We start from the raw sequence: 230,686 nt of genomic DNA, 5'->3' as shown, positions 1-230,686 counted from the left end.
GCCGGCTGCTGCGGCCGCTGTTCCAGGTCTACGGCTGGGTGTACTTCGCCGTGTCAGGTCGGGTGAGCCGCGACCAGGAGCTGGCCGCCGACGTCGCGGCGGCGCGGGTCGCGGGCACGGCGGCGGCGACCGCCGCCCTTCGCGAGATCGAGGCGCTCGACGCCGTGTGGCGAGTTTTCACCCGCGAGTACCTGGTGATGGGCTGGAACGCCGGTTACCTGCCCGACCGGCCCGCCGAGGGATGCCGGCTGCTGCTGACCGACGAAACCCGCGCCCAGGAACCGGCACGACCGCGGCAGAACCCGCCCGAGGCGTCGCCGTTCGACAACCATCCACCCACGGCCGAGCGCATCAGGGTGCTCGAAGCGGCCGGCGTCATCCCGATGCCCGAGGTCGAGGACCGGCCGGCGAGCGAGCTCCTCCGCGACGCCGAAGAGGTCCTCGACGCCGCGTGGTTCGCCGAGCTGTCGGACGAAGGCCGCACAAGCAGCGCACCGACTGGGACACGCTCGCCGACGTCTCTTCACGGCACGAGTTCGGTGAACTGGCGGCGCAAGTCCTGCGAGGCCGCTCGGTGGGCGACCTGCTCGACGCGCTGGACGCCGGGCGGCCGGCAGACGTGGTCGATCCCGACCTGCCGATCCCGGCTGAGGCGGACCAGCGGACTCGCCGGGAGCTCGTGTCCGAATCCGCTCGCATCCGGCTGTCGTTCGTGGCCCTGTCGCAGGCCGCCGGCGCGGGCGGCGCGCGGTGGACCATCTCGTGGTCGGAGGTGACCGCGCTCCGGCTGACCCCGCGGTACAGCGGAACGCTCTTCCCCGCGATCGACGCCGCCGTGGCCGGTGACACTGCCGCCCTGCGCGCGCTCCTGAGCGAACCCGGCCGCGTTCCGTCTGCTTGATTACCGCGGCGAACGGCGTCCGCTCCACAATGGATCAACCGGGAACCGTCCGAATAGCACGATTTGCCGGATTAACTCGGAGAACTTCGTTTCGTGAGCGAAACGAAATCGAGGTTCCGGCCGATATCGGGCACGATGATCGAGCCCGGCGCTCGGTGCGCCACTCGGGGAGGATTCCACTTTTCCATGAAGAACTCATCGCGAGCATTGCTCGCTGTCATCCTGCTGGCCGGGTTCCCGGTGCTCGTGCTGGCGATCATCGCCGCGCTCGTGGCGCTGGAGATCTACGCGTTCCAAGACCGGCCCGCGATCGGGCTGCGGCTCGCGATCATCGTCGTACCGGTGGTTTACGTGCTGCTGCAGGCCCTTTTCACCATCGAACGCTCCGGCGACGACGAAGTCTCCGGCCTGCCGGTGACCCCCGAGGCGCAGCCTGAACTGTGGGCACTCGTCCACGAGCTCGCCGACGCCGTCGGCACCCGGCCGCCGGACGAGATCTACCTGGTGCCGCAGGTCAACGCGAGCGTCGAGGAGCAGACGCGGTGGCTCGGCCTGCGGGTGAAACGTCGCCGGTTGTTCATCGGTGCGCAACTGTTCGCCGGGCTGCGGACCGACCAGTTCCGCTCGGTGCTGGGCCACGAACTCGCGCACTACAGCAACCGCGACACCCGCTTCGCCGGCACGACTTACCGTGGCAGGCAGGCGATCGGCCGAGTCGTGAACGGACTGAACGGCAGCACGTGGTTCGGCCATATGCTGCGGAAGTTGTTCCACGCCTATGCCAAGCTCTACTTCGCCGTGTCTATGCGGGTGAGCCGCGACCGCGAGCTCGCCGCCGACGCCGCGGCCGCCCGGGTCGCGGGCACTGCGGCGGCGAGCAGTGCGTTGCGCGAGGTCGAGGCGCTGGACGTCGTCTGGCGGTTTTTCCTGAACACCTATGCGACGATGGGCTGGAAAGCAGGCTATCTACCGGCCCGGCTGGCCGAGGGGTACCTCCACCTGCTGGCCGACGGCGGTCGCGCCGAGGAGATCGACAAGGTGCGGCGCAATCCCCCGAAGCACAAGACCTCCCCGTACGACAGCCACCCGCCCACTCTCGAGCGCATCGCACTGCTCGAAGCGGCGCCTGTCGTGCCGGTAGCGGAAGGCGGCGAGCGACCGGCGACCGAGATCCTGCGCGAGGCGGCCAAGACTCTCGACGCCACCCTGCTCACGGGCCTGTCGACCGAAGCCCGCCGGAAGAAGCCCACGGACTGGCCGACCCTCGTCGACGCCGCCACCCGCCACCAGTTCAGCGAGAACGCCACGAAGATCCTGCGCGGACGTTCGCCGCACGACCTGCTCGACGCACTCGACGCCGGCCGGCTCGACGACGTGGCCGACCCCGGCCTGAAGGTGCCCACCGGCGCCGGCGCTCGGGCCCGCCGCGAGCTTCTCGGCCAGTCCGTCCGCGAGCGACTGTCCACTGTGGTCGTCTCGGAACTCGCCACCGCCGGGCTCGCACACTGGACGCTCTCGTGGTCCGGGCCGGCCGAGCTGGCGCTCGACGAGGCGTACGACAAAGCACTCGACCCGGCGCTCGACGCCGCCGTCACCGGGGACACCGCCGGGCTGCGGGCGCTGCTGCCCGCGGCGGAACCCGACCCGATCCGTTCCTGAGAGGAAACCCATGGGACTCGTAAGCCTGCTGTTCAATCCGAGACGCCGGAAGACCGCGCTGGCGCTGGCCAAAGCCGCGCGGGAACGCGGCATGAGCGTGGCCGAGTTCACCGCTTCGCTCAGCCGTGAGGACCTGGCCCGGTACGTCGCGCCGGACAAGAAGGCGCCGCGACGCGCCGGGCACGGCGACGAGCCGGGCGTACGCCGCGCGGGCGCTCGTGGAGCTCGGGCGCGGCGAAGAGGCCGTGGAACAGTTCCGGTACCTCGGCGTGCACGCGGACGCCAATATGTGGGCGTACAGCAACAAGGGACCGATCGTCGAGTTCCGGAAGATCCGGTACCTGGCCTGCCACCTCGCCGAGAAGGCGAAGTCCACAGTGGAGTGACGGAAACGTTGTCCCCGCCACGAGCGATATCCGACAGGACCGAGCTCGGCTGGGGAGGAGGTCCGGATGGCACTGCGTGCCATGGGGCTCCTGGTCGCGTTCTGGCTGGCGGTGGTCCTCGTCGTCGGCGGGTTCGTCGCGGCGGAGGCCGTGCTGTGCGTGGCGATGTCCCCCGCGTCGCTGGCCTTGCTCGTCGTGGCGCCAGGACTCGCGACACTCGTGACGGCGCTGTGCTCGCGCGCCGGCCCCACGCCGACGATCCGGCTCACGCCCGCGTCGACGCGGCTGTGGGAACTGGTGCACTCCGCGGCGGACGACGTCGGCGTCGAGGCTCCGACGTCCGTCCAGCTCGACGCCGGCGTCGCGGTGCGGCTCGCGTCGCGCCGTCGGCTCGTCATCGGAGTCCCGTTGCTCGCGGCGGTGAACCCGGGGCAGCTGAGCGTGTTGGTGCGCCGCGCGCTCAGCGAGGACGTCCGCTTCCGGCCGGCGATCGCGTGGGGAGTGCGGTTCCTCTCCCGCACGCGCGACACCCTGGCCCGCACGCCGCGCTGGACCGCGCCGGCCCGGCCCGCGGTGCGGGCCTTCACCGCGTACTACCTGCGCGTCGCCGAACAAGCGCTGACCACGTCGGACTCGGCGGAGGTGCGGTGGGAACGCGAGGTGATCGAAGAGCTCTGGGAGCTCTTCCTGGTCCGCTACGCCGCGCTCGGCCTGCGAGCGGGATTCCTGCCGGCGCGGCCGATGGCGGGCTTCCGGCGGCTGCTCGACGCCGAGCTCCCCCTCGGCGACGAGGCTCGGGCCAGCGCACTGCTCGCCGAGGGCGAGACGCTCGACCACGCCTTCGCGCAGCTGCTCTCCGAGGAGCAGCGCGCCATGCCGCGGGCCGACTGGGACACGCTCGCCGATTTGTCCCAGCGCCACGAGGTCACGCGCTCGGCCCTGGAGGTCCTCGGCGGCCTCACCCTCGGAGCGGCGCTCGACCGGCTGGCCGCGGGCGAGCTCGCGTTCCTCGCGAAGCCCGGCGCCACGGACGTCGTGGCTTCCGTCCGCTACCGCCTGGCCCTGGTCGTCACGGCGGCCCTGGCGGACGTGGGAGTCGTGCGCTGGCGCATGGCGTGGCCCGGGCCGCCGGAGCTGGTCGTGGACGATCCGGGGGCGGAGGCGATCACGACCGCGCTCGACGAAGCGGCAGCGCTGACGCCGGAGGTGTTGCCGCTGCGAATGCTGCTCGTGGTTTCCGGCGTGCCACCGGACTTCCGGCCGGTTCGGCAGCTGAGCTCGCCCCGATGAGACAGGGCCGCCTTCCCGGAGGAAGACGGCCCTGGTCACACGAGAAAATCAGCGGTTGCTCGCCACCAGCTCCGCGATCTGCACCGCGTTCAACGCCGCACCCTTGCGCAGGTTGTCCGTCGCCACGAACAGCGCCAGGCCGCGACCGTCCGGCACACCGGGATCGGAGCGGATGCGGCCGACGAAGCTCGGGTCCTTGCCCGCGGCCTGCAGCGGCGTGGGGACGTCCGAGAGCTGCACGCCGGGCGCGACCGACAACAGTTCCGTGGCTCGCTCCACCGAGATGGGCTGCGCGAACTCGACGTTGATCGACAGCGCGTGGCCGGAGAACACCGGGACCCGGACGCACGTGCCGGACACGAGCAGCTCCGGCAGGCCCAGGATCTTGCGGCTTTCGTTGCGCAGCTTCTGTTCCTCGTCCGTCTCGAACGAGCCGTCGTCGACGACGGAGCCGGCCATGGGCAGGACGTTGAACGCGATGGGCGCCACGTACTTGGCCGGGGCCGGGAAGTCCACAGCCGAACCGTCGTGGGTCAGGGCCGCCGCGCGGGAGGCGACGGCGTTGACCTGGGCGGCCAGCTCGTCGACGCCGGCGAGGCCGCTGCCGGACACGGCCTGGTAGGTGCTCGTGATCAAGCGCAGCAGGCCGGCCTCGTCGTGCAGCGGCTTGAGCACCGGCATGGCCGCCATGGTGGTGCAGTTGGGGTTCGCGATGATCCCCTTGCGCGCCTCCTTGATGGCTTCCGGGTTGACCTCGCTGACGACCAGCGGCACGTCCGGATCGCGGCGGAAGGCCGACGAGTTGTCGATCACCGTCACGCCCGCGGCGGAGAAGCGCGGCGACTGCTCACGCGAAGTCGAACCGCCCGCGGAGAACAAGGCGATGTCCAAACCGGACGGATCCGCGATGGCGGTGTCCTCGACCGTGATCTCCTCGCCCTGCCACGGAAGCTTCGTTCCCGCTGACCGGGACGACGCGAAGTAGCGCATCTCGTCCACCGGGAAACCGCGCTCCGCCAGCAGCTTCCGCATCACACCGCCGACCTGGCCGGTCGCTCCGACCACCCCGACGCGCAGACCGTTGCTCATCAGCGACCACTCCCCGCATACACAACGGCTTCTTCGTCGCCGCCGAGCTCGAACGCCTCGTGGATCGCGCGCACGGCGTCGTCGAGCTGCGCGTCGCGGATCAGCACCGAGATGCGGATCTCCGAGGTGTTGATGATTTCGATGTTGACGCCCGACTGTGCGAGCGCCTCGCAGAACGTCGCCGTGACACCGGGGTGCGAGCGCATCCCCGCGCCGACGAGCGAGACCTTGCCGACGTGGTCGTCGTACAGCACAGTCTCGAAGCCGATCTCGCCCTTGACCTTCTCGAGCTCCTGCACGGCCTTGGCGCCGTTGGCCTTCGACAGCGTGAACGTGATGTCGGTGCGACCCGAGATCGTGCTGGACACGTTCTGCAGCACCATGTCGATGTCGATCTCCGCGTCGGCGATCACGCGGAAGATCCGGGCGGCCGCCCCGGCGTGGTCCGGCACGCCGGTGACCGTGATCTTGGCCTCCGAACGGTCGTGTGCCACACCGGTGATCAGCGCTTGTTCCACGGGGATCTCCTCGATTGACCCGGTCACGGTGGTGCCCGGCTTGTCGCTGTAGGAAGAGCGGACTCGGATCGGCACGCCGTAGCGGCGCGCGTACTCGACCGAACGCAGGTGCAGGATCTTCGAACCGCTCGCGGCGAGCTCCAGCATCTCCTCGTACGGGATCGTGTCGAGTTTCCGCGCGTCCGGCACGATCCGCGGGTCGGCGGAGTACACACCGTCCACATCGGAATAGATCTCGCACACGTCGGCGCCCAGCGCGGCGGCGAGCGCGACGGCGGTGGTGTCCGAACCGCCGCGGCCGAGCGTCGTGATGTCCTTGGTGTCCTGGGAAACGCCCTGGAACCCGGCCACCAGCGCGATGTAACCCTGGTCCAGGGCCTCCGTGACGCGACTCGGCGTCACGTCGATGATGCGCGCGTTGCCGTGCACCGACGTCGTGACGACACCCGCCTGCGAACCGGTGAACGACCACGCCTCGGCGCCGTGCGCGGAAATCGCCATCGCGACCAGCGCGTTCGAGATGCGCTCACCGGCCGTGAGCAGCATGTCCATCTCCCGCTCCGGCGGCGCGGGGTTCACCTGCTGCGCCAGATCGAGCAGCTCGTCGGTGGTGTCACCCATCGCCGAGCACACCACCACGACGTCGTTGCCCGCCTTCTTGGTGGCGACGATGCGTTCGGCGACGCGCTTGATCCGGTCGGCACTTTCCAGCGACGATCCACCGTACTTCTGGACCACGAGGGCCACAGCCCGAACCTCCTTGACGGGCCGGGTCTGCTCCTGGTGGGCACCGAGGAGCCCCCGCGTCCCTTCACTTGGGCGAAAGCCTACCGGGGCCGAGGGCGCGCGCCACTCAATCGAGTGGCGGCGCACATCGATCGAGGGTGTGTCGAAAGTAAATCTTCCTTAACACCACCGAAATGTTCGAAGCCCTTCCTCCGGAGTGATGGAGAGCACTCCCGCCGTACTACGGTGCGGGACGTGCGCAAACCCGCTGAGACGAGCGTCCCCGTGAGCCAGGCCGTCGCCGAGCGCTGGAGCCCCCGCGCCTTCGACGCGACCGCCGAGGTGTCCCTGCAGGAACTGACCACCTTGCTGGAGGCCGCACGCTGGGCGCCGTCCTTCGGCAACACCCAGCCCGCGCGCTATCTCGTGGGCCGGCGCGGCGACCCCACGTTCACCCGAATCCTGGCCGCGCTGAACACCGGCAACCAGGCGTGGGCGTTCCGCGCGGGCGCGCTGCTCGTCGGCGTGATGGTGACCACCAACGAGAAGGGCGAGCTCCCCTACGCCGAGTACGGCCTCGGCCTGGCGAGCGAGAACCTGGTGCTGCAGGCCGTGGAACTCGGCCTGATCGCGCACCAGATGGCGGGCTTCTCCCCCGACGCGGTCCGCTCGTCGTTCGGGTTGCCGGACGAGGCCGTGCCGCGGGTGGCCATCGCGGTGGGCCACGCCGCCGACGCCGCCGTGCTGGAGGACGAGCGGCGCATCGAGCGGGAGCTGAAGCCGCGGCAGCGCATTCCACTGAGTGAGTTCGCGTTCAGTGGTGAATGGGGCACGCCCGCGTTGGGTGATTGACGCGCGGAACGACTGATCGCATTCACTTCGCACCGCTAAGTAATGTCGCTCGATCAGGGAACCGCTGATCGGGGCACCGCATCGAAGCCCGCACACACTGGGTGGACATGAGGAGAGAACGACATGCGTAGTCGTGTGCTGGCGGCCCTGGGGGTCTCCGCGGCGGTACTGGCCCTGGCCGGCTGCGGGAGCGAGATGAACGGCACGCCTTCGGCCGCGTCCGGTGCCCCGGCGCAGCAGCAGAGTCAGAGCACCAGCGCGACCCAGGCGAGCACGGAAGCGCCGCCGAGCGCGCAGCAGAACACGACGTCGGCCGGTGGTTTCACGCCGCAGGGCACCAAGCTGAAGCTGGGCGAGAAGGCGATCGTGCCGTTCAAGTCGGAGGACAAGACGGGCTCGATCGGCGTCACGGTGAAGTCGATCGACAAGGGCACCGAGGCGGACCTCGCGCCGCTGGACCTGGGCGACAAGGCGAAGGGCATGACGCCGTACTACGTGCGTGTCACCGTCTCGAACGAGAGCGGCACGGACTTCTCCTACACCTCGCTCGGGCTGATGAACGCCCTGCTCCCCGACGGTTCCGAAGCGCAGGGTGTGTCCGTGATCGGCACGTTCGACAAGTGCGACAGCGGCGACGCGGGCAAGGACTTCACCACGAAGGGCGCCACGTACGAAAGCTGCGTGCTCGCGGTGGCGCAGGCCGGCACGACGGTGACCGGCGCGTCGTACGACGAGGGCGACTACAGCGACCAGGCTCCGGGCACGGACTACGGCAGCAAGCCGATCACCTGGCAGAGCTGACCCGGAGCTGACCCGGTACGAACGGGCCGTTCGCGCCACGGCGGGAACGGCCCGTGACCGCGGTCAGGAAGAGATTCCGCCGATGCGGCGGAGGATCTTCGCGACGATCCCGGACACCACGAGCCAGAAGATCGCCGCGATGCCGTAGTTGACCAGCACCCTGAGTTTCGCGTCACTCGGGGTGAAGAGGTCCTTGAAGCCGATCGAGAGGAAGTCGGCCCAGCTTCGAACAAACGAGACGATTCCGTTGTCCGGATTGGCCTCGCCGACAGTGAAGATCACGTGCAGCACGAGGATCGCGGCGAAGATCAGCCCGACCCACCGCACGAGCGTGGCGACGAAGGAAAACGCCTGCTCACGGGTGCGTCGCCAGTCGATCTCGGCGCGCTTCGGCCGCGACTCGGTCTCCGTCTCAGGTGTCTGTTCGGCGTGCTCGCCCATGCTCGGCAGTCTGACACGTCACACCCCCGCCCGCTACCCGCTGGTAACACCCGGCGGGCACCGGACGTAACAGTTCGATCGCGGAGGTGACTTCACAACGGCCGCGTTCCGTGGTTAAGGTGACTTCGTGGCGCGTGCTCTCCTGCTTCGCTGCCGCGACGGGGCCTGACCAGACCGGCTCCTCGTCGCGGGGCTTTGTGGTGCCGGTCGTATGCACCCACCTCGTCAGGAGACGTCTTCACCCATGGCCACGAACGACCCCCGCACGAGCACTTCCCGCGTTCGCACGCCGTCGCGCCCGGCGCCCGCGGACCAGCCCCGCTGGAACCCGCAACGCGGCACGTCGATGCCCGTCCACCGCTACAAGCCCTGGTACGAGCTGATCGAGAACATCGAGCTGCCCGACCGCACCTGGCCCGAGAAGCGCATCGAGCGCGCGCCGCTGTGGTGCGCGGTGGACCTGCGTGACGGCAACCAGGCCCTGATCGACCCGATGTCGCCGGCGCGCAAGCGCAAGTTCTTCGACCTGCTCGTACGCATGGGTTACAAGGAGATCGAGGTCGGGTTCCCCGCCGCGTCGCAGACGGACTTCGACTTCGTCCGCGAGATCATCGACGAGGGCGCGATCCCGGACGACGTGAGCATCCAGGTGCTGACCCAGTGCCGCCCGGAGCTGATCGAGCGCACGTTCAAGTCGCTCGAGGGCGCGCCGCGCGCGATCGTGCACATCTACAACTCGACCTCGATCCTGCAGCGCCGCGTCGTGTTCCGCGAGGAGCGCGAGGGCATCAAGAAGATCGCGACGCAGGCCGCGGAGATGGTCGTCGAGCTGGCCGCAAAGCAGCCGGACACCGACTTCCGCTTCCAGTACTCACCGGAGTCCTACACCGGCACGGAGCTGTCGTACGCGCTCGAGGTCTGCAACGCCGTGACCGAGATCTGGCAGCCGACGCCGGAGAAGCCGGTGATCCTGAACCTGCCGGCGACCGTCGAGATGGCGACGCCGAACGTCTACGCCGACTCGATCGAGTGGATGAGCCGCAACCTGGAGCGCCGCGACTCGGTGATCCTGTCGCTGCACCCGCACAACGACCGCGGCACCGGCATCGCCGCCGCCGAGCTGGGCTACCAGGCGGGCGCCGATCGCATCGAGGGCTGCCTGTTCGGCAACGGCGAGCGCACCGGCAACGTCGACCTCGTCGCGCTGGGCATGAACCTGTTCAGCCAGGGTGTGGACCCGCAGATCGACTTCTCGGACATCGACGAGATCAAGCGCACCGTCGAGTACTGCAACCAGCTGCCCGTGGCCGAGCGCACACCGTGGGGCGGTGACCTGGTGTTCACCGCGTTCTCCGGCAGCCATCAGGACGCGATCAACAAGGGCCTCGACGCGCTGAAGGACGCGGCCGACAAGGCCGGCGTGCCAGTGGACGAGTACCCGTGGGAGGTCCCGTACCTGCCGATCGACCCGAAGGACGTCGGCCGCACGTACGAGGCCGTGATCCGCGTGAACTCGCAGTCGGGCAAGGGCGGCGTCGCCTACATCATGAAGGCCGAGCACCAGCTCGACCTGCCGCGGCGCCTGCAGATCGAGTTCTCCAAGGTGGTCCAGGCCTACACCGACACCGAGGGCGGCGAGGTCGACCCGGCCACGATGTGGAACGCGTTCTCGAAGGAGTACCTCGAGCCGCGCACCCCGCTGGAGCTGGTGCGCCAGCGCGTGACCGACAACGGCGGCGGCGAGTACGACATCGAAGCCACGGTGACCGTCGAGGGCGACGAGCACGACATCACCGGCCGCGGCAACGGTCCCATCGCGGCGTTCTTCGACGCCCTGTCCACCGTCGGCTTCGACCTGCGGCTCCTGGACTACAGCGAACACACCCTGACCCCGGGCGACGACTCGCGCGCCGCGTCGTACATCGAGTGCGCGATCTCCGACCGCGTGTTCTGGGGCGTGGGCATCGACCCGTCGATCGTGACGTCGTCGCTGCGCGCGGTGGTGAGCGCGGTCAACCGCGCGAACCGCTGATGTTGGTGCGGTGAAAGCGGAGAGGCTGGTCGCGCTGCTGTTCACGCTGCAGCGCCGCCGCAGTGCGACCGCCTCTGAGCTCGCCGCGGAACTGGGCGTTTCGGAACGCACGATGCACCGCGATCTGGCGGCCTTGCGGGACGCCGGAGTTCCACTGTGGACGCAGCAGGGCCGGCACGGCGGCTTCCGTCTCGTCGACGGTTGGCGGGCGGGGCCCGACGGGCTGACCGCGCGGGAAGCCGTGGCACTGTTCGCGTTGGGCGCACCGGAAGCGTTGGCAGGGCTGGGGTTGGACACCGCGGGCAGTGCCGCGCGGGCGAAGGTTTCGGCGGGGATGCCGGCCGAGCTGCGGGAGCACGCGGCGCTGGTGGCCGGGCGGTTTCACCTGGATGCGCCGGGGTGGTTCGGTGGCGCCGACCAGCCGGCGGCGTTGAGCACGGTTTCGCGCGCGGTCTGGACGCAGCGCCGGCTCGCGGTTTCCTATCAGCGCAAGGACAAAGTCGCCGACCGGGTGCTGGAGCCGTTGGGGCTCGTGTTGAAGGCGGGGGTCTGGTACCTGGTGGCGCGGGTCGAGAACGTCTACCGCACCTATCGCGTCTCCCGGATCCTCGACGCCGACGAGCTCGCCGAAGAGTTCGACCGCCCCGCCGATTTCGACCTCCCGACATGGTGGCGCACTTCATCCGCAACCTTCGAACAGGTCTCCCGCCCAGTGCGGGTACGAGCCCGCCTGAACCGCCTCGCCATCCGCGAACTCCGCCGCGTCTTCGGCGGCGAACACCTCGCGGACACCGTCCTCTCCCTGGCCGAACCAGACTCCGACGGCTGGGCGCCGGCGGAACTCGCGCTCGAGGGCGGCGAGATCGCCCTCGGTCAACTGGTGGCCCTCAGCCGCGGCATCGAAGTCCTCGACCCACCGGAACTGAGGGCCGCCCTGGCCGACATCGGCACCGAACTCGCCGCCCGCAACGCTCAGCGATAACCGCTCACATCCGCCGGCTTGCCCCACTGCCCCGGAGACAGGCCCCGCCCTCCCAAGGCAGGGTTCCGGCAAGTCCTTGTGCTGGTCGGGCGGGTATTCCGAGCAGGGGCTCGGGTGGCGTGGCGGGGGTGCTGTGGCGATGGCGGTGTGTCCGGCTTGTCGGTGTGCGTTGATGGCGAGGTGCGCAGGCGGGCGATGAGGCGGGCTGCGGTGCTGGTTCGGCCAGGTCGGCGTTACCGGTATCGTGTTCGGAAAGCCGGCTGCTGATCACGTCGCCGAGGACGGCGCAGCTATCCACAACTCGACTTGCCTGTGGACAACCACCAATGCTCAGCGATAGGCGCTCACATCCGCCGGCTTGCCGGTGTCCGCCACCTCCACCAGGTAGCGCCACGCGTCCGGGCGGCTGCCGTCCACGTCGTCGATCGAGTAGGTCTGGGCGAGTTGGCCGCTGCTCACCGTCTGGCCGGACCAGCGAGCGCGGTCCGGGTCCGCGGCCAGCGCGACGATCGCCCGGCCGCCGAAGGCCGGGGATTCCGAGATGGCGAAATGCGGCACCTCGGCCACCGCATCGCGCCACGTGGCTTCCGTGACGCCGTAGATCTCGAGCATCGCTTCGGAACGCAGGTAGCCCGGGGTGAACGCGACGGCCGTGCAGCCGAACGGCGCCAGCTCCGCCGCCTCGCCGATCGCCAGTGGGTGGGCCGAGGACTTCGCCAGGTAAAACGGCAGCGAGGTCCCCGCCCGATACCGCGCGTTGTACGACGCGGTGCCGTCCGTCAGCTCCACCACCAGGCCGCCCTGGCGGTCGATCATCAGCGGCAGCAGGTGGTGGCTGGTGATGAGGTGCGCGTCGATCGCCAGGCGGATCATGCGCAGGCCCGCGTCCAGCGAGTGTTCCCAGACGGGTTTGCCCCATTCCAGGTGGCGGTCGCCGCCCCAGAGGCCGTTGACGAGGATGTCCAGGTGGTCCAGCCGAGAGGCCAGGGCCGCGACTTCGGAGGGCACCAGGTGGTCGACGCGGATGGCCTCGCCGCGGCCACCCGCCTCCTCGATCAAGGAAACCGTCTCCTCGATCGTCTCCGGACGGTCCACTTCGGACCGCTCGGACCCCGAAGTACGCCCGGTCACGTAAACGAAGGCCCCCGCCCGCCCCAGCTCCACGGCGATCGCGCGGCTGGCACCGCGCGTGCCACCCGCGACCAGGGCGATTTTTCCCAAAAGGTTCATGCGGACCACGGTCGCGGTCAACCATGACACCCGCTGTCATGGTTGACCCAAGCTGTGTACCGCCTGTGCCTTTCTGTGAGTACTCGGTGAACAGGACTCATCCGCCCGCGCACGGCGGTTAATGGGAGTGTGGACGCAACGACGGCAGGGCTCGTGGTGCTGTTCGTCGTCTCGCTGGTGCCCCTGCTGCCCACCGAGGTGACGATCCTCGGCATGGGCATCGCGGCCGCGCAAGGCGGGACGTCGCTGGCCGTGGTGATCACCGTCGCCACCGCCGGGTGCCTGGTGGGCGACCAGGCCCTCTACGCGCTGGGCCGCTTCGGCGGCGCGCGCGTACTGGAGCGCCTCAGCCGGCGCCGCAAGATGGCCGCCGGACTGGCCTGGCTCGACGGCCGCCTGCAACGCCACCCGCGCCCGATCCTGGTCCTCGCCCGCTGGCTGCCCTCGGGCGGCACGGTCGGCGCGCTGCTGGCCGGTTCGCTGCGCTGGCCGATGGGCGAGTTCTTCAGCGCGTCGGCGATCGGCATCACGCTGTGGACGTCGTATGTCGCCTTCCTCGGTTATGCCGGCGGCGAGCTCATCGACGAACCGGTGGTCAGCATGCTGCTCTCCTTCGGCGTCGCGACGCTGCTCGGCGTCGCGATCACGTTCGGCGTCCGCCGCGGCGCCCGGAGCTAGCTCGTCAACGCCGCCACTTCCTCGCGCAGCTGGGCGATCACCGTCGCCACCGCCGGCCGCGACAACGCACCCCGCCGGCACACCACCTCGACCAGTCGCGCAGCGCGGATCCCCGCCAGGGGACGCCCGACCAGACCGCTGCCCCGCCGCGTGTCCATCGTGTAGCGCGGCAACAGCGCGATGCCGTGCCCCGCCGCGACGAGCCGCTCGGTGATGCGGAAATCGTTGATGCGCTGCACGATCTGCGGCCGAACCCCCGTCCGCACGGTCAGCGACCGCAGCACGTCGTCCACCGGAAATCCGTGGTCCACGGAGATCCAGCGTTCGTCGGCGAGGTCCGCGAGATCCACCCGGCGCCGCCGCGCCAACACGTGCCCGGCCGGCAACGCGACGTCCAACGGCTCCCGCAGCAGCGGCACCACCTCGAGCCGGTCGGAGGTGAACTCGCCGGCGTGCTCGTCCCGGTGCGTCACGACCACGTCGTAGTCCGCGACCAGCCCCGGCACGTCCGAAGGCGTCATGTCGACATCGCGGACGTCCACCTCCAGACCGTCGAACGCCGCGACGCGCGTGAGCAGCCCCGGCAGCAACATCAGGCCCGCCGACTGGAAAATCGCGATCCGCACCCGCCCGCGCGGCGCACTTCGGTACGTGTCGAGCTCGGATTCCGCCCGGTCCAGCGCGGCGAGCACCTCGTCGGCGCGCCCGACGAGCGCCCGGCCGGCGTCGGTGAGCCGCAGGCCGCGGCCGTCCGGCTCGGTCAGCGGCAGGCCGACCTCCGTCTGAAGCGCGCGCAGCTGCTGCGACACCGCCGAAGGGGTGCAGTGCAGCGCCCTCGCCGCGGCGGTCACGCTGCCGCGGTCCGCGAACTCCCGCAATGTCCGAAGTCTTCCGAGGTCCACCATGTCCACCTTATTTGAAGGACAGCTACATGGTCAGTGCAGTTTTTCTCGCTGGTCCTTCACGATCCGCGCCTGCACAGTGGAGGACATGCCCGCACGTGACCGTCTCCTCGCTGTGCTCGTCGCCGCGCTGTGGGGCTGCAACTTCCTCGCCATCCACGCCGCACTGGGCCAGTTCCCGCCGATGTTCGCCGGCGCGCTGCGGTTCGCGCTGATCGCGATCCCGACGATCCTGTTCGTGCCGTGGCCCAAGGTGAAGCTGCGCTACCTGCTCGGCTACGGCCTCGGGTTCGGCACCGGCCAGTTCGCGTTCCTGTTCGTCGCCATGAACCTCGGCATGCCGACGGGCCTGGCCTCGCTGGTGCTGCAGGCGTCCGCGCCGTTCACCGTGCTGCTCGGCGCCGTGCTCCTGCGCGAACGCGTGTCCGGCCGCCAGCTCACCGGCATCCTGCTGGCCGTCGCGGGCATGACGGCGATCGCGTGGCAGCAGTCCTCGCACGCCGCGCTGCTGCCGGTGATCCTGACGCTGCTGGCCGCCCTGAGCTGGGCGTTCGGCAACCTCGCGGTGCGTCGCGCGACACCCGACAACCCGGTGCACCTCATGCTGTGGATGTCCGTGGTGCCGCCGCTGCCGATGCTGGCGCTGTCGTTCGTCTTCGAAGGCCCGACGGCCGGCTGGCACTCGCTCACGACGCTCGGCACCACCACTGGCCTGATCGGCGTCGCGGGCATGGCGTACGTGATCGTGTTCGGCACTGTCGTGGGCTCCGGCATCTGGACGACACTCATGAAGCACCACCCCGCCGGCGTCGTCGCGCCGTTCTCGCTGCTCGTGCCGGTGGTCGGGCTCACGGCGTCGTACTTCGTACTCGACGAGGTGCCCACGGTGCTCGAGATCGTCGCCGCGGCCGTGGTGATCGGCGGGGTGCTGCTGGGGAGTCTTCGCCGAAAGCCCGTGGAGCTGCCCGACGAAGACCTGCTACCCGCCGGGGCCTGAGGCAGGCGGGGCGAGGCGGGCGTCGAGCTGGCTCCAGGCGGCGAGCGCCACCAGCCCGGCCAGCCCGAACACCGCGGGCAGCCCGACTCCGGCCGCCGCCGCGCCGGCCAAGGGTGACGCCGCGGTCTGCCCGACGCCGAGGCCCACGAACGACCAGGTGACCCCGCGAGCCGGACGTGTGGGGAACAGGCGGGCGGCCCACAGAATGCACAGCCCGGTCAGGGCCATGTAGGTGCTGCCGAACAGCGCGCTGGAAACCAGCGCGCCAAGCAGTCCCGGTCGCGGTAGAGCCAGCAGTGCGAGGCCGGCCGCCGCCAGCGTCCACGTGACGAGGTTGGCAGTCCGCAGCCCGACGCGCTCGGCGGCGCGCCCGGCCAGCCCGCCGAGCAACCCGGCCGCGCCGATCGTGAACCAGCACCAGGTCGCCGCGGTCGGGCTCAGACCTGTCGCGGTGAGCCGGGAGCTGGAGAACGTCCAGTACGGCGCGCTCGTCGCTCCGATGAGGACGGAGTTGACCACGAGCGGCGTCAGGCCATGGACCGGCGTGGACTTCGCCGGGATCGTGGCGGACGCGGGCGGGCGTGGCAACGTCCGCCAGGCGAGCACCGTCATCGCCGCGGCGAGCACGGCGAAGCCCGCCCAGATCGAGGACCAGCCGAACGCCAGCAGCGGCGTGAACGCCGACGCGGCCAGCCCCAGCCCCGTCCCGGTATTGGCCCAGGTCTGCGCCCGGACCCGGTGGCGTGCCCCGACGGTTTCCCCGATCAGCTGCGCGACGCCGGGCGAGACCAGGCCCGCGCTGCCGCCCGCCACGACGATCCCGCCGCCGAACACGGCCACGTTCGGCGCGGCGGCCATGAGCCCGAGCCCCACCGCCGCCAACGCGCCGGCCAGCAGCACGGTGGCGCGCGCGGATCGCGTGGCCGTGCGCAGGGACAGCAGCAGCCCGGCGCCGTAGCCCGCGGTGGACAGTCCGCCGAGCACGCCGACGCCGACGGTCGTGAGCCCGAACGTCTCGCCGAACCGGGGCACGAACAGTCCGTAGGCGTAGCGCGCGAACCCGTAGCAGAGCGCGATCACGCCGGCGCCGACCGCGGCGGTGGACCACCACCGCACGGTTGTCCGCTCGCTGACACTGACCATGGCCGTAACCAAACAGACAGGTCTGTATGTTGTCAACCGATGCTAGTATTTGGACTGGTAAAAGCGAGACCGCACAGTCTGGAGGTGTCGTGGCCAGGACCCGGCCCGGCGACGCGGGAGCCAAGGTGCTCAAGGCGGCGTCGGCGTTGTTCTACCGCGACGGCATCCACGCCGTGGGCGTCGACACCGTGGCGGCCGAGGCGGGCGTGACGAAGGCCGCGCTCTACGGCAACTTCGGTTCGAAGAGCCAGCTCGTCGTCGCCTACCTGCGCGAGCGGGACCGGCAGTGGCAGGAGGAGATCGACCGGATCACGGCCGGGCACACCGATCCGGCCGACCGGGTCCTGGCGGTGTTCGACGCCTACGAAGCTTGGCTCTCCCGCGACGGCTACCGCGGCTGCGGCTTCCTCAACGCCACCTCGGAGTTCCCCGATCCGGCCGACCCGGTGCGCGAAGTCGTCCGCCACCACAAGACCGCGCTGCACGGCTACCTGCTGACGCAGCTCCGCCGCATCAGTCCGGAGCCCGCCGAAACCCTGGCCGACGAGCTGATGCTGTTACTGGAGGGCGCCGCGGTCACATCGGTCGTCACCCAGGCCTCGCGGCCGTTCCACACGGCGAAGCGGCTCGCGGCGACGCTGATCTCCCCGCCGGCGAACTAGGCGACCGCGTCGTCCTTCTGCTCTGCCTGCACCTCGTGGTTGCGCGACATGCGCTTCTTGAGCACCAGCGTCACGACCACACCGATCACCAGCGCCGCGCCGAGGCCGGCCCACTGGAAGCCCTTGAGCCACTTGTCCGCGACCACGCCAAGGTAGTAGATCAACGCGGTGGTGCCGCCGGCCCAGACGATGCCGCCGAGCGCGTTGGCGATGAGGAAGCGCGGGTAGTGCATGTTCAGCGAACCCGCGAGCGGGCCGGCAAGGATGCGCAGCACGGCGACGAAGCGGCCGAAGAACACGGCCCACATGCCGCGTTTGTGGAACATCCGTTCCGCGTTCGCGATGTGTTGTGGACCGAAGTGTTTGGGGAACTTCCGGCCGGCCCAGTCGAAGAGGCGTTTACCGCCCTTGCGGCCGATCAGGTAGCCGATGCTGTCGCCGATGATGGCACCCGCGCTGGCCAGGACACCGATCCACAGCGGGTTGAGACCACTGTGCGAGGAAGCGAGCAGCGCCGCGCTCACGAGCACGATCTCGCCGGGCAGCGGGATCCCGAGGCTCTCGACCATCACGACGAGCCCCACGAGGAGGTAGACCGACAGCGGAGGGATCGCCTCCAGCACGTGGTCGATGTTCACTGCGCCTACCCCCTGCGGCTTGCCGATTTTGTGCCTGCTCTCCGCAGACTACCGGGGCCCTGATGCGCGGGCGTCACCCTTCAGTCGGGGGCCGGGTCCGACTTGAGTCAGGGTTTTCCGGTCATATCGGGCAAAGCACGCGCTTCAAGGTGCCTGCGCTCGGGCAGGCTCAGCGTCCGCCGCGCCGCCGCGGCGTAGAACTCCCGGGCGGCTTCGAGATCACCCGCGAGTTCGAGCAGGTGCGCGCGGACGACGTCGACGCGGTAGTGGTCCGGCGGTTCGGCGGCGTCGAGCTCGGCCAGCGCGACGGCCGGACCCTCGACCATCGCGAGCGCCACGAGCCGGTTGAGCGTCACCATCGGTCCCGGTGCGACCCGGCGCAGCAGGTCGTAGAGCAGCAGGATCTGGTGCCAGTCGGTGTCCTCGGCCGAAGCCGCCTCGTCGTGGACGGCGGCGATCGCGGCCTGCAGCTGGTACGGACCGACCGGCGCGGTCGCGAGGGCGTGGGTGATCAGCGCCGTGCCCTCGGCGATGGCGTCGGCGTCCCACCGCGAACGGTCCTGCTCCGCGAGGGGGACCATCGTGCCGCCGGGCCCCAGGCGAGCGGCCCGGCGCGCGCCGGTGAGCAGCATCAACGCGAGCAAGCCGGTCACCTCACCATCGTCAGGGAGCTCAGCGTGCAGCTGCCGCGCGAGCCGGATGGCCTCGGCCGTGAGCTCCACGCGGTCGACGGCCGAGCCCGCGCTGGCCGTGTGCCCCTCCGTGAAGACCAGGTACAGCACCTGCAGCACGGCGGCGACGCGAGCGGGCCGCTCGTCCGCCGGCGGCAGGCTGAACGACGTGCCCTTCACCTTCTGCTTCGCGCGGCTGATGCGCTGGCCGATCGTCGGCTCCGGCACGAGGAACGCCCGCGCGATCTCGGCCGTCGTCAGGCCGCCGACCGCGCGCAACGTCAGCGCGACCTGCGAAGGCCGCGTCAGCGCCGGGTGGCAGCAGAGCAGCAGCAACGTAAGCGTGTCGTCCACGGCCGGCGCCGGATCCGGGTCGGGTGGCGCCAGCGCGGCCACCGTCTCCTCACGCCGCTGCCGGGCGGACTCGCTGCGCCACAGCTCGATCCGCCGCCGCGAAGCAGTGGTGATGAGCCACGCCTTGGGGTTGTCCGGCACGCCGTCGCGCGGCCACTGCACCGCGGCGGCGAGGAGGGCCTCCTGCACGGCGTCCTCGCACGTGTCGAACCCGCCGTAGCGGCGCACGAGCGCGGTGAGGACCTGCGGCGCCAGCTCGCGCAGGAGGCCCTCGATCACAGGTCCGCCAGGTCGAAGTCCACGTCCCCGGTCAAGCCCATCACGGGCCGGACCTCGATCGTCGCGTACGGCGCTTCGGGGATCCGCGCCGCGATCTCAAGCGCGCGCTCTTCGGAGTCGCATTCCAACAGGTAGAAGCCGGCGAGCTGCTCCTTGATCTCCGCGAACGGGCCGTCGGTGGTGCTCACCTCGTCGTCGCGCACGATGACCTGCTTCGTGAGCTCGGGCGCGGCCAGCCGTTCGGACACGATGCGCTCGCCGGAGCCGTCGAGGTCGTCGTTGAACTCGACGTACGCGCGCAGGCCCGCGGCCTTCTGCTCGTCACTCATCCCCGCCCACACCGCGCGCGAAGCCGGGTTGCCGTAGATCAGGACCAAGTACTTCATCGGGTGCCTCCTCGAAATTGTCTTCACCCGGATGTCGAAGCCACGCCGACGGCTTCGACGTCCCCCGTGAAACCCGGAGAACTAAAGGAGAGCACAGAATGTCCGAGAACGAGATCCGCGACCTGCTGGCCGAGCGCACCGCCGCCATGTACGCCAAGGACCCCGCGCGCCTGGTGGCGGGCTACGCCGAGGGTGCCGTGAAGTTCGATCTGGCGCCGCCGCTGCGTACCACCGGGGCGTCCGCGGAGTTCCTCACGAAGTGGTTCGGCACGTTCGACAGCCCGGTGACCTACGAGTACACCGACGTCGAAGTGACCGAGTCCGGCGACCTCGCCTTCACCACGGCGCTGGCGAAGATGTCGGCCGTGCCGGCGGGGATGGGCGAACCGTTCACGCTGTGGTTCCGCTCGACGCTGGCCTTCCGTCGCGTCGACGGCGCGTGGCGGATCGTGCACGAGCACAGCTCGACGCCGTTCCACATGGACGGTTCGTTCCGGGCGGCCATCGATCTGCAGCCGTAAAACGCGGTAAAGGGCACCTCGATGAGATCGAGGTGCCCTTCACGCCCGTCGATTACAGGATTTCGCTGACCGAGCCGATGTCCGGCGCCGCGTCCGGATTGAGCACCCCGGTGAGCTCCACCAGCTCGGGCTCCACGTCGTGCGGCTGGATGCGGCCGTCGCGGATGTCCTCGGCGTAGTGGCACGCCACGCGGTGCCCGGCGCCGATCTCGCGCAGCTGCGGCCGGTCGGTGCCGCACAGGCTCGCCTGCCGCCACGGGCAGCGCGTGTGGAACCGGCAGCCGGTCGGCGGGTTCGCCGGCGAAGGCAGGTCGCCCGCGAGCAGGATCTGCTCCCGGGTGTCCTCCACGAGCGGGTCCGGCACGGGAATCGCCGAAAGCAGCGCCCGCGTGTACGGGTGCAGCGGGTTCTCGTACAGCTCCGCCGAGGTGGTCTCCTCCACCAGCGCGCCCAGGTACATCACGCCGATGCGGTCGGAGATGTGCCGGACGACGGCGAGGTCGTGGGCGATCACCACATACGTCAGGCCCAGCTCGTTCTGCAGGTCCTCCAGCAGGTTCACGACCTGCGCCTGCACCGACACGTCGAGCGCGGAAACCGGCTCGTCGGCCACGATCAGGTCCGGCTCCACGGCCAGCGCCCGCGCGATGCCGATGCGCTGGCGCTGCCCGCCCGAGAACTCGTGCGGGTACTTGCGCAGCGCCGTCTCCGGCAGGCCGACCGCGCCCAGCAGCTCACGCAGCCGCTGGTCCGTCGCCGCCTTGTCCTTGGCCAGCCCGTGCGCGCGCATACCTTCGAGCAGGATGGACTCCACCGGCTGCCGGGGGTCCAAACTCGACATCGGGTCCTGGAAGATCATCTGCATGCGCCGGCGCGCCTTGCGCAGCTGCTCGCCCTTGAGCTGAGCGACGTCCGTGCCGTCGAACACGACCTTGCCGGCCGTCGGCTCGTTGAGCCGCAGGATCGCGCGGCCCAAAGTGGACTTGCCGCAGCCGGACTCGCCGACCAGCCCGTAGGTCTCGCCGCGGCGGATCGACAGGTCGACCCCGTCCACCGCGTACACGTGCCCGACGGTGCGGTCGACCACGATGCCGCGCTTGATCGGGAAGTGCACCTTGAGGTCGGTGACCTCCAGCAGGACGTCGTCCTGCGGCTCGTTGAGCACCTCGGTCATCGGGTCCCTCCTGCGGTGGCCACGGCGGGCTTCACCGGGTTGTGGCAGCGCAGCAGGCCGTTGTGATCGGGGACGAGCTGCGGCGAACGCTCCTGGCAGACCTCCAGCGCGTTGGGGCAGCGCGGCGCGAAGGCGCACCCGCCGTCCCACGGGATGTTGTCGGACACGGAGCCGGGGATCGGCACGAGCTTCTCGCCCCGGCCGACATCGAGGCGCGGAATCGAGGCCAGCAGCCCGTGGGTGTACGGGTGCCTCGGCTCGGCGAACAGCGCGTGGCGCTCGGCGCGCTCCACGATCTTGCCGCCGTAGAGCACGTTGACCTCGTCGCAGAGGCCGGCGACGACACCGAGGTCGTGCGTGATCATGATCAGCGCGGTGCCGGTGTCCTGCACGAGTTCCCGCAGCAGCGCGAGGATCTGTGCCTGAATGGTCACGTCGAGCGCGGTGGTCGGCTCGTCGGCGATGAGCAGCCGCGGCCGGCACGCGAGCGCGATGGCGATGAGCGCGCGCTGGCGCATCCCGCCCGAAAGCTGGTGCGGGTACTCGGAAAGCCGCCGTGTGGGGTCTGGAATGCCGACCTTGTCGAGCAGGTCCGCGGCCTCGACTTTCGCCTTGCTGCGCGACATCCCGCGGTGGCGTTCGAGCACCTCGGTGATCTGCAGGCCGATCGGGATCACGGGGTTGAGCGAGGACAGCGGGTCCTGGAACACCATGCCCAGGTCGCGCCCGCGCCGGTCGCGCATGTCACGGTCGGAGATCTTCAGCAGGTCGGTGCCCTCGAACGACACCGAACCGCTGACCTTGTTGCCGCGCTTGGCCAGCAGCCGCATGATCGCCAGCGACGTCACGGACTTGCCGCAGCCGGACTCGCCCACGAGCCCCACCGTCTGGCCGGGTTCGACGTCGAAGCTGACGCCGTCGACCGCGGTGAACGGCTTCTCACCGCGGCGCTGGAACACGACCGAGAGGTCGCGGACTTCGAGGAGTGCCATGGGTTACCGCCGGTTCTTCGGGTCGAGGGCTTCACGCAGGGACTCGCCGAGCAGCGTGAACCCGAGCGCCACCACGATGATCGCGATGGCCGGGTAGTACGCGAGCTCCGGGCGGATGTCGAGGAACTGGCGCGAGGCGTTGCCCAGCATCAGCCCCCACTCCGCCCGCGTCGGGTCCGGGTCGCCCAGGCCGAGGAACGACAGCGCCGCGGCCTCCAGGATCGCGGTGGCCAGCGTGAGCGTGGCCTGCACGATCACGGGGCCCAGCGAGTTGGGCAGCATGTGGCGGAACACGATCGTGCCGCGTTTGACGCCCAACGACGTCGCGGCCAGCACGTGGTCGGCTTCCCGTTGCGCCAGCATCGAACCGCGCAGCAGTCGCGCGAAGATCGGCACGCCGATGATCGACACGGCGAGGATCACCGTCCACTGGCTCGGCTTCGCGAACAGCGCCGCGATCGAGATCGCCAGCAGCAGCGAGGGGAACGACAGCAGCACGTCGACCAGTCGCATGAGGACGGTGTCGACCCAGCCGCCGAACGCACCGGCGAGACCGCCGATGATGACCCCGACCAGCACGCCGATCACGGTCGCGAGCACACCGACCAGCAGCGTCTGCTGCGCCCCGACGATGAGTCGCGACAGGAAGTCGCGGCCGAAGTCGTCGACGCCGAGCGGGAAACCCGGGCTCGGGCCGGGGATGATGCCCTTGCCGAGCTCCACCTGGCTCTGCAGGTAGCGGATCTGCGGGTCCTTCGGGGCGATCAGCGGCGCGAAGATGGCCAGCAGCAGGAACAGCAGCGTGATCACGCCACCGGTGATCGCCACCGGGCTGCGCAGCATCCGCCGGAACGCCTCGGCTCCGAGGCTGCGCCCACTGGCCGACGCCTTGGCCAGCTTGTCGATCGGCTCTTTTTTCTTGGCCAGCAAAGTGTTCATCGCACACGCACCCTCGGGTCGATGATCCCGTACGAGATGTCGACCAGCATGTTCACCAGCACGTAAACCACAGCCCCGAACAGCAGCAGCGCCTGCAGCCGGGGGTAGTCACGCCGTTCGATGCCTTCGGCCAGCAGGAAGCCGAGGCCACGGAAGTTGAAGACCCGCTCGGTCAGCACGGCGCCGCCGAGCAGCGCGCCGGTCTGCAGGCCGATGGTCGTGACCACCGGCAGCAGCGCGTTGCGCAGCACGTGCCGCCGCCGGATCACCGACTGCGTGAGCCCCTTGGAGTTGGCCGTGCGGAGGAAGTCTTCGTTGAACACGTCGAGCACCGAAGCGCGGGTGATGCGGGTGATCACCGCCAGCGGGATGGTCGCCAGCGCGAACGCCGGCAGGATCAGGTGCTTGATCGCGTCCCAGACGGCGTCCCACTCACCCGTCATGATGCCGTCGAGGATGGCGAAGTTCGTGATGCTGGTGGCGTCGATGCCCGGCGCCTGGCGGCCTTGCGAAGGCAACCCGAGCGGGGTGGCCAGCACGTCCTGCATCGTGTAGCCGAGGAAGAACACCGGCACCGCGACACCGACCAGCGTCAGCACGATGATGATGTTGTCCGGCACACCGCCGCGGTAGCGCGCGGCCAGGTAGCCGAAGGGCACGCCGAGCACGATCGCGATGATCATCGCGGAGAGCCCGAGCTCGATGGTGGCGGGGAGGAACGTGCCGATCTCGCCCATCACCGGCTGGGCCGAGACGAGGGAGTTGCCGAAGTCGCCGGTCACGGCGCGGCCGAGGAACTTGAAGTACTGCAGGATGATCGGCTGGTCCAGACCGAGCACGTGGTTGAGGCTGGCGATCTTCTCCGGCGTCGCTTTGTCACCCAGGAGCGCGGCAGCGGGGCCGCCGGGCAGGGAGCGCAACCAGGCGAAGACCAGGATGGACAGGATGAGAAGCGTCGGAATCGCTTGTAGCACCCGACGCACTAGGAAACGGAGCACTTGTAGTCCTTTGTGTACAGCCCGGGAACGTGGGCAAAGGGGGCAGGCGCGGTAGCGCCTGCCCCCCAGCCCGGCTGCTCAGCGGAGCACGTCAGCCGATCGTGACGTTGTTGAAGCGTTCGTCGGTGAGCGGGCTGGCCACCACACCCTTGATCTTCGGACCGACCACGATCGCCGGCGTCGGGTAGGCGATCGGGATCGCGGGCAGGTAGTCCATGATCTGCTTGTTCACGCCCTGGTAGGCCTTGGCGTGCGCGTCGCCGGCCGGCGAGCCGTCGGCCGCGGCGAGAGCGCTGAACAGCTCGGGGTTGTTGAACCCGAACTCCTTCTTCTCGCGGCCGAAGAACGTGCCGACGAAGTTGCCGGCGTCGTTGTAGTCACCGGTCCAGCCGAGCAGGTGCAGGTCCTGCTTGCCGAACTTCTGCACGTCGTCCTTGTAGCCGCCGTTCCACGGCTCGGCCACCGGCTGGATCGTGATACCGATGTTCTTCAGGTCCTCGGAGATCGAGGTGAACGTGTCGGCCGGGTTCGGCATGTAGGGCCGGGTGACCTCGGTCGGGTAGTAGAACTTCAGCGTGAGGTTGCTGGCGCCGGCCTCGGCGAGCAGCTGCTTGGCCTTCGCCGGGTCGTACGGGTACTTGGTCACGTCGTCGGTGTAACCCGAGATGGCCTTCGGCACGAACTCGGTGGCGACCTCGGAACCCTCGGCCAGCTTCGACTTCACGAACTGCTCGCGGTTGATGCCGTAGGCCAGGGCCTGGCGCACGCGCACGTCCTTGAGCTTCGGGTTGCCCGACTGGTTGATGCCCAGGTACAGCACGTTGAACGACGGGCGGATGAGGACCTGCTCACCCTCGTTGCGCAGCAGCCCGTAGTCCTGCGGGGCCGGGAAGTCGTAACCCTGGATGTCGCCGGCCTTCAGGGCCTGCTTGCGCGCGTTCTCGTCGGGGATGACCTTGAAGACGAGCTTGTCGAGCTTCGCCGGTGCGTAGCTGGAGTCGTTGCGCACCAGCGTGATCTCACCCTTGCCCTGGTCCCAGCTGTCGAACTTGAACGGGCCGGTGCCGGTCACGAACTTGTACGCGTAGTCGCTGTAGGTGAAGGAGTCACCGGACTGTGTGACTTTGTCCGCGTCGTGCTGCTTCATTGCGGTCGGGCTCTGCATCGCGAACGACGGCAGCGTGAACGCGGCGGGGAACGCACCCTTGGCCTTGTTCAGGTTCACGACCGCGGTCGACGGGTCCTTCGCCTCGCAGCTCTTGAACACGGGGTCGCCGCCGGCATCGCCCTCGTTCTTGGCAAAGCCCTCGAAGACGTCGCCGTAGTAGATCATCTGGCTCTGGGCGGCAGCGCCCTTCATGTTGTACCAGCGGTTGAAGTTGTAGCAGACCGCGTCGGCGTTGAACTCCGTGCCATCGCTGAACTTCACGCCCTGCTTGAGGGTGAAGGTCCAGGTCTTGCCGTCGTTGCTCGACTCCCACTTCGTGGCGAGCGAGGGCTCCAGCTCCGCGGTGCCCTGCTTGTTCTGGATCAGCGTGTCGAGCATCTGGCGCGTGATCCGGAAGGTCTCGCCGTCGTCGTTGAACACCGGGTCGAACATCTTCGGGTTGCCGGTGTCGCCGAAGACCATTGTGCCTCCGGTGCCACCGCCTCCGGCCTCGTCGCGCTTCGACTCGGCGCACGCGGTGAGCGAGACCGCGAGCACCCCGGCAAGCCCGATCAGGGCCGCTCGACGTGTTCGGGTCAGGCGCAATTGCTGCATCTGGCACCCCTTGGGAGATGTTCGGTGTCAAGTACCGTCCGGTCGGTCAGGAAACTCTCGGACGGTCGGTGTGCTCGCCGACACTAGCGGGAACTCGGCTTGCACTTAAGCACGTGAGGTTACGATCGCGCTACGTAAGGGCCAAAGTCACCGCAATGTGTCGAGAATTGTGTACGCAACGTGACGAATTTTGTCGCATTGGTACGGAGAGTGGCACTATGGCCACTCTAATGGCCTAGTACCGAAGGCGGTTTTCGGGTCGTTTCGGACGCGCGGTGACGATCAAGGCAGTCTGGTTTGTGCCGATTCGGGTGTGCCGTCGACGGCGAACCAGCCTTGTTCGAACAACTGCCAGCGACGCAGGTGGGCGCGCGACGCCTCACCGTCACGGGCCACGGCGCGTTCCAGCCGTTCCGCCGCCGTGCCGCCCTCGATCCAGCACAGGTGCGACAACCTCGGACGCATCGATCGGCGGCCGCTCGACACGCCCTCCAGCACCAGAACCCCAGGCACCCCAACGGTCACGAGTTCACCCGGTCGTGGTTGCCCGGAGGTCCAGTCCACCCGCCGGTACTCGCCGGCGCGCCCAGTCGAGAGCGGTCCCAGCACGCCACGCTCGAGCTGTGGCCACCACGCCACCGGGTTGTCCCACGTCGCGAACGCGTCGGTGCTCACGAGCGCGGCCCGCGACCCCAGCTCCGCAACCACGGCCTCGGCGAGCGTCGACTTACCGGCCCCGGACGGCCCGTCGATCGCGAGCACACGAACGCCGCCCAGCCGAGGCGGGGCGGCGAGCAGTGCGGAGATCAGCGAACGCGTGCGGCGCTCACTTCGGGCAGGCCCTTCACGTCGTCGGGCGTGGCCGTCTTGACCTCCAGCGCCGCGATGCGGGCTTCGAGCTCCCGCTTGGTGTCCTCGAGCTCGCAGCGCAGCAGCGCCGTCTCCTCGACAGAGGTCCGGACCTCTTCCTCCAGGTGCCCGACCTCGGTGGACAGGTGCAGCGCAACGAGAGCCAGGACGACGCCGGCCAAGAAGAAGACCAGGTTGGACGGTGTCTCGACACCTGTCGCTCGGGCGAGGAACTGCGCTGCCGAAGGCACCACGGCGAGGACGACCACGCCGATCGCCAGCACGAGCCAGATGCCTGCGTACTTCTCGCGCAGCTTCCGACGCCGCATCATCTCGATGACGACGAACAGCACCAGACAAGCGATGACGATGCTCAGTACGCGCCAGCCGGCCATGTGGTCCCCTTACGCAGCGTCGGACGAGTCGACGGACGGACGACGACGGACAAGTGCGAGCAACAGCGCCAGGCCCGCGCGGGTCAGGTAGACGGCGGACTTCACCGGCGAATGACTCGGGGCGCCACCGGTGCGCTCGCGCATGATCACCGGGATCTCGGCGATCACGAGCTTCGCCCTGATCGCCATCACGAGGGACTCGACCGTGTCGCCCAGGTACTCGGCCGGGTAGTACGCGGCGAACATCCGGATCGCGCGCGGCCCCATGGCCTTGAACCCGGACGTGACGTCGCTGAGCTTGCGGCCGGCGAGGCGGCTGAACACGAGCGACAGCACCACCATCGCGTACTTCCGCGGCCCGCTGGCCTTGTAGGCGCCCTTTCCGGCGAATCGGGAGCCGATCGCGATGTCAGCGCCCGCGTCGAGCGCTTCCAGGAGGGCACCCACCTCGTCAGGGTCGTGCTGCCCGTCGGCATCGACCTGCACGACGACGTCGTACCCGCGGGCGGCGGCGTAGCGGAAACCCGTCCGCATCGCACCGCCGACTCCCAGGTTGACCGACAATCGGGCCACCTCGGCGCCCGCGGCGCGCGCCAGCTCCGCGGTCCGGTCCTTCGAGCCGTCATCCACCACGAGCACGTCCATGCCGGGGAGAGACTGCTTGACATGGGAGATCACGGCCCCGACGCTGGCCTGCTCATTCAGCGCCGGCATCACGATGAGTACTCGCCGGGTGCTCACGGACATGCTCGACACGGAGATCACCTTAGCTTCTCACTGCCCGTGAGCGTCGTCGGACCCGGAGCCGGGCGTGGTGGCGCCGGAGGCGACCACACCTGCTTGTCCTTCGATTTGGTAGATGGTGGCGCCATCGTTGCGGAACACCTCGCGGAAGTCCGGGCCCGGCGCGATGTCGGCCACACCCACGGACTGCTCCGCGGTGGGGGTGGCCATCCCCTTGCCGACGATGACGTAGCGCACGTGCAGATCCGTGAGGTCCTTGCGCACCTGCGGGAACTGCTCGATGTCGTCGAGCCACACGCTGAGGTAGCCCGCTTCGGTGTCGGCCGCCGCGCCGTAGAAGTTCCACTCCACCGGCATCACGCCGGAAAGCGCGTACATCCACGCCGAGCCGTCGGCCTTGTTGTTCATCACGCGTTCACCGGGCACGGTGTGCGCGGCGAGCCAGGCATACGCGGCTTCTTCGGCCTTCGAGACGGTAGGCCCGTCGCCGTAGTTGATCTCGAGGCGGGCGGTGTTGCGTCCGATGTAGCCACCGCGGCTCAGCCCGCCGACCACCAGACCCAGCAGGACCACGCCGATGAGCGACAGCGCCGCGGGCGCGAGCGGCACGCGGGTACCGACCTTGCGCGCGAACCAGGCCGACGCGGTGTGGGCGAACTCGCCGAACGCGACCGCGCCGGCCAGCGGCACGAGCGCGGCGATGCGCCAGTGGTCGTTGTAGAACGGGCCGGTGATCGTGTCGATCAGCGGTGTCTCGAGGGAGACCGTGGCCGCGAACAGGCCGCCGAACACGATGTACGCGCCGACCACCCACATCATCCGGCGGTGCCGGATCAGCAGGAACACGCCGATGATGGCCGGGATGCCGATCCACCACTGCGGGAAAGCGGCCATCGGGGAGAACGTGATGGTCTCGCCGAGCGCGCCGCTGACCGTCGCTTCCGATGCCCACGTCGCGCTGGTCACACCGCCCGCGTTGTACAGCGACGGCAACACGAGTGGGAGACCCAGCACAGCGGCGAGGACGACGGTCGCGATCAGGGACGGTGCCGAGCGCCGCCAGTCGATCTTCTCCCAGCGGACGAGCACCGCGACGAGGATCAGGATGAAGTAGACCGCGATCACGAAGATCAAGCTGGTGTGCAGGCCGGCGAGCCCGGCCACCCCAACCCCGATCGCGATGGGCGCGGTGACCCCTCGCGGGCGCAGCAGGTGCTTCGTGACCGCGAGCACCGCAGGCAGCATCGCGACCCCGGCGACGTAGGGCCACAGCGGCCCGCGCCAGAGCGAGTCGTAGGGGAACGACGTGAACCAGGTCGTGACGGCGGCCGCGGCGGCAACGCCGAGCGGCGGCATCTTCCACGCGCGGCACATCGCCGCGACACCGAGCGGCACCGTCAGGATCACGGCCAGCACAGCGAGGTTCAGCGTCGGCATCATCGTGAGCCCGGCTTTGCCGAACACGAGAGCGAGCAGCGCGTGATAGGTGTCGGGGTAGAAGTAGTCCGTCTGGTTCGGCAGGTTCGCGATCGTGCCCACTGTGGACGGCCGTGCGTCACCGTGCTCCGCGATCCAGCGGACGAGATTGCCGTGGAACGGGGCGTCCCAACCCTGCTGGACGCTGCTGATGCCGTTCGTACCGCGGAGGAACGTGACCGTGCCGACCGCCATCCCGGCCAGCACGCCGAGGCCCATGACGAGGTGGTCGCGCACAGGCAACCGCGGCTCGGACTCCTCGTCGGTGCGTTCCGGGTGCCGCCGGGTGTTCAGCTGCCGCACCGCGAACGAAAGTCCGAAACCGACCGCGGCGAGCACGAGCGTCCAGATCGCGACGTTGAGCAGCGACCAGCGGATGCCGAGGTCACCGAGCACCGGGACACCGATCGCGACCACACCGAATGTCATCAACGGCGCGGCCGCGGCGAGCGTCCATCCCCTGAGCCGGATGGCGGCACCAAAGACGAGCCCGGGCAGCCAGAACGCAAGCAAAACCACAAGAACGTTCATCGAATTCGCTGTCCAACCTGATCTGCGCTTGATACCGACGCACTCACGGCGGTTTTTCCGCAGTCACAGTACTGCGGCACTAGGACGACGTTTCACCGGTGTCTGAGGTTGCCTCGACGGGCGATTTGCCCAGCACGAAGATCAGCACCACCACGAGCCCGACGGTCGGCGCCGCGGCAAGCGCGACGACCGCACGCAGCACCGTGTCACCGGGGATCACCAGCAGCAACACGGCCGCAGTGGCGGCGACCACAGCCCAGGTGACGAGCACGCGCCGCGCCTGCGTCCGCGCGACCAGCACCGCGGTGAGCAGCTGCATCGGTACCAGCAGCACCGACGACCACACGAGTCCCGCGACCGCCCAGCTGTCGACCTGATAACCCGCGCCGTTCACGAACCGGACCGCCCACGGCCCGATCAGCGCGCCGACGACCGCGCCGAGCGCGGCCAGCGCCAGCGACACGAGCGTGCCCAGCGACAGCACCCGGCGCAGGCGGTGGCGACCTTCGGTGCTGGTGGACAACCGCACGACGAACGGCACGGCGAGCGACTGCACGGGCCCGATCAGGGTGAGCGGCAGCCGGGCGATGACCAGCGCAGCGAACAACGCGCCGATCCGACCGCGGTCGCCGCCGGGGGCGAGTAGGCCCACCAGGGCCGGGTACCCGGTGATGACGCTGGCCGTCAACGCCGCGCCGAGCAGGAGCATCAGCATCCGGCGCACGGTGACGGACCAGCCGCCGCCGACGGCGTACACGTCGACCAGATCGCGCGTCTGCCGCACGAACAGCAGCCAGGCGAACGAACCGGCCGCGACCGCGAGCGCCAGCGTGACGAGGTTGTACGCCGTGGCCACGACCAGGGCACCGAGCACGATCGCCCGGAACGCCGGCTCGGCCACGACCAGCCAGGAGAAGTGCTTGACCTGGTGCTGCCCGATCAGCAGCCCCCGGATCCCGAACTGGCACGCGAAGGCGACGCCACCGCACAGCACGGTCAGCGCCAGCTCCCACGTCCCGTGGAACAGCCGTTCGTTGACCGGCGGGATGAGCAGGCAAAGGCCGAACACGGCCGCCGCGCCGACACCGGTCGCCACGGCACGAAGCGCACCTCGACCGGCGCGGCCGCCGGTGAGCGCCGCCACCGCGGACTGCCGGGACAACTCCTGCTCCAGCGGCGACAACGCGCTGCCGAGGCCCATCAGCAGGCCCCAGAACGTCACGAAGGTGGCGTACTGGTCCGGGGGAAGCAATCGGGCGCAGGCGACGGTGAGGACGTAACCGAGGCCGATCGAGGCGATCAGCGAGCCACCCAGCTTGCCCGCCGTGCCGCGCGCGGTACGGGGTCCCCGGTCAGCGACCGGCTCCTCTGATTCCCGCGCCTGGCTCAACGGTGCGCTCATCGTCGCTTCATCATCGCCCGCAGGGCGAGGTACAGACCACGTACGACGCCGGCGCCGAACCCGGTCGCGAACACCGGCAGCAGCGTGGTGACCGCACGGGCTTCGGCGTTGGCGGCACCGCACTGCTTCACCGCGACACCGGCCGCGGCCGCCGCGCCCACGCCGGTGACGGCTGCTGTCCTGGGCCGCTTCGCGGCCAGGCCCAGCCCTGCGACACCGACCGCCAATGCCCCGAACAACGCGTTGCGTGCCACACCGGGCGAACCGAGGTAGGAATCGACATACGTCGTGCCTCGGAAGAACGATTGGGCGTAGAACTTTTTGAACGAGTCACGACCGTGATAGGTCGCCGACAGCTCCGGTGCGAGGTAAATCCGCTCGTGTTCCGCAATCCAGCGGAGCATGCGCGTGTCGTCACTGGCGAGCCGGATGTCGTCGAACAAAGAAGCGAACGCGACCACGGAACCTTCGAGCAGTTCGCGGCGCGCGCAGAAAAATGTGGTGCCCTTCGGGTACACGTCGAAATCTTCGATCCCGAACGACATCAGCCTCGGGTTCGCGCAGTAACGACGCCACGGCACCTTGACCAGCCCGGCCATGAAGCCCGCATACGGATTGTGCTCCGAAGCCACGTTGATGTGGCCGTTCCAGACCGCGCGCTCGGGGTGTTCGACCAGTTGGTCACGCAGGAAGGTGAGGCTGTGGGAGTCGATGATCACACGGCTGTCCAGCAGCATGATCCAGTCGCCGGCGGCCTTGGACATCCCGGCGCGGCGGGCCTCGAACCGGCCGCCGTTCGCCTGGCTGAGCACCGTGATGCCGTGCTGTTCATGCAGTTCGGTGAGCTTTTCGGCGGTGGCGTCGGTGCTTCCGTCGTCGACCACGAGGATCTCGATCGGCCACTGCGCGGCCTGTGCCGACGCGACGAGCGCACCGACTGAGCGGCTGATCCAGTCCTGCTCGTTGTAGACCGGAATCACGACGCTGAGCGAGGGGAGGAGCGGGTTCGCACTCACGGGGCGAGGGTACCCTGTGCGGTCGGGCCGGACGTGCCCAGTATCCTTCGGGCACCGCAAACCGACCAGAAATGGGCCTTACGGTGATTTCCTTCATTCTCGGCACCACCGCGGAACTGATCAAGATCGCGCCGGTCTACCACGGGATCGCCGAGCGCGGCATGCGGCCGAAGATCTGGTTCACCGCGCAGCATGTGGACGAGGTGGCCGACGTGCTGTCGGACCTCAAACTGCCGGAGCCCGACATCTGGCTCGTGCCGCAGGACAAGGCCCACAACCTGGAGTCGCCGGCGCAGGTGCCGGGCTGGGCGGCGCAGGTGCTGCGCACCGCGTGGAGCCGCCGGGCCGAGCTGCGCGCCGCGCTGAACGAGGACGGCCGGCCGCCGCTCGTGCTGGTGCACGGTGACACGTTCACCACGCCGTACGGCTCGCTGATCGGCAAGCGCATCCTGAAGTCGCGCGTGGGGCACGTCGAGGCGGGCGCGCGGTCGGGCAGCATCCTGTCGCCGCTGCCGGAAGAGCTGAACCGCAAGATCGCGGCGAAGATCGTGGACATGCACTTCGCGCCGAGCGCGCGTGAGGTGAACAACCTGCGCCACGCGCGCGGCGTGGTCGTGGACACCGAGGCCAACACGGCGATCGACGCGATGCGCCTGGCGATCGGCCAGCCGCTGGACGTGCCCAACCTGCCGGAGAAGTTCGGCCTGGCCACGCTGCACCGCTTCGAGCTCGTGTCGCGCGCGGACAAGTACCGCGAGGTGCTGGAGATCCTGCGCGAGCAGAGCCGCAAGATGCCGATCCTGTACATGGCCGGCGCGCCCGAGCGCGAGAAGATCCGGTCGCTGGGCCTGGACAACCTGTTCGACGACAAGTTCATCGCCCAGCCCAAGATGCGTTACCTGAAGTTCCTGCCGCTGGTGGCGCGCGCCGAGTACGTGGTCACCGACTCCGGCGGCCTGTCCGCCGAGTGCTACTACCTCGGCCTGCCCTGCGCGGTGCACCGCGAGCGCACGGAAACCCCGCAGCACCTGGGGGAAACCGTTGTGCTCACCGAGATGCGCGGCGACAAGCTGCAGAACTTCCTGGACACGTACCAGAACCGCCGCGGTGAGTCCTGGATGGACAAGTACCACCCGTCCGACATCATCGTGGACACGCTGGCGCAGCTCGGTTACTGCTGAGCCCGCGCCAATGGAGCACCGGGTGCGGCAAATGCGGCTTCGGCGAGGTCTCAGGTGCCGGCGTCGGCCGCATTGCATCGCGATCAAGCGTTGGTGTTGACGTCAGGCCTTGCCTCGGCATGACTGTCCCGCTGACGTGCCCGGATCGCGAATCCGGGCTGGTGTCGCGTGACTCTGGTGCTTTACTCCCGTTGTTGTCGACGAGTTTCTTGATATTGGTTTGCATGAGTTGGACTTTGGCCAGGATCTCGTCAGCAACGCGACGTGGACGTCTTGGTTTCGGCGGGGTTTCACCGCCTTGGCCTGGAAGCCCAGGAACGCCGCGCCATCGCGAACCGGGGTCCACTCGCCCCTAATGTGGCCGGCTCCCACGTTCAAACGCGGCGAACAGGCTTAGTCGTGCCGTTGCGGGCGTAGTCAGGGGTACGCCGCTCGGGGCAGCCGTAGCCACGCACAGCGCGGTTTGAGTGTGAAGTTTCGCGATCCGCACTGGCGCCGGCCGTTGACGTCACAGCCAACGGCCGCCTGGGCAGGTACCCGGCGTGACGCCGTGCCAAGCCATCAGCTCAAGTCTGTGCCGCCGACATGGCGCGGATGCACGGAGCTCCGCTGCACACAAGGGCGCCGGGGCGATCACGGCGCCTTGATTTAGCGGGTGCTCGCCGCTATACGGCGGCGAACCCCGCGCTGAATCAGGTCTCGACGCTTATCAGCGTTCGAGCATGGGGGTTTGAGGTGCGGACAGAACTCGGTAATAGTGCTCCGTCTCCGAAATTTCTGTTGCGATCCCAAATTCCGCTGCAGAGAGTACAGACAACACGGCTTGCCGCATTACTTCATTGGCCTTGGTCACATATTTCAGGAGAGGTGAGGTCAGCGACTGTTTCATCACTATGTTCTTGTACTCTATTGTGCCGGCCAACGCAGGCTCCCAGTCCAATATCACTCCGTACGGACGTTTGTGGCTCACGATGATTTGCACGCCCGCGGGAGAACCCAGTGCATTCGGACTGTCATCGGTCACGACCGCTGCGGGTATCCCGAATCTTTCCAGTTCGGCTTGTGCTAGGTTGGCAAGTTCGACCCATCCGGCGACGACATCGTCTGGAGCCCGAAACAACGGCTGCTCCTCGAATGGCGGTGCCGCCCAGTAGAATTCTCGGGCATCAACCACGTTCATTGAACAACGCTTCCTCTGTTTCGATCATGTAGCTAGCCAATTAACGTTCCACCTTGCAAGCGAATATCAATAAGAGATGCCAGTAATCGCCATTCTTCCTTGCTGTCTCCCGCGTATGTTATGGCGTAGTATACCGGCCGGTCGGGCGCGAGGATGCCGCCGAGGAGCGCGGAACAGTCGTTTTTGTCTGGACCGCATGGTGATCGTTCAGTGAAGAGTCGTTCTATTGTGGCTGGGTCGATATCGGCGTCTTGGAGCTTTTTGACGATCATCTCCTCAGAGTGTCCACCGGTTTTGCTGCTCAGGCCGAGAACGTATCCGTCTCCGAGTCCGGGTTCTATGCCGTTAAGTGTGGCATCGACGTACCCGGGAACCTTTGCGACGGCGATGTTATCCGTCGGAAATTTGGTTTTTCCGAACGCGATTCGAGCTTTGTAGGCGGCATCGACGACGTCGTTGCCCCATTTCGTGTACTGGATCTGGATCGGGCAGAGGTTGCTCGCGGCCGCGGCGGTAGTGCGGGCGGCGAGGCCGGTGATGCAGGATCCGGCTTGTTTGGCGAGGTTGAGGGCGAGGTTGGCGAGGCCTCGGCTGACGGCGGTGTCGGTGAGGAAAGAGGCTTCGGTGAGAGCGTTGAGCCGGGTAGTGAGGAAGGTGTCGGTGGCGAGGCCGGTGAGGAGTTCGGTACCGAAGGTGATTTCGAGACCGGCGCCGGCGGCGTCGGCGACGGCTCCGGCGCCGAGGGACGCGAGTCCACCGATGATGGGTGCGGCGCAGGTTTCGGCGCAGAAGATCCCGACCCCGGCGACGATGACACCGGCGACGATGGTGCCGCCGATGATCCACCATTTTTGGGTGTTGGCGTCGTCCTGGGCTTGCTGATATTCGTGAATCGCCTGGTTGACGACGTAGGCCAGGCTGGGGTCGTAGGCGGCCTTGAGGCAGTTCTGAAAGGCATCCTGGCTGAGGCCATTGAGCTGCTGGCAAACCGCGACGTTCCGCTGGGACTCGCCGGTCGGGTCGTCGACCAGGCGTGACGCAGTGACCAGGCAGGCGTCCCGGTCCGGACCTGCGGGAACGGTCCCGCAACGCTGATTGAGCTGGTCTTGTGCGTGTTGTTTCGCGGCGGCTTGTTCAGCCTCTGCTTTCTGTACCGCCTGGTCGCGGGCTGCGTTGGCGGAGTCGACAGCAATTTGGGCGTCTTTGCCGGCCGCGATGGCATCGTTGTAAGCCTGCTGCCAAGCGGCAACGGCAGACTGTGCCGAACGAGCCGCACTGTTTGCCGAATTTCGGGCGCTGATCGCGGAGAGCGTCGCGTGCACCGCGGCCTGCGACGCCCGTCGCGCGGCCACGGCCGCTGTATCGGCGGAGGTTGCTGCCTGCTGCGCTGATGTCAGCGCATGCTGTGCCGATTGTGCGGCTTCGGTGGCGAAGTTCGCCGCTTCGGTGGCGTGGTTGTTGGCCTCGGTCGCGTAACCAGCGGCTTCGTCTGCGGCGTTGCGCGCGGTCGCAGCGACGGATTGTGCGGTGGCCGCGTCTTGCGCTGCTTTTGCGGCGACGGAGTGGGTTTCGGAGACGAGGCTGGCGACCGCGGAGTCGTGGACGGCGGCTTCGTGGTCGTGGCGTTCGGCGATGTATTGCCCGTTATCCCGGTACTGGCGGATGATTTCCGGCGAACCGGCAAGGGCGGCTTGGGCGAGGAGCTTGGTCTCGGGGCCGGCGTCAGGGTTGGCGATGAGCTGGTCGAGGGCGATCCGGTCGTCATGGTTGCGGGCGATGTTCAGCCCGGTGTCGAGGAACTGTTGGAAAGCGTCGACGGTTCCCGTGTCGAGTGCGGTTTGGGCAGCGTCGGCGACAGTTGCGTTGCCGTCGTCGCGGGCGGCAGCGAGTGCCTGGTTGACGGTGATTCGCAGGTCGGTGGCCTGCCGGAAGTAGGTGGGGTGGGTCAGGAACTGAGTAACGGCGTCGTCACCGGCCGCGAGTGCGGCTTGGGCACCGGCTTTGAAGTTGGCCGTGCCGTTGTCGATGAGTTCCTGCAGCGTTTCCCGGTTGTCCCTGGCTGTCGCGTCAGTGAGCGCGGTGTGGACGAATTCGGTGACGCCGGTGTCGTCTCCGGTGAGTGCGCCTTCTGCGGCGGCGCGGGTCCACGGGCCCGCGGTGTCGAGAAGTCGCAGGGCGATCTTGCGTCCGTCGGCGACGACCAGCGCGGGATCCGCGCCGGGGGCGGTGGCTTCAGCGATCCAGCCCTGGGTTTCGGCGTCACGCTGGGTCTGCTGCGGGAGATCGCGGTCGCGAGTCAGGCCGAGCTGGTCGGAGACGGTGAGTGATTGCTGCGCCGCGTCGGTCGCCTGCTCGGATTGCACCTCGAGCCGGTCGGCGTCCACCTGGCGAGCTGCGTCGTAGAGCTTCTGCGCCTGGTCTGCCGAGTCCACTGCGATCTGTGCGGCGGCGGTCGCCGAGTTCGCATGGTCGGTGGCCAGTTGCGCGGCGTTTTCGGCTTCGCCCGCGTGCGCGGCCGCGTCGGCGGCGGCTGCGGCTGCGATGGCGGCGTCGGCTGCCGCGCGCACAGCCAGGTCACGCGCCTGAGCGGCGGCAGCCGAGGCCTCGTTGGCGTAGGTTTGCGCCGCGTTTGCCGCGCGGGCAGCGATGTCGGCCTGTCGTCGCGCGGCCGCGGCTGCCGCGACGGCGCGACTAGCGTCCGCTCCGGCTGCCTGCGCCCACTGAGCCGCTTGCTGTGCGGCCGAGGCGGCGCCGTTGGCGTCGTCCTTGGCCGAGACTGCGTATCCGACCGCTTCTTTGGCTTTCCCTAGCGCGGCCTGTGCTTGGTCGATAGCGTCGACAGCCTTCTGCGCGGCTGTGGACGCGGCCGCGGCGTCTTGCGCGGCCTTCGAGGCGTCTCCGGCCTTGGTGCGGTCGGTTCGTGCCGCGGCTGCGTAACGCCACGCGGTACTCGACGCCTGTCCGGCCTTGGCCGCCGCGGCCGAGGCACGCGCGGCGGCGCTGGCCGCGATGCGAGCGGCAGCCGTCGCGGCATTCGCGGCGCCGATGGCCGCAGTCGCGGCACTGGCCGCGCGGTTGGCAGCGCTGGCCGCACGATCAGCCGCCGCGGCCGCGCCCTGGGCGTTCTGTTGTGATTGCTGGGCTGCCGCGGCCGCTAGTTCCGCGTCCTGGCGGGCGAGGTCAGCTTCATGGAGGGCCTTGTTCGCGGAATCCGTCGCGGCTTGGGTTTCTTTTGTCGCGCGGTCGCCGGCGACCTTCGCCGCGTCCGCGAGCTGGGAGATGCTGTCGGTCTCCGCGTCTCGTGCTTCGGCGACTTCCCATTCGCGCTCGATGAACAGCCGCAACGCATCCGGGGTGTGTGCATCCAGCGCGGTTTGTGCAGCGGCCTTCACTTCGGGACCACCGGCGGCGAGGATCTGGTCGACCTGGACACGAAGGTCGACCGCCTCGGCCTGAACGGCGGTGGTGTTGAGGAAGGTCTCCAGCGCGTCCTGGGTCCCGGCGTCGAGCGCGGTCTGGGCCGCTGCCTGCACCTGCGGGCCGCCTCCGGCGAGGATCTGATCCACCCTCACGCGCAGGTCGTTCGTCTGCGCTTGTGGCCACCCCGTGTCCAGGAAGGTCCGCAGCGCCGTGGGGTCGCTGTTGGCGGCATCGAGTGAATGCTGAGCCGCCGCCTGCACCGCGGGCCCGCCCGAGGCCAGGATCTGGTCGACCGCGATCCGGTCATCCAGATTGTGGAGCCGGTCGACATTGCTGTTGAGGAACGCATCGATGTCGGCGTCCGAGCCCAGCAACGCCCGCTCTGCCGCGGGTTTGACCTGGCTACCCCCGCTTCGCCACAGCTCCAGCACCTTCGCCCGAGGCGGCAACGCCGTCGCGGGCGACGGATTCGTCGCCGCCGCAACAGCGGCCGCCCTGACTTGTTGGGCGTCAGCTGGCGTCAGACCGAGCAGCGAAACGACAAGCGCGGTGATCAGCGTGAAGATCACGCCGCGCCGCAGTGGACGTCTGAGCTGGCGCAGTAACCGCGTGTGGCGGGATCTCCCACGCGATGTCCGGCCGAAACGGTGCGCTCTCAACTCGGATTCCTTCCTGCGGACGTGCGAGGGCAACCCGGTGACACCTCGACACCTCGAGGCGTCCTTGGAATGATCAAGCGACTGAGGTCTGGAACTGTCGACGCTGTCGGGGATTTCGCGGCAGAGACATCGCGAAACCCCCATATGACCGCCAGTGCCAGAAGTACGGCACCTTCGTGGAGCCGTTGATGCCGAGGCAGTTAGTGGCGCTGTAATGGAAGCTGCTGCGATGGCCGGCGATGATGATGCGTTCATCGCTGCTGGGACAGTCCAGCGTGCCGGGGTTCTCCTACATCACGGCCCATGGACGGTACGGGCTGAGGTGCCGCCGCTACACCGCAAGCGCACATGACACCGGTCGGCTTCACCGCTCGACACCTTCGAACCCTGGTCAGGCGTGGGACTCCAGGCGCAGCAGAGTGGTCGGGGCGTTGTTCGGGTCGTCGCCGATTCCCACAGGGGTGGAGCCTATGGGTCTAACCTCGACGGTGCTGTGCTCGCCGGAGTCGGTGGTCAAGTCCGCCTTGACCTTGTGGCCTTGCTCTGAGGACGAGCCATCCCCGCGGATCTCGTACACCGCCGGCACCAGCAAGTTCAGATATCCGGCGGATGCGGTGACCTTAAAGCAAAGCATGCCTTCACCGTTGGCGCCGATGAACTCGGTGGTGTAGACCTGCAACAAGCCCTTTCCGAGGCCCTGGTCGGTCGCGCAGTCAGCGAAAAGGATGTGACCATCACCCGAGGTCAGGACGACCCCGTACTCGTTCTTGATCTGCGCTGCACCCGGATAGGAAAAGTCCTCCACCAGGGTCGCCTGGTCGTCCGCGACAGCGGAGGTCGGCCCCGCGACCGCCACCGGACTCGACAATGAGCCCGAAATCATCACCAGCACGCCTGCGGCAGCGCCAACTAACAGCGGAAACCATCTTCGCGAAATGCGCACGAGACCTCTCTCCATGACCAAAGTTGCGTGGTTGACAGTTTCACGAACAGCCCAAATGCACAGAGATGCGGTAGTGAAAATATGATAATAGCGGATCCTGATACCCCATAATTACAAATTAACACTAGCAAGATCACCTCGGTATGATCAACGTAAAGAACCAGTACAGTGATCTGTTTCACAGTATGGTAAATAACTGACATACTCGGCTTCCACTATCGTTTGAGCTGATTGGGTGGAACCCTACTGCCGCATGGAGTAAATCAACTGCAAATGGTCCACAGAGCTACCACCGCTACGGGCCGCGCCTTTAAGCTGCGTCTAGGTCATCCGGAAGATTCGGACACTCGACACCCCAGCTTCAGGCCTTCACCCGATCCAGACCGATTTGGTTCAGACCGGTGCAGGCAGGCCAGGTCAAGCCCCCAGGAGCAAACCAGACAAGTAATCTGGATCACCCACAACCGGCGGTAGCTCGCCGCTGGCTGTCGTGGTTAGTCTCGATCGCGCCGGGATGCGAAGCGCGATTTTCGCAGAATCTAACGGTGGGTAATTCCGATATGCACATGGCCAAACTTACATCGTTGTTTGTCACTGCGCTGTCGAAACACTGTTGTGTCTCGCGAATCGAAACCGTGGTACTGGAACTGACCACCGCGGTCGGGGCCGGGCCTGCGGCATAGCTGCCACGTCGTACTGCAACCTGTCCTAGAAAGAAGATTGATGCGGAAACACGCAAAGTCGCTCGGTGCGGTCACCGCGACCGTCCTCGCAGGAGCGTTGGTGACCGTACCCTCGGCACAGGCCGTTTCTTCCCCGGGCACGGGAACCGACGGTTTCGCGACCAAGATCACCACGGACGGGCGCTCGTGCAGCGGCGCGCTCGTCGCCCCCAGCTGGGTGGTCACGGCGGCCACATGCTTCGCCGAGACTCCCGACGGCGGCGTGCCCGTGAAGGACACCACGGCGATAGTCGGGCGGCCCGACCTTACGACCAGTAGCGGCCACGCGGTGAAGGTCACGACAGTCACCACGCAGGCCGACCGCGGCTTCGCCTTGGCGAAGCTGGAAACCCCGATCAGTGACATCACCCCCCTGGCGCTTGGGAGTACCGCTCCGACGGCCGGAGACTCGCTCCGCGTGGCGGGCTTCGGGCGTACCGGCACGGAATGGATCCCCAACCAGCTGCACACCGCGACGTTCAGTGTCGCCTCGGTCGGGGTCACCGAGGACGTGCTGACCGGCGACAACGGGGTTGACACCTGCCGAGGCGACGCCGGCGCGCCCGTAGTCGCGGACCGCGGCGGCGTGGCCACGCTGGTCGGTGTGGTCACCAAATCGTGGCAGCACGGCTGCTTCGGCGAGACCGAGACACGCCAGGGGACCACGGCCACGCGGATCGACGACCTCACCAGCTGGGTGCGCGACCAGGTCCTCGCCCCCACGGCCAAGGGCATCGGGCACTCGATCACCGTGAGCTGGAACTCGCTGCCCGCCGCCGACAACGCGACATACCGCGTCTACGGTTCGACGAGCCCCGACGTGCCGACCGATGCCGCGCACCTGCTGGCGACCACGCAGTCCACATCGTACAGCCAAGGCTCCCTGCCCGGTCATCAGACCCGCTACTACCGGGTCGCTGCCGCGACCGCGGACGGGTTCGCCAACGCCCCGACTGATGTCGTCTCCGCCACGACCCCGGCCGCGGCCCACGACTTCACCGGTGATGGCAAGGACGACGTCGCCGCAGCGTACGACTTCGGGAGCAAGCGCACCGGCGTCTACGTCTGGCCGACCACCGCCACCGGAACCGGCGCTCCGGCGCTCAGGTGGGACAGCGGCGCCGGCCAGTTCAACGCCGCCCAGGCCCGATGGGTCACCGGTGACTTCAACGGTGACGGCCGCAGCGACTTCGCCGCGGTCTACGATTACCTGAACAACACCGCCAACCTGTTCTTCTGGTACGGCAACGCCTCCGGCGGCTTCGACCCGCAGGGGGTCAAATGGGGCGGCAGCTTCAACGCCACCAAGGCCAAGTTCGTGTCCGGTGACTTCGACGGTGACGGGCTCACCGACATCGGCGCCGCCTACGACAACGGCAACTCCGACACCTCGTTCCTCGTCTGGCACACCACCGCCACGGGCGTCGACGCGCCGGTCACCAAGTGGTCGAGCGGTGCGGGCAACTGGGTCACCTCGCGGTCGTACTGGCTGACCGGTGACTTCAATGGTGACGGCCGGGCCGACGTGGCGTCGTTCTACGACTACCTGAACAACACGACGAACCTTTTCATCTGGTACTCGAAGCCGGACGGCACCTTCACCGACCAGTCCGTGAAGTGGGGCGGCACGTTCTCCGACCCCAAGGCACAGTTCGTGTCCGGCGACTTCGACGGCGACGGGCTCACCGACATCGGCGCCGCCTACGACAACGGCAACTCCGACACCTCGTTCCTCACCTGGCGGGCCACCACAGCCGGTGTCGACGCCCCGGTGACACGCTGGGACAGCGGCGCAGGCGGATGGACGCTCACCAAGTCGCACTGGAGCACCGGCGACCTCGACGGTGACGGCCGCACCGACGTCATTGCGATGTACAACTACGGCAGCTCCAACACCGTGTTGTACACCTTGCACAGCGAGGCAGGCGGAACTCTCGGCGCCCTTACCCACCACTGGGACAGTGGCGTCGGCAACTTCGACGCCACCCCGGCCGTCCTTTTCTGACCGGCCCTCGCGAACGGTCTGTCCGGCACCCCCTCCGCCGGGCAGACCGTTCGTCGTCGAAGCCTGGCCACCCGGGTGGATGGTCTTCGGGCGCTCGCTGCGCCGGGACCTGAACGCGAAACGGCCCCTTCTCCTGAGTCTCAGGTGAAGGGGCCGTTTCGCTTTTGTCGCTCCGGCGTCTTTACAGCGCCCGCCGGCCGGACAGCGCACGGCCGAGGGTCAGCTCGTCGGCGAACTCCAGGTCACCGCCCATCGGCAGGCCCGAGGCCAGCCGCGTGACGGACAGGCCCGGGAAGTCGCGCAGCATGCGCACCAGGTACGTGGCCGTGGCCTCGCCCTCGGTGTTGGGGTCCGTGGCGATGATGATCTCGCTGATGTCCGCCGCACCGATGCGCTTGAGCAGCTCACGCATGCGCAGCTGCTCCGGCCCGATGCCGGACAACGGGTCGAGCGCCCCGCCCAGTACGTGGTAGCGGCCCTTGAACTCGCGCGTGCGCTCCACGGCCAGGACGTCTTTCGGCTCCTCGACCACGCAGATCACCGTGAGGTCGCGGCGCTCGTCCCGGCAGATGCGGCAGGTCTGCTGCTCGGAGACGTTGCCGCAGATCTCGCAGAACTGCACGCCTTCCTTGACCTTGCCGAGCACGTCCTGCAGCCGCCCGATGTCGGCGGGATCCGTTGCCAGGAGGTGGAAAGCGATGCGCTGGGCGCTCTTCGGCCCGACCCCGGGAAGCCGCCCGAGCTCGTCGATCAGGTCCTGGACCACACCCTCGTACAAGGGTCAGCCGCCGAACCCGAGGCTGCCGAGGTCCGGCATCCCGCCGCCGCCGCCAAGGCCACCCGCCAGGGGGCCGAGCTTCTGCTCGGTGAGCTTCTGTGCGTTGGCCGACGCGTCGCGCACCGCGGCGACCACGAGGTCGGCCAGGGTCTCGACGTCGTCCGGGTCGACCACCTTGGGGTCGATCACGAGGTTCTTGAGCTGGCTGTCGCCGGACACCGTCGCGGTGACCAGGCCGCCACCCGCGGTGCCCGTGACCTCGGTGTTCGCGAGCTCCTCCTGCGCCTGCACGAGCTGCTGCTGCATCTGCTGCGCCTGCTGCATGATCTGCGACAGATCGAAGCCGCCGCCGCCGGGTTGCACCATGATCGCTCTCGATCCTTCCGCCACTGGGTGTTCCTCCCCAGCGTAGCCGCGTCGCCGCGCTGCCTGCCCAGGCGCCACGCGCACGCCTGTGGCACGGTGGTCGCCGTGCGCGTGAACCCTCTCCCGCTGCTGGCCGGCCTGGTGCTGCTCACAGCGTGTTCCGGTGGTGGCGGGACGCCGGCCGCGACGCCTGCGGTCACCCCGGTGACCACGTCTTCACCGGCTGTCGTGTCGTCGTCCTCGGTGGCTTCCCCACCGCCAGTGCCGTCGACGTCCTCGTTTTCGGCCAAGCCCGCGGTGACGGGCAAGGTCGTCGTGCTGGACCCCGGCCACAACGGCGGCAACGCGTCGCACCCGAAGGACATCAACCGCAGCGTCCCGGCCGGGCGCGGCGAGATGAAGCCGTGCAACACGACCGGCACGGCCACCAACGCGGGGTACTCCGAGCACGCGTTCAACTTCGCGGTGGCTCAGGAAGTCGGGAACGCGTTGGCGGCCAAGGGGATCAAGGTCGTCTACACGCGCACGAACGACACCGGCGTGGGCCCGTGCGTCGATCGCCGCGCGGAAATCGGCAACGACGCCGGCGCCGACGCGGTCGTCTCCATCCACGCCGACGGCTCCACCTCCGCGGGCGCGCACGGGTTTCACGTCGCGTACTCGTCGCCACCGCTGAACGCGGCCCAGGGCGCTCCGTCGACGCGTCTCGCCCACGCCCTGCGCGACGGGCTTCGCGCCGACGGCTTCACCACGTCCACCTACATCGGCAGCGCGGGCCTGTCCGCCCGCTCCGACCTCGGCGGGCTGAACCTCTCGACCCGCCCGACGGTCCTCGTCGAGTGCGGCAACATGCGCAACTCCGCGGAGGCCACGCTGATGTCGTCGGCTGCCGGGCGCACGAAGTACGCGGCCGCCATCGCCGAGGCGATCGAGTCCTACCTCGCCTGACGCGCTGGGGTAGAGCGTGTCTCCGAACCGTTGAGTGAGGCGCGCGGGGTGACTACAACGGCGGGCATCCGTAAGCCGATCACCGCACCGTGATGGAGGGGATCGGCTGCGCCAACCACAACCGCAAGGGCGCTGCAGGCGGGCCCCCGATCGGGCCGGATACCGAGAAGTACAAGACGCGCAACGTCGTCGAAAGGTCCTTCAACCTGCTCGAGCAGCGGCGCGCCTTGGCCACCTGCGGCGACAAGCACGCCACCGTCTACCGCGGCGCCGTCGTCCTGGCCGCCGTCATCGTTTGGCTTCGCAGCCGAGCCGCAGCCGTCAGCAGGGCTCGACCTCTCGGTTTTCGAATTCTGGTTCGCCCGGCGGCGTGTTCCCGGTGCAGTAGTCGATCCCGTCGAGAAGCGGATGCCCGACAGAGCCGCGAGCAACCCAGCCCGCGAAAGCCGCAGGACAGTCTCGTGGTCACAGCCGAGGTGGTAGGGCTATCGGCGATTGCCGCGCCGCACGTTCAGAGACACGCCCTAGTCGAGCGGGCGCGCGCCCAGGTGGTCGGAGATGAGCTTGCGGGCGATCTCGTCCGGGTCTTCCTCCGGGGAGGGTGGCGGTGGAGGCGGGACGGGGCTCGAGTCCTCCGAGTAGATGTCGTCGTCCTCGTCCGACGGCTCCGGCGGCAGCGGGATGTCGGGCTCGGTCGTGGCGACCTTGGGCCGAGAAGGAGGTTCCGGCGTCCGCACGGGCTCCGGGGCGCGCTGCGGCTCCGCGGCGACGGGCTGTTGCGCCGGTGCGGCAGCGGCGGCGGGGGCGGCCGACGGGCGCGTGAACGAACGCTCCGGCGTGGGCGGGGCCTGCTGGCGCTGGGGCGCGGCGGCGCGGGACGGCGCGGCGGCCGCGGTGGCGCCGTGGACGCAGCGGACCTGCCAGTCGCCACCGAGCACGTCGGACAGGGCGCCGGCGATCTTGCGCGCGTTGTCCTGGTCGGACAGGCGCCGGGCGAGGGGCTCGGACTTGTGCGTGAGCGTGACGCTCGTGCCCTCGACGTCGACGACGGTCGCCTGCGTGAGCATCGCTTCGAGGCTGCGGCCGCCGGCCAGCTTGCGCAGCGCGGCCAGCAGCTGCGGCCAGACGTTGCGGATCGCGGCGGCGTCGAAGCCGCCTTCGGACGCGGCCGGTGCGGCGGGGGCTGACGGTTCGGGAGCCGGTTCCGCCGCAGCCGCGGGGGCGCCGCCTGGCGTCCGCGGGGTGCCCCAGCCGTCGTCGGACGGAGCCGGAGCCGGAGCCGGAGCCGCGGGTGCGGCGGCGGCCGGGGCGGGCTCTTCCGCCGGACGCGCCGGAGCCGGAGCCGGGGCGGCAGGCCGGGACGGAGCCGGAGCAGCCGCGGGGGCCTGAGCCCGAACAGGCGGCTCGGCAGCCGGAGCGGTGGCAGGCGCCGCGGAAGTCGGACGCTGCGAAGGGCGCTGGAACTGGTGCTCCGCCGCGGGAGCCGAACGCAGCTGCGGCTCGACACCCGCCTCACCGCCACCACCGGCGACGACGGCACGGCGTTCGAGCCGCTCGATCCGTGCCAGCAAAGCATTTTCCGACTCCGTGACCGAAGGCAGCAGCATCCGCGCGCACAGCAGTTCGAGCACGAGCCGCGGGGACGTCGCGCCGCGCATCTCGAGAAGTCCATTGTGGACGATGTCGGCGTAGCGCGACAGCGTGCCGAGACCGATGCGTTCGGACTGCGCGCTCATCCGCCCGAGCTCCTCGGCGGGCGCGGACACCAGACCGCGCTCACCGGCCTCGGGCACCGAGCGCATCAGCACGAGGTCACGCAGGCGGTCGAGCAGGTCGGTGGCGAAACGGCGCGGGTCGTGGCCGGCGTCGGCGAGCTTCTCGACCGTGCTGAACACCGTGGCCGCGTCTTCGGCCGACAGCGCGTCGACCATGTCGTCGATCAGCGCGACGTCGGTGACACCGAGCAGCGACACCGCGCGCGGGTACGTGACGCCCTCGGGGCCCGCGCCGGCCAGCAGCTGGTCGAGGACCGACTGCGTGTCCCGCGCCGAGCCGCCGCCCGCGCGGATCACCAGCGGGTACACGGCGGGCTCGACCTGCGCGCCCTCGGCCGCGACGTTGCGCTCCAGCAGCGCCCGCATCGAGCTCGGCGGGATCAGGCGGAACGGGTAGTGGTGCGTCCGCGAGCGGATGGTGGTGAGGACCTTCTCCGGCTCGGTCGTCGCGAAGATGAAGATCAGGTGCTCGGGCGGCTCTTCCACGATCTTCAGCAGGGCGTTGAAGCCCTGCGTGGTGACCATGTGCGCCTCGTCGATGATGAACACGCGGTAGCGCGATTCGGCGGGCGCGTAGAACGCCTTGTCGCGCAGCTCGCGGGCGTCGTCGACACCACCGTGGCTGGCGGCGTCGAGCTCCGTGACGTCGACGCTGCCCGGCCCCTCGGGAGCGAGCGCGCGGCAGGAATTGCACTTGCCGCACGGATCCGGCGTCGGGCCTTCGACGCAGTTGAGCGACCGCGCCATGATCCGCGCGCTCGACGTCTTGCCGCAGCCGCGCGGGCCGGAGAAGAGGTACGCGTGGTTGATGCGGCCCGCCGCCAGAGCGGTCCGCAGCGGTTCGGTCACATGCTCCTGGCCGACGACCTCGGCGAAGGTCGCCGGACGGTACTTGCGGTACAGCGCGAGAGCCACTCCGCGAGAGTACCGGCACCGACCGACAACCTTCGCCGGGCCAGGTCAGCGCACCGAGGCGGCCGCCTTCGCCGCGTCCGCGACCAGCGCGTTCACGGCAGCGACGTGCGCGGCGGTCACCGCGTCACGCTGCTGCGCGCGGGGCACCTCGTTCGCGAGGAAAGCGCCGAGCGCCGAGTCGGGGCCGTCGAGCGCGCCCTGCGCGACCGCGTTGACCTCCTCGGCCCCGGGCGCGGACATCGCCCGGCCGACGAAGATGCGATTGTCGATCTCCTTCGATTGGTACTGCCCCTTCTCGAGGAACGCGGTGATGTCCGCCGGGGTGCCGTCGAGCGCCTTCTGCGCCCACTCCTTCGTGGCGGGACCGCCGGCGGCCATGATCTGGTTCACGGCCAGGCGTTCGTCGACGTCCTTGCCCGGGTAGTTCTTGGTGCGCAGGAACTCCTTGACCTGCGCCCAGGTCCCGGCCAGCGCGTCGGCCGCGGCCTGCTTCAGCGCCGACTTCCCGTCACCGTTGGCGATCGCCGTGACGGCCGCGCGGTCGTCGGCCTCCTGCGCGGTGTCGAGGCCGCTGCGGACGAACGCGGTCAGGTTCTCGTCCGTGCCGCTCAGCGCCGCGCGGGCGGCGGTGCGGACGGCGGTGCCGGCGTTGCGCAGCAGGTACAGCGCGGCCGAGCGGCCGTCGGTCAGCGCGAGCGCCGGGTCGGTGCCCGGCGCGACGGCCTCGGCGAGCTGCCGGTCCTTCTCCGCCGCGAGCTCCGCCGCCGCGTCGGCCTTCGCCTTGGCGTCGGCCTGGGCCTTCGCGTCGGCGGCGGACGCCGCCTGCCCGGCCTGCTGGCCCGCCGCGAGCTGCGTGTTCAGCCGGTCGGTGTTCGCCTTGCGCGCGTCGGCCGCGAGCTTCGCCGCCGCGTCGGCCGCTGCCTGCGCCTGGGCCTTGAAGTGGAAATCCGCGGCCTTGCGCGCGAGGTCGCGCTGGTGCGTCACGGCCGCGATCTCCGCGTCGCCGGCCGCCGCGACCTTGTTCCAGAGGTTCAAGAAGTACCGGACGTCTTCGATCGTGCCGCTCAGCGCCGTCTGCCCGGCCGCGTGGACCTCGGGCCCGCCGGCGGACATGACCTGCGTGGCGCGCACGCGGTCGTCGTCGGCCTGCGCCTGGGCGAGGCCGGTCTGCAGGAACTCGTGCCGGTCGGCCGGGGTGCCGTCGAGCGCGATCTGCGCCGCCCGCTTCACGCCGGGGCCACCCGCGGACATGGCCTGGTTGACCAGCAGGTCCTCGTCGATCTCACGCGAAACCTGCAGGCCGGTGGCCAGGAACGCGCGGATGTCGTCCGGGGTGCCGTCGAGTGCCTTCTGCGCGTCCCGCTTCACGATCGGCCCGCCCGCGGCCATCGCCTGATCGACGAGCAGCCGCTCGTCGTTGTCCTGCGCGTTCTGCCGGCCGGTGGCCAGGAACGCGTGAAGCTCGTCGGCGGTGCCGAGCAGGGCCTTGCGGGCCTCGCTCGTCATCGTCGGGCCGCCGGTCTCGTACAGCGCCACGGCCTGCGCGCGGTCACTCAGCACGTCGGCGCTCGCCGGCGTGGCGACCCCCAGCCCGAGCGCCAGCACAGCCCCGGCGACGAGCAGTCTTGTCCCGTTCAACGGTTCCCCCACATCGGTAAAGGATCTTCCGAACCCCTATCGGCGTGGACGCGAAGGCGTTTCAGGTGTGCCCCAAACCGCCACAAGTACGCTCGGACAGACTCGTCCGAAGAGAGGAACCCCGTGAGCCGTTCTGCCCGCAACCGCGGCAAGGGCGGGCCGCGGCCGGGGAAGTACCCGGTGCGGTTCGGCACGGCCGAGCTGCTCGCCGACGCCGATCGGCCGAACGCGTGGCTCATCTCGGTCGACGGCGTCGCGCAGTCCTACGTCGACCTGGACGACCCGACGAACCTGGAGTTCGACTACGTCCGGCGGCTCGGCGAGGTCGTCGACTGCCTGCCCGAGGGGCCGCTCGACGCGCTGCACGTGGGCGGCGCCGGCTGCACCCTCGCCCGCTACATCGCGGCGACGCGGACGGGGTCACGGCAGCTGGTGTTCGACACGGACGGACCGTTGATCGAGCTGGTGCGCGAACAGCTCGACCTGCGCAGCGTGCCGCGGTTGAAGGTGCGGATCGAGGGCGGGCGCGAGGGCGTGGCGTCCCGACACGACGCGTCGGCGGACCTCGTGGTGGTGGACGCGTTCGAGCGGGCGTCGTTCGCGGGCGGCCTCGCGACGGTGGAATTCGTGACCGACGTGGCGCGCGTGCTGCGCGGCGGCGGCGCGATGCTGGCGAACATCACCGACGGGCCCGGGCTCGCGTTCGTGCGGCGATTCCTGGCGACGGTCGGCGAGGTGTTCTCCCACGTCGTGCTGCTGGCCGAGCCCGGGGTGCTGCGCGGGCGGCGCTTCGGCAACGTCGTGGTGGCGGCTTCGCGCGCCGAACTGGCGGTGGACGTCCTGACGCGCAAGGCGGCTTCTTCGGCATACCCCGCGCGCTGCGTTTCCGGCGGCGAGCTGCGGAAGCTGCGGGGGAAGGCGCTGCCGGTGCGGGACGCCGAGCCGGTCGCCTCGCCGGTGCCGCCGGAGGACGTGCTCGGGCTGTTCTGAAGAGCCCTGAAAACTTGGCCCCGAAAATAAAGGGGACCCCGCGCACCCGTCAGAGCCTGCTTATCCTTGCTGCCTTCCGGCCCTGGGGAGGTTCACAGGGTGGACGCCGCGCGGGGTCCGTTGTCCAGTGTAGCGGAGGCGAACCGGCGCCTAGCTGCCGACCGCTTGTTTGAGCTCCTCGATGAGCGCCGGCGTCAGGACCTCGGTGGCGCGGTTGGCGAACATCGCCATCTCGTACGCGATCGTGCCCAGGCTGGCCTGTTTGTTGGCCAGCACGCCGAGCGAGCAGCCGACGCTGATGGTGCAGACCAGCAGGTAACCGCGCTCGAGCTCGACGATCACCTTGTCCGGCGAGCCCAGCGGGTGGCTGTCGGCGACGCCCTGGGCGAGGCCGAGCATGGCGGACGAGATGGCGGCCAGGCGATCGGCGTTGTCGCGTTCGAGTTCCTGGGACATGGCGATGAGCAGGCCGTCGGACGACACCGCGAGGGCGGCGATCGCGCCGGCGGTGTGGAGTGCGAAGCGGTTGACCAGCCAGTTGAAGTTCTGGGCTTCGGCGCTGACGTCCGGGATCGTCATGTCTCTCCTCCTGCGTTGACGGTGGCTCGCGACGCGTCTGCCTTGGCCACGCCGTCGGAGTACGAATCGAAGACTGCCCGTTCCGCGGCCGGGTCACGCAGACCGCGGCGGACGGCGCGCAGCGGGGTCCGGATGGTCTGCTGCGCCTTGAGGCCGGGGGCCAGCTGAGCGCCGGGGACGCGGCGGGTCAGCTCCTGGTCCAGCGGAGCGAACCGCTGCGTGGTGAGGCCGTGCACAGCGGACTTCGTGCGTTCGAGCTTCGCCGCCAGCTCCTTCGCGCGGGCGACGGCAGTTTCCACCGTCTGCTGCGCCGGCACGGGCGGGTCGGCGGACAACGAGGTGGCGAGGTCGTCGCCGTCGAGGGTGAAGTCGGGTGCGGGCGGCTCGTCGGGTTCGGCGTCGGGCCACTCGGGCTCGGGTTCCGGGTCGCGGAACCAGGTGAAGCCGAGCGACGCCGTCTCCAGGACCGCGATCGCGGGCGCCGGCAGAGCTTCGGGCGCGCGGCCCGCGTCGAACAGTCCGGCGGCTTCGGCCGCCGGCTCCGATTCCACCGGCTTGTCCTCGACCGGCGCGTCCATGCGGTCGAACTGGTCGGCAGGCACCGTGACACGCGCGGTGACCCCGCCCGTGTCCGGCGTCGAGGTGAGTTCGACTCCCAGGGCGTGGCGCCGCGCCAGGCGGCCGGCGACGAACAGGCCGAGCACGCTCGTCGGCGCGAGCTCGAGGCGTTCGCGCTCCAGCAGACGCCGGTTCTCCTGCGCCAGCCTTTCCGCGGCCATGCCGATGCCGTGGTCGACGATCGCCACGACGAGGTCGCCGGACTCCACGAACTCCGTCTCGACCTCGACGCTCGTGGTCGGCGCGGAGAACGAAGCCGCGTTCTCCAGCAGCTCCGCGAAAAGCCGGACGAGGTCGGCGCCGAGCGAGGACGTGAGCCGCACGTCGGGCAGCTCTCCCAGCCGCACACGCGGGAAGTCCTCGATCTCCGCCAGCGCCGCGCGCACGGCCGTGGACAGCTGGATCGGGCCGGCGATCGGGTTCTCGTCGTGCGTGCCGGAGATGACGAGCAGGTTGTCGGCCGTGCGGCGCAGGCGCGCGGACAAGTGGTCGAGCCGGAACAGCCCCGCGAGAGCGCGCGAATCCTGCTCGTGGCGTTCGAGATCGTCGACGAGCGCGAGCTGGCGGCCGACGAGGTTCTGTGTGCGCTTCGCGACGTTCGCGAACATCAGGCTCGTGTTGCGCCGCGTCAGCGTCTGGCGCTCGACCAGCGCGGCGGCGGTGGTCTGGACCCGGTTGAACGCGGTGGCGAGCTCGCCGAGCTCGTCGTCGGAAGCGACGTCGATGGTCGCCAGGCGGGGTGCCTGGTCGTCGTCGGCCTCGGTGTCGCCGACGCGCACGAGCTCGGCATCGGCCAGGTCGGCGACGGAGGTGGCGGCCGAGGTGAGGCGGCGCAGCGGGTCGGCGATCGAGCGGCTCACGGCCAGCGCGAGGAACGCGACGAGTCCGAAGAGGACGGCCGCGCCGCCGCCGACCAGCCAGGCCAGCCGCGTCGCCGCCGCCGTGCGGTCGCCGGCCGCGGCGTTGATCTCGGCCGTCACGCGGTCCTGCGCGGTGCGGCGTTCGGCGGCCTGTTGCTGGCCGGCCGACACGACGTCGTGCACGTAGGGCTCGGGCTGGTCGTCCGGGCCGGGCAGCTGCGTGGCGAGCTGGTCGAGGCGGTGGGCGGCCTCGCCGGAGTCGACGTCGGCCAGGAGCGCGGCCTGGTCGTGGCCGGCGAGCTGGGTGAAGCGGTCGGCGTGCACCTGGGCGCGCTGGGTCGCTTCGTCCAGGAGGGACTGTCCGGCCGACTGCGACTGTGCCGCCACGACCAGGGCGGTGACGCGCAGCGACTCTTCTTCGTCGGCACGCAGGAGTGCTTCGAGCGCGGAGAGCTGACGGGCGCCCTCGGCGTCGGCGGCCGTGCGTGGCACGAGCTGCAGCGCGTCGATCAGGGCGCTCACCACGGTGTCGTACGTGCGGGCGATGCGTTCGGCGGAAATGCTGCGGTGCAAGGTGTTCTGCCGCTCGTCACCGAGGGAGGCGACGCGCGTGAGCGCCGTCTTCAGCTCGGCCGGCGCGGTGGCGCCGAGCGCGGTGCGGACCTGGCCGACGGTCGCGTCGACGATCTGCTGCTGGTGCACGAGGTCGGTGTCGGCCGTCGAGGGCGACGCCACGAAGGCGGCCGCGAGCACGCCCTCGCGCTGCACCTGCCAGACGAGCCCGCTGAGCTCCTGGGTGTTCCACGCGGCCCGCACGGTGTCGTCGGCCGAGGCGACGCTGCCGGTCTGCTTGACCACGAACGGCACGGAGACCAGCAGCACGGCGGCCAGCGGCGGCAGGAGCAACAGGTTGAGCTTGCCGCGGATGCCGAGTCTCGACAGCACCCGCGCACCGGCCCACCGGGGCCGGGTCCTGCCGTGGCGCATCAGCGTCACCTTCCCGTTCCTCCGCTCACGGGTGCCGCGGGCGGACTTCTGTACACAAAGGAGCAAGACCGAACGGATGACACCGCGAAGGAGGACCCTGCATGGAACCCGACACGCACAGTGAGACCCGTACCGTAACGGACAAGGGTGGCCGGCCCCTGGCTCTTCCGCGCGAGAGCTTAGCGACTGGCACAAGATCCCGACAACGCTTCAAGACCGCGTGTCCCAGGACGAAGATGGACGGTATGAGCACACCACCGCGTACGCCGACGCCCGCCGACGTGGCCGCAGCCGCGAATCGCATCCGGCCACACGTTCGGAGGACGCCTCAGCTACGGACCGAAATCGACGGTCGGCCCGTGGTGTTCAAGCTGGAGCACCTGCAGCGCAGTGGTTCGTTCAAGCTGCGCGGCGCCGTCAACGCGCTGCTCGCCGGACCGGCCCCGCGCCGCGTCGTCACGGCCTCGGGCGGCAACCACGGCCTCGGCGTCGCGACGGCCGCGCAGGCGCTGGGCCTGCCCGTGGTCGTGTACGTGCCGGAGTCCGTGCCGGCCGCGAAGGCCGCGGGGATCGAGGCCGCGGGCGCGAAACTGATCCGCCACGGCGCGACGTACGCGGAGGCGGCGGCCGCAGCGCTGGCGGTCGGCGACGAACCCGGCACACGCTACCTTTCGGCCTACGACGACCCCGACGTGGTCGCCGGCCAGGGCACGGTCACGGCCGAGATCGTCGCCGACGACCCGGACGTCGACGCCGTGGTGGTCGCGGTCGGTGGTGGCGGGCTCGCCGCGGGCACGGCGCTGGCCGCGAACCGCCGGCAGGTGTTCGCCGTCGAGCCGGAGCACTGCCAGGCGCTGCACGCCGCGCTCGAGGCCGGTCAGCCGGTGGACGTCACGCTCGACTCCGTGGCCGCCTCGGCGCTCGGTGCGACCCGAGTGGGCGAAGTGCCCTTTCGGATCCTGAACGCTCCGAACGTCACGTCCGTGCTGGTCAGCGATGCCGAGCTGCTCGCCGCTCGCGACCGGCTGTGGGCCGAGTTCCGCCTGGCCGTGGAGCCGGCCGCGGCGGTCCCGCTCGCGGCGTGGCTTGCCGGTCGCGTGCCCGCCGCGCGGCCCTGCTTCGTCCTCTGTGGAGCGAACACGAGCGTTACTTTCGCGTGAGGTCGTAGACGGTCGTGCCGCCGACGGTCGTGGCGGGGAAGTTCTGCTCGACCCACGTGGTGATCTGCCCGGCCGTGCCGCGGTTGCCGCCGAAGCCACCGAAACCGCCGCGTCCGCTGCCGCCCACGAAGTAGTGCACCTCGCCGGCGCCGACGTACTGCTGGAACTGCGCGAGCGTCGGCGCCGGGTCGCTGCCGCTGAAGCCGCCGATGGCCATCACGGGCCTGCCGCTGCTGAGCGCGAGCCCGGCCGACTGCATGGCGCCGGTCTGGGCGGCGGCCCACTTCGTGGTGGTCGCCTGGAGGAGCCGATCGAGTTCCACTGTGGACGTCGTGGCCCCGCCGAACCCACCTCGGAACCCACCGCCGCGCTGGCTCGCCGGCCCCGACGACGGCTGGCCGCCGGTGTGCGCGGTGGCAGCCGTCGCGAAGGTGAACGATGCCGTGCCGAGCAGCGCCGCCACGAGCCCGAGCACGGCGACGACCGGGGCGGCGCGACGGAACGAGTCGGCGCCGAAGAGCACGGCCGCCGTGCCGAGCGCGCCCAGCACGAGCACGGTGTAGCGCAGCCACGGCTGCCAGTCGGGCGTACGGGCGAGCAGGATGAACGCCCACACGGCGGTGGTCGCGAGCATCAGCGCGAGCACCGCACGCGGGGCGAAGTGCGCACGGCCGCGCCACAGCTCGCGGGCCGCGATGCCGATCGTCGCGGCGATGCCGGGCGCGAGCGCCACCGTGTAGTACGGGTGGATGATCCCGCTCATGTAGCTGAAGACCACGACGGAGACGACCGTCCAGCCGCCCCACAGCAGCAGCGCGGCGCGCGTGCGGTCGGTGCGCGGGGCGCGGCGGGTGAACCACAGGCCGGCGACGAGCCCGATCAACGCGGCGGGCAGCAGCCACGACGCCTCGCCGCCGAACTGCTCGGTGAACAACCGCGTCAGGCCCGTGCCTCCGCCGAAGCCGCGGAAGCCGCCACCGCCGCCGGCGCGGTTCGGCAGGTCGAAGCCGGCGGGCAGCTCGGGGCGCGCGCCGCCACCACCCCCGCCTCGACCCTGGCCGAAGATCCGGCCCAGGCCGTTGTAGCCGAAGGCCAGCTCCAGCACGCTGTTGTTCGTCGAACCGCTGATGTAGGGCCGGTCGGCGGCCGGCCACAGCGCGACGGCCAGCACCCACCACCCCGCCGACACGAGCACCGCACCGGCCGCGGCGAGCAGCTGCCACACGCGCCGGCCGAGCGACGTCGGCGCCGCCACCGCGTACGCGAGCACGAACGCCGGCAGCACCAGGAACGCCTGCAGCATCTTGTCGAGGAACCCGAACCCGATCGCGACGCCCGCGAGCACCAGCCACTTCGTGCTCGCCCGCTCCAGCGCGCGCACCACGCAGTAGCCACCGGCGACCAGGAGCAGCACGAGGAACGCGTCGGGGTTGTCGAAGCGGAACATCAGAGCGGCGACCGGCGTCAACGCGAGCACGGAACCCGCGAGCAACCCGGCGCCCGGGCCGGACAGGCGCCGCACCGCGAGGTAGAGCAGGCCGACGGACGCGACGCCCGCCAGCGCGTCGGGCACCAGCATGCTCCAGCTGGAGAAGCCGAAGATCCGGCCCGAAAGCCCCATGACCCACAGCGAGAACGGCGGTTTGTCAACGGTGACCACATTGCCCGGATCGAGCGAGCCGAAGAACCACGCCTTCCAGCTCTCGGTGCCGGCCTGCACGGCCATGGCGTAGAAGTCGTTGCCCCAGCCCGAAATCGCGACATCGGTGACATACAGCGCAGCGGTCGCGACCAGGAGCACCGCGACCGCCGGCCGCACCCATCTGGGTCGCTGAACGGGCGGTGCCGCGTCCGTCGGGTCCACTGTGGTCGGTCCGGGCGCGGTGAGGGCACTCGTCATACGGCCATGCTCACGACGGGGTTTGTGGCTCGCATGTGCGCTTGCTGTGCACGTCCTGTGAAAAATTCACGACCGAGTGATAGCCGGGTCACGAAACTCTGGGAACATTGCGACAAACTCTGTTCGTCCGGGCTCACTGAACACCGAAACGCGACCGCTGTGCGCGGCCACGACGGCGGCGACGATGGCCAGGCCGAGCCCCGTGCTGCCGGCCGCGCGGGAGCGCGAGTTGTCGCCGCGGGCGAAGCGTTCGAACACCTCCGGCAGGATTTCCGGCGGGATGCCGGGGCCGTCGTCGAGCACCGAGAGCCGCACCCAGCCGTCCTTTGCGGACAGTCCGGTGGTCACGGTGGTGCCGGGCGGGGTGTGGGTGCGGGCGTTGCCCAGGAGGTTGAGCACGACCTGGTGCAGCTGGCCGGCGTCGCCGAGGACGCTGATCGGCTCGCCGGGCGCCTCGAGCCGCCACTTGTGGTCAGGGCCGGCCACGTGGGAGTCGGCGACGGCGTCGGCCACCAGGCGCGAGAGGTCCACCGGCTCGGGCACGACGGGTCGGCCGGAGTCGAGCCGGGCGAGCAGCAGCAGGTCCTCCACCAGCGTCGTCATGCGCGCCGACTCGGACTCGACGCGGTTCATGGCGAACGCGACGTCGGGCGGCACCGGCTCCTTGCTGCGGCGCGTGAGCTCCGCGTAGCCGCGGATGGCGGCCAGCGGCGTGCGCAGCTCGTGGCTCGCGTCGGCGACGAACTGGCGCACGCGGCTTTCGCTGGCCTGGCGGGCTTTCAGCGCGTTGGCGATGTGGCCGAGCATGCGGTTGAGCGCGAAGCCGACCTTGCCGACCTCGGTGCGCGGGTCGGTGTCCACTTCGGGCACCCGCTCCGACAGCGCCACTTCACCGCGGTCGAGTTGCAGCTCCGAGACGCGCGACGCGGTGGCGGCGAGCCGGTCGAGCGGCGCCATGGTGCGCCGGATCGTGACGGCGCCCGCGACGCCGGCCACGATGATGCCGCCGAGCGCGACGCCGCCGAAGATGAACCCCAAGCGCCACAACGTGTCCGTGACGTCCGAGAGCGGCAGGCCGACCACCGAGAAGTCACCCGACGGGGAGAACGACGCGATCACCCGGTACTCGCCGAGGTCGCCGCCGAGGTCGATCGTGCGGCGGTGACCGTCGGGCGGCAGGCCGAGCAGCATCTTCTGCTGCGCGGTGGAGACCGACTGCAGCGGCGGCTTGACCTTCGACGGCGTGGCGGAGCCGAAGTTGAGCACGGCCGCGCGCACAGCGCCGTTGTGGACCTGGACGGCGAGCGTGCCGTCGCCTTGGCCCAGCACGCGCAGCGGGTCGGGTGGCGGTTTGTCGCCGTAGATCCACGGTGGACGGTCGCCGCTGCGGAAGCCGCGGTCGGTCGCCGCGGCGAGGCGTTTGTCCAGCTGGCCGACCAGGAAGTCCTGCAGCGCGAACTCCGTGACCACGCCGACCACCAGGCAGACGAGCGCCAGCAGCGCCGCCAGCTGCACGATCAGCCGGCGCCGCAGCGACCACGGCCGGCGCGCACGGCCCGGGGGCGCGTCAGCCGGCGGGCTTGAGGACATACCCCGCGCCGCGCATCGTGTGGATCATGGGCTCGCGGTCGGCGTCGATCTTCTTGCGCAGGTAGGAGATGTAGAGCTCGACGATGTTGGCCTGGCCGCCGAAGTCGTAACTCCACACGCGGTCGAGGATCTGCGCCTTGCTCAGCACGCGCTTGGGGTTGCGCATGAGGTAGCGCAGCAGCTCGAACTCCGTGGCGGTGAGCGGCACGAGGTCACCGCCGCGGTGGACCTCGCGGCTGTCCTCGTCGAGCGTCAGGTCGCCGACCACGAGCTGTGAGCCGCTGGCGCCCGTGACCCCGTTGGCGCGTCGGAGGAGGGCACGCAGCCGGAGCGCGACCTCTTCGAGGCTGAAGGGTTTGGTGACGTAGTCGTCGCCGCCCGCGGTGAGGCCGGCGATGCGGTCTTCGACGGCGTCCTTGGCGGTGAGGAACAGCACCGGCAGGAACGGCGCCTCGGCGCGCATGCGGCGCAGCACCTCGAGGCCGTCGAAGTCGGGCAGCATCACGTCGAGCACCACCGCGTCGGGCCGGAAGTCGCGCGCCACGCGGACGGCCTCCGTGCCATCGCCCGCGCTGCGCACCTCCCAGCCCTCCATGCGCAGCGCCATGGCGACGAGCTCGGCCAGCGTCGACTCGTCGTCCACCACCAGCACGCGCACCGGGCTGCCGTCGGCGCGGCGCAGCTCGTCCTTGCCCCGGCCGGGCGACGTCGCGTTCATACTGCTCATGGTGCCATCCTCGGGCCCGGTGTTCAGGCCGAGCTGTGCGGTGACTGTGCGTTTCCTGTGCGCGTGTTCAGCCGTTCGTGGCCCCCTTGCACAGCCTCAACCCACTCCGGACACAGCTCCCGCACAGCGGCGGCCGCGACTCTCGGTCGGACAGTCAAGACCCGGAGGAAAACACCATGACGACGGATCCAGCACAGGGCGCCACCTGGGGCGCACCTGGCGGCGAGCCACCGGCGGCCCCGAAGAAGTCGTGGTCGGGCCGCAAAACGGCGATCGCCGCGGGCGTCGCGGTGGTCATCGCCGTGGGCGGCGGCCTCGCGATCTGGGCGGGCACGAGCTCCAATGACGCTTCGGCACAGCAGGGCCCTGGCGGCTTCGGCGGCCCCGGTGGTCAGGGCGGCCCGGGCGGTTTCGCCGGCCGCGGCGGCCCGGGCGGCTTCGGGGGCTTCGGGGGCGCTGCCGCCCTGCGCGACGCCCTCCACGGCGACTTCGTCGTCACCGACCCCGCCGGCGGCTACACCACCGAACGCCTCCAGACCGGCGCCATCACCGAGATCAGCGCGACGTCCGTCACCCTGACCAGCAAGGACGGCTACAAACAGACCTACGTCCTCGACTCGTCCACCCAGAAATCCGCCACGACCCCCAAAACCGGCGACAACGTCACCGTCATCGCCAAGGTCAACGGCACCACCGCCACCGCCACCTCCCTGCAATCCGCCGCCGCCGCCACCCAACGCAGCGGCCAACCGGGCGGCACCGGACAGGGCCGCCGCCGCTACGGCAACTGCCCCGGCTCCCCAGACGCCGGCGCCGGCGTCACCTCCCCGACCGCCATCGGGAGGTGACGCCGGCGCCGGCGTTTTCGGTACGACCGGTCCACTCGCACAGCAAACTCGGCGCGACTGGTCCCGGCCGAGGTGCCCGACCGGTCCACTCGCAACACGGACTCCCGCACGAACGGTCCACTCGCCCCACAGAACTGACCCGACGGGTCCACTCGCGCGGCTGACTTGGCCCCGATGGTCCCCTCCCCGCCGACCGGACGCGACCGGTCCACTCGCGCTCTCCAGCACGACCGGTCACTCGCACCAAGGGCCTGATCCCGCTGGTCCCTTCACCCCGCCGACCATGCACGACCGGTCCACCCGCGCCTCCGCCCTGCCTGACCTGTCCGGTCCACTCACCACGAACCCGGCGCGACCGGTCCCTTCGCGCGGCAGGTCCGGCACGACGGGTCCCGTGGCGCGGTAATCCCGGCATGATCAGTCCTCTCCGCACCATCGAGCCGGCGCGACCGGTTCACTGGCGCGGCGGCCCGGCGTGGAAAGCCCACTGGCGCCGCGGAACCGGCCTGACCGGTCCACTCGCGCCCTAAGACGGCACGATTGGTCCACTCGCGTAGCAAACTCGGCGCGACTGGCCCCACCGGCCGAGGCGCCCGACCGGTCCACTCGCGCGGCCAGCCCGGCCCGACCGCTCGACTCGGGCAGCCAACCCGCTCCACCGGCCCACTGGGGCAGCCAACCCCGCTCCACCGGTCCACTCACGCAGCCAGCCCGGCCCCACCGGCCCACTCACGCAGCCAACCCGGCCCCACCGGTCCACTCGCAGCAGCCAACCCAGGCACGACTGGTCCCACCACTCAACCAACCCGACCCCACCAGTCCCCTCGCGAAGCCAACCCCGAGACACCAACCCCGCACAACCAACCCCACACCTCCAAACACGCACCCCCTCCCCAAACCACACCAAAACCCCGCCACCGATGCGTAAGTTGGCCGAGTGCGCGACATCAACGGGTCACTGGCGCGGCAATCACTGCTGGTAGCCCTCGTCTGCCTGGTCTGCGACGTCTCCCTCTTCACCCTCCGCGGCCCCCTTCCCGAAGCCGGCTGGCGGGGCTGGGTGGTCCTCGCCGGCGCGGTCATCGTGGACGGAGCGCTGGCCGGAGCGGCCAGGTACTCCGGTTGGGTAGCAGCCGGTCACGCCGCACTTTTCGTCGCCGCCCCGCTGCTCCTCTGCACCTGCACCGGATTCGTAGTCGGCAACAACGCGGGCATCCTCGTCGCCGGGTATCGGGCCGGGGCGTGGTTGCGGGTGGGGCCGGCGGTGGTGGCGCTGGCGGCGACGCTGGCGGGCGTCGGCGCGGGAGAGCTGCTCGGCGGTGGCCGGGGTTCGAACCCGGCGCTCATCGCGATCAGCATGGCCGTCTCGGCGGTGCTGCCGTGGCTCGTCGGGCGGTACACGACGGCCCGCGGCGCGTACATCGCCGACCTGGAGCGCGAAGCCGAAGAGCGCCGGAGGCACGAAGCCGAAGCCATTCACCGGGCCGTTCTCGAAGAGCGCGAGACCATCGCCCGCGATCTGCACGACGTGATCTCCCACCACGTCAGCGCGATCGGCGTGCACGCCGGCGCGGCGAGGCTCGGGCTGCCCGAGGGAAACAGCCCGGTCCGGACCTCGCTCGGAGCCGTCGAGTCCGCGAGCCGCTCCGCGATGGCCGACCTGCGCCGCCTGCTGGATCTGCTGCACGCGCGCGGCGACGAAGCCGCGCAGCCCGGGCTGGACAACCTCGACGAGCTGCTCGACACCGTCCGCGCAACGGGTCTGCCCGTGCGCCTCACAGTGCACGGCGACGTCCGCGAAGTCCCCGGCTCACTCGACGTCGCCCTCTACCGCATCGCGCAGGAAGCGCTCACGAACGCGTTGCGCCACGGCACCGGGCCCGTCGAGCTGGAGCTGGACCACCGGCGCACGGAGATCGTCCTGACCGTCACCAACGAAACCGGCCGGCCCGCAACACCACGCGACGGCGCCCACCGCGGCCTCGCCGGCATCCGCCAGCGCGTGACGCTCTTCGGCGGCGAGGTCACCTACGGACAAAAAGACAACACTTGGCAGGTCAAGGCCGGCTTCCCACTGGAGGTGGCATGAGCACACAATCGCGCCGGCCCGCAAGACACAGGAGGTCGCATGATCCGCGTGCTGCTCGCCGACGACCACGCCATGTTCCGCTCCGGCATGCGCGCCCTCCTCGACACGCAGCCCGACTTCGAGTGCGTCGGCGAAGCGGCCGACGGGCGTGAAGCTGTGGCGGAAACCCAGCGCCTCAAGCCGGACGTCGCGGTCCTCGACGTCCGCATGCCCCGCCTCGACGGCCTCGCCGCCACCGAAGCCATCCTCGCCACCCCCGGCAACGACACCCGCGTGCTGGTCCTGACCACGTACGACGCCGACGAGTACGTCTACCGCGCCCTGCGCGCCGGCGCCAGCGGCTTCCTGCTCAAGAGCCTGGCCCCCGAGGAGCTCGTGGCCGCCATGCGCGTCGCGGCGAGGGGTGACGCGTTGATCGACCCGTCCGTCACGCGCCGGCTCGTGGCCGGTTTCGCCGCCAGCCTCGAGCCCCGCGCCGCCGAGCCGCCGGAGCTGGCGCGGCTCACGTCCCGTGAACGCGAGGTGCTCCTTCTCATCGCCGACGCGCGCAGCAACGCGGAGATCGCACGCCAGCTTCACGTCGGCGAGGAGACTGTGAAGACGCACGTCTCGCGCGTGCTCGCGAAGCTCGGTCTGCGCGACCGCGTGCACGCCGTCGTCTACGCCTACCGCAACGACCTGGTCGCGAAAGAGGCCACCTAGGAGGAACCTGTGAAACGCTGGATCACGCTGGCCATCGGCGCGGTGCTGGTGCTGGTGGGGGCCGTCTGGGTCCTGCAGGGCGCCGGCGTCATCACCGGCAGTTTCATGACCGGTCAGAAGCTGTGGTTCCTGATCGGGCTGGTCGCGATCCTCGTCGGGGTCGTGGTCGTGGCCGCCACAGCTCGGCGGACCACGAAGAAGTAGTTCAGGCGGGCATCAGCTCGAAGATGGGGTAGCCCGGCGCGATCTCGCGCAGCTTCTCCTCCGGCGCCTTGGCGTCCACCCCGTCGAAGAACACGCCGACCTCGAACTTCCAGCGCTTGAGGTACGCGCGCAGCAGCACGGGCTTCTCGTCATCGGTCAGCTCGCGGTAGGTGAAACCCTCCACACGCTTGCCGACGCGCAGCTGCCCCTTGCCGGCCACGCGCAGGTTGCGCACCCACTGCGTCTCGCCGCGCGGCGCGACCAGGTAGCGGCCGCCCTCGAACGGCAGCAGGTTCACCGGCACCTCGCGGATCTCGCCGGTCTTGCGGCCGCGGACCATCAGCACACGGCTGCCCACCACGCTCACACCCCGCTTGGTCAGCCACTGCACGAAGTTGTTGAACGAGTTGGTGGCCTTGGCGGGCTTGATGTAGCGCTTCTCGGTGTTCATCTCAGGACCTCCAGTTCTTCGAGAGCACTGCTCTCTGTTGAGATCAGTGAACACCACGCCGCGCTCAGCGTCAAGAGCAGTGCTCTCCATCTTGTGCAACGCTCTCGAAGTGGCACACTGGTCCCCATGACCGCCACCAGGACCGCCCGCGAACGCGCCCGCGCCGAGCTGACTCGGGAGATCAAGGACGAAGCCCGCCGCCAGCTGGCCGAGGTCGGCGCGCACGGGTTGTCGCTGCGCGCGGTCGCGCGTGAGCTGGGCATGGTGTCCTCGGCGCTGTATCGCTACTTCCCCAGCCGCGACCGGCTGCTCACCGAGCTGATCATCGACGCCTACGACGCCGTCGGCGAGGCCGCGGAGAAAGCCGACCCGGGCACCGGCGGCCCGCGCGAGCGCTGGCGCGCCGTCTGGCAGGCCACCCGCGCGTGGGCCAAGGCGCACCCGCACGAGTACGCGCTGATCTACGGTTCGCCGATTCCCGGCTACCAGGCGCCGCAGGACACGATCGTGCCCGCCGCGCGCGTGGCGCAGGCGATGGCGAAGGTGCTGCTCGAGGCCGACCCGCACGAGCCGGCCGTCACGGCGCCGATGTCCGCCGAGCTGCGCGGGCAGGCCGAGGGTCTGGCCCGGGACCTGGGCGCGAACGCGCCACCCGAGGTCGTGACGCGGCTGATCGGCGCGTGGACACAGCTGTTCGGCGCGATCAGCTTCGAGCTGTTCGGGCAGTACGTGGGCAGCGTCGACCCGTCCGACGCCTACTTCGAGCACCTCACCGGACAGATGGCCGACTTCGTGGGGCTGTGAGGCCCGGGGAAGCTGTGAACTAGCCCTCCCAGAACGGTTCATCGACGGCGGAGAGACGGTACGTTCGCCCGTAACGACTTCGCGGGGAAGGTGGTTCGACGTGGCGGGATGGGCCGAGCGGGTCAGCAGGGTCCGGGTGGTCGGGACCGGCGTGATGGGGCGCGGCATCGCCCAGCTCGCCGCGACCGGCGGGGTCACGGTCGAGCTGGCCGACCTCGACCTCGACGCGGTGCGCTCGGCGCTGGACTACGTCCACGGCATGCTCGACAAGCTGGTCACCAAGGGCCGCCTCTCCGAGGCCGAGGGGCGCGCCGCCAAGCAGCGCCTGGTGATGGTGGACGCGCCGTCCGCGCCGGCCGGGAACGTGGACCTCGTGATCGAGGCCGTGCGCGAGGACCTCGAGGCCAAGCGTGTGCTGTTCGGCAAGCTCGAGCAGGTCTGCCGGCCTGACACGGTGTTCGCCACCAACACGAGCTCCCTGTCGGTCACGGAGATCGCGGCGGGCCTGAGCGACCCGACGCGCGTGATCGGCTTGCACTTCTTCAACCCCGTGCCGCTGATGCGGCTGGTCGAGGTCGTCCCCGGCGTCCGCACGGTCGAGTGGCTGCCCGAAGAGGCACTGAAACTGGTGCGCCGCTGGGGCCACGAACCCGTGCTCGCGAAGGACGCGCCGGGCTTTCTGGTCAACCACGCCGGACGCGGCCTGAACACCGAGGCCCTGCAGATCCTGTCCGAGTCGGTCGCCGAGCCGGCGGACGTCGACCGCATCGCGCGCGACGTGCTGGGGCTCAAGCTCGGGCCGTTCGAGCTGCTCGACCTGACCGGCCTCGACGTCTCCCACGCCGTGCTCGAAAGCATCTGGAGCGGCTTCCACTCCGAGCCGCGGCTGCGCCCGTCGTGGCTGACGCGCCCGCGCGTGGCGGCGGGGCTGTTCGGGCGCAAGAACGGCGAGGGGTTCTACCGCTACGTCGACGGCAAGCAGGAGGTCACGCCCGAACCGGCTGCGCCGCCGGCCCCGGACAAGCCCGTGTTCACCGCCGAGGAACGCCTCGGCCGCCTGCTCACCGCCGCCGGCGTGCAGGTCGTCGCCGACGCGTACCCCGACGCCGTGCTGCTGGTGGCCTTGCGCGGCGAGTCCACTTTGGACGCCGCCGCCCGAGCCGGCCTGCCCGCATCGCGCGTCTGCGGCGTGGACGCCTTGAGCGGCTACCAAGGCCGCCTCACCCTGTCCGTCCACCCGGGACTCGACCCCGCCGCGGGCCGCGCCGCCTGGGGCGCTTTGGCCGCCACGGGCCAACCGGTGACCATCGTCCAGGACGGCCCCGCACCCGTCGCGCAACGCTTGCTGGCTTCGATCGTCAACACGGCGTGCTACATCGCTGCCCAGAACCTCGCCGACCCGGCCGACATCGACACCGCCGTCCGCCTCGGCCTCGGTTACCCGCGCGGCCCCCTGGAATGGGGCGACCTCGTCGGTCCGGACAAGGTGCTACGCGTCCTCGCGGGCCTGTACCAGTCCACAGGGGACCCGCGCTACCGACCGAGCAGCTGGCTGACCGAACGCGTCGCGCTCGGCCTGCCGCTCACCTCGAAGGGCACGCGGCCCGCCGACCTGCTCTGAGCCGCGGGAACCGGGGGTGCCGCCCCGACCGCGGCACCCCCGGTTCCGGTGCGGGTCAGTCGAAGCTGCAGCCCGGGTTCGGCGCGTCATCCGAGAGCGGCGCGGCGTGGGGCAGGACGTAGAGGACTTCGAGCACCATCGGCGTGGTGCCTTCGTTGCGTCCTTCGTGGACGTGGTCGGCGCCGGCGGGTTCCATGATGCTGTCGCCCTTGTTGTAAACCCCGTCGACGGAACAGTCGGACTTGTAGTGGGTCAGCGTCCCGGAGAGGACCTTGCCGTACAGGTTGCCTTCGTGGCTGTGCCAGCCGGTAGTGCCGGGGCTGGTGGGGCTACCGGGGGCGATCGTGATCTTGCGGAGCACGTAGTCGGTGTTGCCGACCGTCCACTGTGCGACGACGGTCGCGCTGACACCCCGGGCCGGGGTGGCGGACGCGACGGCGGGCGCGAACAACGCGGTGAGGGCGGCAACGCCGGCGACGGCGGCCAGGGCGAACTTGCGCATGGAAGACCTCTCTGGTGATCTTCCGCGAAGGTACCTCACGAACCCTTGTCTGAAAGTTCCTTACTTCCCGGCTTTGCGGGCAATTCCCACCCTTCGGAACGCCACAATGGACAGATCACCCACGCCGCCGCTCCCGGCGTGGGTGACCTCCACCACTCACCAGTGCCGGTCCACCGGGCCGCCAGCCGGCGTCCACACGATGTACCCGCCCTCGAAATCGCTGCGGTAGCCGGTGCCGTAGCGGTACTCGTCCGACGTCGGCAGTCCCAGGTACGACTTCTCCCACCCGAGCGCGGCCCAGCGCTTGCGGATCTCGCCCTTCACGTTGTGCGCGCCCGTCGCCGGGCTCCAGTAGATCGACGCGTTGCCGGTGAAGTGGTTGTAGCGCGCGGCCCCGTTGGGCGTCGCGGTTTCGTCCGTGGTCGGGTAGCCGAAGCCGCGTTCCCAGCCGTACGCGGCCCACTTCTGCTTGATCGCGCCACCGATCTCGTGCGCCCCCGTCGACGGCGTCCAGTAGATCGAGGCGCCACCGGTGAAGTGGTTGTACCGGCCGACGCCGTCCGGGGTCACCGATTCGTCCGTGGTCGGATAACCGAGGACGCGTTCCCAGCCGTACGCGGCCCACTTCTGCTTGATCGCCCCGTTGATCCAGTGCGCGCCCGTGGCCACGGTGTAGTAGATCGAGCCGCCGCCGCTGAAGTGGTTGTAGCGGCCCACTCCGTCGGGCGTGCCGGCCTCGTCGTTGATCGGGTAGCCCATGCTCTTTTCCCAGCCCAGCGCCGCCCACTTCGCGCGGATCAGGCCTTGGATCGAGTGCGCGCCCGTCGACGGCGTCCAGTAGATCGACGCCGCCTGCGTGCCCGGCGTGCCCTGCAGGTGGTTGAAATGGCCGACACCGTCGGGAGTCGGCGTCTCGTCGGTCACCGGCGGCCCGTAAGCCTGGTGGCCGCCGATCGCGAGGTACTCGGCGAGGATCTGACCACCGATCTCGCGCACGCCGGTGGCCGCAGTCCAGTACAGGCGGGCGTTGGCGTACGGGCGGTAGTGCACCGGGCCGTCGACCACCTCAGGACCGGTCGCCGCGCCGACGAGCGTGCGCAGCGCGGGTTCCGCGGCGTAACGCTGGTCGATCGCGGTGGCGTAGTTCGCGGTCAGCGTCGTGTCGCCCGCGCCGACGGTGATCGACCACGAAGCGGTGGCCGGCCCGTCCTGCCAGCCGGTGAACTTCGACGCTCCGTCGCTGCCCAGCGGCGCCGCCGTCACGTCGAAGGTCGCGCCCTCGGTGACCATCGCGCTGCTCACCCCACCCTCGCTGGGGATGCTGAGCGCGGCCGGCTGCGTGCTCACGAGGGTGAGCCGGTGCTGGCGCGGCATGGCGACGTAGGTCTTGCTCGCCTTCACACCGGCGCTGTCGGTGACCGTCGCGGTGAACTCCATGCGCGAGTCGGTGTGGTCGGTGAACGGCACGGAGAGCGACGGCCCGGTGGCACCGTCGTCGGGGTGCACGTGGCACACGCCGAGGTCGGGACAGTGCCGGATCAGCGACGTCCACGTGACGGGCAGGGTGCCGTCCTCTTCGTCGGTGGCCGTGGCGGTCAGCGAAAGCGGCTCCCCGACGGCGAACGTCTTGTCCGGAGTGGACAGTTCCAGGTCCGGCGAATGGTTGCCCGGCGCGACCGCGACCGTCGTGGGCCCCTTGGCACCCAAGGGGTCCTGGGCGGTGAGCGTGGCCGTGAACGACGCTCCCGCGCCGTACTGGTGGCTCGCCGCGACACCCGTCGCCGTGGTGCCGTCGCCGAAGTTCCAGGTGTAGGTGAGCGCGTCGCCATCGAAGTCGTAGGAACCACTGGCGTCGAAGGAAACCGTGCGAGTGTCGGGATCGGTCGACGACGTCGCCACCGCGACCGGCGCCGCGTTGTTCGTCGAGTAGCTCAGGCGGCGCAGGCGGCTGCCGTTGAGGTCGGCGAACACGATGTCGCCGTTGGGTGCCGCGGAGATTCGCGTGACGCCGCCGATGTTCGCGAACGGCGGCGGGTTCGCCGGCGCCTGCGTGAGGGCGCCCTGCGCGTTGTACTTGAGCGTCCACAGCTTCTGGCCCGCGTAGTCACCGAAGAAGTACGCGCCCTGGTACGCGGCCGGGTAGGTCGTTCCATTGTAGACAACACCGCCGGTGACGCTGTTGCCGTTCGCCGGCCCCGTGCCGTGCTGGTGTTCCCACAGCGGCGGCGTGTTCACGACGTGGGCGCAGCGGGCGTCGGTGCTGTAGCCGGGCGTCGGGTGGTTGCCCTCCCAGCACGGCCACGCGAGGTTCGCGCCGGGCTGCACCACGTCGATCTCTTCCCACAGGAACCAGCCGACGTCGCCCACCACAGGCAGTCCGCTCTTCGGATCGAGCGTGAAGCGGAACGGGTTGCGGAAGCCACTCGCGAACACCTTGCTGCGCGTGGAATCCGGGGCCGAAGCCGTGTAGTACGGGTTGCTCGGCACACCCTTGCCGTCCGGAGTGAGGTGCAGGATCTTGCCGGACGGCGAGTCGAGGTCCAGCGCCGCGAAAGCGACCTCGTTGGTCTTGCCCGCGTCGCCGTTGTCGCCCACGGAGTACCAGAGCGTGCCGTCGGGCGCGGGGATCACGGTGTCGAGGCCGTGGATGTAGTACTGGCTGCCGGGCAGCTCGAAGATCACCTTCTCGCCGGTGAGCCCGGTGGGGTGGCCCGAACCGTCGAGGGTCACGGTGAAGCGCGCGGCGCGCAGCAGGTACTGGCCGCCGCCCGTGCTCACGGCCCGGTTGAGGTAGATCTGGTGCGAGGCCGCGTAGTCCGGGGCGAGCGCGACGCTCGTGAGCCCCATGTCGCCCTGTGTCTCGACCGGGAAGTTCGCGATCCGCACGGGGGCGCCCGAGCCGTCTGCCGGGACCCAGTTGACGGCACCGCTCTTGCCCAGCGCCAGCACGCTGTCGTCGGGCAGCCACGCGAAGTCGGTGAAGTCGTAGGGCGAGAGCCCGGTGGGCGTGTCCCGCAGCACGAAGCCGGCGGGCAACGTCGGCGCGACGTCGTCGGCCACCGCTACGGACGCCGTGATCGGGACCAGCGCCACGGCCAGCGCGGTGGCCGTCAGCAGCGAGCGGAGCTTGTTCCAGGCCATTCGGTGCCCCTTCGTGAGTGATCGGTTATCGCTCACGAAGAGGACGTCGTTACCACATCCGGGTGAATCGCGTTAAGCACCCGCACCGGACCACGAATGTCACCCGGACTGCGAACGCTGTGAAGATTCGAACACCTGAGCCCGCCCCAAATGGTAAACAAAAGAAGTGGGGGCGCCGGTTCGACCGGCGCCCCCACTTCGCGTTTCACCCACCCGTCAGGGCACGACCTGCACGACGTCGCCGACGTGGAGGGTGTTGAAGAACTTGAGCGACGACGTCGCCGAGAGGTGCACGCAGCCGTGGGAGTACGTCTTCAGGCTGCCGGTGTGGAAGGCGTCGCCGGGGTAGAAGAAGACCGAGTTCGGCATGGGCGCGTTGTCGAACTCGCGGCTGTAGTGCATCTTCTCCTTCGACAGCACGCGGAACGAGCCCGTCGGCGTCGCGTAGCCCTTGCGGCCCGGCAGCATCGAGACGGGGCCGTAGATCACCTTGCCATCCCGCAGCAGCCACGCCTTGTGCGCCGAGATGTCCACGCACGCGGCCGTGCCCGACGCGGCGGCGGCCTTGGCGCACGGCACGTTGGCCGTGGTCGTCGCCGGCTTCGGCTTGGTCGTGGCGGGCTTCGGTTTGGTGCTGGTCGGCTTGGTGCTCGTCGGCTTGGGCTTCGACGTGCTCGTGGCCGGCGAGCTGGTGGTGGCCGGGGCGCTGCTCGTGGTCGCGGGCGCGCTGCTCGACGCGGCCACCGAGGTCGTCGGCGCGCCGCCGCCGGCACCGGCCTCCACCGCGCCGCCGCCGGTCACGTTGGCGGGCGACGCACCGCCGCCGGAACACGCGGCGAGCACGAACGCGCCGGCCACGGCCGCGATCCCCACCAGAAGCCTCTTCACGATCCGGTACCCCCAGGGTCGAACTCGTCAGTCGAGCTTGTCACGGGGATAGACGACCGTCCCCCGGTGGTGGTTGCGGCCCCAAGGTCACGATTTCGGCGCGGCTCCACCCCCGGGTGGACGCGAGGATCCACCCGGGACCCGCCCGTGAGCCGACGAAACGGCAGGTCGGAAGGACGAATCTGGGTGTCACCACCGACCAAGGAGCCCCCGATGAACCCGCTGACCATCCTCGCCTACCTCGCCATCGCGGCCCTCGTCCTCTACCGCGTGGTCTACAAGCAGCTGCGCGGCACGCTGCTGAGCCGGAAGTCGCTGGTCACGATCCCGCTCGTGCTCACCGCCATCGGGGTGTTCACCACGGCCCAGGCGCTGCCGAAGGCGAGCACCGGCGAACTCGTGCTGCTCGGCGCGGACATCGCGGTGCTGGTCGTGCTTGGCCTCGCCCGCAGCGCCAGCACGACGCTCACGGCGCGCGGCACCACGACGTTCCAGAAGGGCTCGGCGCGGACCCTCGTGCTGTGGCTCGCGACCATCGGCGCCCGCGTCGGCTTCGGCTTCCTCGGCGGCTACCTGGGCTTCGGCAGCGGTCTCACCTCGGCGTCGATCCTGCTGACGCTGGGCCTGAGCATCGGCGTCCAGAACGCGCTGACCTACTACCGCATCCAGCAGCGCGGCCTGCCGCTGGCCGAGCAGAGCCGGTCGACGGTGCGGGCCTGACGCGTTCGCCGCGAAATCCTCCCGACCGCACGCGGGCCGGGAGGTTTTCGTCATCCTCGGACTTGCGCCACCACGCGCGCGTACATCCGCGCGGGACTCGGCACCGTGTGCAGGAAACCCGGCAACGGCGGCAGATCACGGACGAACGGGCCCAGGCGCGTGTACAACGCGTCGGCGCCGGACGGGCGGTCCGCCGGGTCCTTCGCGAGGGTCGCCGCGAGCAGGGCGTTGAGCGCGGCGGGGATCCCCGGCACGGTGGCGGGCGCGTCCTTCACCTGCTTCTCGAACACGGCGTACGCGGTGGGCCCGGTGAAGAGTTGTCGACCGGTGAGCATCTCGTGCAACGCGCAGCCCAGCGCGTACAGGTCGCTCCGCGGCTCCGCGAGGCCGCGCTGGATCTGCTCCGGCGCCATGTACGACGGCGTACCCAGCAGCTGACCGGCGCGCGTGAAGCGGGCGACGTCGGCTTCGCGCAGCACAGCGAGGCCGAAGTCCATCACCTTCACGCTGCCATCGGGGCACAGCATGAGGTTGGCGGGCTTGAGGTCGCGGTGGCAGACGGACCGGGCGTGGGCCGCCGCCAGCACGGCAGCCGTCTGCGCCGCGATCGCCGCGGCCCACGGCACCGGAAGCGGGCCGTGCTCGGCGAGGAGGTCGGCGACCGTGACGCCATCGACGAACTGCATGACCTGGAACAACCGGTCGTCGTGGGTGCCGAAGTCGTACAGCGTGGGGACGCCGGCGTGGTCGAGCGTCGCGAGGATGCGGGCTTCGCGGGCGAAGCGTTCTTCGAGCTCTTCGTCGCGGCCGGGCAGGCGCAGCAGCTTGATGGCGACGCGCCGGTCGAGCCGCCGGTCGTGCCCGCGGTGCACCGCGCCCATCCCGCCGCGGCCCAGCGGCAGCTCGTCGACCTCGTAGCGATCGGCGATGAGCATGGGTTCCCTTCAGGCGCCGGGCCGCAGCCGTCCTTCGGCGAGCGCCGCAAAGCCTAGCCGGACCAGGTCACGGCCGATTTCCGCCGTCTCCCGCAGCGCCCGGTCGAACTCGGCGAGGGCGCGGAAAGCGGCTCCGTACGAGCGTTGCTCGGCGAGCGGGTAGCGCGGCACTTTGAGGCGCCTCGCGTCGATGCGGGTCGATGCACTGTGCACGGGGAAATCGGCCGCTCGCAGGCAGCCGGCGAGGAACTCGGCGTCGAGGCGGGCGGGATCCACGCGGTAGAGCGAAAGCGCGGGGCCGAGCCGCACGGGCGGTCCACTGTGGACTTTGACGGCGCCGGTGACGGACGCGATCACGTCGCCTTCGTGCGCGATCACGGCCGCGTCGTCGGGGGCGGCGTAGCCGGTGGGGGCGCGGCCGGCCAGGACGTCGTCGGGGGTCAGGACGGGTTCGTCGCCGTCGCCGGTCCGCGCGGGTGCGTGGTGGATCTCCAGCGCGCCGGCCTTCACCAGCTCGCCGACGGTGGTGTGCGGCGGTTCCTCGCCCGTCGGCTGCAGTGGCGGGAGGTCGAGGCCGACGCGGCCGAAAAGCCGTTGTGCGGCAAGGAAAGCCTCGCCGAGGTCTTCGCGGGCGGTGCGGCGCTGGGCGGGAGCGAGGTCGACGTCGTCGTCGAGAAGGTCGATGATGCGTTCGCCGGTGCCGTTGTCGAGGTGGTCGCGCCACAGGGCTTCGGCATCGTCGACGGTCGTCTCGGCGATCAGCGCGGTGGCGGGCGCGCGGCTGCCGGGCTCGGGTCTCGTCAGGAGCCAGAGGTCGGCGCCGGGGGCGAGCGTGAGCACGGCGCGCAGGGCGCCGGCGCGCAGGAGGTTGGCGCGGATGCGTTTGCCGCTGCGCCGGCCGGCGGCGGCGCCGGGCATGAGGATGGCGACGGTGCCGCCGGGTTTCACGCGGGCGAGACAGTGCTGCACCCACGCGAGCTCCGACTCCCCGCGCGGCGGCAGCCCGTATTCCCAGCGCGGGTCGCCGACGAGCTCTTCGTGGCCCCACGCGCGTTCGTTGAACGGCGGGTCGCACAGGACGACGTCGGCCTGCTGGCCAGTGAAAGCGTCCTCACGGAGGGAGTCGCCGGTGTGGACTTCGGTGTCGGCGCCGTGGAGACGCAAGCGCAGGGCGGCGATGCGGGCGGTGGTGGGATCGCTGTCCTGGCCCTGGACAAGGGTGGCCCCGGCGGCCTCGGCGGCGAGGAGCAGGGACCCGAAGCCGCACGCCGGGTCGAGCACAGTGGCCCCCTTCGCACCGGCGAGGCGGACCATCAAGCTCGCGTACGCGGGAGGCGTCGGCGAGACGCGGCGGGCGTGGGCTTCGAAGTAGCGTTCGCAGAGCTGCTCGAACGTCCAGGTCGCGCCGTTCGTCGTGGCCACCTCGGCGAGGAGGGCGAGCAGCTCCGGGTCGTCCGTGGGACGTTCGGTGGCGTGGGCGAGATACTCACCGGCGTCGGCGACGCGGGTGTCCAGCTCGAGGTCGTCGCCGAGGGCGCGCAGCCGTTGCCACGCCAGGTCGATCGGCGCGAGCACCACGGGCCGGCCGCGGCTGGTCAACCAGGCCTGCACCTCGGGCAGCGAGAACAGCGGGCTGGACGCGGTGCCGCCGACCGGGCGCGGGAAGTCGTCGTGGCGCCGCCGCCAGTTGCTCACCGCGGCGCGACGCACCCCCGCGAGCCGGGCGATGTCGGCGGCGCTGACCGTCGCGGTGTCGTCCATGGCCAGCACGATAGCTGATGACTGGAGTTTCCATCGTTTTACTTGTTAACTCAGTCAACCAATGGTTTCATGGTGATATGGTCACCAACCAGACCCGGTTCACCCTGCGCTACGCCGCGGGCTCCGACACCGGGCGACGACGCTCGATCAACGAGGACTCCGTCTACGCCAGCGGACGCCTGCTCGCCGTGGCCGACGGTATCGGTGGTCAGCCCCACGGGGAAGTGGCCAGTGCCACCGCGGTCGGCGTGCTCGCGAGCCTGGACTCCGAGCTGCGCTCACTCGACCTCACCTCGCTCGACCTCCAGAGCACCCTCGCCGACGGCGTCCGGCGCGTCGGCGAGCGCCTCGCCGAGGTCGCCGAGCAGGATCCCGCCACCCACGGCATGGGCACCACGCTCACCACCCTGCTCTTCGACGGCGTGCGCTTCGCCGCCGCCCATATCGGCGACTCCCGCGGCTACCTCCTGCGCGACGGCGAACTGCACCGCATCACGCGCGATCACACCCTCGTCCAGGCCCTCGTCGAAGACGGCCGCATCTCCCAGGCCGACGCCATAGACCACCCACGCCGCTCGCTGCTCATGAAGGCGCTGCAGAGCACCGGCTCGGGCGACCCGGACGTCTGGGAGTTCACCCCCCTCGCCGACGACCGCCTCCTGCTCTGCTCCGACGGCCTCACCGCCGGCGCCGGCGAACCCGCCATCGCCGAGACCCTTGCCGCCGGCACCCCCGGCGAAGCCGTCCCCGCCCTCATCACCCTCGCCAACGACGGCGGCGGCCCCGACAACATCACCATCGTCGTCGCCGACGTCGTCCCCGCCTGATCGCCACCCCCGGCCCACCTGCGGGACCGCACCACCCCATCCGGTACCCTTCTCCACGGAGGATTGGCCGAGCGGCCTAAGGCGCACGCTTGGAAAGCGTGTTGGGTTCACGCCCTCGCAGGTTCGAATCCTGTATCCTCCGCCGCAGTAGCAGGCGAAACGCCGGGCAGCTTTCACGAGCCGTCCGGCGTTTTGTCGTTCGCGGGCTCCGGCCGACGCGCCACTCTTGTTGCCCAGCCTCGATTCCTCACCGCGCGTGATCGGCGCGCGATAAGACCAAGCGGCGCGCCACTTCCGGAAACGCGAATTTCCTTTCATATACCCGTTTTCTCCCGTACGCGTCCGCGTGGAGGCCGTTGCCGAAGCGTTGCTGATCGACACCCGCGCAGGCCGGGGGCTACCCGAGGACCTCCGAAACCCAACCCGGCCGCACCCGCTAGTCTCCTCCGCAGACTCGATCGTAGAAGTTCGGAGAGGTTCATCGGTGTCACGAATACCGGCCTGACCTGGGCGCGGCCACTCGCGCGCGAGCCTCGAAAACCGCAGGTCACCATGGCTGGAACACGGTTCGGGGGTTCCGCTACCAACCGCTGCCCGCGAGGCCCCGGACGTCACCCACGTCCGGGGCCTTGTCGATTCTCCCCCAGTTCCTCACTTACCGAAGACACCTGATCACGCTAAGTTTGTACGTGGTCGTTCCAGCCCCGACGCACCGAGGAGTCCGCCCCCATGCCCGGAGTGGAAGAGATCCGCGCTGGCATCGCGCTCGCGAACGAGAAGGCGTCCGCGAGCATCGCCGCCCTGCAGCAGGCAGCGCAATCTCTCGAAGAAGCCCAGTTGTCGCTTTCCCAGGCGACGCAGGGCAGCAGTCAGCACGAGGTCAACCAGGCCCACGGTCTGCTGGCCGAAGCGCTGAACGGAATCACCGGGATGCAAAGCACCATCCAGGCCAGTATTTCGTCGGCCGACTCCTACTCGGCCCGGTTGTAGCTCCATGTCGGGACTCGCCGAGATCCACCAGTTGCTCACCGCTGCGATGGCGGGCCTCACCGACGGGCGCGCCCACGCCGAGCGGGCCAAGTCCCTGCTCGGGGACGCCCGCAGAGCGCTCGTCGACGCACAAGCGAAGGCCGATCCTTGGCTGCCGACGCAACTGGACCAGGCCGACGAGGGACTCGACCATCTCCTCACCCGCCTAGCCGCCGCCGACGACCTGGTGAGCGGATACCAGTCACGCCTGTAGGGACGAACGGCACAGTATGAGCGACACCGATGGCCAGTAAATCCGCCGAGCAGCGCAACCGCGTTCAGACGGCGCTGGACCGGGTCCGGCACCAGATCGGGCTCGTGCTCGGTGCCGCCGCCGGCGCCCGCGAAGCCGCGGAGGCCGACGTGGCGCGGCTCGCTCTCGAACAGGAAATCGTGCGCGTCGGCATGAACCACGCCGACGCCGAGCAGCAGACGGAATGGGCGCGGCACCCGGCCGCGCACGAGGTTTTCGCTTCGCTCGGCGGCGTGCGCAACGCGTTCTATACCGACTGGAGCTCGGGCCCGGGCGCCCTGCGGGACCTGGTGACGGCCAACGCACCGGGTCCCGCGGGGCGGCCGCCGAGCGAATGGCTCGGCCGGGTGGGGACCAACCCCGGCATCACCGCGCCGGGGTTGTGGCGCGTCGGCTCGGCGACGGCGGCCGGCCGCGACATCTCGCGGACGTTCGACGTCGCCGTGCCCCTGCTCGACGAGTCGCACCTGCAGATCACCTCGGCGCCCAAAACGCGTCCGGTGATCGACGGGATCGTGCAGAACCTGCTGATGCGGGTGCTATCGACGTTCGAGCCCGGCGCCGTGAAGATCCACCTGTGGGACATCGGGCAGCTCACCGCGATCCTGCCCGACCTCTATCCGATCAGCCGTACCAGTGCGCTGTCGCTCTACGACCCGACGCGGCTGGAAGACCTCCTCGACGAGCTGGCCGGCCACATCCGCCGTATCCACGCCACCGGCATGCAGGCCGGGCACACGTCGTTGCGAGAGCTGCGCCGTGCCAGCAACCAGCGCGTGGAGCCGTACCGGATCGCGGTGCTCTACGGCAACGGCGAGACGCTGGAACCGGAGCTCGCACGCGACCTCAAGCGTGTGGCCAGCGGCGCGCTCGCCGCCGGGATCTGCCTCATCCTCATCGACGTGCCCACGGCCGTGAGCGCGTCGATCGAATCGCTGAGCCTGCTCGACGAGCGGCGCGCGATCAGCAGCATGACCGGCACCGACCTCGTCGTGGACCTCGATCCGCCATTGCCTTCCGGACAGGTGATCCGGGCGGCCGGGCGGATCGCGGAAGCGTTGATCGCCAAGCAAGGCGGGCCGCGCTCGTTCGCCGACCTGCTGCCCACGGAGTTCGGCCAGGAGAGCTCGGCGCGGGAGCTGCGCGCGCCCGTCGGGTTCTACGAGGGCGAGGCCGTCGAGGTCGTGATCGGCGACGCGAGCCCGCACGCCCTGATCGGCGGGCCGAGCGGTTCCGGTAAGACAAACTTCCTGTACTCGCTGCTCGGCAGCCTCGCCGCGCGCTACACGCCGGACGAGCTGGCGCTGTACCTGCTGGACTTCAAGGAAGGCGTGTCGTTCGCGGGCCTCGCGCCCGGTCGCAAGGACGCGAGCTGGCTGCCGCACGCGAAGCTCGTGGGTGTCAACGTGAACACCGACCGCGAGTTCGGCCTGGCACTGCTGCGCTTCCTCGCCGACGAGCTGCGCCGGCGTTCGGCCGCGGCCAAGGAACACGAGGTCACGAACCTGGCCGACCTGCGCGAGCAGGACCCGAGCGGGCACTGGCCGCGGATCGTCGCCGTGATCGACGAGTTCCAGTACCTGTTCGCCGGGCGCGACCAGGTCACGGCCATGGCCACGCAGCTACTGGAGGACATCGCGCGGCGTGGGCGTTCGCAGGGCATCCACCTCGTGCTCGCGAGCCAGGACGTCGCGGGCATCGAGGCGTTCTGGGGCAAGCCGGCGGTATTCGAGCAGTGCACGCTACGCATCGCGATGCCGAAGGCGCGGCGCGTGCTGGCGGAGACGAACAACGCGGCGGTGTCCGCGCCGAAGTGGCACGCCGTGATCAACCACGATTCCGGCGTGGCGCACGGAAACCTGCTCGCGCACATCCCGGACGCGAGCAGCCGCAACGTGTTCGTCGACCTGCAGCACAAGCTGTGGGAGCTCTACTCCGGACGCTTCCCGCGCCCCCGCCTGTTCGACGGCGCGCATTCGCCGGTGCTGGAACAGTTCCCGGCGTACACGGAGCTCAAGCCGACCTCGCGCCCGCGCGCGCTGCTGGGACAGTCGATCGACGTGACGGAGGCCGCGCAGGGCGTGGAGCTGCCTCGCGCGCCCGGCCGCAACGTCGCGGTACTGGGCGGCGCGTCGGCGGAGGCACTGTCCATCATGGACTCCGCGGCGCGGTCACTGGCGCGGCAGTACGAGATCGGCGAGGTCGAGTTCGTGCTGTACTGCCCGATCGAGGCGTGCGCGCCGGCCGTCCTGGAGCTGACGGAACGGCTGCGCGCCGAGGGTCACGTGACAGATTTGATCGACGACCTGGCGGCTTTGCTGACCTCCATTGTGGACGGGGAACTCGGCGGCCCGTCACGGATCTTGCTGCTGTACGGGGTGGACGCCGCGTTGCCCACGCTGGAAACCAAGGCCCCCGGCCAGCTCAAGAGCGGCCTCGATCACCTGCGCACGGTGCTCAAGACGGGCCCGGGCCACGGCGTGCACACCATCGGCTGGTGGCGCAGCATCGCGCGCCTCAAGGACACGCTCGGCTTCGGCGGCACCGACGACATCGGCACCTGGGCGGCGCTCGACGTGCAGGGCAACGAGCTGTCCCCGTTCGCCGCCGGCCAAGTCGTGCACTGGTCGCCGCGCCAGGGCCGCGCGTTGTTCTTCGACCGCACCACGCACGGCGCCCCCGAAGTCATCATCCCCTTCCAGCGGCCCGAGCAGACGGGAGACCCGGCATGACGGACGACGCCAGCGCGGCCATGCGCTACAAGGAAATCGTCGGCCTGGCCCGCGGCTCCGCCGACAACCTGCGCGCCTGGGAGCTCGCCCGCGCCGACGAAATCGACCACCAGCTCGCCGACGCGCACGCCGCCGTCTCCGCCGCGAAGGAACGCGAGGAGAAGGCGGCCGAACGCGCTTCCCGCTGGTGGAAGATGGCCCTGCACAACGTCGCCCGGCTCACCTTCCTCGAGCCGGCCGATGATCCGCAGCCGGTGTCGACGGCGCGGCCGCAGTACCTGGACCGGTATCTCGAGGAAGTGAAGCCGTCGTACCAGGAGCTGGTGCAGGCGGTACTGGCGCTGGGGTGGCGAGCGAAACGCTGAGTTGTCAGATGACGTCGGTGTAGAGCACGACGGTGCCGCCCGCGGTACTGGCCGTGACGCCGCAATCCAGCTTGTGGGCCGCGAGGTCCGGGGTGATGGCCAGCTGGGAGTTCGTCGCGCCCTCGACCGGGATGTAGAACTCGAAGCCGTTGGAGGGGTCGACCTTGTTGGAGTACCAGGCGTAGTCCACCTCGGCCGGTGTGCCGTTGGTCCACTTCGGAGCTTCGCAGGTGAGCGTGTTGCCCGCGGCTTTGGTGCCGGCGATCGTGGGGTCCGCCTGAGTCATCGGCGCGAGCGGCGGCCTCGGCTGCCTCAGGAAGGAACGCAACGCGGCCGCGTCGGCGAACCCGTTGGCGGTCGGGTCACCGCACTGCTTACCGGCGACCTCACCGGCGAAGCTGACGACGCCGACGAGCCGGCCGTCCTGAACCAGCGGACCGCCGCTGTCGCCGGAACAGACCGTCGCCGCGGCCTGCGTACACAGCACCGACGGCCCGTCGATCACGTCCTGGCTCCCGAAAGCCTGCCCGCACGCCTGATCGTAGATCACCTTGAGCTGCGCGTGCGCGAGCCGGTCACCGAGCGCGGGCAGCGGGTCCTTCGGGTCCGGTGTTCTGGTGAGCCCGTGCCCGTAAACGTCCACAGTGGAGCCTGGCTTCGGCGCCCTGTTGGCCACCGGCAACGTCGGAATGTCGAACACCGGACGCGCCAGCTTGATCAGCGCGACATCATCGGCGGCACTGGCCTTCGAGTAGTCCTCCGGCGCCCGCGGCGACGGGATCAGCCGAAACCCCGGGTCGACCGACCACCCCTCGATCGGCACGATCCGCCCGGGATCCGTCGACAGCGTCCCACCCCCGAGGTGCACCTCGAAGTGCGTGGGGTCCACGTGGTCGAGGCAGTGCGCCGCCGTCACCACCCGATCCGGCGCGATCAACGCGCCGCCGCAACTTTCCCGCTGCACCAGGGGCCCGTCCCCCTTGAACACGATCGTCGCCATCCACGGCGCCGCGCCGGGCCGCGCGGTGTCACCCCCGGACACCGCCATCGCGGGCGCCGCCGCCACCGTGCCGGCCACCAGAACAGCCGCGCCCACGGTCATCGTCCTGCGCATTCGGACCTCCTCATCGGTTGGTCCGAACGTACGAATCGCGCGGCTGCCGGGACAACATGCGGCGGGCTGATCACCACGTACGCCTTTCGGCTACGGGTTACTCGCCGAACGGCTACGCGTTCCAGACCACCGCGTCGGTGACGATGCCGTTGCTGCTGGCGACCTTCACGTTCAACCGGAACGGCCGGCCCTTCTCGGTGATGCCACAGACGATGCTGCCCGCGTGGAGTGAGTCGACCTCCGCGCCGCCGGTGGTGAGCGCAAGGGTTTCGCAGTCATTGCGCCCGGGTTCACCGCGGTCGGCCCAGATGTCGATCTTGACGTGACCGCTGTTGTACAGATCCGGGCCGGACCCCATGATGTCGTTGGTGGAGGAATAGGCAGGCGGGGTCAGGTCGAGGTTGACCTGACCCCAGGTGACCGGACCGGCGTAGTACACGGCCGGATCAGCGGGTGCGTTCGAGGAAGCGGGTGGGGCCGAACTCGCGGCCGTCGATCCCGGAGCCGCCGGCGCCTGCGACGCGGGTTGAGTCGGTGCAGGCAGCGCGTTTCCGCTCTTGTCCGAAGAACCGCTGTTCACACCGACGATGATTCCGGCAGTGGCGAGTGCGGTGATCAGAGCAGCGATGGCTGTGATCCACTTGTGGCCAAGCGACCAGAAGCCCTCGCGCTCGGGCTGTTCCTTGCTCAACAAATCCCCCTTTGCCGGAGGGATTCTAGCGAGAAAAGCGGATACGGGAAGGCCTCCGATCGGGGAAGCCTTCCCGCACCCGGCGAAACTACTTACGCGGAGCTGTCCGCCCCAGCAACTGGTCCAGGTAGTCCAGCAGGTCGTAAGCAACGTCCCCCAGCTTGTTCCCCGTCGACGGCCGGAACCGCACGATCTGCGGGTCGTGGTCGCTGGCCTGGTCGGCGAACTCGGCGTTGATGTGGACCACGTCGTAGTCCACGCCGCGAAGCGCCGGCGCAGCCAGGATGTGGTCCAGCACCTGCGACTGGCCCTCGAACACGTAGCTGTACCGCTCGGCGGCGGGCAGCGTCGCGATGAGGTCCTTCAGGCCGCCGGACGTCAGCTGGGCCAACGCGGGCGAGAACTGGTAGTCGTTGAGGTCACCGGCCACCACCACGTTGGCGTTGCGGTCGGCCGAAAGCAGCTGCGAGACGAAGCCCTTCAGCACAGTCGCCTGCTTCTGGCGCTGCACCTCGGAGCTGCGCACCGGCGGCTGGAACCGGCCGTGCGTCGGCTGGTCGCCGCCCTTGGAGTTGAAGTGGTTGGCGATCACGAACACCGTGCGGCCCTGGAAGACGAACTCGCCGGCCAGCGGCTTGCGGCTGTCGGTCCACGCGTCGTTCGTCGGGTCGACGCGGCCCGGGGACTGCGTCAGGTGCACCTTGCCGTGGTCCTTCACGACACCCACCGAGGACAGCGCGCTGCCGCCCGGGCGGTCCACGAAGGACACTCGCGCCGGGTTGAACAGGAAGCCCACGCGAATGTTGCCGCCCGGCTCGCCGCCGTCCTCGTCGTTGGTCGGGTCGATCTCGCGCCACTGGTAGTGCGGGCCGCCCGCCGCGATGATCGCGTCGGTGAACTTCTTGAGCGTCACGTCGGCGGCGACCACACCGTCGTTGGTGGCGCCGTCGTTGTCCTGGATCTCCTCCAGGGTCACCACGTCCGGCGCGGCCAGGTTGTCGACGACGCCGTGCGCGAGCTGCGCGAACTTCGTGTCCGGGTCGGACGGTGCGAGGTTCTCGACGTTGTACGTCGCCACCGCGAGCTGGCCCGGACGCTGGCGCGCCGTGACCTCCTTCTGCAGGTGGTTGTCCTTCGCCGGACCCATCTGCGACGCGAAGAGCGTGTAGCCGCCGAAGCTGCTGTACTCCACCGGGCCCGACGTCGTCCCGGTGAGCACGTCACCGGTGTTGACCTTCGGGAACGGCTGCTGGTCGAACGGGATGATCGACTGGACCTTCAGCACACCGGTGTTGATCTTGTCGTAGCCGAGGTAGACCGTGCCGCCGCGCGGCGTCGGGTTTTGCTGCGGCTTCGTGGTTACGTAGAGCTCGTCGAAGTCGTTGCTCGGGCCGACCACGCGGGCGTCGGAGATGCTGATGATCTCGCTCTCGTGCGACTCCCAGAAGTCCAGCGCGTACTTCGCCGGCTCCAGCGGCAGCGCCTCGATGTTGCCGCCGGCGTTGGGCGCGAGCACGTCCGGGATCTGGTCGGGCGTGATCTTCGTGGGCGTGGGCAACGGGTTCTCGTGCGTGCCGACCGTCCACTGTGCACTGGACAGCTCGGTGAGCGACTGGTAGTTCGACGTCGCCGGGGCGTCCGGGTAGAACTCCTTCACCGTGCCGGCCGCGGTCACCGCGTCGCCGACGGCGACGGCGGGCGTGGTCGAACCGGTGAACACGAACAGGCCCTCACTGGTACGCGGGTCGCTGTCGGGGTTCGGGTCGGTCAGCCAGAAGCCGCGCGACGAACCGAAGGTGCGCACGGCCGTCACGATGCCCGTGACGTCGCTGACCTTCTTGTCCTTCAACGGCGAGATCCGCGTGGTGCCCTGGATGTCGTGGATCTTCGCGGGCGTGCCCGGGTCGACGGGGCCGGTGTCGCCACCGCCGGCCGTCTCGCCCTTGGAGTTGGTGGGAGTCGGGTCGCCGACGGTGAAGTCGGCGCTGTTGTCGTCCGTGTCGGCCAGGGACGCGGCGCGCGCGGCCGAGGTCGTGTTCGACAGGGCGGCCGTCGGCGTGCCCTCGCGGACCACGGCGTCACCGAAGCCGACGAGGTCCTTGACCTGCGGGTCGGCGGCGCAGTCGGCGGCGGTTTTGCAGGTCAGCGCGGTGGAACCGGTGACCAGCGCGATCGTGCCGGCGGTCCCGGACATCGAGATGGTGCCGGTCGCGTCCGGGGTGGGCAGCGCGACGGTGCCGCCGGAGCCCTTCGACTCACCGACGAGGTAGCGGCCGCCCGCGGCGACCGAGCCGGCGAGCTTCGTGACCTGCCACGTGCTCGACGCGCTGGCCGTGGCCGGCAGGTACTGCACGCTGTAGCCGTCGAGCGCGAGCGGCGCGCCGCCGCGGTTCGCGAGCTCCACGAAGTCGTTGGTGAGCGTGGCGCCGGCGTTGCCACCGCCGCCGTAGACCTCGGCGATGACCGCGTCCGCGCTGGGTGTGGCGAGTGCGGCGGGAGCTCCGCTCACCACCAGGCCCGCGACGGCAGCGGCGGTCAGCACGCTCTTTCTTCGACCGGATATGGTCACCCTGAGTCCCCTTTGCATGAACGGTCGACGCATCGTCCCCCGAACAAGCGAAGGGTAGGAAGACTAAGAGGCAACGATTCGTAACGAGTTCGCGGAATTACCTCCGAGGGACGGGTTGACACAGTGATCTCTCTCGTACTCGGCGGAGACGTCAACGTGCAGGGCCGAAGCGAGCCGAAAACGGCATTCCGGGCGCTGACACCGTTGTTGAGCGGGGCCGACCTGCGTTTTGTCAACCTCGAGGGTCCACTGTCGGGATCGATCAGTGACCACGGCGGTCTGGACATCCCGCACAAGCCGAATTGGCGCCATTCCGCGCCGGAAATGGTCGAGGCGCTCACCGCCGCCGGGATCGACGTGGTGTCGGTCGCCAACAACGTGACGTACCCGCCGCCGGCCATGCTCGCCAGCCTGTCGGTGCTGGAGAATGCCGGGATCGCGTACTGCGGCGGTGGTGCGAACCTCACCGCCGCGCACACGCCCGCCGTGATCGAACGGGCCGATCGCCGCGTCGCCTTCCTCGCGTTCACGTCGTTGTGCTGGCCGGTCGGCCAAGAGGCGAAGGCCGATTCGGCGGGCGTCGCGGTCGCCGGCGCGTACACCTCGTACCAGCCGGATCCGCGGGTGCTCGACGTGCCGGGCCGGCCGCCGATCGTCCACACCACCCCGGTGCCGGCGGACCTGGAACGCGTGGTCGCCGACGTCCACCGCGCCCGCGCGGCGGCCGACCACGTGGTCGTGTCGATGCACTGGGGGCTGCCGGGCGAAGAGCTCACCGAGTACCAGATCGCCTATGCCCACGCGATCATCGACGCGGGCGCCGACCTCGTGGTGGGCCACGGGCCGCACAGCATCCAGGCTGTGGAGGTCTACCGGGGGCGTCCGATCCTCTACAGCCTCGGCAACCTCGTGTTCGACTGGCCCGCGATGCGCGGCCGCCACGTCGACGGGCTGCTCGCCGGGTGCCTGCTCGGCGACCGGCCGCGGCTCGAACTCATACCGGTGCGCCGCGGCGAGGACAACGAGTGCGTGCCGCTGGCCGGCGAAGCGGCGGCACAGGTGCTGCGGCACGTGGCCGAACTGTCGGCGCGCCGGTCCACAAAGGTGGCCGTGGGCTCCGGGATCGGCACCGTCGAAGGGTTTCTCGCGCCGAAGCGCTGAGGGCGTTTCCCCAGGTCGTCACCCGGACGGCCCATCTGCCTTAAATGCAGGTCAAGCTTTGGCGCCGTCGGTTTGCGGCGGAGGTACCTTTACTCGCGAGCCCACGAGAAAGTGGCCCAGACCACTTCCCGGGAGCTCACGAGTCGCAAACCGTGGGGGGAGGCGACACGATCACATGGGGGTTGATCGTGTTCGGCTCGCGCGGTTTGGCGCCCGCTGGGGTACGCCGCGGACGCGGGATTTCCGCTTTTCCCGCGACCGCGGCGTCCGCGAAAAGTTTGCCCCGGGGGTTCGTGGGCGGTGCGGCTCGGCGGCTTGGCGGCCGCACCGCTCACGGACGGGCCTTGCCGATGAGGGTCTTCGCTCCGGCCACCGCCGCGCGGCCGGCGCCCTTCGCGCCGGCGGCGAGGACAGTGGTCCAGTCGAAGTAGTCGCGCCACAGCACGATCCGGCCGTTCTCGACCTCGAAGGTGCCGCACACCCAGAACTCCGCCGCGAACGAGCCGCGGCGCAGCACATCGGTGCGTTCGGTGAGCACGACGTTGCCGTCGGCGGCGATGTGGTGCGTGCGCGCTTCGAACCCGGTGCCGAACCGGGTCAGCATGCGCAGCTGCTTCTCCACGGCCGCGAGCCCGCGGGCGGGCGGGAGCGGCACGTTCTGGTAGGTGATGTCGACTGCGACGTGGTTCAGCGCCCGCTCGACGTCCATGTCCTCGAGAGCCTGCAGGAACGCGGTGACCACGGCCTTGGGTTCGCTCATACGACCAGGTTAGGCCCGAACGGCCGGTCGCCCACGATGGCGACGCGTTCGGCCACCCGGTTGAGGGGGTGGTAGTCGTTCACTGCGTAGTGCTGGGTGGCGCGGTTGTCCCATAACGCCACGTCGACGCCTTCGCGCACGTCGGCCGGCAGGTTGTCGTAGGCGGCGGCCATGTCGACCCACATCGTGTCGCCGCCGACCGGCGGGACCTCCACCAGCCGGAGGACGGAGCCGAGCGCGGGTGCGGGGCGCCAGGTGACGTCGGTGTGCCAGATGTTCTCGTAGCCCGGCATGCCGGCGGTGCGGGTGAAGCGGACGACTTCGTTGTTGTCGCCTTGCGGGATGAAGGGGCAGGTTTCCAACGCTCCTCAGTGGGGAGCGAACACGCGCTGTTGTTCCGCCGTCATTTTCTGTTCGCGGAAGAACAGCATCTTCCACTCCAGCAACGCGCGGTTCAGCTGTACGCGAAGCCGTGGGGTCATTGACGCTCCGAGGTCGACACCCTCACCCGGCCGAGGGGGCGGACGGTGAACAGTTCGTAGGGCGTTCTTCGGCGCCTTCGGGCAGCCGACGCAGCACACGCGGGCCTTCGCGGATGCCGTCGGCGGGGGTGGCCGACAAGCTCGGCAGGTCGATCGACATCAAGCCCTCCGGGTGGGCGAATCGGCTTGGTTGAGCGGAGTTCGGCCGATCGGAGTGACTTGCCACGTGGACCGGGGCGCGGCTGTGCCTGCCCCGGCGGGGCGGCTGGGTCGGCTGCGCGGGCGGGTGGCCGGCATGGGCGCGATAGTCGTCAGCGCTGCCGAGCGGGGTCAAGGCTCTTCACGATGTGAAACTGTCCTACGCCCGGCCGAGTGACCACACAGGACGTGATGAGGTTAGATCTCCCCCTACAGGGTGACGAGGTGGGGGCCTGGCCACCTTGAACTGGTTTGTTGCGGGAAGGGGAGGTCGCCATGGCGAGCTCGACGAGTGAGCGGCTGCGCGCCGCGGCCGACGCGCTGGACAAGGCCGCGGCCGACGCCGACCAGGCGGCCGGCCGCTTCGCCGAGGCGCGCCTGGAGTCCACACCGTTCGGCATCTCCGCGCCGGCGCGCGAGCTGGCCTCGCGCTGGGAGGCCGCGCTGGCCGCCCGCGACGTCGACGCCCGCGTGCTGGGCGACGCGACGTCCGACCTCGCGGGCCGCCTGCGCATGGCGGCGGGCGGGCACGCGGAGAAGATCCGCCCCGCGGTGGCGACGGCGCTGTTCACCTGATGCCCTTCTTGCACCCGGCCCTGGAGAAGGCCGCCGCGACCCTCGAGCCGCTGCGGAAGGCCGGCGCGCGCCTCGGTGCCCCGGACCCCGTGGCCGCGCTGCAGCAGATCGACTGCTCACCCCCCGCCATCCGCGAGTCGGCCCGCACCCTGTCGGCCGGCCGCGACGTCCTGGTCACCGCCCGCCTCGCCTTCGAAAGCGGCGCCCACCGCGCGGAACGCCGCTGGGGCGGCGAGCCTGCCGCCCTGTTCCGCACCCGCGCCGACGAGCTCGACGTGCACTACCGGCAGGCCGCCGAAGCCGCCGCCCGCACTGCCGCCGTCGGGCTGGACTTGGCCGATCTACTCGACCGGCTCGCGGCGGAGACGGCCGCTCAGGTCACGTGCGTCGCGGGGTCAGCCGCGGCGTCCGCGGTGGCGGTACTGGCGGGCGACCGCTCGACAGAAGCGGTGCAACCGGTGATCGAGGCGTGCGCCGCGGTCGTACGGGCCGTGGAAACCGGGGTGTCGACGATCATGGAGACGATCTCGTTCCTGGAGCCGTTCGGCACGCCGGTTCTGCCGTTCGACTGAGTCCCCCTGGCTTCCGCCGACGCCCGGCAAATCCGTACCCTCAACCAAACGCCCTCGACCGGCCGCGCCGACGACAGCTCGACCTTCGCGCAACACCGGCTTTGTCTTTCAAGGACGCCACCCGCCACCAGTGACCAATCCGCGGCAGTTGACCACCACGGGGGTCCGGGGGCAACGCCCTCCGGGCGGGGTCTGGGGGTTGCACCCCCAGAAAACACGGAGAGCGAGCTATCTCGACGCCTTCCGTCGACATAGCTCGCCCACTCGCGAGCGGTGGCGGTGGGATTTGAACCCACGGACGGGATTAACCGTCACACGATTTCGAGTCGTGCTCCTTCGGCCGCTCGGACACGCCACCGCCGAGAACAATACCGGAGGCCGAAGGCACGACGTCGGCGGGGTGGCGGCGGGTGGCGAAGTACGTCTCGAGCAGCTCCGCGCACTCCTCGGCCAGCACACCGCCGTGGACTTCGGGGCGGTGGTTGAGCCGGCGGTCGCGCACGACGTCCCACAGGGAAGCCACGGCGCCGGTCTTGGGCTCCCACGCGCCGAACACCAGGCGGGCCACGCGGGCGAGCACGAGGGCGCCCGCGCACATCGTGCAGGGTTCCAACGTCACGGCGAGCGTGCAGCCCTCCAGGCGCCAGCCGTCGCCGTGGACGCGGGCGGCCGCGCGCAGGGCGAGGATCTCCGCGTGGGCGGTGGGGTCGCCGAGCTCGACGCGGGCGTTGCGGGCCGCGGCGAGTGGCCTTCCGTCAGGGCCGAACACCACGGCGCCGATGGGCACATCGGCGCCTGGACCGCGCGCGGCTTCGAGCGCCGCCTGCACGGCTTCGGTGTCGGCCGGGCGTCTCAGAGCTCGTCCAGAAGTTTCGAGAACTCGGCCGCGAAGCCGCAGCGCTGGGCGATCATCTGGAGCTGCTCGTCGGGGTAGAGATCCACCTCTCCGACGATAACTTCAAGCTCGCCGCCCGGCAGTCCGAGATCGGCGAGGATGTCGAGGTCACCTTCGGGCCAGACGGCGTCGTCGTCCTCGTCGGGAGGATCGACGCGCAGGACGTCGAGCACGTCCGCGGCGATGTCGTAGTCGAGCGCCGCCGCGGCGTCCGACAACAGCAGCGACGGCCCCCGCGGGCTCGGCCGCACGATCACGAAGAACTCGTCGTCCACCGCCAGGAGCCCGAACGCCGCGCCGGTCGAGCGAAGTTTCCCCAGCTCGGTGATCGCCGCGTCGAGCTCCGTGAGCGCCGCGGGATCGAGCGCACTGCACCGCCACCGACCGTCTTCTCGGACCACTGCCATCGCGAAGCCCGTGACCGGCTCTTGCACCGCCATGCGCACACCGTATTCCGCCGTCGATGCGAGCGCACGCACGGTGCACCCGAAGCGTCCGTGGTGCCACTATCGAGCCATGACCGGACCCACCGACCTGCCGACTCTCCCGGACACCCGCCTCGACGGGCTGCTCGACGCCGCGCGGGAGCTGCAGGACCGCACTGTCGCGTTGCGCCGCGCCCTGCACCGCCGGCCGGAGCAGGGGCTCCAGCTGCCCCGGACGCAGGAAGCGATCCGTTCGGCCCTCGCCGACCTGCCGCTTTCCGTGACCGAAGGCCGCTCCACGACATCGCTCACCGCCGTGCTGCGCGGCGCGCGCCCGGGCCCGGCCGTGCTGTTGCGCGGGGACATGGACGCGCTGCCGCTGCACGAGGACACCGGCCTCGAGTTCTCGTCCGAGGTCGACGACTCCATGCACGCCTGCGGGCACGACACCCACGTCGCCATGCTCGCCTCCGCCGCCCGCCTGCTGGCCTCGCGCGTCGACTCGTTGGCCGGCTCCGTGGTCTTCATGTTCCAGCCCGGCGAGGAAGGCCACCACGGCGCGCGCTTCATGATCCACGAGGGCGTGCTCGACGCCGCCGGCCCGCGCGTCTCGCAGGCCTTCGGCCTCCACATGATGGCCAACACGCCCACCGGCCTACTCCAGGTCCGCGGCGGCGCGATGATGGCGTCCGCCGACACCTTCCGCGTCGACGTCACCGGCCGCGGCGGCCACGGGTCCGCCCCGCAGGAAGCCATCGACCCCGTCCCCGCGGCGGCCGCGATGGTCGGCGCCCTGCAGACGATGGTCACCCGCCGCATCGGCGTCTTCGACCCCGCCGTGATCTCCGTGACCCGAATCGAGGCCGGCACGACCACGAACATCATCCCCGAGACCGCTGTGCTCGAAGGGACCATCCGCACCCTGTCGGAAGCCACGCGCGCCGTGGTCCGGACCGAGCTGCCCCGCGTCTGCGAGTCCATCGGGGCGGCCCACGGCTGCCGCGTCCTGGCCGACATCGAGCCGGGCTACCCGCCGACCGTGAACGACGCCGGGGTGGCCGCCGAGGTTCTGGCCCTGGGCGCGACGGTGCTGGGCGAGGAGAACGTCGAGGAGATTCCCCACCCGATCATGGGGGCGGAGGACTTTTCTTATGTGCTGCAACGGATTCCGGGGGCGTTCGCGTTCCTCGGGGCGTGCCCGCCGGGGCTCTCGCCCTCGGACGCACCCGCGAACCACTCGAACCGGGTGGTCTTCGACGAGGCCGCGATGCCGGCTGGGGTGGCGATGTATGCGGCGTTCGCATTGAACGCTTTGCGGGGCTGAGGGCTGAGGGCTGAGGCCTCACGAGGGGAACTTCGCTGGGCGAACGGTCCCGTCGTGCCGGTTCATGTGCGCGAACGGTCCCCTCGCGACGTCAAGACTGGCACGAAGCGACCACTCGCTCCGCTGCTGTGGCACGAAAGGTCCCCTCGCCCGCGCTCGGCGCGCCGCGACCGGACCGCTCGCACTCAATCGACTGCACGAGCGGTCCAGTCGCGTCTCAGCCAGCGCACGAGTGGTCCGCTCGCGCCAGGATGCTGGGCACGAAAGGCCCGGTCGCACCCTGGCACTGCGTGCGAAAGGTCCAGTCGCACCCTCACGCTGTGCGCGAAAGGTCCTGTCGCGGGCGCAAACCGGCGCGCGAAAGGTCCAGTCACGCTGCCGGGCACTGCGACAGGTCCCGTCGCGTCGCAACCCGCGCGCGACAGGACCAGTCACGCCGCCGGGCACTGCGACAGGTCCAGTCGCGTCGCAACCCGCGCGCGACAGGACCAGTCACGCCGCCGGGCACTGCGACAGGTCCAGTCATGCGCGAGCGCCCGCACGAGTGGACCCTTCGCCCAGCGAACGGCCCCCTCTCGCACAGCCAGATCAAGCCGTCCTGCTCGGCTGCCCGTTCTCCAGGTGCCCGGCGAACCGCCGGTGCCACTCCGGGTGCCCGACGAGCGACAGCCGCACGTCATACCAGCCGGAATTGTCGGCCAGCGCATCAAGAGAAAGCGTGCAGGAACCGTGCGCACCCACCACAAAGTCGGGGTGCCCCTTCACCGTCAATGTCGCCGGCCGAGACGCGGAATTCGTCACCTTAACCTGGAAAACCGGGTGCGCGGCCGAACCCGAAATGGCAGCCGCGACCTCCACCCCCGAAGTCGACGAATCCCCGGACGCCTCCACCACAAATCCATTAACCGCGACATCATAAGAACCAGAAAACGCAATCTTCCCCGTAGCGGAACCGCCACCGGAAACGTCGAACCGCTGCGAAGCCCAACCGGCGTGATAAGAGTAAGAAGCCAACTGCAAACCAGCCGCCCCGTGATTCGACGCCTGCAAAGCCAGCGACCCCGCACCCACCGAAACAAAAGCCACCGGCTGATAAGGCAACGCCCGCGCCGGAGCCGTTCCGTGCTCCTGTTCCGGCATGGCCTGCTGCCCCGTCAGCGGGGGCGCCGGCTGGGGCAGCTTCGTCTGCGTCCGGTCCGCTTCGGCGCGCAACGCCGTCGCGTCCGGCAGCGCGGGGATCGAAACATCCCGACGCGAAAACTCGAAGCAACTGGTCAGGTCACCACAGATCTCGTGGCGCCACGCCGAGATGTTGGGCTCGCGCACGCCCGTCCACGTCTCCAGGAACCGCAGCACGGACACGTGGTCGAAGACCTGCGAGTTCACGAACCCGCCGCGGCTCCACGGCGAGATCACCGTCATCGGCACGCGCGGCCCGAGGCCGATTGGCGCCAGTGCGCCCGTCCCGACGCCGCCGGGGCCCGAGGGCTGGTTCACCGGCAGCAGCTCGCCCGGCGTCCCGGCCGGAGCGCACGGCGGCACGACGTGGTCGAAGAACCCGTCGTTCTCGTCGTAGTTGATCAGGACCACAGTGGACTCCCACAGCTTCGGGTTGTCCCATAACGCCTTCAGCACGCGCTGCGTGTAAGCCGCGCCGTCGACCGGCCGCGCGGCCGGGTGTTCGCAGTACGCGTACGGCGCCACCACCCACGAAACCGCCGGCAACGTGCCCGTCTTGCAGTCCGCCCACGAACTGCTGCAGCACGTGGTCGACGTTCTTGTCCTGCCCCGAATCCGCCTACCACTGCGTGCGCAGGCCGGCCCGCTCGGCGAGCCTGCAGCAAGCAGAAGTCGTTGTCACACAAGGTGAACGCGCTCGCGAGCGCCCGGCGGAACGGCAGGTCCTCGCGGTTGAAGTAGCTCATGGTCACCTCGGTCTTCGCCGGGACCCATGCGTCGTAGGCGCCGTTGGCCCACGCCTGGTGCGTGGTCGCCCAGTCGTGCGCGAGGTCGCCGAGGTCTGGCCGTCGACGAGCGCGGTGTCGACGTGGAACGGCAGCAGGTGCCTCCGTCGGTGCGCTTCGCGTCGGGCTGGCGGAACACGTCACGCACCGTCGCGGTGTCGCCGAAGCCTCGAACACCGGCCGCCGTGCCGTAGTAGTGGTCGAACGACCGGTTCTCCTGCATGAGCACCACGACGTGCTCGACGTCGTCGAGGCTGCCGCGCCGCCGGGGACCCGCGGCCGCCTCGGCGAACGCGCCGCCGAGACCCGCCGCCGAGACCCGCCGCCGCACCTGCCATGCCGGCCGCCGCCGCGCCGCCGAGCACCGAGCGACGGCTCAGCCGCCCTTCCGCCTGCCCATTCCGTACCTCCTCGTCCGGAATGTGCGTGACGGAGATCCACCTCACGCGCGGCAAGCAGCCTTCCCCAGGTCGCGGTGGACGACAAGCAGCCGAATGTGAACCGCGGCTGAACACGGTGGCGATTACACAACAGTGTTGATTTAATATCTGACATGACGACCGAATCCGAGCTCATGCAGGAGCTCCTCGAGCAGGAGAGCCGGCTGGTGTTTCCCCGCTTCGACAACGAGACCGCCCTCGCGCTCGGCCAGCACCTGCTCGCCGCGGCGCGCGAACGCGCCCTGCCCGTCACGATCTCCGTGCGCAGAAACGGACAGCGGTTGTTCCACGCCGCACTCCCGGGAACATCGGCCGACAACGACGCCTGGATCGACCGCAAGAGCCGGGTCGTCGACCGCTACGGGCACAGCTCGTTCCTCGTCGGCACGCAGTTCCGTGCGAAGGGCAGCAGCTTCGAGGCCGACTCGCGCCTCGACCCCGACCTGTACGCGGCCCACGGCGGCGTGTTCCCGGTGCTGGTCAAGGACGTCGGGCCGGTCGGCACGGTCGGCGTCTCGGGCCTGCCGCAGGCCGATGACCACGCGTTCGTGGTCGAGCAACTGGCCGCGTTCCTCGTCGGCTGAAAAACCCCGCACAAAAACTGGTAGCCCGCGCACAAGAAGTTGTCGATTCGGCGCATCCCTCGTTCGACGGTTCACCAAGACCCGACGAACGAGGGAGACGACCGATGGGCAAGCTGATCGTCACGGCGTTCCTGACTCTGGACGGCGTGGTGCGCGGACCGGGTCACGTCGACGCGCAGATGGGCGCGGCACTGGCCCGCTGGCAGCGCCGGGCGTCGGCGTTCCTGCAGGTCAAGAACATCGCCGACTACTGCCCGAGCACCGGTGACCTGCCGAGGCACGTCGTCACCGGCGACCTCGCCGCCGAGATCCGCCGGTTGAAGGCCCGCTACGACGGCGAGCTGCAGCTCCATGCCAGCGGCAGCCTCGTGGCCGAGCTCGACGACCTCGTCGACGAGTACCGCCTGCTCGTCTTCCCCGTCGTCCTCGGTGAAGGCCACCCGCTCTTCCCCGCCGGCGCGCACCCGCTCGCATTGCGCCCGCTGTCGACGAGCGCGACGAGCACCGGCGTCGTGATCCAGGAGTACGCGGCCGCGGGCGCGCCGACGTTCGGGTCGATGGCATGACCACGCTCACCGCCACCACGTTCGTCTCCCTCGACGGCGTGGTGCAGGGCCCGGGCACGCCCACCGAGGACCCGCGCGGCGGTTTCGACCTCGGCGGCTGGCTCACGCCGTACTACGACGCGGTGATGGCCGAGTACACCGCCGACTGGTTCTCGCGCGCCGACGCGTTCCTTCTCGGGCGCCGCACGTACGAGATCTTCGCGGGCTACTGGCCCTCCGTCGGCGGCTCCGACCCGGTGGCGGGACCGCTGAATACGCTGCCGAAGTACGTTGCCTCGCGCACGCTCACGCGCTCATCGTGGCAGGGCACGGCCTTCCTGCGCGACGACGTCGTGCGGGCCGTGACCGAGCTCAAGGCCGAGCCCGGGCGGGAGTTGCAGGTGCACGGCAGCAGCGATCTGCTCCAGACGCTGATGGCCGCCGGCCTGGTCGACGAGCACCGCGTGTGGGTGTTCCCCGTGGTGTTGGGAAAAGGACAACGGCTGTTCCCGCCGGGAACACCGCGCCGCGCACTCGAGCTCGTCGAACATCGCACGACCGGCAAGGGTGTCTCCGTGCAGGTCTACCGGACCGCCCGACCCGAAGATCAGGACGCCTGACCCACCACCCCGTGGTACCCTCTGCGCCGTCACATCATATATCAGATCGGACACACCAGTGGCGTTCGAAGTGCAGAAACGGCGGTTGGCGGGCGTCGTCGCGATCCCCGTGACGCCGTTCAACGGGAGCGGCGGGGTCGAGGCGGAGACGTACGGCCGGCTCGTCGAGCGGCTGGTGACCAACGGCGTCGAGGTGGTCACGCCCAACGGCAACACCGGCGAGTTCTACGCGCTCGACGAGCACGAGACGCGGCTGTGCCTCGAGGTCACCGTGAAGGCGGCGCGGGAGGCGAGTGTGCTGGCGGGCGTCGGACACGGCGTGCGCACGGCCGTGAAGGCGGCCCGGCACGCGCGCGACACCGGTGCCGACCTGGTGATGATCCACCAGCCGGTGCACCCGTACGTCTCACGCGAGGGCTGGGTCGAGTACCACCGCGCGATCGCGTCGGCCGTGCCGGAGATCGGCGTGGTGCTGTATGTGCGCAACCCCGAGATCGACGGCGAAGAACTTGCGCGCCTGGCCGACGCGGCGCCGAATGTGATCGGTGTTAAGTACGCGGTGTCAGATCCTGTGCGTTTTGCAACAGTTTCGCGTGACGCCGGTCTCGAACGGTTCGTCTGGATCGCGGGACTGGCCGAGCTTTCGGCGCCGGGCTATTTCGCGGTCGGCGCGCAGGGGTTCACATCAGGGCTGGTGAACGTCGCGCCGCGCGTCTCGCTCGACCTGTTCGCGCGGCTGCGCGAGGGCGATTTCGCCGGTGCCATGCGGTTGTGGGAACTGATCCGGCCGTTCGAACAGATGCGCGCGGCCGAACGCAACGCCAACAACGTCAGCGTGGTCAAGGACGCGTTGTCGCAACTCGGCCTCTGCCGGCCCGACGTGCGGCCGCCGAGCCGCCGACTGACCGCCGCCGAGCGCGAGCAGGTTTTCGGTCTGCTCTCGTCGTGGGGACTTTCTTGAGGTTTCCCGACACCCGCGGGCAATTGCCTTTGCAAGCCGAGGATGAGAGGGTGTGGTCAGGCTGCGGTGCCACCGCGGCCTAGGCCCCAGCGCCCTTCTCCCGGACCGGGACCGGACCCGTCGTGGCCGGAATCCGTCTCTGGACAAGCGATTCGCCTGAACCAGAGCGGTGTCGCGATGACAACTTCGCCCACTTTCGACGCCACGGAACCCGCCACCGGAAGCGATTTCTCCGAACTTTCACGGCTTGTCAAGGCAGCCGGCCTGCTCAAGCGCCGCCGTACCGCCTACGGAATCCGCATCGGCCTCAACCTCGCCGCCTTCGCGGGCGGCTGGGTGGCGTTCGTGTTCCTCGGCGACTCCTGGTGGCAGCTGTTCCTCGCCGCCTTCTTCGCGATGATGTTCGCGCAGCTGGCCTTCATCGGCCACGACGCCGGCCACAAGCAGATCTTCTCCAGCCGCAAGGCCAACGACGCCACCGGACTCGTCCACGGTGGACTCACCGGGCTCAGCTACGGCTGGTGGATCGCCACGCACGCCCGCCACCACGCCAACCCGAACCACGAGGACGAGGACCCGGACGTCGACATCGCCGCGCTCGCGTTCTCGCGCGCACAGAGCCACGAGAAGCGCGGCTTCCTGCGCTGGGTGGCGAAGTACCAGGCGTTCTTGTTCTTCCCGCTGCTGCTGCTCGAAGGCCTCAACCTGCACGTGTCGAGCATTCGCGCGGTGTGGGCCGGTGACATGCGCCGGCACAAGCTCGAGTCGGCGTTGCTGATCGGGCACCTGGTGGCGTACCTGGCCGCGGTGTTCATCGTGTTGTCACCGCTGACGGGTCTGGTGTTCATCGTCGTACACCAGTTCCTGTGGGGGTTGTACATGGGATGTTCGTTCGCTCCCAACCACAAGGGCATGGAAATGCTCGTGACGGGCCACAAGCTCGACTTCCTGCGCAAGCAGGTGCTGACGTCGCGCAACATCCGCGGCGGCGTTGTCGTCGACTTCGCCCTCGGCGGCCTCAACTACCAGATCGAGCACCACCTCTTCCCGAGCATGGCTCGCGGGAACCTCAAGCACGCGCAGGTGATCGTGCGCGAGTTCTGCGCCCGCCACGGGATTTCCTACGCCCAGTGCGGCTGGGCGCGCTCCTACGGCTACGTGCTCGAACACCTTCACTCCGTCGGCGCTCCCCTGCGCGAGCGCGCGCCGGAGCCGGCCACGTCATGACCTCCGCCGAACACGAGACCCCGGCGGAGGTCCGGCCCGAGACGTCCTGCCCCAGCTGCCCGCACCCGCTCAAGGAGCACGACGTGATCGCCCGCAGGTACTGCGCGGCGACCGCGGCGGGCCACTCCGAGCGCGGCTGCGTGTGTGGCGCCGCGAAAAAAGCCGAGCACCGAGGACGCTGACCAGCGTCAGTCGAGTGGCAGCGTTTGCGGGAAGTCGAACAGCTCGAACACCGCCGGTGCGAATGTTGTCACTTCAGCGACATTCCCCCACGCGATTCGCAACACGTTGAGCCCGAACGCCCGGAACGCACCGTCGAGCCGGACGTAGGTCGCGAGCGCCGGCAGGCCGTTGGCCCGCGTTGCCAGCACATGGAACGCCACGGCGTCCGGGCCGCGCAACGCGGGCGCCCAGCCTTCGAGCACCGTCTCTCGGCCCGCGTACCAAGTCGGCTCCGCGCCGACGTGCCCGCCGGCGCCCGGGGCGTGACTGCAGCGGACGTCTTCGCGCAACAACGAAGCGAACGCCTCTTCGTCGTGATCCACCAACGCCGCCATATACCGCACCACAGCGAGTTCCTCGTCGCTGCCGTCGGAAGACCACTCTGTCCGCCGCTGCGGCAGGTGTTCCTTCAGTGACGCCCGCCCCTGCAGCACGGCGGTGTTGATCGACGCCGGCGTCGTCTCGAGCGCCGCCGCCGTCTCGCGGGCCGACCAGCCGAGCACGTCACGCAGCACCACCGCCGCCCGACGGCGTGGGGACAGGTGCTGGATCGCCGCGAGGAAAGCCAGCTCCACCGTCTCGCGCGCGACCACCTCGCCGAGCACGTCGTCGGGCACCGGCTGCAGCCACGGCACCGCGACGTCCGGCCGCGGCGCCAGATCGGAACCGCCGGCCGTCGGCAAGTCCAGCACCGGCAGCTCACGCGGGTGCGCGGCGAGGTGATCCAGGCGCGCGTTCGTCGCGATGCGGTAGAGCCACGCGCGCAGGCCGGCGTGGCCGTCGTAGGTGCCGCGGCCGCGCCACGCGCGCAGCAGCGTCTCCTGCACCAGGTCCTCGGCCTCGTCGAAGGAACCCAGCAGCCGGTAGCAGTGCACCCGAAGCTCGTGGCGGTGCGTCTCGGTTTCGGTCGCGAAGTCCGTCATCTCTTCAACCATGTCCCATGAGACGGGACGCGGCGGGAGAAATCGACTCTTCGCAGGTCAAACGGAATGTGGCCGAAGTTACTCGCGCGTTAAGAAGGTGTCAGCGCGGCCGGGCGGAGCGTCAGGGTGGTGTTCACGGCTGGGGCGAATCGAACACCACCGCAGTGTGCTGACGGTGTCCGAATTCGCACATCGTCCGGAGGTCACCGTGACACTCAGCGAGCTCCTCCCCAGCCTCGGTTGTGAGGCCGCCGACCATCTCGAGCCGGGGCTCTGGCCGCGCAGCACCTGCCTCGGCGAAGGCGGTGAGCTGATCTTCGCGGGTGCTCCGGTGAGCCACCTGGCCAACCGGTTCGGGACCCCGGCGTACCTCATCGACGAGGCCCAGGTCCGCGAGACCGCGCGCGCCTACCGCCGTGCCTGCCCGAGGCCGAAGTGGCCTTCGCGAGCAAGGCGCTGTGTACGCGCGCCGTGCTGCGCTGGATGGCTGAGGAGGGCCTTTCGCTGGACACGTGTTCGGCGGGCGAGCTCGCCGTCGCGCGGTCCGTCGGCTTCCCCTCCGAGCGGATCCTGTTGCACGGCAACGCGAAAACCCCCGAAGACCTCAAGGCCGCGCTGGAGTACGGCGTGCGCCGCATCGTGCTCGACTCGCTCGACGAGATCGAGCAGCTCGGCGCGCTGGCCCACGGCGCGCAGCAGGTCATGATCCGCGTGACGCCCGGCGTCTCCGGCGACACCCACGCGGCGATCACCACCGGCACCGAAGGGCAGAAGTTCGGCTTCTCGCTGCGCCCGGATGTCCGCGACAACGTGGACCGCGCCGTCGCCGCCGCGCTCGCGCAGCCCGGGCTCAGGTTGGTCGGGCTGCACTGCCACATCGGCTCGCAGGTCGCGCGCGTCGACCGGTACGAGGAGGCCGCGCGGCGCATGGTGGAGGTGCTGGTGCGCGTGCGCGACCAGTACGGCGTCACCCTGCGCGAGCTGGACCTCGGCGGCGGCCACGCCGTGCCGTACCTCGATCGCGAGGCGTCGTTCGATCTCGACGGCTACGCGCGCCGGCTCCGGGTCGCGCTGGCCTATGAATGCTCGTCGCACGACTTTCCCTTGCCCCGATTGACAATCGAGCCCGGACGCGCGATCGTCGGCCCCGCCGGGATCACGGTGTACCGGGTGTGCGCGGTGAAGCGCGGCAGCCGGACGTTCGTCGCCGTCGACGGCGGCATGAGCGACAACGCGCGCCCCGCCCTGTACGGCGCCCGCTACACCGCGCGCCTCGTCGGGCGGCACACGAAGGCCGCGCGCACGCCGATGACCGTGGTCGGCCGCCACTGCGAGTCGGGTGACGTGCTGGCCGACGACGTCTGCCTGCCCGACGACGTGCACGCCGGCGACCTGCTGGCCGTGCCGTGCACCGGCGCGTACCACCACTCGCTGGCTTCGAACTACAACCTCGTGGGCCGCCCGCCGCTCATCGGCGTGCGCGACGGCTTCGCGAAGCTGCTCGTGCCGCGCGAAACCGAGGAGGACCTGCTGCGGCGCTGCTGAAGCGAGCCGGTTGCTGACCTCAGCCCCAGGTCAGCAACCGGTAGTGCAGCCCCGTCGACGACTCCTGCCACTCGCCGGCGGAGTCCGGCGGCCGCCCGACCTGGGGCGCGTATGTGTCGCCCTCGAAGTGCTCCTGGATCTCCGTGACCACGATCCGGTCCGCGAACGGCAGCGCCGCCCGGTACACCGCCTCGCCGCCCATCACCCACACGTCCCCGGACACCGCGGCGAACGCCTGCGCCAGGTCGGGGAACGTCTCGACGCCTTCCTGCGGCGTGCGCGAAAGTACGAGGTTGCGCCGGCGGGGCAACGGCCGGAACCTCGGCGGCAGCGACTCCCACGTGCGCCGGCCCATCAGCACGGTCGCGCCCGAGGTCAAAGTGCGGAAGTGCTTCAGGTCCTCCGGCAGGTGCCACGGCAACGCGCCGTCACGGCCGATGACGCCGTTGGACGACTGCGCCCATTCGACCCCGATCACACCGCCACCGGTGCCTTGATGCCGGGGTGGGGGTCGTAACCGTCGACCGAGATGTGCTCGTAGGTGTAGTCGAACAGGCTGTCGGCCGGCTTCAGGCTCAGCGTCGGGAACGGCCGCGCGTCGCGCGCGAGCTGCGTGCGGACCTGGTCGACGTGGTTGTCGTAGATGTGGCAGTCTCCGCCGGTCCACACGAAGTCGCCGACGCGCAGGCCCACCTGCTCGGCGATCATGTGGGTGAGCAGGGCGTAGCTGGCGATGTTGAACGGCACACCGAGAAACAGGTCCGCGCTGCGCTGGTAGAGCTGGCAGGACAGCTCGCCGTCGGCGACGTAGAACTGGAAGAACGCGTGGCACGGCGGCAGCGCCATGCGCGGGATGTCGGCGACGTTCCACGCGGACACGATCATGCGCCGCGAGTCGGGGTTCTCGCGCAGCGTCTTGAGCACTTCGCTGATCTGGTCGACGTGCCCGTCGTCCGGGGTCGGCCACGAGCGCCACTGGACGCCGTAGACCGGACCGAGGTCGCCTTCGGGGGAGGCCCACTCGTCCCAGATCGTGACGCCGTTGTCCTGCAGCCAGCGGACGTTCGAGTCGCCGCGCAGGAACCACAGCAGCTCGTAGGCGATCGAGCGGAAGTGGACTTTCTTGGTGGTGACCAGCGGGAAGCCGTCGGCCAGCCGGTAGCGCAGCTGGTGCCCGAAGATCGACCGCGTGCCGGTGCCGGTGCGGTCCTGCTTACGGGCGCCCGTGTCGAGCACGTGGCGGAGCAGGTCTTCGTACTGTGTGTCCGGCATGCCCACCAGCCTAAATCAGACCCCGATGGCTTCGCCGTCACGCGCCATTGACCCGCGGGGCAGGCGCCGGCCGGCGAAGAACTCGCGGCACGCGCGGTGCACGGCGAACATCAGCGGGAACCCGATCAGGATCGACACGACCCCGATCACCGCGACGCCGCCGATGCCGAACACGGTGGTCTCCCCCGCGTCCGGCTTCGCGTATTCGATGAGCGCGAGCACCAGCACGGCCAGGAAGAACACCCCGCCGACGAGCGGCAACACGCCGCGCAGGACGAAGTGGCGCAGGCTGGTCAGAAGGGTCTTGCGGAACACCCAGACGCACGCAAGTGCCGTCATCGTGTACTCGATCGCGATGGTCAGCCCGACGGCGTCGACCGAGTCCGAGAGCACGTTGTCGCTCCACACCGCGAGCAGCACGTAGAGCACGAGCGAGACGAGGCCGAACGTCCAGGTGGAGACCGACGGCGTCCGGTACTTCGGGTGTACGCGGCCGAAGACCTTGGGCAGCGCACCGTGGCTCGCCATCGACAGCGTGGTGCGCGCGGCGGGCATGATCGTCGCCTGGCTGGTGGCGGCGCCGCTGGTGAGCACGGAGACGATGAGCAGCAGGCCCATCACCTTGCCGAGCCCTGAACCGCCGAACACCGCGCCGCCGAGGCCGGCCAGCACGTCTTCGGAGTTGGCCTCGTTGCCCAGGCCGATGCCGCTCTCTCCGACACCGGCGAACGCGAGCGCGGCGACCGTGACGAGCAGGTAGTTGAGCACGAGCAGCACCGTCGAGAGCACGGCGGCGCGGCCGGGCGCGCGGCGCGGGTCGGCCGACTCCTCGTTGACCGACAGCGAGCTTTCCCAGCCCCAGTAGATGAACACGGCCAGCAGCACCGCCGACACGGCCGCGCCGACACCGACCCCGTTGGGCCACAGCCAGCTCCACTGCGGGTGGCTTGCCTGCGGACCGGCGCTGCCCTCGTAGACGCGGACGAGGGCGACGGCGGAGAAGATGATGAGCACGGCGAGCTCGATGCCCAGCAGGATCCACTGGGCGCGCGCGGACACTTCGATGCCGCGGTAGCACAGGTAGCAGAGCCCGAGCAGCCACGCGCAGCCGATGGCGGTGGCCACGGCGCGGTTGTCCGCGAGGCTGTCCGCGCCCAGCAGGAGCAGCGTGTAGCGGCCGGTGAGCGCCGACTGGCTGCTCATGACCAGCAGCTGCGCGACGGTGACCACCCAGCCCGTCATCCAGCCCGCGCGGCTGCCGAACGCGCGCGTCGCCCAGGTGAAGTTGGTGCCGCAGTCGGGTTCGGCGGTGTTGAGCTCGCGGAACGCGACGGCCACGAAGAGCACGGGGATGAACGACAGAAGGATGAACGCGGCGGCCTTGAAGCCGGCGCCCGCGAGCACGATGAACCCGAGCGTCGCGGCGATCGAGTACGCCGGGGCCGTCGACGACATCCCGATCACCGTCGCCGACACCATGCCCAGAGCCCCTGTCCGGAGCCCTTTGGCCGGCACGGCCGGGGCGGGGTGCGCGCCGAGCGCGACGGCTTCGGGCATGACCGGTCCTCCTTACGCGGGGGTGGGATTTTGGTCGGACCCTCCAGGCCTTCGTTAGGCCTTCCGGGTCTTTTTCGTTCTTTCGGGGCCCTTCTGGGCCATTCACAGCCGCCAGACGGTACCGGGTAGGGGCTCGGGCCCGGCACTCCGTGTGCGCCGTCGCACATCCGCACACCGAAAACCTCACCTCCACGGCGCCTTGGCCACTGATTTCGGCGTCGTCGTCAGCCTGGTCGGCGAATCGCGTGAATCCCGAAACAAACTCCTGTTCGGGCGCGAGGGCAGATACGCTGCGCGCCTAAGGAATCACATGCCGAAACACAGGGAGGGACGGCATGGGTGACGGAAACCGTACGAAGGTCGAGGAGCTGCGCGCGCCGAAGGCGTTGGACGGCACAGACAGAACCTTGATCGCCCTGCTCCAGAACGACGGCCGTGCCTCGTTCACCGCATTGGCCAAAGCAGTCGGACTCTCCGAGGGCGCCGTGCGCCAGCGGGTCCAACGCCTGCTGCGCGACGACATGATGCAGATCGTCGCCGTGACGGCCCCCGAAAACGTCGACTTGACCCGCCAGGCCATGATCGGCGTCACCGTAAGCGGCGACGCGCGCGAGGTCGCCAACCGCCTGTCGGACCTCGCCGACGTCCACCAGGTGGTCCTCTGCGCCGGCCGCTTCGATCTCCTGGCGTCGCTTCTCTGCCGTGACGACGAGCACCTGCTGGCCGTCCTGGGAGACCAGGTACGCCCCATCCCCGGGGTGACCTCCACGGAGCTGTTCGTGTACCTGAAGCTGGCCAAGCAGAACTACGCGTGGGGCAACCTGACTGTGTGAGGTTTTTCGCCGCGTTTCTCGGATGAGGCCGGGTCCCCGCCTCAGTTCCGAGCTTTTCGCCGCTGTGACTGGGTGTTTGAGGTGGGCTTCCTACTCCGGTCTCTTGCTTCTGGTTTGGGTGCGTGCCTTTTCTCTTTATCCCCCAGCCCTTCCCCAATCACCGCGCAGCCCCCGCCTTCCCGGGCAGGGTTCCGGCAAAGTCGTTGTGATGTTCGCGCCGACCCGATGGGCACGCTGCGGCCGGGATGCATGGCGTTGAGGTCGCGTTAGTGCGATGGGTCCCTCTCAAGCTCGCAGGTTGTGCGAACGGTCCCCTTGCGCTCGCAGGTTGTACGAACGGTCCCCTTGCGCTCGCAAGCTGGTGCGAAGGGTCCCCTCGTACCGGCTCGGCGGCGGGACCTATCGCGCGTGCATGCTGCGGCGCCGACGATCCGGTCGCGCCGATTCGCGACGCGAGCAGGCTGGGCGGCGGTCCCGTCGCGCTCGCCTGCGGCCCAAGCAGCTCGGTCGCGCCTGATCGTGACCGCGAGCAGCCAGTGGCAGCGTGGCAGTGGCAGTGGCAGTGGCCCCGCCGCACCCGCAGTGGCACAAGCGGTCCTGCCGCGACGCGACCACTCTCGCGAGTTGTTCCGGTATCCCGCTGTAACCCCGTGCCAGCCGTCCCCGCAAGCCCGGCGCCCGCAACGTCTCGCCGCGCCGCCCCGCCCCGCCCCGCCCCGCCAACACCAGAGCGCCACAACAGCAGGCCAGCGGTCCGGCCGGCCCGCGGGCACGGCTCGTCGGCCGGTCAGCCCTGCCGGTCGCGCTCTGGCCGCAGCGGGTTGGCGGGGATCGGGTCGTCCTTGGGGAGGCGGAAGGGGACGACGAACCACAGCAAGCCGAACAGCAGGACCGTGAAGCTGCCCGCGGCGATGAAAGCGGCGGTGCCGTAGACGACCTTCGCGATGAGGGCGACCGTCAGCGTGACCGCCCCGGCTAGGCACCCGAAGCCGGCGAGCACGACGCGGTTGCCGACGCGCAGGATCTCGTCGCGGCGGCCCGTGCGGAACAGCAGCCGGTGCCACGCCGCGGGCGCGGTGAGCAGCGCCGTGGCGGCGACCGCCAGCAGCACCGCGACCAGGTGCAGCACCTTCTCGAGCCCACTGGCCGCCTGGAACCGGTCCGTGAACACCACCGCCAGCAGGAACCCGAACAGGATTTGCACCCCGGCCTGCGCGACACGCAGCTCCTGAAGCAGCTCGCCGACGTTGCGCTGCAGCTTCTGGTTGCGCGTCTCCCCGGTGTGCTCCACGTCGCGGTTGTCGATGACCCCGTCGGCCTCCACCGGCGGTGCACCGTCGGTGGTCGAACCGAGGCCGGCCCCACGGCGGAATTCGGCTCCTGCGGGGTCTGCGGTGGACGGGTTGGCTCGGCGCTGCTCGTCGGCGTCAGTCATCGGATGGACTCCAAGCTCGGCTTCGTGCCAAAACACTAAGCCCGACCGCCAGGCCCCGCCCTCCCCTCGAACCTGGCCGACCGGCCCCGTGAAGGTTTCACCCGATGCTGCCCACGACGGGGGAACTGCTCACACGTTCGGGTGGCGCCCATGGCGTCGCAGTCCGCGCGCTGGCTAGAGAGTGACCATGCGAATCGCTTCCACACTCCTTTCCGCTGCTCTCGTCGCCGGCTTGGCCGGCCTCTCCGGCGCCACCGCCGAAGCGGCAACCCCGGTGCATTTCACCTCCGCGCACGGCACCTTCACCGGGTACGCCCCCGGCGCCCCCGCCGTGACCTACCGCACCGACCTCGTCCCGGGCGGCGCGCAGGCCCACGTGTTCGGCACGTCCGCACGCGCCACCGGCGCCACCACCGTGCTCGTGTTCACCGGCCTGCTGCCGAACCACCAGTACGGCGCCCACGCCCACGCGAACGCATGCGGCCCCACCGGTGACGACGCCGGCCCGCACTTCCAGCACACGCCGGACCCGGTCAAGCCATCGGTCGACCCCGCCTACGCGAACCCGCGCAACGAGATCTGGCTCGACTTCACCACCGACCGCTTCGGCACGGGCCACGCCAAGTCCACTGTGGACTGGAAGTTCGACTCACGACGCGCGCACTCCGTGGTGATCCACGAAACCCACACGCACACCGACCCCGGTCACGCCGGCACCGCGGGCGCCCGGCTGGCCTGCCTGGACGTCGGCTTCTGAACTAGAACCCCCAGGAGCGCTCCGGGACGATACGGACGCGCACCGAGAACGACGCGTCGAACGCGGCCGCGGCTGCGTATCCGACGCCGACGTAGGACGGCTCGTACTTGTCGAGGTAGCCCGGCGCTTCGGAGGGTTTTCCCTCGTCGACGTGAGCGCGGCCGTTGACGACGAGGATGCTTCCGCCGTTTTCGTCGCTGTTGAGGTGAAAGCTCACCTCCGGGCTGCCGGCGATGTGGCGGAGCTTGGAGGTGTCGGGCTGGCTGAACACCAGGATGTCGTCGCCGTCGAGGACGAACCACACCGGACGCGGTGCCGGGCGCCCCCTCGGCGTGATGGTGGTCAGCCAGCCCACGGGCTCGCCGGCGCGCTTGATCAGGTTCGGGTCGGGTGTGTACGGCATCTTCGATCTCCCCTCGGAAGTGGTGAGTTCAAGAGAACCACAACCCACCGACAGTTTCCGCTAGCGCGAGGCGACCATCCGCGCATATCGGCTCCCTGCAAGCAAAAGAACCAGACCGGCGCCGAGAAATGCACCCACTCGGGCGAGCCCGTCGAGCGCCGCGAGGTCGAACAGCACCAGCTTCGCGACCGCGGCGGCGACCAGCACCAGACCCACCACGCGAAGCGCGACGACAGCGATACCGCGGAGAAGCAGGACGAGGGCGGCGACCGTCCAGGAGACGGTGATCAACGCGTGGCCCACCAGGAAACCGGACCGGCCGGGAACCGCGAGGAGCGCCGCGCACAGGACCAGACCGGCTGCGCCGTAGAGGGCCGCGAGACCGCCGGGAAGCCACGGAAAAAGCTTACTGGGCTTGAGGATTTCGAGACGCACAGCGGCCCAGGTCATCGCGATCGCGGCACCCAGCATGAGCGCGGCCGCGGCGAGTGCGCCGAGCAGATCCGCAGTCGCGTGCGAACTCGGGACGACGAGCAGCGCCGGCGTCACGTCCACGACGATCGCGACAAGCCCGCCGATCACCGCGAAAGCCAGCGAACCCCCGAGCACGAAACGGTTCTTCGTGTAGCGAGCGGCGAACGCGAGCGCCACCGCTTCGCCGAGCAACACCGCACCCCCGTCGAATTCCGTGACAGTGGCTTGCAAAGCGGCAACCAGACCGGCGACACCCGCGACGGTGCCGGCTTGGCCACGCACGAGCGGCCATGTCGCGACAAGGACAACCGCCACCGCGCCCGTCAAAAGCGCGGCCTGTGTCTTCGGAAGCACCACCGCGGCGGCCAACACGGGCAGCGGCGCGATGGCGAGTACGGCCAGCAGGGTCGGATCATTTTTCTTGCGGCGCAACATGATCATCGAAATCGCGGCGCTCACGAAGCCGGCGGCCGCCGCGACGCCGGTGTTCTGCGTGTGCAACGCGGTGCCGATCAGCGACGCTGTCAAGGGCGGAATTGCCGAAGTGAGCGAAAGGGACCACCACGACCGTCGCAACTGGACGGGCACCGTCGCGATCTGGATGATGAGCAAGAAGGTCACGAGTTCCGGCGTGAAGCCCTGGGTGATCACGGGTGCGCACACGCCGCACGCGACAACAACGGAACTGGCGAGCAGAGGGGAATCCCACATGACGGCGAGCAACAGCCCACCCACCGCGGTCACGAGCCCGACGGCGAGGCCCGCGGGGATGGGCAGGAACTCGTACAGGGAGGTGGCGGCTATCTCGTCTAGGTAGAGCGTCGCGATCCCTGTCGCGGCAAGGGCGAACGCACCGGTGCGCGCGGCCGGCTTGCGATGCAGCCACGCCCCCGCGCCGACGAGCGCCGCACCGAACACGGCCCCCACGAGTACCCGCGGCAACGGTCCCAGCCACCCGCGCTGCACCGCGAGCACCAGCAGCAGCACGACACCCAGCAACGTCACGGCCCCACCGACCCACGCGAGCAACCGCGACCCGGCGCCCTCCTTACCGAGCCGCTCGCTCAGCGTGGGCGACGGGGTGTAGGGCGGGAAGGGGTTGGTGTCGGGGTAGGGCCGCTGCGCGTACGGCTGGGGCGCGGGCGGCATCGGGTAGGTGTAAGGGCCGGGGTAGGGCTGGTAGGCGGGGCCGTACGGCGAGTACGGCTGAGAGCCGGCCTGGGGGTGCATTGGCTGCGGGCCCGCCTGGACCGGCTGGTGTGGTCCGGCTTGGTAGGTCGGCTGCGGACCCGCCTGGGCCGACTGGTCCGGCCCGGCTTGCTGCATCGACGGCGGAGCCGCCTGGGGTGACTGGTCTGGCCCGACTTGGTGGGTCAGCTGCGGAGCTGCCTGGAGCGACCCCGGGGGTGAGGCAGTCTGAGCCTGCGACTGCTCGCCGCCGGGCTGCTGCGGACTGGGCTGCGCTTGTGCGGCCGGCAGCGGGGTGGCGTGCGGCGGCGCAGCGGCCGGCGAAGGCTGCGCCTGCCCGGGCTGGCTCGGGTCCTGGACCGCAGCGGGCTGCTGCGTCTCGGCGGGCGTCACCGGCCGGCCCGGCGGCACTGGCGGCTGAGAGACGGATTTGACAAGCGGGTTGACCGCCCCACCCTGCTGAGCCGGGTCCGGGGTCGACGTGCCGGGCGCCGCGGCGGAGCGGAGTTCGGTGCCGACGGCGGCGATGTGCCGGCCGAGGTCGTCGAGGGCGTCGGCGAGGCGGTGCAGCGTGGCGGCGTCCGTGGTCATGCGGTCAGGGTCGGGGATGGGTGGTGGTGATCGGATCCGTAGCACTACTCAACCCCGGACACGGGACGGTTGCGATCACCTCGGGCCAGTCTTCGCGACGAAGGCCCGGCGACGAGGAGTGGCGTGGACAATCAGCTGCTGAACGATGTCGCCGAGCCGGCCGAGGTGCACCGACCGCACGAACCGGGCTCGGCGACGTTCCTCCGGACGCACCACGAACGGCTCGCACACGCGCAGACCCCGCTCGAACGGCGGCGCACGCTGAGGTCGTCGCTCGGGCTGTTCTGCGGCGCGGCGGGGAGCTTCAACGACCTATCCCTCCACGACCACGGCGACCTTCTGCCCGAGAACGCGCATGGAGGAACTGCGGGCCGCCGTCGCGCGGCAGGCCGGCGAGGAGCTGGACCACCGCTGAGGCGCGGCCAGCGCCTCAAACCTGGGCGAGGTTCCCGCGCAGGTCACCGTCCGCTCCCCGGCTGGCGGGGAGCGGCCGTGCGCTCCGCGGCTGAAGCGAAGTCGCAGCACCGGTCGCCCCGGCGTTCCTCGGTTGGCAGCCGAGTCCCGAACACAGGCCGCCACACGTCGCGCCCTGCATCGGGGTTCTGCGGGGCCATCCGCAACCCTCCCGAGCTTTGGATAGCGCCCGATACAGGAGACCGGACCGTCAGCCGGCTTGAGCGATCACCTCGTCCATCGTCGCCATGATCGAGATGGTCTCGTCGAGCGGCATCAGTGGGCTTTCCAGCGCGCCGGCCGCGAGGAGGCGGGCGACCTCGTCGGCCTGGTGGCGGAGACCACGGCCGGGGTCGGCGTGGGTGTGGCGGACGGGGGTGCCGCCGCGCGGGATGACGGTGAAGGAGGCCGGGGCGTAGAAGGCGCCTTCGATGTCCAGGCGGGCGTCGGTGCCGACGATGGAGGCCGTGGTGGGTGAGGCGGCGCGGAGGGTGCAGTTGAGGACCGCGTGGGCGCCGCTGTCGTAGCCGAAGAGCATGGACGTCTGGGCGTCGACGCCGGTGAACGCCGGCGAAACGATCGAGGCCACGCCCGACGGCGTCCCGAGGATCATCGACGCGAACGAAACCGGGTAGACGCCCAGATCGAGCAGCGCGCCGCCGCCGAGGGACGGGGCGAAGAGGCGGAAGTCGGCGTCCTCGGCGAACCACTGGCCGTGGTCGGCGGAGACGGTGACGATGTCGCCGAGCTCCGGGAGCAGGCTGCGGACGTGGTGGATGTGCGGCAGGAAGCGCGTCCACATCGCTTCCATCAGGAACAGTCCGCGTTCGCGCGCGAAGGAGACCAGCGAACGGGCCTCGTCGGCGTTCATGGTGAACGGCTTCTCCACCAGCACCGGCTTGCCTGCGGCCAGCGCGAGCATGGCGTTGTCGTGGTGCATCGGGTGTGGGGTGGCTACGTACACGACGTCGACGTCCGGGTCCTGCGCAAGCGCCTTGTAGCTGCCGTGGCGGGTGGGGATGCCGAGACGGTCGGCGAACGCGTCGGCGCTCTCCTGGCTGCGCGAGCCGACGGCGGCGATCACGCCGGAATCGGTGAGCTTCAAATCCTCCGCGAAGGCGCCGGCGATGCCGCCCGTACCCATGATTCCCCAGCGCAGCATGCGTCCTCCACGTTTTGGCCCGAAACTGTCGGACCCAAGACTTACCATCGACCCACCCGAACGGAGGAGGCGCCATGACCACACTCGTCAACCGCCCGAAGACCGGCCTGCTCGTGATCGACGTGCAGAACGGCGTGGTCGACCACGCCCACGAGCGCGACAAGGTCGTCGCCAACATCGGCGTGCTCGTCGACAAAGCCCGCGTCGCCGACGTCGACGTGGTGTGGGTGCAGCACAACAGCGACCAGATGCGGCGTGACAGCGAGAAGTGGCAGTACGTGCCGGAGCTCGTCCGGCGGGACTCGGAAGCGTTGGTCCAGAAGACCTACGCCGACTCGTTCGAGGAAACCGACCTCGAGTCAGTGCTGGCCGAGCGCGGGATCGGGCGCCTGTTCGTCTCGGGGGCGCAGACGGACGAGTGCATCCGCTCGACCCTCCACGGCGCCATCGCGCGCGGCTACGACGCCACCCTCATCGGCGACGCGCACACCACCGAAGACCTCTCGGAGTACGGCGCGCCGACGCCCGACAAGGTCATCGCACACACGAACCTGTACTGGAGCTACCACACGGCGCCCGGCCGGAAGGCCGGCACGGTGACCACCGAGGAGGTCAACTTCACAGCCTGACCTTTGCGAAGTCAGAACACCTCCACTGCCGAGAACCTCGGCAGGCCGGCGAGTGCCGGCTCCTCGCCCTCGACCACGGCCAGCACGGCCGCCGCGGCGAGGCCGGCTCGACGGCACAGTTCCACGGCCGCTTCCGCCACGCCCGTGCAGCCGGGGCGGGCCAGGATCGGAACGACGTGGCCGGGCCGGGTGAGGTCGGTCCACGTCGTGGTCCGGACCGCGAGGGTTCGCGCGGTCAGGGCACGGTCGTGGGCGGAGATGCCCGTGGTGGTGCCGCCGGCGGCGTCCACGGAGACGGCGAACGGCGGGCAGTCGGTGTCGTCGGCGGGGAGCAGCGGGATGCGCAGGGCGCGCAGCCGCTCGCGCGGGAGGGCGACGCAGGCGAAACCGCTGGTATAGCGGATGAGGAAGGCCATCGACGCGGTGGTCACCAGCTCGGCCGAGAGGACCAGGCAGTCGTCGAGCAGCACCGGTTCGCCGCGGCCCAGGGCCGCGAGCGCTCCGACGTCCAGATCGGCGGCGAGGCTCATCAGCTCAGGTAGTCCGTGATCGCGGCGAGGGTGTCGTCCGGGTACTCCAGGAGCATGGCGTGGCCTCCGCGCGGCAGGACCCGTAGCGAAGCGTTCGGCAGCAGCGAAGCCATTTCCACGGACTGCGACACAGGCGTCAGGACGTCTTCGGCGCCGGCGAGCACGAGGGTTGGGGTCAGAGCCGAAGGCAGGTCCGGGCGGGAGTCGTAGCCGCGCAGGCCCGCGGCTTGCGCTTCGAAGCCCTCCAGCGACGTCGGGTACGGGTCGTCCGCCGCCAGTTTCGCCTGGGCGGCAAGGGTTTCGTGGTCCGACAACACGCGGGCGGTGAAGGCCCAGGCCATGCCGATCACGCCGACAGCCAGCGGGTCCACGTCGGCACGGCGGAGGGCGAGGCCGGCGTCGAGCCAGGCGTGCTGGATGGGTGTGTACGACGGGAAACCGTTGAGCAGCACGGCTTTCGACAGGACCGAACCGTGGTGGATCAGCATCGACTGCAGCACCGACGCGCCGAGTGACCAGCCCACGGCGGCGACCGGACCGAGGTCCAGGAACTGCACCAGCGCGGCCGCGTCGTCGGCCAGCATGTCCACCGCGTACGGACCCGGGGGCACCGCACTGCGGCCGACGCCCCGGTTGTCGAAGGTGATCACGGTGAACCGGCGGCTCAGTTCGGGCACCGCGCCCGCCCACGCGCTCGAGTTGGCGCCGAGGCCGGCGATGAGCAGCAGCGGCGGGCCTTCGCCTGCGGTGTCGTAGTGGAGGGTCACGCCGTTCACGGTCGCTGTCGCCAAGGGGCACCGTCCTCTCGAAGACACGAGCATCCGGCCGCGTCGGGTCGCGCGACAACGGGAGGGTGTACACGAGCCGCACGTCGGACGTGGGTGAACGCACACGCACTGCGCCATCCAGCGGCTTTTGGTCGACGGGGCCTCACATCTGTGGTCAAGATGTCAACAGGCACCGAGGAGACGAGATGGACACCAACGGCGGTGTGACCACCACGGAACGGGATCTGGCCAGGCTGCTGCACCTGCTCGCCGACGAAACCGGCGCGACGGGCGAGTTCGACCGGCTCGGCGAGGACCTGGCGGGCGAGGGTGATGGGGAGCTCGTCGCCCTCACACTGACCAGGGCCGCGCGCATCCGCGGGCTGCTCGCCGACCGCAAGCGCCGCGAGCGGGAGATGCAGGCGCTGCTGGACACGGCCAGTGACCTCGCCTCGGTGAGGGAGGTGGACGCCGCGCTCGACGCGATCGTCGCCCGCGCGCGACGGTTGCTCGGCACAGACGCGGCGTACATGGCGCTCGTCGATCCGGAGACGGGCGACGCGTACATGCGCGTCACGCTCGGCACGATCACGCGGCCCATCGAATCGCTGCGCCAGCCGCCCGGCTACGGCGTCGGCGGCTGGGTCGCGCAGGAAGGCCGCCCGTTCGCCACCGCCAACTACCTGCGCGACGACCGGATCCGCCGCAAGCACTCCGTCGCGTCGGCCGTGGCGGAGGACGGGATCGTGAGCATCCTCGGCGTCCCGATGCGCGTAGGTGCGGAAGTGATCGGCGTTCTGTTCGGAGCCAACCGCGACGAGCGAACATTCGCACAATCCGAGATCGATCTGCTGGGCTCGCTGGCGGATCACGCAGCGATCGTGTTGGAAAACGCACGCCTCTTCGCAGCCACGAAAGCGACCGCCGAAGAGCTGACCGTCGCCAACGACCAGCTCGCCCGCCACAACAAAGCCCTCGAACAGGCAGCGACGGCCCACGAACAGCTGATGGCGATGGTCCTGCGCCGCGCCGACTTGGCCGAGCTGGTGGCGGCCGTCGCGGAGACGCTCGACGGTGCCGTCCTCGCGGCCGAGCCCGACGGAACACCGCTGGCGAAGGCCGGTCCGGCTGAATTGCTGGATCGGCTGCCAGACCTACCACCTGACGACCCCGGGGCCACCCGCGCACGGGATCTACGTCCGAGCGCACGGAGGGTGCCTTCGCGCGCCACCGAACCCGGCAGGACACCCCCGGCGAACGCCGATCCCTCGGAGCCGTTGGACAGGCCGCCGGACCTGCCACCCAACAGCCCCGGCCCCGCCCGCACACGGGACCCCCGACCAAGCGCGGGGAGGGCGCCTTCGCGCACCAACCAACCCGGCAGGACACCCCCGGCGAACGCCAGTCCCGCGGAGCTGCCGGACCTGCCAGCCGACAGCCCCAGCACCGCCCGCGCACAGCACCCCCGACCAAGCGTCCGAAGGGTGCCTTCGCGCACCAACCAACCCGACGGGATGCCCCTGGCGAACGCCGATCGGCTGGAACCGTCACAGCCGGAATCCGCGCCCCTCCACCGCCGCGGCCAGGGCGCGCGCTTGACCGCGCCCGCCGTCAAAGCCGACGACAAAGCCGACGGCACACCGCCGACGAACATCGGATCTCCGGAACCGCCCCGGACGGAATCCGCACCCGGCGAAGACCGGAGCCGGAACGCGCGGACGACGCCCGTGCGCGCCGCCGAAGTCGGCTGGGCGCCGGTGGTGGAGACCAGCGTGCCGAAGCCGGCCGCCCAGCCGCCTGCCGAGCCGGGAACCGGCCGGGTCCGCGAGCGGGACCGCAACGCGCGGAAGGGGACCGTACTCGCCGCGGAAGCCGTTGGAATGCCCCTGATGGAGAACGGCCTGATGGAGAACGGCCTGGCGGATCCGGCTGAGCCGTCGGGGGAACCCGCAACCGAGCGGGGCCGGCGCGCGACCGGGCGCGCCGACGAGCCCGACCAGACCGGCGAGCCCGATGAACTCGAGAAGGCCGGGCTGCCTGAGCGTCAGGCCAACGAGCCCGATGAACCCGCCAAGGCCGGGCCGTCTGAGTGGTCGGCCGGCGAACCCGGGCCCGGGCGGGTGCGGGACTTGGGCCGGCGCGCCTGGACGGTGCCCGTGCGGGCCGGCAGTGAGACGTTCGGGCATCTGGTGTTCGCGGGGCGGGTTGAGCCGTTGGACACCGACAAGCGGATCCTCGAGCGGTCGGCGCAGACGGCGGCCCTGTTGTTGCTGGTCGAACGTCAGATGTCCGCTGCCGAACAGCAGGTGCGCGGGCAGGTGGTGGATGAGTTACTTGCCGAACGTGAGCCGGATTGGGTGGCGTTGCGCAGGCGCGCGAAGGTGTCCGGCGCGATCGACTTTTCCGTGCGGCAGACGGTTCTCGTGTTGTCCGCGACAGGCACCACGAGGAGACGTCTGCTGAGAGCCGCCGCCGATTACGTGCGGGCGCACGGCGGTGTGGCGACCGAGCACGGAGGGCACGTCGTGTTGCTGGTGCCTTGCACCGACGCGACGGCAGCCGTGCGATCTGCGAGAAAGCACCTCGAGCGCGCGACCGGCGGCACCGTCACCGCCGGTGTGGCGGGACCCGCCGCGACCGCGCCCGTCGTGCGGAGCCTGCACCGGGAAGCCGAGCGCTGCCACCGGTTGCTCGTCGCGCTCGGGCGAGCGGGCACCGCCGCCAGCCTGGCGGACCTCGGTGTGCTCGGCCTGGTGCTCGACGGCGCCTCGCGCGAACACGTCCGCCGGCTCGTCAAGGACAGCGCGGGCCCGATCCTGGCCTACGACACCGAACACGGCTCCCTGCTCGCCGAAACCCTCGACGGCTACTTCGCCGCCGGCGAGAACCCGCGCGCCGCCGCGCGCCGGCTGCAGGTGCACGCCAACACCGTCTACCAGCGCCTCGACCGCGTCGACCAAGTGCTCGGGCATCGCCGTTGGCGTGAGCCCGCGGGCGCGCTCACGCTGCGCATCGCCCTGCAACTCCGGCGCGTAATCGACCAGATCCCGGTGGTGTCATGACAGCGGAAGCGCTCATCACGTCCACAATAGACACTCCGGCCGAAGTCCTCGCCCACCTCACCTTCCTGCTCGCCGAAGAGGCGCCTGCCACTGATTTCGAAACCGTCGAGGCACACGTCCGGCAGCTTCCCGAAGGAGACCGGAAGAACCTTTTGCGGCAAGCGATCGCGGACGCACGCACCGTCCGCGGCATCCTCGCCCGCAGGGCGCAGCGCGAACGCGAAACCCAAGCCCTGTACGAAACCGCGCGCGACCTGACCTCGCTGCGAGACGTCGACGAGGTGCTCAGCGCCATCGTCGAACGCGTCCGCCGCTTGCTGGCCACCGACTCCACCTACATCGCCCTCATCGACGACGACACCGGCGACGCCTACATGCGCGTCACCTCGGGCACGGTCACCGCGCCGATCCGCTCGGTGCGCCAACGGCCCGGCTCTGGCGTCGGCGGCCGCGTGATCGCGACCGGACGTCCGTTCGCCACCACCAATTACCTCACCGACCCGCGCATCTGCCGCGAAACGCAGGTGGCGAGCGCCGTCGGGGAAGACGGCGTGGTGAGCATCGCCGGTGTGCCGATGAAACTGGGACATCGGGTGATCGGTGCGTTGTTCGCAGCCGATCGTCACGAGCGAACATTCGATCAACAAGACATCGCTTTGTTGACCTCGCTCGCGCACCACGCGTCGGTGGTGATCGACAACGCGCGGCTGTTCGGCCAGCTCGGCAGCACCACCGAAGAGCTGCGTGAAACCCACGCGCAAATGTCCGAACAACGCCACGCGCTCGAGCTCGCCGGCACCGCCCACGAGCTCCTGATGCCGCTCGCACTCGCAGGCGCCGACCTCGGCGAAGTGGCCGACACGATGGCGCGGCTGCTCGACGGCACCGTCGCCCTCGAGACGGGCACCGACCGCGTCGCCGCCACCGCGCCCGGCGGGATCCCGGTCGAGGCCGTGTTCCGCACCGGCACCGTCGTCCCGCTGCGCGCCGGCGGCGAGACGCACGGGCGGCTGTACTTCGGCCGAACCCAGCCGTTGACCGAAACCGAACTCGGCACCCTCGAACGCGCGGCACAAACCGCGACACTCCTGGTACTTCTCGAACGCCAGACGGCAACAGTCGAACAAGATCTGCGCCACGAGCTGGTGGAAGACCTCCTCGGCGAACGCGAACCCGACTGGGACTCCATCACGCGGTGTGCGAAAAGGTTCACCGTCCTGGTGGAAAACGAACCTCACGTGATCGTGGTGGTATCAGGAGATGCGCCAGAACTCACCACCGCAGCCGAATGCGCCGCCGGCCGGCGCGGCGGCCTCGCGAGCGAAGTGAACGGTCACCTCGTCCTGATCCTTCCCGGGTACGACGCCGGCGCCATCGCCCGGGCCGTCGCGGCCGAACTCGACGCGAGAACCCCCGTCACCGCCGGAGCCGCCGGCCCGGCCCACGACCTCCCGGCGCTGCGCACCACCCACCACCAAGCCCTGCGCTGCCACCGCCTTTTACTTGCCCTCGGCCGAAAAGGCAGCGGCGCCGGCCTCGACGAGCTGGGCGTCGTCGGCGTAGTCCTCGGCAACGTCGGCCCCGACCAACTACACCGCGTCGTCCGCCAGGCCCTGGGACCGCTGCTCGACTACGACGCCGAACACCGCTCGTCCCTGCTGGCCACCGTCGAGTGCTACTTCGACCGCGGCCAGAGCCCACCCGCCGCGGCCCGCGCGCTCGGCATCCACGTCAACACGCTCTACCAGCGCCTCGAACGCATCGACCACGTGCTCGACGGGGCCGGCTGGCGCGACCCCGAAAACACCCTCGACCTGCAGGTCGCCCTACAGCTCTACCGGCTCATGCCGGGCCCCGCCGCGCCCGCTCCCGCAACACGAACTTCTGCACCTTCCCCGTCGACGTCTTCGGCAGCTCACCGAACTGCACCGACTTCGGCGCCTTGAACCGCGCCAGCCGCGACCGCACGTGGGCCACGATCTCCTCCTCCGTCGCCGACGAGCCCGCGTGCAGCGTCACGTACGCCGCCGGCACCTCGCCCCAGTGCTCGTGCGGCGCGGCGACCACCGCGACCTCCAGCACGGCCGGGTGGTCCACGATCGCCTGCTCCACCTCGACGGACGCGATGTTCTCGCCACCGGAGATGATCACGTCCTTGCTGCGGTCGCGCAGTTCCACATACCCGTCGGGATGCAGAACACCCAGGTCACCGGTGCGGAACCACCCGTCGGGCGCCGCCGCGCGCGTGGCCTCGGGGTCTTTGAAGTAGCCGAGCATCACGTTGTTGCCCCGCAACGCGATCTCGCCGACCGTCACTCCGTCGGCGGGCACGTCCACCCCGTCGGCGCCGATCACCCGTACGACGCAGGTGATCATGTTCCCCACGCCCTGCCGTGCCTTCATCCGTGACTGCGCCGCCGCGTCGAGCTCGTTCCACTCCGGACGCCAGTCGCAGATCATCGCCGGTCCGAAGGTTTCCGTGAGTCCGTACAGGTGCGTCACATCGAACCCCAGCTCGCCCATGCGCCGCAGGATCGCCGGCGACGGTGGGGCGCCACCGGTCGCCACGCGCACCGTCGGAGTGACCGGTGCGGCTTCTGGTGCGTAAGCCAACATCGACAACACCGTGGGTGCGCCGTTGAGGTGGGTGACGCCCTCCTCGCGGATCAGCCGCCACACCTCGGCGGGCTCGACCTTCGGCAGGCACACGTGTGTCGCCGCGGCCGCCGTGACGGCCCAGGGGAAACACCAGCCGTTGCAGTGGAACATCGGCAGTGTCCACAAATGCACAGAAGATGGTGACAATCCCACGTGCCCCACCATCGTCAACGCCTGCAAGTACGCGCCGCGGTGGTGGTACACCACGCCTTTCGGCCGACCGGTGGTGCCGGACGTGTAGTTGATCGACAGCACGGCCCGCTCGTCGTCGGGCGTCAACGCCAGCGGGGCAGCGGCCGCGAGCAACGCCTCGTACTCGTCCCCGGCCCGGATCCGCCGCACCCCGCTGACACTTGACATCACCTCATCCACCAGCGGGTCGAACACCGGATCGTGCACCAGCACCGAAGCCTCGGAATGCTCGAGGATGTACGCGATCTCGCGCGCCGACAGCCGCGTGTTCACCGCCACCAGCGGCACTCCCGCCCACGGCACGCCGAAGTTGGCCTCCAGCAACACGTGCGTGTTCGGCGCGAGCACCGCCACCGGACGCCCACCGGCCAACGGCGCCAGCGCCCCCGCCAGCCGACGACACCGGTCGTGCAGCTGCGCGTACGTCCACCGAGAAGCGCCGTCCACCACCGCGGCCCGAGACCCGTGCGCCGCCGCCGCGCGGTCCAGATAGGACAGTGGCGTCAGCGGCTCGAACGAGAGCTCCATCAGGCGACCCGCGCCGCGGCGACGAGACCCGCGAACCGCACCACCTCGTCGGCCACCAGGTGCAGCTGCTGCACCACACGCGGCTGGTCACAGGCACCGTCGGCGAACTGCGTCTCCAGCGAGTTCACCACCGCGCCGTACGGCGTGACCCAGCCGCGCAACGCGTGCACCACCGAGCGCAACGCGCCCAGCGTCGTCACCCCCGCCTGCCACCCGTGCGCCGCTACGACCAGCCCGACCGCCCGGTCGGCGAGGTACGACAACGGGTCCTCACGCATGTCCTCCACGTAGTCCAGAGCGTTCTTGACCAGCCCCGACATCGACCCGTGGTAGCCGGGCGAGGCGATGATCACCCCGTCGGCCCGGCGCAGGTGGTCGACGAGCTCGCGCGCCACCGCACCGCCGTCGCCGCCCGGCGCGTACATCGGCAGCTGGGCCAACGAAGCCCCGGCGAACGCGTGCGTGGTCGCGCCCAGCTCTTGCGCGTGCCGCAACGCGATCCGCAGCGACTGCTCACTCGACGATCCGGGACGCACGGTGCCCCCGAGGCCCACGACGTGCAGCTGTCCAGCTCGTTCCACGATCAACCACCCGTCACTCGCGCTGACTTGGCCACCTCATCGTCAGCGGGAGCCCGGCGCCGCGGCAATGGGAATCCGCACATGCCGCGGGCCGGCAGCGCGCACGAACTTCCGTTGTCGCACCCGCGTGCCACAGGTCACAGTCGAGCGCATGGTCATGGCACTGGAGAACAAGATCGCCGTCGTCACGGGCGGCGCGAGCGGCATCGGCCGGGCCACCGCGGTGCGCTTCGCGCGCGAGGGCGCACACGTGGTGATCGGCGACGTGCAAGATGCGAGCGAAACCTTACGGCTGGTGGAAGAAATCGGCCAAAAGGCTGTGTACAAACGAACAGACACCACCAGCGAAGCCGACTGCGACGCCCTCGTCGCCGCGGCGGTGGCCGAGTTCGGCCGGGTCGACGTCGGCGTGGCGGCCGCGGGCATCGCGACCGCGGCGGGGATGAGCAACGTCGAGACCCGCGCGCAGAACGGCGACGCGACGCACGTGGTGAACCTGGCGACGGAGGCGTTCCGGCGGGTCCTGGACGTCAACGTGCTGGGCGTGATGATGACCGACCGCGCGCTCGCCCGGCAAATGCTCGAGCAGGGTGACGGGGGTTCGATCATCAACATCGCCTCGAGCGCGGCGAAGATCCCGCTCGCCGGCGCGGCGCCCTACTGCACGTCGAAAGCCGGCGTCTGGATGCTCACCAAGGTCCTCGGCCTCGAGCTCGCCACCACCGGCGTCCGCGTGAACGCCGTGGGACCCGGCTACACGGCCACGCCGATGATCGCCGGCATCGAGGACAACGAGGCGGCCTACTCCTCGGCGATGAGCATCACGCCGATGAACCGCCTCGGCACCGCCGACGAGCAGGCGAACGCGGTGCTGTGGCTCGCGTCCGCCGAATCGTCGTTCGTCACCGGCCAGATGCTGCACCCGGCGGGCGGCCAGTTCACCGACTGAGGAATGGAGGTTCCCGCATGACAACGCTGGACATCGCAGGCATCGGGCGGTTCGAGGTCGACCTCTGGGAGGACGGCAGCGGGTCGCCCCTGCTGTACCTGCACGGGTACGAGCGCCACCCCGGCGGCGCCGGCTTCCTGAAGCGGCTTGCCGAGTCCCGGCGGGTGCTCGCGCCCGAGCTGCCGGGCTACGGCAAGTCGACCGGGTTCGAGCACTTCACCGACGTGCTCGACGTCGCCCTGTTCCACCGCGAACTGGTCCGTTCCTGGGGACTGGAGCAGGTGGACGTTGTCGGGCACTCGCTCGGCGGGATGTTCGCAGCCGAACTCGCCGTGATCGCTCCCCAACTCGTACGGCGGCTCGTGCTGGTGGATCCGTTCGGAATCTGGCTCGACGACCAGCCTTCGCTCGACCCGTTCGGCGCGGCCGCCGACGTGAAGGCCGCCAAGTGGCACGCCGGTCCGCCCGAGCAGGAGCCGACGAACTTCGTGCCCGACCCCGAAGACCCCCACGCGGGGATCCTGTTCTCCGCCGGCAACCTCGGCTCGGCCACGAAGTTCATGTGGCCCATCGCCGACCGAGGCCTGCGGCGCCGGCTCCCGCTGATCTCCGCGCCGACGCTCGTGGTCAACGGCGCGTCCGACGGCCTCGTCACCACCGCGTACGCCGAGGAGTTCGCGCGGCTCGTGCCCGACGCCAAGGTCACCGTGATCGACGAGGCCGGGCACTACCCGATGGTCGAGCAGGAAGACGAGTTCGTGTCCGTGGTCACCGCTTTCCTGGATTCCTGAGAGGACGTCGAAATGGGCAGGGTAGACGGCAAGGTCGCACTGGTCACCGGGGGCGCGGCGGGCATCGGCCGCGAGACCGCCTACACGCTCGCGCGTGAAGGCGCGACCGTGGTGGTCGCGGACATCAACGAGGACGGCGCCAAGCTCGTGGCCGAGAAGATCGGCGACGCGGCGAGCGCCGTGCGATTCGACGCCACAGATCAGCAGTCCATTGAGGACATGGTCGCCGCGGTGATCGAACGCCATGGCCGCGTGGACGTGATCCACAACAACGCCGCGCTCGTGGGTCCCGACGCGTGGTTCGGCGACACCACGGTGATCGACACGGACATCGCGCTGTGGGACCGGGCGTTCGCCACGAACGTACGGAGCATTTTCCTGGTGTGCAAATTCGCACTTCCGCACATGGTCGAGGCCGGCCGGGGCGGTTCGATTGTGAACATGGCATCGATCGGCGGGTTGCGCGGGAGCGCCGGGCTCACTGCGTACGGCACCACCAAGGCGGCCGTTGTCGGGCTGACGCGGTACATCGCGGCGCAGCACGGACGTCAGGGCATCCGCTGCAACGCGATCGCCCCGGGCGTGATCCAGACCCAGCAGCTGCTCGACGCTGTGCCCGATCTCCCGGAGAAGTCGCTGGCCGGCACCGCGTCGCCGCGCGCCGGGCTGCCGTCGGACATCGCGAACATGGTGCTGTACCTGGCTTCCGACGAGTCGGCGTTCGTCAACGGCGAGACCTACCGCGTCGACGGCGGATCCATGGCAGCGGGCTGAACCCCCAACTCCTTCGAAAGGCAGGTACGCACGTGAAGTTCCACTGGTTCGCGCAGCAGTACTACACCAAGCTTCCCGACGACTACGGCCGCACCGTGCACAGCTCATGGGTCACGCCGCCGGCGTCGGTGGCCGACCCGTCGCAGGTGCACGAGGATTACCACACCTACCTGCGCCTGATGCAACAGGCCGACGGCCTCGGCTGGGACTCCCTGTTGTTGAACGAACACCACCAAACATCACTCGCGATGACACCGTCGCCCAACTTGATCGCCGCCATCCTCGCCGGGACCACGCAGAACTCCGCGATCGCGCTGTGCGGCAACTCGCTGGCGCTGTACAACCCGCCAGTGCGAGTGGCCGAGGAGATCGCGATGCTCGACACCATCTCCGGTGGCCGCATCATCGCCGGCATGGTGTTCGGCACCCCGATGGACACGGCCTTCTCCTACGGCGTGCCGCCCATCGAGCTCCGCGACCGCTTCCACGAAGCCCGGGACCTCATAACCCGCGCGCGGAAGGCCGAGGAACCGTTCCCCTTCAACGGGAAGTACACCAAGCTGCGCTACGTCAACACGTGGCCGCGGCCGGTGCAGGACGAGATACCCGTGTGGATCCCGGGCAGCGGCAGCGTGGAGACGTGGGACGTGGTCAACGCCTTCAACTACTGCTACGGCTACCTCTCCTTCAGCGGCAAGCAGAGCGCCGAGCCGATCGTGAAGGGCTTCTGGGACTACACCGAGCAGCAGGGCGCCGACACGAACCCGAACCGCATGGCGTTCACGCAGATCATCTGCTGCGCCGACAGCGACGCCGAGGCCGAGCGGCTCTACGGCGACGCCGTGAAGTACTTCTACCGCCAAAACCCCACAGCGCTGGAATTCGCGACACCGCCGGGCTACAACTCGCTGCCGTCGATCCGGGCCAACCTCACGCGGGCGCGCACGATGTCCAATGAGGAACGCATGAAGGCTCAGAACGGCGAACTGTCCTTCTGGGAGTACGACGAGCTGGGCTACATCATCGCCGGCACGCCGGAGCGGGTGGAGCAGCGCGTGCGCGACCTTGTGACAGACCTGCGGATCGGCCAGCTCATCACGTGCATGCACGTGGGCAACCTGCCCGAAGAGGTCGCGGCGATGAACAACCAGCTGTTCGGCACTCAGGTGATCCCGAAGCTGCGAGACATCTGGGCCGGCATCGAGGACCGCTGGACGCCCAAGGTGAGCCAGCAGCGGATCGCGGAACGCTTCCCCTCCGCGGTCACCGCGGGCTGAACCGCCGAAGGGGCTTCCCCCGCAGTGCGGGGAAGCCCCTTCTTCAGCTCGTGTGCGTCAGGACACCGGATCGGTGGTCCGGGCCGTCAGCGTCGGCTCGAGGTCACCGCCACGGCCTGGTGCACTCGTACCTCTTTGGACAGAAGGACCGGAATGATGGCCACGGCGAACAGGATCGCACCGACGATCCAGATCGTGTCGAGCTGGCCTCGGCCCGACACCGAAGTGTCGATCCACTTCCCGCTCTGGTCGGTGATCACCCAGCCGACCGCGACCTGCATGGCCGCCGACGCGCCGTTGAGCGTGCCGGTGACCTCCGGCCGTGCGATGCCGGACCAGTAGCTGTTGACCGTTCCCCAGAACATCGGATCGCAGAGGAAGGCGAAGGCCCCGATGAAGAATCCCCACAGGACCCACGTCGAGTCGTGCAGCAGCACACCCATCAGGAACCCGACCGCGCCACAGGCCGGGCCGAGCACCAGCCACGGCCGCGTGCGGCCGCCGAAGAACCGGGACACCAGTGTTCCATTGATGAGTCCGAAGAGGACCGGGACGATCGCGATGAGCGGGCTGACCCAAGCCACCGTGTGGGGTTGACCTTGTCGAGGGTGATCAGGCCGTAGGGCAGCCACGGTCCCGAAAGCCACGTCGGGGTCGTCGCCAGCGCGGTCGCGATGATCATCGTGAGGATGCTGCGGTTCTTGAGCGCTCCCAGCAGTTCGCGGAAGCTCAGCTTCTCGCGGACCTCGACCCCGCGGTGTTCGGCGTGGATGCTCGCGATCTCTTCAGGCGTGATCCCGCGCAGCTTCTCGGGTTTGTTGGCGGTGAACAGAACCAGCATCACCAGCGCCGGCACACCCAGCGCCGCCACCACGATGAACGCGTCCCGCCAGGACAGGTGATTCGCCAGCGGCAGCGCGATCGCCGGCGCGAGCACACCGGCGATGAGGGTCGAGCTCATCCACGTCGACGTCGCCCTGGCGCCGAGCGCGCCAGGGAACCACACGGAAAGGAGCCGCTGTGAAGGGGCCCAGGAGAATCCGAAGAAGACGCCGAAGATCAGGTTCCGCCACCACATCTCGTTGTAGGTGTGGACGAACGCCATCGTCGCCGAGAGCACCGTGACGCCGGAGATGCAGATGATGAGCATCTGCTTGGCGCCGAGGCGGTCGGCGAGGATGCCGGCGAGCAGGAGCAGGGGGAAGTACCCCAGCAGGTAGCTCGCCGTGACGCTCGAGATCTGACTCGGCGAGAGGTGCAGGTCGGTGGACCAGAACGGGTTGAGCAGGCTGAACTTCGCGCTGTCCAGCCAGACCACGAAGTTGACGATCAGGATGCTCGCGAGCATGAGCCCGCGTTTGCCCGTGAAGAGCTTGGGGCGGGTTACCGGTGCGGGGAACGACATGACAGACCCTCCGGACACAGGGGTGCGGATGCAGGTGGTGGATAGGGAGGCGGAACAGGTGCCTCAGCCGAAGTACTCCCGACCGACTAGTCGGTTCGAGACAGCTTGCGCCCGGGTCCAGAGTGTGTCAAGCGCCACTTCGGAGCTTCTCGATTCAGGATAAAGTTCTTGTGCAGCAACGCGTTTCTTGATCTTTCGGAATTCACCCGTGCGGCGCAACGCGTGGTTATCGTTGGTCGATGTCCAGGATCTGGTGCGGTGCCTGGGTTCTCGCCCCGACCACAAAGGACCTTCTTTTGCGTTGGGCCGGGGCGGTTTCCGATACCGGTTTTCCGAGGTAAATCCACTTAGGAGGCTGTTGTGCGCGTGGTCACTTGGCAGGCGGTTGAAACCCTGTCCCTCGACGAGGTCGACGCACCGGTGTGCGGACCGTCCGATGTGGTCTTGTCCGTGGGGGCGTGCGGGATCTGCGGTTCGGATGTGCACTCCTACACCGAGGGCATGTGGATCGCGCCCGGAGTGCCGCTCGGGCACGAGTACGCGGGGACGGTGACCGCGGTGGGGTCCGCCGTGGCCGGCTTGCGCGTCGGCGACCGGGTCGCGGTGAATCCGGCGGCACCGTGCGGATCTTGTCCGCGGTGTTCGGAAGGTCGGCAGAACCTGTGTTCCCGAGGGTCCGGTCATTCCGGTGGGTTCGGAGACCAGGTGCTGGTGCGGAACGCCGTGGTGGGGCAGCACTTGTTCGTGCTGCCTGGCGACTTTCCGTTGGAGGAGGCTTCTTTTCTGGAGCCGCTTTCGGTCGCCGTGCGGGCCGTGCACCACGCCGCGCCGCCGTTGGACGAGCCGATCGTGGTGTTCGGCCTGGGAACAATCGGACAATGCGTGGTGCAAGTCCTCCTCGCGGCAGGAGCCCGTGATGTGATCGTGGTGGATACTTCACATCGGCGCCTCGCGGCCGCCGTTTCCGCCGGGGCGCACGAGGCGTTGAACCCCTCGTCTGACGATGTGGGCGCCTCCCTGTTCGCCTCGCGCGGCACGACTTCGTCGCCCTACCAACCGCGTTCGGGTGCGATCGGGGCGGTGTTCGAATGCTCCGGTGCTGCTCCCGTGTTGCCGCTGGCGTTCTCCCTGGCCCGCGCCGGCGCACCGATCGCCGCGATCGCGCTCGCGGGTCACCCGTTGAGCATCCCGGTCGACGACCTGGTGCAGAAGGAGCTCCGCCTGCTCGGCAGCTTCGCCTACACCCCGCGCGACTGCCAGGAGGCGTTCGACCTGCTCGTGTCGCGACGGGTGGACGTCCGGCCGCTCATCTCGCACCGCTTCGCGCTGGCGGACATCACGGCGGCGTTCGAGGCGCAGCGGGATACAGGGGCGTCGATCAAGGTGGTGGTGTCACCGTGACGTCTGGTCAGCAAGGTCGACTTCATTTCAGCGATGGCGAGCGAGCTCATCGAGATCTTGGATGAGCTTCGCAGCGACGAATACGACCTTCACCTGGCCATGCAGCTGTCTTGACGTGCCCCTCCTCGACGTGATCGACACCACAAGCGACAATGGAGGACGTGACCGCCACCTTGAGCAAGCCCGCCCTGCAGATCGGCCCCTACCAGGTCGACCCGCCGGTCGTGTTGGCGCCGATGGCGGGGATCACGAACGTCGCGTTCCGGCAGTTGTGCGCGGAGTACGGGGCGGGCATCTACGTGTGCGAGATGATCACCGCGCGGGCCGTCGTGGAGCGGCACCCCGGGACGATGCACATGATGACCTTCGGCGAGCACGAGAAGCCCAGGTCGATGCAGCTTTACGGCGTGGATCCGAAGACGATGCGCGAGGCCGTGAAGATCATCACCGGCGAGGGGCTCGCGGACCACATCGACTCGAACTTCGGGTGTCCCGTCGCGAAGGTGACTCGCAAGGGCGGCGGGGCGGCCCTGCCGTTCAAGCGGAAGCTGTTCGCGGACATCGTGCGCGAATCGGCCGCGGCGGCGGCCGAGGCCGGGGTGCCGTTCACGGTCAAGTTCCGTGTGGGCATCGACGACGACCACCGCACGTTCCTCGACGCCGGGCGTATCGCCGAGGCCGAGGGCGCGGCGGCGGTCAGCCTGCACGCGCGCACGGCCGCGCAGCGCTACTCCGGCCAGGCCGACTGGTCGAAGATCGCCGAGCTCAAGCAGGCCGTGACCAGCATTCCCGTGCTGGGCAACGGTGACATCTTCTCCGCCGCCGACGCGCTGCGCATGGTCGACGAGACCGGCTGCGACGGTGTGGTCGTCGGGCGCGGGTGCCTCGGGCGGCCGTGGCTGTTCGGGGAGCTGGAGGCGGCGTTCGCGGGGCGCGAGATCCCGGCCGGGCCCAACCTGGGCGAGGTCGCGCGGGTGTTGCGCCGGCACGCGGAGCTGCTGGTGGCGCACGACGGGGCGACCAAGGCGTTGCGTGATCTGCGCAAGCACATGGCGTGGTATTTCATGGGCTTCCCCGTGGGGTCCGAGCTGCGGCGCGGGTTCGCGATGGTGTCGAGCCTCGACGAGCTCGACGACCTCATCGCCCGGCTCGACTTCGACGCGCCGTTCCCGGAGAACGCCGATGGTCCCCGGGGGCGCCAGGGCTCGCCGGGCAAGGTGACGCTGCCGCACGGTTGGCTGAACGACCCGGATGACGACTGTGTGCCTGAGGCTGAGGACATGCATTCGGGCGGGTGAGCCTGGTTGTGGTTTTGGATTTCGGCTTCACCAACCGATGTTGGTCGCTGGCGGAATTCGAACACGGTGTGTCGCACAATTCGCGGGCGGCGAGAATATTCGCACTTCACTGAGCTGATCATGATGCTGGAAACCACGTGTCGAGTGCGAGTTGCAACGACTCGCTGTCCCCTTCTGCCCAGGCGATGACGCCGTCGGGGCGGAGGAGGCGCGGGCCGATGTTGGTCACTGGGAGGATTTCAACACGGTTTGTCGCATAATTCGCGAAAGGTTGTGTCTCGGGTGTGAGCAGGAGCAGACCACGGCCGGAGCGCAGGTGTTCGTGCAGTCTGGAGTGGACGCCGTGGTCGTCGATGAGGTCCAAGTCGGGCGAGTGGAGGCCGACGGGTTCGGTGCCGGGGTACGGCAGCTCGTACCGATGGTCCACACCGGACAGTAGAGCGCTGAAATACCGGTTCACCGCGGGGATTTCCATGAGTTCGCTGACGATGTCGCGCAGCGCGTCGACGTGGGGGCCGGGGGCCAAGAGGGCCGACTGCGCGCGGGTGTTGTGCAGGACGGCCGCCGCGGCGGGGTGGCGTTCGCGGGTGTAGGTGTCCAGGAGTGACTCGGGCGCGGCGCCGCGGGAGACGGCGGCGAGTTTCCAGCCCAGGTTCATCGCGTCGAGCAGGCCGAGGTTCAGGCCTTGGCCGCCGCTGGGCGAGTGGACGTGGGCGGCGTCGCCGGCCAGCAGGACTCGGCCGTGGCGGTAGGTGTCGGCTTGGCGGGCCTGGTCGGTGAAGTCGCGGGGTTCGCGGAAATCGTCGATGGTGACGTCGGCGCCGGTGACCCGATGGATGGCAGCGGCCAGCTCAGCGGCGGTGACCGGGCCACGGTTGTCGGCCCGGGTGCCCGGGATGGCCGGGCGGTCTTCGCCGGCTGAATTGGCCGAGGTCACCGGCGCGGCGTCACTCGGCACGGTCGCTGGTGTGAACCGAGTGCTTCCGGCCAGGACGACCGGAGCGCCCGGGCGACCATCGTCGTGCGACTTGCCTGAGATGGCTAGGCCCCCGTCGGCAGCAAGGGTGGACGGGCGGCCATCGCCAACCGTGGCGACTGGTGCAGCGGCGCTGGCCGGAGCCGCGGAGGGGCAGTCACCGGTCGAGGTGGCGGAGGTGATCAGACCGGCACCGGCAGCCAGGGTGGCGGACGGGTGAGTGTCGCCGACCGGAACCGCTGGGGCAACGGCGCTGGTCGGCGTTAACGAGGGGCCGCCGCCGGTCGAAACCGCGGAGGTGACCAGACCACCGCCCGCAGCCGGCGTGGTGGACGGCCGGCCATCGCTGGCCGGGGTGACCGGGGTGGTGGTGCCGGACGGCGCGGCTGACGCGACCGTGGCCGAGCCGGCGAGTTCCGTGACGCCGGCGAGGGAGCCGCCGTGGAGGAACGTGCCGGTGGGGTAGCGGCCGGAGGCTGGGGCGGGGCCGCTGAAGGTGACGGCGCCGGCGATGGTGCGGAGGAGGGGTGGCGTGCCGGGGAAGGCGAAGGGTGTGAGTTTTCGGACGCGGCTGTGTGCGCCGTCGCACCCGATTAGGTAACGGGCGCACAGGCGATGTTCGCCGGTGGACGTGTGAGTGAGGACGGTGACGCTGTCGGTACCGGATTCCAGGGCGACGACGTCGTGGCCGCGGAGGATCCGGGCGCCGAGGGACTCGGCGTGGGTGGTGAGGAGGCGTTCCAGGTCGGGCTGCCAGATGCGGGTGCCGTGGCGGTGGGGGTCTGGCGCGAGTTTGTGGATGTTCGCGAAGTGGCCCAGCTCGGTGCCGTGGTCGCGGGTGAAGTCGCGGGCGCCGTCGGGGTCCGCGGCGGACAGGTGGGGGCCGAGGCCGCGGCGCCGGAGGGCTTCGGTGGCCAGGGGGCCGATGCCGCGGGCCTTGCGATCACGCGAGGGTTCGGTGAGGCGTTCCAGCACCACGGCGTTGCCGCCGCCCAGCTGGACCTCGGCGGCGAGGAGGAGGCCGACGGGGCCGGCTCCGACGATGATGACGTCTGCGTCCACGAGAAATCTCCTTAACTTGTTAAGTGCTACTCTGCACCTGAACTAGTTAAGGAGTCAAGGAGCATGCCGATCGACGTGCCGGACGCGGTGCGCACCGCGTTGGCCCAGCTAGAGCAGGACGGGCTCGACAAGCTCACCGTCCGGCGGCTCGCCGGCGAGCTCGGCGTCAAGGCGCCGGCGCTGTACTGGCACTTCAGCAGCAAACGCGCGCTGCTCGACCACATGACCGATGCGATCGTCGAGCCGGTCCTCGGCCGGCTGCCGGAAAAGACCGTGCACTGGCTCGAGTGGCTGGAGGAAGCGGGTAAAGCGCTGCACACCGCGCTTCTCGGCCACCGCGACGGGCCCAGCATCGCGATCGGCGCCGACCTGAGTGTGGCCCGATCGCTGGGTGAGTTCGCGGAGCGCGCCGTCGAGATCTTGCACCGGGCGGGGTTCCCGCTCGCCGACGCGACGCGCGCGGCGGGGGTGTTCGTCCACTTCGTGCTCGGCCGCGCGGTCGAGGACCAGACCAGGCCCGACGAAACCGTGCAGATTCCGTTTCCCTTGATGGCGCAAGGCTTACGCGACCGCCAAGCTGCCGGGGCCACCCCAGCGGACGACTTCCGCTACGCGCTCGGCGTCGTCCTCGCCGGGCTGAACGCCACCCGCCCCGCGGCCCCCTGAGTCGCCCCGGCGACTGCGCTCGGTGCGACTCCCGACACGACCTACGGGAGCTCGAGCGCGATGTCGCCGAACGCCGCTGGTGCCGATGCGAACGCTTCCGTGGGCGTCGACCACAACCGGGCCTCCGTGGCACGCGTGTACAACTACCCGCTGGGCGGCAGCGACAACTACGAGATCGACCGCAAGACCGGCCGGCAGATGGCCGCCGCGCTGCCGGACGTGGTCGAGGTCGCCAAGGAGAACCGCGCGTTCATCCGCGCCATGCGGTTCATCGCCAAGCAGACCGACGTCACCCCGCGCTCGATCCTCGACAACGAGACCGTGCGCACCCATCTCGACTGGCACCAGCCGATCGCGCTCTCGCAGGTCGCGACGCTGCACCACCACAAGGGCGAGCGCAGCGCGCGGGCCGAGGTGATGCGCGAGTACATCGACGCCCTGCCGCGCGGGTCCTCCGTGATCATTTCCCACCCGCTCGACCCGGAGTCCGAGGACACCGCGGTGATGCGCGAACTCGAACAGGCCGTCGCGCGCGGCTCGCCGGGTGGCGCGACGTGGCGCACGCGCACCGAGATCGAGGAGCTGTTCGACGGGCTGGAGATGGTTGAGCCCGGCATCACCGAACTCGTGCACCGGTGGTCGGACGGCCCGCAGCTCAAGCCCTCACGGTCGCCCACCGGATCATCGCCGGCGGAATCGGGCGCAAGCTCTGAGCTGCAGTTTCCCGTGTTCTCCACAAGCTGTCCCCAGGTTGTCCACAGGGGGTTGTGGATAAACAGCGAAAGGCCACCCCGGAGGTCGGAGTGGCCTTTTTCGCGAGCGGGGAAGGATCAGGCGGCCGCACCGATCAGCACCGACTGCACCTGACCGAAGCCGAGGGCGGCGAGGTCGGCGACGTCGTGGGTGACGACCAGCGACTTGCCCGTCAGGTTCGGGCCGGTGTAGAGCGTCAAGGTGCCGGAGACGAACTGGATCGAGCCGGTGGCCGGGATGTTGATGTTGACCTTGTCGCCGACATTGCCGTTGATGCCCTGCGAGCCCTGCGGCTCGGAGAAGTTCTTGCCCGAGTCGATGATCGCGCTGGCACCGGCGACGGGCGGCTTCGCAGGGGCGTTGTCACCGATGAAGATGGACTGGACGTGGGCGAAACCGGCGCCGAAGGTGGCCGGGATGTCGGCGACGCTGTCGGTGAGGACCGCGGCGTCGCCGGTCTTGCAGTCCGCGCCGGTCCACAGGGTCATCGTGCCGCCGAAGCTCTGCAGCGAGCCGGTGGCGGGGATGTTGACGGTGACGCACTCGCCGCCATTGCCGCCGATGCCCTGGGAGCCCTGCGGTTCCGAGAAGTTGATGCCCGAGTCGAGGATGCCGCTCGCCCCGGAGGCGGCGGGTGAAGCGGAGGCGATGCCGGCACCGCCGAGCACCGCGCCGGCGACGGCACCGAAGGCGGCCAGGGAGAGAACAGTCTTGCGCAGCATGGGATTCTCCAGAACCTTGTCGGGTTTCCCGGCTCCGCACCTCGGTGCCGGACACCCGCAGACACGGGTCCCATCCGGTGAACGGTTCACGATCTTGATGTGACGGCCGCCACACCGCACCGTGAAGGCAAGACAGGGCAACGTACTTGCCCGGAAGAATCCCCAGCAGAACGATCCACTGTGGACAGACATGGTTCGGCCCCGTCGTCCCGAGAGGAACGACGGGGCCGAGAAATGCGCCTGGTACTCAGTTCTCGAGCTGCTGCGGCTCGCCACCGACAGTGATCTTGCGCGGCTGGGCCTTCTCGGCCACCGGGATGCGCAGGGTCAGCACACCGTCGACGTACTCCGCGGCGACACGGTCGGTGTCGAGGGTGTCACCGAGGACGAGGCGGCGCGAAACCTTGCCGCGCGAACGCTCGGAGACCTGCACGCGGGCGTCCTCACCGAAGGCGGCAGCGCGCTCGGCCTTCACGGTCAGCACGTTGCGCTCCACGCTCACGTCGATCGACTCGCGAGCCACGCCCGGGAGGTCGAACTGCACGACGTACTCGTCTCCGTCGCGGTAGGCGTCCATCGGCATCGTGCGCGGTGAGCTGGTGGGCTGGCCGGCGAAGAACTGCTGGGTCAGGCGGTCGAACTGGGCGAACGGGTCGGTCCGGATCAACATCTGCGTTCCTCCTTCAGGTGGCCTCGATCAGCTCCTGGACGGCTGACCGGACCTTACGAAGTTGACAACGGACAACTCAACTTAGTTGTTCCCGATAGACGCACATCACAGCCGAGAGTTGCCAGACGGACACGACCAGGTGTACAGGTGTGAACATGTACACGGGTGGAAAGAAGCAGAAGCTCGTCGGTGAGCTCGCCGAGCTCATCCACTCGGGCCGGCTCGCCCATGGTGACCAGTTGCCGGGTGAGCACCAGCTCGCCGAGCGGTACCAGGTCAGCCGTGGGACTGTGCGCAACGCGCTGGTGGAATTGCAACATCAAGCGCTCATTTCCACCCACGCCGGCGTCGGGTCGTTCGTGACGTTCGACGGGGTCACGCTCGACCAGCGCGTCGGCTGGGCCCGCGCGCTCGCCGACTCCGGCGCGCCCGTGACCACCGAACTGCTCGGCATCACGGAGGTCCAGGACGCCGAGCTCACCCGCCGGTTCACCACGCCGAAGTTCGTGCGCGTGAAACGGCTGCGCCGCGACGAGACCGGCCGTGGCGTCTCGCTCGAAGAAGCCACTCTCCCACCCGTCGGGTCGCTGGCCGAGCTGCGCCTGGTCGACAGCTCCATCACGGCGACCCTGCGCGAAGCCGGCGTGGAGCCCGTCGGGGGCGACCAGTGGATCACCGCACAGCCGCTCGACGCCACTTCTGCCGCGCTGCTCGGCCGCCCCGCCGGCGAGCTGTTCCTCAAGGCCACGCGCACGTCGCTCGACGCGGATTCCCGGCTCGTCGAGCACGTCGTGAGCCTGCTCGATCCCACGCGCTTCAGCTTCCACCTCTCCTTCGGCCGACGATGAGCCCCCGAGACCGCGCGCTCGCCGCGTTGACCGGACTGGCCGTGGGTGACGCGCTCGGCATGCCGACGCAGTCGATGTGCCGCGCCGAGATCCGCGCCGCGTACGGGAAGATCGACGGCTTCCGCGACGCGATCGCCGGGCAGCCCATCGCACCCGGCCTGCCCGCGGGCACGATCACCGACGACACCGAGCAGGCCCTGCTGCTCGCACGCCTGCTCGTGGCCGGCGGCGGCCACGTCGAGCCGCGCGTGTTCGCCGACGCGTTGCTGGCCTGGGAAGCCGACATGATCCGCCGCGGTTCAGCCGATCTACTCGGGCCGTCGACGAAAAAAGCGTTGTCACTGCTGGAAAACGGCGTCCCGCCGGAAGAGGCCGGCCGCGGCGGCACGACCAACGGCGCCGCCATGCGCGTGACCCCGGTCGGCATCGCCACACCGGTTGACGACCTGGCGACGCTCGTCGACGCCGTGGCCGAGACCGCGCGCGTCACGCACAACACCTCGCTCGGCCTCGCGGCCGCGGCCGCTGTCGCCGCAGCGGTGTCGGCGGGTGTGGACGGCGCGAACCGCATGGACGCCTTCGACCTGGCCGAACGTGCGGCCGCCCTCGGCGCGACGCGAGGCCACTGGAGCGCGGGCGGCAGCGTCGCCGCGCGCATCCACTGGGCGCGAGACTGGGTGCGGGGCCTGCGGCGCACCGAGCTGGACGACGCCGTGGCCGACGTGATCGGCACTTCCGTGGCCGCGCAGGAGTCGGTGGTCGCCGCGTTCGCGCTGGCCGAGGTGCTCGACCCGGCCGACGCGCTGACGACGGCCGCGAGGCTGGGCGGCGACACCGACACCGTCGCCGCGATCTGCGGGGCGCTGCTCGGCGCGTGCGGCGAAGAGGTCCCCGCCGAGCTGGCCGAAACCGTGGTCAGGGTGAACGGTCTCGACCTCGGTCCGCTCGTCGACGGCCTCGTCACCGTGCGCAGGACCATCTCGTGAGCCGGTTGATCCACACAGGACAAGTCGTGGTCGACCTCGTCCTCACCGTGCCGCGGCTGCCGGCACCGGGCGGCGACGTGTTGGCGACGTCCACGAACCTGCTGCCCGGCGGCGGGTTCAACGTGATGGCCGCGGCCGCGCGCTCGGGCGCAGAGGTCGCCTACGCCGGCACGCACGGCACCGGCAGCTTCGGCGACCTCGTACGCGCCGCGCTGGAGACCGAAGGCATCACGGTCGCGCAGGAGCCCACGGTCAGCGGCGACACCGGCGTCGTCGTGGCGCTCGTGGATCCCTCGGGCGAGCGGACGTTCGCCACCGGCACCGGCGCCGAAGGCCGGCTGCGCGCCGACCAACTCGCGCGCGTCGCCGCCGCGCCCGACGACCTCGTGTACGTCACCGGCTACAGCCTCCTGCACGCCGCCAACCGCGAAGCCCTGCTGCGCTGGCTGCCGGACCTGCCGGGTTCGCGGGTGCTGTTCGACCCCGGCCCGCTGGTGTCCCAACTGGACCCGCGCACCCTCGGCACCCTGTTGTCCACGGTGGACATCATCAGCTGCAACGCCCGCGAGGCCGAGTCGCTCGACGTCACCGCGCTCGCCGAGAGCACGACCGTGATCGTCCGCGACGGCCCCGCCGGCTGCACGATCCACCACGGCGGCGAGGTCACCCGGGTCGACGGCTTCCCCGTCACCGCGGTCGACACGAACGGCGCCGGTGACACCCACTGCGGCGTCCTGGCCGCCGAGCTCCTGCGCGGCGCCGACCTGCCGAACGCAGCTCGCCGCGCCAACGCCGCGGCCGCGATGTCCGTAACCCGACACGGACCCGCCACCGCGCCAACATGTGCGGAACTGAAGGAGTTCTGGCGGAATATTGACGGCGACACGGGCGACTTCTACCGTCGCATCGATCAAATATGAACAGGTTCAGATAGGCGGGCACCATGGCCAGGACCGAACAACGGGCACCGGAAACAAGCAGCCGGCTCAAGGTCGAGACACACGGCATCAATGTGATCGGCGACGCCGAGCGCCGGGGCCGGCCAAGGGATCTGTTCTGGCCGTGGTTCGGCGCCAACGTGTCGATCCTGGGGCTCAGCTACGGCTCGTTCGCGCTCGGGTTCGGGATCTCGTTCTGGCAGGCCACGATCGCCGGTGTGATCGGGATCGTGTTCTCGTTCCTGCTCTGCGGCTTCATCGCGGTGGCGGGCAAACGCGGCTCCGCGCCGACGATGACGCTCTCGCGCGCGGCGTTCGGCGTGCGCGGCAACCACCTGCCGTCGGCGATCTCGTGGATCCTCACCGTCGGCTGGGAGACGGTGTTGACCGCGCTCGCCACGATGGCCACCGCGACGGTGTTCGAGCGGCTCGGCTGGGGCGGTGGCACGACGACGAAGGTGATCGCGCTGGTCGTGGTCGCCGGGCTCACCGTGCTCAGCGGCGTGATGGGCTTCGACCTGATCATGCGGCTGCAGACGATCATCACGTGGATCACCGGCGTGCTCACCGTGGTCTACGTGATCCTGGTGGCCGGCCACGTGCACTGGTCGGCGGTGAGCGCGGTGCCCGCGGGCTCGGCGCAGGAGTTCATCGGCGCGCTCGTGTTCCTGATGACGGGCTTCGGGCTCGGCTGGGTGAACGCGGCGGCCGACTACTCGCGCTACCTGCCGCGCTCGTCGTCCGGACGCGGTGTGATCGGCTGGACGACGTTCGGCGCGTCGGTGGGGCCGCTCGTACTGCTGGTGTTCGGGCTGCTGCTGGCGGGTTCGTCGCCGGAGCTGAACTCGAGCATCGCGGCGGACCCGATCGGCGCGCTGACCACGATCCTGCCGCTGTGGTTCCTGGTGCCGTTCGCGATCGTCGCCGTGCTCGGCCTGGTGGGCGGCGCCGTGCTGGACATCTACTCCTCAGGGCTGTCGCTGCTGTCCGCGGGCCTGCGGATCCCGCGCTACGTCGCGGCGCTGATCGACGGCGTGATCATGATCGCCGGCACCGTCTACATCGTCTTCTTCGGCGGCACTTTCCTCGGCCAGTTCCAGGGTTTCCTCACCACGCTCGGCGTGCCCGTGGCTGCGTGGTGCGGCGTGATGCTCGCCGACGTGCTGCTGCGCCGCCGCGACTACGCCGAAGCCGACCTCTACGACCGCCGCGGCCGTTACGGCGACGTGCGCTTCGGGCCCATCGCCCTGATCATCGTCGCAACGGCCGTCGGCTGGGGCCTGGTCACCAACGCGTCGGCGAGCTGGCTGCACTGGCAGGGTTACCTGCTGGCGCCGTTCGGTCTCGGCGGTCGCGAGGGCTCGTGGGCGTTTGCGAACCTCGGCGTACTGGTGGCGCTGGGGCTCGGTTTCGTGGTGACGGTGTTGTCTGCCTCGGCTTCGCCGAGGCGGCGAGATCGCCTTTGAGCGATCTCGCGCTGTGGTCGGGTTTTACCCCCGCCGGGGTGAAGTATTACGAAGTGTGGCCGGTCGCCCTGCGAGCACCGGATTCCTGTGCCTACGTGTTGGTCGGCGAGCCGTGTCAGGTCCACTGTGGACGAGACCACGTTCGGCAGGTGGACGTCCGAACTCGCCGCCCTCGCAGGCGACGGCGGGCTCGGCGCTCGCGGGTGTCTCCACGAAATGCTGTGTCCTCTCCACCGAGTTGGCCGCCGCCGACGCGGGCGTGCCGGTGACCGTCGTCGCCGACGCGCACGCGGGCGTTTCCGACGAGACCCACGAACGAACGCTCGCAATCCCCCGGCTCTACGGCCCGCTCGTCGGCGTCGCCACAACCGACGAGGTGCTCACCAGGTAGCGACTGAGCCTCCGGCGGAGAAAACCGCGCCGAGGCCCAGGAGATCAGGCGCGAACCTAAGTCAGCTCGTCCTGCCGCTCCGCCGCGATCCGGCGGACGCGGCCGCGGACCCCGAGCCAGCCGGCGACCAGAACCAACGCCAGCACCGGAATGCTGTAGATCAGGATCCGGCCGGTCGTGCCGCCCCACCAGCTCATCGTGAGGACCAGCAAGAGGAACGCCAGCGTCACGTAGTTGGTGTACGGCGCGCCCGGCAGGCGGTACGAAGGCCTGGACATCTCGCCGCGCGCGGCCTTGCGAGTCATCGCCAGGTGGCAGATCACGATCATCGACCACATGCCGATGATGCCCAGCGCCGAGAACTCCAGCGCCACCTCGAAGGCCTCACCGGGCACCACCAAGTTGAGTACCACGCCGAGCACGTACACCGCCGCGGTCAGGAGCACGCCGCCGAAGGGGACGCCGCTCTTGCTCATCTTCGAGGTGAACTTCGGGGCCGAGCCGGCGATCGAGAGCGACCTCAGGATTCGCCCGGTGGAGTACAGGCCGGAGTTCACGCTGGACAGCGCCGCGGTGAGCACGATGACGTCCATGATGCCGCCGGCCGCGGGGATGCCGAGCTTCGAGAAGAACGTGACGAACGGGCTCTCCCCGCTCTTGTACGCCGTCCACGGCAGCACCATCACCAGCAGAAGCACAGAGCCCACGTAGAAGATGCCGATGCGCCAGGCGACGGAGTTGACCGCCTTCGGGATGACCTTGCGCGGGTTGGCGGTCTCGCCGGCGGTCACACCGACCATCTCGACGCCGGAATAGGCGAACACGACACCCTGCAGGATCAGCAACGCGGGCAGCACACCGGTCGGGAACAGGCCGCCATTGCCGGTGATCAGGCTCGGGCCGGTCACCACGCCGTCGACGGGCGTTCGGCTGATCAACACGAAGATCGCCACGACCATGAACACCACGAGCGCGAGTACCTTGATGGCGGCGAACCAGAACTCGAGTTCGCCGAACAGCTTCACCGAGACCATGTTCACCGCGAGGATCGCGAACAACGCGATGAGCGCGGGAATCCATTGCTGCAGGTCCGGCCAGAAGAACTGCGTGTACTTGGCCACCGCGGTCACGTCGGCGACGCCCGCCGTGGCCCAGTTCAGGAAGTACATCCAGCCGGCGAAGAACGCGGCTTTCTCGCCGAGGAATTCACGCGAATAGGACACAAAGGATCCGGAAGACGGCCGGTGCATCACCAGTTCGCCCATCGCACGGACCACGAAGAACGCGATGATCCCGGCCACCGCGTAGACGACGGCCAGCGCCGGACCGGTGCCGTGCAGGCGCGAGCCGGCGCCCAGAAACAGACCGGTCCCGATGGCGCCGCCGATCGCGATCATCTGGACCTGACGGTTCTTCAGTCCTTTGTGGTACCCGGCTTCCTCGTGCTTGAACGAGGTTTCCGGCGGCTCGGCGACCGCCGTCTGATCCGAGGGCGACATGTGATTCCCCTGTTCTGACAACAAAGTGCGTGTCGTGACGCAGGGTCGGCCGACCACTGTGTCGTGCCAGATCATGATGTGGTCGGACCGCATCCGGCCGCAACGGGAGCGGCGATAACTTAGGGTTGATTTGAGCTGCGAACCTCAAGCCATTCTCAAATGTGCCCGATAATGCCGAAATTCACGGACTCCCGTACCGGAAAACGCGAAACGCGTTTCATGCCCAGCTGTCCGGCTGCGAGCCGTCGACATCGGTGAAGCCGTACTCGCGCGCGAGCTCCGCCGAGCTCACCGACCGCTGGTTCCACCGCGCGCGCTCCGGGTCCGCGGCCAGCGCCGCCACCGCGCGGCCCACGTAGCGCGGCGACTCGGACTGCGCGAAGGGCGGCGGGGCAGTCGGAAGGCCGTCCGGGCGGTCAGGTTCCAAGGCGGCGCGCCAGTTTTCCTCGGTGACGCCGTAGTTGTCGAGCATCATCTCCGAACGCAGCCAGCCTGGTGTGATCGCGACGGCCGTGCCGCCGTGTGCCGCGAGCTCGTGGCCCTGCGAGAACGCGAGCCGGTTCACCGAGGCCTTCGCGAGGTCGTAGAACACGGAGATCCGGTACTGGGAAGCGTTGTACTCCAGCGTGCCGTCGGTGACTTCGACCAGGAGCCCGCCGGGTTGCGAAACGAGCAGCGGCAACAGGTAGTGCGAGGTCACGAGGTGCGTTTCCACGCCAAGGCGCAGGATCCGCAGGCCGTCGTCGAGGTCGTGCTCCCAGATCGGTGTGTTCCAGTCGGCCGGGCCGCCCTTGAGCCGCTCGGCGCCCCAGATGTCGTTGACCAGCACGTCGAGCCGGCCGTGTTCGCGGCGCACGCGTTCGGCCAGCACGCGCACCTGCTCGTGGTCGAGGTGGTCGACCTGACTGGGCACGCCGGTGCCGCCGAGGCTGGTGACGAGCGCGGCCGTCTCCTCGATCGTCTCGGGGCGGTCGTAGTCGGAATGGCCGTCGCGTTCCCAGCTGCTGCGGCCGGTGCAGATCACCGTCGCGCCGGCTTCGCCGAGGGCCGCCGCGATGCCGCGCCCGGCGCCGCGGGTCGCGCCGGCCACCAGAGCTACCCGGTTCCGGAGATCAGCCATCACCTCGAGTGTGACACGGTCAGCCGGCCAGCGCGTCCCGGACGGTGTCGGCCAGCAGACGGGTGCACCCTGGGGCGCCGGGGTTCAGCAGCAGGTCAACGCCGTTGTGAGCCTCGAGCAACGCGGGCAGGTCGCGCGCGGCGACGGGCAGCCAGCCGGCCGCGCGGACGCGGGTGCGGTGCACCGGGGCCGTGGTGGCGAGGACGCACGGGATGTTGTCCGGCGAAGGCGCCACCAGCGGCACGTCGTCCACATCCAGGGCGACCGACACAGTCGACTCCCGCAGGATCGCGGCGAGCTGGTCGGCTTCGGCGTCACCGCGGGCGACCAGGCGGAGCACGGCGTCGAGCGGGTCGCTCGGCGAGCCAGGACCCGAGGGTTCGTAGGCGGGGTTCGCCTCGAAGCGGCCGACCGCGCCGTCCTCACCGGCGAGCCAGCCACCCACGACGGCGGCCAGCGGCGGGGCCGCGACCTCAGCGCCGTCGTCGGTGGACGACGGCGCCCACGCCGGGTCGACGAGCAGCACCCACTGGTCATTCGCCATCGCCGGCGCCTCCTCCGCTCGCGTGCGGCTCGCCCACCGAGGCGAGGAAGGCGTCCTGCGCCTCACCCACCTTGGCCAGCATCACGTCCTGCTTCGCCGCCTGCTCCTTCATGCGCGCGGCGTACTGCCGGATGTGCTCGGCGGTGCGCCAGCGGTTCAGCCACGCCAGGCTGCTCAAGTGCAGGCGCCGCATCACCCACAGCGTGTCGCGGGTCCGCTCCACGCGCTGCTCGAACGTACCCGGCCCGCCGCGCCAGCCCTCCAGCGCGCCGCGCACGGCTTCCTTCAGCACGTCCGTCGCGAGCTTTTCCGAGGCGAACGCGCGAATCGCCGTGGCGAGGTCGCGGGCGTAGGACTCGGCGTCCGCGTGGCCCAGGATCTTGCGGAACTGGGCGAGGAGCAGGCCGTTGTCCAACGCGGCGTCGAGGGCGCCGTGGCGGTCGAGGACCTCGACGGCGTCGGCGGCCCGGCCGACGTCCGTGCCGTGGGCGACCTCGTTGGCCAGGTCCAGCAGCGCTTCCGCGGCACGGCCGGGCTTGGCGAGCAGGGTGTCGGCGACGCCGTGGAACTGCAGGAGCGTGTACTCCTCGGCCAGGCCCACGGCGACGGCGGTTTCGGCGGCGGACAGCGTGGACGGTGCCGCGTTCGCAGGCAGCGAGATCGTTGCCATGGCCTCGGCACCCGGGCCGGTGGTCACGATCGAGGCCGCCGCGTGCGGCGTGACCCCGGCCGGCGTCAGGTCCGCCAGCAAAGCCTGGACCTGCGCGGCGAACTGGACGCGCACGTCGTCCGGGCCGCTCACCTGGGCGCGAGGCGCCGGCAGTCCGTCGGCCGCGCGTTCCACTGTCGACTCCGCGATCCACCGCGCGACGGACTCGTCGAGCGGCAGCGACACCGGTTCGACGTCGAAGTCGCTCGCCGGGCCGGGCTGGGTGTTCAGGCGCACGGGCCGGGACACCGCGCCGCCGCGCCAGACGCCCTTGCCCGTCACCGTGAACCGCTCACGTGCCGACTCCGGCAGCCGGACCTGCTGCCAGCGTCCGTCGACGAGCCGGTGGTCGATCACGTTCCGCACGTCGACGTTGCGCGACGCCAGCTCCAGCGCCGCCGTCCACAGGAGATCAGGCTGCTCGTGGCGGGCCACGACGTCGGCGGCGGCCGTGAGGTCGAGCGCCGTCCCGCCCGAACGCAACGCGGTGACCGCGCCGCTGAGCAGCGCCAACGTGCCGGTGCGGTCGTCGAGACTCACCGGGCCGGCCGGGATCGACGGCCGGTACCACCAGCCGTGTTCGGCAGCCTGGCCGAGTTCGGCGATCGTGCGCCGGTCGTCTTCGGTCAGCGTGTGGTCACCGGAAACCAGGTAGGAGACGGCCGGGAAGGTGTCCACGACGTTGTCGGGCGACGGCGTGGGCGTGGCGTGCACCGGAAGGTCCATTCCGGACGATCGCACGTGCTGCGTGAACTCGTCCGCCAGTGCACCCGACGCGAGCACGAGCGTCGGCGGCCGGTCCGCCGCCTGCGTCAGCTCGGCACTGCCTTCGGGCAGGGTGTCGATCTTCGTGACCACGCCGGGGTTCGCACCGCGGTAGTCACTGAACGGCACCGAATCCGAGGAGTACGGCTGCCCGTCGACACCGCCGAACACGGCGGGAGCGGCCGATGAACCAAGCGAGAACTCCACCGCGGCACCCCGCACCGGCCGGAACGACACCGTGACACCCGAACCCTCGGCGACCCGGATCTTCACCGGCACCCGCGCCAGCAGGTCGCGATCACCCAGCTCACGCCCGAGGTGCCCGGCCAGCGCCCGCGCGGCCTCGCGTGCCTGCGCACGGTCGCCGCCGGTCACGTGGATCGCGGGCGGCTCACCGTCGACCGCCCGCAACGCCCGCGCCAGCTCCCGCGCGCCGATCTCCACTGGATTGTCCACATCGGACACCAACACGGCGTCGTCCGGGTTCCGCAGCGTAGCCCCGTGCTGGACCTCGCCCAGCGTGCGGTGCACCCGGTCGGAATTGATGTCGAGCAAAGCCCGCGCGGAAGCCGGCAGCCGCACGTCGTGGTCGGTCCCGGTGTAGGTGTGCTGGTCGGTCACCGTGCGCACGAGCGGCGCCAGGTCCGGGTCCGCCGCGAGGAACGCCAGCGCCGCGTCCCACACCAGGTCCGGGTCGGCGTGGCGGCGCACGGCAGGCTCGACCGCGGTCAGGTGCAGGTCACCGGCGCGGTTGTACAGCCCGCGCACCAGGCTTTGCACCACGTGCTGGGTCAGCTCCAGCGTCTCGTCGCGCCCCGACACCGGTCGCGCCCCCGCGGCCGGCGGCTTGAGCCAGCTGCCGTCGCTGTTCATCCGGATGTCGGTCATCTCAGGCAGTTCGAACGCCGACGGCAGACCGATGCGCCGTGCAGTGCCCGACAGCGCCGAGGGCCCGGTGCGAACGATGATCGAGTTGCGGTGCACGCGCCCCTGCGGCATTTGGAAGAACGCCGGCGGGAGGTCGTACGCCTCGGGCGGCAGGAGGTTGCGCTGCGTCTTGCCGTAGTTCTCGCGCACGACGTCGAGGTGCACGCGAGCGAACGGGTGCCCCTTGCTCATCGCGAACGCCGAGTTGGCCACGTTCATGCCGATGCGGTGCGTCGCGTAGCCCTCGCGCGAGGTCGCCGCGTGGAACAGGTCCTCAAGGCTTTCCACCACGTTGTCGCCGTCGGTGTAGAGGCCACCGAAGCGGTTCATCAGCTCCATGCGCAGGATGTCGCTGGCCGCCGCGTAGCCCGGACCGGTCAGCTTGCCGGTCTCGGAGTGGTAGAACTCGTTGAGCAGCATGGGGTTCTCGCTCGAGAACACCTCGTCGACGTTCACGAGCCGCACGTGGTGCTGCTGCGCCCAGTTCACGAAGTCGCGCACGTCGGCCAGCGGGTCGGGGCCTTCGGCCGGCGGCTCGGTTGTCAGCGCGAGCTCGATCTGCGAACGCGGGACGTCCGTCCACAGCACGGGCACGACACCGTCGTGCAGCCGCGCGGCCGCGCCGCCGAAGTTCTCGCGGAACGCACGCATCGTGCCGGCGTCGCGCAGCGGCCCGCCGAGCCAGATGGCGTGCATGAGCAGCGGCGTCGACGTGGTCTTTTCCAACGGCTCGACGTCGCCGGGCGCCCACGCGGACAGCCGGTCGTCGGCGCGCGTGTGCTCGATCGTCCAGTCCCTCAGGTCGGGCAGGTTCGCCGGGTCCGCGTGGTCGCGCAGCACCGGCACGCCCCGGGTCAGGTCAAGTGTGTCGAGCAGCGCGAGGCCCTGGCCCGCGGTGAGGTTCGAGTAGTCGTGGCCACGCAGGAAGCCGGGCGGCTCCGGCGCGCGGTAGAGGCCGAACAGGTCGGGGCCGAGCAGTGGCGCGCCGTCCGGCGCCGGTCCGTGGCCGGCCGAGGCCGCGCGCAGGTCCTGGGTGAGCTCGGCGGCGGAGGTGTACGGCGGCACCTCGTCGGGCGTGACCGTCGCCCGTAGGTACTCGTTGACCACGGCGGCGAGCAGCTCGGGATCCTCGTGCCGGCCGAGCAGCGCCTGCACCTCGTCGTCGGGCGCACGGTCGTAGACGGCGTTCACGACCTCGGCCGCCAGGTACAGCGTGCGGGCGCGGTCGGCGAGGCGGACCGGGCCTCCCGTGGCGGGAACCCGGGCGTAGCGCCAGTTCTTGAGCAACGCGTTCGTGAGCTCGTCGACCACGGCGTCCGCGTCGAGGGGACGGCCGAGCGTCTCCCAGTGCCCGCCGCGGACCACGGCGGTGAACGCGTCGTCGCGAGCGCCGAAGAGCGGGGCCGACGGTTCGTCGTCGGGGCTGTCGTCGCGGTGGTTGGCCAGCACGGAATCGGTGGCCGCGTGCACGATCGACGGCCCGCCACGGGCTTCGAGCGCCGCCTGGAAGTCGTGCGCGACCCCGCCGGGGCCGAGCCGCCGGGCCGCCGCGCACTGGAACAGCGTGACCGAATCCGGCTGCGCGTCGGTGAACTCGGGCGACGCCGTGACGATCTGGGCGAGCGTCTCGCCGTCGACGTAGACCTCGCGCCGCGTGCCGTCCGGGCCGGTCACGGCGACCCTCACGCGGTTTTCCTCGCCGTGGCCGGTGACGAGGAACGTGCGGACCTCGGCCAATTCGTCGGCCCACGGTGTGCGCACGGGGATGCCGCCGTCGCCGGGCCCGCGGCCGCGCAGGTCGTTCGCCGCGCCGGTGGCGAAGGCACGCATCTCGTCCGGATCGGCTTCGACCACCAGGTTCTCGCCCCGGGTCTGCCGCAGCCAGGTCTGAACCTTCGCGGCCTCCGCGGGGTCGAGGAACGTCAGCCCGCGCGCGGTGCCGGTGTGGTCGGTCAGCACGGTCGTGGTGACCGCGCCGGGCGCGAAGTCGATTGTCATGCCCGGTTCGCCGACAACCTCGCCGGTCAGGCGCGTGTGGTCGGCGTACACCAAGTGGTCGAACGCCAGGTCGCCGAAGCCGCGCTCGCCCAGCAGGCGCGTGACGTCGGCCTTGAAGTGGTCCACGCGGTCCGCGGGCACGGTGACCGCCGGCAGCGGCTCGCCGTCGAGGTGGTGCTCGGCGAGCGTCTCGGCGTAGTGCGCGGCGTCGGGCCGCGGGTGGGTGGTCTCGCGCGCCGGGCCTTCGGTCCACGCGGGGTTGAGCCGAGCGGGCCGGGCCAGCTCGTCGGTGCTCCAGGTGCCCTTGCCCGTCACCGTGATCAGGCCACGCGCCATCGGCGGCAGCGGCACGCGCGTCCACTCGCCGGTGTCCGGGTCGCGGCGGGCGTCGACCACGGTGTGTACCGGCGTGTTGCCCGAGGCCAGGTGGGTGAGCACGGCCGAGTAGACGACGTCGGGCCGCTCGTGGCGGGCCACGAGGTCGTGGACGTCGGTGAGCCGCAGCTCGCCGGTGCGGGCGGCGGTGTCGGCCAGCTGCCGCTCCACTGTGGACGCGAGCGCGAGCGTGCCGTCGTGGTCCGCCGGCGCGATCGGCCCGGCCGGCGGTTCGGTGCGGGGGTTGGTGTCGAGTTCGTGCACGAGGGCGACGATCGCCTCGTCACCCGGCTTGCCACCGAACGTCCGGAAGTGCCCGCCGTCCGTGACCGCGGTGAACGCGCCGGTGGAGCCGAGCGCCTTGCCCAGCGTCGCGGTGTCGCGACCGAACAGCGTGGGTTTCGTCGGCGCGTGCACCGTCGCCGGCCCACCGAGGTCGCTCAGCGCGCGCTGGAAGTCGTGGGCCACGCCGCCGGGACCGTCGGTTTGGCCGGTGCTGCACGCGATGAGCGTGACCGACGACTTGGGCCCGGCCTGCGCGAACGGCGCCGAGTTGGCGACGATCCGCGCGAACGTCGTGCCGTCCACCCGCACGGTCTGCCCGCCGACCAGCGTCAGCTTCACCGACTGTGGTTTGCCGTGGGCGAAGACGAAGAACGTGTCGCCGGTGTCGGTGCCCCACGGCGCGGGCGACTTCGCGGCCCAGTCACCGAATTGACGTCCGCCCAGGTCAGGCGTGGTTCCGTGGCGGCGAGCCTCGGCAACGACCGGGTCGAGCGTCTTCGACGTCACGCCCTCGTCGAGCGAAGAGACCTCACCGGAGTTGTCGGCAATCCAGTCGTGCTCGACCGCGGACGTCTGCTCCGCCGCCGGCAGGAACGACACCGCGACGACCTTGCCCGAGCGGTCCGTGACCTGATGCAGCTGAACGTCGTTGACGTCGAAGCCGTACGGCCGGTCCGCGTTGACGTCCCAGCCGGAGATCGTCGCGGGCCCAGTGTCGGGTGCGGTGTCCGGGGCCTCGACAACGTGCTCGGTCGAACGCGGGTCGAAACGGGACTCGACCTTCTTGGCCGGCCACAGGTGCGTGGCGAGCCGCCAGTCGACCTCTTCCTTGGCCTGCCACCACTTCTTGCGCGCCTCGTCGGCCTTCTCGCGCGCCTTCCGGACCTGGCGCAGCGCGTCTTCACGGCGGGAGGTGAAGTCGGAGTTGTCGTTTCGGTAGGAGTCGAGGACGTTGGCCAGCTGCTCCGCGCGGTCCTGCGCGTCCTGGCGGCGCCGCACGAGCGCGGGCTGCGCGGCGCGGATGTCGCGCACGCCCTGCTCCGCGCGGGCGACCTGGTCCAGCAGCTGCTGCCGCTCGGGCGAGCCCTCGTCGGTGACCGACGCCAGGGCCAGCGCCTGTTCCGGGACGTCCTGCAGCCGCGTGATCTCGGCGTTGCCCTCGCGCAGCTCACGCCCGGCGTCCTTGGCGTCGTTCTCCGCGTCGGCCAGGGCCTGGCGCAGCTCGCGCACGGGGTCGGCGTCGGTCTCGACGGCCAGCCCGTTCGCGTCCTTGGTCAACGTCTTGACGCTGTCGCGCTCGTCGAGCCAGCGGTCATCGGCTTCGTGCTGGGCCGTCTCCACGGCCTCCTCCGCCTTGCGCCAGTCCGAGGCCGCGTCCTTCACCGCGTCCTGTGCCTTGGTGATCGCGTCCGGCAGCGCTTCGCCCAGCAGCTTTTCGAGGTCCACATCGGACATGCGGACCAGGGCCGACGCCGGCACCTTCACCTCGACGGCCGCCGTGCGACCGCCACCGAGGTCGGCGACCACCCGGTACTCCACGTCGAACCCGACGAGCCCACTGCGGCCCTTCGGCTTCGCGACGGTGGACCGCTGTCCACCCGCGACAGTCGCCGTCGGATCGCTCATCGCGGCCGGGTTGCGGATGTCCGCGCCGCTCCACGAGTGCGAGTTGTCCTTCGGGTCGGTGACGCCGCCGACGCCGGGCAGGTACTGGTTCTCGCCGCTGAGCGCCTCCTTCGCCTCGCCCGTGAACGTGGCCGTGGTCTGGTCGGTGCGCTCCAGCTTCACGGTGTCACTCAGGGCCGTGAGGTCGGGCTTGACCAGGCGCGAGTAGACCTTCACGCTGCCGTGGCCGTTCTTGATCAGCGACGCTTCGTGGAGGTCGGGTGCGGCGAGCGGGCCGTCGAGCATGTTCGGCAGGTGGCCCTGCAGGATCTCGTTGGTCAGCGACGTGACCAGCGTGTTGTTGGCGCCGGTGCCCCGGCCGGTGAGGCCGTTGCCGGCGCCGGCGAGCCGCAGCGCGCGCTCGGCCCCGGCCTGCACGGCGGCAGACCCACGCACGCCCTCGGTGTGCGCCGACGGCGGCAGCTTGCCCACGCCTTGGGCCTGCCATTCGGCGAGCTTCTCGGGTGTCGCGTCGGCGGCGGTGAGCTCGGTCGTGCGCGGCTCGTGGGCCTTCAGCGCCTGGCCCTCGGTGCTGATCTTGTGGTCGTCGGCCGCGGAGCGCACGGTCACGTTCGCGTTCTGCGCGGTGACCGGGTAGGTCTTGCCGCCGCGCTGCACCACGAGCTCGAACTTCACCTTGTGGCGGTGGCGCACGGCAGGGCCGCTCTGCGAAGCCTTGGAGCCCTTGGTCGTCGCGGTGGCCGACACCGTCTGGTCGGTTTTCGTCTTCGAGCCGGACACGCCGAGTGTGAGACCCTCGTAGCCACTCACGTCCGGCTTGGTGTCGCTGAACAGGCCACGCCCTGCGCCGCGGAACTGGCCGCCGTAGGACGAGCCGTGGCCGGCGTTCTCCTTGTCCGTCACGGCGGCGCTCACGACGTGGTCGATCTCGCCGCCGTCGTGGACGACGTCGAGGAACTCGGTGTCGGTGATCGTCGCTTTCAGGAGCACCTGGTAGGTGTCGGTGGACAGCACGCCGGCGTCGTGCAGCAGCAGGGGCGCGCCACCGTCGAGCGCACTGTCCACAAGGGACGTGACGGCGTCGGGCGACGCGAGATCGAGCGTGCGCTGCAAGTTGGTCATGGAGTCGTCGAGCACCGATTTCGGCAGCAGCTTGTCGCCGGTGCGGCCCAGCGCGGCCCGGGCGTCGCGCACGAGCTGCGACAGGTCGGGCGCGTCCTCGACCACGGCAGCGCCCAGCGCGCTGGAGTCGCGGCCGACGAGCGCGGGCGGCGCCATTTTGCCCGGCGGCTCGGTGCGCGGCTCGACCTTCGGCAGCAGGCCCTGTTCGCGGGCCTGGTCCTCGGACATGCGCACGTACACCGCGCCGGGCAGCTTCACGTCGGCGCCGGCACGTGAGGTCGAGCCGTTGACCAGGCTCTCCTGGCGCGTCTCGGCGACCAGCCGCACGTCGGCGTCGTACTGCACGAGCACGGTGCGGCCCTTGGCATTGGCCCGATTGAGGTGGTCGACGCTCGCGCTGACCTCCTTCGAGCCGCCCGATGTGCGGGTCCACGGGCTCCACTTGGCCGACGCGTAGACCTGCCCCTGACCGTGGGCGGCGGCCATGCTGCCGTCCGGCCGGATGGTGACGCCGAGTTGCACGTTGCCCTCGAGCGCCTGCTTGTGCGTCTGCTCGAACGCGGCCTTCGCGCCACCGGCGAACGTGGTCTCGCTTCCGCCCGCGTCGGACGCCACGACGACCTTCGGGTTGCTGAGCGCCACGTTCATGCCGAGCCCGCCGACGCGGTCGGCCACGCGCCGTTCGTAGCGGAAGCCGCCGGCCCGCGCGCCCTGGCGCAGGAACTTCGGCAGGCCGCCGCGGAACGTCTCGGGCGAGAACATCCGGTCCACGCGCTTGCGGGCCTCGCCGCCGGACAGGCCGAGCACGCCGTCGCCGTCGGACGCGCGCTCCAGCTGGCGCAGGGCCTCGTCGCGCAGGGCCTCGGTGTTGGTGACCGCTTCGACGTGCAGAAACTTCGGCTGGTCGGGCTGGGGGCCGGCCAGCATGTCATCGATCGTCGGGGTGTCGTTCTTGTTCAGCACGGTGGTGCCGGGCTTGCCGGGCAGGAAGTCGCCGGGGTCCTTCTTCAGCGCCGAACCGTCGTTGACCCACAGGTCGACCTTGCCGGAGATCTTCGGCAGCGCCGGGTCTCCGGTCTTGGCCACAGTGGACACCTTGGGCGTCACGCGGAACGGCGAACCCGGCGTCAGGCGCTTCACCCACGGGCGGTTGCGGGTGTAGCTGGTGATCTCGACCTCGAACTCCACGTCGTGCTCGAACACTTGCGAGTCGGGGCTGCCGGAAAGGCTCGTGGTGGTCGTGACGGTGGGGCCGCCGGAGTTCTTCCAGCTGTACGCGTCGGAGTACTGGATCGGCACGACCGCGGGGCTGATGCTGGAGCTCGCGATCGCCGTGGGCTGCGGGATGACCATGCGGCCTTCCAGCCCGACCGACCAGCTCTTGTCCACAGTGGTCGCACTGCTCAGCGACGGCGCCGTGGCGACCGAGCCCTTGACCGAGCGCCCGGTGGCCTGCCCGAGGTGCCGACCCGGCGACAGCTTGGCCTTCACCGTGACGCTGATGTACTCGTCGGTGAACAGGCCGCGCCGCTTCAGCTGCACGGACACGCCGGGGCCGAGCAGAGTGTCCATTTTGGCCTTGAGTGCCGCGGGTGAGAACGTGGCCGTGAGCTTGCGCAGGTTGGCGAAGCGCTCCGCGATGTCGCGGCTGGAGCTCTTGTCGTCGGCCTGGAACTTGTCCCAGCGCGGCAGGAACTTCGCCATGCCGGGCCGGTCGCGAAGCGCGTTTTCGATTTGCGGCTGTACCTTCGCGGCCGGCGTGAACGAGCCGGTGCGCACGTGGCCCGCGGCGGCGGCCGCGGCGAGGTAGGGCGGCTCGTAGCGCTTGCCGACGTCGGTGAGCTTCTCGCGCGTGTCCGCCGGCACGGGCAGGCCTTGGGCCTTCGCCTCGGGCAGCCCCATGCGGACGTACGCGGTCGCCTCGACGGTCTCGACCTCACCGGCCGAGGTGACGACGTCGACGTCCACCTTCACCTTGTAGATCCCGATGTCGCCCTTGGCTTCCACCGTGTTCTTCGCCGTGACGCTGGTGCCGCCCATCGCCGTCTCGGTGACCTTCGACGAGACGGACCCGCTGACGCCGACGAGGCCACCGACCTTGCCCGGCAGGTAAGAGCCACCGCCGACGGTCACGGACAGGTCCATTCCGGACTTCGACGCCGCCGCCGTCGCCCCGCCGTTCACCGACGAGTCGTTGAACCGCAGCTCGCTGTCCCCCGGCACCACGCCGACGAGCTCGACGTCCTTCGGCCGCGCCTGCAGCTGCACGGCGTCGCGGTGGCTGCCGTGGGGGCTGAGCAGGTCGCTGGACACGACCGGGCCGCCCTGCAACGCCGTACCGAGGACACCCCGGATCCCACCGCCGCTGACGAACTCGCGCAACGCCTGGCGCCCGGGCGCCCCGAACTTCGTGACCGAGGGGTGCAGCCGCTTGGCCACCTTGTCGAACAGTGCCTGCTCGTCGAGCAGCACGGCTTCGGGCGCGAGCAGCTCGATGTTCTCGGCCCAGCCGGGCTTCGGGTCACCCTTGGCCTCGGCGTCCGGCTCGAGGTTGCCGAGGTCCTGCGACCACAGCAGCGAAACCTTGCCGTCCACAGTGGACCCGGTGAGCCCGCCGACCTGGTCGGTGACGGTGATCGAGTACTTCACGTTGACGTCGGCACCGTCCACGTCGCCGGCCGAGCGCACCACCCGCTGCTCGGTGCCCGTGACGGTGGACGTGTGCGTCTGCGCCGCCGTCGCGAGCTGCACCATGGGCGCGACCGACACGTAGGCGCCGGGCGGGATCAGCGCGAAGTACGACGTGCCCACGGTCCGCGCGATCGTGTCGTTCTGGCCTTGGGCGTGCGTGGCCTGCGTCTGGTCGTTGACGTCGCTGATCGTGGCGTGCGGCTGCTTCGCGATCTCGTCGGCCTGCACCGCGTCCAGGTCGAGCTCGGCCCGCACGTGGACCTCGTACCATTTCTCCCCGACGCGCACCATGGACTTGCGGCCCGGTCCGAGGAACGACTCGAAGGCGGCGCTGTCGAGCGTGCCGGTGATGGCGTCGATGCCCACCGGGTCCGGCGGGTTCCTGCGGGAGTCGAGTGACGTGACCAGGCGCTTGATGGTGTCGCCGACCTGCTTCACGCCCTGCGGGTTCATCGGCACGAGTGAGCCGAGGGCCTCGCCCTTCTTGGCGTACTCGGGCAGCCGGTCGGTGAGCGAGCGGGTGTCGGGCACCGGATCGTCGTCGGCGACGGTGACAACGCGTTCCTGCTCTTCCTGCTCCCGCCGCACGTCGTCGTCGAAGAGCTGCTTGAGCTCGTCGTACTTCTGCGCGTAGTCCGGGTCGTACTCGAAGCGGTGGCCACCGTCCGTGGTGACGAGCGGGCCGTTCTTCCGCTCCTCCTTGATCCCCGACAGGGCCGACTTGGCGCCGAAGGCCTCGACCTTGCCATTGTGGACGAAGTGGCTGTCGGCGAAGTACGACGAGAAATCGGCCTGGTAGTACTGGTGGAACTCGTCGAACAGCTTCTTCACGTCGGTGGCCCGCACCGGCCCGCCGCCGGGCCGGCCGACGTCCTTCGCGAGGTTCTCGATGAAATCGTGCACCTGCTGGGCGCTGACGTCCTTGCCGCGGAAGTAGAAGCCGAACGGGTCGGCGTCCACCATTTCGCGGGCGATGCGGAAATCGCGGGCGGAGTTCCACAGGCCTTCGTGGCGGTTCATCTGCTCGACGGCGCCGCGGTGCTCCGGCTCGTTGTCGTGCTGCTCCTGCCCGGCGCCGTACTGGTTCTTGGAGTTCAGCTTCTCCATGTCGTGGAACAGGATCGCCTTGGCCAGCGTCTCGCGGGGCACGAACCGGTCGGCGTCGTGTTCGCCTCGGGTGAGGCGCAGGTACTGGTTGAGCACCATCTGGGCGTGTTCCCCGAAGGTGTTCGGGTTCGTCTTGGTCCCGGTGCGGTAGCGGTTGTGCTTGCCCTCGGCCTTCACGACCTCGTTGAACTTGCGCACGATCGACTCGTGGGCGTCTGGCGTGCTGCCGTCCGGCCGGCTGTCGAGCCGGGTGACGAGGTGGTCGAGGATCCGCTGGGCACCGCGGTGGTCGTCGTCGGTCTTCGCGAGCTCGTCGCCGATCACTGTGTCAAGGCCGCGGCCGATGTCCTGGTGCCGGCCGAACTCACCGGCCGGGTGGAACTGCGTGTGGCCGCGGGTCGCGCCCTGCGACCAGGCGCCGTACTCGTTGTCGAACGTCTTCGAGTCGACCTGCTTGGTGGCCGGGTCATAGGCGTTCTCGCGGGTGTTGAAGTCGACCTTCACGCGCTTCTCGTCGGTGGCGATAGCCGCGCCGATCTCCGCCTGAGTGGCGTAGTCGGGCACCTTCGCCATGAACGCGTCGGCGTCTTCCTGCGTCACGGGCTTGAACGTGATGCCCTTGACCGTCTCGGGGTTGAGCACCCTCGCGGCTTCGTCGGCGAGGGCCTCGCGCTGCGCGGTGGTGGTGAACTTGAGCACGGGGTCCTTGTCCATGCTCGTGCGCAACTTGGCCGCCGCGTCCTGCAGGCCGTTCTCGAACACTTCCTGCAGCTGCTTCGAGTCGAGGCCGACGAGGTGCTGCGTCGTCACTTCGGAGACGGCGTCGGGCAGTACGCCGTCGGACAGGCGCTGCTTCACGGTCTCCCGGTCGAACCCGAGGCCGGAATCCCTCGCGTCCTGGGCCAGGTCGGCGTTCTTCAGAGCGGCCGAGACCTCGGCCGCGACGGCGTCGGCGCGGTTGCCGGCGAAGTAGTTCTTCTTCGCACCCTCGTTGTCCGCGAACCCTTGCTCGACCTTGTCGCTGAACTTCCCGTCGGTGACGGTGAACTGCTGCTTCACGGCGTTTTCGACGGCCGTGGTCAGCTTCTGCTTGAAGCCGTCGATCCCGCGATTCGCGCCCAGGGAATCGAGCGTCGTGGTCACCAGCTGGTCGGCCGTGTTCTTGGCGATGGCGGCCACGAGCTCCTCGTTCGCCATCACCTCGCGCATCTTGGCGATCGTCTCGATCTTGGCGTCGGGCGAGACGAACTTGGTGACCGGGTTTGTGTGCAGTGCCCGGAACTCCTTGTTGACGACGTCCTTGAGGATGCCGCCGAGGTTCTTCGCGGCCGTCAGGACCTCATCGCGAACCTTGATGCCGTCGAGCGCAACCGTGCCCGGGCCTTGGTCGAGCTTCTCGCCGAGCGTGCGGCCGATCCCGTCGGTGAGCTGCTTGACGACCGAACCGGACGGGCCCCGGGTGTTGAGGAAGACGTTGAGGTCCTGTCGGCGCTGCTCGACGGTGCTCGGCGGGGCCTGCTTCCCACCGTCCTTGCCGGGCTTCTCCTTGTCACTGGGGATCGAGTCGGAGTGCGGTGTGAAGTACGCGTCCCAGGATTTCCCGCCCTTCAGTTCCTGGTGCGTGTGGTAGAGGTCCGAGAGCTTCGTGGCCAGCGCCCGCAGGTCCTGCGGGTCGTTGCGGAAGTACTTGCGGTCCTGGCCCTTGTCGGTCGTCCAGCCGAACCACGGGTCGTTGTCCTTGCCCAGCGCGTCGGACTGGAAATCGGGCGGCAGGCCGAGCCGCGAGTAGAGGTCGGCGATGTCCTCCTGGCGGCCGGCCAGCTCGGAGTGGTCGTAGGTCTGGTTGGCGGAGTAGGTGACGAGCGAACCTTTGAGCGCGGCGTCGCGCATGGCGGTGAAGTGCTCGCCGCGCAGGCCGAACTGGTTGACATCACCGGTCTGGTCCACGTTCATGGCGAGCTTGTTGTCCGGCAGCCCCTCGACTGTCGCTTCGCGGCTGACCTTGGTGAACGTGTCGAGCGGCACCAGGAACGAACGCAGCACCGGCTGCATGCCCGGCTGGAAGTTCGGGTCGGTCTCGTACTTCGACGTCCACTGCACCGCGCGCATGGGCCGTCCGCCGCCGACCCAGAAGATGTCGGCCTTGCCGGCGCCGCCGAAGACGTTGACGTTGCCCTCGTCGTCCTGGTGCACATCCTTGAACGATCCGGGCTTCGCCGGGTTGAGCACCGCGGTGTACATCCGCACGTACTGCTCACCGCGGATCGTCTCGATCTCGAACTCGCCGCGGTTGAGGACCTTGCGCTTCTCGCGGTCGAACGTGTTGGCCGCGAGGTCCTTCTTCGTCAGCACGACCGACGGGCCGGGGTAGCTGACGTTCTGGCGTCCGATGTGGACGTTTTCCTTCGTACCGAGGTAGCTGTCCTTGCCGTCCACTTCGGCCTTGGCGATGTGGACCGGGCGGCCGGTTTCGGGGCCGTGGCTGGTCCAGCTGCCGTTCTGTTCCAGGACGTGGACGCGGAGGTTGGCGGCGCGGGCGATGGCGTCGAGGTCGGTGTCGGTGTTGGCGCGAAGGTTCGTGGTGATGCGCTGGTGTTCCCTGGGCGCGTCCTGCGAGATGCTCGCGATGACGGCGCGGCGGAAGTTGTCGGGACCTTCGTGGCCGCCGACGTAGACGCCCTCGATGCCGTGGGTGCCGAGCATCGTGCCCTGCGCGGGGCGCAGGACGTCACGGGGGATCACCGTGCTGTGCTGCACGGTGAGGGTTTTGCCGTTGATGTCGACCGTGGTGCTCGGCGCTTCGGTCGGGGTGTGAAGGTTCGGGTGGTCCGAAGTGGACTCGGTGGCGCGTTGCGGCGGCTGGTACGGGCGGTTCGGCTTCGCGTCCGGGTCGCCGAGGTGGTGGTCGTGGATCACGGCCTGGTTCGAGATGTCCTCGATCTTGGCCAGGTTGTCGTCCGTGAGCGACGTGTCGGACCAGGCATCGCGGCCCATCACGCCGGGCTGGTCGGTGCGGTTGAACAGCAGCGTGTCGTTCCGGTAGCCCTCGCCGAGGCCGAGGAAGTGCATGACCTCGTGGGTGAGGCCGGTGGGGTTGTCGTTGACGTCCCAGTTGGTCTGGTTGGTGCGAGGCGCTTTGGGGTCCACAGCGGTGTCGTGAATGTTGACCGGGACGCTGCGTGCCGGGTCCGAGGTCCAGTTGTCGTCGGCGGGGTCGACGGTGTTGTTGGCGCGGGCGTCGACGGTGACGTGGAGCTGGTCACCGTTGGGCAGGCGGTAGTGCTGGTTGACGGTGTTGTCGAGGTGGGTCTGCAGGTCCTGCGCGAGCTGAGTTCGCTGGTCGATCGAGACGGAGTTCGACGACGACGTGAGGTCCAGCGGCACGGTGAACTCGCGCACCCAGTTGCCGGGTGAGGTCTCGAAGCGGCGCACGTCGTAGCGGATGTGCATCACGGCGCCTTCGAGCTGGCCGTCCTTCAGGCCGTCGCGGTTGCCGGAGAACTGTTGCGCGATCGCCTTCTTCGGGTCGAACCGCTCCAGCACGAGCCGTGACGACGGCGCCGTGTCGCGCCGGTTGCCCCAGTCCTTGGGACCGGGGAGATCCTTGGGCGACTGCCCGGGGTTCGGCTGGTTGTTGTCACCGTGCGGCTTCGGCGGCGCACCCGAGGGCGAGAACGGCGCCGGCGGACGGCCGTTGACCATCATGTTCGTGACGGTCTCGAGCAGATTCTCGAGGTGCTCGGTCGGGTCCCCCACTAGCTGCGCGGCGGTGATCTGCTGCGCGACGTGGTTGGCGATCGCCGGCAGGTCCTGGTCGCCGACCTGACGCCAGCCCCACGACTTCGGGTCGTTGCCGACGTGCAGCCCGTAAACGGTGAGCACGGCGGCGCGGTTCTGGTTGAGCTGTTCGACCTGCTGGTTGAGGCGGTCGAGGCGCCGGTTGAGGAACTCGCGCTGCTGGTTGCGCTCGGCCTGGTCGCGGATCATCGAGTCCGTCTTCAGGCGGTTGGGCAGCTGGTCCTTGACGTTCTTGAGGCCCTGCAGGTCTTTGGTGACGTCGTCGATCGAGGTCTGCAGGTTCTTCAGGTGGCCGTCGAGACCGCCTTCGGAGAGGGCGATCTTGTCGTACTTGAGGATCTTCTGGACCTCGGGGAGGCGCATGGGGTCGTCGAGGTAGAGGGTGTGGAGCGCGTTGAGGCCCGAGCGGTCCATGCCGTAGAGGGAGGACTCGAAGACTTCGCGTTCGAGGTCGGGGCCGAGGTCGGCGGGGGTTGGGTCCTGGTTGTTGTCCGGGCTCTGGTCCTGAGTGGAGTCTTGGTTGTTGTCCTGGCTCGAGTGTTGGTCTATGTCCTGGTTGACGTGCTGGTCCTGGTAAGTGTCCGTTGTGGACTTCGTGCCGGGCGTGGGACCTTCCACCGGCCTGATGTCCGGTGTGGACTCCGGGTTCGGGTTCCGGTTGGCCGCGAGTGCCGCCTTTTCCGCCGCCGCCTTGGCTTTACCCTCCGTGGTCAACGTCTCCAGGTGCTGCATGTTGTTGAAGATGCGCGCACTGCGGGAGATGCGGATGCCGTAGTCGGGGTTCTTGATCAGGTCGATCTTGCGCTGCAGATCCGACAGGTGGTCCTCGGTCTGGCTGATCTCCTGGTCGAGCTGGGCGCGGTAGTCGGCGTTCTCCTTCGTGTCGAGGTGGTTGAGGAGGCTCCACAGGCCCGTGTCGAGCGCGACGTTCTTCTGGTCCTCGCGCAGGCTTGCCAGGCTGTCGGCGGTCTGCTCGGCGAGGTTCTCGAAGTGCTGGGTGCCGGTGACCGGAATGTTGTTCACGAGCTGGCGCACGGTCGGCTCGTCCTGCACGCGCTGCTGCAGCGTCTTCAGGTGCGTGGTGTCGAAGCCGGCCTTGGTGGCGGCGTCGATCTGCTGGTTGAGGTGCGTGTCGAGCGACTTGAGCTGGTTGGGCCGCAGCCGGGCGAGGTTGTCGGCGTCGGGGCCGTCGACGTGCTGGTCGAGCAGGTACAGGTTGTCGAGGGTCCGCTTGTCGGCCGCCAGCAGCAGGATGCGGCTCGTGAGCTCCTCCTGCATCTGCTCGAGACTGGTGATCAGCTGTTCGCGCTGGTCGCGCGTGTCCTGGTCTTCACCGAGGAAGCGCTTGGCCAGGGTGTTGCCCTCGGCCTTGAGGTCGCCGATGCGGGTGGTGACGTCGTTTCGCTTGTCCCGCAACGCCTTCGTGAACTCGTTCGGGCCGCCACGGTAGGCCACGGCCTGCTTGAGGCGCAGGATGCGTTTGGCGCCTTCGAGGAAGTCTTTGTTGAGGTCGTTGGTCAGGACGTCGGAGTTGCCTTGGACCAGCGCCTGCCGCATGCGTTCGAACCGCGCGGCGGGATCGTTGACGTCGTTGTCACGCTGGTTCGTCGCGAGGTCCACCACGATGTCGCGCACCTGGTCGGCGTCGAGGTCGCTCAGCGCCGCCTCGAACCCGCGCACCATCTCCCGCCGCGACGGCCCACCCAGCGCCCCGAACTGCCCGTCCTGGTTGCGAACGCGCACCTCGGGATTGTTCTCACTCCCGTAGCGCGACGTGTGATCCGGCCCGCCCCGCTCCACGATCAACCGCACGTCCAACGCATGCGCCACCGCCTGCGGCAACCGCTTCCCGACGACAGAGTCATGCCACGACGGCGTCCGCAGCCCCTTGACGACCAGGTCCGCGGACGTCGGCAGCTCGCCGTTCTCGTTGACCTCGGTCGTGATGTGGTCCAGCACCTGACGGTCGCCGTCGGACAGCTTGCCGCTCACCGCAGTGCGCACATCCTGCCACCGCTTGCCCGACGGCCCGGCCAAGTCCTGCGACACGGCCTTGCGCCAGCTGCGAATGTGCGTCGCGTCATCGGCGTCTTTGTTTTCCGGCTCCAGGTCCGGCGCTATGTCCTTGAGCTGACGGGAGTCGAGGTTCTTGACCGCCCAGTCGCCGAGGCCGTTGGGCTTGAGCGAGGTGAAGTCGAAGTTGCCGGGGTTCTCGGTGACCTTGGTGATGAGCGAGTCGGTCGCGGCTTTGATGTCGGCCTTGGTGAGGAAGGGTTTCGCACTGTCCACTTTGGCGGATTGGACGTGTGCGCTGCGGAGTGCCGCTTCGACCAGGCCGGTGTCGCGGGTGTTCGGGTCCGTCTTGGCGGGGCCCTGCTTGCTGGGCGCTTCGGCGGGGGTGTGGCGGTTGCGGCGGGGGGTGGGGTTGGTGGCTGGGTCCTGGTTGGCGGCTGGGTCCTGGTTGGCGGCTGGGTTCTGATTGGTGTTGGTCTCGGGGTTGGTGTTGGTGTTGGTCTTGGTGTCCGAATCCGGCGTGGGGTCGGACCTGATGTCAGTGGCCGAGTCCTCCTTGGAGTCGGCGTTTGTGTCGGTCGTCAGGTTCGAGTTCGGCTCGGTCTTGACATCACTCGCCGAGTCGACAGCGGTCTCGGACTTGGTGTCTGTGGCCAGATCCTGCTTCGGGTCGACATTGATGTCGGTAGCCGAGTCGGAGTCGGTCTCGGTCTTGATGTCCGGCGTCGGGGTCGGTGAGGTCTTCAACGAGGTTGGCGCTGGGGTCGGCGAGACGTTCGGGTTCGTCGCCAGGTTCGGGTTCGGCGAGAGGTTCTCGCTCGACTTGGGAGCCGGTGAGGTGTTTTCGGCCGGAGTGGGCGAGGGCGAAGTGTTCCCGGCCCGATTCGCCGATGGAGAAGTGTTCTCGGACGGAGTCGGCGAGCGCGAAGTGTTCTGGTTCGGCGCCGGCGTGGGGGTGAGGTTTTGGGGTGCCGGCGTCGGGGAGGTGTTCGCCTGGGCGGCCGGGGTGGGGTTCGGGTCGTCGGAGCTGGTCTTGGCGTTCGGGCCGGTGGAGAGGTTCCCCGGGGTCTGATCGGGTCCCGAAGTCGACTTGACGCCACCGACGCTGCCGGCCACCGGAGGCGGCACCGACTTGGTCGCGCTTGGGTCGGAGGTCGTGTTCAGGCTGGTCTTGGTGTTCCCGGTGGATTTCGGGTTCGTGTTGGTGTTGGTGCCGGTGTTGTTGTTTGAGCCTGTGTTGGTGCCGGAGGCGGTGTTCGGGCCATTGCCGGTGTTGCTGTTCGAACTCGCGTTGGTGCCCGAGGTGGTGTTCGGACCGGTACTGGCGTCGGCATTCGAACCCGTGTTGGTGTTCGGACCGGCGCCGATGTTGCTGTTCGAACCCGCAGTGCCTGAGGTGTTGTTCGGGCCCGTGCCGGTGTTGATGTTCGGACCCGCGGTGGTGCCGGCGGTGTTGTTTGGCCCACTGGTGATGTTGTTGTTCGAACTTGTGTTGCCCGAGGTCGCGTTCGGAATGGTGTTGATGTTGCTGTTCGAACTCACGTTGGTGCCCGAGGTGTTCGAGCCTGTGCCGGTGTTGGTGGTGTTGGGGCCGGTGGTGGTGTTCGGGGTCTGGGTGGCACTGCCGTTGGTGGGGGTGTTGGGCGGAGCGCCGGTGTTCTGGTTGCCGCCGAAGCCGGGGAGGCCGGGGTCGTTCTGGGTGGCCGAGTGGTCGCCGGCGGTGGAGGGCGGTGGGGTGGCTGTGTGGCCGGTGTCGGAGTTGACGCCGCCCGGGCCCGAGGGCGGCGGCACCGGGCTGCCGGTGTTGACCGAGTTCGGCGCTGATGGCGGCGGTACCGAAGTGTCGCCGGTGTTGGTGCCGGAGCCGTTCGCGCCGGTGTTGTTTGTGCCGCTGTTGGTGTTGCCGGTCTCCGTGTTTCCCGGGCCAGTGTTGGTGTTGCCGGTTCCAGTGTTGGTGGAGCCGGTGTTACCCGTGCCGGTGTTCATGTTACCCGTGCCGGTGTTGCCCACACCCGAGTTGGTGTTGCCAGTGCCCGTGTTGCTTGCGCCGGTGTTCGGGTTGCCGTTGAGGCCGCCGGTGGAGCCGGTGTTTCCGGTGCCGGTGTTGCTGTTGGCGCCGGAGTTGTCGCCGCTGGTGTTTGCGGCTCCGGTGTTGCCGGCCGGGCCGGTGTTGCCGGTGCTGGTGTTTGTGTTGCCTGAGCTGGAGTTGCCGCCGCTCGTGTTGCCGGTGTTGCCGGCGCTGACGTTGCCAGTGTTGCTCCCACCGGCGTTGCCGCCATCGGCATTTCCGGTATTACCTGCACCCGTGTTACCGGTGTTACCGGCGCCCGTGACACCGCCACCAGGGTTGCCGGTGCCACCGGCCCCGGCGTTGCCGGTGTTTCCTGCACCCGCGTTGCCGGAACTGCCGGCGCCCGTGTTGCCCGTGTTGCCGCCACCTGCGTTGCCGGTGTTTCCTGCACCCGCGTTGCCGGAACTGCCGGCGCCCGTGTTGCCGCCACCTGTGTTGCCCGCGCCGGCGTTTCCCGCGTTCCCAGTCCCAGTCCCAGTGTTGCCAGCGCCCGAGTTCGCGCCGCTGCCGGTGTTCGCGCCGCCGGTTGCGCCGTTGCTCGAGTTGGTTCCGCCGGTTGTGCCGCCGCTGGTGTTCGCGCCACCGGTGTTCGCGCCGCCAGTGTTGCCGCCGGTGTTGCCGCCGGCGGTGTTGTTGCCGGAGCCGGAGTTGGCGCCGCCCGTGTCGCCGGAGCCGGAGTTGGCGCCGCCGCCCGAGTTGGCGACAGAGCCGTTGTTGCCACCAGCGCCGGCAGAGCCGCCAGAGCCAACCGAGCCGTCGTTGCCGCCAGAGCCGCCGGAGGCACCAGAGCCGTTGCCGCCAGAACCGCCGGCAGCCGGGGGCGGAGGCGGAGGCACCGACAGGTTCTCCAAACCCGGATTCCCGCTGATCCCGCCCAGATCCCCCGGACCGTTCGGGCCTTTGGCCGTCGGGCCGTCGCCGCCGGCGTTCAGTTTGTCGTGGAGGGATTGGCCGGCGTGGTGGGCGCCGTGGGAGGCGGCGCCGGAGAGGCCGCCGTTGAGGGCGCCCCAGCCGAGGCTGTCGGTGTCGCCGCCGAAGATGGCGGCGCCGGCGCCGCCGACGACGACTTCGGTGGTGGCCTCGTTGGCGGCGGCGCCCCAGACGTTCTTGCCGAACTTGGTGCCGAACTTGTTGTCGAACTTGTTCATGGCGCCGTGGAAATTGTGGGCGAACGCGCCGCCGATGCCGCCCAGGACGCCGGACTGCATGATGGCCTTGCCGTCGAGGCCGTGGCGGTTGCCTTGCGCGATCTGGATGACCTGCGCGAGCATCTCTTCCGCGATCTCTTCCGCTGCCTCCTCCGCGGCGGCCTCCGCGAGGTGCGTCGCGAGGTTCATCAGGCGCTGCATGAGCGTCCGCTCGATCTCCACGATGGCGGTGCGCCCCGCCGCGAAGATCTCCGGCACCAGCGGCATCGTGAACGGGTTCGACATCGCCCAGATGATGTCGGCGGCCGTGATCGCGATGGCGATCAACATGCTGTACTTGGACTTCTCGACGTCGAGCGCCTGCGCCCGCAACGCCTGCGCCTGGCCCTGCGCGGCCGCGATGAAGTCCGTGCCCATCGTGCCGAGGTTGTTGGCGAAGTCGACGAAGTTCTTCTGCACGTCGCCGCCGACGTTCGCGGCCACGCGGCCCGCGATCTGGTTGAAGCCGGTGCCCGCTTCGGCCACGCGCCGGGCAACGTCGTCCCACTCGTCGGCCAGCGCGCGCATGGCGTCCTCGTCGCCCTGCGGCCAGGCGTCACCCGCGATGATGTAGAAGATCCAGTTCAGGCTCGGATCCACCATCAGGCTCACCGCGGGTTCACCCCCTTGACAAAAACAGGTCTACAAAGGACTCAGTGCGCCGGCTTCGACGGAATCGTCGGCTTCAGCGCGGTGCCTTCACGCGCCCGCAACGGCTCGGCCGGACCGCCGGCGCCACCGCTGTTGACGTCCGTGTTCAGCTGCGTGAAGTCCGTCCGCAACGACCCCGCGAGCTCCGTCGCGCCCTCGTCGACGTCGCGAAACGAGTCGGCCATGTCGCGCACCGCCGTGGTCGTGCCGTCCACGGCCTTGGCCCACGCGTCGAGTCCGTTGTAGATCTTGCCGGCCGCCGCGAGGTGCACGTTGGCGAAGTTCGAGCCGTTCTTGTCGTTGCCGGTCGCGGCCAGAACGGTGCTGGGGTTGGTCAGGGCCTGCACGCGCTGCGCCAGGCTCCGCAGCTCGCCCGCCTTCTGGGCGAAGCCGTTGGCGCTGTTGGTGAGTCCGTCCGCGTCGACGAAGAAGTCGTCAGTCATGCCTGGGTCCCTTCCTCCATGCCGGGAACACGTCCCGAGAACAACGCCCGCACGTCCACGCGGCCGCTCATCAAGTCCTGCGCCGAGAGCCCGGGCGGCAGCATCGGTGCCATCGCCTCCGCAGAGGCGCTGATCGACTTCTGCCGCGCCTCCTCGACCGTTTTCACGATCACCGCCGCCAGCTCGGCCGGCGCCATCCTCTTGTACACACTGGTGGGGAAGGAAAGTTCGGTCAGCTCACCGGTGCGCGACACCGTCGCGGTCACCTCGCGCCGCGCCGACGTGGCGCTGGTCGTGAGCGAATCCACCTGCTTGCGGTTCTCCTCGAACCGCTCGCGCTGCTGCTGGTAGGCGCCCATGGCCTCGTCCAGCATCTTCTGGTACGGCGAACTCATGCGTTACCTCCTCAGCCGACCGACGCCAGGCCCTGGCCCAGCGCCAGCGCTCCGGTCTCAGGTGGACGGATCCCGCGCAGGTCCGCGGCCGCGAGTGTGCGCGACGCGGCCGCCACCGACAACGTCCGCGCCAGCTCGTGGGCCGCGTGCACGGTGTGCTCCGAAGCCGATGCCAGCTCGTGGGCCAGCGCGTCCCGGACGTCGTCAGGGACGTCGTGACCGCGCCGCACCAGCAGCCGCACGGCGATCTCCGCCAGTTCGTCCACTGTGTACTCGCCGAGCTCCCACCCGACGGTGAACGAGCTCCGCAACGCGGGCACCACACCCAGCAACGCGGCCACCCGCTGCGTCTGCCCGCTCAGCACCACCACCGGGTCAGCCGGACGGCGCGTCACGGCCTCCGCGACGGCCTCGACGACCTCCGCGCCCGAGCTGTGCGTCGCGATCTCCCAGTCACCGTCCACATCGAGCACGAGCACGCCACCGCTGGCGTCGTTCATGGCCGTGCGCACGAGGTGCTCGGCCTGCCCCGGCCAGCGCGGGTACAGGTCGGCGGCCACCGAGCAACGCACGAGCTGCCCGACGTTCACCAGCCCCAGCTCCGCCAGGCTCAACGCGTACAGCTTCGCGAACTCGGCCCGCCCGGACCCGCGTTCGCCACTGATCACCAGGTTCGCCAGGTGCCCCAGGGGCTGGCGTTCCTGCTTCAGCCCGCCCAGGCGCACCAGCTGGCGCTGCGCGTTCTCCCGCACGCCGGCCTGGCCGACGAGGGTGCGCAGCCGGTTCCAGCCCGTGCTCGCGCCGACGGCCGCCGCCGGGTCCGAACCCACCGAGACCGCCGCGGCCGCCGCGGCCGGCAGCTGCACCAGCTCGGCCCGCAGGTCCTCGGCCGTCAGCCGGTTGAGCTCCGAGTCCTTCGACGGCGGCTGCAACGCCAGCCGCGAAGCCTGGTTGTTCACCATCGCCTCGAACAGCTTGCGCGCCACACGGCCGTTACCGAACGTCGCGTCCTTCGGCACCCGCTCGAAGTACTCGCGCAACGCCGTGATCGCGTCGTCGGTCAGCTCGTAGTAGTGCTTGCGGGTCAAGCCCGTGGTGATCGTGACCAGCTCGTCGACGCTGTAGTTCGGGAACTCGATCGTGCGCGTGAACCGCGACGCCAGACCGGGGTTGGACTGCAGGAACAGGTCCATCTGCTCCGAGTACCCCGCGACGATCACCACCAGCGAATCACGCTGGTCTTCCATGATCTTCATCAGCGCGTCGATGGCTTCCTGACCGAAGTCCGGACCGGACCCGCCCGAACCCGCGGCCAGCGTGTACGCCTCGTCGATGAACAGCACGCCACCGATGGCCTTCTCGACCACCTCGGTGGTCTTGATCGCCGTCGAACCGATGTACTGGCCCACCAGGTCCTGACGCGCGACCTCGATCATGTGGCCCTTGGACAGGATGCCCAGCTCCGCCAGCACCGTGCCGTACAGGCGCGCGACCGTGGTCTTACCGGTACCGGGAGGGCCCGCGAACACGAGGTGGCGGCTCATCGGCGGCATCGGCAGCCCCATGCGCTCACGCATCTGGGACATCTTGATCAGGTTGATCAGGCCGGTGACCTCCTTCTTCACCCCGGCCAGACCCACCAGGGACTCCAGGTCACCCAGCGGCCCGTCCAGCACCTCACCCGCGGCGTCGCTCACGCTCTGCGGGCCGGTCGGCTGGTCGGGCGTCGACGGGAACTCCGACGACAATCCGCTCGAAGGTTCCGCCCGCACCTGGTCGGTGCTCACGTTCTCCACCGTCGCCTGGTCGTCCTCAAGGCGGTGCACGGCCTCGCCGCCCGCGTCGTTGACCACGCAGTCGCGGATCGTCACCGGCTCGCGCGTCTCGACGAGGAACCCGTCGCCACCGGCGCCGAGCACCTCGCACTCGACGAGCGACCCGCGCGAACCCTCTTCCAGCACCACACCGTTGCGCTTGGCGCTGCGGACGCGGCACCGCGAGGCACTCAGCACGGAGCCGCCGGCGACGGTGATCCCGTCGGCCTTCGCCTCGGCGATTTCACAGTCCTGCAACGAACTTTCGGCCGGGCCCGACACACGAAGGCCGCCGCCGCGCACCAGCACCGAGGTGAGCGACGACGGCGTGCTCGCCCCGAGCGTCACGGCGTGTTCGGCGGTCGAGCCCACTCTGATGTCGGCCACGGTCACCCGCGCCGACTCGGTCGCCTCCAGGCCCCCCTCGCGGCCGGTCTCGATCGACGCGTCGGCCAGCTCCATTCGCGACTGTCCGGAAAGGACGATTCCCGGCCCGGATTCGGTGTTCAGCCGCAGGCCGGTGATCTTCACGGCCGCCTCGGCGTTCACGAGCACCGCCGTCTGCGTCGAACCGCGCACGGTCGCGCGCTCGAACTTCGGCGTCGACTCACCGTCGACGAGGATCGCGACCGGCGAACCCTCGAACGTGCAGTCCACGAACTGCGGCGCCGCGTTCGCCGTCGCCTGCACCGCGTTGCGCTCGGCACCGGAGAACACGCACTCGCGCAGCAGCGGCGCCGAAGACCCGGCCACGTGCGCGGCCTGCATCGGCGCGGCGACGAACTGTGAGCTCGCCACCGAGATCCGGCCCTGGCTGGTGAGATAAAGATCAACATTTGCGCTTTCACGCACAGTGAGGCCCGTGATTGTTGCGCGGCCCTGTTGTTCCACCACCATCGCAGGTTTTTGTGCGCCGGTGATCTCGCAGTGTTCGATTACTGCCACCGCCTCGCCGTTCACGCAGATCCCGTTGCCCTGCGGGCGGCGCACGGCGCACCGGCGCAGCACCACGGACCCGACCTCGGCCACCACGATCCCCGACGACGCCGCGTCGACGATCTCCGTGTCCTCGATCGTGCTCTGCGCCGGCGAAGCCACGACCACGCCGGCGCCCGCAGAGCTCGTGACCGTGCAGCCGCGCAGCGCGAGCTGGCCCTGCAGGCGCGCGAGCAGCGTCGCCCAGGAGGCGCCGGAGATCCGGCAGCCGTCCAGCGCCGCCTCGCCGCGCACCACGTCGACGGCCACGAGGTTGCTGTCGGTGCTGGTGAGCGTGAACCCGCGCAGCTGCACGGCCTCGGCATTGGCGACGAGGACGCTGCCCTCGCTCGCCACGACCTCGACGGTGCCCGCACCCTGCTCGGCGACCAGCGAAACCATCCGGTCCACCACGAGGTTCTCCTCGTAGCGGCCCGGGTTCACGCTGATCGTGGCCCCCGGCTGCGCTTGCGCCAGCGCGGCGCCGATGGTCGGGAACGCCCCCGGCCGATCACCGCCGACCACGAGCAACTGTCGGTTCATCGATTTCGCCTCTCCCGCCTCGACACCACGCTCACACCAGCCCCGGGAGCGCCCCGAACCGCGGCGCGGACACCTCGGCGATCGGGTCCCGTCCCTCGGCCTCGGCCCACACCTCGAGCTCCCGGCGCAGCGACACCAGAGCCAGCTCGTCGAGCGAGATCCGGTCGGACGCGACCTTGCCGGTCTCGTCCACCTCGCTCGACGTCAGTTCCCGCAGCAGTACCAGCCCGCGCACGCCCTCGGCGGGTTCGCGCAGGTCCAGCACCTTGAAACTCGTGCCGGGCACGAACAGCACCCGGTTCTCCACGCCACCGGCGGTGGGTTCCAGCAGCTTCGTGCGGCGGGCCGTGATCGACCAGACCAGCACGTCGGTTTCGCCGTCCAAAGTGGACGACGGCTGCGTGAGCGTGTTGAGGAAACCCCACTCGGTGAGCACCTTCTGCGAGCGAAACAGGTCCCACTCGGACTTCGACACGGACGTCGCGAACGTCGCCGGGCCGCGGTGCGAGGGCAGGCGGCTCAGGCCCGCGACCACGCAGCGCGCGATGGGCACGTGCGGCCCGTTGGCGCCGGTACGCAGCCCGCCGTCGATGGCCGCGCCCTTGACCGAGAGGTACAGCTGCACGGCGACCGCGTCTGTGAGCACCTCCGCCGACGACGTCGACAGCGCCCCCTGGAACCCGGGGTGCTCGGACAGGATGCGGGCCACGGCGTTGGACATCAGGCCGTACTCCGCGCCGAGCGACTTACGCAGCCACTCGCGTTCCTTCTCGGCGCCACGCTTGGGCAGCAGCGCCGTCGCCTCGGCACCCGGGGTGGGCTGCAGGCGCGCCTCGCCCTTCTCGGCCGGAACGACCGGGGCGACCGGCTCGACTGCGGCTTCGGTGACCTGAGCGTTCTCGCTGGTCTCAGCGCCTTCGACGGTCTCGGTGTTCTGGGTGGTGATCTCGACGGGAACGACCGGTCCCTGCACGGTCGGCGCCTCGACCGACGGCGGCGTCACCGGCGGCACCCCCGCGGCAGGCGGCATTCCGGCGGGTGGCGTGGCGGCCGGAGGCATCCCGGCCGGCGGCGTGGCCGCGGGCGGCATCCCGGCCGGCGGCGCGGCCGCGGGCGGCATCCCCACGGGCGGGGTCGCGGCTGGTGGCATCGACACGGGCCCGGCGGCCAGACTGGGCGGAGCCACCGGAGCCGACGGCATCCCGACCGGCGGCGCGGCAGGCGGAATCGGCGCGGGCGGGGTAGCCGGACCCGAGAACCCGGTCGGCGCACCGGGAACCGGCACGACCGAACCCGGGCCCGCGAAACCGCCGGGCGCCCCGAACTTCGGCGGCACCGACGAACCGGCGAACGCAGCCGGAGCCTCGGCCCCACCCTCGGGCGCCCCGAACTTCGGCGGCACCGACGGACCCGCGAACGCAGCCGGAGCCTCGGCCCCGCCCTGAAGCACGGTGGGGCCGACCGGACCCGCGAACCCGGCGCCACCGGGCTTCTCGGCGTGCCGGCCCGCCGGCTTGTCGTCCTGCCTGTGCCCGAACGGACCGCCGGAGGACTCCTCCATCGGCACCATCGGCGGCCGCGCCGACGTGATCGTGATCGGGCTGCCGCCCCCGGCCAGCGACCGCGGTACCCCGACACCCGGGTCGAGGCGCTGGGTGATCGTCGGCTCGGACCGCAGCAACGCCGGCTCCGGCGTGACGTCCACCTCGAGGTCCACGGGCGCGGCCGGCTTGTACTCGCCGGGCACCACGACCTCCGTCGGACTGGCTTCCAGCAACGCCGGGGCCGGAGCCGCGTCACCCTGCTCGATCTCCGCCAGCGCCTTGGTCGTCACCTGCACCCGGCCGCGCTCGGCCAGCAGCGCGTGCGCGGGCAGGACGCGGCTCATGCGCCGCGTGTTCTCGTCGAGCCGCGCGAGCACGTCCTGGGCCAGCATGCGCATGCGGTCCACGGCGTCTTCGCTCGTCGCGTCGAAAGTCAGGTTGTTGATCGAGTTGTCCAGCGTCAGCGCGCGCACGGCCGGGGTTTCGCGGCCGTCGTGCGGCGAGCGCACCAGCAGGCCGGACTGCACGACCTCGATCACGGCGTCGGGCGAGTACCAGTACACGGCCGGGGCGACCTCGTTGAGGCCGTGGATCGGTGGGCGGTGGCTGATCAGGCGCGGCGCCTGCACCGGCCCGCCCTGCACGCGCGGCTGATAGCCGATCTCGCGCACGAACGTGGTCCAGCCCAGCCGGCCGTCGAACAGCACCGTGCGCACGTCGACCAGCTGCGGCGACCCGACGGGCAGGCCGGTGTAGAAAGCGACCTCCTTGCCCAGCAGGTCGGCCAGCGCCTGGCCCAGCGACGTCCGGGCCGGCACCGACATCGGCCCGTACTGCACGAACCGCGCGTTGGCCCGCACGTTCTCCGGCAGCCGCACCCACAGGCGGGCCGCGTCGTCGAGCGTCAACGGTGGGCAGCCGGGGCAGCCCAGCACGATGGTCATCGTGTCGTGCTGCGCGGGCAGGCCCTTGACCAGCGCCGCGCGGTGCGCGCGCTGTCCCTGGTCGAAGCCGACCGGACGCACCCACAGCCCACCCGGCAACGGCTCCGCGACCCCGCGCGAGCTCGTGGACGTCAGCTCCGCCGTGAGCCCGGAGTCCCACGACGGCCGCGGGAACCGCTTGGCCTCCCACTTCGGCGCGCGCCCCGGCTGGAACCTCACCCAGCCGCTGCCGCGTCCGGAGTGGACGAACAGGGCACCGCCGGCGCTCGGGATCACCGAACCGTCAGGCGCCAGCACCGTGCGGTTGATCCGCTCCGACAGCCACTGCCCGGCCAGCGCCGACGTCTCGCGCGAACGCCCGCCGATCACCAGCCGCACTCCGCGACGGCGCCGCGGCAGGACCTTCGCCACCGACTCCCACAGGGAGATCGGCGAGTCCACCGGCAGGTCCACGACGACCAGGTCGTGCTCGGTGTCGGCCGCGACGCCCAGCGCGAGCGCCTGGGCCTCGTCGGTCATCCCGGTCGCGGGGTGGACGACAAGAGCGTTCCCGACCGTCTGCTTGTCGAGGGTGGTACCGGAGGCACCGGTCCCGCGACGCACCAGCGAGAGGTCCATGTTCACCTTCGTCCTTCCTACCGGCACCGGCCCGAGCTCCCGGCACAGCTGTCACGTGCGGCGTAGGTCTATCGGTTCACGTCGGGATGCGCACCGTGTGGGACGGCCCGCCGGTGCCCCCCACTGGTGCAGACGGCGCACTCCCGCCGGTGTGATGCGCGATCAGGCCGTAGACGAAAAACCCGACCACGATCAGCAGCGCCAGCAGCGCGCCGCCGAGCAGGCCGTTCCAGGTCCGCTTGGCCGGCACGTCGAGGTGGCTCGCGTCGCCCAGCACCAGGGCCGAGGTCATCCGTCCGATGAGGAACGAATACGCCTCGACGTGGTCCTTCTGCGTCTGCACCATGTCAGCTCACCCCGTTCACGCCGTGAGCCCGGTCGCCCAGCCGTAGACCCCGAACAGCTGCAGCAGGATCGGGATCACCGCCACCGCGCTCAACGTCTCGGTCCAGTTGGCCAGGTGGCCCCAGATCGGCAGCAGGCGCCGCGGCGGCGGCCGCAGCATCGCCAGCACCAGCAGGAAGAACACCAGCGCCAGCCCGCCGGCCGACACTCCGCGCCGGTTGGCCGCCATCGGGTCGACCAGCGACAGCGCGAGCAGCACCAGTCCGACCGAGCCGGCGATCGACAGCGGCACCCGCTGCCACGCGCCGAGCAGCGCGCGCGAGCGCATCAGCACCGCCGCGGCCACGAGGAACGCCAGCAGCTTCGGGAACAGGTCCTGCTCGGCGAGGAACGGGAAGGCGCAGGTGAACACCACAGCCGACGCGATGCAGAAGATCGTGAGGTAACCGTCGGCGTAGGCCGTCTGCCGCACCATCTGCTCGGCGGGCGCGGGCTCGATGTCGTACTGCAGCTCCGACGCGGTGCGCGGCAGCTGCGGGCCGCGGATGCGCGCGAACCGGATGCCGATACGCGGCGCGAACACGAGCACCGCGATGAGCACGGCCGACACGAGGCCCGCCGTCTGCGTCGTGGTCAGCCCGGCACCGAGGTGCAGCCACATCGAAAGGGCGCCGGCGACACCCGTCGCCACCACCGCGCCGAACGGCACGAACGGCAGGCCGGGCGACCACGCCGCGCGCCCACCGATGAGCAGGCCACCGGCCAGCGCGAACGTCAACGAGCCCACGAGGATCGGCGCGCCCTGCAGGTCGAACGCGGCGTCGACCCCGGCCACGCCCACGGCGCCGGCGATGGCCGCGAACCCGCAGCCGCCGAGGCCGAGCAGCAGGAGCAGCGCGTTGTCTTCGGAGCGCACGCCGCACGCGACCGCGGCCACGACCAGGCCCAGCGCCACAACGGCGGTCCCGATCGCGGACAGGCCCAGCGGACCGGGCATGAGCAGGATCCACGCCAGCACGACCTGCGCGAAGATCGCGAAGCCGAGGAACAGCCAGCGGTTGAACTCCGGCTTCCAGCGCCCGGGCTGGCGGCTGACGGCGGTGGCCATGCCGTCGGCGATGTCGTCGAAGTCGAGCTCCGGCAGCGGGTCCAGGCGGGGGCGGAGGTGGAACTCCTCGCCCTCCTTCCAGTCCAGCGACTCCGGCGTGCCGGCCGCGTCGAGCGGGGCCTCACCGAGGCGCTGCAGCACCCACGTGTCGGCCAGGTCCTCGCGGCCGCCGGTGTGGTGCAGCAGCACCGGCAGCAGGCTCGTGAGCGGCACCGACATCGGCACGGCCAGATCGGCCCGCCCCTGCGGCCCGTACACCGTGATCCGGCAGAGCTCGCCCTGCATGGCTGTCAACGTCCGCTCCTTCCAGCGCGCGCGTTGTCGTCGAAAGCACCGTGTTCGAAAGAGCTCATCGCAGGCCGCCCACCAGCTGCTGCTGCTCGGCTTCCGCGCCCAGCGGCACGTAACCGGTCTGCACGAGCTTCACGCCGCGGCGGGTGACCAGCTGCGCGCGGCCCGCGGGCAGGTTGCGCGGGGTCGCCTCGCCGAGGAACTTGCCTTCTTCCTTGGGGTAGGAGAAGACCACGCCGGGGCTGCCCAGCTCCCACACCCGGCGGATCACCGGGTCGCTCAGCGCGCGCATCACCCCGGAGGTGCTGCGCGCGACGATGAGGTGGAACCCGATGTAGGCGCCCTGCGAAAGCAGCGACAGCAGCGGCTCGAGCGGCGAGCCCATGCCGCCGGTGAGCAGCTGGTAGTCGTCGACCACGAAGAACAGCCGCGGGCCCGTCCACCAGTCGCGGCGCTTGAGCCGGTCGGCGGTGATGGACTGGTCCGGTACCCGCGGGGTGAGCGACACGCTCGCCTGCGCGGCCAGCTCGTGCAACGCCTCCGTGGTGGTGGCGTAGCCGACGCGGTAGGCCTCGGGGACCTCCGTGTCGAGCATGCGGCTCGGGTCGGCGAGCACGATCTTCGCCTCGCTCGGCTGGTAGCGCGCGAGCACCGAGCGGATGACCAGCCGCAGCAGGTTGGTCTTGCCGGTCTCGTTGTCGCCGAAGGTGAGCAGGTGCGGCGTCGCCTCGAAGTTGTGCCACACCGGCAGCAGCCGCTGCTCGTCCTGGCCCAGTGCGATCCGCAGGTCGCCGTCCGGCCGCGGGAGCTCGCTGATCGGCAACGTGTTCGGCAGCATCCGCACCGCCGGTGCCTTGCGGCCCGGCCAGAACGTGTGCACCTCTTCGGCCACGGCCTTGGTCGCCGCCGCCAGGTCGTCGGTCGCGGAGCTGCCGTCCATGCGCGGCAGCGCCGCCAGGAAGTGCAGCCCGTCCGGCGTCATGCCGCGGCCGGGCTGGTTCGGCACCGTTTTGGCCTTGCGCGAACCGATCTCCGACTCCATCGGGTCACCCAGGCGCAGCTCGAACCGCGTCTGCAGCAGGTCGCGCAGGTACGGGCGGATCTCCGACCAGCGCGTGGACGCGATCACCACGTGGATGCCGAACGACAGACCGCGCGAGGCCAGCTCGCCGATCTTCTGCTCCAGCTCCGAATAGTCGTTCTTGAGGCTGTACCAGCCGTCGATGACCAGGAAGACGTCGCCGAACGGGTCGTCGATCTGGCCGCGCCGGCGCAGCTGCCGGTAGACCTCCATCGACTCGACCCCGCGCTCGGAGAACACGTTCTCGCGGTACTCCATGATCTGCGAGATCTCTTCGATGGTCCGCACCACGCGGTCGCGCTCGAGGCGCGTGGCGACCGAGCCGACGTGCGGCAGGCCGTTGATCGACATGATGCCGCCACCACCGAAGTCCAGCCCGTAGAACTGGACCTCCTCCGGCGTGTGCGTCATCGCCAGCGCCAGCACCAGCGTGCGGACGATGGTCGACTTGCCCGTCTTCGGGCCACCCACCACGGCCACGTGGCCCGCGGCACTGGACAGATCGGCCATCAGCAGCTCGCGCACCTGCTCGAACGGCCGGTCGATCATGCCCATCGGCACCCGCAGGCGGCCGTGGTGCGCCGGGTCCTGCACGCTCATGCCGCGCACCGGGTCGGGCAGCACGCTGGGCAGCAGCGAGTCGAGGCTCGGCGACTCCGCCAGCGGCGGCAGCCACACCTGCCGCGCCGCCGGGCCCGCGCCCGTGAGCCGGTCGACGAACACGTCGGCCAGCGTCGGGCCGACCGGCGCCGCGTCGAGAGCGTCCACATCGGACATCTTCTTCTCGCCCGCGTCCGGCTCGTCGTCGCGGATGATGAACCGGCTCGGGCGCGCCTGGGTGAAGAACGGCACCACCTCGCGGCTCACGCGCGCGGCGTCCGCGTGGCCCTCGCCGCTGCCGGCGGGCACGGGGCCGGACACGTACGCGGCCTTGAAGCGCACCAGGTTCGTGGTGTCGATCTTGAGGAAACCGTTGCCCGGCTCCGAAGGCAGCTCATACGCGCTGCCGACCCCGATCACACTGCGCGACTCCATCGAGGAGAACGTGCGCAGCGCGATCCGGTACGACAGGTGGCCCTCCACGCGGTGGATGCGGCCCTCGTCCAGCCGCTGCGACGCGAGCAGCAGGTGCACGCCGAGGCTCCGGCCCAGCCGCCCGACCGAGACGAACAGCTCCATGAACTCCGGCTTCGCGCTCAACAGCTCGGAGAACTCGTCCACCACCAGGAACAACGTCGGCATCGGCGCCAGCTGTTCACCGGCCGCGCGCGCCTTCTCGTACTCGTACAACGACGGATAACCACTGGCGCGCAACTGTTCCTGCCGGCGCACCATCTCACCGTTGAGCGAGTCCTGCATGCGGTCGACCAGCGGCAGCTCGTCGGCCAGGTTGGTGATCATCGCCGAGGTGTGCGGCAGCCGGTCCATCCCCAGGAACGTCGCGCCACCCTTGAAGTCAACCAGCACGAAGTTCAGGATCTCCGACGAGTGCGTCGCCGCCAGCCCCAGCACCAGCGTGCGCAGCAGCTCCGACTTGCCCGAACCGGTCGCGCCGATCAGCATGCCGTGCGGGCCCATTCCGCCCTGCGCCGACTCCTTCAGGTCCAGCTCGACGATCTCGCCCTCTTCGGTCACGCCGATCGGGACCGACATCCGCGCCCGCTGCACCGCCCGCGGCCGCCACTGCGCCGCGATGTCGAACGTGTGCACGTCCTTGATGTTCAGCAACGCCGTCAACCCGAAGTCGCTTTCCAGCGGCTGCTCCGCGATCTCCAACGTGCCGCTCGTCCGCTTCGGCGCCAGCAACCGCGCCAGGCCCTCGGCCTGCGTCACCGACAGCTCGTCGCGCAACGCCGAACCCGCGCCCGTGCCGGCGGGGAACTCGACGAGGTCGTCCTTCGTGTTCAGCCGCAGCACCTTCGGGCCACCGGGCAGCGCGCCCGTGACATCCAGCAACACCACGTTGCGCAGACCCGCGCCCACCAGCCGCGACGACTCCGGGATCGGCGCCAAGTGCGCCACGATCACCACCAGCGGCTCGGTCGTGCTCGGACCCACCGACTTGTCGTGGTCGTCGCGGTCGGCGACGTCCGGGCCCAGGATGTCCATCAGCTCGTCGTGATCTGTCGCCAGCAACCGCAACGGACCCGCCGGATCGCGGAACGTCGGATGGTTGTTGTGCGGCATCCACTTCACCCAGTCCCACTGCGACTGGGCGGCCTCGGTCGTCAGCACCGCCACGCGAAGCTCGTCGGGCGAGTGGAACGTGATCAGCTGCGCCAGCATCGCCCGCACCAGACCGACGGCGGCCTCGGGGTCGCCGTCGAACTCCACGCTCGTGAAGCTGCGCAGCCCCACCGCCGTCGGAATGCCCGACAACGTCCGGTACGTCTCGGTGAAGCGCCGCAACGAAATCGCCGACAGCGGGTCCAGGTCCTCGATCGGCTTCGTGACCGGCGGCATCAGCTCCAGCGCCGACTGCTGCGACCCCAGCCCGATGCGCACGCGGCCGAAGTCGTCGTGGCTCACCCGCCGCTCCCACAGCCGCGGCCCCATCGCCAGCGACCACAGCGAATCCGGCGACGGGTTGTTCCACGCCACCGCCCGCCGCTGGTGTTCCGCCGTGGACCGCGCACGGTCGCGCACCTGCGCGATGTAGCGCAGGTAGTCGCGCCGCTCGGCCTTCATCTTCCGCTTGCGCTCACCCGCCGCCCGCGACAGCTGGCCCAGGCTCATGGCCATCATCGACACGCCCATGCCGCCACCGAGCACATACGTCATCGGCGAGCTGCCGCCCACACCCGAGAACGCCAGGATCATCACCATCGACCCGATGCCCATCGGCAGCATCATCAACAGCGAGTTGAAGTCCCGGGCCGCCGGCTCGGCGAGCACCGGCGGCTCCTGCAGGTCTTCCTGCCCCTCGGGCAGCTCCGGACCCGCGACCCGCGGGCCACGCTTGACCGTCTCAGTACTCACCGGTGCACCTCCTTCCGAACCTTCTCCGTCACTCGAGCACGCCCGAAGGCCGGCTCGCCGGGCGACCCCACGCGGACTCGTCCTGGCTCAGCAGGTCCGCCATCGTGCGCTCGGCCTCTTCTTCCTCTTCGCCCTCTTCGACTTCGGCAGTGTCCTCTTCGGACTCGAGTTCGTCGGGGTCGGGTCCGCCGTTCGTGGGCAGCTCGTCGGCGTAGAACTCGCCCTGACCGGTCCGCACCCGCTGATACGTCGCGAGGTGCGGCGAGTCCTCCGTGCCACCCGCGGGGCGCCACGGCTTGTCCGAGCGCTCCACCAGGTCGGTGACGAAGTCCTCCTCACGCTCCTCGCGCTGCGCGAACACCGAGGAAGGCAGCAGGCCCGGCAGGAAGTCGGCCGTGCCGGCGTCCCACGCCGAGGTGTCCACGACCTCCGCGGCCTGGACCACGGCGATGCGCACCTCGTCGGGCTCGCCACCGCCGACGCCGCCCGCGATCGCGCCTTCGCGGTCCTCGTGCTTGTCGTTGTACTGCTCGGAGTTCTGCGTGTTCTGGGCCGATTGCGTGGCCGGGGTTGCCGGCGTTGCGGCCGAGCCGGCCACGCCCCAGCCCGCTTGCACGGGCGGCACCACGACCGGAACGGCCGGGACCGCGCTCGTCGCCCAGCCACCCGAGCCGGCCGGCGGCTGGTCGCCGGTGCCCCAGCCCGTGACGGGGGCCAGGTCGTCGGGGGTCGCCGGGGTCACCGTCTCGGCCGGGGCGGCTTCGACGGGCGTTGGGTCGACCGGCGTCGGGTGGGCCGGAGTGGCGTCGACCGGCACCGGGGTGACCGGAGTGACGGCCACCGGCACCGGCGCGGCAGGCACCGGATCGGGCTGCGTCGACCACGACGTCGCGGGCGCCGCCGGGGTGTCGCTGACCACGGCCGGGTCGCCGGCACTCGCCGGGACCTGGCCGTTCGTCCACGGCTGCGTGGTGGCGTCGAGCAGGCTCGCGGAGTCGGGCCGGTCGGTCGCGGTGCGAGCCGGCGCGGGACCGCCCATGCCGTTCTGCGGCGGGACGGCCATGCCCGGCGTGCCGGTGTTGTCGACGTGGTGCGTGGCGGGCGCATCGATACTGTCCACAGAGGACAGTGCCGGCGGCGCCCAGTCGGCCGACTTCGACGGCGGGGTGTCCCCGAACGAGTTCGGGTCACCGACGCCGGCCGGCGAGTTCGCCAGCCACGCGTTGTCCACGCCACCGAGCAGACCGGCCGAGTCGGGCCGGTCGGCAGCCGGTGCGTTCGCACCGGCCCCGCCTCCCGCGCCACCCGGCGGCATCATCGGCATGCCCGAGCCCGCACCGCCGGCGCCGACCTGGCCGGGACCGTTCGTCCCGTTCGGGTCCGCCAGCGACTGAGGCAGGTCCGGTGGCGGCACGAGGTTGCTCGAGTCGAGCCCCTTCACCCCGTCGAGCCCACCGCTGTCACCGGCACCACCGAGGTCACCGGCACCGCTGATACTCGCGTCCGCTCCGGGCGGCGGAGCCCACGACGCCGACTTGAGCGGCGGCGTCTCGCCGAACGAGGTCGGGTCGCCGATGCCCTGCGGGACGTCGGTGAGCCACGGCTTGTCGATGCCCCCGAGCAGACCGGCGGAGTCGGGCCGCTCGCTGCCCTGGTTGCCCAGGCCGCTCGCGCCACCACCCGCGCCACCCGGCGGCATCATCGGCATACCCGAGCCCGCACCGCCGGCGCCGACCTGGCCGGGACCGTTCGTCCCGTTCGGGTCCGCCAGCGACTGAGGCAGGTCCGGCGGCGGCACGAGGTTGCTCGAGTCCAGCCCCTTGATCCCACCGGGACCGTCCGAGCCCGCGCCACCGAGACCGCCGGCGCCGTCGAGGTCCGCACCGCCCGCGCCACCGGTCCCACCGGCGTCACCGGGCGGCGGCGCCCACGAAGCGTGGCTCAGCGGCGGGGTCTCGCCGAGCGAGGTCGGGTCGCCGATGCCCTTCGGGATGTCCGAGAGCCACGGCTTGTCCACGCCCCCGAGCAGGCCCGCCGAGTCCGGCCGGTCGCTGCCCTGGTTGCCTAGACCACCGGCACCACCCGCGCCGGTCGGCGGCGGCATCATCGACGGCGGCGGGATGGCGCCCTGGTTGCCGTTGTTGCTGCCATCCTGCAAGCCCGGCGGCAGGTCCGACGGGTTCAGCGCGTTGCTCGACAGGTTGTTGCCCAGGCCGGCGTTGTCCGGCGGCGGCGTGAGGGCCGGCGGCTTGATGTCGCCGAGGCCGCCACCACCACCCGTGCTGCCGGGACCACCGGTGTTGCCGAGGTCCCCGAGGCCACCCCCGCCCTTGACGTCACCGGGCGGCGGCGTGAGCGCGGGCGGCTTGATGTTGGCAAGGTTGGTCCCGCCGTTGCCGGCGCCGTTGTTGCTGCCCGTCGAGCCGGGCGGCGGCGTCAAATTGGGCGAGGTGAACGGGGGCAGGTTGCCGAGACCACCGTTCTGGCCACCGTTCTGCCCGCCGTCGTCGCCACCGATCGAGCCCGGGGGCGGCGGCAGGTTCGGCGACGTGAGCGGAGGCGGCGTGGTGTCGAAGTTGCTCAGCCCGGCGCCACCACCGGGGCCGCCGCCACCGGACGTGTCGAGGTTCGGCGGCGCCACGTCGAGGTTCCTGAACGGCGGCGGGTCGCCGGCACCACCGTCGCCGCCACCGACGTCACCAGGAGGCGGCGGGATGGCCGCGGCGTTGAGGGGCGGCGGGTTGCCGGCGCCACGGGTCCCGTCACCGCCACCGGTGTCACCCGGGGGCGGCGGGATGTTCGGGGGCGGGACGTTGCCCGCGCCACCACCACCGTCGCCACCACCGGCACCGCCGCCGGGAGGCGGGATGTCGGCGGGCGGCGGGATGTTCGGGGGCGGCGGCAGGTTGTCGTCACCGCCGCCGGGCGGCGGGACGTTCGGCGGCGGGGGCGGTGGGGCCTGGCCGGGCGGCGGCGGGCTGTAGCTGGAGGTCGCGACCGTGTTGTACTTCCCGGCCAGCTGGTTGCCGACCTGACGCATGTCGTTGGTCATCATCTCGACCGCGTCGGGGAACTGCGAGATGAACGCCCGCCCGTCGCCGAGCACCTTGCCGCGGGCGATGACCTGCTCGGCGTAGTAGCTGTCGATGTAGCGAAGGGTGTTCTGCGCCCACTGCAGGTAGGCGGCGGAGTTCACGAGCTGGGTCGGGATGTCGCGCGCACCGCCACCGCCGTCGGTGATCATGTGCACGAGGGCGTCGAACTTCCCGCTCAGGTTGGCGGCCAGGACCTTGAAGTTGTCGGCAGCGGTGCCCTTCCACGGCCCGTCGTCGCCCGCGAGAGCGGCGGTCTGGTCCTTGATGGCTTGGGAGATGGCGGCGAGGTTCAGCTGCGTCGTCTGGAACACGCCGGCGGCGGCCTGCAGCGACTGCCAATTGACGTTGCCGTAGGCCCGGTCCAGGTTGTCCTGACCGCCGGTCATCGAACCGCCGCCGAGGATGGCGGCCTCGATCTGCTTCCAGGTCAGCCCGTCGAAGTCCTTGCCGGGGTCCCCGGTGGTGTTCGATTTCCCGTTGCTGCTGGAGTCGGGCCAGATGCCGTCGTCGTCCTGCTGGAACCCGTTGTTGTTATTCGGGTTGTCTGCCATCTTCCCTCGTTCGCCTCGAACCTGGGACCGCCGCCCCCGTGGGACCGGTCAGCTGTGCTTGTTGCCCGCGTTGTTGATTTCGTTGCTGACGTTGCCGAAGTACTGGTTGTACTTGTCCATCGTCATGTTGTTGGCCTCGTCGGCGTCGTCGTAGGCCTTCGACGCCGTGTTCACGGCTTCGGAAAGGTCGTGCAGCGACGTGATGAGGTCCTGGATCGTGGCGCGCGTGGTGTCGCGCACCCCGCCGGGCCCGACGATCGGCTGGGTGATCTTGCCGTTGGCGGTCGCGAAGATACCGGGCTTGACGGTGATGCCGTCGAGCTGGCCGGGCAGGTCCTTGAGCGGGCCGTCGGCGAGGGTCTGCATGTTCGTGGCGAACGTGCGCATCGCCTCGGTGTTGACCGTGGTCACGCCCTTGCCGGGGTGATCGGCGCCGCCGGGAACCGGGGGCGGCGTGGTGACGTTGCCCTGCGGGATCCACGGGTTGTCGACCGGCGGCGGGGTCTGGTCACCCGGGCTCTTGAACGGGCCGCTCGTCGACGCCGGGGTGTTGTTCCCGTCGCCGTTGATGGAGTCCATCACCGTCTTCGCCGATTCGAAGACGACTGGGTCGAATGCCATGAGTGCTCACTGTCCTTTCAGGTCTGCGGACCCGGTGGGGACACCGGGGGCGCGGCGGGTGACCCACCGCGCCCCGGGGACCCGCGACGCCGGCATCAGCGCTGCGCGAACCGCTGCGCGTTGCCGCTCTCGGTGGTCGAGGTGCCCTCGTTGATGTGCGAAAGGGTCTGCGAAGCGGCGTCGAGGGCCTGCGGCAGGACCTGGGCCTGCTGGTGGCACCACTCGTAGGTCGACTGGAACTCGTCGGCCGCCGAACCGGTCCAGTGCTCGCGCTGCGCCTGGATCTTGCTGTGCATCTCTTCCAGCAGCGAGGTGATCTGCTGCGCCTGCTGCTTGGCCGTGTTGACGGTGTCGCCCATCACGGCGAAGTTGATCTGGAAGTTGCCCAGAGCCATGGATCTGTCCTCTCAGGAGAAAGCTGGGGATTGGTTTCGAGCAGATCAGAAGCCGTTGAGGCCGCCACCGCCGATGGCAGCGGCCTGCGCGCGAGCCGTGGAGGTGTTGTCCTCGTCGCCGCGGTCGTAGTCCGCCGCGCCCTGGGTGACGTGCTCGGAAAGCGTGGTGAGGCGCTGCACGATCTTCTTCACCGTGTTGTCGAACTCGCCCATGGCCTGGTGGAAGATCGTGGCGGAGTCCGACCGCCAGGTGCCGAGCAGTTCCTGCATGGTCGAGTCCACCTGGCCACCGGTGCTCGTGATCCCGTCACCGGTGCTGGTGATCGTGCTCGCACCCTGACGCATGATCCCGGTATCGACCTTGGCGCCGTCCTGCGAAGCCATGCTCTTCTCCTCTGGTTGGATTGTTCTTCGATTGTCGACATGTAGTCGAAGCTGCTCTCCGCCGACACGACGTCGTCGTGAGGACGGTTCATCGCAAATGCCGTGACGCCGCTTCACACTTCCGAGGTTCGAGAAGGCTGACCGGAGCCGGCGAGGTAACGGTAAGTGAGTGCGCGACACCCTGCGGTCTGTTGTTCCCTTATGGACACCACGTCGCGGACGCGGGGGCAACAGCGTTCACGACCAGACAAACAAGACATGCCCAGCAAGGCCCGGGTGCGGCTGACCGGATCGGTCCGCTTCTTGCCCCTTTTTCCGCCCAGGTCTGCATGAGAGGCCATCGCCGGAAAGTGTCGGTGCGCCCCCGTAGAGTGCGAGCTGTGATCGACCAGCTCACCATCCCGACCGAAGCCGGCTCTTTCGACGCGATCGCCGCCGGGCCCCAGGACGGTCGCCCCGTGCTGCTGCTCCACGGTTTCCCCGAGGCCGCCGTGGAGTGGGAACACCAGGTGGCGACCCTCGGCGTGCTCGGCTACCGCGCCGTGGCACCCGACCAGCGGGGGTACTCGCCGGACGTTCGACCAGAACAACCGGCGGAGTACGGTATTTCTACCCTGGTGGACGACGCCGTGGCAATGGCGGATGCGTTGGGGTGGTCGAAGTTCGACCTCGTCGGGCACGACTGGGGCGGGGCCGTCGCGTGGTGGACCGCGGACGCGCACCCCGGCCGGCTGCGCAGCCTCGCCGTGGTGTCCACCCCGCATCCCGCCGCTCTCGCGGCGGCGATGAAGACCGACGAAGACCAGCACCTGCGCTCGGCGTACATGACGGAGTGGCGCGCGACGCCGGCCACGGAGCGGAAGATGCTCGCCGAGGGCGCCCGCGCGCTGCGCGACATCTTCGACCGCCGCATCCCGCCCAGCCGCATCGACGAGTACGTGCGGCGCCTCGAAGAACCGGGCGCGCTCACGGCCGCGCTGAACTGGTACCGCGCCGGCCGCCCCGGCGGGAAGATCGGCAAGATCGACGTGCCGACGCTCTACGTGTGGTCCACCGAGGACGTCGCTTTCGGCTCCACGGCGGCGCTCGACACCGGCAACTGGGTCACCGGGCCGTACCGGTTCGAGATGCTCGAGGACGTGTCCCACTGGGTCGCCGAAGAAGCCCCCGAGGCCCTCACCTCCCTCATCGTGGAGCACCTCGGCAGCCACTGACGAAGGAGCCGGCCCGGGTTTCGTTGGCACACGGGAATTATTACTGACATCCGTCCAATTCGGACCGGTGGACAAGATCGTTCACCCGAGGCGGTCACGCGTTGGCCTGCGGGCCGGCGGCTGTCACGGAATGTGCTGTTCGGTGTGGTTCGCCGAGGGCGGGTTATGTTGTCGATTTTCGCTCCTGGGTAAGGATTTCCCGTCAATCATCGGGTTTCCGGGCTCGTGGCAACCGTGCGTCAAGGGCCGGCTCGGTAGTTCACCCGAGACGGGCCCAGCGGCGGCTCGATGGCCCCGGCGGTGACGGATCGTGTCGACCGGCCGGGCCCGGTGCCGTTTTGTCCACTTCGGACTCAATCGTTCACCCGAGGAGGTCACCCGGAGGCTCGAGGGGCCGCGGCGGTCACGCACCGTGCCGCCCGGCCACCCGAAACGGGATGAACGGCACGGCCACCCGCCTTGCGGTACCTCGTCCGTGGAGCTCTGGTGTTCAGTGGTCACGTGGACACCATCACCGAATCCGAGTCCGAGCGCGTCGTCTTCGTCACGGAGGACGGCGTGCCGACGGGAGAGACCGGGCCGAAGCTCGCGAGCCACCACGGCGAGACGCGGCTGCACCTCGCGTTCTCGTGTTATGTGCTGCGCCGTTCGGACCAGTCGTTGCTGATCACGCAACGAGCACTGGACAAGAAGGTGTGGCCGGGGGTGTGGACCAACAGCGTCTGCGGGCACCCCGCGCCGGGCGAGTCGCTGCCCGACGCCGTGCGCCGGCGCGCGGCGTACGAGATCGGGCTGCCGGAACTGCAGGACCTGGAGTGCGTGCTGCCGAAGTACCGGTACCGGACGCCGCCGTTCCAGGGGATCGTGGAGAACGAGTTCTGCCCGGTGTTCGTCGCGTGGGTCGATCGCGACCCCGAGCCGAACCCCGAGGAAGTCGGTGACTGGCGGTGGGTCTCGTGGCCCGATTACGCACAGTTGCTCGAAGGCACTGGGGTAAACGTGAGTTACTGGGCCAAAGACCAGTACGCGCAGCTCAAGGGGAAGAAGCCGTTTTCGTCGTTGGGGCAACAGAACTTCGGTGCGTGACAAAACCGGGCCCCAGTCGTCCACTTGAGCGATATTCGCTTTCGCGCGTACCGATGCCTCAAGACACCGCTCCTTTAAGACGACAACCATGAGGTGGCGGAGGTGGGTGTGGCGGCCGAGGACGAGCGCACGGCGGGTGCACCCGCTCCCGATCTGCTGAGCCTGCACGAGTCCATCGCCGGCATGTTCGCCAAGCAGGGCGACTGGCGCCGGGCGTATGAGCACCTGCGGTGCGCGCTCGACATCGCGCGGGCCGGCAGCCTCCGGGACACGTTGACGTCGAGTTACAACCGCCGTTACCTCGACCAGCGCCTGCCCGGGCTGCCGGCCGCGCGCGGGCTGGCCGTCGCACTGATCGACCTCGATCGGTTCAAGCACGTGAACGACACGTACGGTCACCTCCTCGGCGATCGCGTGCTGTGCCGCGTCGCCGACCTCCTGCAGGAAGAGCTGCCACCCGACGGGTTCTGCGCGCGCTACGGCGGCGAGGAGTTCGCGCTCGTGCTGCCGGGCGTCGACGCGCCGGGGGCCGTGCGGATCGTCGAGGCCGCTCGCACGCGGGTCGCCCGTCACCCCTGGTCAGAACTTCAGCCCGGCTTGAGAGTCACCATCAGCGCGGGCCTGGCGCACGCTTCCGCCGGCCCGGTGTCCGCCCAGCGGCAACTTCTGCGCGCGGACAACCTCCTGTACGCGGCGAAACGCGCGGGGCGCAACAAAGTCGCCTATCACGACCGAGAAACGACGCGCGTCATTACCCACTCTGAGTAACGCAAAGGCGGGCTCACTCCCATTCGCTTGCTCCAATCTTCACCTGTTCGTCCGCTTCGGGCCGTCTTGGGTCGACTCATGGTGAAGAAATTCGCGGGAGGGTGTCGTCACGAACGGCGGGTATCCGTACGATAACGAAAACCTCCCGAGGAACGACGTGCCCTGGGAGAGCCGGAACGAAAGGCCCCGCCGCCGGTTCGTAAGCGCCCGAAGTGCGAAAGGAGTCCGAGTGCCCGACGATCGCCCCCTCCCCGGCACCGGTCGCCACTCGGACAACGGCACCCCCCGCACCCGCGCCGGCCGTCGCCGCTCCATGGAAACCCAGGGCGGCATCAGCGTCTCCGACGTCGTGGCCCGCCACACCGGCGAACGCCCGACCTTCGACACGGAAGACTCGGACCCGGGCTCGCGGCGCGCGGAACCCGGGACGCGGTCGAACGGCAGCTCCCACCTGGCGGAGTCGAACGGCAGCTCCCACCTGGCGGAGTCGAACGGCAGCTCCCACCTGGGCGGACCCAACGGCTACTCTGCCGCGCCCGGCTCCCGCACGGGCTCGCGCCGCGCCGACGACTCGGACTTCGATGGCAGCTCACACCGCGCAGCGTCGAACGGCTCCTCCCATCTCGGCGGCAGCTCGCACCTCGCGGAATCCAACGGCTCCTCCCACCTGGGCGGCCGCGGCAGATCGCACGTCGCGGAGTCGAGCGGCAGCTCCCGCCTCAGCGGCGGCAGCAGCTCGCACCTCGCGGAGTCCAACGGCAGCTCCCGCTTGGCCAGCCCCGGCAACTCACACTTGGCAGAGTCCAACGGCAGCTCCCACCTCGGCGGCGGCAGCAGCTCGCACCTCGCGGAATCCAACGGCAGCTCCCGCCTCAGCGGCAGCAGCTCGCACCTCGCGGACGAGAGCTACTCGGCCTCTACCCGCTCTCACCGCGCCGAGCAGCCGCCACCCCGCGGCCGCCGCGCCCGCCCCGACGACGACCCGCCCGCCGCACCTTCGGCGGGCGGCCCCGTGCCACGCGCGGATTCCCCGGGCCGGGCCTCGCACGCCGCGGATGCCGCGGAGCCGGCCCCCGCGCGCGGACCCCGCCGAGCCGCGCCGGAACCGCCTTCCCCGCGCCGCCCGACGACCTCGCAGCCACTCCCCACCGGCCGCCGCCGCGCCCCGGAACCCCCGGCGCCCGGCGGCAGCCACGCCGCGCCCGACGACAGCCCGGACTTCTCGGACCTCCCGGCCGCCGAACCCCCCGGCCGCCACGGCGCTTCCGCACCGCCCGAGCCCCCGAACGGCCGCCCCCGCGGCCGCACCTCGGGCCCGCCGGGCGCCGCCCCGCGACCCCCGGCCGAACGCCCCGCGCGCCCCGACGGCCAGCGCCCCGGCACGAACGGCATGCCAGGCGCAGGCGGCGCTGCCGCGCCGAATGGCAACCAGGGCCCGAATGGCATGCCTCCCGCCAACGGCATGCCACGGCCCAACGGCGCCGCCGGCCCGAATGGCAAGCCGGCTCCCCATGGCAAGCCGAGCCCCCAGACCGGCACGAATGGCATGCCGGGGCCGAACGGCGCTGCCAGTCCCAATGGCAAGCCCGGCCCGAATGGCAAGCCGGCGCCGCGAGGCGACGCGAATGGCATGACCGGCCCGAATGGCAAGCCGGCGCCGCGAGGCGACGCGAATGGCATGACCGGCGCAAACAGCGTGCCAGGCGCAGGCGGCCCTGCCAGTCCCCATGGCAAGTCCGCGCCGAATGGCACGTCCGGCCCCCATGGCGTGCCGGGAACTGCCGGCCCCAATGGCAAGGCAGGCCCGAATGGCATGCCGACGGCCAACGGCATGCCACGCCCCGGCGGTCCTGCCGGTGCGAATGGCAAGGCTGGGCCGAATGGCGGCGGCTTGCCGGGGGCCAACGGCGTTGCCGGCCCCAATGGCAAGGCTGGGCCCGGTGGCAAGCCCGCGCCTCGAACCGGGCCGAACGGCAACCCCGCGGGCAACGGCATGCCCGGTGCCAACGGCGTCGCCAGGCCCAATGGCAAGGCTGGGCCCGATGGCAAGGCCGGGCCCGATGGCAAGCCAGGGCCTCAAGCCGGGCCGAATGGCAAGGCCGGGCCGAATGGCAACGCCGCGGGCAACGGCATGCCGGGGGCCAACGGCGTTGCCGGGCTCAATGGCAAGGCTCCCAACGGCAAGTCCGGACCGAACGGCGTGCCGGGCCCCGGCGGGATGCCGGGACTGGATGGGCTTGCCGGTGCGAATGGCAAGCCGGGGTCGAGTGGCACGTCCGGGCCGCACGGTGTGCCGGCGGCCAACGGTGCTGCCGGGCTGAATGGCAAGGCCGGGGCGAATGGCAAGCGGCGGCCCCAAGCCGGTGCGAACGGCCGGCCCGGGCCGAACGGCGCCGACAACGGCAAGCCCGGCGTGCCCGGCAAGTCCGGCACAGACCGAGGTCTCGCGGCCGACGGGTTCGACGAGAACGACCAAAGCGCCGAAGCCGACCAGAACAACCAAGCCGCCCCGGGGGCAGAGCGCACTCAGCTCACCTCCCCAGTCGGGGAGCGCACCCAGCTCACCCCTCCCGTCGACGGCAAACGTCCACCCCGCCAGCGCCGCCCACCCGCGCGCCCCGCCGGGGTGCCCGCGCGGTCGGAGCTCGATCCGTTGACCATGACGGACGAGATGGAGGCGATCGACGAGGCCACGCAGTACCGCCGGAAGATCGACCACACTCTCGCGCGCTTCTCGGCCGCCCACGACGAGATGCTGGCGGAGGAGGACAAGCGGCGCGAGCGGATGGCGCGGCTGACGGCGAGGCCCGTCGCGTTGTTCGAGCAGACGCGCACCGCCCTGCAACGCGTGGTGGCGCCCACGGGGATCCAGAAGGCGATCCCCGCCGAAGCCGAGGCAGAGGCAGAGGCAGAGGCAGACGACGAGAATCCCGAAGAGCGCGCCCCGCAAACGCGTCTGCAGGAGAAGAAGCAGCGCCACAACGAGCGGGCCGTCCGGATCGGGCGGATCGTGCTCATCGTGCTGGCCGTGCTGGTCTTCCTGGGCACCGGCGTGGCCTGGGGGGCGGTGAACTGGTTCGACGCCAAGTTCACCCAGGTCGCCGCGCTCGACGAGAACTCCTCCGACATCCGCAACGCCGACGCCCAGGCCAACGACGAGAACTTCCTCATGGTCGGCTCCGACAGCCGCGACGGCGCCTCCGCGGAAGAAGGCGTCGGCACGGCCGAGAGCAACCCCGGCGCCCGCTCGGACACCGTGATGGTCGCCCACGTGCCGGCCGACCGGAAGCGCGTGGTCGTGGTGTCGTTCCCGCGCGACCTCGAGATCAACCGGCCCGACTGCAACCGCTGGGACCCCTCGAAGTCCGCCACCACCGACGAGGTCGTGTCGGGGCAGAGCATTGCGAAGCTCAACACCGCGTACGCCGTGGGTGGCCCGCAGTGCGTCACGAAGGTGGTCCAGAAGATCACCGGCCTGCGCATCAACCACTTCGTGGGCATCGACTTCAACGGCTTCAAGGACATGGTCGACGCGGTCCACGGCGTCACCATCAACAACGAGAAGCCCATCGACGACGAGGTGCTCGGCAAGGTCCTGCTGGAGACCGGTGACGTCACCATCTCCGGCGACCAGGCCCTGAACTACGTGCGTGCCCGGCATGTGAAGGGCGACCCGACGTCCGACTACGGCCGCATCAAGCGGCAGCAGGCGTTCATCGGGGCGCTGCTGAAGAAGGTCATGTCGTCCGATGTGGTCCTCGACCCGGGCAAGCTGTCCGGCTTCATCACGGCGTTCGCGAAGGCCACCTTCGGTGACAACCTCGGTGTGCAGCAGATGATGACGCTCGCCCAGTCGATGCGCGGCGTGGACCCGTCCAAGATCAACTTCATGACCGTGCCCACCACCGGCACCGCCAACAAGCGCGGCAACGAGGTCCTCGTGCAGTCCAGAACGGACTCGCTCTTCGACGCCCTGCGCGACAACACCCCGCTGCCCGGCGAAAAGACCACCACCGCGGCCAACGCGGGCAACTCGGCCAAGATCGACAGCAACACCGCCGAAGGCTGAGCCACGGGATTCGTTAGACCGGGTTCACGTGCGGTTCACCCTACGATGCGGTATTCGGACAACGCGCGTCGTAGGGTGTCTCCATGCGTGAGGCTTACCATGTCGAACTCGAACAGCTCGCCGAGAACCTGGCTGCCATGTCGGCTCAGGTCGCCGAGGCGATGGAGCTGGCCACCAAGGCACTGCTGGAGGTCGACCTGGGCCTCGCGGAGCAGGTGATCAGCGACGACGCGAAGGTCGACGACGCCCGCGCCGAGTGCGAGGAACAGGCCTACGCGCTGCTCGCCCTCCAGGCTCCCGTCGCCACGGACCTGCGCACCGTGCTCGCCGCAATCCACGCCGCCGAGAGCCTAGAGCGCATGGGCGACCTCGCCCTGCACGTCGCCAAGGCCGCGCGGCGGCGCCACCCCGAGGCGGTGCTGCCGGAGTCGGTGAAGCCCTACTTCATCGAGATGGGCCGCGCCGCGGTGAAGCTCGCGCGCCAGGCCGAGCAGGTCATCAAGTCCAAGGACGTCAACGCCGCCAAGGACCTCGAGGCCGAGGACGACCAGGTCGACGACATCCACCGTCACCTGTTCACCGTTCTGATGGACCGCGAGTGGCCCTACGGTGTCGCCGCGGCCGTCGACGTCACGCTGCTCGGCCGCTTCTACGAGCGCTACGCCGACCACGCCGTCTCGGTCGCCAAACGCATGATCTTCGTGGTCACCGGCCGCATGCCGGGCTACGACTCCGACGAGGACCTCAACGTCTGATCTCGCGGTCAGTCCACAAAGGCTCTTCGATCAGAACCCCGGTCGACCGTCCACTTTGATCTTGGCCCGACGCCAGGCGCGGCTCGTCAGTGCCCAGAAGGCACTCAACGCGGCCAAGGCCGTCGGTGCCAGCGCCGCCGTCGACGCGGCCCGGCAGGCCATCAATCACGACTGCTGAGCAACGACAAACGAAGCGGCCCCTCCGTCCACATCGGACAGAGGGGCCGTTTTCGATGCAGGCCCAAGAGAACGATCAGCCGAAGCGGCCCGAGATGTAGTCCTCGGTCGCCTTCTCGTCCGGGTTGGAGAAGATCTTCTCCGTGTCGTTCAGCTCGATCAGCCGGCCGGGCTGGCCGACGCCGGCCAGGTTGAAGAACGCCGTCTGGTCGGAAACACGAGCCGCCTGCTGCATGTTGTGCGTGACGATGACGATCGTGTACTCCTTCTTGAGCTCACCGATCAGGTCCTCGATGGCGAGGGTCGAGATCGGGTCGAGCGCGGAGCACGGCTCGTCCATCAGGAGCACGTCGGGCTGCACCGCGATGGCGCGGGCGATGCAGAGCCGCTGCTGCTGACCACCGGAGAGGCCGCCGCCCGGCTTGTTGAGCCGGTCCTTGACCTCGTTCCACAGGTTGGCACCGCGCAGCGCGCGCTCGGCGATCTCGTCGAGCTGCTTGCGGTTCTTGGTGCCGCCGAGGCGAAGCCCGGCCACCACGTTGTCCTTGATCGACATCGTGGGGAACGGGTTGGGGCGCTGGAACACCATGCCGATCGTGCGGCGCACCTGCACCGGATCCACCGCGGACGCGTAGATGTCCTCGCCGTCGAGCAGCACCTCGCCCTCGACGCGCGCACCCGGGATGACCTCGTGCATCCGGTTGAGCGTGCGCAGCACGGTCGACTTACCGCACCCCGACGGCCCGATGAACGCGGTGACGTTGCGCGGCGGCACGTTCAGCGTGACGCTGTCCACGGCGTGGAACTTGCCGTAGTAGATGTCTACGTCCTTGACGTCGATTCGCTTGGCCATGACTCACTTCTTCTTCGGGGCGAGGAGCCGGGAGAGCAGGGTGGCGAGCAAGTTCAGGATCGCGATGATGATGACGAGCGTCAACGCCGCGCCCCAGATCCGGTCGAAGCCGACGCTCCCGGGGTCGAGCGAGTTGGTCACGCGCTCGTTGTTCATCACCAGGGGCAGTGCGGCCTGCTCGCCGTCGAAGGGGTTCCAGTTCACGTAGGCCGAGTAGCCCACGAGGACCAGCAGCGGCGCCGTCTCGCCCATCACGCGGGCGAGCGCCATCATGATGCCGCCGATGATGCCGGACAACGCCGTCGGCAGCACGATCTTCATGATCGTCTTCCACTTCGGCACGCCCAGCGCGTAGGACGCCTCACGCAGGTCGTCCGGCACGATCCGCAGCATCTCCTCCGACGAGCGGACGACCACCGGGATCATGAGCAGCACCAGCGCCAGCGACACCGCGAACCCACTGCGCGGCAGGCCGAGCGTGGTGATCCACAGCGCGTAGATGAACAGCGCGGCCACGATCGAGGGGACACCGGAGAGGATGTCGACCATGAACGTGGTGGCCTTCGCGAGCTTGCCGCGGCCGTACTCCACCAGGTAGATCGACACCAGCAGGCCGATGGGCACCGCGATGATCGCGCAGATCAGGCCCTGCTCCAGCGTGCCGATGATCGCGTGCAGCACACCGCCGCCGACCTCGTCACTCAGCACGGAGCCGAAGTCCTCGGTCCACCAGTTCGAGAACGGGATCCGCTTGATGCCGTTGACGATCACGGTGTAGAGCACCCACACCAGCGGCACCACGGCGATCAGGAACGCCAGCCACACGAGCACGGTGGCGAAGCCGTTCTTGGCCTTGCGGGCCAGGCTGACCTGCTGGAACGCGGGGGTCACAGCGGGACGTTCGAGCGTTGTGGACATGCTCAGTCCCCCTTCCTGCTGATGACGGAGCGGGCGGCGAAGTTCACCAGGAACGTCAGCACGAACAGCACCAGACCGGCGGCGATGTACGCGCCGGCCGAGGTGGCGTTGTTGAACTCGCTGTAGTTCGCGGCGATCTTCGACGCGAACGTCGCACCGCCGTCGAAGAGGCTCCAGTCGAAGTTGCGGCCCTGCGGGATGAGCAGGATGACCGCGAGCGCGATGGTCTCACCGAGCGCGCGGCCGAGGCCCAGCATCGACGCCCCGATGTAACCGGCCTTGCCGAACGGCAGCACCGTGGTGCGGATGACCTCCCAGCGGGTGGCCCCCAGCGCCAGCGCGCCTTCGATGTGCGGGGTCGGCGTGCGCTCGAAGACCTCGCGCGAGAGCGACGTGATGATCGGCAGGATCATCACCGCCAGCACGATGCCGGCTGTGAAAATCGTGCCGCGCACGTTGGGCTGCACGTTGCCCGGAGCGAAGAGCGGGAACCACGAGAACGTGGAGTTCACCCACAGCGAGAACGGCTCGATCGCCGGGGCGAACACGATGATGCCCCAGAGGCCGAAGATGATCGACGGCACGGCGGCCAGCAGGTCGATCACGTAGGCGAACCCGCGGGCGAGCCGCTTCGGCGCGTACTGGGTGAGGAACAGGGCGATGCCGAGCGACACCGGCATGGCGATGATCAGCGCCACCACGGAGGTCGCCACGGTGACCTCGAACAGGTCGGCGATGCCGAACGCCATGTTCTCCGGGTCGTTGGTGGACCACCCGTGGTTGAACAGGAAGTTGACCTTGTCGACCCGCAGCGCCGGGATGGCCTGGATGATCAGGAAGATCCCGATCAGGCCGATCAGAGCCACGATGAAGATGCCGGCCCCGGTGGTCAGGTTCTGGAAGATGCGGTCACCGGCCCGCACCTTCTTCGGCTTCTCCTGCGCGGGCGGCCTTTCGGGCGCCGGCGCGGATGTTGTGTCCGAAATCGGATCCTCCGGGAACGCTCGGGCGGACGACGAACGCCCACCGGGGGTGCCGGTGGGCGTTCGCGTCGAGGATGACTCGCTCATCGACTGGTTAGGTCCTGCGTGTACTTGTTATTCAGCCAAGTCGAGGATAAGTCAGGAGATCGCCTTGACAGCGGTCAGCACCTTGTCCTGCAGGCTCTGCGGGATCGGCACGTAACCCTTGCTCGACAGCTGCTGCTGGCCGGTCGTCGCCGACGTGGTCAGGAACGCCTTGACGGCCTTCGAGACGTCCGGGTTCGAGTACTTCGAGCACACGAGCTCGTAGGTCGTGAGCAGCAGCGGGTAGGCACCGGCGACGTTGCTCGCGTAGATCTTGTTCAGGTCGAGCGCGAGGTCGTTGGAGCCCGGGTTCAGGAAGGTCGCGGAGTCGAGGGACTTCGCGACGTTCTCGGCGGACAGCTCGACGCCGCCGGAGCCGCTGTCGATCAGGGCCGGGGTGACGCCGTCCTTGGCGAACGCGCCCTCCACGTACGTGATCGAGCCGTCGGCACCCTTGACCGTGGTGGCGACACCGTTCGAGCCGGAAGCACCGTTACCGACGCCACCGTTGAACTTCTTACCCGCGCCCTTGGTCCAGTCGGCCTTGGCAGCCGCGCCGAGGTACTTCTGGAAGTTGTCGGTGGTGCCCGACTCGTCCGAGCGGGAGACGACCTGGATCGCCTTGTCCGGGAACGTGAAGCTCTCGTTGCCCTTGATCGCCTTGATGGCCGGGTCGTTCCACTTCGTGATGCCACCGCTGAAGATCTTCGCGATCACGGACGGCGTGAGAACGAGCTTGTCGACACCCGACAGGTGGTAACCGACGGCCACGGGGCCGACGACCATCGGGATGTTCCACGCCGGGGAGGCGCAGCGCTTGTTGGCGGCCTCGAGATCCGCGCCGGTGGCCGGGGAGTCCGTGCCGCCGAAGTCGACCTGGTTGCCGTTGAACTGCTTGACACCCGCGCCCGAGCCGCTGGCGGTGTAGTTGACCTGCTGGCCACTGCACTGCTTGCCGTAGGCGAGCTTGAAGACGTCGATGGCGTTGTTCTGAGCCGTCGAGCCCTCACCGGACAGCGGGCTCTTGCCACCGCAGTCGACCTGCGCGGTGCCGGTGGCGGCGGGGGCGGCGGCCGAGCTGGAGTTGCTGCCGTTGCTCGCCGCAGGGTCGCTACCACAGGCAGCGAGCACCAGGGCGGCGCTCGCCACGATGCCCACGGCACCAAGGGGCCGCATGATCTTCACTGCATTTCCTCCACTCGGAGACTTCGCCGGATCGGCGCGCGTCTCAGCGCGCCGGATCCGGACATTAGGCAGCCCCGATGGACGGTCCCCCTTGCTCACATGAACGCAAAGTGAACAAGGCACCGTATGTGAGCAGGGCGACTACGCCGAAAGGGTGTCGTGTCCCTGCCGTGACCTGCATGTACGCAGAAAGTAACACGGGGCGTGCCCCCGTCGATGGTGACTACCGACCGTACTGGACGTCGGTTTCGAAACGCGTGAACCCGAGTTTCGAATAGACCGCCAGTGCCGGTGCGTTGTCGCCCTCGACGTAAAGGATTACTTGGCGTAGTCCCTTCTCGCGCAAGTACCGCAGGCCCGCGAGCGTCAGCGCCTTGCCGAGACCGCCACCCTGTGTGCCCGGATCGACGCCCACGACGTAGACCTCCCCGACCGGCTCACCGCCGAAGCGGCCGAGCACGGGCTCGTGCACCTTCGTCCAGTGGAAGCCGACAACGTCGCCGTCCTGGTTCTCCGCCAGGAAGAAACCGGCCGGGTCGAACCACGGCTGCCGTTCTTCGGCGCGCAGCTCGTCGACACTGAACGCGCCCTGCTCCGGGTGCCAGTCGAACGCGCGCGCGTTGACGGCGATCATGGCCTCTTCGTCCTGCCCCGGCACGAAGGTGCGCAGCCGCAGTCCTTCGCGCAGCACGGGTTCGGGCCAGTCGGCGCCTTCGACCTCGACGTGCAGGATCAGCAGCTCGCGCTGCCGGCCGAGGCCGAAGTCCTTCGCCAGGGCGGCGGCCGCGGCGCTGTCCCCGTGGGCCCAGACGCGGGCGCCTTCGGCGGCCTTCGCGTCGAGCTCGCGGGCCAGCGCGGTGCCGACGCCGCGGCGGCGGTAGTCGGGATGCACCACGACCTCCGCAACTTGGCGGCCGTAGGAGTCGCCCTCGGTGTCGAGGTGCGCGTAGCCGGCGGGCTTGCCGTCGAGGCGCGCGAGCAGGTGCAGCCCGCCCGCGAACTCGCGCGGCAACGGACCGGTCGCGTCGACCTCGGGCCGCCCGTCGGCCGCCTTCGCCGCGAGCAGCACCTCACGCACCGCTTCCGCCGAGTCAGCCCCGAGTTCGGCCGTCCAGCCCGTCAGCTCTGTTTCCGCCACGAAGCCGACATTACCCACGCGCGGCGCCGCGCGAAGGGGCTCGTTGGGGGAATCGCGTGCGCTCAGCGGTTGGTGTACTCGGGCGCGGATTCGATCGCCGGCGCCGGCTGCTTCGGACCGGACTTCGCCGGGCGCTCGAACTTGTAGCCGACGTTGCGGACGGTGCCGATCATCTGCTCGTGCTCCGGGCCCAGCTTGGCGCGCAGGCGCCGCACGTGGACGTCGACCGTGCGCGTGCCGCCGAAGAAGTCGTAGCCCCAGACCTCCTGCAGCAGTTGCGCGCGGGTGAAGACGCGCCCGGCGTGCTGCGCGAGGTACTTCAGGAGCTCGAACTCCTTGTACGTGAGCTCGAGGGTGCGCTTGCGCAGGCGAGCGGTGTAGGTGGCCTCGTCGATCACGAGGTCGCCCACGCGCAGCTCGGCCTCGACCTGGCCGGAGACTCCGTCGCGGGTCGTCACGAGCCGCAGGCGCGCGTCGACCTCGGCGGGGCCGGCGGTCGGCAGGAGGATGTCGTCGGTGCGCCACTCGGAGCTCACGGCCACCAGGCCACCTTCGCCGACGACGGCGATCACGGGCGTGCTCGCCTCGTCGTCGCCGGCGCCCTTGAGCAGGCGGCAGAGGCTCTTCGCCGAGGCGAGGTCGCTGCGGGCGTCGAGCAGGATGACGTCGCGGTGCCCGGCGTCGAGCAGGGCCGTCACCTCGGGCTCGCGGACGCGTACGGTGTGGGGCAGCAGATCCAATGCGGGAAGCACAGAGGTGGGGTCGGCTTCCGCGGTAAGTACCAGAAGGTCCAGGCTCATGGAGCCACACCGCCTTCACAAAGTCAGGGCCTGGCGCACGGCCTCGAACGTGGGCCTCGGTCGGTGCTGAGTGAGAATACCGGGTGAACAACACGTCACCTAGCTCGTGCTGGATCGATCACACCTGGCCGAACCCCAGGAAGCGCCCCGGCCCCCGACGAACAGGAGAACCGACGCGATGGTGAGCAGGCCCGTGACGCGGGACGACCGACCGGCTCCTCGGCCGGACAACCGGCGTCGCGGACGGCGCGTCCGCCGCTGGGTCATCGTGCTCGGGGTCATCGTGATCCTGCTGGTCGGAGCCGATTTCGGGGCCGCCGCGTTCGCCGAGCACACGATCTCCCAGAAGGCGCGCGAGCAGCTCGGCCTGACCGACGACCCGTCGGTCGACATCCACGGTTTCCCGTTCCTCACACAGGCGCTCTCGGGTGACTACAGTCACATCACCGTATCGGCCGACGGCGTGCCCGTGGGCGGTGAGCTGCGCGATCTCGGCGTGAGCGCCGAGCTCGAAGACGTAACAGCGCCGTTGTCCGACCTCACCGCGGGCAACACGAAGAACGTGAAGATCGGCAAGCTCACCGGCGCCGTGACGATCAAGGCGTCGGACATCGCGCGCATCTCGCCGCTCGACAAGATCCAGAACCTGCGCATCGATCAGAGCACCGAGGCCTACGTCAAGTACGGCGACACCGACCAGGGCCAGGAGCCGGACCCGACCCCCACCAACGCGGCAGGCGAGCCGGAGGACGGCAACACCGCCGGCATGCGCCTGTCGGGTGACGTGCAGGTGGCCGGTCAGAAGGTGGAGATCTTCTGCTTCGCGCTGATCGAGCTCAAGGGCAAGACCATCACGATCACCCCCCACCGGCTGCAATTCGGGAATGACCACGAGACCACCGTCGTTCCGGAGTCAGTGCAGAAGGCCCTCTTGCCGAACTTCCGCGCCTCGATCGACACGGGCACGCTGCCGCTCTCGGTCACCCCGACGGCGGTGCGCGTGGACAGTGGTTCCGTGACGATCAAGGGCGAGGCAACCAACGTGAACTTCTCGGACCTGACGACGTCGAAGGGGTGAGTGCCCGGTGATCGGAGTCTGGGTGCTGCTGGCCACGCTGGTGGTCGCGGTTCTGGCCGGCCTGCTGCTCAAGGCCCGCAACGGACGGGTCCGCGCGGCCAAGCCCGCCGCCGCGGCCCGCGACCTCGCCCAGCTGCCCGCTCCGGTCGCCGAAGCGCTCGACCCGGCCTCGGCCGTCACGCTCGTGCAGATCTCCACCACGTTCTGCGCGCCGTGCCGCCACACGCGCGCGATCCTGTCGTCGCTGGCCGACAAGACCGAGGGGCTGCACCACGTCGACCTCGACGTGACCGAACAGCCCGAGGTCGCCCACGCCCTGTCCGTGCTGCGCACCCCCACCACGCTCGCGCTGACCGCCGACGGCCGCGAGCTGCTGCGCGTGGGCGGCGTGCCGAAGGGCCCGGAGCTGCTGGAAGCCCTGCGTCCGCACCTGGCCGAAGCCGACGTTCGCTGACTGGCGGCGACCGCCTCACCGGCTGTTTCCCAATGGGCGGGACTCGTCCCAAGGTATGAACGCGGTTCCCAGCCGGTTGGAGCACTGGGTACCCTTCCTGACGTGGACGAGCTGCCCATCACCCTGCTGACGCAGCGCCGCGCGGTGGATTTGTGCCGCGTGCGCAGCAGCTTGTGTCCGCGCTCGTCGCGCCGGCGCTGAAGCACGTCGTCCGCCGGTTTTCGCACGCTCTACCGTCCGTGCTCTCGCACGCCCTTCGCCTCGCCCTCAGCAGGAGGAACCATGCCCGCCGGACCGGCTGTCGACCCGCGTGGCCCGCGGTTCGCCGCGATCATCACCACCGTCGTGCTCGCCGTGGTGCTCGTGACGCAGTGGTGGCCGCTTCTGGCCCTGCAGACCGTGATCTTCGCGATCGGCGCGTTCGTCGGTCTGAAGCCGGCGCCGTACTCCGTGCTGTACCGCGCGCTCGTCGCGCCGCGGCTCGGCCCGCCGACCGAGCGCGAGGACGCGGCGCCGCTGCGGTTCGCGCAGGCCGTGGGCTTCGTGTTCGCGCTCGTGGGCACGATCGGCTTCATCGCCGGCGTGGCCCCGCTCGGCATCGTCGCGACGGCGTTCGCGCTGTTCGCCGCGTTCCTCAACGGCGCGTTCAACTTCTGCCTCGGCTGCGAGATGTACCTGCTGCTCAAGCGCTTCAGCCCCGCGCGGGCTTCCTAGCAGTTCCAAACCCCAGAAGGAGAGTTCGCTTCCATGAGCCGTGAAGACGCCCTGGTCACCACTCAGTGGGCCGAGGAGAACCTGGACACACCCGGTGTGGTGTTCGTCGAGGTCGACGAGGACACGACCGCCTACGACGCCGGGCACATCCGCGGTGCGGTGAAGCTCGACTGGCGCAACGACCTGCAGGACGGCGTGCGCCGCGACTTCGTGAACAAGGCCGCGTTCGAGAAGCTGCTCTCGGAGAAGGGCATCTCGAACGACGACCGCGTGATCCTCTACGGCGGCAACAACAACTGGTTCGCCGCCTACGCATACTGGTACTTCAAGCTCTACGGCCACCAGAACGTGCAGCTGCTCGACGGCGGCCGCAAGAAGTGGGAGCTCGACGGCCGTGAGCTCAACGCCGACGACGTGAAGCGCGACGCCACCGAATACAAGGCCACGGAACAGGACCTCTCGCTGCGCGCGTTCCGCGACGAGGTCGTGGAGTCCATCGGCGCGAAGAACTTCGTCGACGTGCGTTCGCCCGACGAGTTCTCCGGCAAGCTGCTCGCCCCGGCGCACCTGCCGCAGGAGCAGTCCCAGGTGCCGGGCCACATCCCGGGCGCGCTGAACGTGCCGTGGGCCAAGGTCGCCAACGAGGACGGCACCTTCAAGACCGAGGACGAGATCAAGGACCTCTACACCGAGGCCGGCATCGACGACGCGAAGGCGACCATCGCCTACTGCCGCATCGGTGAGCGTTCGTCCATCGCGTGGTTCGCGCTGCACGAGCTGCTCGGCTACTCCGACGTGAAGAACTACGACGGTTCGTGGACGGAATACGGCTCGCTGGTCGGCGTGCCGGTCGAATTGGGAGCGAAGTAGATGGCTGACGACGGTTGCGGCGCCCCGGTCCAGGTGGCCACGCCCGCTGACTTCGACACCAACGGTCAGGTCGTGCTGGCCGGCAAGGTGACCGGCTCCGACGGCCCGCTGGGCGGCGCGTTCGTGCGCCTGCTCGACGGCGGCGGCGACTTCACCGGCGAGGTGGTCGCCTCACCCGAGGGTGACTTCCGCTTCTACGCGGCGCCGGGCTCGTGGACGGTGCGCGCGCTGCACCGCACGGGCAACGGCGAGGCCTCCGTCACCGCCGAAGGCCCAGGCCTGCACCAGCTGGCGATCTCGGTCGGCTGACGCGTTTTTCCATGAAGGGCCCCCAGGGTTTTCCCTGGGGGCCCTTCACTTTTCTTCGTTCAGGACCCGCTCCGTGTACCCGCGCAGGGAAGGACACTTCTCCACGGCGTGGCCGCCCTCTCGGGCAGCGCGAACCTGACGGCCGTCCCGCACGCGGCCATGGCCGGTGGCGTGCTGCTCGTCGTGACTGTGCTCACCGCGACGACCCTGCGCGGAGCCTGAGGGCGCCGGGCCGACTATTGTCCTCGCTGTGGAGACCCTGTTTACGATCCTGCTGGCCCTGGCGGCAGTCGCCATCGTGTGGTTCGCCTGCTACGTCGTCTACCGGCTGTACGCCGACCAGCGCTGAGCACCATGACCGCCAGTGGCGACGAAGCCATCGCGGCCGCGGAGGAGCGCGCGGCGAGCACCCGCACGCGCAACCTGCCGTTGTGGGACGACCTGCCGATCCCCAACGACACGGCCAACCTGCGCGAGGGCCCGAACCTGAACGACGCGTGCCTCGCGCTGCTGCCGATGGTCGGCGTCTGGCGCGGTGAGGGCGAGGTCGACTACCCCACCATCGAGGGGCCGGTCAAGTTCGCGCAGCAGCTCACCATCGCGCACGACGGCCGCCCGTTCCTCACGCACGAGGCCCGCGCGTGGCTGCTCGACGACGAGGGCAACGTCATCCGCCCCGCCGCCCGCGAGAGCGGGTTCTGGCGGCCACAGGAGGACGACACGATCGAGCTGCTGCTCACGCACAGCTCCGGCATCGTGGAGCTCTACTACGGCAAGCCGCGCAACCAGACGTCGTGGGAGCTGGGCACCGACGCGGTGATCCGCACGGCAACGGCCAAGGACGTCACCGCGGCGCAGCGGCTCTACGGCCTCATCGAAGGCAGCCTCGGCTACGTCGAGGAGCGCGCGATGATGGGCCAGGAGATGCAGCCGCACGTGTCGGCTCTGCTGCACCGCGTCGTCGGCTGAGCTGGGCTTTACTGATCCGGCCAAAAGTAGGCCGACCACCACCCGGCACGTAACCGTTGCTACGAAGCCATTCGGCCGTGACTGTGGTCGGATTGGTAGCAATCAGCACAGTACGCTCTGTCCATGCTCTGGCGGCCCTGCGGCGAGCACGCCGCCCTGCTCGACTGCGACTCACTCGCGCAGATGACCGCCGCCCGCGCCACGGTCGAGGCCGCCGTCGTCGACGGGATCGCCGACCTCGTGCCCGGGGCCCGCAGCCTGCTGGTGGTGTCGGAGCCCGGGTCACCCGCGCTCAAGTCGGTGCGGGAGCTGCTCGACGGCGCTGATCTCACGCACCCGCCCGCTGGGTCGGCGCGTGAGGTCACGCTGGACGTGCACTACGACGGCGAGGACCTGTCGCTCGTGGCGCGCGATGCCGGGGTCTCCGAGGCCGACGTCGTCGAGCTGCACACCGAAGCCCAGTACACCGTCGCGTTCACCGGCTTCGCGCCCGGTTTCGGCTACCTGACCGGGCTGCCGGACGCACTGCGGCAACCCCGGCTCGAGTCCCCGCGCACGAAGGTCCCCGCCGGGTCCGTGGGCATCGGCGGAGAGTTCACCGGCGTCTACCCGCGCGAGTCACCCGGCGGCTGGCGGCTGCTCGGGCACACCGACGCGACGCTGTTCGACCCGGCCGCCGAGCGGCCCGCACTGTTCGCGCCCGGCGACCGCGTGCGCTTCCGGAGCGTGTGATGCGCGCGCTGGAGATCGTCCACACGGGACCGCTCGCGCTGGTGCAGGATCTCGGCCGGCCCGGTTACGCACACCTCGGCGTGCCCCCTTCCGGTGCCCTCGACGCCGCTGCCCTGCGCCTCGGCAACCGCCTGGTCGGCAACCCCGAGGATGCGGCCGGGATCGAAGCGTTGCTGGGCGGGCTTGCCGTGCGGGCGACGGCGCCGTGCACGGTCGCCGTGACCGGACCCCTCGTGCCGGTGCAGGTGGACGACCGGCAGGTCGGTTCCCACTCGGCCGTCTCGCTACGGGAGGGGCAAACGCTTGCGCTCGGCCGCCCGTCGGCCGGTTTGCGCAGCTACCTGGCGGTTTCGGGCGGGATCGCCGTCGAGCCGGTGCTGGGCAGCCGCTCGCGGGACGTCCTGTCGGGCATCGGGCCGGAACCGCTGGAAGACTGCGTTTCGCTGCCACTCGGCCCGGTCACCGGCGTGCCGGCGGGAGCCGACGTGGTGATCGCCCCCACGGCACCCGATCGGCTCGTCGTGCCCGTGATCCTCGGCCCGCGCGACGACTGGTTCACCGACCTCGTCGAAGGCCTCGGCGCGTGGTGGACGGTGACGCCACAGTCCAACCGCGTCGGCCTGCGCCTCGACGGCCCACCGCTGCGGCGCGCGAACACCGCCGAGCTGCCCAGCGAGGGCCTGCTGACCGGCGCGATCCAGGTCCCGCCGAGCGGCTTGCCCGTCGTTTTCCTCGCCGACCACCCCACGACCGGCGGCTACCCGGTGGCCGCCGTGGTGAGACGTGGGTCACTCGGCGCACTCGCACAGGCACGCCCTGGAACCTCTGTGCGGTTCCGCTCGTCTTGATCCGGTCATGCCGACGCGGATGCCGAGCGGCTCACCGTGCGCAGCAGCGGGACGCCGGCGCCTCGGCGGGCTGCCACGTCGGCGCTGAACTCACCGAGCCAGCCGATGGCGTCCAGTGACCATTCGATCAACGTGCCCTGGAAACCCACGCGGTACCGCGGCGGACCGGACCAGACCGCGTCGGGCAGAGGTGGCGGCACCGGGGCCAGATCGATCCGCGACTCGCATCGAAAGACGTCGTGGGCGAAGTCGACCAAGGATTGGTGCAGGTGTTGCGCCGTGTGAAGGACGACCGGATCCTGTCCGCTCTCCACGGTGATGTTGCACCGGCGTCCAGAACGGCTGCACGGGACCAAGCCCGACCTGAAACCAGGTGACCAGCGACGACTCCGGTGCGGCCAAAGGATGTTCCCGGCCGGCGTCATTCATTTCCCCGGCAGGCCGCGGGAACCCTGCTCCACCCCCGGTCGGGCCGTGTCGCTTGCCAACAAATTCCTCGTTGCTGATCGGGTCCGCTGATTGCGCAGTTCACGTCGGCCTTGCGCTCGAACACCGGCCTTCACCAACACGCCGTGGTGAGACGCGGGTCACTCGGCGCACTCGCGCAGGCACACCCTGGAACCTCTGTGCGGTTCCGCTCGTCTTGATGAGCGTGGAACGGGTAACGGTCACGGGTGGGACAGGTGTCCTGGAGCTGAACAGGGTCCTCGAACGGAACGGTGGCGTGCAGGTGGAGCTGCCGCAGTCCTTGCGAATCGCGCTGGCCACGGGCCAGCTGCGGCGTCCGTTGGCCGAGACGCTGCGTGACCTGCTGGCTCTGCTCGTCGACGGGTGTTACCAGGTCGACGGCCCCGCCCGACTCGACACCGACGAGCCCCTCGTGCCCACCGCGACCTGGCCACCCGACGACGAAGCGCGCGTCGCCTACTACCGCACCGCGATCCGGACCGGCCACCGTCCCGTGGCCGTCGTGCTGTCGGGCACCCGGCCGTTGATCCTGGTCGGGCACCACAAGATCGCCGCCTACGAGGCCGAAGGCGTCCGCGCGTCCGCCGTGGTGATCAGCGAGGCACCGGCTCAGTACTCGCCTTCGTAGGCCGCCACCAGCTCGCGGTGCAGCTCCGCCGAGTCGGGCAAGGCGGTGCCGTCCAGCGTGTGCACGCGGGTGACGAGCCGGACCGACGACGCGAGGAACACCCCATCGGCCGTCGCCAGGTCGGCGGCCGAGAACGGCTCCACCTTCACCGTCCAGCCCGCCTTCTCCGCACCGCGGAACAGCGCCGCCTGCGTGGTGCCCGGCAGGATCCCGACCGTGGACGGCGGCGTGTAGAGCGTGCGCTCGCGGGCCAGCACGACCGTGGACGTCGGGCCTTCCAGCACGGAACCGTCGGCAGCGGTGAAGATCACATCCTGTGCGCCCCGACGGCCGGCCTCGCGCAGGGCGGCCATGTTCACGGCGTAGGAAACGGTCTTCGCGCCCAACAGCAGCCACGGCGCGCGCTCGGCGACCTCGGGTCCGAAGCCGCGCTCCAGCGTCACCGCGGCGACGCCCTCGGCGCGGGCGCGGCGCACCTTCTCGTCGATCTCCATGCCGATGGCGAACGCGGTCGGCGTGCCGGCCGGATCACCGTCGACACCCCGCGTGTACACGAGTTTCAACGCGATTTCCCGACCACCGGCCCAGTTGTCGATCACGGCGCGGGCCGCCGTCTCGAAGGCGGCGAGGTCGGGCGCCGGCAGCTCCAGCATCGCCGCGGAGCGGGCGAGTCGGTCGAGGTGCGGACGCAGTTCCCGCGGTTTTTTGTCAGCCACGAGGATGGTCTCGAACACCCCGTCTCCGCGCAGCAATCCGAGGTCGTCCACACGAATGTGGGCGGCTTCGGGGTCGGCCAGGGTTCCATCGAGGAAGGCGAGGACGCGCATAGTGTCACGGTACTCACCTAGTCTTGTGGTTATGGCCTACCGCTCGCCGTTGCTCGAAGCCCCCCGCGCGATCGCCGCGCCTGACGGACACCCCGAGTCGGGAGTTCCGTGGCACTGGGGCGATCCGTTCGCCGAGCAGCGCACCGCCGCCCGCGGCGTGGTCGTGATCGACCGCTCGCACCGCGAAGTGCTGGCTGTTTCAGGCGAAGAACGCTTGAGCTGGCTGCACCTCGTGATCTCCCAGCACGTGACGGAGCTGCCCGAAGGGTCCGGCACCGAAGCCCTCGTGCTCGACAGCCAGGGCCACGTCGACACGCACTTCGTGCTGGCGCACCTCGACGGCACCGTCTGGCTCGACAGCGACCCCGGCCCCGTCGCGACGAGCGCGCTGCCCAAGGGCGGCAAGCAGACGTTGCGTGAATACCTCGAGGCGATGAAGTTCTGGTCGAAGGTCGAGATCCTCGACGCCACAACGGAACTCGCCGTCCTCACCGTGCTCGGGCCCGAGGCCGAACGCGTACTGACGGCGGTGGGTGTGGAGGTCGGTACCGAGCCGTATTCCGTGTCGGAGTTGCCCGGCGGTGGTTTCGCGCGCCGCATGCCGTGGCCGTCCCGGTCCAGTGTGGACCTTCTCGTGCCGCGTGAAGAGCTCGCGACGTGGTGGCAGCGCCTCACCGACGCGGGTGCGCGCCCGGCCGGCAGCTGGACGTTCGAAGCGCTGCGCGTGGAATCGCGGCACCCGCGGGTCGGCGTGGACACCGACGACCGCACCATCCCGCACGAGGTCGGCTGGATCGGCAGCGCCGCCCACGTGGCGAAGGGCTGCTACCGCGGCCAGGAGACCGTCGCGAAGGTGCACAACGTCGGGCGCCCGCCGCGCTACCTCGCGCTGCTGCATCTCGACGGTTCACCCGAGATCACGCCCGAAACAGGTGACCCGGTGCGCCTGGGCGAACGTGTGGTGGGCCGCGTGGGCACCGTCGTGCAGCACCACGAGCTCGGCCCCATCGCGCTGGCCCTGGTCAAGCGCTCCGTGCCCGCAGGCGCGGAACTGCTGGCCGGACTGGGGAAAGACGACGCGGCCGAGAACTCTGAAAACAACACTGACCGCATCGTTCAGGCCATCGTGGACCCCGACTCCGTGCCGGGTGAGCACGCCGCCCCTGGTCGGGAGGCCGCGCAACGGTTGCGGGGCTGAAGCGAACCCGGCGGTAGCATTGTCGGGGAATCTAGAGCAGGATGTGCCCGTGATCGAAGTGCGTCCCGGTGGGCGACGGCGGATCGACCGCGTCCTCGCCCCGGGATACCTCACCGGACTCGGCGACCTGCCGCTGCCGGTGCTGCGCGAACGCCGTGACGAGGCCGCGCAGGAGGAGACCGACCTCTCGTACCTGCGCCGGCTGCTGCACGCGCGGATCGACATCGTGCGCGCGGAACAGCAGCGCCGGTCGTCCGGTGGCGTCAACAGCATCGTCGACCAGTTAGCCACGATCCTTGCCGACAACGCGCTCGGCCCCGCCACCGGTTCCGGGCGCCACCAGCAGCTCGAACCCTCGCGCGCCGGCGAGCACCGCCGCCACGCCGAGGCGCTGATCGGCGACACGGACCTCACCGACGTCGGCACGCTCTCCGACGGCAAGCTCGCCTCCGCGCTCGACACCTACGCCACCGAGGAGTCTTCGGTGTCCACGTTCCGGCGCCAGGTGCAAGGCGTGATGGACACCCTCAACGCCGAGATCGCCGCCCGCTACCAGCGCGGCTCTGCGACCGTCGACGAGCTGCTCGACTCCGAACTGGGACGCACCGAAGAGTGACAGAACCGGTTCTCGTCGAGGTCGAGCGGTCCGGCCTCGTGGAAAGCGTGCACCGCGGTTCGCTCGTGATCACGGCCCCGGACGGCAGCGTGATCCACGAGGTCGGCGACGTGATGAGTCCGGTGTTCCCGCGCTCGTCCACCAAACCCCTGCAGGGCGTCGGCATGCTGCGCGCCGGCCTGGACTACGACGGCGCGGACCTCGCGCTGGCCTGCGGTTCCCACTCCGGCGAACCCGGTCACGTCGAGCGCGTCGCGGCGATGCTCGCGGCGGCCGGCCTCGACGAGTCGGCGCTGGCCTGCCCGCCCGCGTACCCGCTGCACGAGCCGACGATGCACGCGGCGACCGAGCCGCTGCGCGTCACGATGAACTGCTCCGGCAAGCACGCCGGGATGCTCGCCACCTGCGTCGCCGCGGGCTGGCCGACCGACGGCTACGAGCAGCCGGGCCACCCGTTGCAGAAGGCGCTCGCCGACACCGTGGTGGAGCTGACCGGGGAACCGATCGCCACCACCGGCGTCGACGGCTGCGGTGCGCCGCTGTTCGCCTACTCGCTCACCGGCCTGGCGCGGGCGTTCGGCCGGTTGGTGCAGGCTTCGGCGGGGTCCGAAGAACTGCGCGTGGCCGACGCCATGCGCGCGCACCCGTGGCTGGTCGCCGGCACGGACCGGGAGGACACCGCGCTGATGGGCGCGGTGCCAGGCCTGCTGTCGAAGATCGGCGCCGAGGGCGTGCTGGCGTTCGCGCTGGCCGACGGCACGGCGGTGGCGCTGAAGATGTCGGACGGCGCGAAGCGCGGCTGCGCGCCGCTGGCCGTGGCCGTGCTCGCGCACCTGGGCGTGGACGTCTCCGACCTCGAAGCCCTCGCGAACCCGCCCGTGCTCGGTGGTGGCCGGCCCGTGGGCCGGCTGCTCGTCAGTTGGAGCGCTCCCTAGCCGCTAGGTCGCCCCAGAACTCGCGCAGCTCGGAGAACAGCTCGGCCAGCTCCTCGACGTTGCCGGTGCGCAGGGCCTCGAGGATGTCGTGAACCTCCTCGGCCGTGGTGTCGGACTCGAGGATCGCATCGGCGAACAGTTGCACCAGGCCGCCGTAGTCCAGTTCCACTACGGAGTCCGGGTCGAAGCTCTCCAGCCACTGGCGCGTCTGCGACAGCACGCGGCCCGGACCGGAGTCGCCGAACGCGGCCTCGATCAGCTCGCCGGCCTCGGCCGCGCGGGTCAGCGCGTCGGACATCGACATGCGCCACGACAGCTCGCGCACCGGATCGTCCTGGCCGGAGCCGAGGACGAGCTTGCGCTCGTCGGGGTCGACGAGGACGAACCACGGCAGCGGCACGGTCCAGGTGGTGGTGAGCGTGTGGGCGGCGGCCGTGGTCAGGTCGGTCATCGCGGCCTTCGTGTGCGAGCGGGCGCGGTCGGCTGAGACCCCGCCGGCGTCGAGCACGGCGTTCTTCAACGCCGGGGTCGCGTCGCCGAGGAACGTCACCAGCGCGGCGGCCGCGCGGGCGCGCAGTTCGAGCGGGCAGACGAACGGGCCGGTGCCGGGGTGGCCGGCCGGCACCTCCGCCGGGTCGAGCACGAGGACGTCGGTCAGCAAGCTCGGCGCGGGCCGGCCGTCGGCGAGCTCCGCGGGCAGCAACCGGGCGGGCGCGGCAGCCTGTGACTTGAGCCACACAGCCTGCTCGCGTTCGCCGATCGCGGCCCGGCGCAGCTTCGCCGCGGCGACCGCTTCACGCAGGCGGTCGTCGGGCGGGTCACCGAGCGCGAGCAGGGGTTCGTACACCCTCAGATACGCCACGAAGGGACGGAGCACCTGAGCATCGTGGCACGCCCACCTGCGCGGATCACCCCCGACAGGCCGGTAACCGGCGTCCGGCGGACACTGTCGCCACCGGCACACCGTGCCACGTCGCATCGAACCCCCGGGACACGGTACGGTGTGACCAGGAAAGAACTGTCGAGACGATGCGGGGCCGCCGATTCCCCCGGCCGCCCCGCCCCTGTGCGAGGGGGTCGAGCCATGGGGCGCGGCCGGGCTAAGGCCAAGCAGACGAAGGTGGCGCGCGAGCTCAAGTACAGCTCCCACGACACCGATTTCGATGCTTTGCAGCGCGAGCTGTCAAGTGATTCCTCGCCCAGCAACGGGCACGAGGACGACAACCGGTACGAGGACCCGTACGACGACGGGTACGACGAATACCGGCGTTGAGCAGACGCGATACGCGAGGGTGGAGTCCGGGCACGGCCCGGCACCACCCTCGCGCGTCGCGTGCTGCCCATTTTCTGTGCCTGCGTGACGAAGGAGCTAGCCGGTGACAGACATTCAGCGAGTCGGCGTGGTGGGTGCCGGGCAGATGGGCTCGGGCATCGCCGAGGTGCACGCCAAGTCGGGTTTCGACGTGGTGATCACCGAGGTCAGCCAGCCTGCTCTCGACGCCGGCAAGGCGCGCATCGAGAGGTCGCTGCAGCGGGGCGTGAAGAACGGCAAGCTGTCGGCCGAGGACGCCGACGCGGCGCTGGGTCGGCTGCGCTTCACCACGGAGCTGGCCGAGTTGGCCGACCGTGACCTCGTGATCGAGGCGATCCTCGAGCAGGAGCAGGCCAAGGTCGACGTGTTCGGGCAGCTCGACAAGATCGTCTCGCGGGAAGATGCGATCTTCGCGTCCAATACCTCGTCGATCCCGATCGTGAAGATCGCCATGGCCACGAACCGGCCACAGCAGGTCGTGGGCATCCACTTCTTCAACCCCGTGCCGGTGCTGCCGCTGGTGGAGCTGGTCCCGTCGCTGCTCACGGGCGACGACACGGCCCGCCGCGCCGAGGAGCACGCCGGGGCGCTGGGCAAGACGGTGATCCGCGCCCAGGATCGCGCCGGCTTCATCGTCAACTCGCTGCTGGTGCCCTACCTGCTCTCGGCGATCCGCATGGTCGAGTCCGGCTTCGCCACCGCCGAGGACATCGACCGCGGCATGGAGCTCGGCACCGCCCACCCGATGGGCCCGCTGCGCCTGTCGGACCTCATCGGCCTCGACACGGTGAAGGCCATCGCGGACTCGATGTACGACGAGTTCAAGGAGCCCCTCTACGCGGCCCCGCCGCTCCTGCTGCGCATGGTCGACGCGGGCCTGATGGGCAAGAAGTCCGGTCGGGGCTTCTACACCTACTGATTTTCGACGGGCTCGACGAGGCCGGGCGTTCGCTCAGGGCCGGGTGAACGCCGCTCGCCGAGCCGCTCGGCGCAGGATCGTGAGGATGGCCGGGCCCAGGACCAGGATCGCGACGAGGTTGGTGATCGCGCGGCCCGTGTCCCAGCCGAGCGTGGACGTCAGCACGGTGAAGACGAGGAACCGGTGCAGGTTGGCGCCCAGCGGCGCACCCGGCACGAAGTCCAAAGCCGACGTGCCCGCCAGGAACGGCCAGGTGAACATGCTCATCGCGAGCCCGTAGAAGTACGCGGCCACCACACCGTAGGCGGCGAGCAGCGCGATTTCCCAGCGGCCGCGCACGCCCCGCGGGAGCAACCCCGCACCCAGGCCGACCAGTGAAGACGCGAGCATCTGGAACGGCAGCCACGGCCCGACGCCGCCCGTGAGCAGCGCGGACGCGAAGAGCGAGGTCGCGCCCAGCACGAAGCCGAAGCCCGGGCCGAAAACGCGGCCGGCGAGCACGAGCAGGAAGAACACCAGCTCGATGCCGCCCGTGCCGGCGCCGAGCGGCCGCAGCGCCGCGTCGACGGCGGAGAGGACGCCGAGCAGGGCCAGGGCCTTCGCGTCGAGACCGCCGCTGGAAAGTTCGGCGAGCACGATCAGGATCAGCACCGGCAGCGTCGCCATGAAGATGAACGGCGCGTCGGCGGTGTGGCCCGAAGGCGGCGTGGACACGAAGAGCGGCCAGCAGAACATTGCCAGGCCGAGTGCCACGGCAACCACGAGCACGGCGGCGGTTCGCAGCCGGATCCGCACGGCCGGGCCGAGGAAGTCGATCACCTCAGCGCCTGCTCGACCTCGGCGACCGTCAGCCATTCCTGCGGCGCCAGGACCTTCGCGACCTGCGGTGCGAACGCCGGGGACGACACGACGACGTCGGAGGTCGGGCCGTCGGCCACGACCTCGCCTTCGGCCAGCACCACCACGCGGTGCGCGGCCACGGCGACGAATTCGACGTCGTGCGTGGCCAGCAGGATCGCGTGGCCTTCGGCGGCCAACGCGGCCAGCGCCGAGGCGAAGTGGCGCTTCGCGGGATAGTCCAGGCCGCGCGTGGGCTCGTCGAGCAGGACGACGGGCGGCGCGGCCGCCAGCTGCACGGCCAGCACGAGCGCGAGCCGCTGTCCTTCCGAGAGGTCACGAGGGTTCGCATCCGCGGAGACATCCGAAACCAGCCGGTCCAGCAACGCCCGGGCCGTGCCCGCGGCGGCGCCCGATTCGACGTCTGCCTGCCGGCACTCGGCGGCCACGGAGTCGAGGTACAGCAGGTCGGACGGCGTCTGCGGCACCAGACCGACACGCGACCGCGCCGCCCGCGGCCGCACCGAAGCCGGGTCCGCCCCCAGCACGTCGACGGTTCCACCCGAGCGCGGCCCACTGCCCTGCAGCGCCCACAGGAGCGAAGACTTGCCGGACCCGTTGCGCCCCATCAGCGCGACGACCTCGCCCCGGCCCAGCCGCAGGTCCACCCCACGCACGGCCATTACGCCCCCGTAGCGCACCTGCACCCCCTGCGCGGTGAGCGCGTCCTCCGTAGGCACGCCGGCCGCGGCAGGGCGGGTCACCGACGAGAGGCGCTCCCGCAACGGCCCGGCCCGCCGCCGCGCGTCTCGCACCGAGAGCGGCAGCGGCGACCACCCCGCGAAGCGGCCGAGCTCCACGATCGGCGGCGCCACGTCGGCGTCCGCGAACACCTCCGCCGGCGGTCCGGACCGCACGGAACCGTCGCCGGGCAGGTAAAGCAGCCGGTCGGCGTACTGCGCCACGCGCTCCATCCGGTGCTCCGCGACGACGACTGTCGTGCCGAGGTCGTGGACCAGCCGCGTGATCGCGGCCAGCACCTCCTCGGCGGCCGTCGGGTCGAGGGCGGACGTCGGCTCGTCCAGCACGAGCACGCGCGGGTGCGCCGTGAGCACGGACCCGATCGCCACGCGCTGCTGCTGGCCGCCCGAAAGCGTCCGAAGTGGACGGTCGCGCAGCTCGGCGATGCCCAGGAGGTCGAGCGTCTCCTCGACGCGCTTGCGCATCACGTCGGGCGCCACGGCCAGCTGCTCCATCGCGTATGCGAGCTCTTCCTCGACGGTGTCCGTGACGAACCCGGCGAGCGGGTCCTGCCCCACGACGCCGACCACCGAGGCCAGCTCACGCGGCAGGTGCGTGGCTGTGTCCAGGCCGTCGACGAGCACGCGCCCGGCCAGGGTCCCGCCGGTGAAGTGGGGCACGAGCCCGTTGATGGCGCCGAGAAAAGTCGACTTGCCGACCCCCGTGCGCCCGGCCACGAGGCACAGCTCGCCTTCCTCCACCACGAGGTCGACGCCGCGCAGCACCGGCGAGGAAGCTCCGTCGTAGGTGACGGTGACCTGTGAAAACTCGATCATCGAGCCACCTCGGCGACGGGCAGTGGCCGCGGCGCGAGCCAGGCCGGCAACGCCGCGATCAACACGGCCAACGCCGGCAGCAAGGGCAACGTCGGCCAGCTCGGCGGGCTCACCGACGTGGCCAGCTGCGCCGGCGAGGAAGCCAGCAGCAGCCCCGCCGACGCGACCCCACACAGCACCACCAACGTCTCCGGCAGCCGCCACGGATCAGGCCGGTACGCCGTCCGCCGGATCCGCCGTCCGCCCAGCACGAACCCGGCGGACGCCACGGCCAAGCCCGCCACCAGCATGGGCACGCCGAGCCAGCTCGACGACCCGTCGAGCACCCCGTACACCCCGACGGCGACCCCGAACAGCCCCGCGAGCACGCAGGTCGCGATCAGCACCCGCACGCGCGGCGCGAGGTAGCCACGCCGGCCGTAGCCGCGCGAGTCCATGGCCGCCGCCAGCAGGAGCGAGCGGTCCATCGCGTCGGCGAGCACCGGCACGAAAACCCCCTTCACGAACCTCAGCCCCCGGCCGCGCGCCGCCCGCAGCCGTCGCGCGCGCCGCACCCGCTGCACGCTCTCCACCAGCTGGGGCGCGACCGAAAGCGCCACCGTGACGGCCGTGCTGACCTCGGCCAACGCGCCGGGCACGGCCTTGAGCAGGCGTTTCGGGTTGGCCAGCGCGTTGGCGGCGCCGACGCAGAGCACGATCGTGGCCAGCCGCAGCCCGTCGTAAAAGCCGCCGAGCAGCTCCTCCGCCGACGTCGGCCCCAGCAGCTCGATCCCGGCGGCCGCGGCGGGCAGCGGGATCGTCGGCAGCGTGAAGAGCACGTGGCCGCCGTCCTCGCCGCCGCTGAGGATGCGGAACAGCACGCGCGACACCACGATCACGCCCGCGACCAGCGCGTACACCCGAAAAGCCAGCGCCCACGGCGCGTCGCCCCGGCGGTTCACCACCACGAACCCGGCCACGGCGATCACCAGCGCGAGCAGCAGCGGGTTGGTGGTGCGGCTGGCGGCGACGGCGAGCGCGAGCGCCCACACCCACCACGCGCCCGGGTGCAGAGCCCGCGCGTTACCGGGCAGCACGCCTGCGCCGCAGCCCGACGACCACACCCGCGACGACGAGCACCGCGATCACGACGAGCCCGATCACCAGGCTCCACGGGAAACCGCTGCCGCCGGAATCCGTGGCCGCGGCCGCGGGCGCAGGCACGTTGGCCTTCCGCACCGGCGCCACCCGCGGCGGCGGGTAGTCCTGGAAGGACTTCTTGTGCGCGAACGACCAGCCCTCGAAGCTCCCCGCCGGCGGCTTCCAGCCCTGCACGCCGACCTGGCTCGAAGCCCACTTGCCACCGTCGGTCGCCGTCCAGAAGCTCCACGACGCGCTCTCCGGCGGCATCCCCGAGCACGACTGGTCGGCCGGTTTGCCCTCGATCTTGCAGATCAGCGCGAGGCCGTACTTGCCGACGCCCGCGATGTCGAGGCCCGCGTTCTGCATGGCCGCCACGCCGTCGGCCTGCGGCCCGGGCGCGCAGCGGATCAGGGTGTCGCCACTGAGGTCCTGGAAGTCGACGACCACCGTCACGCCCGTGGCGTCGGGGCAGTACCCCGCGGCGCCCTTGCCGGGCACGGTCGCGGTGGCGGGACTCGCACCGGACAGACCGGCGGTGACCAGGAGCGCGGCCACGGCAAGGAGCCGGGCAGAAAAGACAGGGAACAACCGCATCGTTGATGAACCTCGCATCGAATCGGACCACGGCGGGCGATCCGGCTCACGGCCGCACGGGCGGCCGCTCACGGTTGCGGGTCAGCGCCGGATTCCCACCGGCTTCCCCCGATCGTGGTGTACAGCTGACCGACGTTAACCCACCGGAGGTACCCGCCGGAAGCGGCGCCGGACACACTTACACTGCCGGGCGTGGACGTCGGACAGCTGCGCATCGGCCTCGTCGGAACCGGTCCCTGGGCGACCACGGTGCACGCGCCGGGCCTGACCGAACACCCCGGCACCGAGCTCACCGCCGTGTGGGCGCGCCGCATCACCAGCGCCCGTCCGCTGGCCGAGGCCCACGGAGCCGTCGGCACCGACGACCTCGACGAGCTGTTCTCGCTGGTCGACGCCCTCGCCTTCGCCGTGCCGCCCGCCGTGCAGGCGGAGATCGCGACGCGCGCGGCCGAGACCGGCAAGCACCTGATCCTCGAGAAGCCGATCGCCGCCGACCTGGCGAGCGCCCAGCGGCTGGCCGACGCCGTGGACAAAGCCGGCGTCGCGTCGCTCGTGATGCTCACGCTGCGGTTCTCCCAGCAGACGCGCGAGTGGCTCGACGGCCTCGCCGCCTCGGGCGGCTGGCGCGGCGGTGGCGCGCGCTGGCTGTCGGGCGCGCTGCTCGGCGGGCAGTACTCGACCTCGGCCTGGCGCCTCGACGCGGCCGGTGGCGCGCTCGCCGACATCGGCCCGCACGCGTTCGACCTGCTCGACGCCGCCCTCGGCCGCATCACCGACGTGCTCGCGGCTCACCGTGGCCCCGACGACCTGTGGCAGCTGATGTTCGCCCACGAGGGCGGCGCCACGAGCACCGCGACGCTGTCGCTGCGACTGCCGGTTCAGCCGAGCGTGGTCGAGGTCGCGGTCTACGGCGAGCACGGCTACCGGACGCTCGGTCGCAAACCGGGCACCGCCGGGGAGTCCTACACGGCACTGCTGGACGACTTCGCGGCCATGGTCGCGAGTGGCACGACCACGCATCCGTGCGACGTCCACCGTGGCCTGCACCTGTCCGCGCTCATCGGGAAGGCGCGCGAGCTCGCCGGGTAGTACACAGGCTCGAACCCTTGATTTCCGTTGTGAAACAAGGCTTTTCACCAAGTCGGCGAAATCCTTCCACAGGGTTGTCCACAGCATCCACTATGGACGGTCCGCGCCTCGACCGAACCACGGGAAGCCGTTTCGCGCCACCGGAAAGATCACCGAATAGTGCGGCCCGCTGAGCATGCCGACTCGAACCGGCAATGCGAAGGTTGATCTTGGGAGGGCGGGAAGAAGCAGTTCAGAGGGGTTCGAGAAGGGAAGCGCATGGGCGCCTTGCTGCGCGCTTTCTGGGGGATCATCCCGATCACGGCCATCGCGTTGCCGTACGCGCTGCTCTGCTGGCCCTTGCTCGCCGCGCGGAGGCGGCGAAGAAGCAGCATCAGCCTCGGCCACGCGTCGGCGACCGCGGCCGTCGACGTGACGGCGGTGACGATCGGCGCGCTCGTGCTCTGCCTGGTCATCATGCCTGTCGGCACAGCTTCGGGGAGCACCCTCGATCTCGTGCCCGGTGCCGACCTCGCCGCCGCGCTGTCCGACGACGGATCGCTTTGGCAAGTCGTCGGCAACCTGCTTCTCCTGTGCCCGCTGGGCGCGCTCGTGCCGCTGCGCCTGCGCCGGCTGCGGTCGATCAGCCGGATCACGCTCACCGCCTTGAGCGCGTCCGTGCTGGTGGAGGTCACGCAGTTCCTCATCCACAGCGGCCGCGTGACCTCGACCGACGACGTGCTGCTCAACACCATCGGCGCCGCGCTCGGTGCCGCCCTGACCCGCCGCGGCTGGCGCTACTTCGACGTGGTGCCCGTGGTCGCGATCCCGCAGCAGGTGCGTCGGACCGTCTGCAACGCGCCTGTCCGCCTGCGCGTGCCGCGTTCGGTGTGGGACACGCGCTACGCCGGGATCGGCCACCGCGAACGGCGCTGAGTTAAATCGGTTGCCCCAGCTGGGACACTGAAAGCTCTCGGATCTTCGGACGAAGGAACGCCTATGTTTGCCGCCGCTGCTCGCGACGGCCGAGGTCAGGCCTGACGCGAGCCCGTCAGCCGTCCTCCCATGCCCTGCCCTTCTCGGCAGCGCGCGTGTGTCTCCTTCGACCCCGAAAGGGATCACCCAGCATGTCCGCCCTTCAGGCGTATGTCCGTGCCACCGCGCCCCGAGGCCGTGACGTCGAACGGATCGGCCCGTTCCTCGCGACCTTCTCCCGCACCACCGGCCACCCGATGCTCAACTACGCGATCCCCGATGACGGCGCCGAGCCGTCACCGGCGGAGATCACCGCGCTGACCGAGGCGTACGCGGGCCGCGGCCTGCAGCCCCGGCTCGAGTTCTTCACCGAAGCCGCGCCCGGCCTGGAGGACCTCCTCGTCGCGCAGGGCTACTCGCTCGAGCGGCGCATCCCGCTCATGACCTGCACCCCGGCCGACTTCGTGGACCACCCGGCACCCGCCGGGATCGTGCTCCGTGTTCCGGAGACGGACGCCGACCTGCGCAGCCTGCGTTCGGCGCAGAACGTGGCCTTCGGCGAGTCCCCGGAGGTGTCCGACGCCGAACTGGCGAGCACCCGCTCGTTCGGCGACCGCGCCGTGCGCGCCGAGGACACCGCGACGGGCGCGGTGATCGGCGGCGGGTTCGCGCTGGACATCGTGGACGGCGCGGCCGAGATCGCCGGCATCGCCGTCGCCGAGGCCTACCGCCGCCGGGGAATCGCCGCGGCGATCACGGCGCATCTCACGCGTCTGGTCCACGAGCGAGGTGGCCCCACGGCCTTCCTCACCCCGGGCGATCTGGGCATCGCCACGGTCTACCGCCGCGTCGGCTACCAGCCGGCCGGCGAGTGCGTGCACCTGTCGGTGAGCTAGTCGTCGAACCGGCCGCCGCGGCCGCGTTTCACGTCGCTGCGGCGTTTCTTCGCGGCCAGGCGGCGTTCCTTCGAACCCCGGGAGGGTTTGGTGGGACGCCGCTTGGCCGGCGGCGGCGCGGAAGCCTTGATCAGCAGGTCGGCGAGGCGTTCACGCGCGGCGTCGCGGTTCTGCAGCTGCGAACGCTGCTCGCTGGCCGCGATGGTGATCACGCCGTCGACCAGGCGACCCGCCAGCCGCGCCACGATCCGCTCGCGCAACGACTCCGGGATCACCGCCGACCGCGCGACGTCGAACGAGAGCTCCACGCGCGAGTCGGTGGTGTTCACGCCCTGCCCGCCCGGTCCGGACGACCGGGAGAAGCGCTCGCTCAACTCGGCCGCCGGAATCACGAACCGGGAGCCGACAACCACGTCCTCTGCTACTGATGCCACGCTGTCCAGTCTTCCAGCCGCGACAACCGCGTTTCTAGAACCGCGGGTGGTCGCCCGAGAGCACGGCACGCGGGCCGTCGGGGTTGTCGGCCGGCTGCACGTCGCCGAGGATCCACGCCGGCACGTGGCGCGCGGTCAGCACGGCCAGCGCCCGGTCGACGTCCTCGGCCGACACGATCGCGACCATGCCGACGCCCATGTTGAACGTCTTCTCCAGCTCGGCGCGCTCGACCTTGCCGCGCTGCCCGATCAGGGCGAACACCGGCGCCGGCGTCCACGTGCCGCGCTCCAGCCGTGCGACGAGGCCCCGCGGCATCACGCGCGCGAGGTTGGCCTCGAGGCCGCCGCCGGTGATGTGCGCGAACGTGCGCACCTCGGTCTCGGCGGCCAGCGCCAGGCAGTCCTTGGCGTAGATCTTGGTCGGCTCCAGCAGCTCCTCGCCGAGCGTGCGGCCGAACTCCTCGACGTGCCCTTCGAGCGGCATGCGCGCGATGTCGAGCAGCACGTGGCGGGCCAGCGAGTAGCCGTTGGAGTGCAGGCCCGAGGAACCCATGGCCAGCACGACGTCACCCGGGCGCACCTTTTCGGGCGTGAGCAGCGCGGACGCCTCGACCACGCCGACGCCGGTGGCCGACACGTCGTAGTCGTGCTCGCCCATCAGGCCCGGGTGCTCGGCCGTCTCGCCGCCGAGCAGTGCGCAACCGGCCTGCACGCAGCCTTCGGCGATGCCGCCGACCAGCGCCGCGATCTTCTCCGGGATGACCTTGCCGACCGCGATGTAGTCCTGCAGGAACAGCGGCTCGGCGCCGGTCACGACCAGGTCGTCGACGACCATGGCCACCAGGTCGATGCCCACGGTGTCGTGCTTGTCCAGAGCCTGCGCGACCGCGATCTTGGTGCCCACGCCGTCGGTGGACGACGCGAGCACCGGCTCCTTCCACTTGTCGAGCTTGAGCGAGAACAGCCCCGCGAACCCGCCCACACCACCGCGCACCTCGGGGCGGGTGGCGCGCTCGGCGTGGGGCTTGAGCAGCTCGACGGCCTGGTCACCGGCTTCGATGCTGACACCGGCGGCTGCGTACGTGGCGCTCGTGGACTCGCTCACGGAAGCGGACTCCCTACTGGACAAATCTGACTAGGGACGCCGGACGGCGTCTTCGGCACCGTACCCGGCCGGGCTGACCGGAGTCGCTTTGCCATTGACCGAATCCATGCTTTCCAGCAGGTGCTTGCCGATCAACGCGTCGTCCGGCAGGTCGATGGGGTATTCGCCGGAGAAGCACGCGGTGCACAGGCGTGACTTCGGCTGCTCCGAGGCCGCGACCAGGCCGTCGAGCGAAATGTAGCCCAGCGAGTCGGCTCCGATCGAGCGGCGGATGCCGTCGAGGTCGACGCCGTTGGCCACGAGCTCGGCACGCGAGGCGAAGTCGATGCCGTAGAAGCACGGCCAGCGCACGGGCGGCGAAGCGATCCGCACGTGGACCTCGAGCGCGCCGGCCTCCCGCAGCATGCGCACGAGCGCGCGCTGCGTGTTGCCGCGGACGATCGAGTCGTCGACCACGACCAGGCGCTTGCCGCGGATTACGTCCCGCAGTGGGTTGAGCTTCAGCCGGATGCCCAGCTGGCGGATCGTCTGCGACGGCTGGATGAACGTGCGCCCGACGTAGGCGTTTTTCACCAGACCGGTGCCGTACGGGATACCCGAACCCTGCGCGTAGCCGATCGCGGCCGGCGTGCCGGACTCCGGCACGGGCATGACCAGGTCGGCGTCGGCCGGGTGCTCGCCGGCGAGCCGGCGGCCGATCTCCACGCGCGTGGCGTGCACGCTGCGGCCGGCGATCGTGGTGTCGGGGCGGGCGAGGTAGACGTACTCGAACACGCAGCCCTTGGGCTCCGGGTTCGCGAACCGCGACGAGCGCAGGCCTTCCGCGTCGATGGCGATGAGCTCACCCGGCTCGACCTCGCGCACGAACGACGCGCCGCAGATGTCCAGCGCGGCCGTCTCGCTCGCCACGACCCAGCCGCGCTCCAGGCGGCCGAGCACGAGCGGGTGCACGCCGTGGGGGTCGCGGGCGGCGTAGAGGGTGTTCTCGTCGGCGAAGACCAGGCAGAACGCGCCCTTCAGCGTCGGCAGCAGCTCCATGGCCGCGGCCTCGATGCCCTTGTCGGCCGCGTTGGCGGCGAGCAGGCCGCAGACGAGGTCGGAGTCGCTGGACGAGCCGGTGAGGCCCGCGTGCGGCTTGAGGCCGGCGGCCTTCGTGCGGTCGCGCAGCTCGGCGGTGTTGACGAGATTGCCGTTGTGTGCGAACGACAGGCCGCTGCCGGTGGCCGTGGTGCGGAAGATCGGCTGCGCGTTCTCCCAGATCGTGGCGCCGGTCGTGGAGTAGCGGCAGTGCCCGACAGCGATGTGGCCCTGCAGCGACTGCAGCACCTGCTCGTCGAACACCTGGCTGACCAGGCCGAGGTCCTTGAAGACCACGATCTGCGAGCCGTCGGAGACCGAGATGCCGGCCGCCTCCTGCCCGCGGTGCTGCAGCGCGTACAGGCCGTAGTAGGTCAGCTTCGCGACCTCTTCCCCGGGAGCCCAGACGCCGAAGACGCCACACTCCTCGCGGGGTTCCGGTTCGGGCTGGTCAGGACGGGCGGAGGGGTCGGAAACCACCGAGGTGCTCCCAAGAAGACGTGGGCGGGCCAAGTCCAAGTGTAAGGGGTGTTAAGCCGGGTCTGGCCGTGCGCGACGTGGTTCTCCCCACTTCACGGGCTTGTGACGACCGCTCCAGGGAGAGCAGTGCTCGCGTTGTGGATCCCGATTCTCGGCCCCGAACGTGAACCAGGCCCCGCACGACGTGGCTGTCCACATCGCACGGGGCCTGAAGATCAAGGGTGTCTCAGCGGGCCGCGAGCCACTTCGAGGTGCCACCGCGCCCGGGCACCCAGCACCCCTTGGCGGGGGCGAGCGCCTTGGTCTCCTCATCGGGGAGCGCGAGCACTTCGGTCAGCACCTCGGCGACTTCACCGCGGCGGCGCCACAGCCACTTCTCGGGCTCGAAGACGTTGTCCTCCGTCCCCGGCACCCGCGTGGCGACCGCGTCGTCCTCGGCGTTGAGCCGGACGACGTCCACCACGTTGTCGTGGACCCGCACGCCGACCACGGCTTCGAACTCGCCGTTCGCGTCCGTCTGGTGCACGAACTGGTACCCGCGGCCGATGAGCTCCTGGAGACCGGTTTCGACGGTCTCCAGCGCGTCAGCCGAGGACATCGTCGAATTCGCCGTCCTTCGCGCCGGCGAGGAACGCGGCCATCTCCGCACGGGTGTATACGAGCGCCGGACCGGTCGGGAAGCGGGAGTTGCGCATCGCGATCTCGCCGGATGCCAGCGGAGCGACCTCCACGCAGTTGCCCACAGCGCCGCTGTAGCTCGCCTTGCGCCACTGGGCGCCGGTCAGACGGTCGGCCGGAATGCCGTTCTCGAACCGCTCAGCCATGATCCCCACCTTCCGGGACGGTGAAAAGCTCAGGAATCTGCACGTGCATCTACCTGTGACTGGGACGCTAGCACGCGCTCATGCAGCGGTAAATGCACGTGCAGAAGTTTCTGCAAGTTTCTCACTGCGTGACGACAGACTTCAGTAGAAAGTCCCGGTCGGACGATTTCATCACCACTCGAAGGGGTGAAAAATCACGCTGGGTCGCTGTTGACGCCAGGAAAGTGGCGCTGAGCGAAAGCTCGACCCACCGGCGACCTCAGCGGGTGAACAGCCGCGACGGCGTGTGAGCGCCGAAATTTCAGTGACCGCCGGTTCGACGCCCTGTGGGCGCCTCGACGCCCTGCAGAGTGACATGACGCGGCACCCTCGCGACGCGGCTGAGGACCCCTCAGCGGCTCAGGCAGACCACGAACTCGGCGAACCTCAGATCTCCGCGCGGCGCTTGGCCAACCGAGCCCGGCTGCGCTCCGGCGTCTCCGCGTCGACAGCCAGCAGGTCGAGCGCGCGGCCGTACTTTTCGATCTCGTCGCGCTTGTCGAGGTAGTGGGCGCCCGTGAGGTACTCGACGTAGGCGATGTTCGGCAGTTCCGACTCGGCGAAGCGCAGCAGCGTGAAGGCGTGCTCGGCCGACAGACCGCTACGGCAGTACGGGAGGACCTGCACCGACACGTGCGGCAGCGTGGTGACCTCGAGCAGGTACTCGAGCTGCTGCTTGAACACCTTCGGCCCGCCGATCGGCCGGTAGAGCACCGACTCGTCGAGGACCGCCCACAGGCGGGGCGCGTCGGGCCTGGCCAGCAACTTCTGGCGGCGCATGCGCAGGGCCACGAGCTGGTCGACCTTCTCGTCGGCCATCTCGGGGCGGCCGTGGCTGAAGATCGCACGCGCGTAGGGCTCGATCTGCAGCAGGCCGGAGACGAACAGCGGTTCCCAGATCTGGATGCGCGACGCGGCTTCTTCCAGACCGACGAGGTCGGTGAACCAGCCGGGCACGGTATCGCCGAACTTGCGCCACCAGCCGGCCTCGTTCGACTGCGTGACCATGTCGAGGAAAGCGCGACGCTCTTCGTCGTCCGCGACGCCGTACATGGTGAGCAGGTCGGCGACGTCGCGTTCCTTGAAACCGACGCGGCCGAGCTCGAGGCGGGAGATCTTGGACTCGGAACCACGGATGTTGTAGCCCGCTTGCTGACGCGTGATCCCGGCTTCCTCACGCAGCTTGCGCAGCTGCGAGCCGAGGATCATCCGGCGCGCAGTCGGGCCGAGACTCTGCTCGCCACCGGACGCGTTCACCGCGTTCATGACCGGGACCTTCCGTACGCCGCTCGTTTACCTGGGGGATTCCAGCCCGACTACCCAAAGTACACGTACAGAGCCAACCCGTATAGCACGGCTCGGCACGCGTCGGGTTTGTCGTCACGATTCTACGGAGAGTCGGCCCCCGACGACACAGTCAGGTGAGTAATCACCGGTCAAGACCCCCAGGTGGTCAGAGCCGGACCACGGGGAGCCAGTGTGAAAGGTCGGCCCGCGAGCCCGAGGCCGTCACGCGCGCCGCGTCGAGGGCGCTGGGCCAATCGAGAAGGCCCGTCGCCAGCTCGAGCCACGTGCGGGGGTCGGTTTCGATCACGTTCGGTGGCGTTCCCCGGGTGTGGCGGGGACCCTCGACGCACTGCACGGCGGCGAACGGCGGCACGCGCACTTCGACGCTGCGCCCGGGCGCGTCGGCGGCGAGCGCCTTGAGGCTCAGCCGCACCGCGGCCGCCAGCTCGGGCCGCGCCGGATCCGGCCCGTCACCTCGCAACCAGCCCGAAACGGCCAGCACCGCCGCCCGTAACTCAGCGGGATCGACCGAACGCGAAGAGGCCATGGCCCAACAGTAGAGTGACGTCGGACGAACATTCAGCACCCGGCACCGAGGGACGGCGATGGCGCAGCGGGACGAGGCAGATCGGATGGTTTCCCCGACCACCCCCGCGGCGCGCCGCGGCAAACCGGAGGGAAAGCCCGCCACCGCCGGGCGGCACGGCCGGCGCGGACCGCAGGGCAAACCCGAAATCACCCCCGAGATGCGGGCCAACGCGCGCGCCAACCCCAACAGCTGGCTCTACGTCATCGACGAGGCCTTCGACCCGGGCGGCCCGGTGCCGTCGTGGGCCGTCGTGGGCGCGTACCCGGTGAACGCCTCGGGCGACGTCGTCGAGGACTTCCACCCCAACGACCGCTACCGGCCCTCGCCGAAGGCGCTCGGCTACCCCGAGCCCGGCACGGAGCTGGAGCGGCTGCTGCAGCTCGTGCGCACTGAGCACCGCCCGGCCGAAGACCTGCCGAAGGTCATCCTCGACTCGACGCTGTTCGTCTACGCCATGTCCCCCGTGCAGCGCACGGTCATCGGCTTCCACAACACCGACGGCCGCGTGATGGTCCCCGCCTACACCGCCAAGTCGCTCGTGCCGCGCGAGTGGCCGCACGCACGCGCCGTGCTGGGACGCGACATCGTCAGCTTGCTCGGCGGGCACCCCGTGGCCATCAACCCGCACGACGGCATCACCGCCGTCGTGCCGGCCGAGCACCTGCTGAAGGCGCTGGCCGAAGAACGGCGCTGAGCTCCACTCCGGCTGAGACGTTTCGAAATAGCCCGCTGTCCCGAGTGGACAGCGGGCTATTTCGTACCCGCGACCCGTCACCCTCACGGATCCCGACCCCACCCCGACCTGCGGTCCTCACTCCATCAGGTGATCACCGAGTCGCCGGAACGGCGGCTTGCGGGCATCGTTTGCCTTCGTTGGAGTACACGCGTCCGGTTGGGAGCCCAGGGTGAAGCGTCGTAATCCGCTGCTGCGCCGGAGTGCCACCGTGTGGGGCGCCGCGGTCGTTTCCGGGCTCGCGCTGTGCACCCCGGCCACAGCCGCGCCGAGCTACGAAGGCGCCGACGACCACTACGCCGGCTCGCAGATCGAAAAGTACGAGGGCGTCGCCGGCGCGCCGAACGTGGAATACACCGCGAGCGACCAGGTCCGCGGTCACGACGTGAGCGGCCACCAGGGCGCGGTGGACTGGACCGCTGCCGCGAAGGCCGGCGCGAAGTTCGTCTACGTGAAGGCCACCGAGGGCACGGGGTTCGTCAACCCGCAGTTCGCCCAGCAGTACAACGGTTCGTACCAAGCCGGGATCATCCGCGGTTCGTACCACTTCGCGCGCCCGGACGTGTCCGACGGCACGACGCAGGCCAACTACTTCCTCGCCCACGGCGGCGGCTGGTCCGCGGACGGCAAAACGCTGCCGGGCGCGCTCGACGCGGAGTACAACCCCTACGGCGAGACCTGTTACGGCAAGGACCCCGCCGGCATGGTCGCGTGGATCCGGTCCTTCTCGGACACTTACCGTGCACGAACCGGGCGCCTGCCCACGATCTACACGTCCACGAGCTGGTGGAAACGCTGCACCGGCAACAGCCCGGCGCTCGGCGCGAATCCACTGTGGCTCGCGCGCTACAACACGCAGATCGGCGAGCTGCCGGCCGGCTGGCACAGTCAGGCGATCTGGCAGTTCGCGGACAAGGGTTCGCTGCCGGGAGACCAGAACTGGCTCAACGGTCCCCTCACCAACCTCCGCGATCTGGCAATCGGGTGAACATTCGTTACTACGCTGGGAATTAGTAGTCATCAACCGATGAAAATCACCCAGGCGAACTTTTAACTTCACGGATCTTGATGACAAACCGAGGGACGTCATCAAGAATCTCCCCCGGGCGGCTACCTGCAATAGCCGCCCTCAGCGAGGGTATCTGTGAAGGGATTCAACGATGTCCACTTCCCGAAGAGGACGGCGGGCGACCCTGCTCGCCGTCCTGGCCATCCCCACCGTGGCGCTCCTGCTCGGCTCCACGGCCCAGGCGATTGCCGTTCCCTACAACCCGGACCAATCGGCCAGTGAGATCACTGCGATAAACGCCGACATCCAGGCGCACAACCACGAACTGGGGTCCCAAATCCGCCGAGTGGAGGGCGATTCCTCAACACCGGCGTCCAAAGTCAAAGCCGAGCAGCCGCAGCCCGCGGCCGCCATCCCGAACCAGGTCCTGGCCACCGTGCCGGGCATGGACGTCGCCAGCTACCAGGGCAACGTCAACTGGGCGAGCTGGTGGAACCAGGGCAAACGGTTCGTCTGGACCAAGGCGACGGAAAGCACGAGCTACACCAACCCGTATTTCACTCAGCAGTACAACGGTTCGTACAACCAGGGCTTCATCCGCGGTGCGTACCACTTCGCCACCCCGAACACCTCCAGCGGAGCGGCGCAGGCGAACTACTTCGTCGCCCACGGCGGCGGGTGGTCCAAGGACGGCAAGACCCTGCCGGGCGCGCTCGACATGGAGTACAACCCGTACGGCGCGACGTGTTACGGCCTGAGCCAGGCCTCGATGGGCGCGTGGATCCGCGACTTCCACGACACCTACCACGCCAAGACCGGCCGCTGGCCCGTCATCTACACCTCGGCGAGCTGGTGGAACCAGTGCGTGGGCACATCGCAGAACTTCTCGTCCACGGTGCCGCTCTGGGTCGCGCGGTACGCGTCGTCGGCCGGCGCACTGCCGAACGGCTGGGGTTACTACACCGTCTGGCAGTACACCTCGAGCCCGCTCGACCAGGACACTTTCAACGGTGCCCTCGACCGGGTCCAGGCTCTGGCCAACGGCTGATCCGCTCCTGGGTGACAGCTGATTCACCGCTGATTCCCGGCTGAGGCTCCCGGCCGCCCCTGCCTGCGGGGCGGCCGGGAGCTTCGTTCTCGTCACGTCTTTTGTGCAGTGGCTCCCGACCTTGCAGAATGCACCTCACGTGGGGAGGAACCACCGGCGCTCGCCGGTCGTCAGACCACGGCGCGAATCGGTGCACCAGGAAGGGCGGAACCGGAGATGACCTACCCACCGCAGCCAGGGCAAGGCGGCCAGCCGGACCCCTACGGCCAGGGCTGGCAGCAGCCCGGCACGGGCGGGGTTCCTCAGCAGCCGGGGTGGGATCCGAACGCGCAGCAGCCTGGCCAGCAGCCCGGGTGGGACCCCAACGCGCAGCAGGGCGGCCAGCAGCAGGGCTGGGACCCGAGCACGCAGCAGCAGTACCCCGGGCAGCAGCCGTACGGCCAGCCGTACCAGCAGCAGTACCCGGGCACCCAGCAGTATCCGCAGCAGGGCTGGGACCCGAACCAGCCGTACGGCGGCGGGTACGGCGGTGGTCCCCAGCCGCCGAGGAACAACAAGACCGGGCTGTGGATCGGCATCGCCGTGGCCGTGGTGGTCGTGGTGGCGCTGGGCATCACCGGATTCGTCGCGCCCGGCTTCTTCCTGAGCAAGGACTCGGGCTCCACGGCGCAGACGCAGAACCCGGTGCCGCCGCCCGCGCAGTCGTCGCGGCCGCAGCTGCCCACCGGCGAACCGTCGGAGCCGGGCCTGCCGACCGACGAGAGCGACCTCCCCGGTACCGGTGGTGGCGGCAACGCGCCGGCCGAGGGCAAGCAGGCCGTGGACGCGTTCGTCGCGAAGATCAACGCCAAGGACGGCGCGGGCGCCACCGCGATGACGTGCCAGGGCAGCGAAGCGTTCTCCAAGGACAGCATCGACGAGGCCACCACCGGCACCCCGCAGCTCAAGGTCGAGAGCTACGACGGCACCGCGACCGTCACGGCCAACCTCGACGGCAGCCTGTCCGGAAAGGACGCCAACGGCTCGGTGATCGCCACCAGCGTCGGCGGCAACTGGTGCATCGGCTTCTTCTTCGTCATCGCCTTCTGATCGGTGCGGTCCCCACTGCTCTGGACGTTCGTCGCGTCCGTGCTGCTGCTGTGCGGGGTCGGGGGCTGGCTGCTCACCGACCCCGCTACCAGCCGCAGCGATGCCCTGAAAACGGCCGGCCTGGCCGGCGGCGCCGTCGTGGCGCTCTACGCGCTGTGGCTCAACGACCGGCGCCGCCGCGTCGAAGAGGCGCGCCAGGAGATCGAGCGGCAGCGCCACGACCTGGAGATGCGCCGGGCCGAACAGGACCGTGAGCGCGTGTCCGACGAGCGGTTCGCCAAGTCGGTGGAGCTGCTCGGGCACGAGGCCGACCAGGTGCGCGTCGGTGCGTTGCACGCGTTGGCGGGTTTGGCGCGCAGCCGGCCGACGTACACGCAGACCGTGCTCGACGTGCTGTGCGCCTACCTGCGGCGGCCGTTCAAGCACGCACGGTACGAGAATCCCGAGCACGGCGACGGACCCGAAGTCGAGCGAGAGCTCCAGGTCCGCCTGACCGCGCAGCGGCTCGTCGCCGAGCTGCTGCCGTGGGCGTCCGAAGTGGACGCTGCGAGCTACGACCTCGACCTCACCGGTGCGGTGCTGGAGTACCTCGATCTGTCCCGCCGCAAGATCGGCCGGCTGCTGCTGCGCTACGCGTCGCTGCACAGCAGCACGAACCTCAGCGGCTGCTTGATCACGGACCGGGCGTACTTCACCGCCGCCGGCACCGGCGACGGCCGCCTGATCGGCAACTTCCGCTGTCGCGGCGCGAAGTTCCTGGACTACGCGTGGTTCAGCGGCACGGTGTTCACCGAGAACGCCGACTTCACGGAGACGACGTTTGCCGGGCGCACCGCGTTCAAGGACGCCGTGTTCACCAAGGACGCCCTCTTCACCGACGTTACGTTCGACGACTCACTGGACCTGCGGCGGGCTTCGTTCGGCGGCCACGCCGACCTGCGCTTCGCGCGCGTGCCCGAGCACCTGGCGCTCTACAACACGAAGGTGACGTCCACAAAGGACAACCAGATCCCCGACGGCTGGCTGCTCGAACCACTCGACGACGGCGTCGCGCGGCTCACCGTGCCGGCGGGCTGACCGCCTCGATCGCCGCGTCGAGCAGGTCCCCCAACGGCTGCTTGCCCGCCACGCGCGTCCACTCGTAGCCCGCGACGTCCAAACAGGACAGTGCGGCCGAGCCCAGCGCATGGGCCGCGAACTCGTCGCCACCCAGCCGCTTGGCCAGCACCGGCGCGAGCACTTCCTGCCACTGCAAGTGCTTGCGCAGCAACGCCGTGCGCAGCGCGGGCGTCTCGGCCAGGATCGTCGCGCGAGGCAGCCCCGCGGCCTCCAGCGACTCCACGCACACCTGCAGCGCCGCGCGCAACGCCGCCCACGGCGCCTCATCGGCGGGCCGCGCTTCGAGAGCCGCGGCCAGCTCGTGCCCGAGCTCCATCAGGTTGCCGACGACCATGTCCTCCTTGCCGGCGAAGTACCGGAAGACGGTGCGCGTCGAAACCCCCACGGCGGCCGCGATCTGGTCCACGGTCGTGCCCTCGAAGCCCTGCTCGGTGAACAGATCCATCGCATTCGCGGCGATCTCCGCGGTGACCGCCCTGCGCGTGACCTCGCGCAACCCTTCACCGACCATGCGGCCGAGTCTAGCCGAGACAAATCTGTCAGTCACTGACAAGCGGGACAGGGCTCAAGCAAAGGGCCGCTCCCCGGTGTCCGGGAAGCGGCCCTCTCCGCGATCAAGAACTTCAGTCGAACAACGCCGGCAGCGTCTTCTCCCAGGTCTCGCGCAGCTCATCGAGCGAGAACTCCGTGATGTCCTGCAGCTCGAGCGCGCGCGAGTCCGGGTCGACGACGCCGGTCTTGCGCCACGGCAGCCCGCGCGCGGTGCACATCTCCGTGAACCGCAGCTCCTCCGTGCGCGGCACCGCCACGAGCACGCGGCCCGAGGACTCGGAGAACAGCTGCACGAACGGGTCCTGGTCGCGGTCGAGGAACACCCGCGCGCCGCACTGTCCGATGAGGACAGTCTCGACGAGGGCCTGCGCCAGGCCACCGTCGGCGAGGTCGTGGGCGGCGGAGATCATGCCGTCGCGCGAACCGGCCACGAGGATCTCGCCCAGGAGCTTCTCGCGGGCCAGGTCCACGCGCGGGGGCACGCCGCCGAGGTGGCCGTGGAGCTCGCGGGCCCAGGCGGAGCCGTCGAGCTCGTCATGGGTGTCGCCGAGCAGCAGCAGCGTCTCGCCGGCTTCCGCGCCGATGCCGGTGGGGATGCGGCGGGTGACGTCGTCGATCACGCCGAGCACGGCGATCACCGGCGTCGGCAGGATGGCCGTGTCGCCGGTCTGGTTGAAGAAGCTCACGTTGCCGCCGGTGACCGGGATGCCCAGCTCGACGCACGCGTCGGCCAGACCGTGCACGGCCTGCTCGAACTGCCACATCACAGCCGGATCGGTCGGAGCGCCGAAGTTCAGGCAGTCTGACACCGCGACCGGTGTCGCACCGCCGGTGGCGACGTTGCGGTACGCCTCGGCGAGCGCGAGCTGCGCGCCGCGGTACGGGTCGAGGTAGACGAACTTCGCGTTGCAGTCGGTGGACACCGACACGCCGCGGCCGCTCTCCTCGTCGATGCGGATCATGCCGGAGTCCGACGGCTGCGCGAGCACGGAGTTGCCGCGCACGTAGCGGTCGTACTGCGCCGTGACCCATTCCTTCGACGCCTGGTTCGGCGACGCGATGAGCTTGAGCAGGTCGGCCCGCAGCTCTTCGGGGGTCGACGGGCGCTTGAGCGAAGCCGACGTGTCGGCGATCAGTTCGTCCTGGCTCGCCGGGCGCTGGATCGGGCGGTCGTAGACCGGGCCCTGGTGCGCGACGGTGTGGGCCGGGACGTCGACCACGACCTCGTCGTGCCAGGTGATCACGAGGTTGTCGCCGTCGGTGACCTCACCGATGTCGGTGGCGATCACGTCCCACTTGGCGCACACGGCCATGAACGCCTCGACGTTCTCCGGCGAGACGACCGCGCACATGCGTTCCTGCGATTCGCTCGAGAGCACCTCCGCCGGCGTCATGCCGGTGGCGCGCAGGGGGACGCGGTCGAGGTAGACGTGCATGCCGCCGTCACCCGCGGCCGCGAGCTCCGACGTCGCGCAGGACAGCCCGGCGCCGCCGAGGTCCTGGATGCCGACGACGAGCTTCTCCTTGAACAGGTCGAGACAGCACTCGATGAGCACCTTCTCGGTGAACGGGTCGCCGACCTGCACGCTCGGCAGCTTGCGGCGGCCGGCCGCGGTCTCGTCGCCGGAGAACGTGTCGCTCGCCAGCACGGACACGCCGCCGATGCCGTCGAGGCCGGTGCGCGCGCCGAACAGGATGATCTTGTTGCCCGTGCCGGAAGCGAACGCGAGGTGCAGGTCCTCGACGCGCATGGCGCCGACACACAGGGCGTTGACCAGCGGGTTGCCACTGTAGGACGGGTCGAACACCAGCTCGCCGCCGATGTTCGGCAGGCCGAGGCAGTTGCCGTAACCGCCGACGCCGGCGACCACCCCGGGCAGCACGCGCTTGGTGTCGGGGGCGTCGGCCGGGCCGAAGCGCAGCGCGTCGGCCACCGCGAGCGGGCGCGCGCCCATGGCCATGATGTCGCGCACGATGCCGCCGACACCCGTCGCGGCGCCCTGGTAAGGCTCCACATAGGACGGGTGGTTGTGGCTTTCGACCTTGAAGGTGACCGCCCAGCCGTCGCCGATGTCGACCACGCCGGCGTTCTCGCCGATGCCCGCGAGCATCTTGGCCTTCATCTCGTCGGTGGCCGTCTCGCCGAAGTAGCGCAGATGCTTCTTCGAGGACTTGTACGAGCAGTGCTCGCTCCACATGACCGAGTACATCGCCAGCTCGGCGTCGGTGGGACGGCGGCCGAGGATCTCGCGGATGCGCGCGTACTCGTCTTCGGCCAGGCCGAGTTCGATGTACGGCTGCGTGGTGTCGGGGGTCTCCGCGGCCCGCGCGGTGGTGTCAGTATTCATGACAGAGCTGCTGGTCACAGTGTTTGATCCAGGGTCCGTGTCAGGGTTCGCCACACCTTCAAGACTACGTGTCGGCCGGGTCACACCCTCAGTGGCATCCCTCGGCCATCCGCCGTTCGCCAGAAGATAAATCAGTCGCGCAGGCCCAGTTGACCGGCTTACCGTCGACAATCGTGCTCTCCGCCACATATCCCTTCGCCTCACCACGGCTGCCCGCACGGCCGACGGCCGGCCGCTACCTGCTCGCGGTGCTGCGTTCGCGCCCGTGGCTGGTGGTGACGGCCGCGTTCACGGGCGCCTTCTGGTCGCTGCCCAGCGCGCTGCTGCCGCTGGTGATCGGCCGCGGCATCGACGCGATCGCGGCGGGCGACACCGGCGCGATCTGGCGCTGGGCGCTGGTGGCGGCCGGGCTGGGCGTGTTCCAGGCGGGCTTCGGCACGTGGCTGCACTTCACGTCGTACGGCATGTGGCTCCACGGCGCGAGCACCACGCAGCGCTTGGTCACCACGCACACCACGCGCCTGGGCGCGACCCTGCGCGAGGCGACGACGACCGGCAACGTCGTGGCGGTGACTTCGTCGGACATCAACTGGATCGGCAACACCTACGAGGTGATCGGCCGGACCGTGGGTTCCGTGGTGGCGTTCGTGGTGATCGGTATCGCGATGCTGGGCTCGTCGCCGCTGCTGGGCGTCGTCGCGCTGGTCGGCGTGCCGCTGGCCGTGCTCGGGATCGGGCCGCTGCTCAAGCCGTTGCAGAAGCGCAAGACGGTGCAGCGCGAGAACCTCAGCGACGTCAACGCACTAGGCGCCGACATCGTGTCCGGCCTGCGGATCCTGCGTGGGGTCGGTGGCGAGCGGCGGTTCCTGAAGCGGTTCCACGACGCGAGCCAGCTGGTGCGCCGCTCGGGCGTGGAGGTCGGGCGCGCGGAGGCGTGGCTGGCCGCGGCGGCGATCGTGCTGCCGGGCCTGGTCACCGTGGCGATCACGTGGCTGGGCGCGCGGCTCGCGCTCGACGGCACGATCGGCGTGGGCGAGCTGGTGGCGTTCTACGGGGTCTCGGCGTTCCTGGTCGTGCCCGTGGACACGGCGACGGAGGCCGTGAGCGCGGTCAGCTCCGGGCTCGTGTCGGCACGCAAGATCTGCGCCCTGCTGTCGCTGCGGCCTCGGCTGGCCGAGCCGGCGTCGCCGGTGCCGCTGGCCGCCGGGCCGCTCGATTTGGTGGACACCGAGACCGGCATCTGCCTCGCGGCGGGCAAGCTCACCGTCGTCGATCTCGGGGCCGACGCGGAGACGCTGGCCGACCGCCTGGCGCGATTCACGGACGCGGCCGAGCCCGTGCTGGTCGGCGGCGTGCCCGTGGACCAGGTCGCGTTGGCGGAGCTGCGGGCGCGGGTGGTGTACGCGCACAACCAGGACCTGTGGTTCTCGGGCGTGCTGCGCGAACAGCTGAGTTCCGCGCTGCCGAGTGACGTGAGCGTGGAAGCGGCTCTGTACGCGGCCGACGCCGACGACATCATCGAGGCGCTGCCCCGGGGTGTCGACGAGCTGATCGGCGAGCGGGGGCGCGAGGTGTCGGGCGGCCAGCGGCAACGGCTGAGCCTGGCGCGGGCGCTCGCGACGGACGCCGACGTGCTGCTGCTCGACGAGCCGACCTCGGCCGTCGACGCGCACACGGAGGCCAGGATCACCCAGCGCGTCGCGGACCTGCGGCGCGGGAAGACGACCGTGGTGTTCAGTCAGAGTCCACTGTGGACTCACGTGGCGGACGAGGTCGTGAGCGGAAAAGCGGTGACGGTGTGAAACGGCTCCCCCTCGCGTCGGGTCGCGACGTGCGGCGCTGGGCGGCGCGCACGGCCGCCGAGCACCGGCGCGAGTTCTCGGTGATGCTCGGGCTGTTCTGCCTCGCGACGCTGATCGGGCTGGCCGGGCCGCAGCTGCTCGGCCTGCTCGTGCAGGGCGTCGTCGACGGCGGCAGCACGGTGCGCGTCGACCTGCTGGCCACGGGTTTCGTGGTGGCGCTGCTGCTGCAGGCCTGGGCGAAGAAGGCCGCGCGCCTGCGTGGCCGGATGTTCGGCGAGCGAGTGCTGGCGCAGACGCGCGAACGGTTCGTGGCCAACTCGCTGAGCCTGCCGCTCGGCACGGTCGAGGCCGCCGGCACCGGCGACCTGCTCAGCCGCGCGACGAGCGACATCAGCCGCCTCGACCATGCCGTGCGCTTCGCGGCGCCGGAGATCCTGATCGCGGTGGTGACGGTGCTGCTGACCACGGTCGCGATGATCATCACGTCGCCGCTGCTGGCGCTGGCCCTGCTCGTGGCGCTACCGCTGCTGGTGCCCGTGAACATCTGGTACCAGCGCCGGATCCCCAAGCTGATGGCCTGGATGCTTGACCGCTGGGGTGACCTGCAGTCGGCCACGCACGAGACCGTGGAGGGCGCGCGGACGACCGAGGCCCTGAGCCTCACCGACCGCCGCATCCGCCTCGGCCGTGACGCCCTGGACGAGGCCGTGCTCGGCGAACGCCGGATGCGCGCGCTGCAGCTGCGGTGGCTGCCTTCGCTGGAGATCAGCTACGTGCTGCCGATCGCCGCGTTGCTGGGCCTCGGGTTCTTCGCGTACTCGCAGGGCTGGGCCCAGCTCGGCACGATCACCACGATGCTGGCCTACGCGCAGGCCATGACGGCGCCGTTGAACGAGGCGCTGTTCTGGATGGAGGACCTGCAGGTGGCGCTGGCCGCGGCGCGCCGGATCCTGGGTGTGCAGCCCGCTCCGGCGCGTTCTGAGGTGACCACGGTGCCGGCCGGGCGCGACATCGAGGTGCGCGACGTCCACTTCGGGTACACGGCCGATCGCGAGGTGCTGCACGGGATCGACTTGTCGGTGCCGCGGGGCGAGCGGTTGGCGATCGTCGGACCTTCGGGCGCCGGCAAGTCGACGCTGGGCCGGCTGCTCGCGGGCATCTCGGCGCCGACGTCCGGCTCGATCCGCGTTGGTGGCACGGAGGTTTCTTCGCTGGCGGAGGATTTGCTGCGCGGCGAGGTGCTGCTGCTGACACAGGAGCACCACACGTTCTCGGGTTCGCTGCGGGAAAACCTGTCGCTGCCGGCACGCCGTGATGGCGGGGATTGGACGGACACGGAACTCCTGGCCGCGTTGACGTCCGCAGGTGCGGCAGACTGGTACGCCTCCCTGCCGGACGGCTTGGACACGCGGCTGGGCTCCGGCGCATACGCGGTCCCGGCGGCGTTGGCTCAGCAGCTGGCTCTGGCGCGGGTCGTCCTGGCGGACCCGCACACGCTGGTGCTGGACGAGGCGACTTCGTTGCTGGACACGGGTTCCGCGCGTGAGCTGGAGCGTTCGCTGAACGCCGTGCTGGAGGGCCGCACCGTGATCGCCATCGCCCACCGCCTCCACACGGCCGCCGCGGCCGACCGCGTCGCCGTGGTCGAGGGCGGTCGGATCACGGAGCTGGGCTCGCACTCGGAACTGCTGGCGGCCGACGGCCCGTACGCACGACTGGTGGCTGCGGCGACGTAGCCGGGCGCGTCGCCGGGTCACCGCAACCGAGGATGCTCACGGTTTTGTCGGCCCTCGTCGATACACTGGCAGTGGCAGAGAGGGCACTGACAGTGAGCAACGCTCGTTCTCGTGGTAATCGGACTCTTTTCGTTGTCGTAGGCGCGTTCCTGGCCGTCGTCGTGGTGGCGGCCGTGGTCGTGCCCATCGTGATCGTCGGTCGCAGTTCTCCCGCGCCCGCGGTCTCGCCGGGCGCACCGCCGGCCGCCCAACCGGCCGCGGCCGGGCCCTGGTGCGTCGGCACGCAGCAGGTTCCCCAGTACAACCTGGGAATCGACTCATGGGTGGTCGGCGAGTCGCTGGTCGTCGTCAACGATCAGAACGCCGTGGCGTATGCCCTCGCAGACGGCACCCAGCGGTGGCAGGCGGCGCCTCCGTCAGAGCACTTCTGCGGCGCGGGCAGCGTCGTGGCCGACAACCACATCGCCGTCGGCTTCGGCGACCTGTGCTCGAGCGCGGCGCTGCTCGACGCCGGCACGGGCAACCTGCTGTGGCAGAGACCGCTGCCGATCACCTCGTCCGCGAGCCCGTCGGAGGCGACGCTCGACGAGTACGCCGCCCTCGAGATCATGGACACCACGATCGTCTTCGCCCACGAGGGCGGCTTCCTCAACGGTGCCCAAGCGCAAGAAGAGGCGATCGCCCGCAGCTCGGCGCTCTATGCGTGCCTGCTCGAAGCGCGGGAGTTCTACGAGTACCACCGCGCGAACAGCGACCTCTGCTACGGCGACCGCGTCATCCACTCGCCGGGCGTGCCGGTGTTCCGCGGCGACCACGGTGCCCTGCTGCCCGAGGCGACCACCGTCGCGTTCCTGACCGCGGCCGCCCCCAACCTGGGCGCGATCAAGCGCAACCAGCCGGAGCACGAAGCCTCCGTGCCGGCCGTCCCGAAACGGCGGGCCGAGCGCGTCGTGGAGATCGCCGCGAGCCACGGGCACCGCAAGCTCGTGCTGGGTGCGTGGGGTTGCGGGATGTTCGAGAACGATCCGGCGGTGGTGGCGAGCGCGTTCCGGAAGGCTCTCGACGCCCGGCCGCACTTCGAGCACGTCACCTTCGCCGTGCTGGACCGGCGTGCGGGCGAACCGGCCTACGCCGCGTTCGCCCGCACGTTCGGCCGGTGAATCAGGCCTTCGCGAACGCGTCGACCGCGCTCAGGAACATGCCGAGCCCGTCGTCCGACGGCCCGGTCAGCGCGTCGATCGCGTGTTCCGGGTGGGGCATGAGGCCGACGACGCGGCCGTTTTCGCTGCGGACGCCCGCGATGTCGTTGCGGGAGCCGTTGGGGTTGCCGTCCACGTAGCGGAACGCGACGCGGCCCTCACCCTCCAGCATGTCCAAAGTGGACTGGTCGGCCATGTAGCAGCCGTCGTTGTTCTTGAGCGGGATGAGGATTTCCGCGCCCTTGTCGTAGCGGCTGGTCCACGCCGTGGTGTTGTCGTCGACGCGCAGCCACTGGTCGCGGCACACGAAGTGCAGGCCGACGTTGCGGATCATCGCGCCGGGCAGCAGGCCGGCTTCGCAGAGGATCTGGAAGCCGTTGCAGATGCCGAGGACCGGCATGCCCTTGCGGGCGGCGTCGATGACCGACGTCATCACCGGCGCGAAGCGGGCGATCACGCCGGCGCGCAGGTAATCGCCGTAGGAGAAGCCGCCGGGGACGACCACGCCGTCGACGCCGCGCAGGTCGGCGTCGGCGTGCCACAGGGGCACGGCCTCGGCGTCGGCGTAGCGAACCGCGCGGGCGGCGTCGCCGTCGTCGAGCGTGCCGGGGAAGGTGATGACGCCGATGCGCGCGCTCACGCGTCCACCCGGCGGATGGTCCACTGCTCGATCACGGGGTTCGCGAGGAAGCCCTCGGCGATCTTGGCGAGCGTCTCGTCGTCGACGGTGTCGTCGACTTCGAGCTCGAAGTGCTTGCCCTGGCGCACTTCCGTGACGCCGGTGAAGCCCAGACGCGGCAGCGCGCGGGCCACCGCCTGGCCCTGCGGGTCGAGGATTTCGGGCTTCGGCATGACGTCGACGACGACTCGGGCCACGGCAGGCTGCTCCTTATTCACGCAGGTCGTGGGGTACGGGCCGAGCGTACTTGACCCGTGGCGCCCGGCGCCCGTCCGGTGCCGCGCACAGAAGCGCAGGTCACAACTGGCCCGCGCCGCGCGGGGAGAGGATGCTGCTCACGGGGCCTTTCCCCGGCCCGCGTGCTGGGCCATGATGAGTCGTTGACAGCACGCCAACATGAGCAGCTGGAGGCATCGTGGCCGGTCAGGACTCGTTCAACTACGTCATCGTCGGCGCGGGCAGCGCGGGCTGTGTG

190 protein-coding genes, 2 tRNA genes, 1 other RNA gene, 3 pseudogenes and 1 riboswitch (2 of these 197 running past the window's edge) are annotated in these 230,686 nt (G+C 70.0%); of the genes and pseudogenes, 91 read left to right on the top strand and 105 right to left on the bottom strand.

Annotated features, from left to right (window positions below):
• From AB0M56_RS02865 to AB0M56_RS02850, 4 genes are all read left to right on the top strand, one after another.
• Positions 1-776 carry the 3' portion of a M48 family metalloprotease gene (locus AB0M56_RS02865; RefSeq protein ID WP_364170329.1) on the top strand. It extends 556 nt beyond the left edge of the window, so 776 of the gene's 1,332 nt are visible here — the last part of the coding sequence; its start codon lies beyond the left edge, outside the window; its stop codon occupies positions 774-776.
• 311 nt (positions 777-1,087) lie between these two features.
• Positions 1,088-2,560, top strand: coding sequence for a M48 family metalloprotease (locus tag AB0M56_RS02860; RefSeq protein ID WP_364170326.1), 1,473 nt, complete (start codon positions 1,088-1,090; stop codon positions 2,558-2,560).
• Positions 2,561-2,685: 125 nt separating this feature from the next.
• Positions 2,686-2,946, top strand: coding sequence for a hypothetical protein (locus AB0M56_RS02855; RefSeq protein WP_364170324.1), 261 nt, complete (start codon positions 2,686-2,688; stop codon positions 2,944-2,946).
• 66 nt (positions 2,947-3,012) lie between these two features.
• Positions 3,013-4,236, top strand: a complete 1,224-nt coding sequence (locus AB0M56_RS02850) for a hypothetical protein (protein ID WP_364170322.1) — start codon at positions 3,013-3,015, stop codon at positions 4,234-4,236.
• Positions 4,237-4,284: 48 nt separating this feature from the next.
• Here the strand turns inward: AB0M56_RS02850 and AB0M56_RS02845 are convergent, their stop codons facing one another.
• Positions 4,285-5,325: an aspartate-semialdehyde dehydrogenase gene (locus AB0M56_RS02845; RefSeq protein WP_220244907.1), complete on the bottom strand. Its 1,041-nt coding sequence runs from the start codon at positions 5,323-5,325 to the stop codon at positions 4,285-4,287.
• The gene (locus AB0M56_RS02840; protein ID WP_364170318.1) at positions 5,325-6,590 is read right to left on the bottom strand and encodes an aspartate kinase; all 1,266 of its coding nucleotides are present in this window, start codon (positions 6,588-6,590) and stop codon (positions 5,325-5,327) included. The genes AB0M56_RS02845 and AB0M56_RS02840 overlap by 1 nt, the downstream gene beginning before the upstream one ends.
• 234 nt (positions 6,591-6,824) lie before the next feature.
• On the opposite strand from AB0M56_RS02840, the gene AB0M56_RS02835 reads away from it, so the two are divergent.
• Both AB0M56_RS02835 and AB0M56_RS02830 read left to right on the top strand, forming a co-directional pair.
• Positions 6,825-7,421, top strand: coding sequence for a nitroreductase family protein (locus AB0M56_RS02835; protein WP_364170315.1), 597 nt, complete (start codon positions 6,825-6,827; stop codon positions 7,419-7,421).
• 123 nt (positions 7,422-7,544) lie between these two features.
• The gene (locus tag AB0M56_RS02830; protein ID WP_364170312.1) at positions 7,545-8,222 is read left to right on the top strand and encodes a hypothetical protein; all 678 of its coding nucleotides are present in this window, start codon (positions 7,545-7,547) and stop codon (positions 8,220-8,222) included.
• A 63-nt stretch (positions 8,223-8,285) separates the two neighbouring features.
• Here AB0M56_RS02830 and AB0M56_RS02825 read toward each other — a convergent pair whose 3' ends face one another.
• Positions 8,286-8,663, bottom strand: a complete 378-nt coding sequence (locus AB0M56_RS02825; protein ID WP_364170309.1) for a hypothetical protein — start codon at positions 8,661-8,663, stop codon at positions 8,286-8,288.
• Between the two features lie 244 nt (positions 8,664-8,907).
• Between AB0M56_RS02825 and leuA the strand changes: the two genes are divergently transcribed.
• Both leuA and AB0M56_RS02815 read left to right on the top strand, forming a co-directional pair.
• The gene (leuA, locus tag AB0M56_RS02820) at positions 8,908-10,695 is read left to right on the top strand and encodes a 2-isopropylmalate synthase (protein ID WP_364170307.1); all 1,788 of its coding nucleotides are present in this window, start codon (positions 8,908-8,910) and stop codon (positions 10,693-10,695) included.
• A 10-nt stretch (positions 10,696-10,705) separates the two neighbouring features.
• A complete protein-coding gene (locus AB0M56_RS02815) occupies positions 10,706-11,677 on the top strand; it encodes a YafY family protein (protein WP_364170304.1) in 972 nt (323 codons plus the stop codon).
• A 330-nt stretch (positions 11,678-12,007) separates the two neighbouring features.
• Here AB0M56_RS02815 and AB0M56_RS02810 read toward each other — a convergent pair whose 3' ends face one another.
• Positions 12,008-12,907, bottom strand: a complete 900-nt coding sequence (locus AB0M56_RS02810; protein ID WP_364170301.1) for an SDR family oxidoreductase — start codon at positions 12,905-12,907, stop codon at positions 12,008-12,010.
• 129 nt (positions 12,908-13,036) lie between these two features.
• Here AB0M56_RS02810 and AB0M56_RS02805 point away from each other — a divergent pair, with 129 nt between their 5' ends.
• Complete coding sequence (locus tag AB0M56_RS02805) at positions 13,037-13,585, top strand: DedA family protein (protein ID WP_364170299.1); 549 nt, start codon at positions 13,037-13,039, stop codon at positions 13,583-13,585.
• Here AB0M56_RS02805 and AB0M56_RS02800 read toward each other — a convergent pair.
• On the bottom strand, positions 13,582-14,487 hold the full coding sequence (locus AB0M56_RS02800; protein ID WP_364170738.1) for a LysR family transcriptional regulator: 906 nt from the start codon (positions 14,485-14,487) through the stop codon (positions 13,582-13,584). The two genes, AB0M56_RS02805 and AB0M56_RS02800, sit on opposite strands and share 4 nt — an antisense overlap.
• 88 nt (positions 14,488-14,575) lie before the next feature.
• On the opposite strand from AB0M56_RS02800, the gene AB0M56_RS02795 reads away from it, so the two are divergent.
• Positions 14,576-15,484: an EamA family transporter gene (locus AB0M56_RS02795; RefSeq protein ID WP_364170296.1), complete on the top strand. Its 909-nt coding sequence runs from the start codon at positions 14,576-14,578 to the stop codon at positions 15,482-15,484.
• On the opposite strand, the gene AB0M56_RS02790 is transcribed toward AB0M56_RS02795, so the two are convergent.
• Positions 15,467-16,627 carry an MFS transporter gene (locus AB0M56_RS02790; RefSeq protein ID WP_364170293.1) on the bottom strand — a complete coding sequence of 387 codons (1,161 nt, stop codon included), beginning with the start codon at positions 16,625-16,627 and terminating at the stop codon, positions 15,467-15,469. The two genes, AB0M56_RS02795 and AB0M56_RS02790, sit on opposite strands and share 18 nt — an antisense overlap.
• A gap of 89 nt (positions 16,628-16,716) precedes the next feature.
• Here AB0M56_RS02790 and AB0M56_RS02785 point away from each other — a divergent pair, with 89 nt between their 5' ends.
• The gene (locus AB0M56_RS02785; protein WP_364170290.1) at positions 16,717-17,289 is read left to right on the top strand and encodes a TetR/AcrR family transcriptional regulator; all 573 of its coding nucleotides are present in this window, start codon (positions 16,717-16,719) and stop codon (positions 17,287-17,289) included.
• Here the strand turns inward: AB0M56_RS02785 and AB0M56_RS02780 are convergent.
• The 3 genes from AB0M56_RS02780 to AB0M56_RS02770 form a co-directional block, all read right to left on the bottom strand.
• Positions 17,286-17,927: a DedA family protein gene (locus tag AB0M56_RS02780; RefSeq protein WP_364170287.1), complete on the bottom strand. Its 642-nt coding sequence runs from the start codon at positions 17,925-17,927 to the stop codon at positions 17,286-17,288. The genes AB0M56_RS02785 and AB0M56_RS02780 overlap by 4 nt on opposite strands.
• A gap of 107 nt (positions 17,928-18,034) precedes the next feature.
• Complete coding sequence (locus tag AB0M56_RS02775) at positions 18,035-19,231, bottom strand: DUF6596 domain-containing protein (protein WP_364170284.1); 1,197 nt, start codon at positions 19,229-19,231, stop codon at positions 18,035-18,037.
• Complete coding sequence (locus AB0M56_RS02770) at positions 19,228-19,617, bottom strand: YciI family protein (RefSeq protein ID WP_364170281.1); 390 nt, start codon at positions 19,615-19,617, stop codon at positions 19,228-19,230. Before AB0M56_RS02770 ends, AB0M56_RS02775 begins: the two co-directional genes overlap by 4 nt.
• A gap of 98 nt (positions 19,618-19,715) precedes the next feature.
• Between AB0M56_RS02770 and AB0M56_RS02765 the strand changes: the two genes are divergently transcribed.
• The gene (locus AB0M56_RS02765) at positions 19,716-20,138 is read left to right on the top strand and encodes a nuclear transport factor 2 family protein (RefSeq protein ID WP_364170278.1); all 423 of its coding nucleotides are present in this window, start codon (positions 19,716-19,718) and stop codon (positions 20,136-20,138) included.
• Positions 20,139-20,190: 52 nt separating this feature from the next.
• Here the strand turns inward: AB0M56_RS02765 and AB0M56_RS02760 are convergent, their stop codons facing one another.
• The 11 genes from AB0M56_RS02760 to AB0M56_RS02710 all read right to left on the bottom strand — a co-directional run bounded on the left by AB0M56_RS02760 (position 20,191) and on the right by AB0M56_RS02710 (position 32,416).
• A complete protein-coding gene (locus AB0M56_RS02760) occupies positions 20,191-21,312 on the bottom strand; it encodes an oligopeptide/dipeptide ABC transporter ATP-binding protein (RefSeq protein WP_364170275.1) in 1,122 nt (373 codons plus the stop codon).
• On the bottom strand, positions 21,309-22,304 hold the full coding sequence (locus tag AB0M56_RS02755) for an ABC transporter ATP-binding protein (RefSeq protein WP_364170272.1): 996 nt from the start codon (positions 22,302-22,304) through the stop codon (positions 21,309-21,311). The genes AB0M56_RS02760 and AB0M56_RS02755 overlap by 4 nt, the downstream gene beginning before the upstream one ends.
• Before the next feature lie 3 nt (positions 22,305-22,307).
• A complete protein-coding gene (locus AB0M56_RS02750) occupies positions 22,308-23,243 on the bottom strand; it encodes an ABC transporter permease (RefSeq protein WP_364170270.1) in 936 nt (311 codons plus the stop codon).
• Positions 23,240-24,241 carry an ABC transporter permease gene (locus tag AB0M56_RS02745; protein ID WP_364170267.1) on the bottom strand — a complete coding sequence of 334 codons (1,002 nt, stop codon included), beginning with the start codon at positions 24,239-24,241 and terminating at the stop codon, positions 23,240-23,242. Before AB0M56_RS02745 ends, AB0M56_RS02750 begins: the two co-directional genes overlap by 4 nt.
• A gap of 91 nt (positions 24,242-24,332) precedes the next feature.
• Positions 24,333-26,003, bottom strand: coding sequence for an ABC transporter substrate-binding protein (locus AB0M56_RS02740; protein WP_364170264.1), 1,671 nt, complete (start codon positions 26,001-26,003; stop codon positions 24,333-24,335).
• A 282-nt stretch (positions 26,004-26,285) separates the two neighbouring features.
• On the bottom strand, positions 26,286-26,765 hold the full coding sequence (locus AB0M56_RS02735) for a uridine kinase (protein ID WP_364170261.1): 480 nt from the start codon (positions 26,763-26,765) through the stop codon (positions 26,286-26,288).
• 44 nt (positions 26,766-26,809) lie between these two features.
• Complete coding sequence (locus AB0M56_RS02730) at positions 26,810-27,247, bottom strand: DUF2304 domain-containing protein (RefSeq protein ID WP_364170259.1); 438 nt, start codon at positions 27,245-27,247, stop codon at positions 26,810-26,812.
• Positions 27,248-27,256: 9 nt separating this feature from the next.
• Positions 27,257-27,994 (bottom strand): glycosyltransferase family 2 protein, encoded by a 738-nt coding sequence (locus AB0M56_RS02725; protein WP_364170736.1) that lies wholly within the window; start codon positions 27,992-27,994, stop codon positions 27,257-27,259.
• 27 nt (positions 27,995-28,021) lie between these two features.
• On the bottom strand, positions 28,022-29,998 hold the full coding sequence (locus tag AB0M56_RS02720; RefSeq protein ID WP_364170254.1) for a DUF6541 family protein: 1,977 nt from the start codon (positions 29,996-29,998) through the stop codon (positions 28,022-28,024).
• Between the two features lie 79 nt (positions 29,999-30,077).
• Positions 30,078-31,400 (bottom strand): hypothetical protein, encoded by a 1,323-nt coding sequence (locus tag AB0M56_RS02715; protein ID WP_364170252.1) that lies wholly within the window; start codon positions 31,398-31,400, stop codon positions 30,078-30,080.
• A complete protein-coding gene (locus tag AB0M56_RS02710; protein WP_364170250.1) occupies positions 31,397-32,416 on the bottom strand; it encodes a glycosyltransferase family 2 protein in 1,020 nt (339 codons plus the stop codon). The genes AB0M56_RS02715 and AB0M56_RS02710 overlap by 4 nt, the downstream gene beginning before the upstream one ends.
• A 71-nt stretch (positions 32,417-32,487) precedes the next feature.
• Here AB0M56_RS02710 and AB0M56_RS02705 point away from each other — a divergent pair, with 71 nt between their 5' ends.
• Positions 32,488-33,597, top strand: a complete 1,110-nt coding sequence (locus tag AB0M56_RS02705; protein WP_364170247.1) for a UDP-N-acetylglucosamine 2-epimerase — start codon at positions 32,488-32,490, stop codon at positions 33,595-33,597.
• A gap of 709 nt (positions 33,598-34,306) precedes the next feature.
• Here the strand turns inward: AB0M56_RS02705 and AB0M56_RS02700 are convergent.
• From AB0M56_RS02700 to AB0M56_RS02690, 3 genes are all read right to left on the bottom strand, one after another.
• Positions 34,307-34,777 (bottom strand): hypothetical protein, encoded by a 471-nt coding sequence (locus AB0M56_RS02700; RefSeq protein WP_364170244.1) that lies wholly within the window; start codon positions 34,775-34,777, stop codon positions 34,307-34,309.
• A 32-nt stretch (positions 34,778-34,809) separates the two neighbouring features.
• Positions 34,810-38,766 carry a nucleic acid/nucleotide deaminase domain-containing protein gene (locus AB0M56_RS02695; RefSeq protein ID WP_364170242.1) on the bottom strand — a complete coding sequence of 1,319 codons (3,957 nt, stop codon included), beginning with the start codon at positions 38,764-38,766 and terminating at the stop codon, positions 34,810-34,812.
• A gap of 481 nt (positions 38,767-39,247) precedes the next feature.
• Complete coding sequence (locus AB0M56_RS02690) at positions 39,248-39,799, bottom strand: hypothetical protein (protein WP_364170239.1); 552 nt, start codon at positions 39,797-39,799, stop codon at positions 39,248-39,250.
• 783 nt (positions 39,800-40,582) lie between these two features.
• Between AB0M56_RS02690 and AB0M56_RS02685 the strand changes: the two genes are divergently transcribed.
• Positions 40,583-42,526, top strand: coding sequence for an FG-GAP-like repeat-containing protein (locus tag AB0M56_RS02685; protein WP_364170236.1), 1,944 nt, complete (start codon positions 40,583-40,585; stop codon positions 42,524-42,526).
• A 181-nt stretch (positions 42,527-42,707) separates the two neighbouring features.
• On the opposite strand, the gene recR is transcribed toward AB0M56_RS02685, so the two are convergent.
• Positions 42,708-43,304, bottom strand: a complete 597-nt coding sequence (gene recR / locus AB0M56_RS02680) for a recombination mediator RecR (RefSeq protein ID WP_220244932.1) — start codon at positions 43,302-43,304, stop codon at positions 42,708-42,710.
• Between the two features lie 3 nt (positions 43,305-43,307).
• On the bottom strand, positions 43,308-43,670 hold the full coding sequence (locus tag AB0M56_RS02675; RefSeq protein ID WP_220244933.1) for a YbaB/EbfC family nucleoid-associated protein: 363 nt from the start codon (positions 43,668-43,670) through the stop codon (positions 43,308-43,310).
• 96 nt (positions 43,671-43,766) lie between these two features.
• Here AB0M56_RS02675 and AB0M56_RS02670 point away from each other — a divergent pair, with 96 nt between their 5' ends.
• Positions 43,767-44,618 (top strand): N-acetylmuramoyl-L-alanine amidase, encoded by an 852-nt coding sequence (locus AB0M56_RS02670; RefSeq protein WP_364170734.1) that lies wholly within the window; start codon positions 43,767-43,769, stop codon positions 44,616-44,618.
• A 524-nt stretch (positions 44,619-45,142) separates the two neighbouring features.
• Here the strand turns inward: AB0M56_RS02670 and AB0M56_RS02665 are convergent.
• On the bottom strand, positions 45,143-47,308 hold the full coding sequence (locus AB0M56_RS02665) for a DNA polymerase III subunit gamma and tau (protein ID WP_364170233.1): 2,166 nt from the start codon (positions 47,306-47,308) through the stop codon (positions 45,143-45,145).
• 45 nt (positions 47,309-47,353) lie between these two features.
• Positions 47,354-48,958, bottom strand: coding sequence for an ALF repeat-containing protein (locus AB0M56_RS02660; RefSeq protein ID WP_364170231.1), 1,605 nt, complete (start codon positions 48,956-48,958; stop codon positions 47,354-47,356).
• A gap of 111 nt (positions 48,959-49,069) precedes the next feature.
• Between AB0M56_RS02660 and AB0M56_RS02655 the strand changes: the two genes are divergently transcribed.
• Entirely contained in the window at positions 49,070-49,936 is an 867-nt protein-coding gene (locus tag AB0M56_RS02655; protein ID WP_364170228.1) for a fused MFS/spermidine synthase, read from the top strand.
• 27 nt (positions 49,937-49,963) lie between these two features.
• Here the strand turns inward: AB0M56_RS02655 and ffs are convergent.
• From ffs to AB0M56_RS02640, 3 genes are all read right to left on the bottom strand, one after another.
• An RNA gene (ffs, locus tag AB0M56_RS02650) (signal recognition particle sRNA small type) lies at positions 49,964-50,058 on the bottom strand.
• 28 nt (positions 50,059-50,086) lie between these two features.
• Entirely contained in the window at positions 50,087-50,515 is a 429-nt protein-coding gene (locus AB0M56_RS02645; RefSeq protein WP_364170225.1) for a roadblock/LC7 domain-containing protein, read from the bottom strand.
• The gene (locus AB0M56_RS02640; protein ID WP_364170222.1) at positions 50,512-52,980 is read right to left on the bottom strand and encodes a nitrate- and nitrite sensing domain-containing protein; all 2,469 of its coding nucleotides are present in this window, start codon (positions 52,978-52,980) and stop codon (positions 50,512-50,514) included. Before AB0M56_RS02640 ends, AB0M56_RS02645 begins: the two co-directional genes overlap by 4 nt.
• A gap of 236 nt (positions 52,981-53,216) precedes the next feature.
• Here AB0M56_RS02640 and AB0M56_RS02635 point away from each other — a divergent pair, with 236 nt between their 5' ends.
• Positions 53,217-54,140: a serine/threonine dehydratase gene (locus AB0M56_RS02635; protein WP_364170220.1), complete on the top strand. Its 924-nt coding sequence runs from the start codon at positions 53,217-53,219 to the stop codon at positions 54,138-54,140.
• Here the strand turns inward: AB0M56_RS02635 and AB0M56_RS02630 are convergent.
• The 3 genes from AB0M56_RS02630 to AB0M56_RS02620 all read right to left on the bottom strand — a co-directional run bounded on the left by AB0M56_RS02630 (position 54,127) and on the right by AB0M56_RS02620 (position 58,357).
• Positions 54,127-56,040: a glycosyltransferase family 39 protein gene (locus AB0M56_RS02630; protein WP_364170219.1), complete on the bottom strand. Its 1,914-nt coding sequence runs from the start codon at positions 56,038-56,040 to the stop codon at positions 54,127-54,129. The genes AB0M56_RS02635 and AB0M56_RS02630 overlap by 14 nt on opposite strands.
• A 66-nt stretch (positions 56,041-56,106) precedes the next feature.
• A complete protein-coding gene (locus tag AB0M56_RS02625; protein WP_364170216.1) occupies positions 56,107-57,630 on the bottom strand; it encodes a HAMP domain-containing sensor histidine kinase in 1,524 nt (507 codons plus the stop codon).
• Positions 57,608-58,357, bottom strand: a complete 750-nt coding sequence (locus AB0M56_RS02620) for a response regulator transcription factor (RefSeq protein WP_285971785.1) — start codon at positions 58,355-58,357, stop codon at positions 57,608-57,610. The genes AB0M56_RS02625 and AB0M56_RS02620 overlap by 23 nt, the downstream gene beginning before the upstream one ends.
• 176 nt (positions 58,358-58,533) lie before the next feature.
• On the opposite strand from AB0M56_RS02620, the gene AB0M56_RS02615 reads away from it, so the two are divergent.
• From AB0M56_RS02615 to AB0M56_RS02600, 4 genes are all read left to right on the top strand, one after another.
• Positions 58,534-59,205 carry a hypothetical protein gene (locus AB0M56_RS02615; protein WP_364170213.1) on the top strand — a complete coding sequence of 224 codons (672 nt, stop codon included), beginning with the start codon at positions 58,534-58,536 and terminating at the stop codon, positions 59,203-59,205.
• Positions 59,206-60,142: 937 nt separating this feature from the next.
• Positions 60,143-61,294, top strand: a complete 1,152-nt coding sequence (locus tag AB0M56_RS02610; protein WP_364170210.1) for a histidine kinase — start codon at positions 60,143-60,145, stop codon at positions 61,292-61,294.
• A 39-nt stretch (positions 61,295-61,333) separates the two neighbouring features.
• Positions 61,334-61,996, top strand: a complete 663-nt coding sequence (locus AB0M56_RS02605; protein ID WP_220244944.1) for a response regulator transcription factor — start codon at positions 61,334-61,336, stop codon at positions 61,994-61,996.
• A 9-nt stretch (positions 61,997-62,005) separates the two neighbouring features.
• Positions 62,006-62,200 (top strand): hypothetical protein, encoded by a 195-nt coding sequence (locus AB0M56_RS02600; RefSeq protein WP_364170207.1) that lies wholly within the window; start codon positions 62,006-62,008, stop codon positions 62,198-62,200.
• 1 nt (position 62,201) lies between these two features.
• Here the strand turns inward: AB0M56_RS02600 and AB0M56_RS02595 are convergent, their stop codons facing one another.
• Positions 62,202-62,651: a nitroreductase family deazaflavin-dependent oxidoreductase gene (locus AB0M56_RS02595; RefSeq protein WP_364170206.1), complete on the bottom strand. Its 450-nt coding sequence runs from the start codon at positions 62,649-62,651 to the stop codon at positions 62,202-62,204.
• 126 nt (positions 62,652-62,777) lie between these two features.
• Between AB0M56_RS02595 and AB0M56_RS02590 the strand changes: the two genes are divergently transcribed.
• Both AB0M56_RS02590 and AB0M56_RS02585 read left to right on the top strand, forming a co-directional pair.
• Positions 62,778-63,455, top strand: a complete 678-nt coding sequence (locus AB0M56_RS02590) for a TetR/AcrR family transcriptional regulator (protein WP_364170203.1) — start codon at positions 62,778-62,780, stop codon at positions 63,453-63,455.
• Between the two features lie 100 nt (positions 63,456-63,555).
• Positions 63,556-65,076, top strand: coding sequence for a 3-hydroxyacyl-CoA dehydrogenase (locus AB0M56_RS02585; RefSeq protein WP_364170200.1), 1,521 nt, complete (start codon positions 63,556-63,558; stop codon positions 65,074-65,076).
• Positions 65,077-65,131: 55 nt separating this feature from the next.
• Here AB0M56_RS02585 and AB0M56_RS02580 read toward each other — a convergent pair whose 3' ends face one another.
• The 3 genes from AB0M56_RS02580 to AB0M56_RS02570 form a co-directional block, all read right to left on the bottom strand.
• Positions 65,132-65,578 (bottom strand): cupin domain-containing protein, encoded by a 447-nt coding sequence (locus tag AB0M56_RS02580; RefSeq protein ID WP_364170198.1) that lies wholly within the window; start codon positions 65,576-65,578, stop codon positions 65,132-65,134.
• Between the two features lie 156 nt (positions 65,579-65,734).
• The gene (locus AB0M56_RS02575; protein WP_364170195.1) at positions 65,735-68,719 is read right to left on the bottom strand and encodes a PQQ-dependent sugar dehydrogenase; all 2,985 of its coding nucleotides are present in this window, start codon (positions 68,717-68,719) and stop codon (positions 65,735-65,737) included.
• A gap of 216 nt (positions 68,720-68,935) precedes the next feature.
• Positions 68,936-69,607: a L,D-transpeptidase gene (locus AB0M56_RS02570; protein ID WP_364170192.1), complete on the bottom strand. Its 672-nt coding sequence runs from the start codon at positions 69,605-69,607 to the stop codon at positions 68,936-68,938.
• Positions 69,608-69,820: 213 nt separating this feature from the next.
• On the opposite strand from AB0M56_RS02570, the gene AB0M56_RS02565 reads away from it, so the two are divergent.
• The gene (locus AB0M56_RS02565; protein WP_364170189.1) at positions 69,821-70,327 is read left to right on the top strand and encodes a hypothetical protein; all 507 of its coding nucleotides are present in this window, start codon (positions 69,821-69,823) and stop codon (positions 70,325-70,327) included.
• A 50-nt stretch (positions 70,328-70,377) separates the two neighbouring features.
• On the opposite strand, the gene AB0M56_RS02560 is transcribed toward AB0M56_RS02565, so the two are convergent.
• Both AB0M56_RS02560 and AB0M56_RS02555 read right to left on the bottom strand, forming a co-directional pair.
• Positions 70,378-71,262 carry a serine/threonine-protein kinase gene (locus AB0M56_RS02560; protein WP_364170186.1) on the bottom strand — a complete coding sequence of 295 codons (885 nt, stop codon included), beginning with the start codon at positions 71,260-71,262 and terminating at the stop codon, positions 70,378-70,380.
• 9 nt (positions 71,263-71,271) lie between these two features.
• Positions 71,272-73,023: an N-6 DNA methylase gene (locus tag AB0M56_RS02555; protein WP_364170183.1), complete on the bottom strand. Its 1,752-nt coding sequence runs from the start codon at positions 73,021-73,023 to the stop codon at positions 71,272-71,274.
• Positions 73,024-73,100: 77 nt separating this feature from the next.
• Here AB0M56_RS02555 and AB0M56_RS02550 point away from each other — a divergent pair, with 77 nt between their 5' ends.
• The 6 genes from AB0M56_RS02550 (at position 73,101) to AB0M56_RS02525 (ending at position 78,229) form a co-directional block, all read left to right on the top strand.
• On the top strand, positions 73,101-73,850 hold the full coding sequence (locus tag AB0M56_RS02550; protein ID WP_364170181.1) for a protein phosphatase 2C domain-containing protein: 750 nt from the start codon (positions 73,101-73,103) through the stop codon (positions 73,848-73,850).
• A gap of 57 nt (positions 73,851-73,907) precedes the next feature.
• Positions 73,908-73,992 (top strand) — tRNA-Ser (locus AB0M56_RS02545).
• Positions 73,993-74,579: 587 nt separating this feature from the next.
• Complete coding sequence (locus AB0M56_RS02540) at positions 74,580-74,840, top strand: hypothetical protein (RefSeq protein ID WP_220244957.1); 261 nt, start codon at positions 74,580-74,582, stop codon at positions 74,838-74,840.
• 4 nt (positions 74,841-74,844) lie between these two features.
• Positions 74,845-75,093: a hypothetical protein gene (locus tag AB0M56_RS02535; protein ID WP_220244958.1), complete on the top strand. Its 249-nt coding sequence runs from the start codon at positions 74,845-74,847 to the stop codon at positions 75,091-75,093.
• A gap of 29 nt (positions 75,094-75,122) precedes the next feature.
• Entirely contained in the window at positions 75,123-77,864 is a 2,742-nt protein-coding gene (locus tag AB0M56_RS02530) for an FtsK/SpoIIIE domain-containing protein (RefSeq protein ID WP_364170178.1), read from the top strand.
• A complete protein-coding gene (locus tag AB0M56_RS02525; RefSeq protein ID WP_220244960.1) occupies positions 77,861-78,229 on the top strand; it encodes a hypothetical protein in 369 nt (122 codons plus the stop codon). Before AB0M56_RS02530 ends, AB0M56_RS02525 begins: the two co-directional genes overlap by 4 nt.
• Before the next feature lie 4 nt (positions 78,230-78,233).
• Here the strand turns inward: AB0M56_RS02525 and AB0M56_RS02520 are convergent, their stop codons facing one another.
• The 3 genes from AB0M56_RS02520 to AB0M56_RS02510 form a co-directional block, all read right to left on the bottom strand.
• Positions 78,234-79,343 (bottom strand): serine protease, encoded by a 1,110-nt coding sequence (locus tag AB0M56_RS02520; RefSeq protein ID WP_364170175.1) that lies wholly within the window; start codon positions 79,341-79,343, stop codon positions 78,234-78,236.
• 112 nt (positions 79,344-79,455) lie between these two features.
• The gene (locus AB0M56_RS02515; RefSeq protein ID WP_364170173.1) at positions 79,456-80,034 is read right to left on the bottom strand and encodes a hypothetical protein; all 579 of its coding nucleotides are present in this window, start codon (positions 80,032-80,034) and stop codon (positions 79,456-79,458) included.
• An 88-nt stretch (positions 80,035-80,122) separates the two neighbouring features.
• Positions 80,123-82,621 (bottom strand): endonuclease/exonuclease/phosphatase family protein, encoded by a 2,499-nt coding sequence (locus AB0M56_RS02510; protein ID WP_364170170.1) that lies wholly within the window; start codon positions 82,619-82,621, stop codon positions 80,123-80,125.
• Between the two features lie 105 nt (positions 82,622-82,726).
• On the opposite strand from AB0M56_RS02510, the gene AB0M56_RS02505 reads away from it, so the two are divergent.
• Positions 82,727-83,764, top strand: a complete 1,038-nt coding sequence (locus tag AB0M56_RS02505) for a CapA family protein (RefSeq protein ID WP_364170167.1) — start codon at positions 82,727-82,729, stop codon at positions 83,762-83,764.
• A 331-nt stretch (positions 83,765-84,095) separates the two neighbouring features.
• Here the strand turns inward: AB0M56_RS02505 and AB0M56_RS02500 are convergent, their stop codons facing one another.
• Both AB0M56_RS02500 and AB0M56_RS02495 read right to left on the bottom strand, forming a co-directional pair.
• Positions 84,096-84,524 (bottom strand): limonene-1,2-epoxide hydrolase family protein, encoded by a 429-nt coding sequence (locus AB0M56_RS02500; RefSeq protein ID WP_364170165.1) that lies wholly within the window; start codon positions 84,522-84,524, stop codon positions 84,096-84,098.
• Positions 84,521-85,166 (bottom strand): annotated as a pseudogene (locus AB0M56_RS02495) (TauD/TfdA family dioxygenase). Before AB0M56_RS02495 ends, AB0M56_RS02500 begins: the two are co-directional and overlap by 4 nt.
• Positions 85,167-85,480: 314 nt before the next feature.
• Between AB0M56_RS02495 and AB0M56_RS02490 the strand changes: the two are divergent.
• Entirely contained in the window at positions 85,481-85,780 is a 300-nt protein-coding gene (locus AB0M56_RS02490; RefSeq protein WP_220244967.1) for a hypothetical protein, read from the top strand.
• Entirely contained in the window at positions 85,780-86,352 is a 573-nt protein-coding gene (locus AB0M56_RS02485; protein ID WP_364170162.1) for a hypothetical protein, read from the top strand. The genes AB0M56_RS02490 and AB0M56_RS02485 overlap by 1 nt, the downstream gene beginning before the upstream one ends.
• 271 nt (positions 86,353-86,623) lie before the next feature.
• On the opposite strand, the gene AB0M56_RS02480 is transcribed toward AB0M56_RS02485, so the two are convergent.
• From AB0M56_RS02480 to AB0M56_RS02470, 3 genes and pseudogenes are all read right to left on the bottom strand, one after another.
• Positions 86,624-86,710: transfer RNA gene (locus tag AB0M56_RS02480), tRNA-Ser, on the bottom strand.
• A 45-nt stretch (positions 86,711-86,755) separates the two neighbouring features.
• Positions 86,756-87,181 (bottom strand): annotated as a pseudogene (locus AB0M56_RS02475) (nucleoside deaminase); the annotation flags it as partial.
• A 23-nt stretch (positions 87,182-87,204) separates the two neighbouring features.
• Complete coding sequence (locus AB0M56_RS02470) at positions 87,205-87,687, bottom strand: tRNA adenosine deaminase-associated protein (RefSeq protein WP_354864834.1); 483 nt, start codon at positions 87,685-87,687, stop codon at positions 87,205-87,207.
• Positions 87,688-87,763: 76 nt separating this feature from the next.
• Between AB0M56_RS02470 and AB0M56_RS02465 the strand changes: the two genes are divergently transcribed.
• Entirely contained in the window at positions 87,764-88,996 is a 1,233-nt protein-coding gene (locus tag AB0M56_RS02465; protein ID WP_364170160.1) for a M20 family metallopeptidase, read from the top strand.
• 588 nt (positions 88,997-89,584) lie between these two features.
• Here the strand turns inward: AB0M56_RS02465 and AB0M56_RS02460 are convergent.
• Both AB0M56_RS02460 and AB0M56_RS02455 read right to left on the bottom strand, forming a co-directional pair.
• Positions 89,585-90,721: an alkaline phosphatase family protein gene (locus AB0M56_RS02460; protein WP_364170158.1), complete on the bottom strand. Its 1,137-nt coding sequence runs from the start codon at positions 90,719-90,721 to the stop codon at positions 89,585-89,587.
• Positions 90,625-91,104 carry an alkaline phosphatase family protein gene (locus AB0M56_RS02455; RefSeq protein WP_364170155.1) on the bottom strand — a complete coding sequence of 160 codons (480 nt, stop codon included), beginning with the start codon at positions 91,102-91,104 and terminating at the stop codon, positions 90,625-90,627. The genes AB0M56_RS02460 and AB0M56_RS02455 overlap by 97 nt, the downstream gene beginning before the upstream one ends.
• A gap of 409 nt (positions 91,105-91,513) precedes the next feature.
• Between AB0M56_RS02455 and AB0M56_RS02450 the strand changes: the two genes are divergently transcribed.
• From AB0M56_RS02450 to AB0M56_RS02425, 6 genes are all read left to right on the top strand, one after another.
• Positions 91,514-91,984: a heme-degrading domain-containing protein gene (locus AB0M56_RS02450; RefSeq protein WP_364170153.1), complete on the top strand. Its 471-nt coding sequence runs from the start codon at positions 91,514-91,516 to the stop codon at positions 91,982-91,984.
• 104 nt (positions 91,985-92,088) lie between these two features.
• On the top strand, positions 92,089-92,550 hold the full coding sequence (locus AB0M56_RS02445) for a dihydrofolate reductase family protein (protein ID WP_364170150.1): 462 nt from the start codon (positions 92,089-92,091) through the stop codon (positions 92,548-92,550).
• The gene (locus tag AB0M56_RS02440) at positions 92,547-93,149 is read left to right on the top strand and encodes a dihydrofolate reductase family protein (protein WP_364170147.1); all 603 of its coding nucleotides are present in this window, start codon (positions 92,547-92,549) and stop codon (positions 93,147-93,149) included. The genes AB0M56_RS02445 and AB0M56_RS02440 overlap by 4 nt, the downstream gene beginning before the upstream one ends.
• 58 nt (positions 93,150-93,207) lie before the next feature.
• Positions 93,208-94,110 carry a dihydrodipicolinate synthase family protein gene (locus AB0M56_RS02435; RefSeq protein WP_364170144.1) on the top strand — a complete coding sequence of 301 codons (903 nt, stop codon included), beginning with the start codon at positions 93,208-93,210 and terminating at the stop codon, positions 94,108-94,110.
• A 177-nt stretch (positions 94,111-94,287) separates the two neighbouring features.
• Positions 94,288-95,337 (top strand): acyl-CoA desaturase, encoded by a 1,050-nt coding sequence (locus tag AB0M56_RS02430; protein WP_364170141.1) that lies wholly within the window; start codon positions 94,288-94,290, stop codon positions 95,335-95,337.
• Complete coding sequence (locus AB0M56_RS02425) at positions 95,334-95,519, top strand: RGCVC family protein (RefSeq protein ID WP_364170138.1); 186 nt, start codon at positions 95,334-95,336, stop codon at positions 95,517-95,519. The genes AB0M56_RS02430 and AB0M56_RS02425 overlap by 4 nt, the downstream gene beginning before the upstream one ends.
• 6 nt (positions 95,520-95,525) lie before the next feature.
• On the opposite strand, the gene AB0M56_RS02420 is transcribed toward AB0M56_RS02425, so the two are convergent.
• Complete coding sequence (locus AB0M56_RS02420) at positions 95,526-96,482, bottom strand: RNA polymerase subunit sigma-70 (RefSeq protein WP_364170135.1); 957 nt, start codon at positions 96,480-96,482, stop codon at positions 95,526-95,528.
• A 208-nt stretch (positions 96,483-96,690) separates the two neighbouring features.
• On the opposite strand from AB0M56_RS02420, the pseudogene lysA reads away from it, so the two are divergent.
• A pseudogene (gene lysA / locus AB0M56_RS02415) lies at positions 96,691-98,027 on the top strand (diaminopimelate decarboxylase).
• 19 nt (positions 98,028-98,046) lie between these two features.
• Here the strand turns inward: lysA and AB0M56_RS02410 are convergent.
• From AB0M56_RS02410 to AB0M56_RS02400, 3 genes are read right to left on the bottom strand one after another with little or no spacing between them, the layout of a single operon-like run.
• Positions 98,047-98,505, bottom strand: coding sequence for a dihydrofolate reductase (locus AB0M56_RS02410; RefSeq protein WP_364170132.1), 459 nt, complete (start codon positions 98,503-98,505; stop codon positions 98,047-98,049).
• On the bottom strand, positions 98,502-99,299 hold the full coding sequence (locus tag AB0M56_RS02405; protein WP_364170129.1) for a thymidylate synthase: 798 nt from the start codon (positions 99,297-99,299) through the stop codon (positions 98,502-98,504). Before AB0M56_RS02405 ends, AB0M56_RS02410 begins: the two co-directional genes overlap by 4 nt.
• Positions 99,300-99,314: 15 nt before the next feature.
• Positions 99,315-100,856 (bottom strand): APC family permease, encoded by a 1,542-nt coding sequence (locus AB0M56_RS02400; RefSeq protein ID WP_364170127.1) that lies wholly within the window; start codon positions 100,854-100,856, stop codon positions 99,315-99,317.
• 335 nt (positions 100,857-101,191) lie between these two features.
• On the opposite strand from AB0M56_RS02400, the gene AB0M56_RS02395 reads away from it, so the two are divergent.
• Positions 101,192-101,689 (top strand): Lrp/AsnC family transcriptional regulator, encoded by a 498-nt coding sequence (locus tag AB0M56_RS02395; RefSeq protein WP_364170124.1) that lies wholly within the window; start codon positions 101,192-101,194, stop codon positions 101,687-101,689.
• Between the two features lie 787 nt (positions 101,690-102,476).
• On the opposite strand, the gene AB0M56_RS02390 is transcribed toward AB0M56_RS02395, so the two are convergent.
• Entirely contained in the window at positions 102,477-102,980 is a 504-nt protein-coding gene (locus AB0M56_RS02390) for a DUF6328 family protein (RefSeq protein ID WP_364170733.1), read from the bottom strand.
• Between the two features lie 331 nt (positions 102,981-103,311).
• Here AB0M56_RS02390 and AB0M56_RS02385 point away from each other — a divergent pair, with 331 nt between their 5' ends.
• Positions 103,312-103,881 carry a superoxide dismutase gene (locus AB0M56_RS02385; RefSeq protein WP_364170121.1) on the top strand — a complete coding sequence of 190 codons (570 nt, stop codon included), beginning with the start codon at positions 103,312-103,314 and terminating at the stop codon, positions 103,879-103,881.
• 1 nt (position 103,882) lies between these two features.
• Here AB0M56_RS02385 and AB0M56_RS02380 read toward each other — a convergent pair whose 3' ends face one another.
• The 3 genes from AB0M56_RS02380 to AB0M56_RS02370 form a co-directional block, all read right to left on the bottom strand.
• Positions 103,883-104,284, bottom strand: a complete 402-nt coding sequence (locus AB0M56_RS02380; protein ID WP_364170118.1) for a pyridoxamine 5'-phosphate oxidase family protein — start codon at positions 104,282-104,284, stop codon at positions 103,883-103,885.
• Between the two features lie 60 nt (positions 104,285-104,344).
• The gene (locus AB0M56_RS02375) at positions 104,345-106,537 is read right to left on the bottom strand and encodes a DUF2339 domain-containing protein (protein WP_364170116.1); all 2,193 of its coding nucleotides are present in this window, start codon (positions 106,535-106,537) and stop codon (positions 104,345-104,347) included.
• A gap of 664 nt (positions 106,538-107,201) precedes the next feature.
• Complete coding sequence (locus tag AB0M56_RS02370; RefSeq protein ID WP_364170113.1) at positions 107,202-108,152, bottom strand: Gfo/Idh/MocA family oxidoreductase; 951 nt, start codon at positions 108,150-108,152, stop codon at positions 107,202-107,204.
• A gap of 74 nt (positions 108,153-108,226) precedes the next feature.
• On the opposite strand from AB0M56_RS02370, the gene AB0M56_RS02365 reads away from it, so the two are divergent.
• The gene (locus AB0M56_RS02365) at positions 108,227-108,781 is read left to right on the top strand and encodes an isochorismatase family protein (RefSeq protein ID WP_364170109.1); all 555 of its coding nucleotides are present in this window, start codon (positions 108,227-108,229) and stop codon (positions 108,779-108,781) included.
• A gap of 11 nt (positions 108,782-108,792) precedes the next feature.
• On the opposite strand, the gene AB0M56_RS02360 is transcribed toward AB0M56_RS02365, so the two are convergent.
• Positions 108,793-109,311 carry a 3,4-dihydroxy-2-butanone-4-phosphate synthase gene (locus AB0M56_RS02360; RefSeq protein WP_364170106.1) on the bottom strand — a complete coding sequence of 173 codons (519 nt, stop codon included), beginning with the start codon at positions 109,309-109,311 and terminating at the stop codon, positions 108,793-108,795.
• Entirely contained in the window at positions 109,311-110,102 is a 792-nt protein-coding gene (locus AB0M56_RS02355) for an alpha/beta hydrolase (protein ID WP_364170104.1), read from the bottom strand. Before AB0M56_RS02355 ends, AB0M56_RS02360 begins: the two co-directional genes overlap by 1 nt.
• 182 nt (positions 110,103-110,284) lie before the next feature.
• Here AB0M56_RS02355 and AB0M56_RS02350 point away from each other — a divergent pair, with 182 nt between their 5' ends.
• Positions 110,285-113,140 (top strand): GAF domain-containing protein, encoded by a 2,856-nt coding sequence (locus tag AB0M56_RS02350; protein ID WP_364170101.1) that lies wholly within the window; start codon positions 110,285-110,287, stop codon positions 113,138-113,140.
• Entirely contained in the window at positions 113,137-115,086 is a 1,950-nt protein-coding gene (locus tag AB0M56_RS02345; protein WP_364170099.1) for a GAF domain-containing protein, read from the top strand. Before AB0M56_RS02350 ends, AB0M56_RS02345 begins: the two co-directional genes overlap by 4 nt.
• Here AB0M56_RS02345 and AB0M56_RS02340 read toward each other — a convergent pair.
• A complete protein-coding gene (locus AB0M56_RS02340; RefSeq protein WP_364170096.1) occupies positions 114,983-116,518 on the bottom strand; it encodes an AMP-binding protein in 1,536 nt (511 codons plus the stop codon). The two genes, AB0M56_RS02345 and AB0M56_RS02340, sit on opposite strands and share 104 nt — an antisense overlap.
• Positions 116,518-117,099, bottom strand: coding sequence for an NADPH-dependent FMN reductase (locus tag AB0M56_RS02335; protein ID WP_354864886.1), 582 nt, complete (start codon positions 117,097-117,099; stop codon positions 116,518-116,520). Before AB0M56_RS02335 ends, AB0M56_RS02340 begins: the two co-directional genes overlap by 1 nt.
• Before the next feature lie 151 nt (positions 117,100-117,250).
• On the opposite strand from AB0M56_RS02335, the gene AB0M56_RS02330 reads away from it, so the two are divergent.
• The 4 genes from AB0M56_RS02330 to AB0M56_RS02315 are packed head-to-tail and all read left to right on the top strand — an operon-like array spanning position 117,251 to position 120,890.
• Complete coding sequence (locus AB0M56_RS02330; protein ID WP_220245006.1) at positions 117,251-118,048, top strand: SDR family oxidoreductase; 798 nt, start codon at positions 117,251-117,253, stop codon at positions 118,046-118,048.
• 17 nt (positions 118,049-118,065) lie between these two features.
• On the top strand, positions 118,066-118,839 hold the full coding sequence (locus tag AB0M56_RS02325) for an alpha/beta hydrolase (protein WP_364170093.1): 774 nt from the start codon (positions 118,066-118,068) through the stop codon (positions 118,837-118,839).
• 12 nt (positions 118,840-118,851) lie between these two features.
• A complete protein-coding gene (locus tag AB0M56_RS02320) occupies positions 118,852-119,613 on the top strand; it encodes a glucose 1-dehydrogenase (RefSeq protein WP_360585563.1) in 762 nt (253 codons plus the stop codon).
• A gap of 32 nt (positions 119,614-119,645) precedes the next feature.
• Complete coding sequence (locus AB0M56_RS02315; protein WP_364170090.1) at positions 119,646-120,890, top strand: LLM class flavin-dependent oxidoreductase; 1,245 nt, start codon at positions 119,646-119,648, stop codon at positions 120,888-120,890.
• 86 nt (positions 120,891-120,976) lie between these two features.
• Here AB0M56_RS02315 and AB0M56_RS02310 read toward each other — a convergent pair whose 3' ends face one another.
• Both AB0M56_RS02310 and AB0M56_RS02305 read right to left on the bottom strand, forming a co-directional pair.
• Positions 120,977-121,408: a hypothetical protein gene (locus tag AB0M56_RS02310; protein WP_364170087.1), complete on the bottom strand. Its 432-nt coding sequence runs from the start codon at positions 121,406-121,408 to the stop codon at positions 120,977-120,979.
• Positions 121,333-122,295, bottom strand: a complete 963-nt coding sequence (locus AB0M56_RS02305) for an MFS transporter (RefSeq protein WP_364170084.1) — start codon at positions 122,293-122,295, stop codon at positions 121,333-121,335. The genes AB0M56_RS02310 and AB0M56_RS02305 overlap by 76 nt, the downstream gene beginning before the upstream one ends.
• Positions 122,296-122,655: 360 nt before the next feature.
• Here AB0M56_RS02305 and AB0M56_RS02300 point away from each other — a divergent pair, with 360 nt between their 5' ends.
• Entirely contained in the window at positions 122,656-123,696 is a 1,041-nt protein-coding gene (locus AB0M56_RS02300; RefSeq protein WP_364170081.1) for an alcohol dehydrogenase catalytic domain-containing protein, read from the top strand.
• Between the two features lie 152 nt (positions 123,697-123,848).
• Complete coding sequence (gene dusB / locus AB0M56_RS02295) at positions 123,849-124,994, top strand: tRNA dihydrouridine synthase DusB (RefSeq protein ID WP_364170079.1); 1,146 nt, start codon at positions 123,849-123,851, stop codon at positions 124,992-124,994.
• Positions 124,995-125,112: 118 nt separating this feature from the next.
• On the opposite strand, the gene AB0M56_RS02290 is transcribed toward dusB, so the two are convergent.
• Positions 125,113-127,032, bottom strand: coding sequence for an FAD-dependent monooxygenase (locus tag AB0M56_RS02290; RefSeq protein ID WP_364170076.1), 1,920 nt, complete (start codon positions 127,030-127,032; stop codon positions 125,113-125,115).
• Between the two features lie 63 nt (positions 127,033-127,095).
• Between AB0M56_RS02290 and AB0M56_RS02285 the strand changes: the two genes are divergently transcribed.
• Positions 127,096-127,698 carry a TetR/AcrR family transcriptional regulator C-terminal domain-containing protein gene (locus AB0M56_RS02285; protein ID WP_364170073.1) on the top strand — a complete coding sequence of 201 codons (603 nt, stop codon included), beginning with the start codon at positions 127,096-127,098 and terminating at the stop codon, positions 127,696-127,698.
• Between the two features lie 60 nt (positions 127,699-127,758).
• The gene (locus AB0M56_RS02280) at positions 127,759-128,565 is read left to right on the top strand and encodes an SAM-dependent methyltransferase (protein ID WP_364170070.1); all 807 of its coding nucleotides are present in this window, start codon (positions 127,759-127,761) and stop codon (positions 128,563-128,565) included.
• Here AB0M56_RS02280 and AB0M56_RS02275 read toward each other — a convergent pair.
• The gene (locus AB0M56_RS02275; protein WP_364170067.1) at positions 128,529-129,173 is read right to left on the bottom strand and encodes a hypothetical protein; all 645 of its coding nucleotides are present in this window, start codon (positions 129,171-129,173) and stop codon (positions 128,529-128,531) included. The genes AB0M56_RS02280 and AB0M56_RS02275 overlap by 37 nt on opposite strands.
• A 247-nt stretch (positions 129,174-129,420) precedes the next feature.
• Positions 129,421-129,843, bottom strand: coding sequence for an Hsp20/alpha crystallin family protein (locus tag AB0M56_RS02270; protein ID WP_364170065.1), 423 nt, complete (start codon positions 129,841-129,843; stop codon positions 129,421-129,423).
• 155 nt (positions 129,844-129,998) lie between these two features.
• Between AB0M56_RS02270 and AB0M56_RS02265 the strand changes: the two genes are divergently transcribed.
• The 5 genes from AB0M56_RS02265 to AB0M56_RS02245 all read left to right on the top strand — a co-directional run bounded on the left by AB0M56_RS02265 (position 129,999) and on the right by AB0M56_RS02245 (position 134,472).
• On the top strand, positions 129,999-130,691 hold the full coding sequence (locus AB0M56_RS02265) for a GntR family transcriptional regulator (RefSeq protein WP_364170062.1): 693 nt from the start codon (positions 129,999-130,001) through the stop codon (positions 130,689-130,691).
• Positions 130,688-131,677 carry an ADP-ribosylglycohydrolase family protein gene (locus AB0M56_RS02260; protein ID WP_364170060.1) on the top strand — a complete coding sequence of 330 codons (990 nt, stop codon included), beginning with the start codon at positions 130,688-130,690 and terminating at the stop codon, positions 131,675-131,677. Before AB0M56_RS02265 ends, AB0M56_RS02260 begins: the two co-directional genes overlap by 4 nt.
• Positions 131,674-132,597, top strand: a complete 924-nt coding sequence (locus tag AB0M56_RS02255) for a PfkB family carbohydrate kinase (protein ID WP_364170057.1) — start codon at positions 131,674-131,676, stop codon at positions 132,595-132,597. Before AB0M56_RS02260 ends, AB0M56_RS02255 begins: the two co-directional genes overlap by 4 nt.
• Before the next feature lie 23 nt (positions 132,598-132,620).
• A complete protein-coding gene (locus AB0M56_RS02250; RefSeq protein ID WP_364170054.1) occupies positions 132,621-134,081 on the top strand; it encodes a cytosine permease in 1,461 nt (486 codons plus the stop codon).
• Between the two features lie 112 nt (positions 134,082-134,193).
• Positions 134,194-134,472: an isochorismatase family protein gene (locus AB0M56_RS02245; protein ID WP_364170052.1), complete on the top strand. Its 279-nt coding sequence runs from the start codon at positions 134,194-134,196 to the stop codon at positions 134,470-134,472.
• A 56-nt stretch (positions 134,473-134,528) separates the two neighbouring features.
• Here AB0M56_RS02245 and AB0M56_RS02240 read toward each other — a convergent pair whose 3' ends face one another.
• From AB0M56_RS02240 to AB0M56_RS02170, 15 genes are all read right to left on the bottom strand, one after another.
• On the bottom strand, positions 134,529-135,971 hold the full coding sequence (locus AB0M56_RS02240; RefSeq protein WP_364170049.1) for an amino acid permease: 1,443 nt from the start codon (positions 135,969-135,971) through the stop codon (positions 134,529-134,531).
• A gap of 217 nt (positions 135,972-136,188) precedes the next feature.
• Positions 136,189-137,091, bottom strand: coding sequence for an SDR family oxidoreductase (locus AB0M56_RS02235; RefSeq protein WP_364170047.1), 903 nt, complete (start codon positions 137,089-137,091; stop codon positions 136,189-136,191).
• A 19-nt stretch (positions 137,092-137,110) separates the two neighbouring features.
• Positions 137,111-137,635, bottom strand: coding sequence for a type VII secretion system-associated protein (locus tag AB0M56_RS02230; RefSeq protein ID WP_364170044.1), 525 nt, complete (start codon positions 137,633-137,635; stop codon positions 137,111-137,113).
• Positions 137,625-158,912: a TcdA/TcdB catalytic glycosyltransferase domain-containing protein gene (locus tag AB0M56_RS02225; protein WP_364170041.1), complete on the bottom strand. Its 21,288-nt coding sequence runs from the start codon at positions 158,910-158,912 to the stop codon at positions 137,625-137,627. The genes AB0M56_RS02230 and AB0M56_RS02225 overlap by 11 nt, the downstream gene beginning before the upstream one ends.
• 50 nt (positions 158,913-158,962) lie before the next feature.
• Positions 158,963-159,403 carry a hypothetical protein gene (locus AB0M56_RS02220; RefSeq protein ID WP_364170038.1) on the bottom strand — a complete coding sequence of 147 codons (441 nt, stop codon included), beginning with the start codon at positions 159,401-159,403 and terminating at the stop codon, positions 158,963-158,965.
• Positions 159,400-159,798, bottom strand: a complete 399-nt coding sequence (locus AB0M56_RS02215; protein ID WP_364170035.1) for a YbaB/EbfC family nucleoid-associated protein — start codon at positions 159,796-159,798, stop codon at positions 159,400-159,402. Before AB0M56_RS02215 ends, AB0M56_RS02220 begins: the two co-directional genes overlap by 4 nt.
• An 11-nt stretch (positions 159,799-159,809) precedes the next feature.
• Positions 159,810-163,130 (bottom strand): right-handed parallel beta-helix repeat-containing protein, encoded by a 3,321-nt coding sequence (locus tag AB0M56_RS02210; protein WP_364170033.1) that lies wholly within the window; start codon positions 163,128-163,130, stop codon positions 159,810-159,812.
• 31 nt (positions 163,131-163,161) lie between these two features.
• Complete coding sequence (locus AB0M56_RS02205) at positions 163,162-166,236, bottom strand: hypothetical protein (RefSeq protein WP_364170030.1); 3,075 nt, start codon at positions 166,234-166,236, stop codon at positions 163,162-163,164.
• A 76-nt stretch (positions 166,237-166,312) separates the two neighbouring features.
• Positions 166,313-166,582 (bottom strand): type VII secretion protein EccB, encoded by a 270-nt coding sequence (locus AB0M56_RS02200; RefSeq protein WP_220245042.1) that lies wholly within the window; start codon positions 166,580-166,582, stop codon positions 166,313-166,315.
• Between the two features lie 15 nt (positions 166,583-166,597).
• Positions 166,598-167,974: a type VII secretion integral membrane protein EccD gene (eccD, locus tag AB0M56_RS02195; RefSeq protein ID WP_364170731.1), complete on the bottom strand. Its 1,377-nt coding sequence runs from the start codon at positions 167,972-167,974 to the stop codon at positions 166,598-166,600.
• A gap of 64 nt (positions 167,975-168,038) precedes the next feature.
• Positions 168,039-172,040, bottom strand: a complete 4,002-nt coding sequence (gene eccCa, locus AB0M56_RS02190) for a type VII secretion protein EccCa (RefSeq protein WP_364170028.1) — start codon at positions 172,038-172,040, stop codon at positions 168,039-168,041.
• A 28-nt stretch (positions 172,041-172,068) separates the two neighbouring features.
• Positions 172,069-175,686 (bottom strand): hypothetical protein, encoded by a 3,618-nt coding sequence (locus AB0M56_RS02185; protein WP_364170025.1) that lies wholly within the window; start codon positions 175,684-175,686, stop codon positions 172,069-172,071.
• Positions 175,687-175,734: 48 nt separating this feature from the next.
• Positions 175,735-176,307: a hypothetical protein gene (locus AB0M56_RS02180; protein ID WP_364170023.1), complete on the bottom strand. Its 573-nt coding sequence runs from the start codon at positions 176,305-176,307 to the stop codon at positions 175,735-175,737.
• Between the two features lie 95 nt (positions 176,308-176,402).
• Positions 176,403-176,702, bottom strand: a complete 300-nt coding sequence (locus tag AB0M56_RS02175; RefSeq protein ID WP_220245046.1) for a WXG100 family type VII secretion target — start codon at positions 176,700-176,702, stop codon at positions 176,403-176,405.
• Positions 176,703-176,747: 45 nt separating this feature from the next.
• Positions 176,748-177,086: a WXG100 family type VII secretion target gene (locus AB0M56_RS02170; RefSeq protein ID WP_220245047.1), complete on the bottom strand. Its 339-nt coding sequence runs from the start codon at positions 177,084-177,086 to the stop codon at positions 176,748-176,750.
• A 380-nt stretch (positions 177,087-177,466) separates the two neighbouring features.
• Between AB0M56_RS02170 and AB0M56_RS02165 the strand changes: the two genes are divergently transcribed.
• The 5 genes from AB0M56_RS02165 to phoU all read left to right on the top strand — a co-directional run bounded on the left by AB0M56_RS02165 (position 177,467) and on the right by phoU (position 184,978).
• Complete coding sequence (locus AB0M56_RS02165) at positions 177,467-178,300, top strand: alpha/beta hydrolase (RefSeq protein ID WP_364170018.1); 834 nt, start codon at positions 177,467-177,469, stop codon at positions 178,298-178,300.
• A 501-nt stretch (positions 178,301-178,801) separates the two neighbouring features.
• Positions 178,802-179,386: an isopentenyl-diphosphate Delta-isomerase gene (idi, locus tag AB0M56_RS02160; protein WP_364170015.1), complete on the top strand. Its 585-nt coding sequence runs from the start codon at positions 178,802-178,804 to the stop codon at positions 179,384-179,386.
• 93 nt (positions 179,387-179,479) lie between these two features.
• Positions 179,480-180,154, top strand: a complete 675-nt coding sequence (locus AB0M56_RS02155) for a GGDEF domain-containing protein (RefSeq protein WP_364170013.1) — start codon at positions 179,480-179,482, stop codon at positions 180,152-180,154.
• Between the two features lie 229 nt (positions 180,155-180,383).
• Positions 180,384-184,223 (top strand): LCP family protein, encoded by a 3,840-nt coding sequence (locus AB0M56_RS02150; protein ID WP_364170010.1) that lies wholly within the window; start codon positions 180,384-180,386, stop codon positions 184,221-184,223.
• Positions 184,224-184,306: 83 nt separating this feature from the next.
• On the top strand, positions 184,307-184,978 hold the full coding sequence (phoU, locus tag AB0M56_RS02145; RefSeq protein ID WP_364170007.1) for a phosphate signaling complex protein PhoU: 672 nt from the start codon (positions 184,307-184,309) through the stop codon (positions 184,976-184,978).
• 253 nt (positions 184,979-185,231) lie between these two features.
• Here the strand turns inward: phoU and pstB are convergent, their stop codons facing one another.
• From pstB to AB0M56_RS02115, 6 genes are all read right to left on the bottom strand, one after another.
• Positions 185,232-186,008, bottom strand: coding sequence for a phosphate ABC transporter ATP-binding protein PstB (pstB, locus tag AB0M56_RS02140; RefSeq protein WP_364051854.1), 777 nt, complete (start codon positions 186,006-186,008; stop codon positions 185,232-185,234).
• Positions 186,009-186,011: 3 nt separating this feature from the next.
• Positions 186,012-186,926: a phosphate ABC transporter permease PstA gene (gene pstA, locus AB0M56_RS02135; protein ID WP_364170004.1), complete on the bottom strand. Its 915-nt coding sequence runs from the start codon at positions 186,924-186,926 to the stop codon at positions 186,012-186,014.
• Between the two features lie 2 nt (positions 186,927-186,928).
• Positions 186,929-187,849 (bottom strand): phosphate ABC transporter permease subunit PstC, encoded by a 921-nt coding sequence (gene pstC / locus AB0M56_RS02130; protein WP_364170729.1) that lies wholly within the window; start codon positions 187,847-187,849, stop codon positions 186,929-186,931.
• 198 nt (positions 187,850-188,047) lie between these two features.
• On the bottom strand, positions 188,048-189,178 hold the full coding sequence (gene pstS / locus AB0M56_RS02125; protein ID WP_364170001.1) for a phosphate ABC transporter substrate-binding protein PstS: 1,131 nt from the start codon (positions 189,176-189,178) through the stop codon (positions 188,048-188,050).
• A 223-nt stretch (positions 189,179-189,401) separates the two neighbouring features.
• Positions 189,402-190,301, bottom strand: a complete 900-nt coding sequence (gene mshD, locus AB0M56_RS02120; protein WP_364170727.1) for a mycothiol synthase — start codon at positions 190,299-190,301, stop codon at positions 189,402-189,404.
• A 77-nt stretch (positions 190,302-190,378) separates the two neighbouring features.
• A complete protein-coding gene (locus AB0M56_RS02115) occupies positions 190,379-191,116 on the bottom strand; it encodes a response regulator transcription factor (protein ID WP_364169999.1) in 738 nt (245 codons plus the stop codon).
• A 178-nt stretch (positions 191,117-191,294) separates the two neighbouring features.
• Here AB0M56_RS02115 and AB0M56_RS02110 point away from each other — a divergent pair, with 178 nt between their 5' ends.
• The 9 genes from AB0M56_RS02110 to AB0M56_RS02070 all read left to right on the top strand — a co-directional run bounded on the left by AB0M56_RS02110 (position 191,295) and on the right by AB0M56_RS02070 (position 197,090).
• Positions 191,295-192,194 (top strand): DUF2993 domain-containing protein, encoded by a 900-nt coding sequence (locus tag AB0M56_RS02110; protein ID WP_364169996.1) that lies wholly within the window; start codon positions 191,295-191,297, stop codon positions 192,192-192,194.
• A 7-nt stretch (positions 192,195-192,201) separates the two neighbouring features.
• Positions 192,202-192,648 carry a thioredoxin family protein gene (locus AB0M56_RS02105; RefSeq protein WP_364169993.1) on the top strand — a complete coding sequence of 149 codons (447 nt, stop codon included), beginning with the start codon at positions 192,202-192,204 and terminating at the stop codon, positions 192,646-192,648.
• 102 nt (positions 192,649-192,750) lie between these two features.
• Positions 192,751-192,849, top strand: a complete 99-nt coding sequence (locus tag AB0M56_RS02100; protein WP_326567015.1) for a putative leader peptide — start codon at positions 192,751-192,753, stop codon at positions 192,847-192,849.
• Between the two features lie 81 nt (positions 192,850-192,930).
• A complete protein-coding gene (locus AB0M56_RS02095) occupies positions 192,931-193,362 on the top strand; it encodes a DUF4395 domain-containing protein (RefSeq protein WP_364169989.1) in 432 nt (143 codons plus the stop codon).
• A gap of 33 nt (positions 193,363-193,395) precedes the next feature.
• Positions 193,396-194,232 (top strand): sulfurtransferase, encoded by an 837-nt coding sequence (locus AB0M56_RS02090; RefSeq protein WP_364169986.1) that lies wholly within the window; start codon positions 193,396-193,398, stop codon positions 194,230-194,232.
• Positions 194,233-194,541 carry a DUF1416 domain-containing protein gene (locus tag AB0M56_RS02085; RefSeq protein ID WP_220245061.1) on the top strand — a complete coding sequence of 103 codons (309 nt, stop codon included), beginning with the start codon at positions 194,233-194,235 and terminating at the stop codon, positions 194,539-194,541.
• 354 nt (positions 194,542-194,895) lie between these two features.
• Positions 194,896-195,510, top strand: coding sequence for an FABP family protein (locus AB0M56_RS02080; protein WP_364169983.1), 615 nt, complete (start codon positions 194,896-194,898; stop codon positions 195,508-195,510).
• Between the two features lie 123 nt (positions 195,511-195,633).
• Entirely contained in the window at positions 195,634-196,242 is a 609-nt protein-coding gene (pxpB, locus tag AB0M56_RS02075) for a 5-oxoprolinase subunit PxpB (protein ID WP_364169980.1), read from the top strand.
• Positions 196,242-197,090: a biotin-dependent carboxyltransferase family protein gene (locus AB0M56_RS02070; RefSeq protein ID WP_364169977.1), complete on the top strand. Its 849-nt coding sequence runs from the start codon at positions 196,242-196,244 to the stop codon at positions 197,088-197,090. The genes pxpB and AB0M56_RS02070 overlap by 1 nt, the downstream gene beginning before the upstream one ends.
• A gap of 5 nt (positions 197,091-197,095) precedes the next feature.
• Here the strand turns inward: AB0M56_RS02070 and AB0M56_RS02065 are convergent, their stop codons facing one another.
• Positions 197,096-197,404 carry a hypothetical protein gene (locus tag AB0M56_RS02065; RefSeq protein WP_364169976.1) on the bottom strand — a complete coding sequence of 103 codons (309 nt, stop codon included), beginning with the start codon at positions 197,402-197,404 and terminating at the stop codon, positions 197,096-197,098.
• Positions 197,405-197,742: 338 nt separating this feature from the next.
• Between AB0M56_RS02065 and AB0M56_RS02060 the strand changes: the two genes are divergently transcribed.
• Positions 197,743-198,186 (top strand): hypothetical protein, encoded by a 444-nt coding sequence (locus AB0M56_RS02060; RefSeq protein ID WP_364170725.1) that lies wholly within the window; start codon positions 197,743-197,745, stop codon positions 198,184-198,186.
• On the opposite strand, the gene AB0M56_RS02055 is transcribed toward AB0M56_RS02060, so the two are convergent.
• Positions 198,168-199,013, bottom strand: coding sequence for an aminodeoxychorismate lyase (locus AB0M56_RS02055; RefSeq protein ID WP_364169973.1), 846 nt, complete (start codon positions 199,011-199,013; stop codon positions 198,168-198,170). The two genes, AB0M56_RS02060 and AB0M56_RS02055, sit on opposite strands and share 19 nt — an antisense overlap.
• Before the next feature lie 31 nt (positions 199,014-199,044).
• Here AB0M56_RS02055 and AB0M56_RS02050 point away from each other — a divergent pair, with 31 nt between their 5' ends.
• The 3 genes from AB0M56_RS02050 to AB0M56_RS02040 are packed head-to-tail and all read left to right on the top strand — an operon-like array spanning position 199,045 to position 201,762.
• A complete protein-coding gene (locus AB0M56_RS02050; protein WP_364169972.1) occupies positions 199,045-200,211 on the top strand; it encodes a folate-binding protein in 1,167 nt (388 codons plus the stop codon).
• Between the two features lie 49 nt (positions 200,212-200,260).
• Positions 200,261-200,827 (top strand): aerial mycelium formation protein, encoded by a 567-nt coding sequence (locus tag AB0M56_RS02045; RefSeq protein WP_364169969.1) that lies wholly within the window; start codon positions 200,261-200,263, stop codon positions 200,825-200,827.
• Complete coding sequence (locus tag AB0M56_RS02040; protein WP_364169966.1) at positions 200,824-201,762, top strand: asparaginase; 939 nt, start codon at positions 200,824-200,826, stop codon at positions 201,760-201,762. Before AB0M56_RS02045 ends, AB0M56_RS02040 begins: the two co-directional genes overlap by 4 nt.
• Here the strand turns inward: AB0M56_RS02040 and AB0M56_RS02035 are convergent.
• Positions 201,743-202,639 carry a hypothetical protein gene (locus AB0M56_RS02035; RefSeq protein ID WP_364169964.1) on the bottom strand — a complete coding sequence of 299 codons (897 nt, stop codon included), beginning with the start codon at positions 202,637-202,639 and terminating at the stop codon, positions 201,743-201,745. The two genes, AB0M56_RS02040 and AB0M56_RS02035, sit on opposite strands and share 20 nt — an antisense overlap.
• A gap of 207 nt (positions 202,640-202,846) precedes the next feature.
• On the opposite strand from AB0M56_RS02035, the gene AB0M56_RS02030 reads away from it, so the two are divergent.
• Entirely contained in the window at positions 202,847-203,035 is a 189-nt protein-coding gene (locus tag AB0M56_RS02030; protein ID WP_364169961.1) for a DUF3073 domain-containing protein, read from the top strand.
• A gap of 103 nt (positions 203,036-203,138) precedes the next feature.
• Entirely contained in the window at positions 203,139-203,993 is an 855-nt protein-coding gene (locus AB0M56_RS02025; RefSeq protein WP_364169958.1) for a 3-hydroxybutyryl-CoA dehydrogenase, read from the top strand.
• Positions 203,994-204,026: 33 nt separating this feature from the next.
• Here AB0M56_RS02025 and AB0M56_RS02020 read toward each other — a convergent pair whose 3' ends face one another.
• Genes AB0M56_RS02020 through AB0M56_RS02005 form a run of 4 tightly spaced genes read right to left on the bottom strand, consistent with a single transcriptional unit; the run spans position 204,027 to position 208,084 of the window.
• Positions 204,027-204,812: an ECF transporter S component gene (locus AB0M56_RS02020; RefSeq protein ID WP_364169955.1), complete on the bottom strand. Its 786-nt coding sequence runs from the start codon at positions 204,810-204,812 to the stop codon at positions 204,027-204,029.
• Positions 204,809-206,407, bottom strand: a complete 1,599-nt coding sequence (locus AB0M56_RS02015; RefSeq protein WP_364169953.1) for an ATP-binding cassette domain-containing protein — start codon at positions 206,405-206,407, stop codon at positions 204,809-204,811. Before AB0M56_RS02015 ends, AB0M56_RS02020 begins: the two co-directional genes overlap by 4 nt.
• Positions 206,404-207,480 (bottom strand): CbiQ family ECF transporter T component, encoded by a 1,077-nt coding sequence (locus tag AB0M56_RS02010; protein ID WP_364170723.1) that lies wholly within the window; start codon positions 207,478-207,480, stop codon positions 206,404-206,406. The genes AB0M56_RS02015 and AB0M56_RS02010 overlap by 4 nt, the downstream gene beginning before the upstream one ends.
• The gene (locus AB0M56_RS02005) at positions 207,470-208,084 is read right to left on the bottom strand and encodes a hypothetical protein (protein WP_364169951.1); all 615 of its coding nucleotides are present in this window, start codon (positions 208,082-208,084) and stop codon (positions 207,470-207,472) included. Before AB0M56_RS02005 ends, AB0M56_RS02010 begins: the two co-directional genes overlap by 11 nt.
• Positions 208,085-208,136: 52 nt before the next feature.
• Positions 208,137-208,272: riboswitch (cobalamin riboswitch) on the bottom strand.
• 43 nt (positions 208,273-208,315) lie between these two features.
• Between AB0M56_RS02005 and AB0M56_RS02000 the strand changes: the two genes are divergently transcribed.
• The 3 genes from AB0M56_RS02000 to AB0M56_RS01990 all read left to right on the top strand — a co-directional run bounded on the left by AB0M56_RS02000 (position 208,316) and on the right by AB0M56_RS01990 (position 211,062).
• Positions 208,316-209,212 carry a Gfo/Idh/MocA family oxidoreductase gene (locus tag AB0M56_RS02000; RefSeq protein WP_364169948.1) on the top strand — a complete coding sequence of 299 codons (897 nt, stop codon included), beginning with the start codon at positions 208,316-208,318 and terminating at the stop codon, positions 209,210-209,212.
• Positions 209,213-209,470: 258 nt separating this feature from the next.
• Positions 209,471-210,127: a VanZ family protein gene (locus AB0M56_RS01995; protein ID WP_364169945.1), complete on the top strand. Its 657-nt coding sequence runs from the start codon at positions 209,471-209,473 to the stop codon at positions 210,125-210,127.
• Between the two features lie 191 nt (positions 210,128-210,318).
• A complete protein-coding gene (locus AB0M56_RS01990) occupies positions 210,319-211,062 on the top strand; it encodes a GNAT family N-acetyltransferase (RefSeq protein ID WP_364169943.1) in 744 nt (247 codons plus the stop codon).
• On the opposite strand, the gene arfB is transcribed toward AB0M56_RS01990, so the two are convergent.
• The 7 genes from arfB to AB0M56_RS01955 form a co-directional block, all read right to left on the bottom strand.
• Positions 211,059-211,475 (bottom strand): alternative ribosome rescue aminoacyl-tRNA hydrolase ArfB, encoded by a 417-nt coding sequence (gene arfB, locus AB0M56_RS01985; RefSeq protein ID WP_364170721.1) that lies wholly within the window; start codon positions 211,473-211,475, stop codon positions 211,059-211,061. The two genes, AB0M56_RS01990 and arfB, sit on opposite strands and share 4 nt — an antisense overlap.
• 55 nt (positions 211,476-211,530) lie before the next feature.
• Positions 211,531-212,601 carry a phosphoribosylformylglycinamidine cyclo-ligase gene (gene purM, locus AB0M56_RS01980; protein ID WP_364169941.1) on the bottom strand — a complete coding sequence of 357 codons (1,071 nt, stop codon included), beginning with the start codon at positions 212,599-212,601 and terminating at the stop codon, positions 211,531-211,533.
• A 30-nt stretch (positions 212,602-212,631) separates the two neighbouring features.
• Complete coding sequence (gene purF / locus AB0M56_RS01975; RefSeq protein WP_364169938.1) at positions 212,632-214,158, bottom strand: amidophosphoribosyltransferase; 1,527 nt, start codon at positions 214,156-214,158, stop codon at positions 212,632-212,634.
• Positions 214,159-214,384: 226 nt separating this feature from the next.
• Positions 214,385-214,756: a hypothetical protein gene (locus AB0M56_RS01970; RefSeq protein ID WP_354864993.1), complete on the bottom strand. Its 372-nt coding sequence runs from the start codon at positions 214,754-214,756 to the stop codon at positions 214,385-214,387.
• The gene (locus tag AB0M56_RS01965; protein WP_220245081.1) at positions 214,743-214,982 is read right to left on the bottom strand and encodes a DUF397 domain-containing protein; all 240 of its coding nucleotides are present in this window, start codon (positions 214,980-214,982) and stop codon (positions 214,743-214,745) included. The genes AB0M56_RS01970 and AB0M56_RS01965 overlap by 14 nt, the downstream gene beginning before the upstream one ends.
• Positions 214,983-215,408: 426 nt before the next feature.
• Positions 215,409-216,287, bottom strand: a complete 879-nt coding sequence (locus AB0M56_RS01960) for a helix-turn-helix transcriptional regulator (RefSeq protein ID WP_364169935.1) — start codon at positions 216,285-216,287, stop codon at positions 215,409-215,411.
• 187 nt (positions 216,288-216,474) lie between these two features.
• On the bottom strand, positions 216,475-216,855 hold the full coding sequence (locus tag AB0M56_RS01955; protein WP_220245083.1) for a sterol carrier family protein: 381 nt from the start codon (positions 216,853-216,855) through the stop codon (positions 216,475-216,477).
• Between the two features lie 58 nt (positions 216,856-216,913).
• On the opposite strand from AB0M56_RS01955, the gene AB0M56_RS01950 reads away from it, so the two are divergent.
• The 5 genes from AB0M56_RS01950 (at position 216,914) to AB0M56_RS01930 (ending at position 221,853) form a co-directional block, all read left to right on the top strand.
• A complete protein-coding gene (locus AB0M56_RS01950; RefSeq protein WP_364169933.1) occupies positions 216,914-217,591 on the top strand; it encodes a type VII secretion system-associated protein in 678 nt (225 codons plus the stop codon).
• Between the two features lie 211 nt (positions 217,592-217,802).
• On the top strand, positions 217,803-218,618 hold the full coding sequence (locus AB0M56_RS01945) for a lysozyme (RefSeq protein ID WP_364169931.1): 816 nt from the start codon (positions 217,803-217,805) through the stop codon (positions 218,616-218,618).
• A 172-nt stretch (positions 218,619-218,790) separates the two neighbouring features.
• Complete coding sequence (locus AB0M56_RS01940; RefSeq protein ID WP_364169928.1) at positions 218,791-219,687, top strand: lysozyme; 897 nt, start codon at positions 218,791-218,793, stop codon at positions 219,685-219,687.
• A gap of 216 nt (positions 219,688-219,903) precedes the next feature.
• Positions 219,904-220,776 carry a hypothetical protein gene (locus tag AB0M56_RS01935; protein ID WP_364169925.1) on the top strand — a complete coding sequence of 291 codons (873 nt, stop codon included), beginning with the start codon at positions 219,904-219,906 and terminating at the stop codon, positions 220,774-220,776.
• 3 nt (positions 220,777-220,779) lie between these two features.
• The gene (locus AB0M56_RS01930) at positions 220,780-221,853 is read left to right on the top strand and encodes a pentapeptide repeat-containing protein (protein ID WP_364169922.1); all 1,074 of its coding nucleotides are present in this window, start codon (positions 220,780-220,782) and stop codon (positions 221,851-221,853) included.
• On the opposite strand, the gene AB0M56_RS01925 is transcribed toward AB0M56_RS01930, so the two are convergent.
• Together AB0M56_RS01925 and purL are read right to left on the bottom strand one after the other, a co-directional pair.
• Positions 221,834-222,406 carry a TetR family transcriptional regulator gene (locus tag AB0M56_RS01925; protein ID WP_364169919.1) on the bottom strand — a complete coding sequence of 191 codons (573 nt, stop codon included), beginning with the start codon at positions 222,404-222,406 and terminating at the stop codon, positions 221,834-221,836. The two genes, AB0M56_RS01930 and AB0M56_RS01925, sit on opposite strands and share 20 nt — an antisense overlap.
• A 112-nt stretch (positions 222,407-222,518) precedes the next feature.
• Positions 222,519-224,795, bottom strand: a complete 2,277-nt coding sequence (gene purL / locus AB0M56_RS01920; RefSeq protein ID WP_364169916.1) for a phosphoribosylformylglycinamidine synthase subunit PurL — start codon at positions 224,793-224,795, stop codon at positions 222,519-222,521.
• A 173-nt stretch (positions 224,796-224,968) separates the two neighbouring features.
• On the opposite strand from purL, the gene AB0M56_RS01915 reads away from it, so the two are divergent.
• The 3 genes from AB0M56_RS01915 (at position 224,969) to AB0M56_RS01905 (ending at position 229,493) form a co-directional block, all read left to right on the top strand.
• Entirely contained in the window at positions 224,969-226,597 is a 1,629-nt protein-coding gene (locus AB0M56_RS01915; protein WP_364169913.1) for an ABC transporter ATP-binding protein, read from the top strand.
• Positions 226,594-228,333: an ABC transporter ATP-binding protein gene (locus AB0M56_RS01910; protein ID WP_364169910.1), complete on the top strand. Its 1,740-nt coding sequence runs from the start codon at positions 226,594-226,596 to the stop codon at positions 228,331-228,333. Before AB0M56_RS01915 ends, AB0M56_RS01910 begins: the two co-directional genes overlap by 4 nt.
• Positions 228,334-228,506: 173 nt before the next feature.
• Positions 228,507-229,493 carry a TIGR02452 family protein gene (locus AB0M56_RS01905; RefSeq protein ID WP_364169907.1) on the top strand — a complete coding sequence of 329 codons (987 nt, stop codon included), beginning with the start codon at positions 228,507-228,509 and terminating at the stop codon, positions 229,491-229,493.
• A 1-nt stretch (position 229,494) separates the two neighbouring features.
• On the opposite strand, the gene purQ is transcribed toward AB0M56_RS01905, so the two are convergent.
• The gene (purQ, locus tag AB0M56_RS01900; protein ID WP_364169905.1) at positions 229,495-230,172 is read right to left on the bottom strand and encodes a phosphoribosylformylglycinamidine synthase subunit PurQ; all 678 of its coding nucleotides are present in this window, start codon (positions 230,170-230,172) and stop codon (positions 229,495-229,497) included.
• Positions 230,169-230,408, bottom strand: a complete 240-nt coding sequence (purS, locus tag AB0M56_RS01895) for a phosphoribosylformylglycinamidine synthase subunit PurS (protein ID WP_204092648.1) — start codon at positions 230,406-230,408, stop codon at positions 230,169-230,171. The genes purQ and purS overlap by 4 nt, the downstream gene beginning before the upstream one ends.
• A 218-nt stretch (positions 230,409-230,626) precedes the next feature.
• Here purS and AB0M56_RS01890 point away from each other — a divergent pair, with 218 nt between their 5' ends.
• Positions 230,627-230,686, top strand: the start of a protein-coding gene (locus AB0M56_RS01890) for a GMC family oxidoreductase N-terminal domain-containing protein (RefSeq protein WP_364169902.1). It continues 1,527 nt past the right edge of the window; the window shows 60 of its 1,587 coding nt (coding positions 1-60); the start codon lies at positions 230,627-230,629; the stop codon falls past the right edge of the window.

The organism is Amycolatopsis sp. NPDC051372 (assembly GCF_040682095.1).
GTDB lineage: Bacteria > Actinomycetota > Actinomycetes > Mycobacteriales > Pseudonocardiaceae > Amycolatopsis.
The sequence above is the reverse complement of the archived record's forward strand: the minus strand, read 5'-3'. Positions and strand labels throughout refer to the sequence as shown.

Excerpts from the sequence above, each read along its gene's own strand:
- AB0M56_RS02220 (WP_364170038.1), bottom strand. The coding sequence starts at position 159,403 with ATGACTGACGACTTCTTCGTCGACGCGGACGGACTCACCAACAGCGCC.
- eccD (WP_364170731.1), bottom strand. The coding sequence starts at position 167,974 with ATGCAGGGCGAGCTCTGCCGGATCACGGTGTACGGGCCGCAGGGGCGG.
- AB0M56_RS02825 (WP_364170309.1), bottom strand. The coding sequence starts at position 8,663 with ATGGGCGAGCACGCCGAACAGACACCTGAGACGGAGACCGAGTCGCGG.
- AB0M56_RS02275 (WP_364170067.1), bottom strand. The coding sequence starts at position 129,173 with ATGCTGCGCAAGACTGTTCTCTCCCTGGCCGCCTTCGGTGCCGTCGCC.
- AB0M56_RS02050 (WP_364169972.1), top strand. The coding sequence starts at position 199,045 with ATGGCCTACCGCTCGCCGTTGCTCGAAGCCCCCCGCGCGATCGCCGCG.
- AB0M56_RS01935 (WP_364169925.1), top strand. The coding sequence starts at position 219,904 with ATGACCTACCCACCGCAGCCAGGGCAAGGCGGCCAGCCGGACCCCTAC.
- AB0M56_RS02580 (WP_364170198.1), bottom strand. The coding sequence starts at position 65,578 with ATGCGCAAGTTCGCCCTGGCCGCCGTCGCCGGCGTTGCCGCCCTCACC.
- AB0M56_RS02250 (WP_364170054.1), top strand. The coding sequence starts at position 132,621 with ATGGCCAGGACCGAACAACGGGCACCGGAAACAAGCAGCCGGCTCAAG.
- AB0M56_RS01925 (WP_364169919.1), bottom strand. The coding sequence starts at position 222,406 with ATGGTCGGTGAAGGGTTGCGCGAGGTCACGCGCAGGGCGGTCACCGCG.
- AB0M56_RS02605 (WP_220244944.1), top strand. The coding sequence starts at position 61,334 with ATGATCCGCGTGCTGCTCGCCGACGACCACGCCATGTTCCGCTCCGGC.
- AB0M56_RS02110 (WP_364169996.1), top strand. The coding sequence starts at position 191,295 with ATGGTGAGCAGGCCCGTGACGCGGGACGACCGACCGGCTCCTCGGCCG.
- AB0M56_RS02640 (WP_364170222.1), bottom strand. The coding sequence starts at position 52,980 with ATGCGCCACGGCAGGACCCGGCCCCGGTGGGCCGGTGCGCGGGTGCTG.
- AB0M56_RS02790 (WP_364170293.1), bottom strand. The coding sequence starts at position 16,627 with ATGGTCAGTGTCAGCGAGCGGACAACCGTGCGGTGGTGGTCCACCGCC.
- AB0M56_RS02185 (WP_364170025.1), bottom strand. The coding sequence starts at position 175,686 with ATGGCAGACAACCCGAATAACAACAACGGGTTCCAGCAGGACGACGAC.
- AB0M56_RS02750 (WP_364170270.1), bottom strand. The coding sequence starts at position 23,243 with ATGAACACTTTGCTGGCCAAGAAAAAAGAGCCGATCGACAAGCTGGCC.
- AB0M56_RS02425 (WP_364170138.1), top strand. The coding sequence starts at position 95,334 with ATGACCTCCGCCGAACACGAGACCCCGGCGGAGGTCCGGCCCGAGACG.
- AB0M56_RS02715 (WP_364170252.1), bottom strand. The coding sequence starts at position 31,400 with ATGAGCGCACCGTTGAGCCAGGCGCGGGAATCAGAGGAGCCGGTCGCT.
- AB0M56_RS02230 (WP_364170044.1), bottom strand. The coding sequence starts at position 137,635 with ATGGCGAATGACCAGTGGGTGCTGCTCGTCGACCCGGCGTGGGCGCCG.
- AB0M56_RS01965 (WP_220245081.1), bottom strand. The coding sequence starts at position 214,982 with ATGGCTGAGCGGTTCGAGAACGGCATTCCGGCCGACCGTCTGACCGGC.
- AB0M56_RS02285 (WP_364170073.1), top strand. The coding sequence starts at position 127,096 with ATGCCGATCGACGTGCCGGACGCGGTGCGCACCGCGTTGGCCCAGCTA.
- AB0M56_RS02490 (WP_220244967.1), top strand. The coding sequence starts at position 85,481 with ATGGCGAGCTCGACGAGTGAGCGGCTGCGCGCCGCGGCCGACGCGCTG.
- AB0M56_RS02830 (WP_364170312.1), top strand. The coding sequence starts at position 7,545 with ATGCGTAGTCGTGTGCTGGCGGCCCTGGGGGTCTCCGCGGCGGTACTG.
- AB0M56_RS02260 (WP_364170060.1), top strand. The coding sequence starts at position 130,688 with ATGAGCCCCCGAGACCGCGCGCTCGCCGCGTTGACCGGACTGGCCGTG.
- AB0M56_RS02340 (WP_364170096.1), bottom strand. The coding sequence starts at position 116,518 with ATGGAGCTCTCGTTCGAGCCGCTGACGCCACTGTCCTATCTGGACCGC.
- AB0M56_RS02440 (WP_364170147.1), top strand. The coding sequence starts at position 92,547 with ATGACCACGCTCACCGCCACCACGTTCGTCTCCCTCGACGGCGTGGTG.
- AB0M56_RS02345 (WP_364170099.1), top strand. The coding sequence starts at position 113,137 with ATGACAGCGGAAGCGCTCATCACGTCCACAATAGACACTCCGGCCGAA.
- AB0M56_RS02405 (WP_364170129.1), bottom strand. The coding sequence starts at position 99,299 with ATGCCGGACACACAGTACGAAGACCTGCTCCGCCACGTGCTCGACACG.
- dusB (WP_364170079.1), top strand. The coding sequence starts at position 123,849 with ATGGAGGACGTGACCGCCACCTTGAGCAAGCCCGCCCTGCAGATCGGC.
- AB0M56_RS02590 (WP_364170203.1), top strand. The coding sequence starts at position 62,778 with ATGACCGCCACCAGGACCGCCCGCGAACGCGCCCGCGCCGAGCTGACT.
- AB0M56_RS02280 (WP_364170070.1), top strand. The coding sequence starts at position 127,759 with ATGTCGCCGAACGCCGCTGGTGCCGATGCGAACGCTTCCGTGGGCGTC.
- AB0M56_RS02860 (WP_364170326.1), top strand. The coding sequence starts at position 1,088 with ATGAAGAACTCATCGCGAGCATTGCTCGCTGTCATCCTGCTGGCCGGG.
- AB0M56_RS02720 (WP_364170254.1), bottom strand. The coding sequence starts at position 29,998 with ATGAACGTTCTTGTGGTTTTGCTTGCGTTCTGGCTGCCCGGGCTCGTC.
- AB0M56_RS02485 (WP_364170162.1), top strand. The coding sequence starts at position 85,780 with ATGCCCTTCTTGCACCCGGCCCTGGAGAAGGCCGCCGCGACCCTCGAG.
- AB0M56_RS02180 (WP_364170023.1), bottom strand. The coding sequence starts at position 176,307 with ATGGCATTCGACCCAGTCGTCTTCGAATCGGCGAAGACGGTGATGGAC.
- AB0M56_RS02375 (WP_364170116.1), bottom strand. The coding sequence starts at position 106,537 with ATGACCACGGACGCCGCCACGCTGCACCGCCTCGCCGACGCCCTCGAC.
- AB0M56_RS02200 (WP_220245042.1), bottom strand. The coding sequence starts at position 166,582 with ATGGTGCAGACGCAGAAGGACCACGTCGAGGCGTATTCGTTCCTCATC.
- AB0M56_RS02205 (WP_364170030.1), bottom strand. The coding sequence starts at position 166,236 with ATGGACCTCTCGCTGGTGCGTCGCGGGACCGGTGCCTCCGGTACCACC.
- pstA (WP_364170004.1), bottom strand. The coding sequence starts at position 186,926 with ATGTCCACAACGCTCGAACGTCCCGCTGTGACCCCCGCGTTCCAGCAG.
- AB0M56_RS02240 (WP_364170049.1), bottom strand. The coding sequence starts at position 135,971 with ATGTCGCCCTCGGATCAGACGGCGGTCGCCGAGCCGCCGGAAACCTCG.
- AB0M56_RS02225 (WP_364170041.1), bottom strand. The coding sequence starts at position 158,912 with ATGGTGGATCCGAGCCTGAACTGGATCTTCTACATCATCGCGGGTGAC.
- pstB (WP_364051854.1), bottom strand. The coding sequence starts at position 186,008 with ATGGCCAAGCGAATCGACGTCAAGGACGTAGACATCTACTACGGCAAG.
- AB0M56_RS02350 (WP_364170101.1), top strand. The coding sequence starts at position 110,285 with ATGGACACCAACGGCGGTGTGACCACCACGGAACGGGATCTGGCCAGG.
- AB0M56_RS02725 (WP_364170736.1), bottom strand. The coding sequence starts at position 27,994 with ATGTCCGTGAGCACCCGGCGAGTACTCATCGTGATGCCGGCGCTGAAT.
- AB0M56_RS02015 (WP_364169953.1), bottom strand. The coding sequence starts at position 206,407 with ATGATCGAGTTTTCACAGGTCACCGTCACCTACGACGGAGCTTCCTCG.
- AB0M56_RS02235 (WP_364170047.1), bottom strand. The coding sequence starts at position 137,091 with ATGGCTGATCTCCGGAACCGGGTAGCTCTGGTGGCCGGCGCGACCCGC.
- AB0M56_RS02525 (WP_220244960.1), top strand. The coding sequence starts at position 77,861 with ATGACGGACGACGCCAGCGCGGCCATGCGCTACAAGGAAATCGTCGGC.
- AB0M56_RS01970 (WP_354864993.1), bottom strand. The coding sequence starts at position 214,756 with ATGTCCTCGGCTGACGCGCTGGAGACCGTCGAAACCGGTCTCCAGGAG.
- AB0M56_RS02465 (WP_364170160.1), top strand. The coding sequence starts at position 87,764 with ATGACCGGACCCACCGACCTGCCGACTCTCCCGGACACCCGCCTCGAC.
- AB0M56_RS02630 (WP_364170219.1), bottom strand. The coding sequence starts at position 56,040 with ATGACGAGTGCCCTCACCGCGCCCGGACCGACCACAGTGGACCCGACG.
- AB0M56_RS02705 (WP_364170247.1), top strand. The coding sequence starts at position 32,488 with ATGGGCCTTACGGTGATTTCCTTCATTCTCGGCACCACCGCGGAACTG.
- AB0M56_RS02755 (WP_364170272.1), bottom strand. The coding sequence starts at position 22,304 with ATGGCACTCCTCGAAGTCCGCGACCTCTCGGTCGTGTTCCAGCGCCGC.
- AB0M56_RS02620 (WP_285971785.1), bottom strand. The coding sequence starts at position 58,357 with ATGAGCAGTATGAACGCGACGTCGCCCGGCCGGGGCAAGGACGAGCTG.
- AB0M56_RS02625 (WP_364170216.1), bottom strand. The coding sequence starts at position 57,630 with ATGTCCTCAAGCCCGCCGGCTGACGCGCCCCCGGGCCGTGCGCGCCGG.
- AB0M56_RS02215 (WP_364170035.1), bottom strand. The coding sequence starts at position 159,798 with ATGAGTTCGCCGTACCAGAAGATGCTGGACGAGGCCATGGGCGCCTAC.
- AB0M56_RS02210 (WP_364170033.1), bottom strand. The coding sequence starts at position 163,130 with ATGAACCGACAGTTGCTCGTGGTCGGCGGTGATCGGCCGGGGGCGTTC.
- AB0M56_RS02810 (WP_364170301.1), bottom strand. The coding sequence starts at position 12,907 with ATGAACCTTTTGGGAAAAATCGCCCTGGTCGCGGGTGGCACGCGCGGT.
- leuA (WP_364170307.1), top strand. The coding sequence starts at position 8,908 with ATGGCCACGAACGACCCCCGCACGAGCACTTCCCGCGTTCGCACGCCG.
- AB0M56_RS02565 (WP_364170189.1), top strand. The coding sequence starts at position 69,821 with ATGAACCCGCTGACCATCCTCGCCTACCTCGCCATCGCGGCCCTCGTC.
- AB0M56_RS01960 (WP_364169935.1), bottom strand. The coding sequence starts at position 216,287 with ATGAACGCGGTGAACGCGTCCGGTGGCGAGCAGAGTCTCGGCCCGACT.
- AB0M56_RS02675 (WP_220244933.1), bottom strand. The coding sequence starts at position 43,670 with ATGGTGCAACCCGGCGGCGGCGGCTTCGATCTGTCGCAGATCATGCAG.
- AB0M56_RS02470 (WP_354864834.1), bottom strand. The coding sequence starts at position 87,687 with ATGGCGGTGCAAGAGCCGGTCACGGGCTTCGCGATGGCAGTGGTCCGA.
- AB0M56_RS02795 (WP_364170296.1), top strand. The coding sequence starts at position 14,576 with ATGCCCGCACGTGACCGTCTCCTCGCTGTGCTCGTCGCCGCGCTGTGG.
- AB0M56_RS02550 (WP_364170181.1), top strand. The coding sequence starts at position 73,101 with ATGGTCACCAACCAGACCCGGTTCACCCTGCGCTACGCCGCGGGCTCC.
- AB0M56_RS02360 (WP_364170106.1), bottom strand. The coding sequence starts at position 109,311 with ATGAGCCTCGCCGCCGATCTGGACGTCGGAGCGCTCGCGGCCCTGGGC.
- AB0M56_RS02555 (WP_364170183.1), bottom strand. The coding sequence starts at position 73,023 with ATGGACGACACCGCGACGGTCAGCGCCGCCGACATCGCCCGGCTCGCG.
- AB0M56_RS02330 (WP_220245006.1), top strand. The coding sequence starts at position 117,251 with ATGGTCATGGCACTGGAGAACAAGATCGCCGTCGTCACGGGCGGCGCG.
- AB0M56_RS02080 (WP_364169983.1), top strand. The coding sequence starts at position 194,896 with ATGACCGCCAGTGGCGACGAAGCCATCGCGGCCGCGGAGGAGCGCGCG.
- AB0M56_RS02535 (WP_220244958.1), top strand. The coding sequence starts at position 74,845 with ATGTCGGGACTCGCCGAGATCCACCAGTTGCTCACCGCTGCGATGGCG.
- AB0M56_RS01955 (WP_220245083.1), bottom strand. The coding sequence starts at position 216,855 with ATGGCCTCTTCGCGTTCGGTCGATCCCGCTGAGTTACGGGCGGCGGTG.
- AB0M56_RS02645 (WP_364170225.1), bottom strand. The coding sequence starts at position 50,515 with ATGACGATCCCGGACGTCAGCGCCGAAGCCCAGAACTTCAACTGGCTG.
- AB0M56_RS02055 (WP_364169973.1), bottom strand. The coding sequence starts at position 199,013 with ATGCGCGTCCTCGCCTTCCTCGATGGAACCCTGGCCGACCCCGAAGCC.
- AB0M56_RS02520 (WP_364170175.1), bottom strand. The coding sequence starts at position 79,343 with ATGCGCAGGACGATGACCGTGGGCGCGGCTGTTCTGGTGGCCGGCACG.
- AB0M56_RS02070 (WP_364169977.1), top strand. The coding sequence starts at position 196,242 with ATGCGCGCGCTGGAGATCGTCCACACGGGACCGCTCGCGCTGGTGCAG.
- AB0M56_RS02760 (WP_364170275.1), bottom strand. The coding sequence starts at position 21,312 with ATGACCGAGGTGCTCAACGAGCCGCAGGACGACGTCCTGCTGGAGGTC.
- AB0M56_RS02385 (WP_364170121.1), top strand. The coding sequence starts at position 103,312 with ATGCGAATCGCTTCCACACTCCTTTCCGCTGCTCTCGTCGCCGGCTTG.
- AB0M56_RS02845 (WP_220244907.1), bottom strand. The coding sequence starts at position 5,325 with ATGAGCAACGGTCTGCGCGTCGGGGTGGTCGGAGCGACCGGCCAGGTC.
- AB0M56_RS02085 (WP_220245061.1), top strand. The coding sequence starts at position 194,233 with ATGGCTGACGACGGTTGCGGCGCCCCGGTCCAGGTGGCCACGCCCGCT.
- AB0M56_RS02770 (WP_364170281.1), bottom strand. The coding sequence starts at position 19,617 with ATGAAGTACTTGGTCCTGATCTACGGCAACCCGGCTTCGCGCGCGGTG.
- AB0M56_RS02175 (WP_220245046.1), bottom strand. The coding sequence starts at position 176,702 with ATGGCTCTGGGCAACTTCCAGATCAACTTCGCCGTGATGGGCGACACC.
- AB0M56_RS02320 (WP_360585563.1), top strand. The coding sequence starts at position 118,852 with ATGGGCAGGGTAGACGGCAAGGTCGCACTGGTCACCGGGGGCGCGGCG.
- AB0M56_RS02115 (WP_364169999.1), bottom strand. The coding sequence starts at position 191,116 with ATGAGCCTGGACCTTCTGGTACTTACCGCGGAAGCCGACCCCACCTCT.
- AB0M56_RS02765 (WP_364170278.1), top strand. The coding sequence starts at position 19,716 with ATGTCCGAGAACGAGATCCGCGACCTGCTGGCCGAGCGCACCGCCGCC.
- AB0M56_RS02365 (WP_364170109.1), top strand. The coding sequence starts at position 108,227 with ATGACCACACTCGTCAACCGCCCGAAGACCGGCCTGCTCGTGATCGAC.
- AB0M56_RS02430 (WP_364170141.1), top strand. The coding sequence starts at position 94,288 with ATGACAACTTCGCCCACTTTCGACGCCACGGAACCCGCCACCGGAAGC.
- AB0M56_RS01990 (WP_364169943.1), top strand. The coding sequence starts at position 210,319 with ATGTCCGCCCTTCAGGCGTATGTCCGTGCCACCGCGCCCCGAGGCCGT.
- AB0M56_RS02170 (WP_220245047.1), bottom strand. The coding sequence starts at position 177,086 with ATGGCTTCGCAGGACGGCGCCAAGGTCGATACCGGGATCATGCGTCAG.
- AB0M56_RS02030 (WP_364169961.1), top strand. The coding sequence starts at position 202,847 with ATGGGGCGCGGCCGGGCTAAGGCCAAGCAGACGAAGGTGGCGCGCGAG.
- AB0M56_RS02445 (WP_364170150.1), top strand. The coding sequence starts at position 92,089 with ATGGGCAAGCTGATCGTCACGGCGTTCCTGACTCTGGACGGCGTGGTG.
- phoU (WP_364170007.1), top strand. The coding sequence starts at position 184,307 with ATGCGTGAGGCTTACCATGTCGAACTCGAACAGCTCGCCGAGAACCTG.
- AB0M56_RS02595 (WP_364170206.1), bottom strand. The coding sequence starts at position 62,651 with ATGAACACCGAGAAGCGCTACATCAAGCCCGCCAAGGCCACCAACTCG.
- AB0M56_RS02510 (WP_364170170.1), bottom strand. The coding sequence starts at position 82,621 with ATGCAAAGGGGACTCAGGGTGACCATATCCGGTCGAAGAAAGAGCGTG.
- AB0M56_RS02305 (WP_364170084.1), bottom strand. The coding sequence starts at position 122,295 with ATGTCGTTCCCCGCACCGGTAACCCGCCCCAAGCTCTTCACGGGCAAA.
- AB0M56_RS02730 (WP_364170259.1), bottom strand. The coding sequence starts at position 27,247 with ATGGCCGGCTGGCGCGTACTGAGCATCGTCATCGCTTGTCTGGTGCTG.
- purL (WP_364169916.1), bottom strand. The coding sequence starts at position 224,795 with ATGAATACTGACACCACCGCGCGGGCCGCGGAGACCCCCGACACCACG.
- AB0M56_RS02740 (WP_364170264.1), bottom strand. The coding sequence starts at position 26,003 with ATGCAGCAATTGCGCCTGACCCGAACACGTCGAGCGGCCCTGATCGGG.
- AB0M56_RS02850 (WP_364170322.1), top strand. The coding sequence starts at position 3,013 with ATGGCACTGCGTGCCATGGGGCTCCTGGTCGCGTTCTGGCTGGCGGTG.
- AB0M56_RS02270 (WP_364170065.1), bottom strand. The coding sequence starts at position 129,843 with ATGTTGATCCGGACCGACCCGTTCGCCCAGTTCGACCGCCTGACCCAG.
- AB0M56_RS02450 (WP_364170153.1), top strand. The coding sequence starts at position 91,514 with ATGACGACCGAATCCGAGCTCATGCAGGAGCTCCTCGAGCAGGAGAGC.
- AB0M56_RS02095 (WP_364169989.1), top strand. The coding sequence starts at position 192,931 with ATGCCCGCCGGACCGGCTGTCGACCCGCGTGGCCCGCGGTTCGCCGCG.
- AB0M56_RS02325 (WP_364170093.1), top strand. The coding sequence starts at position 118,066 with ATGACAACGCTGGACATCGCAGGCATCGGGCGGTTCGAGGTCGACCTC.
- pxpB (WP_364169980.1), top strand. The coding sequence starts at position 195,634 with ATGCTCTGGCGGCCCTGCGGCGAGCACGCCGCCCTGCTCGACTGCGAC.
- AB0M56_RS02370 (WP_364170113.1), bottom strand. The coding sequence starts at position 108,152 with ATGCTGCGCTGGGGAATCATGGGTACGGGCGGCATCGCCGGCGCCTTC.
- AB0M56_RS02395 (WP_364170124.1), top strand. The coding sequence starts at position 101,192 with ATGGGTGACGGAAACCGTACGAAGGTCGAGGAGCTGCGCGCGCCGAAG.
- AB0M56_RS02380 (WP_364170118.1), bottom strand. The coding sequence starts at position 104,284 with ATGCCGTACACACCCGACCCGAACCTGATCAAGCGCGCCGGCGAGCCC.
- AB0M56_RS01995 (WP_364169945.1), top strand. The coding sequence starts at position 209,471 with ATGGGCGCCTTGCTGCGCGCTTTCTGGGGGATCATCCCGATCACGGCC.
- AB0M56_RS02635 (WP_364170220.1), top strand. The coding sequence starts at position 53,217 with ATGGACGGTATGAGCACACCACCGCGTACGCCGACGCCCGCCGACGTG.
- AB0M56_RS02540 (WP_220244957.1), top strand. The coding sequence starts at position 74,580 with ATGCCCGGAGTGGAAGAGATCCGCGCTGGCATCGCGCTCGCGAACGAG.
- AB0M56_RS02700 (WP_364170244.1), bottom strand. The coding sequence starts at position 34,777 with ATGAACGTGGTTGATGCCCGAGAATTCTACTGGGCGGCACCGCCATTC.
- AB0M56_RS02400 (WP_364170127.1), bottom strand. The coding sequence starts at position 100,856 with ATGCCCGAAGCCGTCGCGCTCGGCGCGCACCCCGCCCCGGCCGTGCCG.
- AB0M56_RS01940 (WP_364169928.1), top strand. The coding sequence starts at position 218,791 with ATGTCCACTTCCCGAAGAGGACGGCGGGCGACCCTGCTCGCCGTCCTG.
- AB0M56_RS02575 (WP_364170195.1), bottom strand. The coding sequence starts at position 68,719 with ATGGCCTGGAACAAGCTCCGCTCGCTGCTGACGGCCACCGCGCTGGCC.
- AB0M56_RS02560 (WP_364170186.1), bottom strand. The coding sequence starts at position 71,262 with ATGCTCATCGCCGATCGCTACGAGGTCGACGAGCTGCCGCTGGGCCGC.
- AB0M56_RS02615 (WP_364170213.1), top strand. The coding sequence starts at position 58,534 with ATGACGACGGATCCAGCACAGGGCGCCACCTGGGGCGCACCTGGCGGC.
- AB0M56_RS02530 (WP_364170178.1), top strand. The coding sequence starts at position 75,123 with ATGGCCAGTAAATCCGCCGAGCAGCGCAACCGCGTTCAGACGGCGCTG.
- AB0M56_RS02265 (WP_364170062.1), top strand. The coding sequence starts at position 129,999 with ATGTACACGGGTGGAAAGAAGCAGAAGCTCGTCGGTGAGCTCGCCGAG.
- AB0M56_RS02090 (WP_364169986.1), top strand. The coding sequence starts at position 193,396 with ATGAGCCGTGAAGACGCCCTGGTCACCACTCAGTGGGCCGAGGAGAAC.
- AB0M56_RS02420 (WP_364170135.1), bottom strand. The coding sequence starts at position 96,482 with ATGACGGACTTCGCGACCGAAACCGAGACGCACCGCCACGAGCTTCGG.
- AB0M56_RS02500 (WP_364170165.1), bottom strand. The coding sequence starts at position 84,524 with ATGAGCGAACCCAAGGCCGTGGTCACCGCGTTCCTGCAGGCTCTCGAG.
- AB0M56_RS01950 (WP_364169933.1), top strand. The coding sequence starts at position 216,914 with ATGGCGCAGCGGGACGAGGCAGATCGGATGGTTTCCCCGACCACCCCC.